A 230168-nucleotide genomic window follows, 5' to 3' on the forward strand; every position below is an offset into this window, starting at 1 on the left:
CCGGCACGATCGGCAGCGCCTGCGCGCCGATGATGTTGCCCGAAACCGCGCCCTCGTCACCGGTGGTGGTGGCGTCGCCGCCCGCCTCCGAGAGGACGTCGCTGACGCTGTCGCCCTCGGCGATGCCCGCACCGGCGATGCCGTGCCCGGTCACCGGGACCGCGCCACCGATCGGCGTCTGGACGATGTTGCCGGCCAGTGCGCCTTCTTCACCGTTCGCGGTGGCGTCGCCGCCCGCGTTCGAGTCGGTGAGGTTCGTGCCCTTGCCCGACGCGATCCCGCCGAGCACCGCGGCGAAGTTGTGCGCCTGGACCGGCAGGGAGACCGGGCCGTAGACCAGGTTGCCCGAGCCCGCGCCACCGTCACCGGTCGCGTGGACGTCGTGTCCGGCGTTGGACGTGGTGTCGCCGTCGGCGCCACCGTGGCCCTGGCCGATGAACGCGCCACCGATCCCGAACGCCTGCACCGGCAGCGAAACCGGCACGGTGCCCAGGTTGGAGCTGAGGAAGCCGTTGTCGTCGGCGGTGTTCCCGCCGCCGCCACCGGAGACGACCTTGGTCTCGTCGGCGGTGCCGGTGCCCTGGCCGATGAACGAGCCGCCGACACCGAAGACCTCGGCCGGAACCGCGGCCGGGACCTGGACGATGTTGCCCGAGCCGGACGAGTCGTTGCCCGTGGTGCCGTCGTAGCCGCCGGCGGTCACGGTCTTGGTCTCGGTCGCCTCGGCGACGGCCTGACCGATGTGCGAGCCACCGACGCCGTAGACCTCGGGGGCCAGCGCGGCCTGGGTGTTGACGATGTTGCCCGCGAGGGTCGAGTCGTCACCCGTGGTGTGGCTGCCGTTGCCGGCGTTCGCGTCGACGGTGTTCTCGCACGAGGTCGAGGACACGTTGCCGATGTAGGTGCCCGCGATGCAGGTCACCTCGACGGGCGCGGCCACGGCCGGGTCGACGATGTTGCCGCCGCCCGCGGAGCCTTCGCCCTCGCTGCTGACGAACCCACCGGCGTCGACGACGCTCGAGTGGCTGGTGCCGCCGTCCTTGCCGGTGTTGGCGAGGCCGATCCAGCTGGCGGCCACGCCGCCGACGTTCGCGACGTCCGCGGTCTGCGGCACGATCGCGTTACCCGCGACGGCCGAGTCCTCGCCGGAGGTCTGCACGTAGCTGGGGACGTTGCTCCAGCCGGGGGTGGTGTCACCGGCGGTGGCGTCCGCCGAGGAGCTGCTGTTGGAGTTCGCGAGCGAACCCCACGCGGCGGCCGCGTTGTCGTTCACCTTCACCGGGAGGGCGATCGGCACCGCGCCGACGTTGCCGCCGAGGGCGGAGTCGTCACCGTCGGTCTCGACCCAGCCGCCGGAGGTGGCTTCGGTCTCGGCCTCGTAGCCGGAGCTGTTGGCGTTGCCGATGATCCAGGAGGCGGCGTTGCCGGTGACCTGGACCGGGGTGGCGAACTGGCCGGCCAGCACGTTGCCGGACAGGGCGGAGCCCTCGCCGTCGGTGGTGATGTTGCCGGTCTCGGTGGTGCTCTGGCTGGCGGAACCGCCGACCACGCGGCCGGTGCCGCCGGCGAGCCCGCCGCCGTTGCCGGCGATCTGCACGGGCAGCGCCCAGTCGAGGGACACGACGTTCCCGGCGAGGCTGGAGTCCTCACCGGTGGTCTCGATGTCCTGGTTGTGCGCCCAGGTCTGGTCGTGCGTGCCACCCTCGACCTCGGCGTCGCCGATCACGCCGATGGCGTTGTCGACGATCTGGATCGGGACGACGACGTCACCGACGACCTTGTTGCCCTTGAGGATGTCGTCCGTGGTGGTGAACCCACCGCCGGTCGGGCCGCCGGTGATCTGGCGGGCCGAGTCCTTCGCGGCCAGCGGCGCCGGGACCGCGGCGTTCTTGCCGGAAAGGCTGGGGAGCCCTCCACCGATACCGTCGGTGCTGCCGCCGGGCGACGAAGCCGAGTCCAGCGCGTCCGAGACGGGCTTGGTGACGGCCTTCGTGCTGATCTCGCCCTTGTAGCCGGGGAGGTCGGCCTGGCCCAGCGGCGTGCCGACGGCGTTGTTGTCGATCTCGACCGGAACGGTGACGTTCGCGTCGAGCGGGGAGGCCGGGGTGTCGGGGTTGACCTGTTCGTCAGCCGAAGCGATGCCGGTGCCCAGCATCAACAGCCCACCCGTGACCAACGCGGTCTGGAGTCCGCGCTTTGCCCAGGATTGCATGGGGTTGTTCTCCTTCATTTCGGGTTCCCTTTCGGGTCTGAGGAGGTGCCTTCGAAGCGGCACCAGAGGGGGGTGGAGCGAGTGCGGGCGCGACAAAGCGCACCGCCGTTTCGCGGGGATCAGGAGCGGACGCGAAGCCAAGCCCGGAATCGGGAGGCGTGAGGCGCGTCGGCTACCCCGCGGAGGGAGGTGTTCAGTCGGGAGTGACGCCGGGCTGCGAGCCCGGGGTGAGCGGCATGTACCGCGTGCCTGCCAGCGCGTAGCCGGTCAGGGAACGCTCGACGGCGGCGGCGACCCAGGCGGGAACGCCGTGGGTCAGGCCGTCGAGGTGACCACCGGGGGCGGAGCCGCCGGGGACAGTCGGGAAGGAAGGCGCGGCGGGAAGCGGCGCCGGGGTGATCGGACGCGGGAAGTCACCACGGTGACCGTCACGCACCGGAGCGTCCTCGACCTGATCGAAGGCATCGTGCGACTGCGCGAACGCCGGCATCGGGAGGACGGTCTCGGAGGAAGCGGGGAACTGCGTCGTCGCCAGCTGCGCGAAGTCGGTGATCTGCTCGCCGGCGCCGATGGTGTCCAGCGGGGAGCCGGGGTTCACCGGGGATTCGCCGACCGGGAGTTCCGGGACGAGGTCGCCGTGCTTGTTCGGGTCCAGGAGATCCCAGACATCGCGGCCGAAGTCGGGCGACGGGGCGAAGGTCTCGTCCAGCACCTGACGGGTGTCCTGCGGCTTGCGCACGATGTGCTCGACGGCGCCGAGGGTCCGCTTGACCGGGGTGACCACCGAAGTGTCCGCGAAGTCGGTGACCGCGTCGCTGACGCGGGTGGAGACCTCGTGCTGGTCGGCACGGAGGTCGCCGCAGTGGCGCTTCGCGGGAGCGGATCCGTTCTCACCCGGCATCGACCACGTGGTGGCGTCCTGGTGGCCTTCGCCGCACATCGCTCCGGCGACATCGCCTGCGAACTTCGAGGCGCCACCGGAAACGTCGGTCAATCCCGCCGCGGTGGCGTCGGTGACCGGGGTGACGCTGGTGTCCGGAGCGGAGACCACCGGGGCGATGTCCGCGGAAGCGGAAGCGCCGGAAACGGCCCACGCCGCGGCGGAACCGGCGACGGCACCACCGAGCACGAACAGCGCACGCGAAGCGAGACGGCCGAAGCGCACAGCGCCACGCCTCTCGTTCTTCGCCGCGTTCGTCACTCGGTCTCCTGTCGCTTCGATTCGTCGTTGCGGGACCGAGGTAAGCAAAGTGCGGAAGGCTTGCGCGAGTTTGAAAGGCCTTGATGGCACGATCGTGTGAAGAACACTCGGTGTAACCCGAAATCACGATCGGTGATCAAGGCTGGCGGAGCCCGGTTACTCCGGAGTCCATCCACCGACGATGTGTCAAGCGTCGCATCGGGCGAATTCGCCGCTCGCGCGTTGCCCGGAATGTTCAAGAAACGTCGCCTCGGACCGATACGGTGTCCGCGTGAGCGAGCCCCAGCGCAAACAGCCGGAATTCGACCCGGCGAACCCGTTCCTTTCGGAATCCACCGAGGACGTCACCAACCTCGTGCCCCGCGGCCTGCGGATCGGCGCGGCGTTGTCGTGGCGGTTCATCGTGGTGATCGCCGCGCTCTACGTGATCGTGTTCCTGATCGGCTATCTGTCGGTGGTCGTGATCCCGTTGTCGATCGCGCTGCTGCTCGCCGCGCTGCTCGCGCCGGCGGTCTCCAAGCTGACGGCGCTGAGATTCCCGCGCGGGCTGGCGGCCGGGATAGTGCTGATCGCGGGTCTCGCGGTGCTCGGCGGGCTGCTGACGTTCGTCGTCGCGCAGTTCTCCTCCGGCCTGCCGGAGCTGCAGAAGCAGTTGACGGAGAGCCTCAACCAGATCAAGGTCTGGCTCATCGACGGGCCGCTGCACCTGCGCCAGGAGCAGATCCAGGAGTTCATCAACCAGGCGATCAGCTTCCTGCAGAACAACCAGGCCTCGATCACCACCACCGCGCTCACCACCGCGGGCACGGTCGGCGAGATCGTCACCGGGTTCATCCTGACGCTGTTCATCCTCATCTTCTTCCTCTCCGGCGGCGACCAGATCTGGACGTTCCTCGTGCGCGGCGTGCCGGGCCGCGTACGGAACCGGGTCGACGTCGCGGGGCGGCGTGGCTTCGCGTCGCTGGTCAGCTACGTGCGCGCGACGGCGGCGGTGGCCGTGGTCGACGCGGTCGGTATCGGCATCGGCCTGGCGATCGTCGGCGTCCCGCTGGTGATCCCGCTGGCGACGCTGGTGTTCCTCGGCGCCTTCATCCCGATCATCGGCGCGGTGATCGCGGGCGCGGTCGCGGTGCTGATCGCGCTCGTGACGAAGGGCGTCGTCGGCGCGCTGATCGTGCTGGCCATCGTCATCGGGGTCATGCAGCTGGAGAGCCACGTGCTGCAGCCGATCCTGCTCGGCCGCGCGGTGAAGCTGCACCCGCTCGCCGTGGTGCTCGCGATCACCGCCGGTCTCGTCGCCGCCGGGATCGCCGGCGCGCTGCTTTCGGTGCCGCTGCTCGCGGTGCTCAACGCCGGTATCCGGTCGCTGCTGCACGAACACGATCCCGATCCGGCCGAGATCGACGTCCTGCGGGATCAGGCGGCGCAGCCGAACGATCCCGGGGAAGAGTCCGAAGCCAAGTCATGACCGAGCCCCCGCTCTGGCGCGCCGTTTCGGCGCTCGGCACGCGGGACCCGGCCACACCGCTGTGGCGCGGGGTGATCGTGCTTCGCGTGACGACGCTGCTCTTCGCGCTCGGCTCGTTCATCGTCCATTACGACGGCTACGCGAATAAGTGGCTCGCATGGACGTCGTTCGGCGTGATGACGCTGTGGACGGTGCTGAGCAGCGTGTTCTACGCGCGGCCGTCGAGCCGCTGGCCGTGGCTGGTCGGCGTCGATCTCGCGCTGACCGTCGTCCTCATGTTCACCTCGATGTGGATCCTGACCACCGCGCAGTTCGACGCCAACACCCCGCTCATCACCACGGTGTGGGCGGCGGTCCCGCCCGCGGCCGCCGGGACGCGCTTCGGCGCGCTCGGCGGGGTGCTCGCCGGGCTGGTGGTCTCGGTGGTCACCGGCCTGGTGCGCTGGCGGTTCGACGTCGACGTCGCGAGGGACGGCTTCCTGCTGACCGCGAGCGGGTTCGTCATCGGGCTCGCCGCGACCATGGCGCGCCGGTCGGCCGACGCGCTGACCAGGGCGTTGCGCATGGAGGCCGCGACGGCCGAACGGGAGCGGCTCGCCCGCTCGATCCACGACAGCGTCCTCCAGGTGCTCGCGCGCGTGCGCAAACGCGGCGCCGAATTCGGCGGGGAGGCCGCCGAGCTGGCGAAACTGGCCGGTGAGCAGGAGATCGCGCTGCGGGCGCTGGTCACCACCGAGCCGACGCATCCGAGCGAGAACGGGACCACCGACCTCCGGTCCGCGCTGCAGCTGCTCGCGACGCCGTCCGTGCAGGTCTCGACGCCCGCGGGCGAGGTCCAGCTGCCGGAGCACGTCACCGCGGAGCTGGTGGCCGTGGCGCGCGAGGCGCTGTCGAACGTCGAGAAGCACGCGGGCGAAGAGGCTCACGCCTGGGTGCTGCTGGAGGATCTCGGCACCGAGGTCGTGGTCAGCGTCCGCGACGACGGGCCGGGAATCGCGCCCGGTGTCCTGGAACGCGCGGCGGCCGAGGGACATCTAGGTATCGCGGAGTCCATCAAGGGGCGGGTGCGGGATCTGGGCGGGAGCGTCGCCCTGGACACCGCGCCCGGCCAGGGCACGGAATGGGAAGTCAAGGTTCCAGTGGCGGCGAGGGGGAAGCGATGACCGAAACGCCTCAGGTCTCGGTGATGGTGGTCGACGACCATCCGATGTGGCGGGACGGCGTCGCGCGCGACCTGGCCGAGCACGGCTTCGACGTGAAGGCCACCGCGCCGGACGCGCCCGCCGCGGTGCGGATCGCACGCACGGTCCGGCCGGACGTCGTGCTGATGGACCTCAACCTCGGCGAGACGTCGGGGGTCGACGCCACTCGCGAGATCACCGCGGAACTGCCGTCGACGAAGGTGCTCGTGCTGTCCGCGAGCGGCGAGCACAGCGACGTCCTCGAGGCGGTCAAGGCCGGGGCGTCGGGCTACCTGGTGAAATCGGCCTCGGCGAGCGAACTGGTGGACGCGGTCAAGCGGACCGCGGTGGGCGACCCGGTGTTCACCGCCGGGCTCGCCGGCCTCGTCCTCGGCGAGTACCGCCGCATGGCGGACGCGCCGGACGACGGGCCCGCGCCGCCGCGGCTGACCGAACGCGAGACCGACGTCCTGCGTCTGGTCGCGAAGGGGATGACGGCGCGGCAGATCGCCGAGAAACTCGTGCTCTCGCATCGGACGGTGGAGAACCACGTCCAGTCGACGTTGCGCAAACTCCAGCTGCACAACCGCGTCGAACTGGCCAGGTACGCCATCGAGCACGGGTTGGACGAGGAATAGTCACCCCTGGCCGATCGTCACCACCGAACGATTCCGTTCGGTGGGCAACGCGGTCTTGACGACCGTCCACTGTGGCCGGTCGAGCCGCCAGCTCGCGACGACGTCCGTGGCGAGCACCAGGCTGTCGTCCTCGGTCCATTCGACCGCGACCCGCTTGAGTTCGGTGGCGATCGGGTTCGAGGGCGCGTGTGTCCAGGTCAGCGTGTCGAGGGCGAGCACCCAGACGTCGGCGGTCTGCGTGGCCGTCCCGGCCCAGGCCGGGTCACCGAACAGCACGGCGACCTTGTAGCCGTCGCGGCTCGGCACCGCGGCGCCCGGCGTGCCGTTGGCCACCGGCCGCTTGACCGGCGTGCGCTGGTTGTTCCGCAGGTCGAGCACGGAGAACTCGGTCAGCTCGGCCAGCAGCATCCGGTCCTTGGTGATCGCGAGGACGCGGGGGAACTGGCGCACGGCGCGGCCGGTGGCGGGGTCGATCAGTACGTCCTCGGCGGTGGCCGTCCCGGTGTTGACCGTGATCAGCAGGCCCTGCGGCACCTCCTGGCGCACCGCCATCGTGCAGCTCGCCGGACGGCCGCGCCCACGCTCGACACCGAGCAGGGAGACGTATTGGAGGCGGCACAGGTCGTTGCCGTCGTCGCGGATCAGCCAGACGCCGCTCTCGTCGGCGGCGGGGGCGACACTGCGAGCCCTGCCGAGCTTCCACGGCTGGTTCTTAGGGTCGCCGTAGACGAGCACCTCGGACGGCTCCAGGCACGATGGCCCGCAGCGGCCCGCCGACAGCACGACCGGGAACTTGCCGACGCGGATGACGTCGTTGACCCGGTCACCGCCCGGAGCACCGGGCAGCGGCGTGGTGGCGCCGGTGGCGGGATCGAGCATCGACGGCGGTGAGGTCGCCATGACGAGCCGGAAACCGCTGTAGTCCACCGGTACGCCTTCGAGTTTCGACGGTGGCGGCGATGTCGGCTCCGGGACGGCTTCCGGCGGATTTGCTTCGACAGTGCATCCGGCCAGCAGCAGGACGGCCGCCAGCAGGGCGGCACAGGGGAGAAATGCGGGTCTGTTCAGGGTATTTCCCCGATCTCGCGCGTGAGAATCGGTTCTACCATTCCTGGCATGGGCGAGGAAGAGCAGCCGGCGACCGAAACCAAGCCGTTGACCGGACGGGACATCCGGGTCTCCGACGCGGAACGCGAGCACGTCGTCGAGGTCCTGCAGAAGGCGATCGGCCTCGGGATGCTGAACCTCGACGAGTTCACCGAACGGACCGACCGCGCCCTCGCCTCGAAGACCCGCGGTGAGCTGAACGCGGTGCTCACGGATCTGCCCGGCCTGGTGCATCCCGAAGCCGGAATGGTGCCCCGGCGGCAGCAGAACCCGTGGGCGCCGCCGCCTCAGCAGCCCGCCTACGCCTCGACGTCCGGTGTCATGGAGCTCAACGGCAAGTACTCGGCGTTGCAGCGCAACGGGAACTGGCTCGTCCCCGAGTCGATGGTGATCCGGAACAAGTACGGCGCCACGAAACTGGACTTCTCCCAGGCCGAGATCCGGTACCCCGTGGTGCACATCGAACTGCAGGCCAAATGGGGGCCGGTGGAGATCACCATCCCCGAGGACGGCGCCGTCGACACGAACTCGATCACCGACATCAAGTTCGGCAACCTCGACGACCGGACCCGCTCGAACGGCCGCCCCGGCACGCCCCGGTTCGTCATCACCGGGCGCGTGCACGGGGGGTCGCTGATCATCAAGTACCCGCGGCGGGGGTTCTTCGGCTAGATGTGGCGCAGGTGCCGGACCACGAAGAACGCGACCGCGGCCAGCACCAGCGCGGCCAGCGCGGACACCGCGTGCATCCCGCTGGCGAACGCGTCGTGCGCCGGGACGGCGTCGGCGAGCCGTGACCGGGTGACCGCGTTGCCCAGCGTCCCGACGGTCGCGATACCCAGCGCGTAGCCGAATTCGTTGCCGGTCTGCGAAAGCGAGGCCGCCGAACCGGCCTTCTCCGGCGGCACGGAGCCGACGACCAGATCCGTGCCCAGGGTGATCAGCGGTCCACCGCACAGGCAGGTGATGGCGAAGGCGATCGCCGGGACCACCGGGCCTGTTCCGGGCTCGACCTGTGTCAGCAGCAGGAACCCCGCGATCGCGCCGGCCAGCCCGGTGGCGATCAAGGTCGCGGGGCGGATACGACGGGCGAGGATCGGTGCGGCCAGGAAGCTGACGGTCGAGGCGAGCATGCCCGGCAGCAGCGCCAGCGCGGCGCCGACCGGGGAAAGCTCCAACACGATCTGGAAGAACTGTGCGACGAAGAGCATGGTCGTCCCACCCAGCATGGAGAACGCGCACATCCCGCCCAGCGCCGTCGTGAACGCACGGCCGCGGAACAACGTCAGGTCGATCAGCGGGTCCTGGAGGGTCCGCTGGCGCCGCACGAACACCACGCCGAAGCCGAGACCGATCAGGAGCGAGGCCACCGGGACCACGTGCACACCTTCGCGAGCGAGTTCCTTGATGCCGTAGACCGCGGGCAGGATCGTGACCAGGGAAAGCGCGACGCTCACGAGGTCGAGGCGGCCGGCGTTCTCGTTGCGGTACTCGGGCAGGAGCTTCGGGCCGACGACGAGCAGCAGGACCATCGCGGGGACGCCGAGCAGGAACACCGAACCCCACCAGAAGTGCTCCAGCAGCACGCCGCCGACCATCGGCCCGACGATCGCGCCGACGGTGAAGCAGCCTGCCCAGATGCCGATCGCGAGCGAACGCTGACGGCTGTCGGAGAACAGGTTGCTGATCAGGGCGAGCGTCGACGGCGCCAGCGTCGCACCGGCGATCCCGAGGATCGCGCGGGCGGCGATGAGCATCAGCGCGCTGGTCGAGAACGCGGCCAGCACGGAGGCCAGCCCGAACGCCGTGGCGCCGACGAGCAGCAGTTTCCGGCGGCCGATGCGGTCGCCGAGGGTGCCCATGGTGACCATGAACCCGGCGATCATGAAGCCGTAGACGTCCATGATCCACAGCTGCTGGGTGCTGTCGGCGCCGAGGCTCTGGCTGAGCTTCGGCAGCGCGAGGATCAGCACGAACACGTCGAGGGAGACCAGGAAGGTGGGCAGGGCCAGTACGGCCAGCCCGACCCATTCCCGGCGTCCTGCCCGCGTCGGGGTCATGGTGGTCGTCATGGTCCGGTCCTTTCGTCGCTTCGGTGTCTTTCACCTAGGCGTCGAAGTGGTGGACCGGATTTCGACATGCCCCCGGATCCGATTTCGGGAGCGGGGGACCTTTGCTACCGCTTGGCGGCGGCTTGCCTCGCGGCGACCGGGTCCGACGTGGCCAAAGCGGCGTCGGCCAGTGCCTCGCATTCGGCCAGTGTCGTGGCCGCCAGGCTCGCGCCGACCGCGCGCACGGCGGGCGCGTTCATCGAGAGGCTGGTCAGGCCGAGCCCGGCCAGTACCAGGGCGAGCCTCGGATCAGCGGCGGCCTCACCGCAGACGCCGGCGGGCTTGCCGGTGTCCTTCGCGGCCTGGCCGATCACCTTGAGCAGGCGCAGCAGACCGGGCTGCCACGGGTCGTTGAGCTTGGCGACCGCGCCGAGCTGGCGATCCGCGGCGAAGGTGTACTGCGCGAGGTCGTTGGTGCCGACGGAGACGAAGTCGACCGCGTCGAGGATCTCGCGGGCGGTCAGCGCGGCGGCCGGGATCTCGATCATCACTCCCGCGCGGGCGATTCCGGCGGCGCGGACGCGCTCGGCGAACCAGGCGGCCTCGGCGGCGGTGGCGACCATCGGGGCCATCACCGAAACCTCGGCGCCGGAGTCCTGCGCGGCACCCGCGATGGCCTCGAGCTGGCGGTCGAGGATCTCGGGACGGTCGAAAGCGACGCGAAGGCCGCGTACGCCGAGCGCCGGGTTGGGCTCGTCCTCGGGCTCCAGGAACGCGAGTGGTTTGTCCGCGCCCGCGTCGAGGGTGCGGACGATGACCGGCTTGCCGCGGAACGGCGTGAGCACGGCGGTGTAGGCCTTGCGCTGCTCTTCGACGCTCGGCTCGGAAGAGGCGTCGAGGTAGCAGAACTCGGTGCGGAAGAGGCCCACGCCTTCCGCACCCGCCTCGGCGGCGGCCTGGGCGTCGGTGGCGGAACCGACGTTGCCGAGCACCTTCACCCGGTGGCCGTCGGAGGTCGCGCCGGTGCCGTCCCACTCGATCGCGCCGGTCTTGGCGGCCGTGACGACCTCGGCGTCCGGGTCCGCGACCTCGACGACGCCGGTGTCACCGTCCACCGCAAGCGCTTGCGCGTCGAGCGCGAGGAGCCCGCGGACCGCGACGACGGCGGGAATGCCGAGCGCGCGGGCGAGGATCGCGGTGTGGCTGGTGGGGCCGCCCTCTTCGGTGACGAGCGCGAGCACCTTCTCCGGGTCGAGACCGGCGGTGTCGGCGGGCGCGAGATCGCGGGCGACGAGCACGCTCGGCGAGGCGAGGTCGGGAACGCCGGGAGGCGCGATGCCGAGCAGTTCGGCGATGAGCCTGTCGCGCACGTCGAGGACGTCGCGAGCCCGCTCGGCCATGTAGCCGCCGGCGGCCGCGAGCGCGTCGGCGAACTTCCCCGCCGCCTGGTGCACCGCGCGCGGCGCGGGCAGGTTCTGCTCCTTGACGAGTTGCTCGGCCGAGGAGACGAGCGCAGGGTCGGCCGCCATCGCCGCGGTGGTGATGAGGATCGTCGCGGCCTCACCGCTCGCCGTCTCGGCGAGCTTCTCGAGCCTGCCGGCCACGATCTGCGCGGCCGGGGCGATCCGGGCGGCCTCGGCGGCGGGATCGGCCGGTGCCGGCGTGCTCGCGGGTTCACCGAGCGGTTCGGCGACCCGGACGACAGGACCGCTCGCGCGGCCGGGACTGACAGCGACCCCGGACAGTGACTCAGACGGCATGGTCTAGACCATATCTCATAGGCGGCGTGAGCTGGCTCATAGCCATCAGCAGAACACAGAAGAGGACATCATTCCAGTTCGGACGCCGTCGGATACGAGGGCTGCGCACCCTGGCGGGTCACGGTGATCGCCGCCACCTTCACCGCCTCGCGCGCCGCATCGACCAGTTGCTCGCCCTTCGCGAGCGACGTGGCGAGCGCCCCCGCGAAAGCGTCACCGGCGCCCGTCGTGTCGACGGCCTCGACCTTCGGCGACGGCACCTCCGTCACCCCGTCGGCCGTCACCACAGCCGCCCCCTTCGCGCCGAGCGTCACGACCGCTGCCTTCGGACCGAGATCGAGCAGCTTGGGGAAATCCGCCTCACCACCGAGCAGGAACGCGGCCTCGTGCTCGTTGACCAGAAGGACGTCCAGCCCCTGCAGCGTCTTCGCGGAAAGCTCGGCGGCGGGCGACAGATTCAGCAGCGTCTTCACGTGGTGATCGACGGCTTTCGCGACGGCATGCTCGACGGTTTCGAGCGGGATCTCCAGCGACAGCACCACGATCTCGGCGCCGTCGAGGTCGACGTCCTCGGGCCGCAAGGCGGAATTGGCACCGGGCGAGACGAGAATCGAGTTCTCACCGTCCGGCGTGACCGTGATGTACGCGATCCCCGTCGGGCGCTCACTCGTGTGCAGCGAGCCGGTGTCCACCCCGGACTCGGCGAGCGACCGCTTGAGCAACTCGCCGTACGGGTCGTCGCCGACCGCGCCGAGCAACGCGACGTCCGCCCCGAGCCTGGCCGCGGCGACCGCGGTATTGGCGCCCTTGCCACCCGGCGACAAGATCGTGTCGCCACCGAGTACGGTTTCGCCACCACCGGGTCGCCGATCGACCGGGACGACGAGATCGGCATTGGCGGACCCGATGACCAGCACCTGAGAAGTCATGGAAGAGACGATGCCATGACCAGCAGTTGTCCGGGCATGACCCTTCTCCAGACGAAGATGTGAAGAACTTTGTAACTTTCTCGGCGCGTAGTGCGACAATCAGGCGAGCAGCGGAACGCCGTCACTCTTTCGGGGGATAACCTTCCCCCGGGCGTCACTTCGGCGATCACGCCCGCTCTTGAGATGCGTTGCCGCTTCCAAGCGGTGACGTTGCCCCGATCCCGGCTTCCGTCGGGAAGAGGGCATCGGGTCGCCGGCGTCGATCACGTAGCCCCCCGAGTGATCGGCGCCGGCGGCGCCCCGGTTGACGGGCGCCTCAGCCCGCTACGGCTGTTTCCCGGAACTCCACGCGGTCCGATGCCCGCATACTGCTTTCGAACTCACGCCGCGCGTTCACACTGAACGGGCGCCCCAGCCGATACCAACCACCGGCGAGACTTTCGGACTCGTCGTTGTACGGATCACTCCTGGTCAATTCAGCCAGCTTCGGATGGCGGATCGCGAACATGTCCGATCCCGGCAGGAAGTCCAAGTAGGTGGAGCCATGGTCGACTCCCCACCGCACCGCGTCGATCTCGTGCCACCACACTCCGACGAAGGTGCCGTAGGTCCGGAAGTAGAAGCCGCGAGGTCCGAGTTCCAGGACGACTTTTCTCTTCTTCTCGTGTGTCGCTCCTTCGAAGGCTTCGACCCCCATCGTCACCACAAAGAGCGCGAAGAGCACCACAAGCGCGCCGACGCGCACTGAGCCTTCAGCGGCGGCAGCGACCACCGCGGCAGTGACCTCGATCATCAGAGCCGCGAACCGGAAGACCCCCAGCTTGCGCTTGTCCCATCCGTTGACGTGGATCTTCACCGCGTCGTCCACGACGTCAAGAGCTTCCTCGCGGGCCGTGACCACCACCGGTTCCTCGGGCACAGTCCGCACGGCGGTGTTGTCGTCCTCGATCGAGACATCGACATGTTTCACGAGGAAGGGCATCAGCAGCTTCAGCTCACGATGCCTGAGGTCGACATCGGCCACTTGGAGGTCTCCATCGGGTTCACGGGCCAATCCAGCGGACAGCGCGTCGAAACCCGATCCCGGGCGAATGACCAGAGTGAAGTCGTCAGATCCGGAACGGCGTGGGGAGTACTCGCGAAACTTGAGACTCAGGATGACTTTCGCGATGTCCTCCCACCTGGCGCTCCAGGCCACCACGCCACCCTTGATGCGCCTGATTCCGTCGCGATCGAAAATCAGTTCGTCAGCGGGAGGGGGTGTCCGGTAGTTACGGAACTCGATGGTTCCGCAGTAGATGAACACGGCGCAGAGGACCCCGGCCACGATGCGCACCGCCAGCTGGAAGTCGCCGACCACGGCGATCGCCATGACCACGGCCAGGGTTCCGAACAGTATGACCAGCACCAGATGACCGATGACGCCAGGCGTTCGTGAGATCACCAACCGTTCGTCGGACACGTCATGGCTCCTGTCGCACCGACGAAGGTTCTGAACCTTCGTCACCGAGAAGACTCGGGTCGTCGATTCCTGGAGACTCGCAGGCGACTTCCGCATTTCTCTTGAGGACCGGCCAGATCTCTTCGACGTCCTCCGACGTCAGTTCCGTCTCAGCGAGGAGGATGTCGCCGTTCTCCTCACGCTTCAGTCCCAGCAGTCGCGCCAAGCGCTCGCGCGGGTAGTACGCGTCGACACTTTTCGACGGGCTGAGAACCATATGAAACGCATCAGTGCCCGCGACTCGGCGCAGGATGATCTTTTCGATGTCGCTCCAGCGCACAGACCAACTCCACGTACGGGACGTCAAGGTCGCCACCGTGATCCACCGCGGTTTGAGAACCACTTCCCTGATGACTTGGCTCTGGTCGCGTCGCAGCGAAACGACCGCCATCCAGAACATCGACAAGCCCAGCAAGGCGGCGACGACACGGACGGCCACCCCGGTGTCCGAGATGACCCCGAAGCCGAGAACCACCATTGCGGCAAGCGCGATGAAACCGGCGCGCCGCTGTTTGTCGGCGTCACCGACCTTCGAGATCGACAGGCCATCTTGTGGCACCGGGTGCGTCGATGTCCCGCCCTTCCAGCGGAAGATGCTCTTCCGAGCGGGACGGCGCACCAAGCCCGGTCGCCGAGATTCGACCAAGGCCGCGAATCGCTCTGCCTCGACGGCCGTCATGGTCGGTGCCAGTCGATGACCGAACCTCGATCGCTTCCGGAACATTTCATGCAGGAGGACGACTGCTTCCGCCTCGGCCAAAGCGACATGGACAGCGAAGCACTTACCGACGACATGTTCGTCGAGGACTACCTCGTTGACTTCATCCCATGACAGGACAACGGTTTCATCCTTCTCGGCCGGTTGCTCCAACCCCTCGTCCGTCACGGACACTCGAAGCGACTTCGTGGTCTCGCGATGGCGAAACGCGAGGGAACCGAGGAAGAAGAGCCCGATCGCGAAGATCGCTGCCCCTAGAACCATCGACGAGCCACCGCCGTTCTCCGCCTGATCCGCGACAACGAACAGGCCGCCACCGAAGGTGATCAAGCCGATGCCGTTCAGTCCGGATACCAGAACCCCGGTGACGAACTTGGCGTTGTCGGGAATTCCGAACTCGACCACGTCCGCCGGCAGGGGCCGAATTCCGCGGATCTCACGCCGCCGGAACAAGAACCGGTTCGTGACCGCCCGCCCGCCGGTCACTACTCCCGCCAGGATTCCGGCCAAAGCCACCACGATGCCGGCGACGACCAGGAACGGCATGCCGCCGCCCAGCGCATCGGCGTGCAGGATCACCGTCGACAAGGTCGAGACGAGTACCGCGGACACCGACCACGCGGCGATACCTTTGGCGACCGCCGCGAACCGGGACTCCCGGGCGATGACAGCAGTCGCCTGCCGCGGAGCGGACACCGCGCCGTCCGAGCGACCGGGCTCTCCCCAGCGCACGACGCCGGCATCGTCTTCGTGCTTCTCGGGCCCGAATCCGCCGCGCCGAACACTCTGATCCCGCCACTCCACCGAACCGGGCTTGAATCGCTCGATGGTCGCTTCGGCGCGTTCGGCCTCGGCGGGATCCATGGCGGTGGTCATCAGGAATCCGTGCTCGGACTCGTTGTCGAATATCGGCAACAGCTGCTGCCGTCCTCGCTCGTCCGAGACCGCGATGTGAACGTCCACGCGACGACCACCTCGGTGGCGATCGAAGACGAAGCCGTCGATGCTCGGCCACGCGACGGTTTTCTGCCCTTCTCCGACAGGCTGGCTCATGCCGACGGGCGTGAAGGTGATCTCGATCGGCCAGGTGCGACCGCTGTCACGTGCCCGGCTGATCGCCATCGGGATCAGCGGATAGATCGCCAGCCCAGCGACGAGGAACGTACCCGCCGACAACGCGGTGAAGCCACCACCATCGAGTATCGCCCACCCTGAGGCGCCTCCGGCCAGCAGCAAGCCAAGCCCGATCAGGAAAAGCTCAACGGCGACGATGTTCGCCGCCGTGCGGCCGTCTTCCTCGGTCTCGGGGATGTCGAAGGTGATCGCGGCCTTCTCGGCGACGGGCTTTTCAGGCTTGATCACACCGAAAGTGAGAGCCTGGACGACGCTCACGAAGCCGATCTTCGTGACGACGAGCAACGCGATGATGAACGCTACGAACAGCACCACCCTGACGAACCCGTCGACCTGCGTGTAGCCCGGATCCTCCGGGTCTCGTTGGATCTGGACCAGGGTGTCGGCACCGACCAGTACCACCGTCAGCGCGAACCAGCCGATCAGACCCCTCAGTGCCGTTTTCAACGCACTCGCCGATAGCCAGGGACACGGCGAGCGAGGTGGACAGCCCCTAGGCGAACGATCTCAAATCGCCTCACGAACGGTTCTCCAGCGGCTCTGCCGTCGCCGCTCGCGGCTGGACAAGGTCAACGAGGCGTTTCGCGGCGGCTGCGCCCACCCGCTCCACGAGCACGTACTCGTCGCCCTCACTCGGCACGACGTGAACGCTGTAGTACCAGCGGCCGTTGCCCGGTGGAGCCGGCTTCACCACGATGTTGTCGATGTCCGCGTAGAGAACTTTGACTTCAGGGCTGTCCCTTTCCTTCCAGCTCAAGGAATCTGTTCGGAACACGAAGATCCCACGGCGTCCTCGGTACAAGGATGCGGCGAGGTAGACGAGCACGACCGCGGTGATGACGAACCGGTCCATCGCCACCTGACCGGACGCGGCGGTCGCCAATGACCAAGTAAGCAGAATCGCCCCCAGCAACATCACCGTCATCCGGACGAGCGAGGGCCGGCTCGCCGAGACCCGCTTCTCCGTCGAGACTCCTGACGAGGCGGTCTTCAGCCTGACGACCGTGCTCTTGGCCGGTCGGATCAAACCGAGCCCGCCCCTGGCCACTTCCCTCGTGGGCCACCGCGTCAAACCAGGCTTGAAGTTCTCGACCACTGCCGAGAAGCGCTCGGCTTCTTGAAGCCGAAGAAAGGGCGTGAGGAGATATCCGTGATCGGAACGAGTGCAGAAGGCTGCGGCCAGGTCTTCATCCCTCTTTTCACCCACGATCGCGAGGTGGACCTCGACCAGGTCGCCTGGGCGTTCCACGAAAACGAAACGCTTGATCCTCGACCAGTGGATTCGGCGTGGCGAACCATCGCGCGCGGTCTGTACGAACCCTCTCGACGTCAACTGCGCGGGAACCAGCGATGCTCCCGACGTGACCCGAAGCCTGCGCCTTGCCGAGGGAATCGCCGCGAGCAAGCCGACACCTGGTAGCAGGAAAGGAAGCGCGACCAGATATGTCGCCACATCGTCGGGTCTCAGCCGGACTGTCGCCACGATCATGGTTCCCGCCACCACCAGAAACCCGGCCCCTGTCGCGGCGAAAAAGATGAACGCCGCGACGGACCCGGCCCGATCTCCTCCATCGGGCACCGGCAGTTTCAGCTCGACCGGCAGGTCCAGCGATTCCGGTTCGGCCGGTGCTCGTGTCCTTCCGGTATCGCGCCGCAGGGTCGGCACCAGCCACCTTAGGACGGTCTCGGGACCGACGGCGTAACCGATGAACCCCAGGCCTCCAACGGCGACCAGACCGATCACCGCGAGGAATTCGTAGGGGTGCGGGACATTTCGCTGCCAGTCCTTGGCGGCGTAGTCCACGAACACCTGCTGTCCGCGGTCGGCCGGTGTCAGCTCGTCGGGGCCGAACTCGATCTCGACCGGTGCTCGATCCGGACCTGTCCGCACCTCGGCGACACATTTCCAGTAATAGCCCGCTCCTCGAGCCGAAAGCGGGCCGAATTCGGCGCACTCGCCGACGGTCGCGGTCCCGTCGGCCCCGTTGAGGTCAGAGCCGGAAACGGTGACCGGCACACCGGCGATCCGGAGAAACGTGAGCACACCGATGACGAACAAGGCCAGCAGGATCCACGCCGCGACACAGGTGACAACGGTTTTCGCGGCCGCTTTCATGACTTCCTCCGAACGACCGAGCTCTGGACTCGAGGACTAGATCGATCCTGATATCCGTTGTCCGCCAGGCTGGTCGAAAACCGGCTGCACTGTCGAACCGGCAGACTGGGCACCAACTGCACCATCCTTGCCGTCCTTCTTGTCGTCACCACCTGAAACCAGTTTGTCGCCGATTTCGCCGGCCTTCTTACCCGCCTCTTTCAACACTTCCTTCGTGACGGCATCAGGAACCTTCTTGACCTCTTCCTTCACCGCGTCGCCGACGTCCTTGGCGATGTCCTTCGCGCCGACCTTGCCGTACGCGGCGAGATTGGCGATGTCGTCGCCCAAGGTCTTGGCCAGACCGGAGACATCGTTCCCGAAGTTCTTGGCGACGTCCTTGACGTTCACCCCCTGGAGAAGCCTCTTCGCCTCTCCGAACATCGCACCCAGCTTCTTGATGAGCCCTGATGCGTTTCCGAAGGCCTTGGTCAATTGCTTGACCTTGTCCATGATCTTGGTCGCCCACCTGATCGCCATGGGAACTCCCTCGGCGGCCAGCCCGGCCGGCATCGCGGGGCCTGGGTAGCGACAGACGATCCAGATCAGCTTCCACACACACTCGGAGATCAGGTCACGGACCAAGCTGCGAACCACAGCGAGAATCGACTTGCACATCGCGATCATGACCGAGATTCCCTGCGCCCCGGTGGCGACCGATTCGTAGAGGTCCGCGCGATCGTTCGCGAACGCCCGGTAGGCGTCCGCGGCGGTCCCGGTCCAGGTGGCCGAGTCCCTGGCGACGTCCTGTCGCAGTTCATCGGCGACTTTCGACAACTCGTCGCCGATGTTCCCCCAGGTACCGCCCAGGTTCTCCAGCGCGACTTGGTCACCTGTCAGCCAGTCCAGTGGCTCCCGCAGAAAGCTGACATGCTCGATGACCCATCCGATACCCGCTTTGGCCAGAGCACCGAGCGGATCGGACATGTCGGAGGCGAAGGAGACGCCACCGATCACCAGATTGGCCAGTCCCTCACCCCAGTCCCCAGAAGAGAACTTGAGCAGGGCGTCGCCGAAGTCTTGTATCAGGCCGGCGCCCTCAAGCGGGCTTTCCTTCTTCGCACCGTCCGTGGCGACCAGTGGATTCGGCGCCTTCGGGGCGGGGTTCGTGGCAACAGGATTCTCAGTCATGGCCGGCCTTATACCTTGAAGAGTTTCTTGTACTCGTCCTCGGTGATTTCCTTCCGCTGCTGCCACACCCTGACCCGATCGGCGTGGTCGTCAGCGCTCGTCGCGGCCGTTCTGACGGCGTCTTCCGCGACGGATTGCGCCATGGAGAACGAGATGGCGAGCGACATACCGATGATCCCGAACGCTTCGGGGTGCATCGTCTGCTCGGCGGCGTTCAAGGCCGTGTTGATCCGCCCGGTGAGCGCATCGAGCTTCCCTCGATGTGTTTCGAGCGCGGATGGATCTACATCGAATCCTGGTCCACTGGAGCCGGTCATCGTTCTTTCCCTCCCTCAAGAACCCGCTCAGCGCAGGAAGTCGCCGCCGGTGAAGTAGTCGTCCTCGTGGTCCGTCTGCTGTCGGCGCGCGGCACGCGGCGGCGCGGGCGGGGCCGGGGGTGCGGGCGGCTTCGGGGCGGGAGGGGGCGGAGGCGCGTCGAGTTCGTCTTCGGCGACGAAGCGGTCGTCCTCGTCCGCCTCCTGGTGACCGCCCTCGACGTAGCCCGTCGGTTCGGGTTCCGGGTACTCGTTGTGCAGCTGGTTGACCAGCTCGTTCATCGTTTCGGTGCCCGCGATGGACGGCACGCCGGTCTGCATCGCGCCCGCGAGTTTGCTCTGCGCGCTCTGGACGACGCGGAGGATCTCCTGCGCGAGCGCCGGGTTGTCCCGCACGGACGGGCCGATCTCCAGGCCCACCAGGTTCCCCGCGTGGTTGACCTTGACCGAGATCTGGCCGTCCTTGCTGCGTTCGGACACCGAGACACCCTCGATCTCGGTCCGCATCTGATTCGCCTTCCGCTGGGCGTCGGCCAGCTTGGCCTCGAAATCAGCGAAGAGCTGCTCAGGGTTCGACACGCGAACCTCCCCTGTTCACGTCGTAGCCGTTCGGCGACCGAGTGTGGCATACCCGTCTGACATCGGGGAACGTTTGGCGGACATCCGCACCCCGGTCGTGTGGATCACCACAGCGACCTCCGGTTTTCCCTACCGGATCCGACGGCTTACCTCATGTTCCCGCAGGTCAGCGACCCCTAGCGTGGCCGGTATGACGATTTCGGACTGGAAACGCGCGGTCTACGCGCTTCTCGTACTGCCGGGGTATCTCGGTGGCGCGAAGGTCCAGCGTGGACTGACGCGGCGCTGGCTCGGGCACGAGAGCGGGTCCCGGCCGCGGTTCGTGGCGGCGTTCGGTCCGAGCGCGGTCGCGTTCCTGCTCGCTTTGCTGCTGTTCTACCTCGTCGGGCGCATCGCGACCTACGGGCTCTTCTGGACCGGCAGCGATCCCGAGGGCACGTGGGGCGGGCCGACGCTGGCAGGGGCGTGGATCGTGCACTTCCTCATCGCGGCCGGGATGGCCATCCCGATCTTCCTTGCGCTCCGGCCGCTCACGCGCCTCCAGTCCCGGCTTCTGGGTTCTTCCCCGGTAAGGGCGCACTGACCACCTAGAATGCCCGGATGACGAACACCGGCCGCAGGGGTCGCGAGCGGGCCGCGACCGATCAGGACATCCGCCGGACGGCGCGGGCGCTCCTGGTCGAGCAGGGGCCGGAGGCCGTGACCCTGCGGGCGATCGCGCGCGAGCTCGGCATCACGGCGCCGGCGTTGTACCGCTACTACGGTTCCCGCGACGATCTGGTCGAGCACCTGCGCGCGGATGTCGTCGCGGATCTGGCGGCCGGGCTCGCCGAGGACATCGCGCAGTTGCCGGACGAGGGCGCGCTACAGCTTTTCGCCATCTGCAAGGGATTCCGGCGGTGGGCGCTCACGCACACGAAGGAGTTCACGCTGGTTTTCGCGTCGCCGGCCGGCGACGACACGTTGAGCAGGCTGGACGAGCCGTTCGGGCGGATCTTCCTCGCGGCGGCGGGGCGCGTGCTCGCGATGCACGATCTGGTGACGCCGTCGAACGACGTGGTCCCGGCCGAGTTGCGCGACGATCTCACGTCGTTCCAAGAGGAACTGCTCGCCGTGCTGAAGGAGTCCGGGGCGACGTTCCCGCTCGAAAAGCTCGACCTCGGCGTGACGTACCTGATGATCCAGTTCTGGGCCCGGCTCTACGGGCACGTCACGCTCGAGGTCTTCGGCAACTACCCGATCCCGTTCTCGAAACCGGACGTCCTCTTCGACGCGATGCTGGCCGATCTCGCGCGCGAGATCGGCCTGTCCACCGAGTAGCTAGGCCGCGTGCCCGCCGTCGACCGAGACGGTCGCGGCGGTCACGTACTTGCTTTCCGGCCGTGCCAGGAACGACACGGTGGCGGCGACCTCCGACGGCGAACCGTAGCGGTCGAACACCGTCAGGCTCCGCTGGTCGGCGGCGTACGGGCCGTCGGCCGGGTTCATGTCGGTGTCGGTCGGGCCGGGGTGGACGATGTTCACGGTGATGCCGCGCGGCCCCAGTTCCCTGGCCAGGCCCTTGGTCAGGCCCAGCAGCGCGGTCTTGCTCACCGCGTACAGCGACATGCCGGGGCCGGGCACGCGGTCCGAGACGCAGCTGCCGATGGTGATCACGCGGCCGCCGTCGCCGAGGTGCCGGGCCGCGGCCTGGGTGGCCACGTAGACACCGCGGACGTTGACCGCGAGCACGCGGTCGATGTCCTCCAGGCTCGTCTGGTCGAGCGGGCCGACGAAGCCGACGCCGCCGTTGTTGACCAGCACGTCGAGCCTGCCGAATTCGGCGACCGCCGTGTCGACCGCGGAGACCACGGCCGCGGCGTCGGCGCTGTCGGCCTGGATGGCCAGCGCACGGCGGCCGAGCGCCTTGATCCGGTCCACGACACCGGCCGCGAGCTCGGCGTTGTTCTGGTAGGTGAGTGCGACGTCAGCGCCGTCCTCGGCGAGCCGGATCGCCGTGGCGGCACCGATCCCGCGGCTGCCGCCGGTCACCAAAGCCACCTTGCCGTCGAGGGTCATGCGATGTTCTCCGTTCGATTTCGTTGTCCTTGAACAACTCCATCGAATCGCCGCACGACCCTCGACGCTGGCGTCTTTCCGCCACGGTGCTACAGGACGATGTTGACCAAGCGCCCCGGCACGACGATCACCTTGCGCGGGGTGCCGTCGCCGACCAGCGCGGCGACCTTCTCGTCGGCCAGCGCGGCCGCCTGCACGGCGTCCTTGCCCGCGTCGGCGGGCACGGTGACGCGGGAACGCACCTTGCCGTTGACCTGGATCGGGTACTCCACCGAATCCTCGACCAGGTACTTCTCGTCGACGACCGGGAACGGCCCGTGCACCAGGGAATCCGCGTGGCCCAGGCGCTTCCACAGCTCCTCGGCCAGGTGCGGGGCCAGCGGCGCCAGCATCAGCACCAGCGGCTCCACCAGCTCGCGCGGAGTCGCCTCGGCACCGCCGTAGACCTTGGTGACGTGGTTGTTCAGCTCGATCAGCTTCGCGCCGGCCGTGTTGAACCGCAGTTCCGCGTAGTCCTCGCGGACCCCGGCGATCGCCTTGTGCAGCTGCTTGCGGTCGGCGTCCGTGGCGTCCACTGTGGACACACGCAGCTCGCCGGTCTCTTCATTGACGACCAGGCGCCACAGGCGCTGCAGGAACCGCTGCGCGCCGACGACGTCCTTGGTCGCCCACGGCCGCGAGACGTCCAGCGGGCCCATCGACATCTCGTAGAAGCGGAAGGTGTCGGCGCCGTAGTCGGCGGCCATCTGGTCAGGCGTCACGACATTCTTCAGGCTCTTGCCCATTTTGCCGTATTCCTGCTTGACCTCTTCTTCGCCGAAGAAGAACTTGCCGTCCCGCTCCACGACCTGATCGGCCTGGACGTGCACGCCGCGGGCATCCGTGTACGCGTACGCCTGCACGTAACCCTGGTTGAACAGCTTCCGGTACGGCTCCTTGGACGACACGTGGCCCAGGTCGAACAGCACCTTGTGCCAGAACCGCGAGTACAGCAGGTGCAGCACGGCGTGCTCGACACCGCCGACGTACAGGTCCGTGCCGCCGGGGTCGTCGACGCCGTGTTCGGCAGGCCGCGGGCCGACCCAGTACGCCTCGTTCTCCGGCGCGACGAACACGTCCGGGTTCGTCGGGTCCAGGTACCGCAGCTGGTACCAGCAGGAACCCGCCCAGTTCGGCATGGTGTTGATGTCGCGGCGGTAGGTCTTCTTGCCCTCGCCCAGGTCCAGTTCGACCTCGACCCAGTCGGTGGCGCGCGCCAGCGGCGAGGACGGCGTACTGTCCTTGTCCTCCGGGTCGAACGTCACCGGCGAGTAGTCGGCGACCTCGGGCAGCTCCACCGGCAGCATGCTTTCCGGCAGCGCGTGGACGTGGCCGTCCTCGTCGTAGACCACCGGGAACGGCTCGCCCCAGTAGCGCTGACGCGAGAACAGCCAGTCGCGCAGCTTGTACTGGACGGTGCCGCGGCCGTGCTCGTTCTCCTCCAGCCAGCCGATCATCGTCTTCTTGGCCTCGTCGACGCCCATGCCGTCCAGGAAGCCCGAGTTGATCGCCGGTCCGTCGCCGGTGAACGCCTTGCCGTCGAAGCCTTCCGTCGGCTGGACCGTACGGATGATCTCCAGGCCGAACTTCTCGGCGAACTCCCAGTCGCGGGTGTCCTGGCCGGGGACGGCCATGATCGCGCCGGTGCCGTAGCCCATCAGGACGTAGTCGGCGACGAAGACCGGGATCTCCTTGCCGTCGGCCGGATTCACCGCGTAGGAGCCGGTGAAGACGCCGGTCTTCTCCTTGTTCTCCTGACGGTCCAATTCGGACTTCCGCGAAGCCGCGGCGCGGTACTCGGCGATGGCTTCGGCCGGGGTGGCGGCGTCGCCGGTCCAGCTCGCGTCGACGCCTTCCGGCCACGTGGCGGCGGTCAGTTCGTCGACCAGCGGGTGCTCGGGCGCGACCACCAGGTACGTGGCGCCGAACAGGGTGTCCGGGCGGGTGGTGAAGACCTCGATCTTCTTGTCGCCGGACTCGAACGAGACCCGCGCGCCGTGCGAGCGGCCGATCCAGTTGCGCTGCATGGACTTGACCTTCTCCGGCCAGTCCAGCAGGTCCAGGTCGTCGACCAGGCGATCGGCGTACGCGGTGATCCGCATCATCCACTGACGCAGATTGCGCCGGAACACCGGGAAGTTGCCGCGTTCACTGCGGCCGTCCGCGGTGACCTCTTCGTTCGACAGCACCGTGCCCAGACCGGGGCACCAGTTCACCGGCGCCTCGGAGAAGTAGACCAGCCGGTGCGTGTCGATGATCTCCAGCTGCTCGGCGCGGGTCAGCTCGCACCAGTTGCGGCCGTCGGGCGTGCGGCGCTTGTCCTGCGCGTACTCGGTCTCCAGCTCGACGATCGGCCGGGCCTTGCCCGCCTTCTCGTCGTACCAGGAGTTGAAGATCTGCAGGAAGATCCACTGGGTCCACTTGTAGTACTCCGGATCGATCGTCGAAATCCGGCGACGCTCGTCGTGACCCAGGCCCAGGCGCCGAATCTGGCGCAGGTAGGTCTCCATGTTCTCTTCGGTCGTCTTGCGCGGGTGCTGCCCGGTCTGCACCGCGTACTGCTCGGCGGGCAGGCCGAAGGCGTCGAAGCCCATCGTGTGCAGCACGTTGCGGCCGATCATGCGGTGATACCGCGCGAAGACGTCGGTCGCGATGAAGCCCAGCGGGTGCCCGACGTGCAGGCCTGCGCCCGACGGGTACGGGAACATGTCCTGGACGAACAGCTTGTCCGACGGGACCTCCCCGCTCTCGTCCGCGAGCGGGCCCACCGGGTTCGGTGCGTGGTAAGTGCCGTGGTCGGACCAGTAGTCCTGCCAACGCTGCTCGATCTGGCCCGCCAGCTCCGCGGTGTAGCGGTGCTGAGGGGCCGCGTCGGCGCCTTCGCTCGCCTGGTTCATCGCCGAAATCCTCCGTGCTCATCCACGTCAAGCCACTCCAGAAACAACTCGACCCCTCAGCCCGGAGGGCATGAGGGGTCGCCGCGCTGGTCCCGGCCGTTCGACCGAGTTCAGCGCGGCAGGCTAAGGAGCAGCCGAGCCGTGTTCATGAGTCCAGTTTAACGCCCAGGTCAAAGGCGTTCCGAGGGGACCGCCAGAGCGATGAACTGGGTCACCTGGGTCGCGGAGAAGTTGTTGTCACTGACCAGGACCAGGCTGCGCTCCCCGTTCGGGAGGCGCGGGCCCCAGGTCATGCCCTCGACGTTGTCCACCGTGGACAGTTCGAAGTCCGCGAGGTCGGCCAACAGGCGCTTCTTGACCGGCTTGACCTTCGTCGCATCGGCGAGGGAGGGCGTTTTGAGGACGTTCGTGGCGCCCTTGGTGTCGATTTCGTAGATGCGGATCTTGTTGCCGACGCCGGTGACGAACGACCGCTCCATCACCAGGTAGCGCGTCGGATCGGCCTGGTCGACGGCCAGCAGCGACGAGATGCCGGTGGTCGCGAACGCGCCGGGCGGGTTCGGCGACGCGAAGACCTTCTCCTGCGGGTACGCGTACTGCGCGAGGACCGGCCCGAACCGCGACTGGACGGTGATCCGCGAAAGGGCGCCCGACGTGGTGTTCGGCTCCGGGCCGTCCTGGAGCAGCGGGCCCTCGACCGAGCTGGCGACCAGCGACCCGAAGCCCGCGAAGGTGAGGCCTTCGAGGGCGAGGTTCTGCCGCGGCCCCGCCGTCTCGGTCATCTTCTCGTTGGCGGGAATCGGCAGGTCACGGGCGTAGGAGCCGTCGCGCTCCGCCTCGCGGATCGACGGATCGATCCGCGCCGCGGCCGACCGCTCGCCCTCCTGCGACCAGACGTACCGGCCGGTCCAGGGGTCGACGCGCAGCTCTTCGGGGTCGATGGTCTGCATGTTCGGCGGCTGCGCGGGGTCGTTCTTCGCGAGCGGCGGGTACGGCGTGCCGTCGGGACGCAGGAGCGGCTTGGTGCCGGTGAAGGTCACCGGGCCGAGGCCCTTGGCGTCGAGGGAGAACTTCGCCGTGTAGAACCGCGCCGGGTTGATGGCGGAGCGGTCGTCGCAGATCAGCGCGTACTCGCCGGTGCGGGGGTCGTAGTCGATGCTGGACAGGCCGCCGACGACGGTGCCTTCGTAGGGCAGGGCGTTCGGGACGATCTGTTCCCCGATCAGGCGAAGCGGACGGTGACCCGCTTCGGCGGCCGGTGCGGCCATCAGGGTGAGGGGGACGGCCCCGATCAGGGCGAGAGTGAGAGCACGGCGTGACATGGCCTGTAGCACAGTCGATCAGGGTATCCGGCAGGTTGCCGGGACGTCACGCTTATCCTCGTGGAGTGTTCGTCATAGCGCTGGTCCCGATCGTGCTGGGTGTCCTCGTCGGCTGGGGTGGGTTCCTCGGCCTGCGCGAGAAGCTGCCGCGTGACCGCGGCGCCGGCGTGCGCACCGCCGCCACGATGCGCAGCGAAGAGGCCTTCCGGCTCGGCAACAAGGTCGCCGGGGTCCCGACGCTGGCAGGCGGCGTGATCGCCGTGCTCGCGGGGATCGCCGCGCTGGTCATGCCGACGACGTTCGGGCTGCTGCTCGCCTCGTTCGTGGGTGTGGCCGGGATGGTCGCGCTGGTCGCGGCCGGGGGAGTGCTCGGCAACCGCGCCGCCGCGACGGTGCCGGAGCCCGAACCGGAGCGGCCCGCCGGCTGCAGCGGCTGCGCGTGCGGCACCTGCGGCGTCTTCAAGAAGGCCGACACCGCCACCGCTTAATTGCGCTGGAGGTCGCCCGGATGGGTGGCCAGCAGCGCCAGCGGGATGCCCTGACGCCGCAGCACCTGGCCCCACAGGTCGTGGTGCGGCGAGGCGAGGACGTCACTGGGCAGCGCCGGGACGATCACCCAGTCGTCGCGTTCGATCTCGTTCGCCAGCTGGCCGGAATCCCAGCCCGCGTACCCGGCGAACACCCGCACGCCGCGGACCTTCGGCACCAGGATCTCGGGATCGGTGTCGAGGTCGACCAGCGCGACCGGACCCCGGACGGCGATCACGCCGGGCACGCTCGACGCCGTCTCGCCGGTCCGCAACGCGGCCAGGCACAACGCGGTCTTCTTCTCGACCGGACCGCCGACGAACACCGACTGCGGCTCGGCGACGTGCCCGCCCCAGTTGGGGAGCACGTCGTACACCGGCACGTCACTCGGCCGGTTGAGCACGACGCCGAGCGTTCCCTCGTCCCGGTGATCGATGACGAACACGACGGTTCGCCGGAAGTTGGGATCGAACATCGTGGGGGCGGCGACCAGGAGCGTTCCCGGTTCGACCTCGGCGTCCGCTGGCACGTCCGCCATGATCCCACTTCGAGCGGAGACAAATCGTCCGGCTCTGGGAACAACAGCATCACGAGCACCGTTGGACACAACGGTCGGTGCGCTTTCCGTGTCCCCCGGGCTCACTGAAGAACCGCCTTTGTGGAATACCGTCCGGCTGGAGCCACACTGCGCATAGCCGCCGAGAGGCGACCTCAAAGCGCATCGGCCACCTTTATAGGCTGCTCCCGTGACGACCACCGCCACGGCGCCCACCAGGGCGTTCGTCCGCGACCGTGACTTCCTCCGACTGCTGTTCACGCGGTTTTCCGCGCACTGGGGCAACGGCATGTACCAGGCCGGGCTGGCCGGTGCCGTCCTCTTCAACCCCGAACGCGCCGCCGACGCGCTCGCCATGGCGGGCGGATTCGCGGCGCTGCTGCTGCCGTACTCGATCGTCGGCCCGTTCGCGGGCGCTCTGCTCGACCGCTGGGACCGCCGGAAGGTCCTGATCTTCGCGAGCCTGCTGCGGTCGGCCACCATCCTCGCGACGGCCGTCGCCGTGGGCACGGGTGTGGCCGGGATCGGGCTCTTCTCCCTCGCGCTGGCGTCCGAAGGCATTTCGCGGTTCATCGGCTCGGGTCTGTCCGCGTCGCTTCCCCATGTCGTCGAAGAGAAGTCCGTGGTCGCCGCGAACGCCTTCGCGGCCACCTGGGGTTCGGTGCTCGCCGTCGTCGGGGGCGGCTGCGCGATCGGCCTCCGGGCGCTGACCGGCGCGGACGACGCCGGTTCCGCCTGGGTCACCGCCGTCGCCGCGCTGGGCGGGATCGGCGCCGCCGTCCTAGCCGCCGGCTTCGCGCGCGGACTGCTCGGGCCGTCGACGGTCGACGAGCCGTCGAACCCGGCCCTCGCCGTCGCCCGCGGCCTGGCCGACGGCGCGAAGGCGGCCTGGCGCACGCCCAGCGTCACGGCCGGGTTCGTCGCGCTGTTCGCCCATCGCGCGTCGTACGGGATCTCGCTGCTGGTGACGGTCCTGCTGATGCGCAACCACTTCGCCGCCGGGATGACGGGGCTGGGCGAGATGGCGGCGTTCGCCGGCGCCGGGATCCTCGTCGCCGGGCTGCTGACCGCCTGGCTGATCAAGCGGTTCGGCAGGGTCCGCGTCGTGGTGGGGGCATTGGTGCTGGCGGCGGTCGCGCAGTCCGCGCTCGGCCTGCCGATGACGATCCCCACCGCGTTGCTCGCGGCGTTCCTGGTGACCGGCGCCGGACAGGTGCTGAAACTCTGCGTCGATTCCTCGGTGCAACTCGACGTCGCCGACGAAGCGAGAGGGCGGGTCTTCGCGCTCTACGATACGCTCTTCAACATCACCCAGGTCGTCGCGGTCTCGCTGGCCGCGACGGTGATCCCGGCCGACGGACGCTCGCCGGGGCTGCTCGTCACGGCGACCGTCCTCTACCTGGCGGGAGCCGCCGGTCATCTGCTCGCCGGGCGAAAACACCAGATCCGGTGATATGGCGCGGGCGTTGGCATTAGGGTGACGCTTACCGACACCGGGTGGCGTATGCCCGGGATCCAGCACTAGCGGGGGCTCAAGTGACGACGGCCGGCGACGACAGCGCACGCCTCGAAGCGCGCAATGCCGCCATGAAGGACCAGGTCGACACGCTGCTCGAACAGTTCGAGCGCCAGACGGCCCAGCTCCGGGACGCGCAAGAAGCCGCTTCGCAGACGTCCGCGACGGTGGTCTCGCAGGACGGCCTCGTCCGCGCCACCATCGACGCGACCGGCACCCTCGCCAAACTCGAGATCCAGCCGAACGCCTTCGAGCGCACCAACCCCGCGCAGCTGGCCAACACCGTGCTGACCCTGGTCCGCCAGGGATCGCTGCAGGTCAAGCAGCAGGTCGCCGAGCTGATGGCCCCGATCACCGAAGGGCTGCCGGACCTTTCGGACCTCATCGAAGGCGCGCCTTCGCTGCAAGGGCTGATGCCTGCCATTCCGGACTTCCTCGCGGCCGGAGAGGAAGCAGAGCCGGCGAAGTCCGACGAAGACTTCGACGCGCCACTGATGATCAAGGACGACACGCCGCCTCCTCCTCCGCCACCGGCCGCCCCGCCCGCGCCGCCGACGCCGAAACCGGTTCCGAAACGGGTGCGTCAGCAGGACGACGATGAGGAAGAGCCGCCTTCGAGCTGGCTGACCAGGGGAGTCTGATGCCGAACGGTGGGGGCGGAGCCGGATTCACCGCGGATCCGGATGCGGTGAAGTCGGCCGCGGCCAAATTGGGGATCGCCGCGGACCAGCTGGACGAGGCGGGCAAGGAACTGCTGGCCGCGATGAACTCGCTCGGCCAGTGCTGGGGCAACGACGACGCGGGCAAGGAGTTCGCTAAGGACTACGAGCCCGGCGCGCAGGGCTCGTCCGAGGGGTTCGCGAACATCGTCGAGGCGCTGCGGGGTATGCAGCACAACGTCGAACGCTCGATGACCGCGTTCACGAACGCCGAGGAAGAGATCAAGTCGACGCTGGACAAGAAGGTCTAGCGCCGTGGGTATGGAGATGCCCGACGCGGTCAAGTGGCTCTTGCCGATCGTCGTCGGGGAAAGCTGGCCCGAAGGCGACGAGGACAAGCTCCGCGAACTGCGCGACGCCTGGCACAACGCCTCGAAGGCGATCCAGCCGATCGCCGACACCGCGACCAAGGGCGCCACCGAGGTCCTCGGCGGCTGGAGCGGTCAGGGCGCGGAGAAGTTCGCCGAGGCCTGGAAGAAGTTCGTCGAGGGCGACGAGGCGTACTTCAAGTCGCTCGCCGATTCTTCGAAGGCGCTCGGGGACTCGTGCAACGCGACCGCGCTGGACGTCGAGTACACGAAGTACATGATCATCATCTCGCTGGTGATCCTCGCCGCCCAGATCGTCGCGATGATCGCGGCCGCGGCGGTGACGTTCGGCGGTTCGACGGCCGGGATCGCACCGGCGCAGATCGCCACCCGCATGACCGTCCAGATGATCTTCCGCCAGCTGATGCAGAAGCTCGCGCAGGAAGGCTTCAAGAAGGTCGCGAAGGAACTCCTGGAGAAACTTCTCAAGGAGGGCCTGAAGAAGATCGGCAAGGAGGTCCTGCAGAACACGGCGATGAACCTCGCCATGGACGCGGGCATCCAGGGCCTGCAGATGGCCAAGGGCGACCGCGACAGCTGGGATTTCAGCAAGACCAAGGATTCCGCGATCAGCGGCGCCGTCGACGGTGTCGTGGGCGCGGGCAGCAGCAGTATCGGCAAGGGCGCCACCAAGGGACTTTCCGACAGCGTCGGCGGCCAGATCGTCGACAGCGCGGCGCGGGGTGCCGTGCGCGGAGCGGCCGAAGGCGTCGCCAGCACGGTCGGGCAGGCCGCCGTCACCGGTGACCTGGACAAGCTTTCGGCCAAGGACGTGCTGATGGGCGCGTCCGGCGGGGCGGTCGGCGGTGGTGTCGACGGGGCGAAGAGCCAGATCGGCGACATCAAGGCCGCGAACACGCCCGGCCCGGCGGCGGGTGACGGGCCTACGACGCCCGATGTGGATTCGGGGGATTCCGGGACGCCTTCGCGTACGCCGGGTTCCTCGGATTCCGGTTCTTCTTCGCGATCGGACTCTTCGTCTTCGGACTCGGGCTCTTCGCGGTCGGACTCGGGGTCGTCGTCGGACTCCGGTTCTTCTTCGGATTCCTCGTCGCGGTCGGACTCTTCGCCGGACCCGGCGCCACGGTCCACTTCGGACAGTGATCCTTCGCCGCGGAGTTCGTCCGCCGATCCGCAGCCCCAGCGGGCGGCCGACGGCGATCGGGTCAGCCAGTCCTCGACGCAGGCTCCGGAACGTCCGGCGGACACCGGCGACGGTCAGCGTGCGGCGCAGACCCACCAGAACGCACCGGTCGCGGACAACGGATCCGGTCAGCAGCAACAACAACAGCAGCAGGCCGCGGCGGGGAATCAGCAGCAGGCGCCCCCCGCCCAGTCGCAGGCTCCGGCGGCGAGCCCTGCCCAGACGCCGGCTTCAAGCCCGGCACCGAGCTCGTCGTCGCAAGGACCTGCGTCCAGCCCGGCACAAGGACCTGCGTCCAGTCCGGCCCCGAGTCCGTCGCACGGCCCTTCGCCGAGCCCGTCGCAGTCCAGCGCGATGCCACCCGCCGCTTCCTCGGGCGCGCCGTCGAGTTCCGGCGGCTACGGGATGGCGTCCGGCTCGTCCGCTCCGTCGGGTGGCTACGGCATGGCGCCCGGCGGCAACCCGCCGGGCAACGGGCCCACGCCAGGAGGTTTCCCGCCCGGCGGACACGATCCGTCCCGGCCTCCCCGGCCGAACGACGGCGTCCAAGCCGCGGGTCTCGCCGGCAACGGCGGACCGCAGCAGCCGCGGTTCGACCAGCCGCCCGCGCCGATGCCCTTCCAGGGCCAGCAGCCGATGCAGCCGCCGCCTCCGGGTGGGTTCGCGCCGCCTCCGGGTGGCGGCGGCGGACCGATGCCGCACCGAGGACAGCAGGGCCCGATGGGTCCGCGGCCGACCGGGCCGCAGCCGCCACCCCCTGGCCAGGGTGGACATCCGCAGGATCGTGGGCCGCGTCAGCGTCCTCAGCAACCGCCACAGCCGCCACCACCGCCCGGCCCGCCGCGGCCGCCCCAGGGTTACCAGGGCAGGCCCGGTCCCGGTCCGAACGGCGGGGTTCCGCCGCGCCCGCAGACCCCTCCGCCCGGTCCGCCTCCGGGCAACCGCGGTCCCGGGGGCTACCCGCCGCCTCCGCCGCGACCCCAGCACCCGGGCAACGGTCCGTTCCCCGGCAACCGCGGCCCGATGCCGCCGCCTCCGCCAGGGCACCACCCCGGTCAGCCGGGACGTCCCGGACAGCAGCCCGGACGGCCGATGCCGCCCGGCGCCGAGCCGCCGCGTTTCGGTGGTCCGCAACGTCCGCCGCAGGTCCCGGCCCCGCGCCCCGGCCACGACGGGAACGCGGGTCCCCAGCAGCCGCAGCGTCCGCAGCAGCAGCAGCCGCCGGTGCGGCCGGTGGAGCACGCGCCGCAGCAGGTGCCGCAGGACCACGGCGCGAACGCGCCCAAGGACACCGAGCTCCCGAAGGACACCCAGGCGCCGAAGGACGTCGAGGCCCCCAAGGACACGGAAGTCCCCAAGGACACCGAGACGCCGAAGGACGTCGAGAGCCCCAAGGACTCCGACGCACCTAAGGACACCGACGCGCCCAACGACGTCGAGGCACCGAAGGACACCGAAGCGCCCACGCCCGACGACAGGGCCACTGTCGACGAGCCGTACCTGACCGACCCGGATTTCCGCACGGACGATCCCGCCGCCTACCGCGCGCTCGCCGAGACGCAGATCGACAAGCGCGGTTTCGACAAGGACACCGGGGAAGCGCGGAGCGAGCAGGTCCGCCGCGAAGGTCTCGCCAAACGCGACGCCCACGAAGATCCGCGCGTCAAGCAGATGTCGGATCAGGGCGCGTACGCGGTGCACAGCTACACGCGCACCGACATGGCCGAGCGGATCACGCACGCCCAGCGTCACGGCGGCCCGGAGCTGGACGCGCTCCGGCCGCATATCGAGGCGATCACCTCCGGCCTCAACGAGATGCCCGCCTACGACGGTCTCGTCTCGCGGCGGGTGAACTTCAACGGCAACGAGAGCGCGATCCGGGCCTTCCTCGAAGCGCACGCCAAGGGCCAGGTCATGGTCGACCCGCAGATGCTGAGCACGTCACGGGTCACGCCGGACCACCCGCGCAGCACCTTCCCCGGCGAAGTCGAGATGCGCATCCAGTCGAAGACCGGCCGCCACATCGAAGACCTCGCGTCCAAAAAGGACGAACGCGAAGTGCTGATGAAGTCGGCGACGCAGCTGCGCGTCACCGACGTCAAGATGGGCCCGGGGCATCCCGAACACCCCGACTACAAGAAGCGGCTGGACGACGGTTCGCCGAACGACCTGCCGAAGTGGATCGTCGAATGCGAAGAGGTCGTCCCCGGTGACGACGGCCATCTGAGCCCGGACGAGGTCCACCAGAAGGTCGCCGAGCGGCGCGACTACAACAACGCCGTGCAGGAGCGGCTGGCGCAGGAAGCCGCCGACCAGGAAGCCCAGCTGCGCCGCGATCACCCGGAGCTGTTCCAGACCCAGGGGCTCGGCGGGCTCGAAACCAAGCTGGCCGACGGCAAGGGTGGCTGGACCGACGTCACCGACGCCCCGGTCCGGGAGCTCCCCAAGCCGCCGAGGGAGCACGCTCCCGACGGTGGCTGGTCCGAGCTGGCGAAGCCGCTCGAAGAGGGCGGGACGCCGGTCATCCACGCCGGTTCGACCGAGACGCCGCACCAGCAGGTCCGGCTGGTCATGGACGAGCTTCCGGCGATCGGCGAGGCCAACACCCGCAACTACTACGCGCCCGAATCGTGGAAGGACGGCTACCAGACGAACTCGGCCGAAGCGCTGGTCGCGTTCGAGAACCGGATGGACGGTGGCGACGCCGTCGCCGGGCCGTCGACGGGTGGTTCGCCGCTGCAGCACGTCAGCGACCGGCTCGGCGGGCAGTGGTCGGATCGGAACGGTTTCGCCGACGTCGCCCGTGAGCTGGGCGAACGTCCGGTCGGCGCGCGGACCGCGGTGGCGTTCGAGCATCACGCCCCCGCCGATCCGAACGCGCCGGAGGGCTCGCCGCGGTCCAAGGACCGGATCGAGACGCGCATCGTCGCCGCGGTGAACACGCCGCACGGCGTGGTCTTCGCCGACCCGATGACCGGGCGGCTCGCGACGCTGCCCGACGATCCGACGTCGATCAAGGCGATGCCGATGGGCGGCGGCGACGCTCCGCACGTCCACTCGCCGGAAGCACCGGAAACCACCCACACCGACAAGACCGACGAGACCGGCGAAGCCGAAACCCCGGTCCAGGAGCAGGCGCCCAAGACCGAGGTCGACATCGCCGAGCGGCTCAAGGGTCCGGAAGAGACGCCGGCGCGGCTCGACGAGAGTTACCTCGGCGACGAGAACTTCCGTGGCACGCCTGAGGATCACAAGAGCCTCCGTGACCGCTACGACTCCGCCGACCTCGCCGAGCAGGCCCGCGAAAAGGCGCTGAGGCGTCTCGAAGCGAGCCCGCTGAAGGATCGCGTCTCGCCCGAAGCGGCCGAAGCGATCTACTCGTACTCGCGCGAACACGCCTACGCGATCAACGAGGCGAACCGTAAGGGAGAGTCGCACCCCGACTTCGAGAACGCCCAGCGCAGCACCCGGGCGATCGTCGGCGCGCTCAACGAGCTGCCGGACTTCCACGGCGAGGCCATCCGCGGCATCGACACCAAGGGCGACATGCAGGCCGCCGCGATCATGGCGGCGCACTACGAGCCGGGGCAGACCGTTCCCGAGCCGACGATGACCAGCTCCACCATCAAGACGTCGCCGGACACGAAGTCGAAGTTCGGCCAGGACGTCGAGATCCACATCGTCTCGAAGACGGGCAAGGACGTCTCGTCGCTCGCCGAGAACCCCGGCGAGAACGAGGCCATCAACAAGCCGGCCACGCAGCTTTACGTGCACAGCAAGGAGTTCAAGACTCCGCCGCTGGTCGACCGGCCGAAGTGGGTGATCCACGCCGAAGAGGTCACTCCCGGCGACCCGCGCTACCTCGACCCCGACACCGCCAAGCAGAAGATGGACGAGCGGCGGGCCCGGCACGCCGCCGAGGCACCGGAACTCGCCCGTCTCGCCCAGGCGCAGTCGATGGCGCGCCTCGGTGGTTTCGACGAGCCGCAGACCCCGCATCTCACCGCGGAAAACCCGGCGGAGCACGGGGTCGCGGACGCCGACAAGGGTCCCGAATACGGCGAGCAGCCCGCTCAGGACCACTCCGCCACCGACGACACGGCCGAACTGCCGGTCCCGGAGCGCGACTACTCGTCGATGGCGGTCGCGACCAACCCGCCGAGCGAACCGGCGATCCACGCCGGTTCGGCGAGCCCCGAGCAGCAGGCCGCCTACATCGCCGACCGGCACCCGCGGCTCGGCGAGGTCAACCCGCACTTCAACGACCCCGACGCGCTGGCGAACGGCTACCGCTCCAACTGCACCCGCACGCCGGGCGCGTACATGGACCGGCTGAACGGCATCGATTCGACCGCCGATCCGCTGCTCGTGCACGAGATGGACAGCCGCGGCACGCTGGAGCACGTCGAAGAGCGGTTCGGCGGGCAGTTCTCCGACCGCGCCGACTACGACGCCGTGATCCGCGAGATGCGCGGCATGCCGACCGATCACCACGCGGTCGTCGCGGTGAAGTACCTCGACGAGAACGGCGTCGAACGCGGGCACGTCGCGATGGTGGCGAACACGCGTGACGGCGTCGCGTTCCTCGACCCGCAGTCGGGCGCGCTGATGAACCTGCCGCATCCGCCGCTGGGCATGAAACTGATGCACGTCGGTGTCCCGGAGGGCCCGGCCGCGCAGCACACCGACGGGCACACCACGCGGACGGAGACCTCGTCGACGCGGCCGGTCGACCCGCGGATCGCGTTCGCGCGGCCGGATCAGCCGGCGGTGGACCCGCGGATCGCGTTCGCCAGGGAAGACACGCCCGACGTGCAGCCGTCGCGGATCGGGCCGGACGGCCGTCCCATCGTCACGCCGCCGCGCGACGCGGGCTACGGCATGGCGTCCGACGAGCCGTCGCACGGAGGCCGGGCCGACGTCGAGCGGTTCCTGAACGATCCCGAGGTCGCGGCCGCGGTCGACGGACTCGACCCGGACAAGAAGCGGGCCGTCCACGAGGACGAAAACGGCGTCAAGCACGACGTCGGCCCGATGCGGGACTTCATCCGCGAGCACCTGCCCGCGCATCCGGAACTCGTCCGGCTGATGGAGCACCCCGACAACGCGTACCTGCGGGCTTCGCTGCTGAACAACCCGATGACCATCGGCAGCCTGCTGCTGCACCCGGAAGCCATCCCGATCCTCGAAGACGCCCTGCGTGACGTCGAGGAACGCGGCCACCAGATGATCGACGACGTCCACCAGGACGGTCCTGGCGACACCCCGCTCACGCAGGAGCAGCGGGACCTCGCGAACGCGGCGGCGGACATCGCCGCCGACGTGGAACCGGGCGATCAGTACCACGCCGGCTTCGATCGCGCGGACAAGGGCGACACCGCGAAGATCCAGGAGTTCCTGGACGCCGAGCGGGAGGCTTGGCCGCAGAACCAGGGCGATCTCAACCGGATCGCCGAGCGGATCGCGGCCGACAACAACGGCGAGTCCTCAGGGCGTCCCGGTCCGAAGGACGACGACCGCGCGAAGGCGAAGATCGAGGGCTACGACGGCGACGCGTCGAAACTCACCGACCTGGTGGGCGTGAAGATCCAGTTCGACACGCTGGCCGACGTCTACAACGCGCTGAACGCGGTGATGGCCGATCCGGATCTCCGGATCGTCAGCTTCGACGACCGGTTCGCGAATCCGCAGGACAGCGGGTACCGCGATCTGCAGATGAACGTCCGGCTGCCGAACGGGCACGTCGCCGAACTGCGGCTGCACCTGCGGCATATCGACACCGTCTCGGCCTACGAACACGCCTTGTACGAGGTCCGCCGCGACTTCCCGACGTACAACCGGACACTGGACGCGGACAACAAGAAGCGGTTGTCCCCGGAGCAGGCCCTGCTGGAAGCGGCCCTGATGGACCGGGTCCGGGAGAAGTTCATGGCCGGGCTCCGCAAGGGCCTGCCGCCGGAGGAGAGCACGTGATCCAGACACCGTCCTTCTACACGTACTTCGGGAAGACGTACCGCGTCGAGTCGACTCCCGACGGGGGCCTGACGGGTTACCTCCTCAACCTGAGCTCCGGCGAGTTCGACGAAAAACCGGAGCATGTGCGCGAGGTCCTGCGGGCGATGGCGAGTTCGGACATCAGCAAGGTGCCCGAGGAGAAGTTCGTCCAGGAGACCGAACGAGCCCGCGCGTACGAGCTCAAGGGCGACGGTCCGATCTTCGCGCTGTACGAGACCATCGACGGCCTCTACCAGCAGGCCAAGAGCGAGAACCGGCGCGTGGACCCGCAGGAATCGGCGTTGATCAAGTCGCTGCGCAAGCGCACCTTCAAGATGTGGGAGGACGAGCTGGCCCGCCGCGCCGCCGGTGAGCCGCCGTCGTTCCGCGCGGAGCCCCGTTTCCCGAACCGGGCGCGATGATTCACGTGGAACAACTCACTCCGGAACACCAGCGCGGACTGCTGGTCCAGATCGGCAGGCTCATCCTGGCGGGGATCACCGACCCCGCCCACGCCGCGGTCGCCGATTTCCGGCAGATCGGGGAGCACACCGAACTCGAGGGCCACAACCTCGCGCCCGCGCCCGAGCTGAACGAGCTCTTCGGCAGGCTCCGCACCGGGATGTACGCGACCGGCCGGGGGACCTGGCTGCAGTCGCGGTTCACGCTGAAGCCCGACGGCACCTTCGACTTCGACTTCACCCTCGACGACGAGCCGTCGTGGACCGAGGCTCCGCCGACTTCGGCGTACCCGGACGAGCTGGCCGCGTTCCCGCGCGAGGACGAGCACGTCCCGGACTGGTGGCGGCTGCGCGCGCAGCTTCCGTTGCGCGTCGAGTTCCGGCACGCCCGGATCGTCGACGCGTACACCGAGGGCGAGCCGCCGGTGGTGGACCGGCCGGAGCTCGACGAGTCCGAAGCGCCGCTGGTCGCGCAGTACCTCGAACGGGAACCGGCGATCCTGTCCGGCAGCGGCCTCGGCAAGGACATCTTCGATCCGGAGGCCGACGGCGACGTCCCGGAGAGCTACCACACCGACGGCACCTGGATTTGGCACGCATCCGTACCGCACTACCTGCGGAAATACGGGATCCCGCCGGAGCCGGAGCTGATCGCGCACATCCGCGGCCAGCGGTTCCAGCCGCCATACGTCGAACATCTGGTGCGGCGGACCGCGGAAGCGGATCTGCTCGGGAAGCCGAGGCCGAGACCTGGCCGCTCCGACGTCAAGAAGACCGAAGGCGACATCGCCGCGGAGCTGGAGACGTCGCCGAATCCGGAGCTGACCGACGAAGAACTCCTGGTCGTGCTGGTCAGCAGGCTCGGCGAGCACGCCGTCTGGCCCGAGGCCTACCGCATCGGCGACCGCGCGGACGGCGCCTGGTGCCTCAACTTCACCGAGAAGGGTTGGGAGGTCGCGGCCTACTCGGACGGCGCCGCGGTCTCGCCGAAGTATTTCGACAAGCTCGAAGACGCGTCGCATCAGCTTCTCGGCGCGGTTCTGCTGCATCCGGCGCGGATGACCGCCGGACACGAGACGCCGCTGGAGACGGCGAAGGAACTCGCCGACTGGCCGGTGCACGCGGCGCCGGGTGAGCCTCCCCTCACCTTGCTCCGCAACAAGCGCGTCAGCCGGATGGTCGCCGGTACGGTCGTACTGCGGTTCGGCGAGGAAACCGGCAATCTGGTTCACCACGGAGGGGTACGGTTCGCCACGACGTCCCTGCCGCTGGAACGGGAGCGCGTCGGTGGGACCTACCGGCTGCGACGCCCGCTCCACGTGATCATCGGTGTCACCGTCCCTTGGGCGAACATGCCTGGTGGGGCGGTGGCCTACGTGCTCCCGAGGACCATCGCCGAGCACGTGTCCGACGGCAGCCTGGAGAGGATCGAGTAGGTGGAATCGGCGGAAGCGGTAGCCAAGGTCGAAGAGTGGCTGCGCGCGGTCCACGGTCCGGACGTGTCCGAACCGGGCGGCGCCGGCCTGCGCGTGAACCACGAGAAGGTCCTGCGCATCCCTGAGGGCTGGTCGGTCCCCTACAACACGATCGCCTTCCTCGACGAGGGTCACGCCGAGAAGGAGATCTTCCCGCCGCCGTCGGTGATCGTGCGCGAACCCGACGGCGAGCTGCGCCAGGCGCATCCGCAGCCCGGCGGGCTCAGCGTCCCGGTCGCGTTCCCCGGCCAGGAGGCCTGGCGCGAGGTCGTCGACCCCGAGTACGCGAAGTCCGGTCTCGGCGACCTCGGCGTCCCCCCGGCGGTGGTCGCGGGCTGGGTCAAGGTCAACGCGGAAGGCGTGCAGACCGGGGAGGAACGAGAGAACCCCGAGTACAAGGCCGGTCCGGTCCGCCGTGGTTACCCGAAGCCGGAGAACAAGCTCGAAACGCTGCTGTCGTTCGCCAGCGTCGGCTGGCTGACCAGGGAACAGCTGCTCATCGGGCTGCTGCGCTGCGAGGTCTACGTCCCGCTCGACCTGGCGTCGGGCAAGACGGAGCGGTTCTACTTCAACGAGGAACGCGCCGAGCTGCGGGTCTTCAGTTCCACCAGGAATCTCCCGTCCCGCGAACACGGGTACTGGAAGGTCGACATCGCCACTCTGGCCGGGTACGAGAGCCCGCCGAACCTCGTGATCAACGGCGGTCCCGCGACGTTCGAGGACGTCAGCGGCGCCGAGCTCGCCGAGACCGCGCAGCGGTTCCCCCGCCGGGGCCCGGGTGTCGACGTCAACGAACGCTGCCCGGAAGCGGAACCGGAGCTGGAGACCCTCGCCGCCGAAACCGCCGCGAAGATGGGCCTGGCCGAGCCGGTGAAGCCGCCACTGGCCGCGGCCGAGCGAGCACGCCGTCGCGGCTTCGAGCTGAGCGCCGAGGAATGCCAGAAGACCGTCCTCGGCCAGTCTTGGCTGGCCCGGCTCAAGCAGCCGGAGCCGCCTCGCGCCCGTCCGAACGACCTTCGGGCGAACGGCCTGGCGCCGGGCTACGACAACGAAGGCCAGATCCAGCCACGTCTGGACACCTTCGGCAAGTACTTCGACCGAGACCGCTCCAGCTCGCGTTACGGCTGGCAGCGCGTCACGGGCGCATACGTGGGCTTCGCGCTCGGCGAGGCACTCGGGGCGGCTGTCGATCGGATGCGGCTCGACGAAATCCACAACACGTACGGCCCCGAGGGCGTCTCGGATCTGACGGTCGCCTTCGACCTGCCCGGTCGCGTCGGGCCGCTCACCCAGCGGCTGCTGTTCTACACCGAGGCCGTGATCCGCAGCCCGCATCGCGAGCAGCCGGAGAACCGCGACGCCGAAAAGGCGCTCGGCACGGTCGCCCGCAACTCGCTGATGCGCTGGCTGCACACCCAGGGCGCGCCGCTGGACAACGCCGACGGCTGGCTCGTGAAGGTGCCGGAACTCCGCGTCCGCCGCACCCCCGACGACGCCGAGCTGAACGCGTACCACGCGCTGGCGACCGTCTCGCCGACGGCGATGCCGATGAGCGGACCGGACGCGCTGGTCGCGGCGCTGCCGGCGGCGATGACCGCGGCCGGGCCGGGGAGCGCGATGAGCGGCGGCGTCCGGCAGGCGGTCCGCGACATCGTGGCGGTCACGCATCCCGGCGAGGTCGACGTCGAAGCGGCGACCTACCTGACCTGGCTGTTCGAACCGGCGCTGACCTCGGAGGCGTTCAGCTACCCGATCTGGAACACCTCCCGCGAGATCTTCAGCGACCAGAACCCGCACCAGCGGGGACCGGTCTGGGCGGATCTCAAGGCGATGGTCGCGGAATCGGTGCCGTTCTTCGGCAAACACGGCCTGCCCGACCTGCGGGTCCCGGAGCTGATCGGCGACGGCAAGGGCACGCTTTCCGTGCTGGGCCGCGCGTTCGCGGCGCTGTCCGGCTTCGAGAACTATCCGGAGCAGGCGCTGCTGCGGGCGGTCAACCACTCGGGCCGCAGTGCGATCACCGGTGCCATCGCCGGCGCGCTGCTCGGCGCCCGCACCGGTATCCCGGGGCTGCCGCAGAAGTGGGTCGAGCAGCTGGAACTGCGTTACCTGCTGGAGAACATCGCCACGGACGCGTTCTGGCACTTCGACCGCCATTCGGCGCTGCACGAGGTCGACGGCTGGTCCCAGCGGTATCCCCGCTGGTGAAACTGGAATGGGGACGATGAACGAAGAGGAAGCCGTCAGCCGCGTCGAGGAATGGCTGACGGACCGAGGCGGGGAGGGGACCGGCGCGCTGCGGGTCCGCCGCGAGTACGTCGTGCGCGCGACCGACGGCTGGAACGTCACCTACAACACCGTCGGCTGGCTCGACGGCACCGACCCCGGCGCGGGCCTGTTCCCCAGCCCGGTCGCGTTCGTCCCGGACGACGGCGGCGAGATCCGCCTCGACCTGGAGCTGATGGCCGTTTCGGCGGCGGGCGACGACCCGGACGCGTTCACCCGGTGGGCGGAAGTCGTCGATCCCGAGTTCGATCCGGACGCGGTCCCCGGCCTGCCCGTGCCGAAGGCGGCGATCCTGCGCTGGGAGCAGCACACGCTTCTCGGCGAGCCGACCGGCGCGGTCCGCGCGAACCCGGAGCATCGCCCCGGGCCTCGATTCTCCGGCCGCCCGGCGCCCGAAAGCCCGGTCGAGACGCTTCTCGGCTACCTCCGCGTCGAGTGGATCACGCCGGAGGAGTTCGTCCATTGGATGCTCGACCTCGAGGTGCTCGCCCCGGCGAAGGACGGCCACCTGCAGGTCCGCGACTTCGGTGACGCGGGCGTGCGCTTCGTCGTCTACACCTCCGAAGCCCAGGTCCCGTCCGAGTACACGGTGTGGCAGCGGATCCAGCCCCGCGTGCTCCTGCGCCGGGGCAAGGACACCCCGGGCCTCGGCCTGCTGGTCAATCCCGGACGTCCGGAGACGTTCAACGTCTACCCGGAGACGCTGCGGCAGGTCGCCGACCTCGAACTCCCGGCCGGGACCGAACGCCCCGAATCCGTCGGGCGTCCCGCCTACTTCAGCGGGGAGTACGACACTCCGGCCGTCGCGAATCTGCGGAGCCTCGTCGACCAGGCGCGGGACAACGGCTACCCGCTGAGCGGCGAAGAGCTCACCCTCTTCACGCAGGCCTCGACGCTGTCGTTCGAGCGCTCGCGGGCGAAGTACGACGGCCGCCCGCTGCCCGAACTGCCCGAAGACCTGTTCGCGAACGGGCTGGTCACGCACTACTACGACAACGGCGAGCCGCGTCCGAGCGCCTGGACGTTCGGGAAATTCTACGACCCGACGCTCCCCATCGGCAGCTTCGCGTACCCGCGGCTTCTCGGCGCGTACGTCGGCTTCGCGCTCGGAGACGCACTCGGCTCGGGCGCCGACCCCGCCGACGGCCTGCCGCTCGGCGGCCTGACCCGGCAGCTGCTGTTCCACACCGAATCGGTGATCCGCGGCCTGGACCCGACGCCGGACAAGCCCGAGATCCCGGCCTCGCTGCCCGCCGGCGGACGGCCGGACGGCTGGGTCGCCAAGGCCACCGCGTCCGCCGGACCGGCACCCGCCGAGTTTTCGGCCATGCTGGCGACCGCGCTCGCCGCAACGGTGACCGGTGGCGTGCAGGGTCCCGCCGACAGCACCTTCTACGCGATGAAGGTGGTCCGCGAACTGGTCGGTTCCGCGGCCGGTCACGAGGTCGTCCACGGCGCCGAACTGCTGGTGAACGTGTTCCGCGCCCAGCTCGCGGCCCAGAACGGCGAACCGGCGGTCGCGAACTTCCTCGAAGGCTTCGACGAGTACAGCGGCGAGGTCGGCGAGCTGGTCAAAACCGTGCTCGAGCTCCGGAACGACATCGACGGAGACGACATCGAGCAGTTCGACAGCATCGGCGACGGCCGGACGCCGCTTTCGGTGCTCGGCCGGGCCCTGTTCGCCGCCGCCAAGCGCGGGTACGACCCCGAAGCGGCGCTGGCGCTGGCCGCTCGCGGTGGCTCGGTGACGGCCGCGCTGACCGGGGCGATGGTGGGCGCCAGGCTCACCGTGCCCGGCCTGCCGGAGGCCTGGCTCGCCGCGTACGACGGCCTCGGCGTCATCGACAATCTGGCGGGCGACGCCTATTACTACTTCAACCGCTTCGGCCTGCCCCGCGAGCCCGAAGAGCGGCGGCGCTGGGACGCGAACCGGTATCCACGAGGAGATCAGTAGGCAATGCGCGAGTGGCTTCAAGATCCGGCGACCAGGTCGCGGCTGCGCGGCAGCCTGTTCGCCGGGGCGATCGGCGACGCGCTCGGCGCGAAGACCGAGTTCGACTCGATCGACCGCATCCGTGAGATCGCCGGCCCCGCCGGGATCACCGACCTCATCCCCGCGTACGGCGGCGTCGGGCGGATCACCGACGACACCCAGATGACGCTCTTCACCCTCGAAGGCCTGATCAGGGCCCATGCCGCCGCCCGCCGGGAGCAAGGGACCTTTACTACCAGCCGGAGGCAGCAGGGGACCTTTGCTACCGCTGCTACCACCCCGCCAGTAGAGCAGTCGCTCCAACAGGCCTACCAGCGCTGGCTGCACACCCAGGGCATCCCGTGGGAGCGGGCCCGCGGCCCGAAGGACGCGAGCGCGGAACCGGACGGCTGGCTGATCACGAACCGCGAGCTGTTCAGCCGTCGCGCGCCCGGGCTCACCTGTTTCGGCGAGCTGGAGGCGTACGGCAGGACAGGCGTGCGCGTCGGCATGGACAGGCCGGTGAACAACTCGAAGGGCTGCGGCGGGATCATGCGCGCGGCACCGGTCGCGTTGTGGTCGGACGACCTCGCCGAGGTGTTCCGGCTCGGCGCCGAGAGCGCGGCGCTGACGCACGGTCACCCGAGCGGGTATCTCTCGTCGGGTGCCTTCGCGGTGATCGTGCGCGAACTGCTGGTGGGGAAACCGCTGCTCGACGCCGTCGCGACCGCGCGTACCGAGCTGGAGAAGTACCGGGGGCACGAGGAGCAGAGCGTCGCACTCGACCAGGCGCTCGCCCTGTCACGGGAAGGGGCCCCGACACCGGAGAAGCTCGAAACCCTCGGCCAGGGGAACATCGGCGAAACCGCGCTTTCGATGTCGGTCTACGTCGCGCTGACCACCACGGACGCTAACGCCGCGCTGCTCGCGTCGGTGAACCACAGCGGTGACAGCGACTCGACGGGGTCGATCTGCGGAAATCTCGTCGGCGCGATGTACGGCGAGGAAGCGCTCAACACGGACTGGCTCGCGAAGCTGGAGCTGGCCGAGGTGATCGGACGGCTGGCGGACGACGCGCTCGCGGAGTTCGGCGGGAGCGCACCGGGTGACGACCGGTGGTACGCCCGCTATCCGGCCCACTAGATTTACCTCCGGTTTGGGGTACTTGGGGAGGGGACACATAGTGCGTTACCGGGTTCAAGCGGCGGAGCGGCCTGATGGCCTGTACGCCGTCTGGGGGGACACCGTCTTCGCGGCCCAGCGGTCGACCGAAGACGGCACGCTGCTGCTCATCGCGCCGCCAGGGGAAGCGGCGCCCGAGGGCTTCGACCGCGACTGGAACGGCCGTCCGGCCAGGGTCGTGCTGAACGGCGAGGCGGGCGCGACCTTCAGCCTGCAGTCGTACGGCCGGTTCGACGACGAGCACTTCCAGATCGCGCCGAGCACCGGCGGCGACCTGACGTTGCGCTGGGCGGGCGAGGACGCGACCCGCGCGGCCGAACTGGGCCTGACGGACTTCTCGACCACGGCCGCACCGACGCGGCTGACGGCCTTGTGGCAGACCAGGCACGACTTCGTCGAGACGCCGGAATCCCGGCTGCAGCCGGGAACGGGCGATCAGGCCGCGCTGCTGCGCGCCATCGGCCGGACGCTGCTGCGGGTGCTGCCCGCCGGCTGGCAGCGGGTCGGCGCCCAGTTCCGGCAGGTCGGCGACTACTCCGAACTCGAGGTCCGCTCGGTCGGCGACGAGGGCAACGGCCCGGTGTCGGTGTCGATCGCGGCGCCGCCGGAGCTCGGTTCCCTGTTCGCGCGGCTGCGCGCGGCGATGCACCAGCCCGAGACCGGCACGTGGTTCCAGGGCACGTTCACGCTCGACTCGGAGTCGCACTTCGACTTCGATTTCGACGCCGACCAGGAACCGACGTGGCGGCTCGCGCCGAACGAGGGTGGGAAGCCGTCTCCGCGCGCGTACGCGACCGAGCTCGCGATCTTCCCGCGCGACCAGAAGCACGTCCCGGCCTGGCTTTCGGCCAAGGCCGGTCTGCCGCTCGACGTCGTGTTCCGGCACGCGCAGGTCGTCGACGCGCACAACGAGGGCGAACGCCCGGTCGTCAACCGGCCGCCGGTGCCGCCGGAGATGATGCGCGGCGTCCTGGACTATCTCTTCCGCTCGCCGGTGGCGCTGACCCGGCCGGGCCCGCAGCCCGACATCTTCACCCCGAACGGCCCGCCGGACGTGCCGAACGCCTTCCACACCGACGGCGTCTGGATCTGGCCCGCGGCCGTCCCGCACTACCTGCGGAAGTACGGGGTGCCGCCGGAGCCCGAGCTGGTCGAGCACATCCGGGCCGCCGGTTTCCGGCCGCCGCTGGTCGGCGAGCTGGTGCGGGCGACCGCCGAGGCGGAGATCGTCGGCAAACCGCGGCCGCCGCAGACCGCCGCGGATCTGCCGGACGAAAGTGCCCGCACCCGCGTCGAACGCGACGGCGAACCGGCCCGCGACATCCGGGCCGTCGAGGTACTGGACGTCCTGTACCAGCGGCTTGCCGAGCACGGCGTGGCGCCGACGGCCTACCGGATCGGCGCGAACGCGGTACCGGAGCCGGGGCTCTGGACCTTGCGCCGCACCGAAAGCGGCTGGGAGGTGTCGCGTCCGCCGACCGACGAGCCGGTGGCGTTCGCCAAGATCGAAGAGGCGGCGCGGTTCTTCCTCGGCACCCTGCTGCTGTATCCGGCACGGGCCGCGGTGGGCGCGAACGAGGAGGCCGACAACCCGGCCGACTGGCCGATCCTGCCGCTGCGCGGTGAGCCGCCGCTGAACTTCTTCCGGCGCAAGCGGATCGTCGTCCTCCCGGCGGGCACCACGGTGCAGCGGTTCGGGAACGAGACCGGGAACCTCGTGCACGCTGAATCGGCGCGGTTCATCGAGACGTCCCTCGCCGCGGACCGCGAACGGGAGCGCCGTCTCTACCGCGTCCTGCGGCCGCTGCGCGTGGTCACCGGCATCACCGCGCCGTGGAACGGGACGCCGGGCGGGGCCGTGGCCTACGTGCTGCCCCGGCCGATCGCCCAGCATCTCGAATCCGGCGCGCTTTCCCGCGTCTGACCACCCGCATTTCGTCCTCTGAATGCGATCAATCGCATTCAGAGGACGAAATGCAGGGCGCTAGAAGGCCTTCGCGACCAGCTCGTAGGACCGGGCCCGAGCGGCCGCGTCGTACACCGGTGCCGTCAGCATCAACTCGTCGGCACCGGTGGCCGCGGCGAGATCCTTCAGCGACCGCACCACCTTCTCCGGTCCGCCGTGCGCCTGTGCGGCGGTGAACTGCGCGATCAGCTCCTTAGACTCCGGCGTGAATTCGTGCGCGGCGGCCTGCTCCCTGGTCGGGAAGGCGAGGTCGCCGCCCTCGCCGTTGAGCAGGTACGACTTGATCACCGCGCACGGCCCGGCGACGTAGGCCGCTTCGGCGTCCGTGTCCGCACAGATGGTCTCGACGCAGAGGATCACGTACGGCTCTTCGCGCCATTGGGACGGCTTGAAGTTCTCCCGATACGCCTGCAAAACCTCGGCCGTGTTCTGCGGCCGGATGTGGTGTGCGACCGCGATCGGCAGGCCGAGCTCGGCGGCGAGACGGGCGCCGGCCGCACTTGAGCACAACAGCCACGGCTCCGGCGTCGGGACCTCGCCGGGCAGCACCCGGATTCCGCTCTCCCCGGCCAGATGTCTCAGCAATTCGGCGACGTCGGCGCGGTAGTCGTCGTCCGTCGCCGGATCCGCGCCCCGCCGCAACGCGCGGACGATCTTCTCGTCGAAGGTGCCGGGACCGCGCCCGACACCGAGATCGATGCGGCCGGGATGCAGCGCCGAGAGCGTCGCGAACTGCTCGGCGACCGCCAGCGGGGCGTGGTTCGGCGCCATCACCCCGCCGGAGCCGATCCGGATCGACGACGTCACCGCCGCCAGATGCGCGGCCAGCACCGGCGGCGAAGCCGTGGCGATGGCGGGCGAGCCGTGGTGCTCCGCGATCCAGACGCGGTGGTACCCCAGTTCCTCCAGTTTCGTGGTGACGGTGGCTGTCGAAGCGAGTACTTCGGTGGCCGCGCGGCCGTCCTCGACGATGGCGAGTTCGAGCGCGGAAAGCAGGATCCCCATACCCCCAACGTAGCCAAACTCAGGACGCGGTGATCAGCACCGCGGGCGACCACCAGTAGTCCGCGAGCGGCTCGATCCGGATGCCGGTGAAGCCCGCTTCCTTCAGCTGCGAAGCCCAATCTGTGGCGGGCTGCTCCCAGTTCGTCCGGCCCGTCCCGGGTTCGACGAGGCCGAGCAGGACCGGCAGCAGGAACCCCTGCGCCACCAGCGACGCCTCCTTGCCGTACTCCGCGATCCCGCGTTCGTAGCGCGTGACCAGGGAAAGCAGGTACTCGGCGGAGTCTTCGTCGTACTCGGGCACGTCGAATTCGGCCAGCACCAGACACGAGGTGCGGGGCCGCAGCGCCCGCAGGACCTCGGTGCGTTCGTCGGTCGGGATCGACTGGAGCGCGAAGGTCGACTGCGTCAGCTGCCACTGCTGGTCGTCGTCGCGGTCGAGGAACTCCTGCGCGGTGGCCTCCCAGGTGTGCAGGCCGCAAGTGCCGTCCAGATGCTTGCGCGTTTCCGCGAGCAGCGCGCTCGACGGCTCGACCAGATCGATCCTGCCCGGCTGCCGGTCCGCCTGTTCGAGGGCCGGGACGACGGCGAGCCCGTCTCCGCAACCGAGGTCGAGCAGGGAACCGACGGTGCCGTAGCGCCGGGCGAGCATCGCGCTGAGCTGCCGGTAGAGCTTGACGTTCCCGCCACCGCGGATGAACGCCGTGAACGCGGCCGGCCGGTCGTAGACGGCACCACCGCCGCCCTCGGTCAGGTATCGGTGCAGTTCGATGCCGAGCGTGGATCCGGCCCGCTCGGCGAGGTCCGCTGCCTTGGCCCGGTCACCGTCGCGGTACGCGGTGAGCGCTTCGGCCAGGACGTCCGTTTTCTTCATGTTCTCCTGTTTACCGTCAGAAAGGCACCCAAAGGGTGACTCTGGTGCCATTGCCCGGAGCCGACTCCACCCGCGCGGTCCCGCCGACCTCGTTCAGGCGGGCGGTGATGGACTCGCTGATGCCGAAACCGGCGGGCCGGGTGTCGAGGCTGAACCCGGCGCCGTGATCGCGCGTGATCACCGCGACGCCGCCTTCCTGCTCCTCGACCCGCACGACGACCTTGTCCGTCCCGGCGTGTTTGAGCGTGTTGCGCAGCGACTCGCGGACGGCGTCGCGGATGGCGATCTGCCGCACCTCGGAAAGCGTGTCGTCGTCGAGTTCGGCGATCACGAGCTGGGCACGCAGCCCGTCCCGCGCCATCTCCGCCGCCAGCGACGCGAGTTTCTCGCCCAGCGGCCGCGAACCGGCCTCCGACCGTTCCGAAGCCTCGTTCTCGATCGTCCGCCGCAGCTCCATCGACTGCGCCCGCGCCAGCCGCTGCACCTCGGCGAGCCGCGTGGACGGGTCGCCCTTGTTGGCCAGCGCGATCGCTTCGAGGGTCTGCAGCACGGAGTCGTGCAGCATCCGGTGCTGGCGGGCGCGTTCGGCGATCCGGCCGTTGCGGATGCCGTACGCGAGGGCGAGCCGGGTGCCGAGGCCGATCAGGACGAGGGCGCCGCTCGCCGTGAAGAGGACACCGAGGATCGACGGGAAGGTGGCCATGGCGTCGCCGGGCGCGGCGTGACCGGTGCCGAACACCGACGCGAGCATCCGCACCGGGAAACTCACGACGGCGAGCGCCGCGGCGGCGGGCATGCCCAGCGCCAGCGCCAGCAGCGCGACTTCACCGAGCAGGTGCTTGCCGGGCACCGCCATCGCCTCGGTGAAGACCGAAGCCGGCACCAGCGCGCCGACGGCCAGCGGCGCGAGCAGGGTGAACACGAGGTCGATCGCGAGCAGGCGGGCGGCGTGCTGCGGGCGGAACGGCGCCGAGCGCAGCATCCACCGGATCCCGTACAGCGAAAGCCCGACCGAGCCGAGCGCCGCCAGCCCGACCGGGCCGATCCCGATCATGCCGTGGGTGGAGACGTAGACGCCGAACGCGCCGGGCACCGCGAAAAGCCGGTAGACCAGCGGGACGAGGGCGACGTAGCGGGCGGCTCTGAGCAGCAGGTTGTCGCGATGAGCCGTGTCGATGGGACCGGACATCTGCTGGATCCGCCGCAGCGCGCGCATCGGTGTCGGGTCGCCGACCTCGTCCGACAGCTCGCTCGTCGCCGTCGCCAGCGCGGGCGCGCCACGACGCAGCAACGTCACCAGAAAACTGGGCGGCCGCTTCGCCATGGATTTTCCCCCTGCCCGGAGCACCGGCAGGAGTATCTCCGGTTCCGCCGTGTGGATCCAGAGACCAACGGGGTTTATCTCAGCCTATGCCGTTCTCGGCGGCCCACTTCTTCAATTCGGCCACCGCCTCGTCGTGCTCCAGCGGACCGCGGTCGAGCCGCAGTTCCTTCAGGTGCTTCCACGCCTTGCCGACGTCCGGCCCCGGCTTGAGGCCGAGGATCCGCATGATCTCCTCGCCGTTGAGGTCCGGCCGGACCCGGTCGAGGTCCTCCTGCGCCTGGATCGCTTCGATCCGCCGCTCGAGGTCGTCGTAGGTCGCCTGCAGTGCTGCCGCCTTCTTGCGGTTGCGCGTGGTGCAGTCGGCGCGCACGAGCTTGTGCAGCCGGGGCAGCAGGTCGCCGGCGTCGGTGACGTAGCGCCGCACCGCCGAATCCGTCCATTCGCCCTTGCCATAGCCGTGGAACCGCAGGTGCAGGAACACGAGCTGGCTGACGTCCTGGACGATCTCCTTCGAGAACTTCAGCGCCCGCAAACGTTTGCGCGCCATCTTGGCGCCGACGACCTCGTGGTGGTGGAAGCTCACGCCGCCGCCGGGCTGGAACTCGCGCGTCGCGGGCTTGCCGACGTCGTGCAGGAGCGCCGCGAGCCGCAGGATCAGATCCGGCTCGGAGGTCGGTTCGTGCGACTTCTCCAGGTCGATCGCCTGCGCCAGCACGGTCAGCGAGTGCTGGTAGACGTCCTTGTGCTGGTGGTGCTCGTCGATCGCCAGCCGCATCCCGGGCACTTCGGGGAGCACGCGATCGGCGAGGCGGGTGTCCACCAGCAGCTCGATACCGGGCCGGGGGTCGTCCGCGAGCAGCAGTTTCGACAGCTCGGTCTGGACGCGCTCGGCGGTGATCCGGTCGATCTCCTCCGCCATCGACGCCATCGCGTCGACCACGCGCGGCGCCGCGGTGAACCCGAGCTGCGCGGAGAACCGCGCGGCCCGCAGCATGCGCAGCGGGTCGTCGGCGAAGGACTCCTGCGGGGTCGCGGGCGTGTCGAGCACCTTGTCCTGCAGTGCCTGAAGGCCGCCGTGCGGATCGACGAAGGTCTTGTTCGCGAGGTCGATCGCCATCGCGTTGACCGTGAAGTCGCGGCGGAGCAGGTCGCCCTCGATGCTGTCGCCGAAGGTGACCTCGGGGTTGCGGCCGACGCGGTCGTAGCTGTCGGCGCGGAACGTGGTGATCTCCAGGGTCATGCCCTGTTTCGTCACGCCGACGGTGCCGAACGCGATGCCGACGTCCCAGACCGCGTCGCCCCAGGCGCTGACGATCTTGAGCACCTGGTCCGGCCGGGCGTCGGTGGTGAAGTCGAGGTCGCTCGACAGCCTGCGGAGCATCATGTCGCGGACGCTGCCGCCGACCAGGTACAGGCTGTGTCCCGCCTTCGCGAAGAGCTTCGCGAGCTCGTCCGCCAGCGGGGAGATGCGCATCAGCTCCGTCACAGCGTTCTGCATCGCAGTGCTCTTCCCCGCAATCGCCTGTCCGGCGACCACCTTGTTCACGACAATCCCACCACGATTTGGATGTACTACTACGGCCCGGCCCAACACGGGCACGGTGAGCCAGCGTACCCGTACCGCCGTTTGCTCTAGCATCGCAGCATGTCTGGATCAGCCGGCCGCTCCGGCGCTTCGAAGCCGGGCCGCCGGCGGAGGCGCAGGCGGGGGCGGCGGCTGACCACGGTCGACGAAACCTCGGCCGGCGGACTCGTCGTCGACGCCGAACGGGCGAACGCCGCGCTGATCGGGCGGCTCGACCGGCACGGCAGACTGCTGTGGTCGCTGCCGAAGGGCCACATCGAGGACGGTGAGACGCATGAGCAGACGGCGGTGCGCGAGGTGAAGGAGGAGACCGGCATCTCGGCGCGCGTCCTGCAGCCCCTCGGCACCATCGACTACTGGTTCGTGGCCGAGCGACGGCGTGTGCACAAGACGGTGCACCATTTCATCCTGGAATCCACCGGCGGCGAACTTTCGGACGAGGATGTCGAGGTGACCGAGGTCGCCTGGGTACCGCTCGCCGACCTGGAGACCAAACTCGCCTACTCCGACGAGCGCAAGCTGGTCCGGAAGGCCAAAGAACTCTTCGCGCAGCAACAGCACACCGCCGAGGGAGCACCTGAGTGAAGCGGCTTGCCGCCACTGTCCTGTCGATCCTGTTCCTGGCCATGGCCGCCTCGCCCGTCGCGGTCGCGCAGGCACAGGAACAGCCCCGGCTGCGCGTGGACCTCGACCAGCTGAACCCCCGCGTGATCGGCACGAACTCGGCTTCGCTCACGGTCACCGGCCGCGTCACCAACATCGGCGACCGGCGGATCAGCAAACTCGGCGTCCGGCTGCAGCTGGGCACCAGGCTGCAGAGCGAGCAGCAGATCGGCGACGTCCTCGCCGGTGACAAGTTCAAAGATCTCGGTGCGACCGAGTTCGTCGACCTCGAACCGGACGAACTGGAGCCGGGGCAGAGCGCCGCGCTGAACCTGTCCGTCCCGCTCGGACAGTCGTCGAAACTGCAGTTCCCGAGGCCCGGCGTGTATCCGCTGCTGGTCAACGTCAACGGCACCCCGGATTTCGGCGGCCCCGAACGGCTGGCGGCGGTCACCCTGCTGATGCCGGTGCTCGGCGTCCCCGGCAGGGCCCCCGCGTCACGTCCCACGTCGGCGCCGTCCACGAGCCTGCTGTGGCCGATCGCGAACAGCACCGTGCACGTCGTCTCGTCCCCGCTCGGCGGCCCGCTGACCCTGGCGGACGAACGGCTCGCCGGTGAACTGGCCGCGGGTGGCCGTCTCGACTCGCTGGTCGAAGCGGCGCGGGCGGCCGAGGCCGACACGAAGGTCTCGTCGTCGTTGTGCCTGGCCATCGACCCCGACCTGGTCGCGACCGTCGACGGGATGACCCGCGGCTACCAGGTCTCGGGCGGCGCTCCCGGCAAGGGCGTCGAGACCGCGAAGAACTGGCTCGGCAGGCTGAAGGCGCTGGTCGCGGGCCGGTGCGTGGTCACCCTCCCGTTCGCCGACGCCGACCTCACCGCGCTGACGAAGGTCCGCGCGGGCGACGCCACCGACACCGCGCTGATGGCGAGCGCGCTGGGCGGCGCCGGGACGATCAAGAACCTGCTCGGCATCCAGCCGCAGGACGGCGTGCTCTGGCCGGGCGGCGCCCTCGATTCGCAGACCGTCGAAGCGATCGGCAAAGCCGGCGTCAAGACGGTGCTGACCGATTCGGGCAAGCTCCAGTCCGGCTCGCCGCTTTCGGGCGGGGTGTCGATCGAGGGAACGGACCTGCGCGCGCAGCCGATCGACGCGCTGATCTCGTCCGCGCTGAACGGCTCGGGCTCCACGCAGAACGGGCTCGGCGCCATCGCCTTCCGGGCGGGGCTCGGCGGGCAGTCCGAGGGACCGGCACGCTCGCGGCTGCTGATCGCGCCGCCGCGGCACTGGGCCGCGAGCGGCACGGAACTCACCACGTTCCTGGAGCGGATGGGTGACTTCTACACCGCCGGTCTGATCAAGGCCACGCCGTTGCCCGAACTGCTCGGCGACGGCCCGTCCGGGACGGCGTCGGTCAACTACGACCCGCAGGATCTGACGGCCGCGACCAGCGGTGACGTCACCGCGAAGATGTCCCAGATCGACAACGAGACGCTGGGCCTGTCGTCCGCGATGACGATGGATGCCACCAAACGAGTGAATCCGGCCGACGTGATCGCCCCGGTCCGATTCGCCCTCATCCGGGCCGCGTCGACCTCGTGGCGCGGCGCGGACGCCGCGATCGTCACCGCCAACGCCCGCGGCGACCTCGAAGCGATCCGCAGCCAGGTCACCGTGGAGCGGCCGAAGCAGACGATCGCGCTGGCCTCCGGCGCGTCGCCCCTGCCCGCGTACATCACCAACGGCCTTCCGGTCGGCGTCAACGTCCGCACCGTGCTCAAGAACAACGTGGGCCTGCGTCCCACCGAAGCCGTCCCGGAGCGGACCGTCCCGGCCAACGGCGCCATCAACCAGCTGCTGCCGGTCGAGGCGCTGCGAGCCGGCCGGTTCAGCGTCGACGTGGCGCTGACCACGCCCGACGGGACCCCGCTCGGTTCCGACGCGCGGTTCGAGCTGACCTCCACGGAGTACGGCGCGATCACCATCATCATCACCATCACCGCGGCGGGTGCGCTGCTGCTCCTGTCGTCCCGGCGGATCTACCGGAGGATCAAGGACTCGCGGGCCGATCGGACGAACGAAACCGCCCCACGTGTGACCGAGGACGCACAGGTTTAAGTGTTTCCGGCCGTTCCCGATTACCCTGGGTCGAACGATGCCGCCGGGCATCACGTAGTCGAGCACCGAGGATTGGGCGCACGTTGGAAAGAGAGCCGGGTGTACCGCCCGAGCGTGCAGGCCGTCCCCGGCGCGAAGGTACTCCGCCACCGCCCCGCCGTACCGACGGACCGGCACGCCGTCCGGAGCGTCGTCAGCCGCCCCCGCAGCAGCCCCCGCCCGAACGCGGTGAGCGCCCGCGGCGGGCCGTGCCGCCGCCTCCCCAGCAGCCACCGCCGGACGGCCGCCGCCAACGGGTGGCGGGCCGCCCCGACGACGAGACGCGACGGCTGAGGCCACCACCCCAGGGCGCGCCGCCGCGGAAAGCGCCCCCCGGTCAGGGGACGCCGCCTCCGCCGACCCGTCGGCAGCCGGTGCCGCCTCCGCAGGGGCCGCCGCTGCCGCAGCCGTCGCAGAACCAGGCACCGCGCCGACCGGCACCTTCCCAGGCGCCGCAGGCCCTCCATCAGACACCGCCCCCGCCGCATCGCGGGCGCCGCCAGCCGCCACCGGTCCGCCCGTGGCAGGTCGACCGGCGCGACGAAGCCGACGCGACGCGGTTCATCCCGCGCACCCCCGGTGTCCCGATGGGTTCGCGCTGGCCGGTCGCCGACCCCGACGTCCTCCGCCCGTACGACCAGCTCGCCACGCAGGTCATGCCGGCGATCAAGGACGCGCCGCTGGTCAAACCGCGGCCGGGGGACACCGGCGAACAGGATGTCGCCGCCCCGGCGAAGGCGCCGTCGCTCGCGAAGTCCAGCGGCCGGATGGCGATCGCGTCGCTCATCAGCCGCATCACCGGCTTCGCGTGGAAGCTGCTGCTGGTCGCGGCCATCGGCGCCCAGGTGGAGAACGACTCGTTCAACGTCGCCAACACCATGCCGAACATCATCTTCGAACTGCTGATGGGCGGCGTGCTGTCGAGCCTCGTGGTCCCGCTGCTCGTGCGGTCGCAGGACGACAAGGACGGCGGCGAGGCCTACACCCAGCGGCTGGTCACGGTGGCGGGCACGTTGCTCGTCGTCGGGACGACGATCGCCGTGGTCGCGGCGCCGCTGATCACCAAGCTCTACGTCGACGACAAGGGCCAGGCGAATCCCGAGCTGGTCACCGCGTTCGCGTATCTGCTGCTGCCGCAGATCTTCTTCTACGGCGTGTTCGCGCTGCTCTCGGCGGTGCTGAACGCGAAGAACATCTTCGGCCCGACGGCGTGGGCGCCGGTGATCAACAACCTCGTCGTCATCTTCACGATCCTCGTCGTGTGGATCATGCCGGGGAACATCTCCACCGATCCGGTGTCGATCACCGACCCGAAGCTGCTGACCCTGGGCATCGGCGTGACCTCGGGCATCGTGGCACAGTCGGTGCTGCTGATCCCGCCGCTGCTGCGGTCCGGGTTCAAGTTCAAATGGCGCTGGGGCATCGACAAGCGCATGAAGGAGTTCGGCGGGCTCGCGCTGTGGACCGTCGGCTACGTCGCGGTCAGCCAGGTCGGCTACACGATCACCACCCGCGTGCTGACCAGCGGTTCGCAGGGCGGTGTGACCGCGTACAGCAACGCGTGGCTGCTCTTCCAGCTGCCGTACGGCGTCATCGGTGTCTCGCTGCTGACCGCGATCATGCCGCGGATGAGCCGCGCGGCCGCCGACGGCGACCACAAGAAGCTGATCGGCGACCTCTCCTACGCGTCGCGGATCTCGACGGTGATGCTCGTGCCGATCTCCGCCGTGATGACCGTGGTGGGCGGTTCCGTCGGTATCGCCCTGTTCACCCTGGGCAAGGGCACGGTCGAGGACGCGTCGCGGATGGGCGAGGCGCTGGCCATCTCGGCGTTCGCGCTGCTGCCGTACGCGCTGGTCATGCTGCAGATGCGGGTGTTCTACGCGATGAAGGACGCGCGGACGCCGGTACTGATCATGATCGTGATGACCGTGGTCAAGGTGCCGCTGCTGTACCTGTGCCCGGCGCTGCTGTCGCCGGACAACATCGTGCTCGGCGTGATGATGGTCAACGGCCTCACGTTCGTCGTCGGCGCGATCCTCGGTCAGGTCTGGCTGTGGGTGACCCTCGGAAACCTCCGGAGCAAGCGAGTGCTCGGGGTGATCCTCTTCACGGTCGTCGCGAGTGTGCTCGGGGTCGGCGCGGCCTGGCTCGCCGGGCAGATCGTGCCTGACTCGTTCGGGCCTACTTTTCATGCCTGGGTGAAACTTCTCCTGCAGACGGTGGTCGGGATCGCGGTGTCGTTCGGCGTGCTCATCGCCCTGAAGGTGGAGGAATTGAAGCCCGCCACGGCGAGGATCACCCGGTTGATCAAGCGCGGATAACGATTCACGTACGGATGGCGCGCGTTCACGGGTCGTATTCTGGGTACCCTCGGGGCGGGAGCTACGCGGGAGAGTGCGGTGGATACGAGACGGAGCGAACAGGCAGGGGAGGCGAGCCAGGTGGGCATCCGGGCCCAAGGCGGGTCGCTGGCCCCTGGCCGGGTCGTCGGTGACGGCCGGTATCGCCTGCTCGCACAGTTCGGGGTGGACGAACGGGCGGCGGCGCATCTTTGGCGTGCCCGCGACGGGCAGCTGAAGCGGGATGTCGCGCTGACGCTGCTGGTCGGCGACCCCGCGGACGCGGAAGCCGCCCGGCTCGCGCGCCGGACGCTGGAGCGTGCCGCGCACGCCTCGAAGTTCGGCCACGGCGGGGTCGCGCGTGTCCTCGACGTGCTCAGCCTCGGCAGCGGCGTCACCTCGAGCGAAGGTCTGCTCGGTGTCGTCGTGGCGGAATGGACCAAGGGCAGCGACCTGGTCGACCTCGTGGCGCAGCGTCCGGTGGCGCCCGCCGCTGCGGCCCGGATGGTGCAGGCGCTGGCGGAAGCCGTCGACCACGCCCATCAGAACGGTCTCGTCCTCGGCCTCGATCACCCGCAGCGTCTGCGGCTCACCCCGGACGGCGCGCTGAAGCTCGCCTTCCCGGGCCCGCTGCCCGAGGCGACCCTTCGCGACGACGTCAAGGCGCTCGGCGCCGTGCTGTACCTGCTGCTGACCGGTCGTTGGGCCCTTCCCGGCGGTCCGGCCGCGATCCCGGCGGCGCCGCACGCGCCGACCGGACGCGTCATCCCGCCGCGTTCGCTGGTCCCGACCGTGCCGGTCGAGCTGTCCTCGCTCGCCGTCCGCACCATCGAGGACGGCGGCCACGGCGGCATCCGCACCAGCGCGGCCATCCTGCGCGTGCTGGACCAGGTCGCCGAAGCCGAAGAGCGCACCCAGCTGATCAAGGCGGTCGGCGAGGAAGAGGCCGTCGCCGAATCGGACGGCACCGTCTGGACGACGAAGAAGCCGGTCAAGGACGTCGCGCGGCGCAAGAAGCTGGCGTTCGGCGTGACCGTGCTGGTCGTCGCGACCGTGGTCATCCTCGCCTGGGGCGGGATGATGCTGATCAACCTGTTCCAGGGTGAGTCGAAGTCGAGCGGCCCGAAGATGAACGTCGCCGCGTCCTCTTCCCAGGTCGCGCCGCCCTCGGGCGAGCAACAACCGCCGCCCGCGCAGAAGCCGCCGGCACCCGCGGTGGGTGCGGCGGTGAAGCCGTCGGCCGTGGCCGTCTACAACCCGGGCAGCAAGGGCGACAGCCCCGGCAAGGCCAGGAACGCCACCGACGGCGACGCGGTCACCTCGTGGAAGACCGACCAGTACGACGAGCAGTTCCCGGTGCTCAAGGACGGCGTCGGGCTGGTCGTGACCTTCAAGGACCCGATCAACCTCAGCCAGGTCAAGATCGACGCGGCGAGTGCCGGTTCGAAGGTCGAGATCCGCTCCGCCGACAAGAAGAACCCGAAGCTCGACGAGACGAAGGTCGTCGGGAGCGGGGACCTCGCGGCCGGCGAATCGACCATCGCGTTGCAGCAGCCTCAGCAGGGTCAGTACTTCATCATCTGGATCACTCAGCTGGGTGAAGATGACAAGGGAAAGTTCATCACCGAACTCAAAGAGCTGACCTTCCTGCCTGCGGGGTGACGTCAGACACCGGGTCAGTAGGCTCTCCCGGGTGACAGCTGCAGCTCCCACGGACGCGGATCTCATAGCGGCGCATGCCGCTGGAGACCCGCACGCGTTCAGTGAACTGGTCCAGCGACATCGAGACCGCATGTGGGCGGTAGCCCTGCGCACCTTGCGGGATCCGGAAGAAGCCGCGGACGCCCTGCAGGACGCCTTCATCTCCGCGTTCCGAGCAGCGGGCAACTTCAGAGCGGAATCGCAGGTCACGACGTGGTTGCACCGCATCGTCGTGAACGCGTGCCTCGACCGCATCCGGCGGGGCAAGGCCAGACCGACCGTCCCGCTGCCCGAGACCGGGCAGTTCAACGAGCCCGCCTCGCCGCGCGACTCGATGTCCGAACGCGAGACGAGCCTGGTCGTGAAGGAAGCCCTCGACCAGCTCCCCGAAGAACAACGTGCCCCGATCGTGTTGGTCGACGTCGAGGGATACTCCGTCGCCGAGACGGCGAAGATGCTCGGCATCGCCGAAGGCACGGTCAAGAGCCGGTGTGCCCGAGGTCGCGGAAAGCTCGCGAAGGTTCTCGGACATCTACGGAACCCCGATGCTATTGCGAACGTCCCAACTCACGAAAGCAAACGAGAGCGCGCTACCCCGCAACGGGGTGCCAGGCGTCCTCAGGGCACGCCGGGTGACGGGGAGGGACGATGACAGACGAGAGCAGGGGGATCGGTGGGACCGTCGGTCCACCGTGGTCTGTCGATGTGCTCGCCGACCTGCACGCAGGTGTGCTGGACGAGCGTGAGGCGGCCGAACTGTGGCCGTTGGTGAACGCCGACCCCGAAGCACTGGCGATCATCGAAGCACTGGAAGCGACCACGGCCGACCTCGCGGAACTCGCGAACGAGCCGGTCGCGCCGATGCCGGCGGAATACGCGGCACGGATCGACGCCGCGCTGGCCGCCGAAATGCGGGCGACGCCTGCGTTTCAAGGCGCATCTGAAAGGCAGCAGGAACAGGTCGCCCCGGTGGTGGACCTCGCGGCCGCACGGCGGCGGCGGAACAAGCGGATCGGCTGGGGCGCCGGGATAGCGACCGTGGCCGCGGCGGCCATCGCGGCCGTGGCGATCGTCGTCCCGACCACCCGTGAGCCGGATTCGGGCGGTATCGCCCAGCCCGCGCCTTCGGCTCCTTCCGGACCTTCGCTCGGCGGAGACGGCGGCGGGGCCGAGGCCCTCGTCGGCAAGGCGATCGGCGTCCGCGACTTCGGCTCGCTGAAGACCGAAGAGCGTCTCGACGCCTGTATCGCCGCGGCCGGAATGGACGCCGACGTGCGCCCCGAGGGCATCCGGCCGGTGAACGTCGCGGGCAAGGACGGCGTGATGGTGATCTACACCACAGGAAAACTCGCCCAGTTCCGCATCGTCGCCTTCGGTGCCGACTGCGGTCCGGGCAACCCTTCGGTCCTCTTCGACAAAATCATCGGACCGAAGTAACCGGCCGAAACCTCACTGGTCCCTCGCTCCCCACCAGCCCCAATCCGGGGGGAGCGGGGGACCTTTGCTACCACGCTAGGTTTTCTAGCGGCGCTAGAGGTCGGATCTCCGCTGTGGCGCAAGGCAGGAGAAAGTAGCGCCGGTCACCCCGGGAACACCGGCCCTTACGATCGTGTTGAGCCTGGTGAACAGGTCACTACGAGCGGAGGTCACGGGTGGCTGCCGAGGAGATCAGGAACCTGATCATTGTGGGATCGGGTCCTGCGGGATACACCGCCGCTGTCTACGCGGCACGAGCGCAGCTCGAACCGCTGGTGTTCGAGGGCACTCAGTTCGGCGGTGCGCTGATGACGACGACCGAGGTCGAGAACTTCCCCGGCTTCCGCGAAGGCATCCAGGGTCCCGACCTCATGGAAGAGATGCGCGAGCAGGCGAAGCGTTTCGGCGCCGACCTGCGCCAGGAGGACGTCGAGTCCGTCGAGCTGACCGGTGACGTCAAGTACGTCGTCGCGAACGGCAAGCGCTACGCGGCCCGCGCGGTCGTGCTCTCGATGGGTGCCGCCGCCCGCTATCTGAACGTGCCCGGCGAGCAGGAGCTGCTCGGCCGCGGTGTTTCGGCCTGCGCCACTTGCGACGGCTTCTTCTTCCGCGACCACGACATCGTGGTCGCCGGCGGCGGCGACTCCGCGATGGAGGAGGCGACCTTCCTGACGAAGTTCGCCAAGTCCGTCACGATCGTCCACCGTCGCGAGGAGTTCCGCGCCTCCAAGATCATGCTGGAGCGTGCCCGCGAGAACGAGAAGATCAAGTGGGCGCTCAACAAGCAGATCACCGGGGTCGAGGGTGAGGGCAAGGTCGAGGGCCTGACACTCAAGGACACGGTGACTGGCGAGGAGTCCAAGCTCGACGTGACCGGGTTCTTCGTGGCGATCGGGCACGACCCGCGCAGCGAACTGGTGCGCGGTCAGGTGGACCTCGACGAGGACGGCTACGTGCTCACCCAGGGCCGGACCTCGTACACGAACCTTCCCGGTGTCTTCGCGGCGGGCGACCTGGTCGACCGCACGTACCGGCAGGCGATCACCGCCGCCGGCTCGGGCTGCGCGGCCGCCATCGATGCAGAACGATGGCTGGCGGAGCACGCCGGTGTCGAGACCGCCCAGGAGACGCCTGAGCTGGTCGGCGGCGGCTACGGCGCCTCCACCAACTGACTTTCCCCCAGCCCGTTCACCACCCAGAAGGAGACACCATGGCCAACACCGTGACGGTGACCGACAAGACGTTCGTCGACGACGTGCTGACGAGCGAGAAGCCCGTCCTGGTCGACTTCTGGGCGACCTGGTGCGGCCCGTGCAAGATGGTCGCCCCGGTGCTCGAGGAGATCGCGGCGGAGAACGGCGAGAAGCTGACCATCGCGAAGCTCGACATCGATGCCAACCCGAACACTGCGCGTGACTACCAGGTGATGTCGATCCCGACGCTGATCCTGTTCCAGGGTGGCAAGCCGGTGAAGCAGATCGTCGGCGCCAAGCCGAAGGCCGCGCTGCTCTCGGACCTCGCCGACGTCCTCTGATCTCGCGTTTCACCTGCCGAAACCCGGGGCCCGCCCAGGCTCCGGGTTTCGTCGTTCTCCGGAATGGGTAAAACTCCCTGTTACGGGAACGCCTGGACGAGTTCCACGAACGGCGACTTGACGCACCGGCCGGGCCTCCGCGCTCACCGAGAGTTCACAGGGCACAATAGAGCACCGGGGTTCGCCCCGCAGGGTTTTCATAGTCGTGCATCGAGCTCGATCGGTGCCCCAAAGGGAAGAGCGAGGAGTGCATGCGGGTACTCCGCCGCGGTGACGCCGGACCGGACGTCGCCGAGATCAGGTCCACGCTGGCGGCGATGGAGCTGCTCCCGCCGGTGACCGAATCCGGGGAGTACGAGGTCTTCGACACGGCGATGGAACACGCCGTTCGAGCGTTCCAGCAGCGCCGTGGGCTCATCACCGACGGTCTGGTGGGTCCGGCGACCTATCAGGCGCTTCGCGGCGCGGGCTTCCATCTGGGCAGCCGCCCGCTGACCTACATGTTCTCCGCCCCCATGCAGGGTGACGACGTCTTCGCGCTCCAGGAGCGGCTGACCGAGCTCGGTTTCGACGCCGGCCGCCCGGACGGGCATTTCGGCCCGCAGACCGAACGCGCGCTCAAGACCTTCCAGCGGGACATGCGCCTGGTCGCCGACGGTATGTGCGGCCCGGCCACCATCCGTGAGCTGCACCGGCTCTCGTCGCCGCGTGCCCGCGGCGGCCGCCCCGTTTTCCTGCGTGAGCAGGAGCAGGTGCGGCAGGCGGGCCCCCGGCTGCGCGGCAAGCGCATCGTGATCGACCCGGGTCACGGCGGTGAGGACCTCGGTGTCGTCGCGGGCGGCCTGCGTGAGGCGGATATCGCCTGGGACCTGGCGCGGCGGCTCGAAGGCCGGATGCAGGCCACCGGTATGGAGGCACTGATCTCGCGCGGCCCGAACCAGAGCCCGACCGAGGGCGACCGGGCGAAGTTCGCGAACGAGGCGGGCGCGGACCTGTTCCTTTCGCTGCACAACGACAAGAACCCCTCGCCCAAGGCGCAGGGGGTCGCGAGCTTCCACTTCGGCACCGGCAACGGCACCACGTCGACCGTCGGCGAGCTGCTGGCGGGTTTCATCCAGCGTGAGCTTGCCGCCCGCACCGGCATGCTCGACTGCCGCACGCACTACAAGACCTGGGAGATCTTCACCCGTACCCGCTGCCCGGCGGTGCGGATCGAGATCGGCTACCTGACCAACCCGGAAGACAGCCGCAAACTGGCGGACCCGGCTTTCCGCGACGTCGTCGCCGAAGGCATCCTGGTCGCCGTGAAGCGGCTGTATCTGCTCGGCGAAGGGGACCAGCCGACCGGCACGTTCACCTTCGCGGACGTCCTGGCCCACGAACTCGCCAAAGCGGAGTAGCCAGTCCTCCACACCCGCACGCGGGCGCACATCCCTCTGCCGACGCCCTCGGCACAACCGGTTGTGTGCCCCCTGGGCCGACCACGCCACCCCTAGATCCACCCGGCGCGCAGCCCCCGCCCTTCCCGGGGGGCGTCCCCAGGTCCAGCCTACCCATCCACAGATTTTCCACCGCTCCTAGCAGCGATCTGTGGATAACTCGGCGGGTTACCCACAGCTGTCCCCAGGCCGGGGGATGGCTGCTGCGCGCGCTCGAAAACTCTGCTAAACGACGCCGGCGGAGAAGATCAGGCGCGGCCCAGGCTCGGCTCGGCCGTCGTGATGGAGACCTGGCCCAGCAGCCGTTCGAGGGCCGCTTCCACGTCTTCCTTCCACGAAATCGCCGACCGCAGTTCCAGTCGCAGCCGCGGCCACCGCGGATGCGGCCGCACGGTCTTGAACCCGACGCTCTGCAGGAACGCCGCGGGCAGCACACAGCTGTGCCCGCCGTCCGGATCGGTCTCGTCGGGCTTGGCGTCGCCGAACGCTTCGATCGCGCGGACACCGCGTTTGGTCAGATCCTTCGCGACCGCCTGCACCAGCATCCGGCCTAGTCCGCCGCCTTGGAATTCGGGAAGCACCTGGAAGGCGGTCAGCAGGACCGCGTCCGGGCCGGGAGGCGAAGTCGGGAAGGCCAGCGAGCGCGGCACGGCGTTCGGCGGCGCGTAAAGCACGAAACCGACGGGCAGGGTGTCGCTGTAGACGATCCGGCCGCAGGAACCCCACTCCAGCAGCACGCTGGAGACCCAGGCTTCCTTTTCGACCTCGGTCGCGCCGTATTCCTCGGCCTGCGCCTTCATATGCGGCGCCAGCTCCCAGTACACGCAGCGGCGGCAGCTCTTGGGCAGGTGCTCGAGGTTGTCCAGGGTTACGCCCACGACGCGACGCGACACAGACAAACCTCCCTGAATGACGACACCCGACGCAGCCTTGTCCCGAGCAGGGCTCACCGAAGGGGTCCAGACCGAGGATAGGCCGATGTGATGAACACCGGAAGGCCAGGGCCCCTAGAGGGAGGGTGGTTACACTCGATGGAACTACCAGTCGGTAGCGACTATGTCCACTTCGAAGCACGGGTGAAGCGCCTGATGACCGAGAATCGCCCTGTCCGGCCGGAGCCCGGCCGCCACAACCTCGACCCTCATCTCGACCGCTACGCCGCGCGTACGGCCGGAATGACTGCTTCCGAGATCAGGGCCTTGTTCGCGGTGGCCAGTCGCCCCGAAGTGGTATCGCTCGCCGGCGGGATGCCGAACCTCGCCGCGCTCCCGCTGGACACGCTGTCCGCGCAGGTCGGCGAGCTCATCGCCGAAGACGGCCTGGTCGCGCTCCAGTACGGCTCCGCGCACGGCGTCCCCGCCCTGCGCGAGCAGATCTGCGAAATCATGGCCCTCGAAGGCATCAAGGCCCACCCGGACGACGTCGTCGTGACGGTCGGCTCCCAGATGGGGCTCGACATGGTCACCCGGCTGTTCTGCGATCCGGGCGACGTCATCATCGCCGAAGGCCCGTCGTACGTCGGCGCGCTCGGCTCGTTCGCCGCGTACCAGGCGGACGTCGTCCACGTCGCGATGGACGACCACGGCCTGGTCCCCGAGGGGCTGCGCGCCGCGCTCGCGGAAACGCGGAAGGCCGGCCGCCGGGTCAAATTCCTCTACACGATCCCGAACTTCCACAACCCCGGCGGCGTCACGCTGGCCGTCGAGCGGCGGGCGGAGATCGTGGAGATCTGCCGCGAGAACGACATCCTCATCGTCGAGGACAACCCGTACGGTCTGCTCGGCTTCAGCGGTCAGACGTACCCGGCGCTCCGCTCGATCGACCCCGACAACGTCGTGTACCTGGGCTCTTTCTCGAAGACCTTCGCCTCGGGCCTGCGGGTCGGCTGGGTGCTCGCACCGCACGCCGTCCGGGAGAAGCTCGTGCTCGCGGCCGAGTCCGCGACGCTTTGTCCGCCTACGCTTAACCAGTTGATCGTGTCGCGATACCTCTCGACTCACGACTGGATGGGTCAGATCAAGACCTTCCGCGAAAACTACCGGGAGCGCCGGGACGCGATCCTGTCCGCGCTCGAACAGCACATGCCCGCCGGCTGCAGCTGGACCAAACCCGACGGCGGTTTCTACGTCTGGATGACCGTCCCCGAAGGCGTGGACACGAAGGCGATGCTGCCGAGAGCCGTCACGGCCCGGGTCGCATACGCCTCCGGAACCGGTTTCTACGCCGACGGTTTCGGCAGCAGACAGCTTCGTCTTTCCTACTGCTACCCGACGCCCGAACGGATCCGCGAAGGCGTCCGGCGGCTTGCCGCGGTGCTCGAGTCCGAAATGGACCTGGCGCGTACCTTCGGTAACGCGAGCCCACGCTCGATCTCGGGGCCGCAGAACCCCTCTCCGGACACGGTCTGATCGACCGGACGTCCCCAAGCACAAAAGGAGTCCCGGTGGTCGACCGCACCGTTGCCGTACTCGCAGGCGGCCTTTCCCACGAACGCGACGTCTCTCTACGCTCCGGGCGCCGGCTCTCGGTCGCGTTGCGGGCGGAGGGCCTCGTCGTCGAAGAGTGGGACACCGACGCGGGTCTGCTCGAACGTCTTCGCACCCAGCGGCCCGACGCGGCCATCGTCGCCCTTCACGGTGGTGAAGGGGAGAACGGCGCGGTGCAGACGATCCTGGAGATGCTCGACGTGCCTTACGTCGGCACCAGTTCGCAGGGCTGCCGCCGCGCGTGGGACAAGCCGACGGCCAAGGCGCTCGTCGCCGACGCGGGCTTCACCACGCCGGACTGGGTGGTGCTGCCGCACAGCACGTTCCGCGAGCTCGGCGCGCAAGCCGTCCTGGACTCGATGGTCGACACGCTGGGGCTGCCCATGATCCTGAAGCCCGACCAGGGCGGATCGGCGCTGGGCGCCCAGGTCGTCAAGGACGCCGCCGAAATGCCCGGTGCGATGGTCGGCTGCTTCGCTTACGGCGACACCGTCCTCGCCGAGAAGTTCGTTTCGGGCGTCGAAGTGGCCGTCACGGTCATCGAAGGCGAAGAGGGACCCGAAGCCCTGCCCGCGGTCGAGATCGTGCCTGAGAGCGGCGTGTACGACTACACGGCCCGCTACACCGCCGGGCTGACCGATTTCTTCACCCCGGCGCGGATTCCTGATGACGCCGCCAAGGCGGTCGGTGAGCTGGCCGTCGCCGTGCACCGGCAACTCGGCCTTCGCGACATCTCCCGCACCGACGCGGTGATCACCGAAGACGGCACGGTCCACTTCCTCGCGGTGAATCCCTCGCCGGGTCTCACTGAGACGTCGATCGTGCCGGTGGCGATCGAAGCGGCCGGTTCCACCCTCGGCTCGGTCTTCGCCGGTCTCGTCGGACGGGCGATTTCCCGCAAGAGCTGAATCGGGTTCGACGAAGGGGACTTGCCCACGGCGGGCGAGTCCCCTTTTTCTATGTCCGGGCCACGACGACGATCTGGTGCTCGTCCTCGTAGATGACCTGTCCCGGGTTCGCCGACCAGACGGTTTCACAGGGAACGTCGTGCGTCTCCAGGATCGACAGGTAGCCATCGACTCGGTCGATGAAGACACGAGCGGTCGCCTTGAACCACGCCGCGGCCCCGGGATTGACTTCCGCGTCGTAGACGCTCGGGTCGGCGTGCGCGGGGTTGGTGAAGTTCGCGTCGTACCAGTCGTTGTTCGTCCGGCGGAACGCTTCCTGCTCGACGGTGAGGCGTCCGGCGCGGGCGAGCCCGTTGACGAGACCGAAGACCCCGGTGAAGTTTCCTCGTGCATCGCGGGTCGGGCTCTGGAAGCGGACGAAGGGGAGCTCGGTCATCGCTGAGGCCATCCACGCACCCAGGACAACAGCTCTTCGTCGCGTAGGGAGCCGATCACGACATCGGCGGGGAAGTCCTGGTGCTTCAACGTAGGCACCCCGATGACGGGCACGCCAGCCGCTCGCGCCGATCGAAGTCCGGTCATGGAGTCCTCGAACGCCAGCGCGTCGGCTGGCTCGACGTTCAAGAGGGCACAAGCGGTCAAGTACATCTCTGGATCCGGCTTCGGCGCGGTCACTTCGTCGGCGGCCAGTTTCACGGGAAACATTGCCGCCAGGCCGCCGCGAACGAGTGCGGCGTCCAACAGGGCTCGGGGCGAGTTGCTCGCGACGGCGACCGGTACGGCGGCGGCGGTCAGTTCGACCAACTCACGCGCGCCGGGCATCGCCTCCGCCTTCGCGGTGACGACCTCGGTCACCAACCTCAGCAACTCGTCCGCGATCTCGGCGCCGGCGTCCGGTTCACCGAACGCCTCCGCCATCGCGTCGGCGGCGGCCGGTAGCGACTTGCCGATCACCAACGCCTTCTCGTCCGCACCGAAGGGGAGCCCGCGCCGCGCGAACAGTTCGGTCTCGGCGACGGACCAACACGGCTCGGTGTCCATGAGCAATCCGTCGCAGTCGAAGACGACCGCGCGCGGATTTCGGCCGCCGAAGAGCCCCTTCACACTTGCCCCCAGTTCAAGCACTCAGCGTCACTCGATCATCAGCACTCAGCTATCGTCACCGTGACAAAACGACCCGGGGTGATCCCTAATCGGTTTCCGGTGTCTGATTTGCCTGATTTTGATCCATGAGCGCCACGATGCGTTCAAGATCGTCAACCGAGCCGAATTCGAGGGTGATCCGCCCCTTGCGGCGACCCAAGTCGACCTTCACGCGGGTGTCGAACCGGTCCGAAAGCCGGTTCGCCAGTTCCTGGAGACCGGGCGCCTGGATCGGCTTGCGGGGAGTGGGCTTCGGCTTGGCCGGCTTTTCACTCTTCTTGAGCGTGACAGCTTCCTCGGTCGCGCGGACCGACATGCCCTCCGCGACGATCCGCGCGGCCAGCTCTTCCTGACTGTCGGCGTCCTCGAGAGAGAGCAGCGCCCGCGCGTGGCCCGCCGAAAGCACCCCGGCCGCGACCCGTCGCTGGACCGCGAGGGGGAGTTTGAGCAAGCGGATCGTGTTCGTGATGACCGGGCGGCTGCGCCCGATCCGGCTCGCCAGCTCCTCGTGCGTGACCGCGAATTCGTCGAGCAGCTGCTGATACGCGGCCGCCTCTTCGAGCGGGTTGAGCTGAACACGGTGGATGTTCTCCAGCAGCGCGTCGCGCAGCATCGCCTCGTCGGCGGTCTGCCGGACGATCGCCGGGATCGCCTCCAGCTCCGCCAGCTGGGAGGCACGCAGCCGCCGCTCGCCCATGACGAGTTCGTACTCGTCGTTGCCGAGCTCCCGGACCACGATGGGCTGCATGAGCCCGAACTCGCGGATCGAGTGCTCCAGCTCGTTGAGCGCGTCCTCGTCGAAGACCTGCCGCGGCTGCTTCGGGTTCGGCTTGATCTGGCTGACCGGCACCTCGCGGTAGACCGCGCCGGCGACCGTTCCGCCGTGCGAACCGGCCGCGCCGTTGGCCGCGAACCAGCCCTTGTCGTCCGGCCCCGCGGGCTTGCTCGCGGGAGCGGAGGGGACAGGGGAGCCGTTCTCGGCGGGAGCCGCCGAACCCGGCGGAGGGCCGGTGGGGATCAGGGCGGCGAGCCCGCGCCCGAGCCCTCCTCTGCGCTCGCTCATGCCGTACCGCTCCTTTCCTTCATCTCCACACCGCGCTGGGCGATCTCCTTCGCCGCGTCGACGTAGCTCATCGCGCCCCGCGAACCCGGGTCGTACGCGAGGACGGTCTGCCCGTATCCGGGCGCCTCCGAGACCTTCACACTGCGCGGGATCACCGTCTTGAGAACAGTGTCCCCGAAGTGGTTCCGGACCTCGTTCGTCACCTGATCGGCCAGCTTCGTCCGGCCGTCGTACATGGTGAGCAGGATCGTGGAGACGCTGAGTTCGCGGTTCAGGTGCGCCTGGACGAGCTCGATGTTGCTCAGCAGCTGCCCCAGACCTTCGAGCGCGTAGTACTCGCACTGGATCGGGATCAGCACCTCCTGCGCGGCGACCATCGCGTTGACGGTCAGCAGACCGAGCGACGGCGGGCAGTCGATGAAGACGTAGTCGACGCCGATCTCGTCGAGGATCTCGGACGAGAGCGCCTCCTTGAGTCGCATCTCGCGGGACGCCATGGAGACGAGTTCGATCTCGGCACCGGCGAGGTCGATGGTCGCGGGCACGCAGTAGAGGTTGGGCGACTGCTCGCTCTGCGCCGCCGCCTCGGCCAGCGACACCTCACCGATCAGCACTTCGTAGATCGACGGCGTGCCGGAGCGGTGGTCGATGTCGAGCGCGGTGCTCGCGTTGCCCTGGGGGTCGAGGTCGATCACGAGCGTCTTGAGCCCGTGGACGGCGAGGGCGGCGGCGAGGTTCACCGTGCTCGTCGTCTTGCCGACGCCGCCCTTCTGGTTGGCGACCGTCAGCACTCGCCGGCGGTTCGGCCGGGGGAGCGCACCCTCCTTGGGGTGCAGCACGCTGGCGGCGCGGACGGCTTCTTCGGCGATGGGCGTCCAGCCGAGTTCCTGGCCGGCGCTCGCAGGGTCGGACGGCGGGGGAGTCACCGGTCTCGAGCCTCCTCTGTATTAGACGTGGGAGTCGTTCTGCGTTGTTTCACGTGGAACCGGTCTAGCTGCGCCTGCCGCGCGGTCGAGACGGTTTCGGAGGCAGACGGTGGATCACGACGACCGTGCTCGGAACCTCGAGCACTTTGGTACCGCACTCGAAGACTTCCGGTTCGCCGCCGCCTGCCTTCCGGACGGCGGCGCGATCGCGTTCGATTTCCTCTCCGGCGCTCGCTCCTTTGAGGGCGACCAGAGCACCTTGGGAACGCACGAGCGGGAGGCACCAGTTCGCGAGCCGGGCCAAGGGAGCGACCGCCCGGGCGGTGACGACATCCGCGTCACCGAGCTCCTCACGTACCTGCCGCTCTTCCGCGCGCCCGCGGACAACGGTGATGGGGAGTTCCAGCTTCTCGGCAACCTCGGCCAGCCAGTCGACCCGGCGAGCCATCGGTTCGAGCAGAACGATATCGAGGTCCGGTCGGCTGATCGCGAGCGGTACACCCGGAAGTCCCGCACCCGAGCCGACGTCGACCACGCGGGCGCCGTCGGGGATCCGCTCGCCGATCACGGCGGAGTTGAGGACGTGACGCTCCCACAGCCGGTCGACCTCGCGAGGCCCGATGAGCCCGCGCTCGACGCCGTGCCGCTCCAGGAGTTCGACGTAGCCGGCGGCTTGCTCGACGCGGTCTCCGAATACTTCCGACGCCGCACTTCGTACCGATGCGGCGACCCCGTCCAAGCCCACTCTCGCTCCTCAACCCTCGACGCCGTTTCACGTGAAACGCGCTCCACTGATTGTCCATGACGCCGAGCGCAAAGCGGGGAGACAGTCCGAAGTTGTGGACAACTCCACTCGCCTTCGCGCGTTTCACGTGAAACGCCACGCGTGTAATTCACCCCGGAAACGAAGAAGCGGCCCGCCGGATGACCGGCGGGCCGCTTCGTTCGAGTAACCGTCAGGCGGGGAAGATGACGACCCGGCGCTTCGGGTCCTCTCCTTCGCTCTCGCTCTTGACGCCGTCCACGGCGGCGACCGCGTCGTGCACGACCTTCCGCTCGAACGGGCTCATCGGCTGAAGCCGCACGCGCTCGCCAGAGGAGACGACCGTCTCGGCGGTCGAGCGACCGAGCTCGCGGAGCTCCTCGCGACGGTCCGCGCGCCAGCCCGCGATGTCCAGCATCAGCCGGCTCCGCGAACCGGTCTCCTGCTGCACCGCCAGCCGCGTCAGTTCCTGCAGCGCCTCCAGCACGGTGCCGCGGGGACCGACGAGCTTCTCCAGGTCCTCGCCGCCGTCGATGCTGACGATCGCGCGGCCCGCTTCGACATCGAGGTCGATGTCGCCGTCGTAGTCCAAAAGGTCGAGCAGCCGCTCGAGGTAGTCACCGGCGATGTCGCCCTCCTTCACGAGGACGTCGTCGTCGACACCTCCCTTACGAGCGGTCTCTTCAGCGGCGCCCTCAACCTCGGCCGCGCTGTTCTCCTCGGCGTCGATCGTGTCGATCGTCTCCGCCATTACTGGTCTCCTCTCCGGCCCGGATCGGCGTCAGCGACGCTTCCGGTCCGATTTCTTAGTCGAGTCCGAGATGAGACCGGGCACGTCCGCACCGTTCTCCTTCGAGCCGTTCGTCGACGACTCGGCTGTTGCGTCGTTGGCGTCCTTCTTCTTCGCGGAGGAGCCGGTCTGGGCGAAGCCGTGCGGCGAGCCCGCCTTCTTGACCTGACCACCGGAGGACGGCTTGTTCTTCTTCTGCTGGACCGGCTTCTGGCCGGGGCGGGGCGCGGTCGGCTTCTGGCCCGGCTTCGGGCCGAGGTTCGCGCGCTTCTCCTTCTCGGCTTCCTTGCGGGCCTCTTCTTCCTTGTCGATCCGCGTGTAGACGAGACGCTGCTGCATCAGGGTCCAGCCGTTGTTGGCGAGCCAGTAGAAGAGGAGGCCGACCGGGAACAGCGCACCGAAGATGAGGACACCGAGCGGGAAGATGTACATCGTCAGCTTGTTCATCATCGCGGTCTGCGGCGTGGCCGACTCGGGGTTCTGACGCTGGACCGAGTGACGCGCGGTGAGGTGCGTGGCGATGCTGGCGACGATCATCAGCGGGATCGCGACCGGGGCGACACCCCAGTGGAAGCCCGCGGCCGCGTTGCCACCGCTGACCATGTCGACACCGGTGTAGATCGCGTCGCCGAGGTTGGTGCCGAACAGCTTCGCGTGAACGTAGGAGTCAACGCCGGCTTTGTCGAAGAAGTAGTTCTCGGTCTTCGCTTCGAAGGGTCCGTACGGGTTGATGGTGAACATCCGCAGGACGTGGTTCAGACCGATGAAGACCGGGATCTGAAGCAGCATCGGCAGGCAGCTGCCCAGCGGGTTGACGCCGTGCTCCTTCTGGAGCTTCTGCATCTCCATCGCCTGGCGCTGCCGGTCGTTCGCGTACTTCTTCTGGATCTTCTTCATTTCCGGCGCGAAGTCCTGCATCTTCTTCATCGACCGGACCTGGTTCACGAACGGCTTGAACATGATGCCGCGGACCGTGAACGTCAAGAAGATGATCGCGAGGATCCAGGAGACCGCGTTCGCCTCACCGAACACGAGCCCGAAGACCTTGTGCCAACACCACAAGATGAAGGACACGGGGTAGTAGATGAAGTCGAGCACTGAGCTACTCCTCGATCGGTGTTTCAGGTCGGCGGTGGCGCCACGAGAACGTCTCGGGTACCGGATCGCGGCCGGGCATGGTCCACGGGCCACAGCGCAGCAGACGCCGGACCGCGAGGTAAGTGCCGCGGCCGGCGCCGTGCCGGGTCAGTGCCTCGACGGCGTACGCGCTACAGCTCGGGTAGAACCTGCACGCCGGAGGAAGGAAGGGGGAGATCGCCTTGCGGTACAGCTTGATGGGCAGGAGCAGCACCCATGCCACCGGGCCCGGGCGGGCGTCTTCGGTGGTCTCGTTCTCGGTGGCTCGCATGCCGTTACACCGCTGATCCGTGGTCGGGGGGTCGCGTCTGGCGGGACAGCCCGAGACGCCGCAACGACGCGTCGAGATCCGAGCCGAGTTCCGCGCTGGACGCGTCCGCGGCCGGAGGTAGTGCCCGTATCACCAACGAGCTGCCGGGCGGCAGTGTTCCGATCCTGGCGGAAACGAGATGCCTCAACCGGCGGGTGACCCGGTGGCGGACCACCGAATTGCCCACGGCCTTGCTCACCACAAAACCCGCCCGCGCCGCTTCGGCGGCATCGGGCGGGTCCGTGGTCAACGCATGGACGACGAGGCGGCGCCTGCCTGCCTTGGCCCCACGCCGCATCACGGCACGGAAATCCTCACTGCGCCGCAACCTCGCGGCGGCCGGCAGCACGACGTCCCTCGACGACGGCCGGATCAGGCGGACAGCGCGCCGCGGCCCTTGCGACGGCGAGCCGCCAGGATGGCCCGGCCGGCGCGGGTCCGCATGCGCAGCCGGAATCCGTGGACCCGGGCGCGGCGGCGGTTGTTCGGCTGGAAGGTGCGCTTACCCTTGCTCACGACTAACTTCTCCTGTTTCTCGGCCGCCGGGAACGGTTCGACCCGTTCCTGGCGTGTCGTGCTGACGCACGGCAGTCTCTGGTGTCTCCTACCAACGTGTGGCCTCGTCACGTCGAGCGACGACAACGTGGGCACGCGAAACGCCCCCGCTGTATACGGGAGACCTTACGAGGGTACGCACCCACCGCCCGGGCCCGGCAGGCACCCCCTCGACCACGGACCGCGACCGTACGTGGAGAGTGATCACCGACGACGCGAGGGCATCGAATGGCAACACGCCGTACACCGTGAAATGCTTGCGCGCGAGGACGCCTTGTGGCAACGAGCGGGGCTTGTTAGCGTGCCCCTCCCGGGTTTTCGCCGAGGTGGAACGGTGCAGGCGCCCGGGTGTCCTTGGGGATGTGGAGGCATCCCGTCGGCATACGACGATCCCGCAGGTGGCGTCACCGCGGGCCGCCGTACATTAGTGCACAGCTGTGGACAACTATGTGGATATTTGCTGTGCGCGCGAGCCGACCGGGCCATGATGACGCTCGATCCGGCGTTCGGGCCGCTGAGTGATCTCGCCGCAGCGCACCGACGAGGGGAGGGGAGTCAGGCAGGTGTCCGATCACCAGCACAATCTTGGCGTCATCTGGGAACAGGTCGTGCGCGAGCTGTCGGATGGCACCCTCTCCCCGCAGCAGCGCGCCTGGATGCGGGTGACCCGGCCGATCGGCCTCCTCGACGGCACCGCGCTCCTCGCCGCCCCCAGTGACTTCGCCAAGGAAGCGATCGAACGCGCCTTGCGCGGAGCGATCACCGAAGCCCTTTCGCGCCGGCTCGGCCGCGCGGTCTCGCTCGCGGTGAAGGTCGACAGCACCGAACCCCACACTTCGATGCCCCCGCCCTCGCCCGGCCCTCGCTACGAACCGACGTCACCCAGCCGGGTGGAAAACGGGTCCGGCCCGGTGTCGGGTACTCCTCCGCTGCCCGAGGGTGACGGCATGCTGTCCCCGACCAGGCCCCGGCCCGAGCCTCCGAAGCCGAGGCCGCCGAGGCAGCAGCCGGTGGACAACAGCCTCAACGATGGCGATGACAGCGATGAAGAAGTCGACGAAGAGGGCGAGGCCCTCGCCGCCGTGACCGAGATCTGGCCGACGTTCTCCGGTCAGCCGATCGCGGGCCAGCCCTACACCGCGCCGGCGCAGCCGCAGACGTCGAAGACGAAGCTCAACGAGAAGTACACGTTCGACACCTTCGTCATCGGTGCGTCGAACCGTTTCGCGCACGCGGCCGCGGTCGCCGTCGCCGAAGCACCGGCGCGCGCGTACAACCCGTTGTTCATCTGGGGAGAGTCCGGACTCGGGAAGACCCACCTGCTGCACGCCGTCGGGCACTACGCCCAGCGGCTGTTCCCCGGCATGCGCGTGCGGTACGTGTCGACCGAAGAGTTCACCAACGACTTCATCAACTCGCTGCGAGACGACCGCAAGGTCGCGTTCCAGCGCCGCTACCGCGACATCGACATCCTGCTCGTCGACGACATCCAGTTCCTGGAAGGGAAAGAAGGTACGCAGGAAGAGTTCTTCCACACCTTCAACACCCTCCACAACGCGAACAAGCAGATCGTCGTCTCCTCCGACCGCCCGCCGAAGCGCCTCGAAACGCTGGAAGACCGGCTGCGTACGCGGTTCGAGTGGGGTCTCATCACCGACATCCAGCCGCCGGAACTCGAAACGCGTATCGCGATCCTTCGCAAGAAGGCGGCGCAGGACCGGCTCGCGGTTCCCGGTGAGGTCCTGGAGTTCATCGCTTCGCGCGTCGAAGCGAACATCCGGGAACTCGAAGGCGCGCTCATCCGCGTCACCGCCTTCGCGTCGCTGAACCAGCAGCCGGTCGACGTGGCCCTCGCCGAAATCGTGCTCCGGGACCTCATCCCGGATTCGCACGCGCCGGAGATCACCGCGCCGACCATCATGGGTGTCACGTCCGAGTTCTTCGACGTGACGCTCGACGACCTCTGCGGCCCCGGCAAGACGAAGGCGCTCGCCACCGCACGCCAGATCGCGATGTACCTCTGCCGCGAGCTGACCGACATGTCGCTCCCGAAGATCGGGCAGACCTTCGGCGGCCGCGACCACACCACCGTCATGCACGCGGACAAGAAGATCCGCAAGGAGATGGCCGAACGACGGCGCATCTACGACCAGGTCCAGGAGCTGACCTCCAGGATCAAGCAGCGCGCTCGGCAGTAATCCTCCAGTACACAACGCTTTCAGGGGCTCTCACCGTCCAGGTGGGAGCCCCTTCTTCGTGTCCACATAGGCCAGAAACGCGTGTAGCGCTGCGAAGCACGGGTACACGAGCAGAAGCGGCGAAGGGCGCGAAAGAGGCGAAGCGCGCTTGAGTCGCCTTCGCGTTTTTCCTTGTGTACAAAGGAATCCACATGCTGTGGGCAGCTTGTGCACAACTCCGGCGGTCGACGGACCAGCGGCGACGGGATTTCCGTCCACATCGCACTCACAGGCGATCCACAGCATTTCCACACCCAGATCCACACGCTGTCCCCAGGTTGCCCACATCTTGTGCACAAGGGTGATGCAGGCTGCATGGATCACTCTCCCGAGCGATTCCGGTCACGAACGGCGCCCACAACCCTGGGTACAAACCGCCCCACAACTGGGGATAACCGTGGGGACAACTGTGGATGACTGTGGACAGATCGAGCGCCGCCCGAATCCATCCACGGACGCACCGAGCTGTCCACCGTCCGTACACACCCTGAGTCCACAGGCTCAGAGGCGGCCGGACCTGCGCGAACGAGCCTTGTCCACACAATCCACAACGCCTATTACTACTGCTGTCTTTTCTTCTTCTCTAGAAGAGAACAAAACAAAAACAGGCGAAGGACGAATCTGGGGACAGCCGGTGAGCCGTGTCGTCTTGTCGACAAAAGCAAGGGGAGGCCGAGGTGACGTGGACCCCGGGGACGGCCTAACGTGGGTCCCTGCACCTGGTCTGCGTGTCGACGTGCGTTCGCGTCCTCGCACGGACCGAACACACCTGCGAGGCACCTGGCCATCGCGCTCTCCGGCCGAGGTGACCCGTTGAGCTTTCGAGCCGTCAGGGGCTCGGCTGTCGAAAGGAAGCGCGCATGAAGATCCGCGTCGAGCGTGACGGGCTGGCCGACGCCGTCGCGTGGGTGGCGAGAAGCCTCCCGTCGCGGCCTCCGGTCCCGGTTCTGGGCGGTGTCCTGCTCGATGCTGGATCCGACGGGACGAGTGACGCCCTCACCGTCTCCGGATTCGACTACGAGGTCTCCGCCACGGTCGGCGTCCCGGCCACCATCGCCGACGGCGGCCGTCTGCTGGTCTCCGGCCGTCTGCTGGCCGACATCACCAAGTCGCTGCCCGCGCAGCCGGTCGAGATCTCCGTCGACGGCGCCCGCGCGACCATCACCTGCGGCTCCGCGCGCTTCTCCCTGCCGACCATGCCGGTCGAGGACTACCCGCAGCTCCCGTCCCAGCCCGCCTTCGCCGGCGAACTCACCGGTGACGCGTTCGGCCAGGCCGTCACCCAGGTCGTCGTCGCCGCGGGCAAGGACGACACCCTCCCGATGCTGACCGGGATGCGCCTGGAGATCTCCGGCTCCTCGCTGACCCTGGTCGCCACCGACCGCTTCCGGCTCGCGATGCGCGAGTTCACCTGGGAGCCGGCCGAGGGTCTGTCCGACGCCGCCGTGCTCGTCCCGGCGCGCACGCTCGCCGAGGCCGCGAAGACGCTCGGCGCCAGCGGCGCCAAGATCCGGCTCGCGCTCGCCAGCGGCGAAGGCCTGCTCGGTCTCTCCGGTTCCGGTCGCTACACCACGACCCGCCTCCTCGACGCGGAGTTCCCGCCGTACCGGCAGCTGCTGCCCGCGCAGCACACGTCGCGCGCGGTCATCGAGGTCTCCGCGCTCGCCGAGTCCATCAAGCGTGTTTCGCTCGTCGCCGAGCGTGGCACCCAGGTGCGGCTGGAGTTCAACGACGGCTCGCTGCGGCTCTCCGCCGGTGGCGACGACGAGGGTTCGGCCGAAGAAGAGCTTCAGGTCGACTACGAGGGTGAGCCGGTGACCATCGCGTTCAACCCGGGTTACCTCGTCGACGGGCTCGGCGCGCTGAACGCGAACCGGGCGGAACTGACGTTCACCACCCCGAACCGGCCGGCGCTGATCAAGCCCGCCGACGAGGAGGGCAACGTCGTCCCCGGCTACCTGTACCTCCTGATGCCGGTTCGCCTCCCGGGCTGACCGGCCTCCACTTCTGTTCGCACCAAAGGGGATCTTCATGGCTCAGCTGGGACTCATCGGCCTCGGCAAAATGGGGTTCAACATGCGTGAGCGGCTGCGCGCGGCCGGTCACGAGGTGGTCGGCTACGACCGCAACCCCGACGTCACCGACTCCACCTCACTCGAGGACATGGTGTCCAAACTGGACGGTCCCAGGATCGTCTGGATCATGGTGCCCGCCGGCGAACCGACGCGGCAGACCGTCGCGGAGCTCGGCAACCTGCTGTCCGAGGGCGACCTCGTGATCGACGGCGGCAACTCGAAGTACACCGACGACCGGATCAACGCGGACCTGCTCGCCGCGAAGAAGATCGGTTACCTCGACTGCGGGGTTTCCGGTGGCGTGTGGGGCAAGGACAACGGCTACGGCCTGATGGTCGGCGGCGCGGCTTCGGACGTCGAGAAGGCCATGCCGATCTTCGACGCGCTTCGTCCCGAAGGTCCGCGTGACGAGGGCTTCTCGCACGCCGGCGCCGTCGGCTCGGGTCACTACGCGAAGATGATCCACAACGGCATCGAGTACGGCATGATGCAGGCCTTCGCCGAAGGCTTCGAGCTGCTCGAAGCCGCGAAGGTCGTCGAGAACGTGCCCGCGGTGATCAAGGGCTGGCAGCGGGGGACCGTCGTCCGCTCGTGGCTGCTCGACCTGCTGGTCCGCGCGCTCGACGAGGACCCGGAGCTGGACGACCTCGAGGGCTACGTCGAGGATTCCGGCGAAGGCCGGTGGACGCTGGAAGAAGCGATCAACAACGCGGTCCCGGCGCCGGTCATCTCGGCCGCGCTGTTCGCCCGGTTCGCCTCGCGCCAGGAGGACTCCGCCGCGATGCGGGCCGTCGCCGCGCTGCGCAACCAGTTCGGCGGGCACTCGGTCAAGAAGGCCGGCGACTAGGCAAGCGGGTTGTACTTAAGACATCTGCAGGTCACCGACTTCCGGTCCTGGCCACAAGCCGATCTCGCGCTCGAACCCGGCCCGACCGTCCTCGTCGGACAGAACGGCCGCGGCAAGACGAACCTCCTCGAGGCGATCGGCTACATCGCGACCCTGGGCTCGCACCGCGTCGCGACCGACGCGCCGTTGGTGCGGCACGGGTGCGAACGCGCGCTGATCAGGGTCGCGGTGGTCAACGAGGACCGCGAGCTGACGGTCGAGCTGGAGATCACGCCCGGCAAGGCGAACCGCGCGCGGGTCAACCGCGGTGCGGTCGGCAAGCCCCGCGACGTACTCGGGATCCTGCGCACGGTGCTGTTCTCCCCGGAGGATCTGGCACTCGTGCGCGGGGATCCCGGGGAGCGCCGTCGTTTCATGGACGAACTCCTCGTGCTGCGCGCTCCCCGGTACGCCGGGGTCCGCGCCGATTACGAGAAGGTGCTGAAGCAGCGGAACGCCTTGCTGAAGACGGCAGGCAAGCGGCGTACGGGGCGCGAAGACCCGTACGCGTTGTCGACGCTCGACGTCTGGGACGACCACTTGTCGGTGGCGGGGGCCGCGTTGCTGGCGGCCCGGCTCAACCTGATCGCCGATCTCGCGCCGTACGCGGCCTCCGCGTACATGGGGGTCGCGCCCGATTCGAGACCGGCGAAGATCGCGTACAAGTCGAGCCTGGGCGAAGCGATGCCAGAGGGCTACGGCACTCCGGACGGCCCTCGCGCCGACCAAGCGGTCCTCAAAGAAGTGCTGGTCGAAGCGCTGAAACGGTCGCGGAACCTGGAGCTCGAACGCGGGGTGAGCATGGTCGGCCCGCACCGGGACGAGCTCGATCTCATCCTCGGCGAAGCACCGGCGAAGGGCTACGCGAGCCATGGGGAGTCCTGGTCGTTCGCCCTCGCGTTGCGTCTGGGAAGCTACGAGCTCCTGCGTGGCGAGGCCGGGGAACCGGTGCTTCTGCTGGATGATGTGTTCGCCGAGCTGGACCGGCGTCGCCGGGCCCGGCTGGCGGAGGTGGCGGCAGGCGCCGAGCAGGTGCTGGTGACCGCCGCCGTGGACGAGGACGTGCCCGCCGAACTGGCCGGACATCGCTTCCTCGTGGCGGATGGTGAGATCAACCGAGGGTGATCCCGCGAAGTGGACACCCCGGGTGATCGGCGCCACAGCAGTTGCCCACCGATCTGGGGACAAACCTGTGGACAGTGTGGATAACACCGTGAACGCGTTATCGCCCCGCGTGACCAAGGGGCCTGATAAGCGGCTTGACACCCCTCACGCGGGTGGTAACCCGAGTGAGGGAGCCTTGTTCGATACGCGGAGTGATCGCCCCTCGGTATCGAACGGCTCAACCGATACCGAAAGCAAAGAACCGACTACGGGTCGTGATCTTGCTCGGGCGGCTCTCGACGCCGCGAAGGCCAAAGCGAAGGCCCGCGGGGTTGAACCGGGCGTGCGCCGCGGCCGTATCACCGGAGGGGGAGCCGGTTCGGTCGGCCAAAGCCCGCGACGTCGTCGCTGGTCAGGGCCGGGCGCCGACGCACGCGACCCGCAACCGCTCGGCAGGCTCGCCTCCCGGATCGCCGTCGACCGCGGCTGGAACACGCGGCTGGCGAACGGTCAGGTCTTCGGCCACTGGGCCCGCCTGGTGGGTGAAGAGGTCGCTGAACACGCTCAGCCAGTGGCCTTGAAGGACGGCGAGCTGACCGTCCGCGCGAGTTCGACGGCGTGGGCGACGCAGCTTCGCCTGCTTCAGGGGCAGCTGCTGGCGAAGATCGCCAAAGGCGTCGGGAACGGCGTGGTGAAGAAGATGCGGATCCAAGGGCCGACGGCGCCCAGCTGGCGGAAAGGGCCGCGGCACGTCCCGGGACGTGGCCCGCGTGACACGTACGGCTGACCCGAGTTGCGCTTCGCCGCGACAGTGCCCATTAAAGCGCCGAGAACGCCTTCAGAGTGCTTCGCGAACGTCAAGACTCTTCTTCGAACGAATTAGCGCGCCTGTGAGCAAATCAGGGGTGTCCTTGCCGCATGTCTGCGGACGCGGCCAAGTACACTGGGGATGAGCGAGCGTCCGCTCGGGCGAGACGAGGAGAATCAACGCCTGTGACCGAGAACAAGAGCGAGTACAACGCGTCGTCGATCACGGTGCTCGAAGGCCTCGAAGCCGTCCGCAAGCGTCCCGGTATGTACATCGGTTCCACCGGTGAACGCGGCCTCCACCACCTCGTCCAGGAGGTGGTCGACAACTCCGTCGACGAGGCGATGGCCGGCTACGCGACCAAGGTCGAGGTTACCTTGCTGGCCGACGGTGGCGTGCGCGTCGTCGACGACGGCCGCGGCATCCCGGTCGACATGCACCCCAAGGAGATGAAGCCGACCCTCGAGGTCGTGCTCACCGTGCTCCACGCGGGCGGCAAGTTCGACAGCGATTCCTACGCCGTCTCCGGTGGTCTGCACGGCGTCGGCGTCTCGGTGGTGAACGCGCTCTCGACCAAGCTCGTCGCCGAGGTCAAGTACGGCGGCCGCAGCTGGCGTCAGGAGTACACCGACCAGATCCCCGGCGAGCTGCAGGACCTGGGCCCGGCGACCGAGACCGGCACCACCATCACGTTCTGGGCCGACGGCGACATCTTCGAGACCACGACGTACAACTTCGAGACGATCTCCCGGCGCCTCCAGGAGATGGCCTTCCTCAACAAGGGCCTGACCCTTTCGCTGCGCGACGAGCGCGTCGCCGACGAAGAGACCGAAACGGACGCTTCCGGCCAGGCGGCGCGGGTCAAGGAGAAGACCTACTGCTACCCGGGCGGTCTCGAAGACTTCGTCAAGCACATCAACGGCAGCAAGGACCCGATCCACGCGTCCGTGATCTCCTTCGAGGCCAAGGGAACCGGCCTCGAGGTCGAGGTCGCCATGCAGTGGAACAACGGCTTCACGCCGTCGGTGTACACCTTCGCCAACACGATCAACACGCACGAGGGCGGCACGCACGAAGAGGGTTTCCGCGCCGCGCTCACCCGCGTCGTCAACGCGTACGCGCGCGAGAAGAAGCTGCTCAAGGAGAAGGACGCCAACCTCTCCGGTGACGACGTGCGCGAGGGGCTCGCCGCGATCGTCTCGATCAAGCTCTCCGAGCCGCAGTTCGAAGGCCAGACCAAGACCAAGCTGGGCAACAGCGAGGCCAAGACGTTCGTGCAGCAGACCTCGAACGAATGGCTGACCGACTGGTTCGAGCGCAACCCCACCGAGGCGAAGACGATCATCAACAAGTCGATCTCCTCGGCGCAGGCGCGGATGGCCGCTCGCAAGGCGCGGGACCTGGTCCGCCGCAAGGGCGCGCTGGAGATCGGCGGGCTGCCCGGCAAGCTCAAGGACTGCCGCTCGACCAACCCGTCGGAATGCGAGCTCTACATCGTCGAGGGTGACTCGGCGGGCGGTTCGGCCAAGGAAGGCCGCGACTCGATGTACCAGGCGATCCTGCCGATCCGGGGCAAGATCATCAACGTCGAGAAGGCCCGTATCGACCGCGTCCTCAAGAACACCGAGGTCCAGTCGCTGATCACCGCGCTCGGCACCGGTATCCACGAAGAGTTCGACATCGAGAAGCTGCGCTACCACAAGATCGTGCTGATGGCCGACGCCGACGTGGACGGCCAGCACATCACCACGCTGCTGCTCACCTTCCTGTTCCGGTTCATGCCCCCGCTGATCGAGCACGGGCACGTGTTCCTCTCGCGCCCGCCGCTGTACAAGATCAAGTGGCCGCGGCAGGAGCCGGAGTACGCCTACTCCGACAGGGAACGCGACGCCGTCATCCAGGCGGGTGTCGAGGCCGGCCGGAAGCTGCCGAAGGACGACGCGATCCAGCGCTACAAGGGTCTCGGCGAGATGAACGCCGAAGAGCTGTGGGAGACCACGATGGACCCGGCGAACCGGCTGCTCGGCCAGGTCACCCTGGACGACGCCGCGCAGGCCGACGACCTGTTCTCCGTCCTGATGGGCGAGGACGTCGAAGCGCGCCGTTCCTTCATCACGCGTAACGCCAAGGACGTGCGCTTCCTGGACGTGTAGGCGTCCCCGTTCCTCTTTGTCCCCTTAGGACTGCTCCCACGAGAAGGACCTCATGACGGAAACCTTGCCGCCTGCTCCGGACCACGACCGGATCGAACCGGTCGACATCCAGCAGGAGATGCAGCGCTCCTACATCGACTACGCGATGAGCGTCATCGTGTCGCGGGCGCTGCCGGACGTGCGGGACGGCCTCAAGCCGGTGCACCGCCGCGTGCTGTACTCGATGTTCGACTCCGGCTTCCGCCCCGACCGCGGGTACAACAAGTGCTCCCGCGTCGTCGGCGACGTGATGGGCAACTACCACCCGCACGGTGACTCCGCGATCTACGACGCGCTGGTGCGGCTCGCCCAGCCGTGGTCGCTGCGGTACCCGCTGATCGACGGCCAGGGCAACTTCGGCTCGTCGGGCAACGACCCCGCCGCCGCCATGCGGTACACCGAGTCCCGGCTGGCGCATCTCGCGATGCACATGCTGCAGGACATCGAAGAAGAGACCGTCGACTTCTCCGACAACTACGACGGCCGCACCCAGGAGCCCGACGTCCTGCCGTCGCGGTTCCCGAACCTGCTGGTCAACGGTGGTTCCGGGATCGCGGTCGGGATGGCGACGAACATCCCGCCGCACAACCTGCGCGAGGTCGCCGACGGCGTCAAATGGGCGCTGGAGAACTTCGAAGCCAGCGACGACGAGCTGCTCGCCGCGCTGCTGGTCCGGATCAAGGGCCCGGATTTCCCGACCAAGGCGATGATCCTCGGCAATTCCGGGATCGAGGACGCCTACCGCACCGGCCGCGGTTCCGTGCGCATGCGCGCGGTCGTCGAGGTCGAGGAAGACGCCAAGGGCCGCACGATCCTCGTCGTGTCCGAGCTGCCGTACCAGGTCAACCCGGACAACCTGGTGGAGAACATCGCGAACCTGGTCCGCGACGGCAAGCTCACCGGTATCTCCGACATCGCCGACGAGTCCAACAGCCGCAGCGGGATGCGGATCGTCGTCACCATCAAACGTGACGCGGTCGCCAAGGTCGTGCTGAACAACCTGTACAAGCACACCCAGCTGCAGCAGAACTTCGGTGTCAACATGCTGGCACTGGTCGACGGCGTGCCCCGCACGCTGCGCCTGGACCAGATGATCCGGCACTACGTGAAGCACCAGATCGACGTCATCGTCCGCCGGACCCGGTTCCGGTTGCGCAAGGCCGAGGAACGCGCCCACATCCTGCGCGGTCTGGTCAAGGCGCTGGACATGCTCGACGAGGTCATCGCCCTCATCCGGCGCTCGCCCTCGGCCGAAGAGGCCCGGCCCGCCCTGATGAGCCTGCTCGACGTCGACGAGATCCAGGCGACCGCGATCCTCGACATGCAGCTCCGCCGCCTCGCGGCACTGGAGCGGCAGCGGATCATCGACACCCTGGCCGAGATCGAACTCGAGATCGCCGACCTCAAGGACATCCTCGAGAAGCCCGAGCGGCAGCGGACGATCATCGCCGAGGAACTCCAGGAGATCGTCGACAAGTACGGCGACGACCGGCGCACCAAGATCATCCCGTTCGACGGCGAGGTTTCGGTCGAAGACCTCATCGCCGTCGAGGACGTGGTCGTCACGATCACCCGCACGGGTTACGCCAAGCGAACGAAAACAGATCTGTACCGTTCGCAGAAACGCGGCGGCAAGGGCGTCCAGGGCGCGACCCTCAAACAGGACGACATCGTCCAGCACTTCTTCGTCTGCTCGACGCACGACTGGATCCTGTTCTTCACGAACAAGGGCCGCGTGTACCGGGCGAAGGCGTACGACCTGCCCGAGGCCAACCGCAACGCGCGCGGCCAGCACGTCGCCAACCTGCTCGCGTTCCAGCCCGACGAGCAGATCGCCCAGGTCATCGAGATCCCGAACTACGAGGTCGCCCCGTACCTCGTGCTCGCGACCCGCCGCGGCCTGGTGAAGAAGACCAAGCTCACCGACTTCGACTCCAACCGCGCCGGCGGCCTCATCGCCGTCAACCTGCGCGAAGGCGACGAACTGGTCGGCGCGGTCCTCGCGGCCGCCGAGGACGACCTGCTCCTCGTGTCCGCGGAAGGCCAGTCGATCCGCTTCCACGCCACCGACGAAGCCCTGCGCCCGATGGGCCGCGCGACGTCCGGTGTGCTCGGCATGCGGTTCAACGACGGCGACGAGCTGCTCGGCATCAACGTCGTCCAGCCCGACAAGTTCCTCCTCGTCGCCACCGGCGGCGGCTACGCCAAGCGCACGCCGACCGAGGACTACCCGGTGCAGGGCCGCGGCGGCAAGGGTGTGCTCACCATTCAGTACGACCAGAAACGTGGCAGGCTGGTGGGAGCGGTCATCGTCGACGCCGAAGACGAGCTCTACGCGATCACCTCCAGCGGCGGGGTGATCCGGACTTCGGCCGGACAGGTGCGCAAGGCCGGCAGGCAGACGAAGGGAGTGCGGCTGATGAATCTCGACGAAGGAACCACTCTTCTCGCGGTCGCACGCAACGCGGACGAGCCCTCAGACGTCGCCACTGCAGGTAGTGCTGAAGGAGAAGAAACCCCGGCGTCGGAGCAGGAATAGACGACGCCCCACGTACTGGGTAAGGACTGACACCTCGTGACACCATCCGAGAAGCCCGAAGCAGGCGGCGCGCAGGCGGGTTCTTCGAGCCCACCCTGGCAGCGTGACAGCGGCGCCGGGGAACCCGAAGGCTCCAGCGAGCAGACGGTCTCGGTGTCTTCGGTCGCCACCGAAGACGTGGCCCACTCGGAACCGAAGCGGGACGCGACAACCGTGACCGACTATCACGGGGTAAGCGGCACAGCCGCGAAGAGGCTCTTCGGCGACAGCGGAGAGGGCGAGCCCGCCCCCTCCGCCATCCCGTCGGCCTCCCGCACCCGTGCCGCCCCCACCGCGCTCCGCCGCCCCGGCCGCGGACCGCGTCGCGCCAGCCTGCAGATCAAACGCTTCGACCCCTGGTCGGTGCTGAAACTGTCCCTCGTCCTCGGCGTCGCGCTGTTCTTCGTGTGGCTCGTCGCCGTCGGCGTCCTCTACACCGTCCTCGACGGCATGGGCGTCTGGGACAAACTCAACGGGACCTACTCGTCGCTCGTCGGCGGAGAAGGGGCCGACGCGCCGGCCGACCCGTTGATCAGCGCCGGCCGCGTCTTCGGGATCGCGGCCATCCTCGGCGCCATCAACATCGTGCTGATCTCGGCGCTGGCCACCGTCAGCGCCTTCATCTACAACGTCTCCGCCGACCTCGCCGGAGGCCTGGAAGTGACCCTTTCCGAACGAGAGTGACCCGGTTGCAGGGCGTCGAAAGACGTCCTGTAATCTTCTCCTCGTTCGGGCCCATAGCTCAGGCGGTTAGAGCGCTTCGCTGATAACGAAGAGGTCCCAGGTTCAAGTCCTGGTGGGCCCACCCGGTTGGCCCGGTCGTGTTTGTGGAAATCACAAACCGCGACCGGGCGTTTGTCATTTCTGGGGGTCGAACCCCCAGACCCCCGCCAGGGAGGGCTTCGCCCCCCCTGGACCCCCCAGCGTTGGGGCGCGTGGTCGTTGTGGCCGCGGTGGCCCATTGCCGTGGGGGACGGTTCCACGTGGAACGTGGTGCAGTAGCATCGGTGGGTAAGCGGAGCAACTCGGCGGAAAGAGGGGGCTTCTGATGAAGAAGCTGTTGGCACTCGCGGTCATCGCGGGCGGCGTGCTGTTCGTGATCAAGCGCAACAAGGCCGCCAAGGCCGAGGCCGACCTCTGGCGTGAGGCCACCGCTCCCACCGAGCGTCCGCTGGGATCCGCCTCCACCAACGGAAGCGCTCCGGCCAAGGCCGCGGACGCGTCCCGCAACAACTGATTTCGGCGCAGGCGGTTATCATGATCGCCTGCGATCCGGGGCTGTAGCTCAATTGGTAGAGCACTGCCTTTGCAAGGCAGGGGTCAGGGGTTCGATTCCCCTCAGCTCCACTCCGAAAACCGAGAAGGCCACCCGTGCAGCGGGTGGCCTTCTCGTTTCCACCAGAATGCGCGCATGGGTGTTCTCTTCGACTACTTCGCCGCGCCGGACAACGAAGCCGCGGCCGCCACGATCGACCTCGTCGGAGGGCCGTCCGAGGCGTCCTTGCCGACCGTCCAGCTCAAGGGTGTGGACCCGTTCGTGCAGCTGGGCACGCTGGAGTCCTTGCTGACCGGGGTCGACTACGACACCGTCATCGGGCGCTCCATCGAACCTGTCGCCATGGCCGATGACGGTGCGCTGCTGGTCGTCGCGCTGACCGAAGAGCTGGCTACCGCGCTGTCCGACGCCGACGAGGCTCGCCTGCGCGAGGTGGCCGAACCCTGGTCCCGCACCGAGGAGTTCGGCGGCGAGGCCGACCCCGCCGATTTGGCCGACTTGCTGACCGGCCTCGCGGAACTCGCCCGCGACGCCAAGACCCGGGGTGATCACCTCTACTGCTGGGTCTGCGTCTGAGTGGTGACGTTCGTCACCGTACGCGGATGACAAAGTCGCGCGCCCAGCCAAGTCAACGCTGCTTACATGGGGGTGGAATCCGGACAGCGAGGTGAACATGGTCAGTTTCGAAACCGACCTCGACGATCTCAGGTTGTCGAGCAAGGAACTGCAGAATGCCGCGGACATCGTCAGCACCGCACACACCGGTGTGCGGGGCCAGGACGTGCCGGCTCCCGACCCGGTCACGGGTGGCTTCATGCCCGGCCTTTTCGCGCCGGACACCGCGTTCGGGAAGACGCTGGGCATGCGCGGGGTTTCGGCGGCGTACGAGGAACACCGCCAGGCCGTCGAGAAGATGCTCGGGAAGCTGCTCCGCAGCACGCAGGACGCCTCACAGGCGCTGGCGAGGGTCGCCGAACTTTACGAAGCCGTGGACGAGGACAACAAGCAGCGAGTGAACCGCGCGGCGTACGGGAACCAGGGGTAGCGGCGTGGACGGGTATTTCAACGCTTTGGACGCGGAGACCAACTCCGGCTTCGGCGACAACAGCAAACTCCTCGAAGGAATCACCCACGACCTCCAAGCGGGCGCCGAGAAGGCCTTCACGGCCGTCGACCTCCTTTTCCAGCCGTGGATGTTCGGCAGCGACGCGGATTTCAGCGGTGGGCGCAAGGAACAGATCCGCGACTTCTTCCTCGAATTCTCCGACGCGCAGCTCGTCGGCGAGAACAGTCTGCAGCCCATGATCGAGGCCTACGAAGGTCTCTGGAACGCTTTCCAGGACACGAAAGCGCCGCTCGACCGGTCCTTGGTCCTGCTTCTCAAGTGGCGCGGTGAAGGCGCCGAGACCGCCAAGAGCTACATCCAGGGTCTCGTGAACACCTATTCCCGCGTGGGTACCAAACTCACCGTGCTGGAAGCCGACATCGTGGCCGCGCGGGACGCCATCGCGACCGCACGGGCCGACCTGAGCACTCTCGCCGCCTCCTTTCTGACCGCGGCGGAGAAATACCGGGACGACAAGGAACGGCAGGACGAATCCGCCTTGGTGAAGGCGTTGGCCGCGACCTTCGCCGCCGCTGTCACCGCTCTGCTCGTGGCGGCCGCGCCACCGGCAGGACTCACCGCGGCGACGTTCTTCACCACGGCGAACGGTGTGCAGGTCGCCGGTGCGGCGGCCGGTGCCGGGCTCTCGACCCTGGTCTCCGAGAACGCCGCGATCGTCGGGGACAGCCCCGAAATGATCTACAACAGCTTCCACGACGGTGTGGTCAACATCCGTGAAGCCATGTTCCGCGCGTCGGAATCCCTGATCTCGAAGATCAACACCGAGATCAACAACCTGCCGATCATCCCCGAACCGCCGGACGTCAGCCCCGGCGAGACCTTCGATCCCGGCAACTTCGAAACCGAAAACACCGACAAGGGAACGGAAAAGCGGGTCCGGGACAAGAACGTCGACATCTCGAACGACGGCAAGTTCCAGGAACCGCCGATGGAACTTTCCCCGCTGCCGACCGACTGATGGAGGATCGTGGCTGACGAACCGGCGGCCAAGAAGCCGCCAGCCGACCGGCAAGCGATGCTCGAGGCACTGGCCGCCCTCTCGGTCGACGCGTCCTCGCCGGACGGCGCCGTTTCCGTTTCGGTCAACACCGACGGCGTGATGACGCGGCTCAGGGTGGGCGAAGCCGCGTCGCGGATGTCGCCCGCCGAGATCGCGGACACCGTGATGCGGACCTATCAGGAAGCGCAGCAAGGATCCGCGAAACGCAGCGCGGAGCTGATGGCGCCGATCGGCAACGCCGGGTACATCACGGACAGGCTCCGCTGGCGGCTCGGGTTCACCCCTTCGTTCCAACAGGAAGGGGAAACCGTCGCGCCGTCGGTCCCGGTTTCGCGCCGTCCGCCCGCGAGCACTGAGAACGTGGTGCTCAAGGACCGGTCGGAGGAACCGGCCGGGCTCGCACCGGACGAGCAGCCCGAATCCGACGACCAGTACTACGAGCAAGGCCTGCGGTACCGGCCTTCCTGGTAGCGCGGGCTTGCCCTCAAGCGTGCTTCAGCGTGCACGCTGCCGGTATGAAACGTGAAGGCGCCGTGCTGGCGTTGGCCTGCGCAGGATCCTTCGTGGTCATCCTCGACGCGACGATCGTTTCCGTCGCCCTGCCCTCGATCCGGTTCGGCCTCGGCTTCTCGGCAGGCACGCTGACGTGGGTGGTGAACGCGTACACGCTCGCTTTCGCCGGGTTCCTGTTGCTGGGCGGACGGTTGTGCGACGAATTCGGGGTCCGGCGGATCTTCGTGCTCGGGATGAGCCTGTTCACCGTCGCGCGGCTCGCCGCCGGGCTCGCCGGTTCCCCGGGAACACTGCTCGTCGCCCGCACGGTGCAAGGGTTCGGCGGCGCGCTGCTGATGCCGGTCACGTTGTCCCTGCTGACGACGACGTTCACCGAACCCGCCCGTCGTGCGCGGGCCTTGGGCACCTGGAGCGCGGTGGGCGCGGCCGGAGCCGCGGCGGGGCCGGTGATCGGCGGCTTGCTGACGCAGTGGGCGGGCTGGCGCTGGGTGTTCTTCGTCAGTGTCCCGATCGGAGTGGTGGCCGTTCTCGTCGCAGGAACGGTGTTGCCGCTTCGGGATCGAAGCCGTCCTCGCGGCAGGCTGGACGTGCTCGGCGCGGTGTTGTCGGCGACGGGACTCGTCGGTGTGGTCTACGCGGTGATGCGTTCGTCGTCCGACGGCTGGGGAAGCGGGTCCGTGCTGCTCCCGCTGTCCGGCGGGCTCGTCCTGCTCGCCGTTTTCCTGGTGCACCAGCACCGGTGGGCGGACGAACCGCTGGTCGCGCTCGGAATCTTCCGGCTGCGTTCGGTCAGCAGCGGGAACGTGGTGATCTTCTTGCTGGGACTGGGTTTCCTCGCCAGCCCGATCCTGCTTTCGTTGTACCTGCAGGATGTCCACGGATACTCGCCGATGCGGGCGGGATTGGCCTACCTGCCGATGGGGGTGGCGATGTTCGCCGGCGCGCGGACGGCGGGCGGGTTGTCGGTGCGGATCGGGCCACGGCGTGCGGCGGCGTTGTACTGCGCGCTCGGCGCGGTGGGTTTCGCCGCGATCGCGGCATTGGCCGGCGCGCACGCTTCCTACGTCGTTTCCGTGCTGGTGCCCGGAATGGTCTTCGGCTTCGGGACGGCGGCGGCCTTCACCCCGATCACCATGGCCGCCACGAGCGGCGTCCCGGAACGTCAGAACGGCCTGGCCGCCGGTCTGCTGAACACGGTCCGGCAGACCAGCGGCGCGCTCGGGCTCGCCGCGTTGACCGCGCTCGCGGCGGCCGTGACCGCGAGTTCGCCGTCCGGCCTGCCGAAGGGCGAGGCGCTGGTGCACGGCTACACCGCCGCGTTCCTCGCCTCCGCCGCCTGTCTCGCGGCCGCCGCGGTGGTCGCGGCGGTGACGATGCCCGGGCTCAGCTCGCCGCCGCGTGCGCGGGCAGATCGACCCGGTCTCGGAACCAGGGGCAGTCCTCAAGGTTCCCGTCACGGCGGCAGGTGAGCAGTTCGACCAGGTAGTCGTGCGCGGTGTCGAGCCGCGCGCGCTCCCGTTCGATCTCGGCGAGCCGTCCCGTCACCACGTCCCGCCAGCGGTGCTGTTCGGCGAGCAGTTCGGTGATCCTGGCCAGACCCAGCCCGCCGATCCGCCGCCAGTGCTTGATCAGCGCGATGCGGTACAGCTGATCGTCGTCGTAATACCGCTGTCCCGAGCGGCGGAAGGCGGTGATGAGCCCGCGGCGCTCCCAGTAGTGCAGGGTCGAGATCGCCAGCCCGAAATGATCGGCGGCTTCGCGAACCGGCGTCAAGGAATCCATGCGATCAGTCTAGGTTAGGTCACCCTAACTTTCGAGTCTGTCCGTCAGACGCGCAGCAGCCGCTCGTCGAGTTTCGCCAGATGGTCGCGACCGAACTCGCCGTTCTCCAGGTCACGCCACAGCACCGGCGGCAGATCCTGTGCCACCTCGGGCGAGCGTGAAGCGGCGGCCAGCGCGATCGTCGCGACGGTGTCGACGTCGCCGGTGAGCGCGACGGCGGAGTGCAGCATCCGGGCGAGTCCTCCGCCGCCGGTCAACACGGTCAGCGCCGCGCGCACGCTCATCCAGCCTTGCGGCCCGACCTTGCCCGACCACGGCAGCGCCCAGCCGCCGTGCCCCACATCCTCGGGGAGGATCCCTTCGATCCACCTCGCGATCTCGGAAAGCGGCCCCACCCGATGGTGGCAATAGTGCACGGCCAGCGCGGCCGCCTGCGCCGCGGCGATCCCGGCCGGGGTGTCGTGCGTGATCCTGGCCTGCAGTTTCGCGTGATAGAGCACGTCGTCGACGGTCGGCAGGACCCCGATCGGCCCGGCGCGCATGGCGGCGCCGCTCTTGTCGCTCTGCGGCCGGAGCCGTCGCAGCAACTCTTCGCCGTCGCGGACCTCGCTGAGCAGCTGATGGAAACTCGGCGCGTAGCCGTCGTGCGGATCGCGGTGATACGCCCGTACGAACTGCTCGGCGAGCAGCAGCGGCGTCCATCGCAGCCCGGAGACGAGCACCTCGGCGATCGCGATCGTCATCTGCGTGTCGTCGGTGTAGCGACCGGCCGGGGCGCCGGGCAGCCCGTGATGCGGCACGTAACCGGTCAGGTTGTTGTGCTCCGCGACGAAGCCCGGGTACGCGTGCTCGAAGGAGCCCCCGTACGCGTCGCCGATTGCCAGCTCGACCAGCATCCGTCCATCGTGCCAGGCTGCGAGGTGTCACCAAGTGCCCATACCGTGGAACCCATGGCGACCGACAAGCTGCGCGCGTGGTGGCACATCGGCAGGGTCTCGACGGATCGCTGCTCGGGTCATCGGCGGCCGAGGTACTGGAACGGACCGGCTGGATGCGCTCGGTCGGCGGTTCGGCGCCCTATCTCGGGCTGTTCGCCAGAGCCCGTCTGGATCGCGAGACGGTGGACGCGGACGTCGCCCGGCTGGCCATCCACGAGCTGCCTTCGGCGCGCGGCTGCACTTACGTCCTGCCGTCGGCGGATTTCGAACTCGGCCTGACCGTCGGGGCCGCGGCACCGGCGGGTGAACTCGTGGCCGCGGAGAAGTACCTCGGCGTCACGCAGGCCGAGATCGAGCAGCTGTGCGTCACCGTCGCCGATCTGCTCGACGCTTCGGACGAACCGCTCGGTCCGGCCGCGATCAAGGACGCCGCCGGGTCCGCGGTGCGCGATCTGGGGGAGGCGGGCCGCAAACGCGGCACCACCACGACGTTGCCGCTCGCGCTCGGCCTGCTCCAGGCGCGCGGCGACATCCGCCGGGTCCCGGTCAACGGCCGGCTGGATCAGCAGCGCTACGGCTATGTCCGGTGGACGCCGTCCCCGCGCGGCGGACTGTCCGATATGGACACCGCGCGGACCGAACTCGCCCGGCGGTACTTCTCGTGGGCGGCTCCGGCGTCGCTCAAGCATTTCCGCTGGTTCTCCGGTTTCACCGCGGCGAGCGCGAAGAAGATCGCGGAACAGCTGGAACTCGTGCCGCTCGACGGCACCGATCTGGTGATGCCCAAGGAACTCGCGGACGAGTTCGCCGCGTTCACCGTGCCGTCGGAGCCGTCGTACGCGCTGCTCGCGGGGATCGACGGCATCCATCTTCTGCACCGCGAGATGTCACGGCTGCTCGCGGACGCCGACGTCGAACGCCCGGTGCCCGGCGGACGGCCGGGGGAGACGCTGGGCGGACAGGCGGATCCGCCGAGTCACGTGATCGTCGACAGGGGCCGCATCGCCGGCTTGTGGGAGTTCGACACCGAAGCCGGAAAGATCGTCCACAAGTTCTTCGGCGAAGAGGACGCCGCGTTGCGCGAGACGATCGCGAAGACCGAAGAATTCGTCCGTGACCAACTCGGCGACGCCCGGAGCTTCAGCTTGGACTCGCCGAAGAGCCGGGCGTCGCGAGTGGCCGATCTCAGGCCTTCGCCTCGTTGATGAGGATGTCGACGGCCTTGTCGTTGCGCGCGGTCTGCTCCGGGATCACCGAAGCGGGCGGGTAGAAGCCGTCGATCCCGCCGTCCTTCGGGTACATCTCGAAGGTGTAGCTGAGGATCTTGTGCTTGCCCCACGCCCAGTCGTTGATGTCGCCATCGGTGACGTACAGATCGCTGGACTGCTCGGGCGTGTAACCGTTGGTGCCAGCCATCTGCTTGCCGACGTCGGCGAAGCGCTTCGCTTCCTCCTCGTTCAGACCGGTGTCGGTCTCGGCCTTCGTGTAGCCGTAAGGCCAGAGCACCAGCTCCGAGAAGGTGTGGAAGTCGATGTGCGTCTTGATCTGCTGCGCGCCACCGACCACGCGGGAGTCGATGAACGCCGCGACCGCCTTGGTCTCGGACTCGGAGAACGCCGACGGACCGTGGTAGTCCTCGGCGGACGGGCTGTTGCTCGACCCGCCGCAGCAGTTCCACTTGTAGTCCCAGTTGCGGTTCGGGTCGGTGCCGACCGCGCTGCTGCCCGGAACGGGCTTCCGCGTCTTGCGCCAGCCCTGGTACTCGCCGCCGGTGATGTCGTACTCGGAGCCGTCCGGGTTGACGTTCGGGATCACGTAGATCTCGTGCTCGTCGACCATCTTCTTGATGGCAGGGTCGCTCGCGTACCCGCTGGTGAACCGCTGCACGATCCGCAGGCACATCTCGGTGGTGAGGTGCTCGCGCGCGTGCTGGTTGCAGGTGAACAGGACCTCGGGCTCGTTCTCGTCCGTGCCCGCGTTGTCGCTGATCTTCAGCAGGTTCAGCTCACGGCCTTCGTAGGACTTGCCGACACTCGACAGGGTCGCGATGTCGCCGTGGTCCTTCGCGGCCTTCTGCAGCTCCGCGGTCGTTTCGGCGTAGGTGTGGTACGCCTCGTCGCCCGGCGGGAAGTCACCCGCGACGGCCGCGGTGCCCGCCCGGCCACTGCGCTGTTTCAGCATGCCGTCGAAGTCGCCGAGCGACTTCAGTCCGAAGCCGTTCGCGCGCAGGGCGGCGGCCTGTCCCGGCGTGGCGACGACGGTCAGCGCGCCACCGCGCGAGCCCGCGACGTCGACGCCGGTGCGGGCGACCTCGGTGCGTTTGTCGGGGGTGGACGCGCCTTCCACCGAATACAGCCCTCTCGCCGGGTCGCCGGTCTGGGCGCTCGCGACGGGCGTCGTGACGGCCAGCAGGGCGAGCCCTGTGGCGGCCAAGGCGCCCCCGATGCGACGGCGTGTGGACATTTCGCCTCCGAACGATCTGGGGACAAGGTGGGGTTCACCGTCGCCGAAGTGAATCGTCCACGACAACCCGACGATCGTCGTTCCCAGTTACCGTTTACGGCCAGAGGCGTTCCTTGTGCCAGGTCCCGTCCGCGCGCCGGTAGCGGAGCCGCCGGTGCCGCCGGTCGTGGCTCGCCTGCCAGAACTCCACTTCGGACGGCGTCACCAGATAGCGGGTCCAGGTTTCCGGTGCCACGCCGGGATTCTCCTCGACCCACCGCTCCGCTTCCGCGGCCGCGCGGTCGAGATCGGCCGGATCGTCGAGCACCTGGGACTGCCTGCCGATGAACGCCTCCACCCGGGAAGCCGGCGGCCGGGCGGTGAAGTCGGCCGCGGACACCTCGGGATCGGCGACGGCGACAGGGCCGCGCAGGCGGACCTGGCGGCCGCGTCCCGGCCAGAAGAAAGTCAGTGCGGCGAACGGATTCTTCGCCAGCTGAACACCTTTCGGGCTTTCTGAGCTCGTCGCGACCGCCCAGGTGTCGCCGTCGACGTCCTTGAGGATCACGACGCGCGCGTCCGGCATCCCGTCGGCGTCCACTGTGGACAGAGTGACGGCGTGGGGCGCCAGGACGTGTTCCCCCGCCTCGTTGAGCCATTCCAGGAAAAGCTCGCGCGGGGTCGCGGGTGTGGCGTCGGTGTCGAACTCCGAGAGTTCTTCGGGGAACGAAGGCCAGCCGCGCAACGTGCGATCCATCAGTACCCCGGCGGGCGCTGCGGCGGGTAACCGGGCGCGGGCGGTGGATAGTGCGGCGGATGCTGACCCGGCGGTGGACCCTGCGCCGGCGGCGGCCCGACCGGGTACTGCGGCGGTGGCGGCTGCTGCGGCTGCCAGCCGGGTGGCGGCTGCTGTCCTGGTGGAGGCATGGGCGGCCCTGGTGGCATCGGCGGCTGCTGGCCCTGCGACTGCGCCCACTGCACTTGCTGATAGACCTCGGCGGGCTGCGGGAAACAGAACGTCAGCTTCGCGTTGACCGACCCCTGCACCGCGGCGCCCCACAGCTTCCCGCCGACGAACGCGTACATCTGCGCCGCCGAAACGTCGACGGCCACCATGCGGGTCTCGCCGCCGAACTGGTTGCCGGATTTCGCCGACGCGGCCTGCGCGGCGTCCGGGTACACCCGGTCGCCGATCAGCCCGGCGATGACCACCGAAGCGGCCGTCCAGCCGACCGTGCCCATCACGTTCGCGCGCGCGTGCTGCGTCGCCAGTCCGGTGAAGTCGTACAACGCGGGCGCGGTCACCTCCGGGATCGCCGCGGCGACCACGCAGTAGTTCATCGTCGACATCATCACGGACTCGGTGAACAGGCCGACGACGGCGGCGCTCGGGCCGATCTGGACCGTGTTCAGCCTGCCCCCGCTGCGCTGGATGCGCTCTGCCACCGCACCCAGGTACTGCTCCTTGCTGAGCACTGACGCCTCCCGAAGACTCCTCGCGCACGGCCATCGTCGCACGAACGGCGATCTGCTTCACTGGACGCCACTATGCGACGTCTTCTGATCTTGCCGCTCGTCGTGCCGCTGCTGGCGGCCTGCGGGCCGACGGAACAGCCGCCGCCCGCGGCGAGTTCGCCCGCGCCGTCGAACACCCCGGCGCCCAGCATCCCGCCTGCCCCGGAACCCACCGGCAAGGGCCCGTGCCCGTACCTCGGCAACGAGTTCGTCTCGGACGCCAACGGGCAGAAGGTCTCCAAGGTCAAGACCTCGGCCGACCAGCCGCATCCGACGTGTTTCTTCTACGCGCTCAGCGGGAAGCTGCAGCTCACCGTGCGCGTGTACGTCGGGGAACCCGCCGTGGCGAAGGCGCTGGTGGATCAGGCGGCGCCCATCGACACCTCCAACCCCGCCGACGAACCGGCGGGCTGGAAGGGCGGCTACCAACCCTCCGGCGAAGGCGCCGTTTACGCCGTCGCGAAGGGCGGGAACGCGGTAGTCGTGACCACCAACCAGAAGCAGAGCATCAAGGCACGTACGGTGGCGAAGGAGGCTATCGGTGAGCTGAAGCTCTAGGTAGTGGTATCCACACGTCAGAGTGAAGTTGATCTTGTACTACCCTGTGCCGCACGCGCGAGGTTTCGCGGGACCAGCGCGGGCGCCAGATCCGGCGGAGGCCGCCTTGCGGTGTGGCTCGGCGGCACAAAAGATCATTTCTCCCCATAAGACAAAAGGACAGGTTTCGTGGCTGACACCCTCAAGGAAATCTTGCTCGACTCCAGCCGTCGCCCGGCGGTCGTGAGCGACTTCGAAGGCCTCGTCGACGCCGAGGTCTCGGACAAGGGCGGCGTTTCGGGTGCCGTCGTGAAGACCGGCTTCGCCGCCGTCAAGAAGATCAAGCCGGGCATCATCCCCGCCGCCGTCGACACCCTGCTCGACGACTTCACCGGTGCGCTCGAGCCGTTCTACGGTGACTACAAGGCCAAGGGCGGCAACGACTTCGGTGCCTACCTGGTCGGTCGTAGCGACGAGGCCTCGGACGCGCTCCTGTCGGTCACCGACTCGCGCGCCGAGAAGAGCAGCCGCGACAGCATCAAGAAGGTGTACTCGAAGCTGCGCCCGAACGGCAAGAAGAACGTCGAGGAGGCCCTGCCCCGCCTCGGCCAGCTGATCGACAAGCACGCTGCGTCTGTCTGATCGCGCTGACGTAAAGCGCGCCGAAGGGGCGCCCGGTCCGCTTTCAACATCCTGTTGGGAGTGGAGGGCGCCCCTTCATCGCGTTTACGATGTCGCGCCGAACACCCGCAGCAGACTCGTTTGCAAGGCGTCCGCCGCCTCGTCGGCGGACATCCGGCCGGAGTCGACCTCCTCACCGGAGGCGTGGCCGAGTTTCACGGTGACCGCCACCAGCCAGCCCGTGGGCAGCCGATCGTCGAACTCGCCCGTCTCCTTGCCCCGCCGGATGACGCGTTCGAGCCGCTCGGCGACCGGTGAGTGGCGCCGCTGATCGTCGTCCGGGCTCGCGGGCAGGGAAGTGATCTTCCGGAGCAGGGCCGGGTACCGTCCGGACGTGCGGCGGCCGGCTTCGATCAGCCGCACCAGCGCCTCGGCGGCAGGGCCGTCGTCGAGGTCCGCGGCGTCCATCGCGGCGACGGCCTCCTCGGTGATGCGGTCGAGTACCGCGGCCAGCAGTTCCCCTCGTGAAGGGAAATGGGCGTAGACCGTCTGACGGGTCACGCCCGCGGTGGTGGCGATGGCTTCGACGCCGGCGTCAGGATCGGTGCCGAGGGTCCGGAGCGCCGCCTCCAGGATCGAAGCCCTGCTGCGCTGTGCGTCGGAGCGCTGGTTCCGCGCCGAGGGTCGAGGCATCTCTTACACCTTGTCAGAATTGATGGGTCGTTGATATCTTACAGCCTGTAAGAGATGTTTCGCGAGGCTGGGAGCGACCATGGCGCCTTTCCACGGCTCAGACCCGAAGAAGTTCATCGCGGATTTCCACCTGTCGTTCCACGACGAGCTGGTGAACAGCGACGAGGACGCGGGAGCGATCGTCGACCGCTATCACACGCCGGACATCGTGCAGATCGCCGACGGCCACCGGATGGACCGGGACAACCTCATCGCGCACGCCCGCCCGGTCCGCAAGAACCGGCCCACCGCGCGATGGGAGGTGCACGAAGCGGTGGCGGGCGGGGACCGGATCGCCGCCCGGAGCACCTTGTACGTGACGAACCGCAAGAGGGACCTCACGATCGAGGTGTACTTCTTCGGCGAGTTCACCCCCGACGGCCGGATGCGCCGGGGACACACGCTCACCCGCACCCTCCCCGTCACCAAGACGTGAAAGGGCCGCCCGGGACCGGAGAAGCGGTCCTGGGCGGCCCTTCGCGACAAGCAGAAAAGGGTGAGGCGTCAGTTCTTCTTGTCGGCGGAGCCCGCGTTCGAAGCCTGGTGCCCGTTCTTCGGAGCCGCGGGCTTGGCCGGAGCCGGACCGGAAGCGGCGGGCTTCGCCGGAGCGGCGGGCTTCGCCGGCTGTGCCGGTTTCGGAGCGGCCGCGGCCGGAGCGGCGGGCTTGGCGGGAGGAGCGGGCGGAGCCTTCGGCGGCGCGGGCGCGACCGGCGGCTCCTGCTTGGAACGCAGGGCGTAGGCGGCACCGGCGCCGACGACGGCGATACCGATCACCCACGGCCAGCGACGACGCTTGCGCGTCCCCTTGGCAGCGGTCTTCGCCTCGACGAGCGCGGCCTTGAAGTCCTTCTTCGCCGCCTTGAAGTCCTTCTTGCCCCGGCGCTTGGACTCACCGGCGGACTTCGCGGCCTGGATGGCGGCCTTGCGTGCCTTGCGGCCCGGCTTCCGCATCTCGGAAAGCCTGGCCAGCGCCTCCTTGCGAGCCGCCTTCGAGCTCCGCTTGAGCTCCTTGCGGGTCAGTTCCGTCTTCTTCGCGAGCTTCTTGCGCGCGCGACGGCTGGTCTTAGCGATCTCACCGGCGCTCTCGGAGAGCTTCTGCTCGGCTACCTCTACGGCGTGGGCGGTGGCTTCCTTACCCGCCTCGACAGCACGTTTGCGCAGGCCGAGCGCGCCGGCCTTCGCCGACTCGCTCACCGAATCTGCGGCCCGGGTCATGGCCTTCACCTCATCAATCGTTTTGATTCTGCTTCGTTGCTTGTAACCTATCGTGCCCCTTTTCCCCAGATCTTGCCGCAGATGGCACGATGAAGCTCGTGACTGAAAGCAAGGGATCCCTCATTGGTGGCGCGCTGAAGGCCACTCTGCACACCAACCAGGGTGACATCAACCTGAACCTGTTCCCCGACCACGCGCCGAAGACGGTCGCGAACTTCGTCGGGCTCGCCGAGGGCAGCAAGGAGTACACCCAGCCCAACGCGCAGGGAACGAACTCGGGCCCGTTCTACGACGGGTCGATCTTCCACCGCGTCATCGACGGCTTCATGCTGCAGGGCGGCGACCCGACCGGCACCGGCCGCGGCGGCCCCGGCTACAAGTTCGGCGACGAGTTCCACCCGGAGCTCCAGTTCTCCAAGCCGTACCTGCTGGCCATGGCCAACGCCGGACCCGGCACCAACGGCTCGCAGTTCTTCATCACCGTCGCGCCGACGACGCACCTGAACTTCAAGCACACCATCTTCGGCGAGGTCGCGGACCAGGCTTCCCGCGACGTCGTCGACGCGATCGGCCGCACGGCGACCGGTCCGGCCGACCGTCCGCTGCAGGACATCGTCATCGAGAAGGTCAGCATCAGCCGCTGATCGCAGAGCCTGTTACCGGGGATTTCGGTAGGTTGGTGGCATCGTGAGCCAACCACCGAATCCCCAGTACCAGCAGGCCGCCATGCCCGGCTGCTGGTGGCACCCGAACCGGCCGACCGGGCTGAGCTGTTCACGCTGCGAGCGTCCGGCCTGCCCGGATTGCCTGCGCGAAGCCGCCGTGGGCTTCCAGTGCACGGACTGCGTCCAGGCCGGTCGTCAGCAGGATCGCGCCCAGCAGAAGCAGTACCGCGACGCCGGGTACGGCTCGCGCACCCTCGCGGGCGCCCAGCCCGCCCGGACGGCCGTCGTGACGCCGGTCCTCCTGGCGCTGAACGTCATCGTCTTCCTCATCACGGTCGTCCAGTCCGGCAGCATCGCGAACAACAACTTCTCCGAGCTGTTCCAGTACGGCCAGCTGTGGAATCCCGCGACGCTGGCCGGCGACGAATGGTGGCGGATCCTCACCTCGGGATTCCTCCAGTACGGCCTGCTGCACATCGCGAGCAACGCGTTCTCACTGTGGTTCGTGGGGCGCCCGCTGGAGACCGCGCTCGGCCGCGTCCCGTTCACGGTGCTCTACTTCGTCTCCCTGCTCGGCGGCTCGGCCGCGAACCTGGTCTTCAGCGACCTGGACGCCGTCCCCGTGGTCGGCGCGTCCGGCGCCATCTTCGGGCTCATCGGCGCGTACACGGTCATCGTCATCAAACTGCGGCTCAACCCGACGTGGCTGCTGGTGATCCTGGGCCTGAACGTCTTCATCACCTTCCAGGTGCCCGGCATCTCGATCCTCGGGCACGCCGGCGGGTTCGTGGCGGGCCTCCTGGCCACCTTCGCGCTGCTGTACGCGCCGGACAAGAACCGGCTGAAATGGCAGCTCGGCGGGATCGCGATCGTCGTGGTGGCGATGATCGGGCTCGTCGTCTGGAAGGACTCGCAGACGATTTCCGCGACGTGTGAGCTCGCGACCAGCCGGGGTGTGCCCTCCTACGCCTGCTACCCGGAGTAGTCGCTCTTCCCCCGAGTGGGTCATCCGAAAACCCGATCGAGAAGCGGTCGGGCTGGGTACCTTCGAGTTGATCATGTGCATCGTCAACTTGGGGGTTGAGATGAAGATCCGAAAAGCAGCAGCTCTCACCGCCGTCGCCGTGCTGGCGTCGGTATCGGCACCCGCGGTCGCGCAGGCCGGGCAAGCCGCCGAGACCTGCCAGACCTACACCAAACGCTATTTCCTCGGCTCGGGCAGCACCATCACGCTCCGTGTCGCCTACGTCGATTCGGCGTTGAAAATCTGCTTCGGCGATCCCGGCGTGACGTCCTCGGCGGCCACGCAGACCGTCGGCACGACGGGGCCGGGCGCGGCCACCGGCTGGGAGATCACGGCGGGTCCGGCGGTGGTGGAGGACCAGCGGCCCCGGCACGTCAAAGCGAAGTTCAGCGGGTCGCTGCGGAACTGCGTCGTCAAGATCAACCCGATCTGCTCGCCGGCCTCGCCGTACGAGATCTTCGGGGAGTACGCGCCGCCCGCGGTCGGCCCGGCCGTCCCGGGCTGGTCACACGGCCAGAACGGCGACGTCCACTACTACGACAACGCCTGACCCTTGAGAGCGGTGAGGACGTCCAGTACGTCGCGGGGGTCCTCACCGAGGTCGATCCGGCCGAACACCAGCAGGTGGTCGCCGGATTCGACCTCCAGGGTCAGGCTGTCCCGGCCGAGCCGTCGCGTGGTGCGAAGCCGGAGCCGGGCTTCGGTCCAGGAGTAGCGGTGCGCACCGCCCACGGTCCTGGCCAGGAGTCCGCCGGGGCCTGCCGCCAGCCGGGGACGGAGCAGCGTGCCGTGCAACGCGAGCGCGCCCACGGACAGCATCGCGACCCCGGTCAGGACGGTGCCACCGACGTCGCCGCCGATGGCCAGCCACAGCACGCCTGCCAGCAGCAACAGGGTGAGCACCCAGGCCACTACCACAACGTTCCGCTGCGGCGCCCACGAGGTGGGGTAGTTATCCACAGGGGTTATCCACACTGGGGATGAGTCACACCGGTGTAATTCGGCGTCAAGCCGCCATCCGGGGTAATGCTCACCGCCACCGCATCGTCATGAGCAACCCGGCGATCATCAGCACGAAACCGATGGCGAAGTTCGTGTTGCCCAGATCCGCCATGAAGGGGATCTTGTCGCCCGCGATGTAGTTGACGACCAGCCACAACAGGCCGACCAGCATGAGGCCGAACATCACGATCTTGTAGAACAGGTTCGACGGGCCCGCGGCCTTGACCTTCACCGGCGTGCGGCGATCGGTCGGCGGGGTGTACGCCGTCTTCTTGCGGACCTTGGACTTCGGCATCGTGTTCCTCGCGTACTGTTCGGCTTCCCTGGTGGCGATGACCCGCTTTCGGGTGCGCAACCAGCGCCACGTGCACACGTTAACGTAAACGAGCGCCGCTGGGCACCGTCCGGGACCGGTCGATTTCCCGCACTGTGACAATGGTGTCACAGACGGTTCGGCAGTGGCTTGGTTCGAGACTGAGGAGCTTTGCGTGGCTGAGCGGGAAGAGCCGGGCGGGGACCGTCGGCGGTACTCCGAACGACCACCCGGCGGAGGCCGTCCGGCCCCCCGGCGTAGGCCGGAGGACTCAATCCCGCCGCGTCGCGGCCAGGGAGAAGCGCCGACACCGCGTCGGAGGCCTCAGGACGGCAGGGCATACGAAGGCCCTCCGCCGCGCCGCCGGAGCGACGCGCCCCCGCCGCGCCGTCGCCCCATGCCGCCGCCGGGGTCGACCGAAGAGACCGTCATCTTCGAACCGGTCGGCGGTGGCACCGCGACCGAGGAACGCCCGCCGCCGCGCGAGCTGGGCAAGGGCGGCGTCGCCATCCGGACCGTCGGCGAGCTCCTCATCACCGCCGGCCTGGTGGTGCTGCTGTTCATGGTCTACGAGGTCTACGTGACCGACCTGTTCTCCGCGGGCAAACAGTCCGAGGCCAGTTCCGAGCTGGACGGCGAGTGGGGCAAGGACCGGCAGCTGCATCCGGAACTGGTCGACGGGAAGGCGTTCGCCAGGATCCACATCCCGGTGTTCGGCGCCGACTTCAACTTCACGATCCAGGAAGGCACCACCGAGGCCGCGCTCGAAGTCGGCCCCGGCCACTACAAGGGCACCGCGCTGCCGGGCGAACCGGGCAACTTCGCCGTCGCCGGCCACCGCGTCGGCAAGGGCGCGCCGTTCAACGACCTGGACAACCTCAGCTCCTGCGACCAGATCGTCATCGAGACGCAGACCGACTTCTACATCTACAAGGTGCTGCCGTACAAGGACGAGGTCGAAGGCTGGGCGGAGGGCAAGGGCGCGCAGCCGAAGTGCAAGAACGTCGGGACGCTGCGCAACCCGAACGCCGCCGACGGCGGGCCCTACGGCGAGACCAACGGCCGCCGTATCGTGTTCCCGACCAAGGGCGACACGGTGAACCCGGTGCCGTACAAGGATCCGGAGATCCTCCCGAAGGCCGAGCAGGTCTCGCTGCTCACGCTGACGACGTGTCACCCGCAGTTCTCGGCGAAGGAACGGCTCATCATCCACGCGGTGCTGGCCCAGCAGGTGCCGAAGAACCAGGTCGGCTCCTACGCCGAACTCCTGCCCAAGATCTCGGAGGCGCGCTGATGTACGGCTGGATCTGGCGCAAGCTGCCGGGCCCCTTCGCGGTGAAACTGGCGACGGCGGTCGTGCTGGCGCTCGGGATCGTGGCGCTGCTGATGTTCGTCGTCTTCCCGTGGCTGGAACCGCGCCTCTGGTTCAACGAAGTGAGCGTCCAGTAGCCGCGCGGTTCGGCGTCTTCCTCGTCTCCGGCCGGTTTCCCGGCCAGGAGGACGCCGAAGTGCTGCGCCGGTCGGTCGACGCCGCCATCGCGGCGGAGCGGGCCGGATTCGACGACGTGTGGTTCGCCGAGCACCACTTCATGCCGTACGGCGTCTGCCCGTCCGCGATCACCCTCGCCGCGCACGTGCTCGGCCGCACCGAGCGGATCGCCGTCGGCACCGCGGTGAGCGTGCTGTCCGTCGCGCATCCGGTGGCGCTCGCCGAACAGTGGTCGCTGCTCGACGCCGTTTCCGGCGGACGGCTGCGGATCGGCGTCGGTCGCGGCGGGCCGTGGCAGGACCTCGAGGTGTTCGGCACCGGCGCTTCGCGCTACGAAACGGGGTTCGAGGAGAGCCTCGACCTGATGCTCGCGGCGATGACGGCGAAGACGGTCTCGGCCGACAGCGATCACTTCAAGTTCCGCGAGGTGCCGATGGTGCCGCGGCCGGAACGCGACCCGCGGCTGGTCGTGGCCTGCGGGGACGCCGGCTCGCGGGCGGTGCGGCTCGCCGCCGATCGTGGGCTGCCGATGCTGCTCGGGCTGCACACCGACGACGACGGCAAAATCGAAACCCTTGCCGCGTACGGGGATTCCGCCGCCGAGCACGTGTCGACGGTGATGTGCCAGGTCGGGGACGACGCACTGGACGTCGTGCGGTCCGCGTTGCCGGGTTCCCTGAAAGAGGGCTTCGCCGGGCACGTGTACCTCGACGGCAAACGGGGCCTGGACAAGGATCCGGTGGCCTATACCGACCGGCTGTGCGAGATGCACCCGATCGGCGGAGTGGAGTACTGCGTCGACAGGCTGGGAACGAGCATCCGGCGTACCGGGGTCTCCCACGTGATCATGATGGTGGAAGCGTCCGGTACGCCGGAGGGAACACTCGAGAACATCGCGCGGATCGGGGAAGAAGTGCTACCCGCGCTGCGTCGCGGCTAGCAGTCGCGCAGTTCCGGGCTCTGGTTCAGCAGCTGGCCGCGGACGGAGACGAACGCGCGGTAGCGGTCACTGTCCACTTGGGACTTCTTGAACACGGCGACGCGGTGGCAGTTCTGGAAAGCCAGCTTCACGCCGAAGTGTCGTTCCAGGCCGCCGCGGATGGCGTCCGAGGCCAGCGCCCGCAGCAGCTGACCGCGTTCGGCCTCGCTCGGCGGCGGCGTCTCGTTGTCGGCGAACCCGTCGGCCGCGCCCTCGGCCTCCGCGATGACACCGGTGATCACGGTCCAGGCGTAGGGCAGGGACTCCCGGACACAGGCGACGAATTCGGCGTCGGAGACCTCCCCGCGCTCGGCCTTCTCCAGCAGCGCGGGCGATACATCCAGAGACATCGAACCTCCGAGAGAGACACGGTGAACGTGGGCCATCTACCTGACTACTCACCCGCGGCCCGAGCCACAAGAGAAAACGATCATCATCACCACTTTGGCGGAAGCCGTCGTCACTCCCAGCGAAAGAGCTTCGCCGCCAAGACACAACTGCCCACCGCGAAAGCCGCCAGTACGACGAGTTGCAGCGGTTGCGCACCGGCGCCGGTCCACGCGTCTTCGAGGGCTTTGACGCCCGGCGGGATGTACGCGCCGATGTCGCGGATGGCCTCCGGGAGCAGGGGACGCGGCAGGTAGACGCCGCCGAGGAACATGATCGGGAGGTAGGCGATCAACGCGATCCCGCTCGCGGCGCGGCTGGTCTTGGCGACCGAGGCGGCGATCAGGCCGAGCCCGAAGATCGCGGTCGTGCCGAGGACGAACGTCAGCAGGAAGCCGAGCGGGTGACGCGGAGTGGGGACGTCGAAGACGACGCCCGCCGTCAGGAGGAGGATGCCGACTCCGCCGATGGTCACGGTGACGTTGATGATCAGCTGCGCCACGAGCAGCTGCGCCGGGTGCACCGGTGTGGTGGCGAAGCGGCGGAGGATGCCCTGTTCGCGGTAAGTCGCGATGATCCCGGGGATCGCCTGCAGGCCCATCATGGCGATGGTGAGTACCACCATCGACGGCACCCAGGCGTCGAGGAAGCGCATGCCCGTCGGTGTCTCGCTGTCCGCGCGAATGGCGGGAATGGCGCCGAGGATGGCCGTGATGGCCGTCGGCAGGACGAGCCCGCCGATGACGAAGCCGGGCGTGCGGAGGGCGAGTTTCGTTTCGGTGAGGGTGATCTTGGCGAGGGTGTTCATTCGTCGTCTCCTTGCTCAGTCGCGGCCGGTCAAGGTCGCGAAGGCTTCGTCCAAAGTGGATTTACCGGCGCGGTCACGGAGTTCGTCCGGGGTGCCGGTGGCGACCACGCGCCCGGCGTCGAAGATCGCGAGGCGATCGCAAAGGCGTTCGGCCTCATCCATGAAATGCGTGACGAGCAGGACGGTGACGCCGGTGTCGCGCACGGCCTCGACGAGCTTCCAGGTGTCGCGGCGGGCGTGCGGGTCCAGTCCGGTGGTCAGTTCGTCGAGGACGGCGACCTCGGGGCGGCCGACCAGCGCGAGCGCGATCGAGACGCGCTGCTTCTGACCACCGGAAAGCTTGCCGAAGTACTTGTCCCGCTGCCCGGTGAGACCGAGCTTCGCGAGCAGGTCGCCGGTGTCGGCGGGGTTCGCGTAGAAGGAGGCGTAGAGGTCGAGCGCCTCGTGGACCTTGATCTTGTCGGGTAGGCGGCTCTCCTGGAGCTGCGAGCCGAGGCGCTGCCGCAGAGCGGCGTGGTCCTTGCCCGGGTCGAGGCCGAGGACCGACATGGTGCCGGAGTCCGGCGTGCGCAGTCCCTGGAGGCATTCGACCGTGGTGGTCTTGCCGGCGCCGTTGGTCCCGAGGATCCCGAAGATCTCGCCTTGTTCCACGTGGAACGAAACGTCGTCGACCGCGACGTGCTCCCCGTACGTCTTGCGGAGGTTGGTGACTTCGATGATTGGCATGCGAAAAACGTTATGGCGCAACGGACTTGGTCAGAATGGCGCTGAACCCACAGTTGGGGTGGGGCTGGACCCACCCTGATCGGGGGCCTGCGGTCACTGTGCCGGGACGGGGCGGTGGGGAAGACTTCGTCGCATGATCCGCACCTATCTCACCTCCGTGCGCCGGGGCTTCGTGCTCGCGGGCTTGGCGCTGGTGAGCTGGCTGGACCTGCTGCTCGAACTGGTGGGTTTCTGCCTGCTCTGCGTCGGCCTGGTCTTCGCCTACACACTCGCGCTCGAAGGGACGCGTCCGCGTGCCGCGCTCACCCGGCGCCTGGCCGGACGCTGGTGCGGGGTCGAGGTCGGGTCGCCCTATCGGCCGGCGCCGCCCGAACCGGAACGTGAGCGCGACGGCTGGTACCGCGACGGGAACAGCCTGTTCAAGCGGTCGTGGTTCATCAAATGGACCAAACGGTTCGAGTGGATCTCCGACGATCCGGCGACCGGACGCGATCTCGGCTGGCAGCTGTGGAATCCGTTGGCCGGTCTGGTGCTCGTGCCCGCGGTCCTGCTGGCCGGGCCGCGCGCGCTTCGCCTGTACGGGAAGTGGACGCGCTGGTGGCTCGGGCCTCGTCCGGCTCGCACCGGCGACGGCTGGATCAAGACGAGGCTGAAAGCGCTCGGTTTCCAGTTGGGGCTGTTCGCGCTTTCCGTCGCGCAGCTGGGTATGGCGATTCCGACGCTGCTCGTCCTGATCTGGCCGGCGCCGCTGTTCCCGGCGATGGTCGTCGCCGGTCGTTCGGTGACCGACACCCTGCGCCGCGAGGCCAAGAACTGGACCGGTGTGCGGATCGACCGGCCGTATCTGCCGGAGCCGCCGTTCCCCGTGCCGCGGGCGGACGGGATGTATCGGTACGGACGGCAGCTGTACGACACGCCATGGTGGCCGGCCCGGCGCGCGCGTTTGCGCTGGGCGATATCCGACCGCGCGACCTGGCGCGACCTGGCGGCCGCAGTGGTCAACTCCGTGGTGCTGCTGCTGATGGTGGTGCCGACGGCGGCGCTGGTGTTCGGCGGTCTCTGGGGCGTGGTGGCGCTCTGGGTCTGGCGTCCGTTCGGGCAAGCGCTCGCGCTGACCCCGGTGGCCCTGGCAGCCTCCGCCGCCGGGCTGGTCCTGACACCCTGGCTCGCCCGTCTGGGAGCACGTTTCGCGAAGCTGCTTCTCGGTCCGACAGAGGCTTCGCGGCTGGGGCAGCGTGTCGAGCGGTTGAAGCAGACGCGGACCGACGCGTCGGTCGCGCAGGCCGCCGAGCTGCGGCGTATCGAACGGGACCTGCACGACGGCGTCCAGTCGCGATTGGTCGCGATGGGCATGAAGCTGGGCGCGGTCGAAGCGCTGATCGACAGCGACCCGGCCGCGGCGAAACGGCTGGCCGCCGAATTGCGGCAGACGTCGTCCGAGACGCTGACCGAGTTGCGGTTGCTGGTGCGCGGGATTCACCCGCCGGTGTTGTCGGAGCGCGGTCTCGGTGACGCGGTGCGGGCGATGGCGCTCGACAGTCCGCTGCGGGCTTCGGTGAACGGCACCCTGCCCCGGCTGGAGCAGCCCGCGGAGGCGTGCGCGTACTTCGCGGTCAGTGAGTTGCTGGGCAACGCCGCGAAGCACGGTGAGGCGCGGCGAGTGTCGATCGAACTGGGTTACGACGACGGTCTGTTGCGGATCGAGGTGACCGACGACGGCAAGGGCGGCGCGAACGCGGCCAGGGGAAGCGGGATTCGCGGGATCGAACGCAGACTGGGCGCCTTCGACGGTACTTTTGCTCTGACCAGCCCGCTCGGCGGGCCGACGAAGGCGATCATGGAGATCCCGTGCCAGCTCGACCCCGATGCGTCGTCGCCGAGGACCAATACCTCCTCCGAGACGGCTTGACGCATTTGCTGACCGCGCACGGTTTCGACGTCGTCGAGGCGGTGGGCACCGGTCCGGAACTGGAGCGGGCGCTGCGCACGCACCGGCCCGACGTTTCGGTCGTCGACGTCCGGATGCCGCCGACGCTCACCGACGAAGGACTTCAGGTCTCGCTTGCCGTGCGGCGCGACATCCCCGGGCTGCCGATTCTCGTTCTGTCGCAACATGTCGAGCAGCTCTACGCACGGGAACTCCTGGCCGATGGAGCCGGCGCGATCGGATATCTGTTGAAGGACAGGGTCTTCAACGCGGACCAGTTCATCGACGCGGTGCGCCGGGTGGCCGGCGGCGGCACCGCGATGGATCCCGAAGTGATCGCGAAACTGGTGGCGGGCAACGCATCCGACCCCCTCGCCGCGCTGACCCCGCGCGAACGCGAGGTGCTCGGCTTGATGGCCGAAGGCTGTTCCAACGCCGCCATCGCTTCGCGGCTGCACTTCAGCGAAGGGGCGGTGGGGAAGCACACCGCGAACATCTTCGCGAAACTCGGCATCGTCGCCTCGGACGACACGAACCGCCGCGTCCTCGCGGTCCTCGCTTACCTGGGAACGCCGTGAAGGCCTCCTTCCCTACCTTGAATCCGGGCTGCGCGCGCAGCGCGTCCGTTGAGGGCGGCGGCGGGGGCATGGATGGAGTAGGGAAGGAGGCCTTCACGGAACGGGTTCAGCCTCGCGAGATGCGGGTCATTTCGTCGCGTTCCACGACCTTGACGCGCTCCCGGCCGTGCGGGACACCCAGCGACTTCTCGTGGGCGTCGAGCTTGCCCCAGCCTTCCCAGGTGGTGAAGGGAACGCCGCGTTCGGTCAGGAAGCCGAGGATCGCGTCGGGGTCCTCGACGGCCGGTGCCGTGAGGCTGTCGGCGTCGGCCAGCAGGCTCGCGATGGTTTCGGCCGCGTCGCCCTTGGTGTGGCCGATGAGGCCCACCGGCCCGCGCTTGATCCAGCCGGTCACGTAGACGCCCGGCACCTGCTCCTCGTCGATGTCCAGCACCCGGCCCGCCGTGTTCGGCACGGTCCCGGTGGTGTGGTCGAACGGGATCTCCGGCAGATGCGACGACAGGTAGCCCACCGCGCGGTAGACGGCCTGGACGTCCCAGTCGTGGAACTCGCCGGTGCCGCGCACGTTGCCGTCGCCGGTCAGTTCGGTGCGCTCGGTCCGCAGACCGGTCACCTTGCCGTCTTCGCCGACGATCTCGCACGGCGAGTGCAGGAAGTGCAGGTGCAGCCGCTTCGGCCGGTCGCCCTGGTCGCGGATCGCCCACTCCTGCAGCGTCTTCACGACCATGTCGATCTGCTTCGACGCCCGCAGCGCGGCGATGCTGCCGTCGTCGAACTCGATGTCCTCGGGGTTGACGATGACCTCGACGTTCGGCGAGTGGTCCAGCTCGCGCAGCTCCAGCGGCGTGAACTTCGCCTGAGCCGGGCCGCGGCGGCCGAACACGTGCACGTCGGTGACCGGGCTGGCCTTCAGCCCCTGGTAGACGTTGTCCGGGATGTCGGTGCTGAGCAGCTCGTCGGCGGTCTTCGCGAGGATCCGTGCCACGTCGAGCGCCACGTTGCCGACGCCGAGGACCGCGACCGAGGTCGCGTTCAGCGGCCAGGTGCGCGGCACGTCCGGGTGCCCGTCGTACCAGGAGACGAAGTCGGCGGCGCCGTAGCTGCCGTCGAGGTCGATCCCGGGGATGTCGAGCGCGCGGTCGGCCATGGCGCCGGTCGAGAAGATCACGGCGTCGTAGAACTGGCGCAGGTCGTCGAGCTTCAGGTCGGTCCCGTAGTCGACGTTGCCCAGCAGCCGGATGTTCGGCTTGTCGAGCACCTTGTGCAGGGCGGTGACGATGCCCTTGATCCGGGGGTGGTCGGGCGCGACGCCGTACCGGATCAGCCCGAACGGCGCCGGCATGCGCTCGAACAGGTCGATCGTCACGTCAGCGTCGGACTTGTCGAGGATGTCGGCGGCGTAGATACCGGCCGGACCGGCACCCACGATGGCTACACGAAGAGAACGGCTCACTCCTACCACGGTAAGTTAGGCAGCCCTAACAATCATTGTGATCTGGCGTACGGTCCACCTGGTGGGAGCCGCTAAGCTGGCCTCATGCGCGTGCTCGTCGTCGACAACTACGACAGTTTTGTCTACAACCTGGTCCAGTATCTGGCCCAGCTCGGCGCCGACTGCACCGTCTGGCGTAACGACGTGGTGGAGCTCGACAAGCTCGGCGAGTTCGACGCGGTCCTCGTGTCTCCCGGCCCCGGAACCCCGGAACGCGCTGGTCAGAGCATGGACGTCATCCGCAAATGCGCCGAGGAGCGCATCCCGATGCTCGGCGTCTGCCTCGGCCACCAGGCCCTCGGCGTGGTCTTCGGCGCCACTGTCGACCGCGCCCCGGAACTGCTGCACGGCAAGACCAGTCAAGTCCACCATTCGGGCGAAGGAGTGCTCGCCGGGCTCCCTGCCGAATTCACCGCCACGCGGTACCACTCGCTGACCGTTTTGCCGGAAACCATCGACGAGGCCGTGTTCGAGATCACAGGTCGCACCGAGTCCGGTGTCGTGATGGGCATGCGGCACCGCGAGCTGCCGCTCGAAGGCGTCCAGTTCCACCCCGAGTCCGTGCTCACCCAGGGCGGTCACCGGATGCTGGCGAACTGGATGGCCTCCGCAGGCCACCCGGTCCCCGACGCCACGGTCAACGAACTCGAACAGGCGACTCGCGCGCTGCAGAAGGCCGCTGCTGCGTGACCTCGCTGATCCGGCTCGAAGGAGTCGGGAAGCGCTACGGCCGCGGTGAACCCGTGCTCGCCGACGTCGACCTCGACGTTCCGGCGGGCCGCGTGCTCGGCGTCCTCGGCTCGAACGGTTCGGGGAAGTCGACGCTGCTCAGGATCCTCGCGGCACTTGCCCGGGAGACGTCGGGAACCGTCGTGGGCGATCCGCGCGTCGGCTACCTGCCGGACCGCTTCCCGGCGGGACAGCGGATGAGCGCCAGGGCGTACCTGCGGCATATGGCCCGCATCGACGGCCATGTCGACTTGTCGGCGATCGACCCCCTGCTGGACAGGCTGGCGCTGGTCGGCGGCCCGGACGCGCCCTTGCGGACGCTGTCGAAGGGCAACGCCCAGAAGGTCGGACTCGCCCAGGCGGTCCTCGCCGAGCCGGAGCTGCTGATCCTCGACGAGCCCTGGTCCGGTCTCGACGTCGAAGCCCACACCGTGCTCGGCGAACTCGTCGCCGAGACCAAGGAACGGGGCGCGAGCGTGGTCTTCACCGACCACCGCGCCTCGGTCGTGCACGCCCACGCGGACGACGTCTACCGGATCGACGACGGCCTTCTGACTCGCGTGGAGGCGGTGGCGAAAACCGAGAGCGCGACAAGGATCGTCCTGCACGGCCCCAGCGTCGACTGGTCTTCGGAACCCGGCGTGAGCCACGTCGTGGCCGAGGACGGGAAGGTCGTCCTGACGGTCGAAGCCGGGCACGCCGACGCGGTCCTGCTGCACGCGCTCAACCGGGGCTTTTCGGTCCGGGAGGTGGCGCCGTGCTCGCCATGACCCGCTACTACCTCGCGTTGCTCGGCCACTCCCAGCGCTATCTGCCCGCGATCCTCGCCTACATCGCGGTCAACACCGTGCTCTACACGGATCCGAAGTCGCCGCTGCTGCCGCAGTACGGGATCAGCGCTGGTTCGCTCCTCGTGGTCTCGTGCTGGCTGACCATCGCGATGCTCGACGTCGAAGACCCGGTCCAGCGGCTGGTGACGTTCAGCCACGCACGACGTTGGCGATCGGTCCTCGGCGGCGCCACACTGGCCGTCTTCGGCTGCGCGGTCGTGCTGATCCTCGTGACGGTGCTGTGGTCGGGGCTCCGGACCGGCGGTTTCACGATCGGCACCTTCGCGCTGGGCGCCTCGGCGCACGCGTTGTGCGCGCTGTTCGGGATCGCGATCGGCCTGCCCTGTTCACGGCTGCTGGTCCCGCGTGTCGGCTGGTCCGTCCTGGCCGCGATCTTCGCCCTCGCCGCCGTGCTCCTGGTGAAGTGGCTGCCGCTGGCCAATCCGCTGCTGCGCGCCTTGACCTCGCAACAACCTCTGACCGGCCCGTTCATCGTGGCCGTCGTGGCGGCGGTCTCCGTCTTGCTGCTGAGCGCCACGGCCGTCGGGTATCTGCTCCGGCGCAACGCCTGATGCCGCGGCTCATCGTGCTCAACGGCCCGCCCGCCTGCGGGAAGTCGACCCTCGCCCGGCTGTACGCCGACGACCATCCGCTGACGTTGAACCTCGACATCGACCGGCTTCGCGGCCTGCTCGGCGCCTGGCGCGAGAACGCCGCGAAGGCCGGAACGCTCGCCCGCGACCTCGCCGTGAGCGCCGCTCGCACCCATCTGCTCGCGGGCCACGACGTGATCGTCCCGCAGTTCCTCGGCCGCGCCGATCTCCTCGAACGCCTCGAAACCCTCGCCGGCGAAACGGCCGCGGAGTTCCGCGAGATCGTCCTCCTCGACACCAAGGACAACGTGCTCCGGCGATTCGCCGAACGCACGCGCGCGGCGGCGGAGCCCGAACACGTCGAGGCGCACGAGATGCTGGGCGGGCCCGAACGGCTGGCGGAGATGTACGACCGGCTCGTGGCACTCATCGCCACGCGACCGAAGGCGGTCGTGGTGCGCACCAGCGCTGGGCGGATTCAGCAGGCATACCAAGGACTGCTCGAAAAGCTGACATGAAAAGGGCCCCGCACGAAACCGTGCGGGGCCCTGCTCACGTCATCGCTGGATCACGGAGGCGGGAAAAGCCGCGAGCTCGACGTCGTCGACGTCTCGTCGCCTTCCACGATGAACAGCGTGATCGGCGCGTTCTTCGCGACCTTCGCACCGGCCTGCGGGTTGGTCTTGCTGACCTTGCCCGCCTGATCCCGGTCACCGTTCTTGTCGGCCTGCGTGTCCAGGTTTCCGGTCCAACCCAGCTGCTGCAGCTGCCGCGTCGCCTGCTCCTCGGTCATGCCCTTCAGGTTCGGCATGTCGAAGGTCTCCTGGTTGCCGTTCGACACCGACAGCTTGACCACACCGCCGACGGCCAGCTTGCCGCCGTTCGGGGTCTGGTCGATCACCGTGCCCTTGGGCTGGTCGGAGTCCACGTTGGTGACCTGCGGGGTGAACCCGGCCGCCTTCAACCCGGCTTCGGCCTCGGCCTGGGTCTTGCCCTTGTAGTTCGGGACCGTCTTCAGTTCCTTGGACTTGCCGACCGTGATGTCGACCTTCGAACCCTGATCGACTTCGGCCTGCGCGCTCGGGTTCTGCGACATGACCTTGCCGGCTTGGTTCGTGTCCTCGGTCTCTTCCTCGGTGGTCGCGCCGAGCTTCAGACCGGCTTCGGTCAGCGCCGTGGTGGCCTCGGAGACGGTCTTGCCCTTGAGGTCCGGCGTCTTGACCTTGCCCGGCTTCGAGCCGACGGTCAGCGTGATCTTGTCCGAGGTCGGTACCACCTGCCCCTCGGCGGGGTTGATGCTGATGACCTTGTCGATCTGGTTCTCGTCACACGAGGGCTGGCCGTTCACGGACTCGCCGGTGCAAGTGATCTTCTTGGTGTCGAGTGAAGTGAAGCCGGCGCCACGCAGCGTGTCCTTCGCCGAGACCTCGGACTGCCCGACCACCTTCGGGACCGCTTTGCTCTCCGCACCGGCGCCCTGGAACGCGCCCATCAGCCACATGATCAGCAGCACGATGGCGGCCAGCGAGACCACGAGACCGGCGATGAGCCAGGCCCGGCGCTTCTTCTTCGCGGCCGGGTCCTCGTCGTCTTCCTCGTACTGGTCGTAGCGCGGCGGCACCCGGCGGTCGGAGTCCATGACCTGGGTGCGCTCGTCCTCCGACATCACCATCGGCGCGGCCGGCCGCTGACCCGACAGCGTGCGGACCAGGTCCGAACGCATTTCCGCGGACGACTGGTACCGGTTCGCCGGGCCCTTCGCGAGCGCCTTGAGCACGACGGCGTCGAGCTCGGGCGCCACGGCCGGGTTCACCGACGACGGCGGGTTCGGGTCTTCCCGGACGTGCTGGTACGCCACCGCCACGGGCGAGTCGCCGGTGAAGGGCGGCTCGCCGGTGATGAGTTCGTACAGCACGCAGCCGGCGGCGTAGACGTCGGAACGCGCGTCGACGGACTCACCGCGGGCCTGCTCCGGCGAGAGGTACTGCGCCGTGCCGATCACCGCGGCGGTCTGCGTCATCGCGGACTGCCCGTCGTGCATGGCGCGCGCGATACCGAAGTCCATCACCTTGACGGCGCCGTTCTTCGTGATCATCACGTTCGCCGGTTTGACGTCGCGGTGCACGATGCCGTGCCGGTGCGAGAAGTCCAGTGCCGCGCAGACGTCGGCCATGACCTCCATGGCCCGCTTCTGCGACATCGGGCCTTCGGTCTTCACGATGTCGCGCAGAGTCCGCCCTTCGACGTACTCCATCACGATGTAGGGCAGCGGGCCGAACTCGGTGTTCGTCTCGCCGGTGTCGTAGACGGCGACGATCGCCGGGTGGTTCAGTGCCGCCGCGTTCTGTGCCTCGCGACGGAAACGTTCTTGGAACTGGGGATCCCGCGCCAGGTCGGCACGCAGGATCTTGATCGCCACCTCCCGGCCCAGGCGCACGTCGTGGCCGTGGTGGACCTCGGACATGCCTCCGTAGCCGAGCGTCTCGCCCAGCTCGTAGCGGTTGCTGAGCAGTCTTGGTGTGCTCATCTCTGCGTGCCGTTCCATTCCGTCCAAGGTTTGCTGCTCATCATTCCTGGATTCGCCTGTCCGGCCGGCTCCTCGGTGCCGCCCTCCGTCGGAACCGCGGGGTACGCGGATGTCGGCGGAGGACCTTCGGCCTTCTTACCCGGAGCCGGCGCGTGTTCACTCGTTTCCACGCCGCCCGACTGCGGTCCGTTGCCCGAACCGACCAGTCTCACGATGAGGAAGGCTCCTGCCACCAGTACTGCGATCAGGATCACCGCGAGCAGCAGCCACCAGCCCCATTGTGGCCGTCTGCCGGGCAGACGGCGGACCGCCATCGGCGGCGGGCCGGTGACCGGGTGCATCGCCGGATGCGACGCCGGTCCCACCGCCGCCATCGGGTTCGGCGGGGAGTGCGGGCCGGGCGGCACCTGCTGCGGCAGCACGGGCTGGCCGGCCGAGTAGGCCACGTTCACCAGTCCGGACGGCGTCGGCAGGGGAAGCCCGGCGCGGACCGCGGCGACGGCGGCGGCGAACTCGCCGCCGCTGTTGTACCGCTGTCTCGGATCCTTGATCAGGGTCGCTTCGATCACCGCGCGGGCGCCCGGCGGCACGTCCGGCGGCAGCGGTGGCGGGAGGTCGCGGATGTGCATCATCGCGACCGTCACCGCGTTCTCCGAAAGGAACGGCCGGTGCCCGGTGAGGCATTCGTAGCCGCACACGGCCAGCGAGTAGACGTCGCTCGCCGGTTCGGCGTTGTGCCCGAGCGCCTGCTCGGGAGCGATGTAGTGGGCGGTGCCCATGACCATGCCGGACCTGGTCACCGGGGCGGCGTCGGCGGCCTTCGCGACACCGAAGTCGGTGATCTTCACCTGCCCGGCCGGGGTCACCATGATGTTGCCCGGTTTGACGTCGCGGTGCACGAGACCGGTTTCGTGCGCGGCCTGCAGCGCGTTACCGGCCTGCTCCAGGATGTCGAGGGTGCGCTCGGCGTTCAGCCGTCCTTCGCGGGTGATGATCGCGGCCAGCGGATCGCCTTCGACCAGCTCCATCACCAGATACGCGATCGACAGCTCGTCCGCGACCGTCTCGCCGTAGTCGTGCACCGCGGCGATGCCGGGATGGTTCAGCGACGCGGTCATCCGCGCCTCGGTCCGGAACCGGTGCAGGAACTCGGCGTCGCCGGACAGCTCCGCCTTGAGGATCTTGACCGCGACCGTCCGGTCCAGCCGCGTGTCACTGGCCTGCCAGACCTCGCCCATCCCGCCGACGGCGATCCGGTTCGTCAGCTTGTACCGGTCGGCCAGCAGCTGACCCGAGGACAGCATCCGCTATCCACCCCCGAGCATGGCGTTGACGGCGGCGCGGCCGATCTCCGCGGCCACGGTGCCACCGGTCGCTTCGAGCCCGCGGTTACCCCCGGACTCGACGATCACCGAGACGGCGATCTTCGGGTCCATCGCCGGCGCGAACCCGGTGTACCAGGCGTGCGGCGGGGTGTTCTTCGGGTCGTTGCCGTGCTCGGCGGTGCCGGTCTTGGAGGCGATCTGGATGTCGCCTCGTTTGCCGGCGCCCTTCGTGTTCTCCTCCGACGCCAGCATCATGTCGCGCAGGATCGCGGCGTTCGCGCTGGACATCGCGGCGTCGCCGGTCAGCTCGGTCGGCTTGTAGTCCTCGATGGTCGACAGGTTCGGCGCCAGCAGCGACTGCACCAGCTGCGGTTTCATCGCCATCCCGTTGTTGGCGATGGTCGCCGAAAGCAGGGCGTCCTGGATCGGGGTCAGCCGCACGTCGCGCTGCCCGATGGCGCTCTGGAACAGCGCCGCCTTCGACTCGAGGGGCCCGAGGGAGGAGGCGGCGACCCGCATCGGCACGGCCAGGTCCTCGCCGACACCGAAGTTCTTCGCCGTCGCGTTCAGCTTGTCCTTGCCGAGTTCTCCGGCGAGTTCGGCGAACGGCACGTTGCACGAGTACCGCAGCGCTTCCTTCAGCGTGCTGCCCTTGCAGGCCGCGCCGCCGTAGTTCTCCAGCGTCGTCTGCGTGCCGGGGAGCTTCACGTTGGGCGCGGTGTTGACCGGCATGTCCGCCGTCTTGCCGTTCTCGAGCGCGGCCGCGGTCACCAGCAGCTTGGCCGTCGAACCCGGCGGGTAGGTCTCCGAGATCGCGCGGTTCAGCATCGGCTTCTTCGGGTCGTCGCGCCACTGGCCCCAGGCCGCGATCTGCTCCTTGCCGACATGCGAGGCGAGCTTGTTCGGGTCGTACGAGGGTGTCGAGACCATGGCCAGGATGCGCCCGGTCTTCGGCTCGATGGCGACCACCGAGCCGGTGTAACCCTTCTGCGTCATCAGGTCGTACGCGGCCTTCTGCACGGCCGGGTTGATCGTCAGCCGCACGTTCCCGCCGCGCGGGTCGCGGCCGGTGACCATGTCCGACAGGCGCCGCACGAACAGCCGCGGGTCGGAACCGTTGAGCACGTCGTCCTCGGACCGCTCCAGGCCGCCCGAGCCGTAGTTGATCGAGTAGTAGCCGGTGACCGGCGCGTACATCGGGCCGTCGACGTAGGTCCGGATGAACTTGTACTTGTCGTTCGACGGGTCGACCTTCGCGAGCGCGGCGCCGTCGGGCGTCACGATCAGCCCGCGCTGCCGCGAGTACTCCTCGTAGAGCACCCGGAGGTTGCGCGAGTCGGTGCGGTAGTCGTCGGCCTTGACCACCTGGATGTAGGTGGCGTTGGCCAGCAGGAGCACCACCATGACGAGCATGGCGACGCCCACCTTGCGGAGCGGGGTGTTCACGAAGCGCTCCCCTCACCGTTCACGGACGGCCGCTGGACCATCACCGTGTGCGCTTCGGCGAGCGGCGCCTGCGGCTGCTGCGGCTTCGGCCGCACCGCGGGTTTGCGGGCGGCGTCGGAGATTCGGAGCAGGAGGGCCACCAGGATGTAGTTCGCGAGCAGTGAAGAACCACCGCGGGAGAGGAACGGGGCGGTGATCCCGGTGTTCGGGATCAGGTTCGTGACGCCGCCGACGACCACGAAGATCTGCATGACCAGGGCGAACGAGAGGCCGCCGCCGAGGAGTTTGCCGAAGGTGTCGCGGACCGCGAGGGCGCTGCGCATCCCGCGCATCGCCAGGATCAGGTACAGCATCAGCATCGCGGCGAGGCCGACGAAGCCCAGTTCCTCGCCGATCGCGGTGGTGATGAAGTCCGTCTTGGCCTCGGGCACCATGTCCGGCCGTCCGGCGCCGAGGCCGGTGCCGCCGACCCCGCCGGTGCCGAGCCCGAACAGCCCCTGCGCGACCTGGTAGCCGCCGCCCGCGTCGTCGTAGGTGGCGAGCGGGTCGATCCAGTTGCGGACGCGCTGCTGGACGTGCGTGAACAGGTTGTAGGCGATGATCGCGCCGGCGGCGAAGAAACCGACGCCCAGCACGACCCAGATGACCCGTTCGGTCGCGACGTACAGCATCACCAGCGTGACGCCGAAGAACAGCAGCGACGTCCCGAGGTCCTTCTCGAACACCAGCACGCCGAGGCAGGCGGCCGCCGCGATCAGGATCGGGCCGAGGTCACGGGCACGCGGCAGCTCGACGCCGACGATCTTCTTGCCCGCGACCATGAACAGGTCCCGTTTCGTCACCAGGAACGATGCGAAGAAGATCATCAGCAGGATCTTCGCGAACTCGCCGGGCTGGATCGAGAAGAACGGCAGCTTGATCCAGACCTTCGCGCCGTTGACCTCGGAAAGGCTCGACGGCAGCACCGCGGGCAACGCGAGCGCCACGATGCCGACCAGACCACAGGTGTAGCCGTAGCGGGTCAGCGTGCGGTGATCGCTGATCACGACCAGCACCACCACGAACAGCACCAGCGAGATCGCCGTGAACAGCACCTGCTTGGTGACGTCCGGCGTGTACTCCTTGCCCTGCTGCACCGCGCGTTCCGCGAGCGCCAGGTCGATCCGGTGGATCATCACCAGGCCGAGCCCGTTGAGGAGCGCGACGCACGGCAGGATCACCGGGTCCGCGTACGGCGCCCAGCGGCGGACCGCCAGATGCGCCGCCGTCAGCACCCCGAGGTACGACAGCCCCAGCCAGATGATCGAGCTGGTGAGCTCCTGCTCCTGGTTCGCCTCCACCAGCACGAGCGCGACGGTGACGATGAACGTCGCGAACGCCAGGAGGACGAGTTCGGTCCCGCGCCGTTTGGGCAGCTCGCGCGGAGGGTTCGTGGCGAACTGGGCCGAAGCCGGATCGGCGATCGGCGTGCTCATCAGTTACCGCCCCCTGGTGCTGCCGTGGCCGGCGTCGAGCAGTCCCTCCCCGCTGGCTGGTTCGCCGAACTCGGCGAGGCGGGGGTAGAAGGGGCTGCCGCCGACGACGACACCGGAGGCGGTGACGAAGCGGAAGGCGGCGTGGAAGTCGAGCTGGTGTTCGGCTTGCAGTCGGCCAGCTGCTTGTGCGGCCGCAGGAAGTCGTCGATGTACTTGCGGGCGTCGTCGAGGTTGTCCTTCTTGACGCCGTTCTTCACCGCGATCCGCGCGTCTTCCTGCAACGCGGGCACCAGCAGCTTGTCGGTGCACAGCCCGCCCGGCGGGCACGAGCCCTGCTCGTAGGCGTGCAGGTCGATGCCGAGGATGCTGCCGGGGACGCCGCGGTAGATCACGACCTCCTCGCCGGGACCCTCGCCGACGTAGTACTGGCTCAGCACGAAATACCGCGTGGCGATCGCCGCCGCGGCCAGCACGATCAGGACGACCACCGCTCCCGCCAGCCAGCGAAATCGCCTCCGGCGCTTGACCTTGGGGTCCTCCTGTTGGGGCTGGACCTCCGGCCGCGGCTGCGGCGCGGGCTGGGTCAGCGCACGGGCGCGGGCGGCGGGGGAGTCCCCCTGGTGGAACTCGTCGCTGCCGTCCCCGGCGGCGCCGCCCACGATGGGCGCGTCCTCACCGAAGTCGACGTCGACGACGTCGGCGATGATCACCGTGACGTTGTCGGTGCCGCCGCCCTTGAGCGCCAGCTCGATCATCCGGTCCGCGCAGGCCTGCGGATCCGGGATCTGGATCGCCTCGGACAGCGTCTCGTCGCTGACCATGCCGGACAGGCCGTCCGAGCAGATCAGGTACCGGTCGCCGGCGCGGGCCTCGCGCACGGTGAGGCTCGGCTCGACCTCGTGGCCGGTGAGCGCCTTCAGCAGCAGCGACCGCTGCGGGTGCACCGCGGCCTCTTCCGGCGTGATCCGGCCCTGTTCGAGAAGTTCGTTGACGAAGCTGTCGTCCCGCGTGATCTGCGAGAACTGACCGCCGCGCATCAGATACGCCCGAGAGTCGCCGACGTGCACGACACCCATCCGCGAACCGGCGAACAGCACGGCGGTCAGGGTCGTGCCCATCCCGTCGAGGTCCGGGTCCTGCTGGACGAGCTCGGCGATGGCGGCGTTGCCGTTCTGGACGGCCTCTCTCAGCTGAGCGAGGAGATCGTCGCTGGGATCGTCGTCGTCGAGGGGCGCGAGGGAGGCGATGACGACCTTGCTGGCCACCTCACCCGCTGCGTGCCCACCCATGCCGTCGGCGAGGGCGAGCAGGCGGGGACCTGCGTACACGGAGTCCTGGTTGCTGGAACGCACCAGGCCCCGGTCGCTGCGAGCCGCGTAGCGGAGGACGAGAGTCATGGGCGAAGCTCGATCACCGTTTTGCCGATCCGGATGGGGACTCCGAGCGGGACCCGGAGGGGTGCCGTGACCTTAGCCCGGTCGAGGTACGTCCCGTTCGTCGAACCCAGATCTTCCACGTACCAATCCTCCCCGCGCAGGGCGATCCGGGCGTGCCGGGTCGACGCGTAGTCGTCGTCCAGCACCAGAGTCGAGTCGTCGGCGCGGCCGATCAGGATCGGCCTGCCGTCCAAGGCGATCCTGGTTCCCGCCAGCGCACCATGGGTCACGAGCAGCTGCTGCGGCGACTTCCCGCCGCGCGGCTTCTTGTTTTCCTTCTTCTTGCGGCCGAACGTCGGGACGGCCACTCGCAGCCCGGAGGCCGCGTACAGATCCGAACGGACGACACGCAACGCGGCGAACACGAAGAGCCAGAGCAGCACGAGAAAGCCCACCCTGGTGAGTTGAACGACCAGCTCTGGCACTTGTTGTGTCCGCTCCCGTTTCTCCTGTACGCCGCGGAGAGCCCGTGCCGTCCGGGATGGTCGGCTCCGAACGGCCTTGCTCTCCGCGTACGACCCGCGGTGCCGATCCACCACAGGTCCCGCACCGCAATTCTGCGATACCCCCTCCGGACGCCGCCGGTCAGCCCTGCGTACGGAACACGAGAGACGAGTGGCCCACGCGGATCACGTCGCCGTCGGCCAGCTGCCACGTCTGCACCGGGGTGCCGTTGACGGTCGTGCCGTTCGTCGAACCGATGTCCGCGAGCGTCGCGCTCTGGCCGTCCCAGGTGATCTCCAGGTGACGGCGCGAGACCCCGGTGTCCGGGAGCCGGAAGTCGGCGTCCTGGCCGCGGCCCACGACGTTCCCACCCTGCTTGAGCGAGTACGAACGGTTCGAGCCGTCGTCGAGCTGAAGGCTCGCGGTGAGCTGACGCCCGGCCGCCGGCTGGCCGCCGTAGCCGCCACCCTGCGCGTACGGGTCCGCGGCGGGCTGGCCGTACTGCTGCTGGCCACCGCCGTACTGGTCGTAGCCGCCGCCCTGCTGCTGGCCGCCGTACTGGTCGTACCCCGGCTGCTGTGCGGCGCCGCCGCCGTAGCCCTGGTCGTAGCCGCCTTGCTGCTGGCCGCCGTACTGGTCATAGCCGGGCTGCTGGGCGCCGCCGTAACCCTGGTCGTAGCCGCCCTGCTGCTGGCCGCCGTACTGGTCATAGCCGGGCTGCTGTGCGGCGCCGCCGCCGTAGCCCTGGTCGTAGCCGCCTTGCTGCTGGCCGCCGTACTGGTCGTAGCCGGGCTGCTGGGCGCCGCCGTAACCCTGGTCGTAGCCGCCCTGCTGCTGGCCGCCATAACCCTGGTCGTACCCGGGCTGCTGCTGGCCAGCCTGCTGTCCGTAGCCGTACTGGCCCTGCTGCTGGCCGTACGGGTCACCCTGGTCGTATTGGCCGTAGCCGGGGGGCTGGCTCATTGCTGGGTCTCCTGCGTTGCTGGGTCGTGCCGACCGTGACGAACCTTCGGCGCCGTGGGGCTTGACGTCGGGATCGACGGACGAACGGGTCTTGAACTGTCCAGTATGCAGCGCCTCGTTGCGCTCGAGCGAAACTACGACGTCACCATAGGTGTCCCATCCGTGCTCGGCGAGGTGTTCCTTGACCGCCTCCGCCAACACCGAGGTGACCCGACGCTCGTCTCCGGCCATGCGCTCGTGATCAGCCTGCCCCAACGACACGATGTAGTGATTGGGAGCGAGCTGTCGACCACCGGCCAGCTCACGAACGTTCTCCTCGCTCTCGCGCTCAAGCGCCACCGCCACTTCCTGCGTGACGACGTTGCCACCGAACATGCGCGCGAAGGTATTGCCCACAAGGTTCTCGAGCCGTCTGTCAAACCGTTCGACGCGGCCCACCGGGCAACCCTCCTCACACGTGTGCTTCCCCGTCGATCCTATCCGGGTACGGCCAGTCGGACACGGCCCCCGGTGAAACCCGTGAAATCCGCCTGCTACGCTTTGCGAGCTGTCAGAGAACGAAGCACTCGGGCGAGTGGCGGAATGGCAGACGCGCACGGTTCAGGTCCGTGTGTCCGAAAGGACGTGAGGGTTCAACTCCCTCCTCGCCCACTCTTGTTCGAGGCCCCCTTCGCTACGCGACGGGGGCCTCTTTCGTTGGGTCGTCGCTCGTCAGTACCCGGGGGGCCGAGCCCCCCGGACCCCCGCGGTGCGGTCGGCGGCGGTTGGCGGGGTGGTTGGGGTGGGGGCGAAGGGGACTTTCACCTCATTAGATGCAGCGAAAGGGCCCTTCACCTCATCGCACGAGGTGAAGGGCCCTTTCGGCTCGTCGGGTGTGGGTCAGTTCACGCCGATGAGGTCGACGACGAAGATCAAGGTCTCGTTCGGCTTGATGACGCCGCCGGCGCCGCGTTCGCCGTAGGCCAGATGCGGCGGGATGACCAGCTTGCGGCGGCCGCCGACTTTCATCCCCGCCACGCCCTGGTCCCAGCCGGGGATGACCTGACCGGCGCCGAGGCCGAAGCGCAGCGGTTCGCCGCGGTCCCACGAGGCGTCGAACTGGTCGCCGGTCGAGTGCGAGACGCCGACGTAGTGCACCGAGACGGTGTCGCCGGCCTTCGCCTCCTGGCCCTCGCCGACGGTGATGTCGGACTTCTCCAGGTCGGACGGCGCGGGGCCCTCCGGGCGGTCGATCTGGGGCTTCTGCAAAGACATGTCCATAAGCTACCTCCGCAGGTCCCGGGCCCGCAGGGCGAGTGTTCCGCCGAACGGTGGCAAGAACGCGAATAGTCTTCACAAATTTGGATACTCGTGGGTAGTGTGCGCCTCGTCACTCTCCGACGACGGAGGTCTTTCATGCGACGAGGCATACGGGTCTTGACGACGCTGGCGGGGTTGACGCTGGTGGCGGGCACCGTTCCGGCACTGCAGGCGAACGCCGCGGAGGCGCCACGGAGCTCGGTGGTGGCGGCCGCGCTCGACGACTACTGCGGCGGCCAGTGCGGTGACATCCTCCCGCCCGGCACCAAGGGGAACGCCACCCTCGCCGAGATCCTGGCGCACAAGGCGTTCGGCACCCGGCCCGCGCATTCGGCCGATCAGCTCGGCAAGTACGCCTCGCTCGCCGACGGCTACAAGACACTGACGACGGACAAGATCAACCAGTTCTTCAACGACGCGTCGTTCGGTGTTCCGTCCGGCCAGGTCGAGAGCACGATCAAACCGCGTTCGGACGTGACGATCACCCGCGACAAGGGGATCGGCGTGCCCCGGATCGTCGGCACGACGCGGCCGGGCACGATGTACGGCGCCGGATACGCCGCCGCGCAGGACCGCCTGTGGCTGATGGACATCATGCGCCGCGTCGGCCGCGGCCAGCTGACCTCGTACGCCGGTGGCGCGCAGGGCAACCGCGAACTCGAGCAGAGCTTCTTCGCCTCGGCGCCGTACACCGAGCAGGAACTGCAGAAGCAGATCGACAACGCCGCGGCCAGTGGCCCGCGCGGCGCGCAGGGCAAGGCCGACGCCGAGGCGTACGTGCAGGGCGTCAACAAGTACATCTCCGACGCGCACAGCGGCCGCTACTTCCCCGGCGAGTACGTGCTCACCGGGCACGTCGACGCGATCACGAACGCCGGGACCATCGAGCCGTTCAAGCTCACCGACCTCGTCGTCCTCGCCGCCGTCGTCGGGGCGCAGTTCGGCGCCGGCGGTGGCGGCGAGGTGCAGAACGCCATCGCGAAGATGGCGATGCAGGAGAAGTACGGACTCGAACAAGGCGACAAGGTCTGGAAGAGCCTGCGGTCCGAGGACGACCCCGAGACCGTCAAGACTCTCCACAATGGACAGACGTTCGACTACGGCAAGGCGCCGTCGAACCCGCAGGGCGCGGCGATGCCGGACAAGGGTTCGGTCACCGGGCAGCAGCTGGTCTTCGACCCGACCGGTTCCGCCGGGACGGCGACGCCCGCCAAGGTGGACGTCCCGGCGCCCGAGGACCAGAAGGCCGTCCGCGGCATCTTCGACGACGGCGTCCTGCCGGGAAACCTGCTGTCGGAAAAGCACGGCATGTCCAACGCGCTGGTGGTGTCCGGCGCCAAGACCGCGAGCGGTCACCCGGTCGCCGTCTTCGGCCCGCAGGCCGGCTACTTCGCGCCGCAATTGTTGATGCTGCAGGAACTCCAGGGCCCTGGCATCAGCGCGCGCGGTGCCTCGTTCGCGGGCATCAGCATGTACGTGCTGCTCGGCCGCGGCAAGGACTACTCGTGGAGCGCGACCTCGGCGTCGCAGGACATCACCGACACCTACGCCGTCGAACTGTGCGAGCAGAACGGCTCCGCGCCGACGAAGAACTCCAACTTCTACCGGTTCCGCGGCCAGTGCCTGCCGTTCGAGATCGTCGAGCGCAAGAACGCGTGGAAGCCCACGATCGCCGACGGGACGGCCGAAGGTTCGTACACGCTGCGCAGCTTCCGCACCAAGTACGGGCCGGTGACGAGCCGGGCGCTGGTCGGCGGCAAACCGGTGGCGTACGCGTCGCTGCGGTCGACCTTCCAGCACGAGATCGACACGATCATCGGCTTCCAGAAGTTCAACGACCCGGACGCGATCAAATCCGCGCAGGACTTCCAGGCCGCGGCGGCCGACGTCAACCAGACCTACAACTGGTTCTACGCCGACTCGCGTGACGTCGCGTACTTCAACTCCGGCTCGAACCCCGTCCGCAATCCGAACGTCGACCCGGCCATGCCGGTGAAGGCGGACGCCGGATTCGACTGGCAGGGCTGGAATCCCGACGGCAACCTCGCGAACTACACGCCGTCTTCGCAGCACCCGCAGTCGATCAACCAGGACTACTACATCAGCTGGAACAACGCGCAGACCAACGGTTACGCGGCCAGCGGCGCGGACAAGAGTTCCGTGCACCGTGGCGATCTGATCGACGCGCGGGTGAAGAAGATGGTCTCCAGCGGCACCAAGGTGACGCGGGTGAACCTCACGCAGGCCATGGAGGAGGCGGCGCTGGCCGATCTCCGCGCGGAGAAGGTGCTGCCGGAACTGTTCAAGGTGATCGACAAGGCGCCGGTGACCGGCCCGGCCGCGGACGCGGTGGCGAAGCTCAAGACCTGGCTCGCCGCGGGCGGTCTGCGCTCGGAGACGTCGCCGGGCAGCAAGACCTACGCCAACGCCGACGCGATCCGCATCATGGACGCCTGGTGGCCGCTGCTGGTGAACGCCCAGTTCAAACCCGGAATGGGTGACGCCGCCTACGGCGCCATGGTCGGCGTGCTGAAGATCAACGAATCGCCTTCCGGCTGGCAGAACGAGGTTCCCGGCAAGCACGTCGGCCAGGGGCACGCCGGTTCGTCGTACCAGTCCGGCTGGTGGGGCTACGTGCACAAGGACATCCGCTCGGTACTCGGGCAGAACGTGGCCGGCCCGCTCGCCGTGAAGTACTGCGGTGGCGGCGACGTCAACGCGTGCCGTCAGGTGCTGCTCGACTCGCTGACGCAGGCGGCCGCGCAGCCCGCGAACACCGTCTATCCCGGTGACGGCGACTGCGCCGCGGGCGACCAGTGGTGCGCCGACACGATCATCCACCGCGCGCTCGGCGGTATCACGCAGGACAAGATGAGCACGCAGAACCGGCCGACCTTCCAGCAGGTCGTGGAGTTCCCGGCGAAACGCGGCGACAACATCGCCAACCTCGCCACCGGCCGGTCGGTGAGCGCGAGCAGCCACGAGACCGGCTGGTACAACTCGCCGCCGTCCAACGCGATAGACGTCGACCTGTCGACGCGTTGGGCCAGCGATTGGAGCGACAACCAGTCGATCACCGTGGATCTCGGTTCGGTGCAGCGCGTGTCCCGCGTGGTCCTGCAGTGGGAAGCCGCGTACGGGAAGGCGTACAAGGTGCAGGTCTCGTCCGACGGGACGAACTGGCGGGACGCGGCGTCCATAGTGGACGGAAACGGCGGAACGGACAACGTCGCCTTCGAGGCGGTGGACGGGCGCTACGTCCGGATGGCCGGTGTCCAGCGCGGGACGAAGTACGGCTACTCCCTCTACGAGTTCGAGGTGTACGCCCACTAGCTCGTGGTGTCTGATGGGCCCCTGCTCGGACGTGAGGAAGGGGCCCATCATGCACGAGATCGAGCGACTCGTTCGTCGACTCGACGCGGATGGCGGCGGCGAGGCCGAAGACGCGCAGGCGGAGCTGACCCGTCTCGGACGTGAGACCGACGTGATCGCGCCGCTTTTGCGAGCCCTGCCGACGCTGAACGGTTTCGGGCAGCTTTGCGCCATCGAGATCCTTCAAGAACTCGGCGACGCCCGCGCCGGGCAACCGCTGATCGAGCTGCTGACCAGCGAGCACGACACGGTCCGGGAGTGGTCCGCCCACGCCTTGGCCCGGCTACGCGTCATCGACGCGGTACCCGCGCTCCGGCGCGCCTTTCAAGCGTGCAAGGACCGTGGCGACCCTCCCGACTGGTCGGCTCCGGGCAGCATTCGATTCGCTTTGACCGAGCTCGGCGCTCGGCACCCCGTCGTCCCGTCGCTGACCGCGAGCCTCCGGTTCACCACGGCCTATGGGCACGAGGCATGGCCCTCGGAACGACTGAGCCACGTCATCGACGACCTCGCCGCCCATGATCAGGCGACGCTCGACTTCCAGCTCTGGCGAGTCGAACGCGACGGCGGGATGTACAGGACAGAGGTCCGGTGGGAGGACGCAGACCTCGACTATTCCCAGCCTTGGGCCGCTCTCGTCCAGCAAGCCCGCCGCCGGGCCGCGACCGCCGCCACGCGAGCCGCCCTCGGCGCGAACGTCCTCGCCACGATCGACTGGATCGACCGAAGCGACCTCTGAAACCACGAGTGACCGGGCCGAGCGAGGGCACGGTTTACGGTGGCGGGGTGGACACGAACGACTGGTCACCCCGCACCCTCGCCGTCGCCGCCGGACGCCCGGAAGGGCCCGGCGAGCCGCTGAACGTGCCGATCGTCGCGGCGAGCACCTTCGACGCCGGCGCCGACCGCGCGTATTCGCGCCAGGACGGCACCCCGACCTGGGAGGCCCTCGAAGCCGCGATCGGCGCGCTCGAAGGCGGGCACGCCACGGCCTTCGCGTCGGGCATCGCGACGCTCAGCGCGGTCGTCGACACCCTGCCGGTCGGGGCGAAGGTCTGTGTCCCGACGTTCTCCTACGCGGGGTCGCGCGGGCTGCTCGCGCACGCGCACGGCACCGGCCGTCTGGTGGTGACCGAGATCGAGCCGGAGGACACGGCCGCCTGGGTCGCCGCCGCGGACGCGGACCTGCTCTGGCTCGAATCGCCGACCAACCCGACGCTCGACGTCATCGACATCGAGACGATCGCCGCCGCCGCGAACGGCCTGGTCGCGGTGGACAACACGTTCGCCACCCCGCTCGGTCAGCGGCCACTGGAGCTCGGCGCCGACATCGTCGTGCACAGCGCGACGAAACTCATCGGCGGCCACAGCGACCTTCTGCTCGGCCTCACCATCGCGGCCGACGAAGGCGTCGCGAAAGGTCTGCGCGACGCGCGCACGAGGCTGGGGGCGACGCCGGGAGCGCTCGAAGCGTGGCTGGCCCTGCGCGGGCTGCGCACCCTGCCGGTGCGGCTGGCCGAGCAGACCCGCACGGCGAAGCTGCTGGCGGCGCGGCTGCTCGACCACCCCGCGATCACCCGGGTGCGTTATCCCGGCTCCGGCACGATGATCGCGTTCGAACTCCCGGACGCCGAGACCGCGGACAAGGTCATCGGGTCGCTGCGGCTGATCCGCGCCGCCACCAGCCTCGGCGGGGTGGAGAGCCTGGTCGAGCGGCGGGCCTGGATGGCGGGCGACGCCCACGTGCCCGCCGGGCTCGTCCGGTTCAGCGTCGGGCTCGAAGATCCGGAGGATCTCTGGACGGATCTGGCTTCCGCGCTCGGCTAGCTTGGGCACGTGATTCCTGGTGTTCTGATCGTGACCTTCAAGTTGCCCGGCACCGGGATTCGCTCATGAACGGTCGGTATTTCACCGTGCACGACGGGCGGGAAAGAAGTACTTCCGCATAGCGACTTTCGGGCCGTCCGGGTGTTAACATTCCCTCGTCGCCGCGAGTTTTTCCCTTGGCTGAGCGACTTTCGGGCCCTTGTATCGGCCGAGACCACTCCCGCGTTACCCGTTTTCACGGTGGCTTTTGTCACCGTCTATTCGCTACGTCCGGCCGCGGTTTTCGGGCAGGATCGCGCTGTCACCCATACGTGGGAATCTTCCCCGGGTGGTCGCATGGTGGGGGTCACCGTGCGTTGCGATGCTTTTCCACTGGGAGATCACTTTGAAGAAGACGTTGGGCCGCCTCGCGGGCGCGGTGCTGGCCGGCGCCGTCATCACGCTGGCCGTGACGCCGGTCGCGATGGCGCAGACCGAAACGACGACCACGCCTCCCGCGCCGACGAGCGAGACGCCCACCACGGCGCCCTCGCCCTCGTGGTCCGGCGGCCAGGTCAGCAACCCGCCCTCGTGGTCGGGCGGCAAGGTCACGACGGCCCCGCCGTCCTCCTCCGAGACCGGCACGCCGACCTCGACCAGCGGCACGCCCACCTCCGGCAAGCCGTCGACCTCCACGTCGGAGAAGCCGACCACCACCACGCCGCCGAAGCCGGAGCTGAACGTCGGCGCCGGCTACGTCGAGGGCAACGAGGGTGCGCTGGCGATCCTGTGCGGTTCGGAGCCCGCGGACGTCACCGCGCCGGACTTCACCATCGTCGACTCGTTCCAGGACGGTGGCGACGCCTACCTGTGGATCTACATCGTCGAGGCCAAGCCCGGTTTCAAGGGCACGTCGAGCACCTTCACCTGGACCTGCGACGGCAAGCCGGGCAAGGGTGACATCGAGATCGAGACGGTCGGCGGCGGCTCGACCGCGCCGGGCACCAAGCCGGAGCAGCCGAAGAAGCAGGTCAAGCTGAAGCCGAAGGGCGGCATCGAGACCGGTTTCGGCGCCACCGCGGCCTGATCCGATGAAGCTCCTGACGCAGGGCGGCCGCGTGGTCGCGGCCGCCCTTGTGCTTTCCCTCGCGCTGACGGGATGCGGTACCGACGAACCCGCCGCGCCCGCCGCGGCGCCGTCGGAATCGGCTCCGCCGGTGGTGAAGCCGTACAACGGGACCCGTCCGACGAACGTGAAGATCCCCAAGATCGGCGCGGAATCGAGTCTGGTCACCGTCGCGGTCGGCAAGGACGGCAAGATGTCCGTCCCGTCGGCGAAGAACCCGATGCAGGCCGCGTGGTACCGGCTTTCGCCGGTGCCCGGCGACGTCGGCCCGTCGATCCTGCTCGGCCACGTCGACGGCAACAAGCAGCCGGGCATCTTCTACAAGCTCAAGGACGTCAACCCGGGTGACGAGGTGCTCGTCGAGCGCAGCGACGGCAAGAACCTGAAGTTCGTGGTCGAGAAGAAGGACCAGGTGCCCAAGGACCAGTTCCCCGAGGAAGCGGTCTACGGCAACACGGACAAGCCGCAGTTGCGGCTGATCACCTGTGGCGGTGTCTTCGACAAGGAAGAGCACAGCTACAAGGACAACATCATCGTTTACGCGAACCTGGTCGCCTGACGAGCGCCATGAAAGGTCCTTTCCTTGCGAAATTTGCGAGGAAAGGACCTTTCCTTGCATTCGGGGACGCGCTCAGCCCACCCCGGCGGCAGGGAACGGGAACCCGCCCGGAGCCGTCGCCTCGGTGTCGACCCACTTCCGCATCCCCGCGTCACAGGCCGCGTAGCCCCAGTTGATCAACCGCTCCTGCAGCACTTCCGGCAGTTTCGTCAGGCGCGTCGGGGTTTCCGCCAGCACGTGGGTGCGCTCGGCGGGCGCCGCGAGCGAATCTTCGAGCTGGAAGTTCGCGAGATCGACGTAAGACCCCCAGTAGGCGCCGGTGAAATCCTTCTCCACATAGGACTTCAGCAACGCGCCGCGCCGCAGTTCGCGCACCTGGTTGTCGATCACGTCGAGGACGCGCAGCAGTTGCCGTCCCCAGTCGCGTTTGACGTTGCGCGTGACCTTCATCCGCTTGCCCGCGTCGCTCACCAGCACCGTCGCGTGGCCCTCGACCGGGTCCAGGCCGAGGTTGTCGTAGACACCGGCGTCGCTCAGCACGATCTTGCGTTTCCGCTCGGCGGAATGCGGATCCTGGATCACCACGGGTGAGAGCATCGGCGGGAACGCCGAAGACGCGGCCACCGCGGTCGCGAGCGGGATGTTCCCGTGCGGGCCGTTCTGCCGGAAGAACCACCACAGCGCGCCGTCCTGGAGGTTCGTCGCGGTGAAGACGAACTGCGGCCCCGTCGGGTCGATGTCCTTCAGGCAGCAGTCGCCGAACAGGTGTTTCGCGTACACCCGCGCGAGCTCCTCGCCGGCACTCCGCCAGGGCACGGCCATGGCGAGCAGGGTGACCGGGATGTCGAGCCGTTTGCGGGCCAGGTTCCGGATCGGCGCGACGACCTTGTCGGAGAAGTTGTCCGCGACACCGTTCTCGAACTTCAGATCCGCCCAAGCGTGCGCGAGCACGCCTGCCGCGATCGAGCCGCCCGAAACGCTGGAGAACGTCGAGATCTTCGACAGCCAGCCGAGTTCGTTGAGCCGCCACAGGGCCCCGGTGTGGAACAACATCGCGCGGTAGCCGCCGCCGGACAACGCGAGACCGACGCCTTGCCGGGTGGTCGAAGCTTTGTTGGTATCCCCCACCTGAGTGAGTGTAGGGGTGGGTCAAGCGAGCAGTGGCTGCAAGAGACGTCGTTGCTCTTCGGGGACGTACTCGGCGTAGTTGTCGTAGAGCGCTTGCTTCGCCAGCCGCGAAGCGCGTTCGCCGTCGGAATCCCGGATCGCGCCGAGCACTTCTTCGTGATGCGTCAGCCAGCTGCGCATCAGCGCCGTCCGGTCGTCGGCGTGCTCCAGTTTGTCCTCGATGAGTTCCAGTACGACGCCGCGGACGACCTCGCCGCTGATCACCAGCAGCGGATTCCCCGTCGCGCGGGCGATGGCCTCGTGGAACGCGACGTCCGCATGGGAGAACTCCGCGAATCCCTCCGAGACGCCCGCGCGCATCGCCTCCAGCGCGGCGTCCAGTTCGGCGAGATGCTCCTCCGTCCTGAGCTGCGCGGCGAGCAGATGTGCGGAACCGTCGAGCACCATGCGGAACTGCAGGAGTTCGGACAACCCGAGATGGTCGGCCCGCGCGAGCCGGTGCATCGACCGGTGCAACGCGGCGGGCGAGGCGGCCAGAACCTCGGGCCCGCGCGGATCGCCTGGCCGCGAGCGGATCATTTCCGCTGCTTGCAGTACACGCAGCGCCTCGCGCACGGTCGAGCGGCCGACGTCGAACTGGACCATCAGCTCGCGTTCGCTCGGCAACCGGTCGCCCGGTTTGATCCGGCCGCTGAACACGGCTTCCTCGATCTGTTCGACGACACGCTGGTACGCGCGGACAGGGGCGACCGGCTCGAATTCCATCTTGACCCTGCCGTCTCGTCTGGTTTACTGGTCAGACCAGTCTACCGGTCAGGGGGCAGGATGAAAGCCCGGATTCACGCGGCAGTGGTGGCGTTGCTGCTGGTGGCGTCCGGCTGCTCCGCCGGCTCGAGTGCCACCGTGGCCAAGGATCCAGGCACGCTCGCCATCGGTTACACCGCCGAACCCGCGAACTTCGACTTCACCCGTACGGACGGCGCCGCCATCCCGCAGGCCTTGCTCTACAACGTCTACGAGGGCCTGGTGAAGCTCGACGCGAACGCGAAGATCGTGCCGCTGCTGGCCGAATCGTGGACGATTTCGGAAGACCGCAAGACCTACGACTTCAAGCTTCGGAAGAACGCGAAGTTCAGCAACGGGGCGCCGTTCACCGCCGAGGACGTCAAGTTCTCGCTGATGCGCGTGAAGACCGACTGGACCGTGTCGATCAAGTCCACAATGGACGTCGTCGACCGGGTCGACGTGGTGGCGCCGGATCACGCGCGGGTCGTGCTCACGAAACCCAGCAACGGCTGGCTGTTCAGCCTCACCAGTCGCCTCGGTGCGATGTTCAGCCCGGCCGGGGTCGCGGATCTGGCGAACAAACCGGTCGGCACCGGGCCGTACACGGTGTCCTCGCGACGGCGTGGTGATTCCATCGTCCTCAAGCAGAATCCCGCGTACTGGGGCACGAAACCGGCCTACTCCACCGTGGTCCTCAAGTACATCAAGGATCCGACGGCGCTCAACAACGCCTTGCTCAGCAACGGGATCGACGTCATCTCCGCGATCACCGTGCCGGATTCGATCCCGCAGTTCCAGAGCGACGACCGGTTCACCGTCGTCGAAGGCACGACCAACAGCGAGGTCACGCTCGCGTTCAACAACGCGCGCCCGCCGCTGAACGACGTCCGGGTGCGAAAAGCGCTGTCGTACGCGATCGACCGGAAAGCGTTGCTGGACACGGCGTGGGCCGGTCGCGGCACGCTCATCGGCAGTATGGTTCCGCCGACCGACCCTTGGTACGAAGACCTGTCGAACGCGTATCCGTTCGATCCCGCGAAGGCGAAAGCGCTGCTCGCGGAAGCGGGACAACCGAATCCTTCATTACGGCTGCGGATCCCGAATCTGCCGTACGCGGTGTCGGCCGCCCAGGTGGTGTCCTCGCAACTGGCGGACGTCGGGGTCACGGTGACGATCGAGCCGCTGGACTTCCCGGCGGTGTGGCTCAAGCAGGTCTTCACCGACCACGACTACGACCTGTCGATCATCCAGCACGTCGAGGCGCGCGACATCGTCACCTTCGGCAGGCCGAAGTACTACTGGGGTTACGACGGCAAGCCCGTCCAGCAGAACCTGGCGAAGGCCGACGCCGGAACGCCTCAGGAGCAGATCGACGCGATGAGGCAGGTCGCGCGGAGGCTGTCCGAAGACGCCGCCGCGGACTGGCTCTTCCTGTTCCCCAACGTGATCGTGGCGAAGAACAAGGTGACCGGGTTCGTCCGCAACCAGGTCAGCGAGTCCTTCGATCTCACGGGATTGGCGCCGCGATGACGGTCAAAATCGTGCGCCGGGTGGCGATCCTGGTGGCCAGTGTGCTGGTCGCGTCCATCGTGGTGTTCCTGTTCATGGCCGTGCTGCCGGGCGATCCGGCGCAGGTCGCGCTCGGCGTCAACGCGACCCCGGAACTGGTCGCGAAGACCCGCGCCGAATTCGGCATCGACAGGCCGCTCGTGACGCAGTACTTCGACTGGATCGGCGGTGTCCTGCAAGGCGACTTCGGTCGCTCGTACGTCACGCGCGAGGAGATCGGGCCCGCGCTGACCGACCGGCTCGGCGTCACGTTGTGGCTGGTCGGGGCCGGGATGCTGGTGGCGTTGCTGATCGCCGTCCCGGCCGGGACGTTCGCCGCGGTGCGGCACCGGAAGGCGGACGGCACGGCGGTTTCCGGGCTGTCGCAGATCGGCGTCGCGATCCCCGCGTTCCTCGCCGGCATCATCCTGGTGCAGATCTTCGCGGTGCAGTTGCGCTGGCTGCCCTCCGGCGGCTGGACACCACCGGTGCAGGACCCCGGCGAATTCCTCCGCGGTCTCGTCCTGCCCGCGTTGTCCTTGGGGCTGGTGCAAGGCGCGGTGCTCACCCGCTACGTCCGGTCGGCCGTGCTCGACACGCTCGGCCAGGACTACCTGCGCACGGCGCGCTCCAAGGGGCTGCGGCCGTTCCAAGCCTTGTTCCGCCACGGTCTGCGCAACGCCGCCGTGCCGGTGGTGACGGTGCTCGGACTGCAGCTTTCGACGCTGCTGATCGGCGCCGTCGTCGTCGAGCGCGTGTTCGTCCTGCCGGGGCTGGGCAGCATGCTGCTCGACTCGGTGGCGTCGCGGGATCTGTTGTCCGTGCAGGGGATCGTGCTGGTCCTGGTGGTCGGCGTACTGCTGGTGAACTTCGTGGTCGACGTCCTGTACACGGTGCTCGACCCGAGATTGCGGGGTTCCTGATGCGTAACCGCAGTCTCGTCGTCGGCGGCGTCCTGGTCGCGCTGATCGTGCTCGCCGCGCTGCTTTCGTTCGTGTGGACGCCGTTCGATCCGGTGAAGGTCGACGCGGCCAACCGGCTGCACGATTTCAGCGGCTCGAACCCGCTCGGCACCGACAGTTTCGGCCGCGACGTGCTCAGCCAGATCATGGTCGGCGCGCGGACGACGCTGTACGTCGGCGTGGTCGCGGTCGGGATCGCCGCGGTGATCGGGACGCCGCTCGGGATCCTCGCCGGGATGTCGTCGCGGTGGCTCGGCGAATTCGTCATGCGGGTCAACGATCTCGTGCTCGCGTTCCCCGCGTTGCTGCTGGCGATCATGTTCGGCGCGGTGTTCGGGGCGGACACGCTGACCGCGATGGTGGCGATCGGTATCGCGACCATCCCGTCGTTCGCGCGGATCGCGCGTTCGGGGACGCTGCAGGTGATGAGCAGCGAGTTCGTGCTGGCCGCGCGGTCGGCGGGCCGGTCGCGGCTGAACATCGCGGCGTGGCACGTGCTGCCGAACATCTCCGGGCTGCTGATCGTGCAGGCGTCGGTGTCGTTCGCGATCGCCGTGCTCGCGGAAGCGGCGTTGTCGTTCCTCGGCTTCGGCACGCGGCCGCCGACCCCGTCGTGGGGCCGCATGCTGCAGGAATCCCAGGTGTTCCTGACCCTGCATCCGCGGCTCGCGCTCGTGCCCGGTGTCGCGATCGCCATCGCCGTCCTCGGGTTCAACCTGCTCGGTGACGGCCTGCGCGATCGTCTCGATCCCCGATTGGCGGCGCGGCTATGACCCTCGAAGTCCATGGTCTCGGCATTTCCGGGCTGGTCCGCGACGTCTCGTTCGGCATCGCTCGCGGTGAGCGGGTCGGGCTGATCGGCGAGTCCGGTTCCGGGAAGTCGTTGACGGCGTTGTCGATCATGGGGCTGCTGCCCGAAGAGCTCGCCGCCTCCGGATCGGTGAAACTCGACGGCCGCGAGCTGCTCGGCGCGCCGGAGAAGGAGCTGTCGCGGTTGCGCGGCAACGAGATGTCGATGGTGTTCCAGGAGCCGATGACCGCCTTGAACCCGGCGATGCGGGTCGGCGCGCAGGTGACCGAGCCGATGCGGATCCATCGCAAGGGCGGGAAGGATCCCGAGGCTTTGCTGGCGTCCGTCGGACTGCCCGGGGTCGCTCGTGCCTACCCGCATCAACTGTCCGGCGGGCAGCGGCAACGCGTCGTCCTCGCGATCGCGCTGGCCAACGACCCGAAGCTGCTCATCTGCGACGAGCCGACGACCGCGCTGGACGTCACCGTGCAGGCGCAGATCCTGGAACTGATCCTCGACGGGGTGCGGGAGCGGGAGAGCGCGCTGCTGTTCATCACGCACGACCTCGCCGTCGTGGCGTCGGTGTGCGAGCGGGTGCTGGTGATGCTGAACGGCGAGATCGTCGAAGCCGGTACCACCCGCGAGGTCCTCACCGCGCCACAGCACGAGTACACGAAGAAGCTGTTGGCCGCTTCGGATCTGGAGGCGAGCCGATGATGATCTCAGTGCGGGATCTCGAACGTCGGTACACCAGGCGTGATGTCCACGCTTTGCGCGGAGTGTCGTTCGACGTCGAGGCCGGTCAACGCTTCGGGATCGTCGGCGAATCCGGCTCGGGAAAGTCCACTTTGGTCAGATTGCTGGCCGCGCTCGACAAGCCGACGGCGGGCAGCGTCTCGTTCCAGGGCAAGCGCGTGGACACCCTGCCGGAACGCAAACTCGGCTTCCTGCGGTCAGAACTGCAGATCGTCTTCCAAGATCCGATGGGTTCGCTCGATCCGCGGATGCGGGTCCGCGACATCATCTCCGAACCGCTGGGCCGGCGGGATCCCGCGCGGGTCTCGGAGCTGCTGAAGGCCGTCGGCCTGCCTTCGGATGCGGCGGGACGGTATCCGCACCAGTTCTCCGGCGGGCAACGGCAGCGCATCTCGATCGCGCGGGCCCTCGCGCCGAATCCGAGCGTCCTCATCGCGGACGAGCCGGTGAGCGCGCTCGACGTCTCGGTGCGCAAGCAGATCCTCGACCTGCTCGCGTCGCTGGTCGAGCTGTATTCGCTGACGCTGATCTTCGTCTCGCACGATCTCGGCGTGGTGCGGCACGTCTGCGACCGGGTCGCGGTGATGCGGCGCGGGGAGATCGTCGAGATCGGCGACGTCGACCAGGTCTACGACGCGCCGGAACACGAGTACACCAGGGAACTGCTGGCGGCCGCGCCGAATCTGCGGGCCGAACTGGCTCGGTTGAGGGGAGGGGACGATGGCTAGACCCGAAGTACTTTTTTCCGCTGAGGGTCCATGGGCGCAAGCCCCGGAGGGACTGCCGATCGGTGACGGTTGGGTGTCCACTGTGGACAATTTTCCGGTGAACTTCCCGTTCGACGGGAGTGAGATCGGGCGGGCACCGGTCGGGACGCCGGAGCTGGCCACGCGGGCGATCGACGAGGCGGTCGCGGTGTTCAAGAAGGTCGCGGCCCTGCCGTCGCGGACCCGGCGTTCGCTTCTCAACGACGTCGCCGCCGCTTTGGCGGCCCGGCGCTCCGACTTCGAGCAGCTTCTGGTGCTGGAGACCGGAAAACCGCTGGTCGATTGCCGCGTCGAGGTCGCCCGCACGATCGTCACCTGGCAGGCCGCCGCCGAGGAGGTCTCGCGGCTGCATGGCGAGACCGTTCCGCTCGACCTGCTGCCGTCCGGCGACGGGCTGGTCGGGTTCTGGAAACGCAAGCCGATCGGCGTGGTGGTCGGCATCGCCGGGTTCAACTATCCGCTGCTCCTGGCGTCGCACAAGATCGCGCCCGCCATCGCCGCGGGCTGCCCGGTGGTGGTGAAACCCGCGCCGCAGACGCCGCTGGCGACGTTGTGGCTCGTGCATCTGGTGCGCTCGCTGACCGACCTGCCCGCGATGGTCCAGCTGGTCACCGGCGACGCGGCCGTCGGCTCGGCGCTGGTCACGGATCGGCGGGTCGGCGCGGTGTCGTTCACCGGATCCGCGCTGGTCGGGCACCGGATCGCGCGCGACGCCGCGCCCGCGAAGACGTTGCTGGAGCTGGGTTCCAACGCGGCACTGGTGGTCGCGGAGGACGCGGATCTCGACGCGGCCGCGGACGCTGTGCTGCGTGGCGGGTTCTACGCGTCCGGGCAGGCCTGCATCTCGGTGCAGCGAGTGCTGGTCGTGGACGCCGTCGCCGAGGAATTCACCGAACGGGTGCTGGCGCGGCTCGGCGAGGTCGTCACCGGTGATCCCCGCGACGAGAAGACGAGGGTTTCGGCGCTGATCGACCCCGGCTCGACGCGGCGCGTTCAGGAGTGGGTCGACAAAGCGACTTCGGCCGGTGCGCGGCTGGTCGGAGGCGGTGTCGACGGCACGGTGATCCGGCCGACCGTGCTGCTCGACGTGCCCGACGGCCTCGAATGCTGGGACGAGGAGATCTTCGGTCCCGTGGTCTGTATCCGCACTGTGGCCTCTGTGGACGAAGCGTTCGATGCGGTCAACGCGTCGCGCTACGGGCTGCACGCCTCGGTGTTCAGCACGTCGTTGAAGACGGCGTTCCGCGCGCTCGACGAACTCGAAGTCGGCGGCGTGGTGGTCAACGAGGTGCCCGGGTTCCGGTCCGACACCATGCCGTACGGCGGCGTGAAGGACTCCGGGATCGGGCGGGAAGGGCCGCGGTTCGCGGTCGAAGAACTGACCGTGACGAGAATGGCGGTGCTGCGCCCGTGACGTACGAAAACCTGTTCCGGCTCGACGGGAAGCGGGCCGTCGTACTCGGCGGCGGCAGCGGGATCGGCCGCGAATCCGCGAAAGCACTGGCCGCACACGGCGCCGAGGTGATCGTCGCGGACCGCGATGTCGCCGCGGCCAAGGAAACCGGCGTGGGCGAGGCGTACGAGGTCGACCTGCTCTCGGAGGGCGCGGCGGCGCGGGCGGCGGAGGAGCTCGGCGAGATCGACGTCGTCGTGCTGACCGCCGCGACCAATGTGCGCAAACGGCTGCTGGAGTACACGCGCGAGGAATTCGACCGGGTGATCGCGCTGAACCTCGGCGCGACCTTCGAGGTCGTCCGCGCGTTCGGCGCCGGGATGGTCGAGCGCGGGCGGGGGAGCATCGTCGGGTTCTCGTCGATCCGCGGCACCACCGTCGAGCCCGGCCAAGGCCCTTATGCGGCGACGAAAGCCGGGCTGGTGCAGCTGTTCCGCACGGCCGCGGCGGAGTTCGGCCCGGCGGGGGTGCGAGTGAACGCGATCGCGCCCGGCGTCGTCGAAACCCCGCTGACCGCGCAGATCAAGGCGAATCCGGCCTGGTACGACGCGTACGCGACCAAGGGCGCGCTCGGCCGATGGGCGCGCCCGGACGAACTCGCGGGCGCCGTCGTGTACCTGGCGTCGGACGCGTCGTCGTTCGTCACCGGCTCCGTGCTGGCGGTGGACGGCGGCTGGACCGCGGTCGACGGCCGCTTCGAACCGCCCGCGACGTAAGGAGCCCTGCCGTGCCGGAGTTGCCCGATCTGACCGCCGTCGAACTGGTCGCCCAGTACCGCGCTGGGACGCTGTCGCCGGTCGAGGTCACCGAAGCGGTCCTCGTCCGCGTCGAGGCGCGCGAGCCTGAACTGCACGCGCTCTACGCGTACGACCCGAGCGGAGCACGCGAAGACGCGAAGGCGTCGGAAAGCCGTTGGCACGCGGGCGAGCCACTCGGCCCGATCGACGGCGTTCCGTTGACGCTCAAGGAGAACATCGCGACGCGCGGCACCCCGGTCCCGCTCGGCACGGCCGCCACGTCGCTGACGCCCGCGCCCGAAGACGCCCCGGCGGGCGCTCGCGTGCGCGAGTCCGGTGGCGTTCTGCTGGGCAAGACGACCATGCCGGACTACGGGATGCTGACGTCCGGTCTGTCGAGTTTCCACACCGCGTCGCGGAATCCGTGGGACACCACGCGTACGCCCGGCGGCTCCAGCGCTGGTGCCGGCTCGGCGGCCGCCGCCGGTTACGGCCCGCTGCACGTCGGCACCGACATCGGCGGCTCGATCCGGCTGCCCGCCGGCTGGTGCGGTCTGGTCGGCCTGAAGCCGAGCTTCGGCCGGGTGCCGGTGGATCCGCCGTTCCTCGGCCGTGTCGCCGGGCCGATGACGCGGACCGTGGCGGACACCGCGCTGCTGATGAGCGTTCTGTCCGGTGTGGACGGTCGCGATCACCTCTCGCTGCCGCCGTCGTCGCTCGACTGGGCTTCGCTTTCGGCCGAGGTCAAAGGCCTGCGGATCGGACTGCACCTCGACCCCGGCGTCGGGCTTCCCGTGCTGCCGGAGACGATCGCCACCGTCACCGAAGCCGCACGTGTCTTCGAGGCGGCCGGTGCCGTCGTCGAGTCGGTTTCGCCGTTCCTGCGCCGGGAAATGCTCGACGGGCTCGACACCTTCTGGCGCGTCCGGGCCTGGTCGGACATGTCGGCCCTGCCCGAAGACCGCCGCGCGAAGGTGCTGCCGTACATCGCAGACTGGGCCGCCGGCGGCGCCGACGTCAGCGGTGTCGACGCCTACCGCGGCTTCGCGCAGATCGACGCCATCGCCGTCGCGACCCTGCGCGCGACCGAGCGGTTCGACGTCGTCCTGTCCCCGACCTGCCCGGTCTCGGCCCCGCCCGCCGACTGGCCCTCGCCCACCAACGACCCGCGCCGCCCGTTCGAGCACATCGCGTTCACCGTGCCGTACAACATGTCCGGCCAGCCCGCGGTCTCGATCAACTGCGGCTACACGAGCGACGACCAGCCCATCGGCCTGCAAATCAGCGGCCGCCGCTTCGCGGACCTCGACGTCCTTCGCGCCGCTGCCGCCTACGAAACCCTTCGCCCCACTCCGCGCCCCTGGCCCTAGCTAGTTCAGCCGGGTATCGAGATGAGTTAGCCAGGAGTCCAAGTGGGGACACTGTGAGCGGAGTCCGTCTATGCCCAGGTCCGCTATGGCCAGCGGCCCGTCGTTCGTCTTCGAGTAGCCCTTGCAGTAGCGAGCGAGGCGTTTCGAGGGGGAGGTGTCGATGCCGTCGTTCACCAACTCAGGACCGCCCGCGCCGTGTACGTCTTTCTGGAGCCGTTCCGCAAGGCCGGTGCCCGAGAACAGCCAGCCAAGCTGCTCGGCGGCGGCGAAAACCCACGTCTCCAGTTCGTGCAGGACCAGGTGGGGAACGAACCGCGTATCGGAAATCGCCGTAGCCAACGACTTCTCGACGTGTTCGACCCGCTCGTACGCGGAGGCTGAAGGCCTGTTCCTCATGCCGGGGCCGTCAGCAGGAAAGCCGTAGTAGTCGAACAAGATGGTGAGTGTGTGGATGTCGCTGTTCCGCAGCAGAAGCCTGATCTCACGTTCCAGCTTGGCCCAGTTGCTCACGCCGCCCTGACTGGCAGGTCCTGTGGCGGGCCTCTTGGTCGTCACGATCGACTTCGTGATCGTCCAACCTCGGTCCTGCAGATACGGTTCCAGGACGTTGTTGACCACAGTTTCCTCGGTCTGTCCTTCCAGTAGCAGGTGCAGATGTCGATAATCGGGCGTCATCCGCGATTGCTTTCCTCTCGGACGGGACGTCCGCCGAGCAGGTTCTTCTCCCAGAGGTCGCCAAGTGAGTAGTCGGCGAGCCAGCCTTCCAAAGTGGAGAGATCCGGACGGGTGAAGTCGGAGGCACCCGCCTTGCGCTCGACCACTATCAGATCACCGACCTCGAACTGATTCATGAGCGTCACGGACTGGGTGGCGATGAGCACCTGGCTTCGCCGTGACGCTTGGCGCAGTAGATCGGCGAGCTGAATGATCGCGTAGGGATGGAGTCCGAGTTCGGGTTCGTCCAGCACAACAAGGCCCGGCAGTTCTGGCTGTAGCAGAAGTGTCGCCAGACAGACGAAGCGCAGCGTCCCGTCCGACATCTGGTTGGCGGAGAAGACGGCATCCGAGTCTTTCTGTCGCCAACGTAAGAGGATCAGATCGTTCGTGTCCGGCTTCAGGAAGAAATCGCGGAAGAACGGTGCCACGAGTTGAACCGCGCCGACTATCCGGCGATAGGCGGAAAGCTCGGCGGGGTCTTTGCTTCTCTGTAGGCGGTAGAGGTAGGCGGCAAGATTGCCGGCGTCTTTCCTGAGGTTCACGTCATCCGCGGTGGGGACGAGGCGTTTGACCGGTGCGTCGGCACTGGTGTCGTGGAAGTGATAGACCTTGCAGCCCTGGAGAAGGTCGAGAAAGCGGGACGCGATCCCTTCCGGGTTCCGGCTGACGTCGTCAGGTAGCCGTGTTTCGCGATGTCCCTTCCCGATCGACTCGGCGGAAGGTTGGCTACTCGCCGTTGGACCAGCGCGCATGATCTCTGTCTCGAAGACCAGTTCATCACGGGTAGCCGGGACCAGAGTGGCCTCGTAGGAGCTGGATTCGGCTTGCAGCTCGAGGTGTATCCGGGATGGCGAGCCGCCGACGTTGAGCAGCGCTGAAGCCCCGCCGTTGAGCCCGACGAACAACCCCAGCTCACTCTCGACGATGCGGCCGAGCAGCTCGAGTGCGTGGACGAAGTTGCTCTTGCCCGCGCCGTTCGCGCCGATGAGCACGTTCATCGCGCCCAGTTCGACGCGCGCCGAACGGATCGAGGTAAAACCTTCGATCTGGATCGACGTCAGCCGCTGTTGGGTCATGGGTACAGCTTAGGCAATCGTCTGGAAAAGATGACGATTCGCCGGTTCGTGCAAGTCGCGGCAGGGCCTGCTTCGCCTACCAGCCGCGGAAAGATCAAAGCCCCGGTGACATGACCAGCAGGTCAGGGGCCATCCGGGGCTATCGTCGACCAGCTTAGCGCGAGCTGAAGGACGCTTTCCCCACATACGACGCGGCTAAAGGGCCCTTCGCCGCGTCTCATCTGGGTATGGCGCCCTTCAGCCGCCGATCGCCTCGGCCAGCGCCAAGATCCGCCGCGCGTTCTCCACGTGCAGGTTCTCGATCATCCGCCCGTCCACGGTCACGACGCCCTGCCCGGCCGCCTGCGCCTCCTCGAACGCCGCGATGATCTTGCGCGACCGCGTGATCTCCTCCTCGGACGGCGCGAAGATCCGGTTGCACGGCTCAAGCTGAGCCGGGTGGATCAGCGTCTTGCCGTCGAAGCCGAACTGACGTCCCTGCACGCATTCCGCCTCGAAGCCTTCGAGGTCCTTCACGTCGTTGTAGACGCCGTCGAGGATGGCCTTGCCGGTCGCACGCGCGGCCAGCAGCGCGAGGGAGAGTCCGCCCAGCAGCGGCGCGCGGCCGGGGACGAACTCGGCGTGCAGTTCCTTCGCCAGGTCGTTCGTGCCCATGACGAGCACGGTCAGCCGCTCGGACGCCGCGGCGATCTCCTCCGCGTGCAGCATCGCGACCGGGGTTTCGACCATCGCCCAGATCTTCGTGTGGTCCGGCGCGCCGCCGAGTTCCAGCGCGCGCTCGATGTTGTGCACTTCGGCGGCGGAGTTCACCTTCGGCACCACGATCGCGGCCGGGCCCGCCTGCGCGGCGGCACGGAGGTCGGCGTCGTGCCATTCGGTGTCGAGGCCGTTGACGCGGATGGTCACCTCGCGTGAGCCGTATTCCTTCGACGAAGCCGCGGCGCAAACGCGTTCACGTGCGGCTTCCTTCGCGTCGGGCGCGACGGCGTCTTCGAGGTCGAGGATGAGCCCGTCCGCGTCCAGTGTCTTGGCCTTTTCCAGCGCTCTTTCGTTCGCGCCGGGCATGTAGAGGACGGAACGCCGGGGGTTCATCAGGAAGCCTCCTTCGTGGCCGCGTCGTACGCGGCGGCGAGTTCAGGATCGTCGGCGGCGAGGGCGTCCGCGAGTTCGGCGACCACCCGGCACTGCTTCACCGAGGCGTCGTCCTGCATCTTGCCGTCGATCATCACCGCGCCGGTGCCATCACCCATCTCGGCGATCACACGCCGCGCCCAGGCGACGTCCTCGGGCGAAGGCGAGAACACCTTCTTGGCGATGTCGATCTGCACCGGGTGCAGGCTCCAGGCGCCCACACAGCCGAGCAGGAACGCGTTGCGGAACTGGTCCTCACAGGCCACGACGTCGCGGATGTCGCCGAACGGCCCGTAGTACGGCAGGATCCCGTTCGCCGCGCAGGCGTCGACCATCCGCGCGACGGTGTAGTGCCACAGATCCTGCTGATACGTCGTGCGTCCCTCGTTCAGGTCCTCGCCGGTCGGGTCCGTGCGCACGAGGTAACCGGGGTGCCCGCCACCCACCCGGGTGGTCTTCATCCGGCGGCTCGCGGCGAGGTCGGCCGGGCCGAGGGAGATGCCCTGCATCCGGGGGCTCGCGCCGGCGATCTCCTCGACGTTCGCGACGCCGCTGGCGGTCTCCAGGATCGCGTGCACCAGCAGCGGTTTCGTCAGCCCGGCCCGCGCTTCGAGCTGCGCCAGCAGCCGGTCGACGTAGTGGATGTCCTGCGCGCCTTCGACCTTCGGCACCATGATCACGTCGAGTTTGTCGCCGATCTCGGTGACCAGCGTGATCAGATCGTCGAGCACCCACGGCGAGTCGAGGCTGTTGACGCGCGTCCACAGCTGCGTCTTGCCGAAGTCGGTCGACTTCGCGATGGCGACGAGCCCGTTCCGCGCGGCCTCCTTGCGGTCGGCGCGCACGGCGTCTTCGAGGTTGCCGAGCAGGACGTCGACCTTCTTGGCGATGTCCGGGACCTTGGCGGCCATCTTCTCGTTGCTGGGATCGAAGAAGTGGATCATCCGCGAAGGAGGCACAGGGATCTGGCGGAGCGGTTCCGGCGCCCCCACCGCGAGCGGGGCGAAGAAATCCTTCGGCGAACGCATCGTTCCTCCATCGCTACGGGCTAAGTGACCGACGGGTAACCCTAAACCCGGAAGGCGGGGAACCGCTGCGGCGCAGCTCACCTCCAAGGGGACACGATCGGGAATCGCGGAGGAATCTGTGGACGACTGGGCCTTACCGGGTTTCACCGAGCTGGGGTCGCTGGGCGAAGGTGGATTCGGGCGGGTCGTACTGGCCCGGCACGACGAATCCGCGCAGGTCGTGGCCATCAAATACCTGTACGCGAGGTTCGCCGCCGACCCTCAGCGGCTGGCCGAGTTCCGCCATGAGGCGCAGATCCTGAGCCGCGTTTCGGGGCCGCACATCGCCCGTCTGCACCAGTTCGTGGAGACCCCGCAAGGGGCCGCGATCATCATGGAAGCCGTTCACGGAATCTCCCTGAAAGAGATCCTCGGCCGCCAGGAGAAGCTCGAACCCGAAGCCGCGCTGGCCATCCTCAAGGGCTCGCTGCTCGGTCTCGCCGGCGCGCACGCCGCGGGCACCGTCCACCGCGACTACAAACCGGCCAACGTCCTGGTCACCCGCGAGGGGCAGAGCAAACTCGTCGACTTCGGCATCGCCGTGCTCGCCGGGCAGACCGGGGTCGCCGCGGGCACGCCCGCGTACATGGCGCCCGAGCAGTGGGCGGGCGGCGTCGCCACCCCCGCGACCGACGTCTACGCCGCGACCTGCGTGTTCTTCCAGTGCGTCGTCGGCCACCGGCCGTACGAGGCCGAGCAGACCGAAGTGCTCCGCACGCTGCACGAATACGCCCCGATCCCGTTCGGCGAAGTACCCGAACCGGTCCGCGACCTCATCGCGCGCGGCATGGCGAAGGACGTCGCCAACCGGCCGTCTGGCGCGGCCGAGTTCGTCGCGGAGCTGGAGGCGTCCGCCAGGAAGGCGTACGGCGAGGACTGGGAGCGCAACGGCTGGCACTGGCTCGCCAAGGGCGCCGGTGTCCTGGTCGCCCTGTCCCCGTTGGCCCTGCTCGGCGCGGGAACCGCGGCCGCACCGGTCCTCGCGGGCGGCGGGGTCGCGGCCACCGCCGGCGGCGGGATCGCGCTCGGCCTCAAGATCACCGCCGCGGTCGCCGCCGCCACCGCGGTCGCCGTCGGGACGGTCGTGGTGGTCAACACGAACAGCGACGACGAAGGGCCGCCACGGACGACGACCGTCGCCGCGATGAAGGTCGACCTCCTCACCCGCACCGAGAAGCTCGACGGCTTCGACTTCAACGGGAAGTACGTCCGCATCAGCGGGTTGAAGGACAAGGCGGTCGAGGAGCGGGTCAACAAGGCGCTGATGGCGCCGATCGACGGCTGGCTCAAGAGCGTTTGGCCGCCGGGCAGCCCGCCGGAGAAGGAACCCGACGGTGACATCCCGCATATGTCCACCACCGCCGAGGTCCTGCGCCAGGACGACAAGCTGATCTCGGTCGTCTACGAACGGTCGGTCGAGACGGTCCAGCTCGGGAACCACGGCGCCTACGCCGTCCGGACCCTTGTGATCGACCTGGCCGACGGCGACGTGATCCCGACCGCGGGCCTGTTCGCCGACGTCGACGGCAACGCCGAACGGATGCGGATGGTCGAGGACCGGATGTACGCCTCGGCCAAGCCTGGCGAGTGTCTCGCCACGCCGCCGTCGGCGCCTGAGCACCTTCCCGCGGGCGCGATGTCGGACCGGTACACCCAGGACGGGGCGATCGTGCAGGCGGCGCCCGCGGCGAACGGGATGGAGTTCCGCGTCGCCGCCTTCGCGCTCGGGTACCCGATGGTCTGCAATCCGACGACCGTCACCGTGCCCTACGACCGGCTGCGTGACCTGCTGAGTCCCGCGGTCGCGCACCTGCTCGGCGGCACGCAGGGCGAAAAGACCAAAGAGGACAACGTCGGCGCCTTCACCATCACCACGCCGGAAAACTGGCGACTGCTCTCCGGCGAACCCATCGAGCGCTACCTGGTGACCGCCGACCAGTGCACACAGCCGTTCCATTGCGCGGGCGTGGTCTTCAGCGACAACTCGCGGGTCGATCCGGCCACGCCGGCGTATGAACCAGGCAAGCCCTACAACCGATCCACCGGCCCGCGTCCATGTCACTCGCTCGGGGCACCAGGGGAGACGCAGGGGTCACCTGTCCTCCAGACGAAGGAGCTTCGTTCGATCGGGACGAAGAAGGCGGCATACGAAGAGTGGCGACTCACGTGTTCCGGCGGCGGTAGCGTCACTCAGCGGGTCTGGTTCCTGCCGAAAACGCAGCTCGTGATCGTGGACGAGTGGAACACTCCAGGCCTCGACAAGATCCTGGAAGAGGCGCGATGGAACTGAGCGACGAATGGAGACTGCCCGGCTTCACGGAGCTGGAGCAGCTGGGCACCGGCACCTTCGGCCGCGTGGTGCTCGCGCGCCAGGACAACACGGGCCACGTCGTCGCGATCAAATACCTCTTCTCCCGCTTCGCCGCCGAGCCCGCCTATCTCGACGCGTTCCGCCAAGAAGCCCTGGCGCTGCACCGGGTGACGAGCCCGCACGTCGTGAAGCTGTACGAGTTCTTCGAGACGCCGCAGGGCGCGGCGATCGTCATGGAGGCGATCAACGGCGTCTCCCTGCGTTCCGTCCTCCAGGCCGAAGGCGCTCTCGAACCCGAAGCCGCTCTCGCGGTCCTGAAGGGATCGCTGCTCGGGCTGGCCGCGGCGCACTCCGCGAACGTCGTCCACCGGGACTACAAACCGGCCAACGTCCTCGTCGCCGACACCGGCGAGAGCAAACTGGTCGACTTCGGCACGGCCGTTCTGGCGGGTGAACGCGGCCCCTCCGTCGGCACTCCCGCGTACATGGCGCCCGAGCAGTGGTCCGGCGGACAGGCCACTCCCGCGACCGACGTCTACGCCGCGACCTGCGTGTTCTTCCAGTGCGTCGCCGGGCACCGGCCGTACGAGGCCGAGCAGACCGAAGTGCTGCGCACCCTGCACGAACACGCACCCATCCCGTTCGGCGAAGTCCCCCAGCCGGTGCACGAGATCGTCGCGCTGGGGATGGCGAAGGACCCGTCGAAACGACCGGTCGACGCGCTCATGTTCGTCAGTGAACTGGAACGCGTCGCCCGCGCGGGATACGGCGACGAATGGGAACGCAAGGGCTGGTCGCGGCTGGCGAAGGCGGCAGGCGTGCTCGTCGCGGCGACGCCGTTGGTCCTGCTCAGCGCCGGTACCGCGGCCGCGCCCGGTGTCGCCGCCGCCGGAACGGGTGCGGCGGCAGCGTCGACCGGCGGGATCGCGGTCGGGTTGAAGATCACCGCCGGGGTCGTCGCGGCGACGGCCGCCGTGGTCGGTTCGGTGGTCGTCTTCTCCGACGCGAGCACCCCGTCACCGCCACCGCCGACCACGCAGGCCGTCGCGCTCAAGGTCGCCATGAAGACCGAGTCCGGGACGGTGCCCGGCACGACCCTCGCCTACACCGGCGACCACCCGGTGGTGACCGGTTCGCCCGATCAAGCCTGGCTCAAGCGGGTCAACGACGCGCTGATGGCGCCGATCGACGCCTGGAACCGCAAAACCGGCCCCGGCGCCGCCAAGCTGGAGCCGGAACGCGGTCCGTACACGCTGACCACCAAGGCCGACATCCGCTCGCAGAACGAGCGGTACCTCTCCGTCCGCTACACCAGCGACCTCGTGAACAAACCGCATCCGACCTGGGGTCACGGCCGCGCGACGGTGACGATCGACCTCAAGGAGGGCAAGGCGCTCACGCCGGCCGAACTGTTCGCCCCCGGGAAGTTCACCGACGAGGGCCTCCGGGAACTGACCGAGGTCCTCTGGCCCGACAAAGAGCAGTGCGGCCCTCCGAGCACCATTTTCCCGTACCGGCCGCTCCGGGCTGCCGACCTCACCGGAGACCCGAAGGTCTGGCTCGCGTTCGCGCCGACCGCCCTCGAGGTCACGGCCAACATGACCGACCTGGGCTTCACCACCGCCTGCAGCGTCCAAGACCTCACACTGCCCTACGACAAAGTCGCCGGACTGCTGAACCCCGCCCTTGTCGACGGCGTGACCAGCGGAAAGGTGGTCAAGGGCACATCGTCCGCCCCGCCCGCGCAGGGCGTCACGGACGTCTCGGCCGGAGCGCTCACCCTGCATCTGCCGCAAGGCTGGTCCGAGGTCTCGCAGGGGCTGGAGAAGGTGCTCGTCGCGCCGGGCTGCCCGGATCCCAAGAAGTACTTCAACTGCAAGTACGTCCTCGTCACGGACAACACCCAGCGCTCCGCCGAGCAGCCGCCGTACCGGCCGGGGGAGTTCTACCGGCGCAGCGCGGGCGGCCGGGCCTGCAACGCCGCCGGGCGCAAGGACCTCCGCCAAGAGGGTGACGCCGCGCGGACGGCTTCCGCCACCGCACCGGTCGGCGGGGCGACGGCGACCTACGAGGAGTGGACGATCCAGTGTGTTCCTCGTGGACAGACGGGCGGAAGCGGCGAGACGCAAGTGACGCAGCGGATCTGGTTCCTTGCGGACAGGCAAATCGTGGTGATGGACGAGTGGCGGACGCCGGGCGTCGAAGAACTCCTTCGTACCGCGACGATCTCCTGACCTGACCTGCGAAAGTCCAAAGTGGAATGAGTATTCGTTGGGCCGAATGGCCTAACGTCTCATTTCGTTCCCCGTGACCGTTCGGAGACACCGGGTAACACCACTTACCTCCCTCTCACTCGGTTGGCGGCACGGTCGGACTGAAGTCGAATGACCGCCTACCGACCGGTCACCGATGACAAAGTGCCGCCGATCGCAGCCACTCCCGTTGTCCGGCGCCGCCGACTCCCCGCCCTGTTAGACAGGTCATGTGCCGCTTCCACCGAGGTGGCACGGGGATGACGAGCCCTAGGGAAACCAGGTTCGAAGGAGGCGGAACGTGGCGGCTACACCGAACATGGAGAGCTCGACGGTCGCCGGTGGCGCGAAGCGCAGCCGGTCACTGCCGAGCCGGGTGGTGCCGCCGATCGAACTGCCCGCGAGCGTCGGGGAGCTTTCGCGCAAGGCGGCGGCCCTGCTCGGCTGGAACGGCATCGTCTTGCCGGAGACCACCGTGCTCGGCCGCAAGATCTGCGTGGTCGCCCGGCTCCGTACCGACGTGCACGCGGAGCGCATCGCGATGGGCATGGGTCCCGTCGTCGATCGCGCCACCGTCGACACCTGGACATGGCCAGAGCTGGCCGCGACCGCACCCGCGCCGGCCGCCGAGATCATCGGCGTCCTCGCGGTCGCCCGGCACTGGCGCACCGCGATGGCCTCCGCGGTTCCGTTCGCACGTTACGGCGAGGCCGCGATGGTTCTCCCATCGCCTGCCGTACTGACGGAAGACTACGTCGGCAACTGCCTCCCGCGTGCCCGCGCCTACGGGCTCGGCATCGTCACCGCCGACCCCAACGCGGTGGCCGACCTCGACCTCGAGGGCCACGGCGAGCGCATGATCCTCGACGAGGACCCGGTCTCGCGCCTGGTCAACGAGATCGTCTACGAGCAGCTGCTCCGCGAAACCGAGCTCCCTGCCGAAGTGGACTGAACGCGCTAACGTCGGGTCCATGCGAGTCGTCATTGCGGGTGGACACGGACAGATCGCGCTGAAGCTGGAGAAGCTGCTCTCCGCACGCGGTGATCAGGCGGTGGGGATCGTGCGCAATCCCGATCACGTCGCCGATCTCGAAGCCGCCGGTGCCGAAGCGGTCGTCCTCGACCTGGAAAAGTCCGATGTGGACGCCGTCGCCAAGGTGCTCGACGGCGCCGACGCCGCCATCTTCGCGGCGGGCGCCGGGCCGGGCAGCGGGACCGCCCGTAAGGACACTGTGGACAGAGCGGCCGCCGAACTCTTCGCGGCCGCCTCCGAGCGGGCGGGCGTCCGGCGGCATATCCAGGTCGGCTCCATGGGGGCGGACAAATGGGAGACCGCGGACGTCCCGGACGATTTCCGGATCTATCTCAAGGCCAAGAAAGCGGCCGAAGACGACCTGCGCGCCCGCGATCTCGATTGGACGATCCTGCGGCCGGGGCAGCTCACCAACGACGAAGGCACCGGCGAGATCCTGATCGCCGAGTCCACCGGCCGCGGGCCCATTCCCCGGCAGGACGTCGCCGCGATCCTCGTCGCTCTGCTCGACAGCCCGTCGACGGCGGGACGCGTCCTCGAAGCGATCTCGGGTGATACTGCTATCTCTCAGGCCTTTTCCGCACTGTGAAACTTTAGTGTGTGGACGTAATCCGTCTTTTGACTGAACGGAGAAGGTCCTTGCGCGAGGACATCGCGGTCTTCAGTGGCAGCGCCCATCCCGAGCTCGCCGAAGAGATCTGCGCCCATCTCGGTGTTCCCCTGCATCCGGTGAAGGTGCAGCGGTTCGCCAACGACTGTCTCGAAGTCCAGCTCGAGGCGAACTGCCGTGAGCGCGACGTCTTCCTGATCCAGCCTTTGGTGCGGCCGGTGCAGGAACATCTCGTCGAACTGCTGCTGATGCTGGACGCGGCGCGGGGCGCTTCGGCGAAGCGGATCACCGTCGTCATGCCGCACTATTCGTACGCCCGGTCGGACAAGAAGGACGCGCCGCGGATCTCGATCGGCGGCCGTCTCGTCGCCGACCTGATGGCGACCGCCGGCGCCGATCGCGTTCTCGCGATGACGCTGCATTCGCCGCAAGTGCACGGGTTCTTCAGCGTTCCGGTCGATCACCTGCACGCGTTGCAGGAACTGGCGAAGCATTTCCGCCAGTACGACCTGTCCGCGACCACCGTGGTCTCGCCGGATCTCGGCAACGCCAAGGAGGCCGCGCATTTCGCCCGGCTGCTCGGCGTTCAGGTCGCGGCGGGCGCGAAGCAGCGCTTCGCCGACGACAGGGTCGAGATCAGCTCGGTGATCGGTGAGATCACCGGCCGCGACGTGATCGTCCTCGACGACGAGATCGCCAAGGGCAGCACGGTGATCGAACTGCTCAACAAGCTCCGGGAACTGAAGCCGCGCTCGATCCGCGTCGCCTGCACGCACGGCCTCTTCTCCAGCGGCGCGCTCGAGCGGATCGGCAGCCAGCCCGACGTGCTGGAGGTCGTCTGCACGAACACGGTGCCCATCCCGCCGGAGGAGCAGAGCCCGAAACTGCGGGTCCTGTCGATCGCGCCCGCGCTGGCGGAGGCGATGCGCCGGATCCACAACGGAGAGTCGGTCAGCGCGCTGTTTGAAACGGCCTAAACGGTGCCGAGGACCCGGTCGAGGTACGTGTTCGTGAAGATCCCGGCCGGGTCCACCTCCTTGCGAACCCGCAGGAAGTCGTCGAAGCGCGGGTAGCGCGAGCGCAGTGTCGCGGCGTCGAGGTCGTGCATCTTGCCCCAATGCGGGCGGCCGCCGACCTCGCCGACGATCGACGCGAACCCGGCGAAGTACTCGCGGTAGGGCATGCCGACGAACTGGTGGATCGCGATGTAGGCCGAGTCGCGGCCGTTCGCGGTCGAAAGCCAGATGTCGTCCGCCGCGGCGACGCGCACCTCGACCGGGAACGCGACCGGGTTCTCCAGCTTCGGGACGAACGCGCGGAGTTCGGAGAAGACGTCGTGCAGTGCTTCGCGGGGGATCGCGAACTCCGACTCGACGAACCGCACGCCGCGATGGGTCACGAAGACGCGATGGGACGTGTCGCTGTACTCGCGGGCGGAGAGGATGTTCGAGGCGAACCGGCCGAGCGGCTGCACGAGTTTCGGCACCGCGCGGCCGAGACGGCACAGGCCGCCGAACGCGACGTTCTCCGTGACCTCGTAGTCGACGAACTCCTTCAGCCTGCTCAGCGGCCGGTGTTCGCTGCCCGCCGGAAGCCGGTTGTTGCGCTTGACCAGGGCGTTCTTGCCGTAGGGGAACCAGTAGAACTCGAAGTGGTCGTTCTCGTCGGCGAACTGGTCGAAGCCTTCGAGGACCTGTTCGAGCGGTTCCGGCCGCTCCTGGGCGGAGAGCAGGAACGACGGTTCACACTGCAGGGTGACCGTGCTGATGACGCCGAGCGCGCCCAGCCCGACCCGCGCCGCGGCGAAGAGGTCGGGGCGTTCGTCCGCCGAACAGGTGACCACGGTGCCGTCGGCGAGCACGAGTTCGAGCGCGGCGATCTGGGTGGCGATGCCGCCGAGCCGGGCGCCGGTGCCGTGGGTGCCGGTGGAGATCGCGCCGGCGACGGTCTGCGCGTCGATGTCGCCGAGGTTGGTCATCGCCAGGCCCAGCGCGTCGAGTTCGGCGTTGAGCTGCTTGAGCGTGGTCCCTGAACGGACCGTGACCAGGCCTTTCGCGACGTCGGCGGAGGCGATCCCGGTCCAGCCGGTCAGGTCCATGGCGTCCGAGTTCGCGGCGGCGATCGCGGTGAACGAGTGACCGCTGCCGAGCGGGCGCAGGCGTCGTCCGTCCGCGGCGGACCGGCCGATCGCTTCGGCGATCGCGTCCGTGTCACGCGGCCGATGCACGCGCAGGGGCGACGCCGTCGCGGTGCCGGCCCAGTTGCTCCACCGTGTCATGCGCCCACCTATTCCGAGAGGCTGTGAGTGCCGAAACAGTAAGTGAATAGTATTCGCGTTTCAAGCCCTTCTGTCGTACCTTAGTTCGGGTGACCAGTGCGACGGTGTACGACTTGGCGACGAAGGACCTGGATCCTCCGTTCGCGATTGTCGACTTGGATGCGTTCGACGCGAACGGCGCCGACCTGCTGCGGCGGGCGGCCGGGAAGCCGATCCGCGTGGTCAGCAAATCCGTGCGCTGCCGGTACCTGCTCGAACGAGTCCTCGCGCGGCCCGGCTTCGAAGGTCTCATGTGCTACTCGCTCGCCGAAGCCGTCTGGCATGTCGAGCAGGGGACGTCCGACGACATCGTGGTGGCGTACCCGACCGCCGACCATGGCGCGCTGCGGCGGCTGGCGGCGAACGACCGGGCGCGGGCGGCGATCTCGATCATGGTCGACTCGCCCGAACATCTCGACCTGGTCGATGCCGCGCTGGGGCAGGGGCATCCCGAAATCCGGGTCTGCCTGGAACTCGACGCTTCGTGGCGGCCGCTGCCCGGAGTGCACATCGGCACCCGGCGCTCGCCGGTGTTCAGCCCGCGGCAAGCTGCGGATCTGGCACGGACCATCTTGTCCCGCAAGGGTTTCCGGCTCGTCGGGATGATGGCGTACGAAGGTCAGATCGCCGGGCTCGGCGACGCGGCCGGCAGCGGGGCCAAGAACTCCGTCATCGGCTGGATGCAGCGAAAGTCCATTGTGGAAATCGCGAAGCGCCGCGCGGCCGCGGTTCGCGCCGTCCGGGCGCTGGCGGATCTGGAGTTCGTCAACGGCGGCGGCAGCGGCAGCGTCGAATCGACCGGCGCCGAAGCGGCCGTCACCGAAATCGCGGCGGGCTCCGGCTTGATCGGGCCGACGCTTTTCGACGGCTACGCGCACTTCTCGCCGCGCCCGGCCGCGATGTTCGCGCTGCCCGTCGTCCGGCGCCCCGCACCGAAAGTCGCGACGCTCTTCTCCGGCGGCTACATCGCTTCGGGCCCCGCGGAGTCTTCGCGGCTCCCGAAGCCCTACCTGCCCGAAGGTCTCTCGCTACTCGGCTTCGAAGGCGCCGGCGAAGTCCAAACGCCCGTCTCCGGCGAAGCGGCCCGCCACCTCCGCCTCGGCGACCGCGTCTGGCTGCGCCACGCGAAGGCAGGCGAACTCGCCGAACGCTTCACGCACTACCACGTCGTCGTCGGCGACCGCGTCGACCGGACCGTCCCCACCTACCGAGGCGAATCCCAAAACTTCGGCTGATCCGCGCAACCCCACCCCCCACCCATCCCTGGGGGGCGCGCCCCGCACCAGCGTATCGGGAGGGGGCGTCGGGGAATGGGGTTCGGTGGGGTGAGGGGCGAGGTTGTCCACAACTGTGGGTGGGTGTGGACAACTTATGTGGACAACCGGGTAATACCAGGTCAGCGGGTGTGAGGGCGTGGTTGCTGGGAGTCGTGTGACTGGTGGGGCGACGGGTTCGGGCGTCGGTGGACACGAATGGAGCAAGGGCCTTCTTTAAGACACCCATCGTCTCAAAGGGGGCCTTCGGGGCGTCCGGGCAGTCTCACCGGGAGTCCACAGTGGACGGACGTGGGCTGAAAGCGTCCTTCACCGCATCGCATGCGGCGAAAGCGTCCTTCAGTCCCCCCCGGCCGCCCGAAGAGAGCCTCAGGCTTCCCCGAACTTGCTCGCCAAGTAGCCCTTCACTACCGACTTGGCCTCAGCCACGATCCGTTCGTCCCCTCGCGGGTCCCGGCGGAAAGCCAGCTTCAGTAGCGCGTCGGCGGTCTCGTTCGCGATCGTCAGCGCGAACCGGATGTCGTCCGGCGGCGACTGGATCCGCGCGGAGAGCACGTCGGTGAGCGCGTCGACGATGACCGCGTTGTTGTCGCGCGTCTCGTCGAGGAGCTGCCGGTCCACGACGTCACCGAAGTGCACCTTCGAGAAGCCGGGGACCTCGCGGTGCATCGCCAAGTAGATGTCGAGGATCGAGTCCACGACGTCCCACCAGTGCTCGGGCGCGAGCTCGTTCAGGGTTTCCGACACCGAGGCGACGAACCGCTCGAGGTTCCGCTGCGTCAGCGCCTGCACCACGGCCCGCTTGTCGGGGAAGAACTGGTACAGCGAACCGACGGCCACCCCGGCGCGCTTCGCGATCAGCGTGGTCGTCAACGCGTCGTAGCCCAGTTCGTCGATCAGCTGGGCGCTGGCGTCGAGCATCTGCTCCACCCGCTTGGCGCTGCGCTGCTGAACGGGCTGCCGCCGGAGCGGAGTCGTCTCCGCTTGCGGTTTCGCGGCCTGGATGTCGGACACTCGGGCTCCTCCTTCGCTGATCTGCGACTTTATCGTGCCGACAGGGTTCCCCCCGGTCGAGTGAAGGCATAGTATCTGAGAACTTTTCATGTTCGGCCGAGTCTGAAGAGGAAAGGTGTGCCGCCGGTGGAGAATCCGACCTTCCCGTCCGAATTCCTGTGGGGTGTATCGACCTCCGCCTTCCAGATCGAGGGGGCGACCGGTGAAGGCGGCCGGGGACAGTCCATTTGGGACACGTTCACCGAAACGGAGGGAAAGATCGCGCGGGCTGAGCACGCCAAGGTAGCGGCCGATCACTTCCACCGCTACTCCGAGGACATCGCGCTGATGGCCGAACTCGGCGTCGGCGCCTACCGCATGTCCTTCGCCTGGCCCCGGATCCAGCCCGACGGCGACGGCAAGCCCAACGCCGAAGGCCTTGCGTTCTATGACGAATTGCTGGACGAGGTCTGCGCCGCCGGTATCGCGCCGACCGGGACGCTCTTCCATTGGGACCTCCCGCAGGCGCTCGAAGACAAGGGTGGCTGGCTCTCCCGTGATACCGCCGAACGGTTCGGGGAGTACGCCGCCATCGTGGGCGAGCGGTTCTCCGATCGGGTGAAAATGTGGATCCCGCTCAACGAGCCCATGGTCATGTCGATCTTCGGCTACGCGATCGGTGAGTACGCGCCCGGCAAGACCCTCCTGCTCGACGCCCTGCCCACCGCGCACTACCAGAATCTCGCGCACGGTCTCGCGGTCCAAGCGCTGCGCGCGGCCGGTGCCCGGAGCGTCGGTACGGCCAACAATCATTCGCCGATCTGGCCCGCCACCGATTCGCCGGAGGACAAGGCCGCGGGCGAATGGATCGACGCCCTCATCAATCGCACTTACGCGGATCCGGTGCTGCTCGGCCGATATCCCGAACAAGTCGTCGCGCATCTCCCGGCGGGATTCGCCGACGATCTGCCGACCATCGCGCAGCCCCTCGACTTCTACGGGGTGAATTACTACGAGCCGCAGGGCGTCGCCGCGCCCGGCGAAGGCAATCCGCTGCCCTTCGAGCTTCGCGCGATCGAGGGGTATCCCATGACCACCAACGATTCGCCGATCGTCCCGCACGGGCTGCGCGATCTGCTCGTCGGCTTCCACGAGCGCTACCGCGAGCACCTTCCGCCCGTCTACATCACCGAAAACGGCTGCAGCTTCGACGACGTCGTCGCCGAAGACGGCCACGTCCACGACCAGGAACGCATCGACTTCCTCGACAGCCACCTGGTCGCCGTGCGCGAAGCGATGGACGCCGGCGTCGACGTCCGCGGGTACTTCGTCTGGTCGTTGATGGACAACTTCGAATGGTCGAAGGGCTACCAGCCGCGCTTCGGTCTGGTGCACATCGATTACGAGACACAGAAGCGCACGCCGAAGGACTCCTTCGGCTGGTACCGGAAACTGATCCGCCATGAGTGAGGTCCGGGACCTGCCCGAGGCGCTCGCCGAGCCGGTCGTCAGGGTCCGCGCGGGGTGGATGAGCCTGCTGTTCTTCGCGAACATCGCGCTCTGGCTGGGGGTTTACGCGCCCATCCAGGTTCTCCTGCCCAAACAGGCGGAACTGCTGGACGCCGCCAACAAGGAAGCAGTGTTCAGCCTGGTCACCGGCATCGGCGCGGTCGTCGCGCTGATCGCCAACCCGGCCGTCGGCCTGCTGTCCGACCGGACCTGTTCCGCTCGCGGCCGTCGTCATCCGTGGACGGCGGCCGGCGCCGCGGTCGCCGCCGCCGGACTGCTCGTCCTCGCGTTCGCGCCGAACGTCGCGGTCATGGTGCTCGGCTGGTGTCTGGTGCAGGCGGGACTGAACGGGATGCTCGCGATGCTGGTGTCGGCCATCGCCGATCGCGTTCCCGTACCCCAGCGCGCTCAGGTCGGCGGCCTGGTCGGCATCGCCCAGATGCTCGGGACCGTGCTCGGCGCGGTGGTGGTCGTGGTGATGCTCGACCTCGCCGGGCTCCCGCTGGGCTACGCGGTCTGCGCGGCTGTCGTGCTGGCGGGCGCGGCGGCGTTCGTCCTGCGCACGCCGGACGCGCGGCTGCCGGTCGCGTTCCGGCCGTCCGCCAGGACCCGGGACGTGCTCGCGAATCTGTGGATCTCCCCGCGCAGGCATCCGGACTTCGCCTGGGCGTGGGGCTGTCACTTCATGATCAACCTCGGCAACGCCTTCGGGACGCTGTACCTGTTGTTCTTCCTCAAGGACGCGGTGCACTACGAAGATCCGGACACCGGACTGCTGATCATGATGGGCCTCTACGGCGCGGCGCTCGTCGTCGGCGCGCTCATCGCCGGGCACTTCTCGGACAAGACGGGACGCCGGAAGCCGTACGTCCTCGCCGCTTCGGCGGTGATGGCCGTCGCCGCCCTGCTGCTGGTGGTCTGGCAGAACTGGACGGCCGCGCTCGCGGCGTCACCGTTGCTGGGAGTCGGTTTCGGTGCGTACATGGCCGTCGCGCTGGCGATGCTCACGCAGGTGCTGCCCACCGCGCAGGACCGGGCGAAGGACCTCGGCGTCATCAACATCGCGAACTCGCTGCCGCAGGTGGTGGCGCCGATGCTGACCGCGCCGATTTTGGCCTACCTGGGCGGATATCCGAGCCTCTTCGCGGCTTCGGCGCTGTCCACCGTCATCGCCGCGGTGCTGGTCACGCGGGTGAAGGGCGTCAGCTAGGACTCTTGGAGACCGCGGACCGGTGCCGGTCGGGGGAGGGGAGTGCAACGGCACCGGCCCGCGGGGTTCGGGGGATGACAGCGCGCTCCGGGGCAGGTATCGCGCTGCGTTTGTGATCATCAACCTAGCGACCGATTACTGCCTTCGCTAGGTGTTCTGCCGATAATTTTCGATTAATCGCGGTGGGGACCGGAGTGATTACCGAGAGCGGTTCGTCGCGTTCGGGGGTACGCGCGAACCGCCGCCGGCGAAGGCGAGATCGTGGCGTGGTTGCCGAGGGGGCTGCTCGGACCGCCGGTCACTCGCCTGGCTTTTCAAGCGTGCACGCCGCCGATGGCGGCACGACGCGGGTTGACCAGCGCGTGCCTGCCGGTGGTTTCGGCCGGGCTCACCCCGCGGCTCTGCCCCGGGACGCGGCGGCGGCTTTCGCGCCGGTGGTCCTGGGTGGCCGCGATCTGCTGGGGGGCGAGGCCGCCGGCGACCAGGTGCTCGTGCGCGACCTGCCATACCGAGCAGGGGGCCTTGCACTTGTGCCAGCGGGTCGAGCAGGTGGGGCAGTCCCCGCGCTCGTCGGGCTCGTGCGCCTGAAGCATCGCGCGCCAGCCTTCGGCGAGCCGGGGGAGCTCCGAGCGGGCGACCGAGACGAGCGACTGCGCGTCGGCCCGGTTCGCGAGATCGGAGAGCATGTCGAGGCGTTCCCAAACCGCGTTGCGGAGGACTTGCCCTAGGACCTGATCCACGGAGAACTCACCGTTACCTTTCCGCCATTTTGGCGGCTTCGTTGAGCGCTGCCCTGAGCTGTCCGAGCTGGCCGGACGTCAGGCGCGCGGTCTCTCCTGGCGGCGAGACGAGAACCACCTGGTTGTCTTCGACGAACACGGTGACGGCGCGTTCGCGGCTGATGAGATCGCCGCACTGCACCCGCCAGACCAGCTGTCCGCCTTCGTAACGGCGCACACTCGCGGTACGGGGGTCGACCGGGGCGGAAGGGGAGACCGGACGGTTCGCGCCGGGGGCGACGGCGACCGTCTGCTGACCGGCGGGGCCGGCCGCACGCAGGTGGCGCGTGGCCATACCGGGCCGTCCCGCGGTGATGGAGCCTGTTGCGATCGAGTCCACGAACTCCACTGGCTCTTCTCCGCTCTCTCGTTCCACGTCGTCTTCGTATCCGCGTGTCCGCACCTGTAGGGGGTTCGGAGACTTGGTAGCTCTCTGTGATCGCGGCCGGTGGCCGGTCGGTCACGGAGATCTGACAACTACAGTGATGTGAAACCGAGTGCGATAGAAGGTCGAACCGCCGTCATAGCGGTGACCGGACGGGGTTTCACGGTAAGCGGTCAAACGACTTCTGCCGGGCCGATCACGACGGGCGATCCGGTGTTTCGCACGGTTGAATAGGTGTGCCTACGCTGTTTCTCGACCCCAACGGAACTGTGAGGGGGCGCAATGGACGCCAGTATCGGTGGCGGCGCTGTCGCCGGCTCGGACGCTGCAAGCGGTTCGGGTCGCCAGAGTCACCCCGTGCCACCGGATGCCTGGGAGCAGCCGGAGATGCGAGCCGCACTGGCCACACGGGAGATCTCGTCCGTGTACCGGCTGTTGCGCAAGCACGGTGTTTCGCAGCGTCAGATCGCCGCGATGACCGGCCAGTCGCAGTCCGAGGTGTCCGAGATCCTCAAAGGTCGCCAGGTGATGGCGTACGACGTGCTCACCCGCATCGCTGACGGCCTTGGTGTCCCCAGGGGATACATGGGTCTCGCCTATGACGAGGCGACAGCGATAAAGGTCGTCGGTGCTGCCGACGGCCAGCAGGCGGAGGAGGACGAGTCCGTGAAGCGACGGAGGTTCCTCGCACACGCCGCCCAGGTCACGATGGGTGCGGCGGTGTTCGGCCCGGAATCGGGTACGTGGTCGGCGGGCCCGGCGAAGACGCCCGCCCCCGGGCGGATCGGCATGACCGACGTGCGCCAGGTGGAAGCCGCGACCAGAGCCCTCCGTTCCCTCGACTACCAGTACGGCGGCGGTTTCTGCCGCGACGCCGTGGTCGCCCAGCTGTCCTGGGGACAGCAGATGCTCGAGTCCAGCGGCACCGAGCCGGTCAAGAACCGCCTGTACGTCGCCCTCGCCGACCTGCACAGCCTGGCCGGCTGGACCTCCTTCGACACCGGCCTCATGGATTCCGCGCGCGGACATTTCGCGAACGCGCTGGACCTGGCCAAACAGGGCGACAACCACCCGCTGGTCGCGAACGTCCTCTACCGGATGGGCCGCGTCTACCTGCACCAGGACGCCCCGAACGACGCGCTGAAACTGTTCCAGCTCGGCCAGATCGCCGCCCAGGAATCGGGCTCCGAGCTGGCGGTCGCCGTGCTCTGTGCCAACGAGGCCTGGGCCTACGCGATGATGGGCAACGAGGAGCAGGCCGTGAAGCTGCTCGGCCGGAGCAAGGACGAGTTCGCCCGCGCCAACCTGGCCGAGGCCGAATCCTGGGTCAAGTTCTTCACCGAGACCGACGTCTACGCCATGATCGGCACCGTGCACACCGTGCTCGCGGCGAAGAACGCCGAGCACACCAAGTACGCGATCCCGGCGCTGACCAAGGCCGTCGAGTCCTACACCGACGACATGGCCCGCAGCAAGACGTTCATGCTCAGCGCCCTGGCCACGAACCACCTGCTCGAAGGCGATCTCGACCACGGCGCCAAGGTGGGCTCGAAGGCCGTCGACTGTGCCGAGGGCATCAAGTCGGAGCGGGTGAAGGACCGGATGCGGCCACTGCAGGTCGAGGCGGAGCGCCGCCGGAACAACGCGGACGCCCGTGACCTCGCCGACCGCCTCAACTCCTTCTACGCCGCCTGAGCCGACCGGTCCGGGCGGCCGGTTCACGCCCGGCATCCTGCGCGACGCCCTCGGGCGGACGTGCGATCTGCTGGGCGTGGACCCCGAAGGCGCCCGCCTGCTGAGGTTCACCAACAACGCCGTCTACGAGCTGGCGAGCGCGCCGTTCGTCGTCAGGATCGTCGGCTCCACCCGCCTGCGGCATCGCGTCGGCACCGTCGTGCGGGTCGCGCGGCACTTCGAACGGCACGCGGTGCCTGCCATCCGCCTCGTTCCCGGCCTCGACCAGCCGTTGCCGGTCGGCGAACATCTCGTGACGGTCTGGTGGAAGGTGCCCGAGACCGGCCGGAAGGCGAAGTCGGCCGACCTCGCCGCGCTGCTGCGCCAGGTCCACGCGCTCCCGCCGCCCGAGGGGCTCGCCGAATGGGCGCCGTTCGCCGCGGTCCGCGCCCGGGTTTCGGACGCGGAGGAGCTGGACGAGGGCGACCGGCGGTTCCTGCTCGAACGTTGCGCCGAGGTCGAAGCCGCGCTGGCGGACTTGGACTTCCCCCTGCCCAGGGGCCTCGTCCACGGGGACGCACACACCGGGAACGTGATCCCCGGGCCGGACGGGCCGGTGCTGTGCGATTTCGATTCGTCCTGTGTCGGGCCGCCGGAATGGGATCTGACGCCGCTCGCCGTCGGCCATGAGCGGTTCGGTGATCCACCGGCCCGCTATCGCGTGTTCGCGCAGCGGTACGGATTCGACGTGACGACGTGGTCCGGCTTCTCCGTACTGCGCGCGATCCGTGAACTGAAGCTCACGACGAGTGTTCTCCCCATTCTTCGCAGTCATCCCAGCGTGCGGGATGAGCTGCGAAAACGATTGAACGATCTTCGGAACGGACGCACCGGCGCGCGCTGGAACCGGTATCGGTGACTCACCCGGGAAAGGCATCTGCACGTGCATTCGCCGACGGCGAATGACCGTTCGTCGCTTGTCCGAATTCGTCGATCAAACGGTGACGAATTCGCCCGGGCTAATCACTTCTCCCGGCCCAATGCTCCCCCAAATGTGCAACTTGCAGTTACGCTGAGTCATTCGGGTCGGCGCGTTCACTCGGTCGCTGAGTACCGATCGGTGCCGTGGGGTCACAGCTGTTCGAGCCGCGTGCGCAGAGCGTCAGCCTCCGGGCGGCCGAGGCCGACCAGGATGGGCAACGCCCGGTCGTAGTGCCGCCTCGCCTCGTCGGTGTTCCCTTCCGCCTCGGCGACCTCGCCGAACGCGGACAGGGCCCTGGCCACCTCGAACCTCGACCCGCTGGCCTCCATCGTGGCCAGCGACGCTTCGAGTTCGGTCCGGGCGGACGCGAGATCCCCCGTCGCGGTGAGGGCGCGGCCGAGATCGGTCCGGGCGCGGGCCACGTTGTAGGGGTCGGCGGCCAGCACTTCGCGAGCGCGGGCGAGGTGCTCGATCGCCGGTTCCGGCCGTCCGGCCTTGAGCTGGGTCGAACCGAGGTTGATCAGCGCGAGGCCGACGTCGTGCGTGCGGTCCTGGCTCTCGCTCAGGCGATGGTCTTCGGTGAACCACCGCACCGCGTCGTCGAGCCTGCCCTGTGCCAGCGCGACCAGGCCGAGGCCTTCCACCGACCGGATCTCGACGACCTCGTTCCCGGCCTTCCGGGCGGCTTCGCGTCCGGCCTCGTAGTGCGAGACGGCTTCGTCGTACCGGCCGGTGCCGCGGCAGGCGGCGCCCGCGCGGTTGTGCATCAACGCCTCCGCCGACGCGTCGCCCCACGCCCGTGCGCAGCGCACACCGGCCTGGCTCACCTCCAGGAAGTCCGGATAGTGCTTGCGCAGCAAGAAGAGCGGCCACATCGCGGCGGCGAGCTGCCAGCCCAGTTCGGGCAGCTGCCAGGTTTCGGCGGTCTTGACGGCGGCGATGAGGTTCTCGCGTTCGAGTTCGAGCCAGGCGAGTTCCTCGTCGGACGACGCGAACGACACCGGCGACGGTGGCCGGTACTCGTAGCGGTACGGGATCGGGTCCTGGTCGGGGACCGTCATGGCGGTGGTCTTCGACGCGGTGAAGAGGTACCACTCGAGCATGCGGCGCACCGCGATGTCGCGGTCGTACTCGTTGCCCGCCGTCTTCTCCTTGGCGTGCAGCCGCGCGAGATCGTGGAAGGTGTACCGGTCGTCGCCGCGGTCGATCAGCAATCCGACGTCGACGAGCTGGTCCAGCAGGTCTTCGGCGACCTCCTCGCGGACGGCGATCGACGCGGCGGCCACACCGACGCCGAAATCGGGGCCTGGGTGCAGCCCGAGCGCCGCGTACAGCGCGGCCGCGTCCGAGGGGAGCTCGTCGTAGGAGAGGTTGAAGCTGGCTTCCACCGATTGCGCCTCTTTCGTCGACAGCGTGGCCAGTCGACGATATTCCTTCCCCAGTTCGGTGGCGATCTTCTCCAGCGACATCTTCGGCCGTCCGGCCAGCTTGGCGCTGACCGTGGTGAGGGCGATCGGCAGGCCGCCGCACAGCTCGGCGATGTCCCGCGCCCGCGCGGCTTCGGCGCCGACCCGCTCCGCGCCGACCGCGCGGCCCAGCAGTTCGGCGCTGTGCGCGGAACCGAAGGGCGCCAGCTCGACCAGCCGCGCGCGATGTTCGGTCTGGAGCCTGCCCAGACGGCGTCGCGAAGTCACGATCACGAGGCTTCCCACGCCGGCAGGCAGCAGCGGAAGCACCTGTTCGGTCGACCCGGCGTTGTCGAGCAGCACGAGCAACGGCCGTTCGGCGGTCGTCGTGCGGTACAGCGCGGTGAGCTCCTCGACGTCCGACGGCAGCCCCTCCGGCGGAACACCCAGCGCGCGAAGGAACCGGCCGAGCGCTTCGCTCACCGAAAGCGGACCGTTGGTGCTGAACCCGCCGAGATCCGCCCAAAGGTGCCCGTCGGGGAAGCGGTCTCCGAGCTGCCTGCCCCACGCGGTGGCCAGCGCGGTCTTCCCGATCCCGCCCTGGCCGCTGATCAGCTGCACGGCCGGCCCGTCGGTGTCGTGCTGGGCGAGGAGGTTCTCCAGCAGCTTGAGTTCGGCGGCGCGGTTGGTGAAATGCGCGGGTGCGGGCGGGAGCTGACGCGGGCCCGAACTCACCTGCCGGGTGAGCCTGACCGCCGATCGCTGCCGCGGTACCTGTGGCGTGCTGACTTCACTTTCACCCGGCAACGGGCCGCCCATCGACCATCCCCTCTTCGGGTTAACCCCAGCGAACGCGTAGAGCATTCCGGTGGAGCTCCGCGGAGGACAGCGAAACGGGTCAAATGCGGCCGGATGGAGCAAGGTGTGTAACAGCTTCCGAAAAGTCGCGCTCGCGATGTCGAGAACGGACCGGCGGCCGCGTCCCCGGGGCGATCGCGGCCGGAGTGGCCGCGCCTGCCGGGAGGACAAGTCATGCGCAAGCTCATCGTTCAGCAGTGGGTCACGGTCGACGGCATCGTCGCGGAGGAGGACGGCGGCCTGAGCTTCGTCTCGGGAGAGCCCTTCTCCGAGAAGACCGAGCCGGCGTTCAAGGCGAGCGTGATGGGACTCGTCGATTCGGTCGACACGATGATCCTGGGCGCGAACACCTACGCCATGGCCAAGGACTACTGGCCGTACGCCGAAGAGCAGGGTGAATACGGCGAGAAGGTCAACGGTCTCACCAAGTTCGTCGCCTCGTCCGAACTGGAGGACGCCCCTTGGGGCGGCTTCCCCGCCGCGACCGTGACGCGCGACGGGGCCGCCACCGTCCGCGAACTCAAGTCACAGAGCGGCAAGGACCTGTGGCTGTGGGGGAGCCTGACGCTCATGCGGTCGCTGCTGGACGCCGGTCTCGTCGACGAGTTCCGCCTGATGGTCAGCCCGGTGTCGCGCGGCAAGGGGACGCGCCTGTTCGAGGACCGGCGGGACCTGAAGCCGATCGAGGCCACCGCGTTCGAGAACGGCGTGGTGATCCTGCGGTACGCGGTGAAGGCTTAAGTCGTCGGGACGACCGGGGCTCGCGTGAGAACGACGGCGAAGCCGAACGCGAGCCCCATCACCGTCAGTTCCAGCGTCGCCCACGCGGCCAGCGCGGTGCGGTTGTGCCGCACGATCTGCGGCATCAGCTTCCAGCGCGTGTACGCGCCGAGGCTCGCGATCACGCCGGTGCACAACAGCTTCAACAGCACCAGCTGCCCGTACGGCGTGGTGAAGACGCCTTCCCAGAAACCGAGCGACGGGTTGAGCGAGATCTCGATCAGCCCGTTGAACAGGCCGGTCGCCGCGCCGAGGATCAGGCACAGCGTCGCCAGTTTGGAGAACCGCGGCAGCGCGTGCGCCAGCAGCGTCCGGTTCCCGACGAGCAGCACCGCCATCGCGCCGAGCCCGCCGGTCCAGGCGACGGCGCTCATCACGTGCAGTTCCATCGAGATCATCGTGTAGTCGTGGTAGTTCCAGTTCGACGCGTGCCCGGTGACCGGCAGCGGCAGCAGCGCGAACAGTCCCAGCCCGACGCGGACCTCGGCGGGCACCTTCTCGCCGTGTTTCAGCGCGAGGATCCCGAGCCCGGCGTGCAGCAGGGCAAGGACCGCGACGATCAGCAGCGCCTTCCCGGCGCCGACGTCGGCGATGTAGCTCCCGACGTCCGACATCGACAGCGAGCTGGAGCCCGGCCGGTATTCGGCGGTCTGCAGGATCAGCGCGACGAGCGCGGTGGTCGCCCAGACCAGCGCGGCCGCGACGCTCGCGGGCCGCGCGATCCGCATGATCGGCTCGGAGAGCTTCGGCCGGTCGTAGCCGACCAGTACCGAAAGCAGCGCCAGCCCGATCGTCGCGACCGCCGAGATGTCCAGCAGGACCCGCACGATCGGGATCGAGACCGAGACCACCTCGCTGACCTGCGCGACCCCGGGCACCGGGGCGGTCGCCGTCAGCGCGACACCGATCAGGGCGCCGACGATCCCCGCCGTCACCACACAGAACAGGACGGCGACGCGGGCTCGCGAGGTGGTCTCGGCCTGGGTCATGAGCCGCTCTTCTCCTTGTCACCGGCGCCGGTGCGCAGTGCGACGGTCAATCCGACGGCGAGCAGCACGACGGCGCCCGCGATCCACACCCAGATCGGCACGCCGGACGAGCCTTCGCCGCCGGTCGCCGGGGCGGTCTCGGCCTGGCCCGCGTTGCTGCGCGCGGCGTCGGCGCTCGCCGGGGTCCCGGTGCCCGCGGCGGTGAGGGTGAACGGCACCTCACCGGTCACGGCGTGCCCGTCGGCGGACAGGATCCGGTAGCCGATCTTGTACTCGCCAGCCGGGCCGAGCGGCCGCAGCGGCACGGTCACGACGCTGTCGCGGACCTCGACCTGGCCCTCGGCCCACTGGCCGCCGCCCGGTCCGACGACCGCGATCTGGTTGACGTTCGCGTTCTGGACGTACTGGTCGAACGTGAGCGTGATCTTCGCGGGCCCGGCGGCGAGCGACGCGCCCTTCGCCGGGTCGGAGGAGATCAGGACGTTGTGCGCCAGCGCCGGGGTGGCGGTGGCGAGCCACGCCACCCCGGTGATCGCCAGCGCGACGATCGCTTTACGCATTCACTTTCCTTCGGTGTCGCTCTTGCCGGAGACGGCGGTGGCGCGGCGGGCACGCAGGGTGGCACCGGCGCCGACGCCGAGGCCGAGCGCGCCGACGACCAGGCCGGCGCCGCCGAGCCAGCGGGCGGTGTTGTCGGACGACGAAGAAGCCGCGTGCGACTCCTCGGACGCCTTCGCGTCGGTGCCGTGGCCGCCACCGTGCCCGTCAGCGGTCTTCTCGGCGAGCTTCACCGTCGGCGCCGGGTGCTCCGGCTCCTCGCCGGAGGCCGGGGTCGGCTGGTTCCACTCGACGACCTTGCCGTTCTCGTAGGTCTGGGTGGCCGGGAACTCGATCGCGTCGACGTTGGTCGGGAACTGGCCCGCGCTGATCTGGAACTCCTGGAACTCGGTCGATCCGGCGGCGATCTTGGTGCCGGGTTCGGCGGTCCAGGAGACCTTGGAGACGGCTTCGGTGATCTGCGTGCCGGACGCGGTGGTCACCGGGGCGGGCAGCTTGGACTTGACGACCTCGGCCTTCCAGCCGGGAACCGGCTTGGCCCGCACCGAGCTGAGCGCGTACTCGGGTTTGACGGTGATCTCGACCTTGACCGTGCCGGCGTCCTTCTCCTCGTTGGGAACGCGGAAGAAGATCGCGCCGTAACCGCCCTTCGACGGCTGGGGGCCGTAGACGTTGGCGGTGACGTGGGCCGAGGCGACCCCGGCGGACAGCAGGCCGGCGATACCGACGGTGGCGGCCAGGAAACCGGCGCGCTTGAAGACGTGCTTGGACACGAAAACTCCTGAACGTGACTGGGACGGCGGGCTCGGGGCCTCGCCGGATTGACGGGGGATGTCGTGGGTTCAGGAGAACAGCGGCGGGCCACGCCTGCCGTGGACGCGGCGGAGGTCCACCCGCACGAGGTGACCGGGGCCCGCCGGACGGGCGAGCACCGGCGACGCCATCGCGGCGGGGACCGGGAGCGCGTTGAGGATGAAGGGAACCAGCGCGCGCAGGCAGGCGAGGACGCCGAGCAGCAGCCCGTCGGCCTTGGCCAGCAGCACCGCGGTGATCAGCGTGGCGACGACGTGCGCGACGGTCATCGCGAGCCCGCCCGAAACCGGGGCCGGTTCGTCGTGCACCAGTTCGTGCGTGCTCAGCGAACTGAGCACGAGGTGCATCACGACCTGACCGGCGCCGAGATCGACGATGGTGGCCAGCGGCCCGCGCGCCTTCGCGGCGAGCGCGGCGGCGTTCCAGCCGATCAGCACGGTGAGCAACACCGTCATCGCCGTATCGGGGAGGTCGCCGTCCCCGATCATGTGAGCGGTCACGGCCAGCGCCGCGGAACTCACTCCGAGCAAGGCACCACGCACCACGCGTAACGCGCTTCGGTGATGGCCGCCTTTACTCACGGGTGAAGAGTATTCGACGTACGTCCGGGTGGTCGATCTCCTCCCGGCTGCTGAGCAGTGGGAAAGACACCGCCTGCGTTTGCCCGATCGGACAGGATCGGGCAGGTTGGCGGGATAAAAGGCGGTAAACAGGGGTTTGACCGCGCGGCTTTTGGGTAGTCAGGCTCCCGATACAGCTACTCCGAATGGGTGAGGAGGCTCACCCAGAGGCGGCGGGAGAACCAGCACGCGATGAACCTCTTCGAGTACATCTCGGATCGGTGGGACAGACTCGCCCTCCAAGGGCTCCTCCATGTCAGCGCGGTCGTGCAGTGCACGATCCTGGCCGCCGTCCTCGGCGTGGTGATCGGCGTCGCCGTCTACCGCAGCCCGATCGGCTCGGCCGTGGCGACGGCGCTGGCGAGCACGATCCTCACCGTTCCCTCTTTCGCCCTCCTGGGGCTGCTCATCCCGGTGTTCGGCCTCGGCGCGAACACCACGGTCATCGCGCTCGTGCTCTACGCGCTGCTGCCGATCGTGCGGAACACCATCGTCGGGCTGAGCGGCGTCGATCCGGCGGTCAGCGACGCGGCGCGCGGTATCGGCATGAGCCGGTTCGGCGTGCTGACCAGGGTGGAGCTGCGGCTCGCCTGGCCCGCGATCCTCGCCGGCATGCGGGTCGCGACGCAGATGCTCATGGGCATCGCGGTCATCGCGGCCTACGCGAAGGGCCCCGGCCTCGGCTCGGAGGTCTTCTCCGGCCTCACCAACGCGGGGAGCACGAACTCCCTCAACCAGGCACTGACCGGGACGCTCGGCGTGGTCGTCCTCGCACTGGTCCTCGACGCCGTTTACGTCCTGATCAACCGTTTGACCGTCTCTAGGGGTGTCCGTGGCTGAGTCCGAAACCGTATCCGGCGTCGAGATCGAGCTGGAGAACGTCACGAAGCGCTACCCCGGCACCCGGGAGCCCGCGGTCGACGACTTCTCGATGGTGGTGCCCGCGGGCAAGATCGTGGTCTTCGTCGGCCCGTCCGGCTGCGGCAAGACCACGACCATGCGCATGATCAACCGGCTGATCGAGCCGACGTCGGGCCGGATCACCATCGGCGGCGACGACGCGCTGAAGCTCGACGTCGACACCCTGCGCCGCCGCATCGGCTACGCGATCCAGCAGGCCGGGCTCTTCCCGCATTTCACCGTCGCGCAGAACATCGCCGTGGTGCCCGGGCTGCTCGGCTGGGACAAGAAGAAGGTCGACGACCGGGTCGAGGAGATGATGGACCTGGTCGGGCTGGACCCGGCCGATTTCCGCGACCGGTTCCCGCGGCAGCTGTCCGGTGGGCAGCAGCAGCGGGTCGGCGTCGCGCGGGCGCTCGCGGCGGATCCGCCGGTGCTGCTGATGGACGAGCCGTTCGGCGCGGTCGACCCGATCACCCGCGGCAACCTGCAGGACGAACTGCTGCGGCTGCAGACCGAGCTGAAGAAGACGATCGTCTTCGTCACCCACGACTTCGACGAGGCCGTGAAGCTCGGCGACAAGATCGCGGTGCTCGGCAACCAGTCCCGGATCCTGCAGTACGACACCCCGGACGCGATCCTCGCGAACCCGGCCGACGACACGGTCGCCGGTTTCGTCGGCGCCGGTGCCTCGCTGAAGCAGCTGACGCTGCTGCGGGTCCGCGACGTCGAGCTGAAGCAGGACGCGCTCACGGCGACGGTGAGCGAATCACCGTCCGAGGTGCGCGAGAAGCTGACACAGCAGCGCAAGCATTTCGTGCTGGTGCTCGACCAGCGGCGTCGTCCGATGCGGTGGGTGCACGTCCGCGAGCTGACCGCGGCGTCGTCGCTGTCCACCGCGGGCAAACCGCTGCGTGACTCGGTCAGCCTCCAGTCGACGTTGCAGGACGCGCTCGAAGCCATGCTCGCCGAGGGCGGCAGCGTCCCGGTGACCGGCGCCCGTGGCGAATACGCCGGGACGATCGAGCTCGACACCGTCATCGCGACGATCCAGCAGCTGCGCGAGGAGCACTCCGACGACAACCCGGCGGAAGGTGTGACCGCATGACGGCCGTCGATACCGGGTTCTCCACCGAGTCCTCGTCGAGAAGCGCCGAACGGGTCCGGCTGTTCGCCCAGCCCGCGGCGGTGCTGCTGATCGTCGCCGGGGTGCTGATCTGGGTGTTCAGCAGTGAGCTGACCGCGACGGAGAAGGAGACCCTCAACGCCGCCGGGCTGTTCGCCGCGCTGCGCGACCACCTGGCGATGACCGTCGTGGTCACCGCGATCGTGGTCGCCGTCGCGGTACCGCTCGGCGTGCTCGTGACGCGGCCGTGGGCGAAATGGGCGGCGCCGGTCTTCCTGGCGGTCGCGAACATCGGCCAGGCCGCGCCCGCGCTGGGTGTGCTGGTGCTGTGGTTCATCGTCACCGGCGCCACCGGCGGGCTGTGGGTCGCCGCGCTGCCGCTGGCGTTCTACTCGCTGCTTCCGGTGCTGCGGAACACGATGGTCGGCCTGCAGCAGGTCGATCCGTCGCTGATCGACGCCGGCCGCGGGATCGGCATGTCGGCCTCCGGGGTGCTGTGGCGGGTCGAATTCCCGCTGGCCATCCCGCTGATCCTGGCCGGCCTGCGGACCTCGCTGGTGCTGGCCGTCGGCACGGCGACCTTCGGCATGTTCGTCAACGCCGGCGGGTTCGGCCTGCTGATCGACACCGGCTACAAGCTCAACCTGACGAAGGTGCTGATCACCGGCTCGGTGCTCGCCGTCGCGCTGGCGCTGCTGGTGGACTGGCTCGGCGCGGTGGCGGAACAGTTCTTCGGACCGAAGGGACTGCGCTGACAATGCGACTCAAAGCGATCCTCGGCGCGGTCCTGTTGTGCGGAACGCTTTCCGCGTGCGGGCTCGAGGTCAACACCGCGCTGCCGTACAAGATCGAACCCGGTTCCATCCAGCCCGTCGAGTCGCTCAAGGGCGTCAAGGTGACTGTGGGCTCGAAGGACTTCACCGAGAACATCATCCTGGGCTACATGGCCGAGATGGCGCTTTCCGCGGCGGGCGCGGACGTCGTCGACCTGACCGACATCAAGGGCTCGAACTCGTCGCGGCAGGCGCTGCTCGCCGGCCAGACCGACGTCACCTGGGAGTACACCGGCACCGGCTGGATCAACTACCAGGGCAACGAACTCCCCGTCCCCGGCGGGGAAAAGGCCCAGTACGAAGCCACGAAGGCGGCCGACGAAGCGAAGTTCGGCGTCACCTGGCTGAATTACTCGCCGCTCAACGACCAGTACGCCTTCGCGGTCACCGAGGCCTACGGCGCGGCGAACAACCTGAAGACGACGTCGGATCTGGCGGAGTTCCTGAAGCGGAAACCGGACCAGAACGTGTTCTGCCTGGAGACCGAATTCACCAGCCGCCAGGACGGTTTCCCCGCCGCCGTGCGGGCGTACGGGTTCCAGAATCCGGTGATCAAGAACTTCGGCATCGGGACGATCTACTCGGCCGTGGCGAGCGGGACCTGCCCGATCGGCGAGATCTTCACGACCGACGGCCGGATCGCCGGGCTGAACCTTCGCGTCCTCGAAGACGACAAGAAGGCGTTCCCGCAGTACAACGCCGTGCCGACGTTGCGGACGGAATTCCTGAACCAGCACCCGGAGATCCGCGGGCCGCTGGAAGCCGTCGCCGCCGCCCTCGACAACGAGCAGATGATCGAGCTGTGCAAGCAGGTCGACGTCGACGGTCGTGACCAGGGCGAGGTCGCCTACGAATGGATGAAGAAAAAGGGTTTCATCAAGTAACCGACGCTATGAAAGGTCCTTTCCTTGCGAAATTTGCAAGGAAAGGACCTTTCATGGCGTTCGAGAGCGGCTTCAGATCCCCAGCCGGTGCAGCAGCTTCCCCTCGAGCTGGTCCAGCTCCCCGGCCACGGCCCGGTGCGCCGCCTTCCGCCGCGCGGCGGGCATCCGCTCCGAAGCGCGAACGGTCGCCGAAAGCTGCTCCAGCGTTCCCTGGGTGTCCTTCGCGAAGGCCGCGTCGGCGTCTGTCGCCTTCGCTGACCTCTTCAGCTCCGCGAGCCCCTGCGTCAGCCCCGCGATCCGCGCGTGCAGCGCGGCACCGCGTCCGCTGAACTCGCCGAGCTGGTCGACGGCGACGCCGAGCTTCTTCGCTTGATAACGGTCGTATAGCTCTCGTGCGGCGCCCGCCGCTCGAACGGCGTACGGCGCGATCACCGGCAGTACGGCCGGTCCGACCACTTTGGCCACCGCGACGGCGTTCTTCGCCTTCTTCGGGGTAAACCTGCCTTCGCCCTCGATGGCTTTGGCCTTGCGCGCCATGGCACCTCCCACGCTGTGTCACTGACGAACTTACTGGTCCCCGATGTGGCGGGCATGTCGGCTTGCCGGTGGCCTTCTAGAGTGTTGTCCGTGAGTAACGAGGTGCTACTGGACGCGGGAGCGGTGAGCCGCTGCCGGCGTCGCGTGCACCTGGAACACGATCCGGCGATGCGCGAGGTCCCGCTCGCCCCGCCCGACCCCGCCGCACAGCAGCGGATCGCCGACGCGTCAGCGCATCGCGACGCGATCGTGCGGCGGCTCATGGACGCCACCGGACCCGATGCGACCTGGGTCAAGATCCCTCGCGACCTCCCGGCCGCCGAGCGCGTGCAGCTCACCGAAGAGGCCTTCGCCGCCGAAGCGCGCTACATCTGGGGCGCGCTGCTCCCGGTGGATCGCGCCGGTCATCGGCGTGGCGGCTCCGAACTCCTGGTCCACACCGGCGACGGCTACGTGCCGGTGCTGGTCGTGCGGCACCGCATCACCGATCGCGGCGCGGGCGCGCCGACCACCGCGATGACCGACCTCGATCCGGCGAACCGGGTGCCCGACGCGGCGCGAAAGGTCCGCTCGCAGCCACGGGACCAGATGCGGCTCGCGCACCTCTATCGGATGCTCGAAGCGCTCGGAAAGCACGAAGGACACCGCGCGGTCGGGGGCGTCATCGGGCTCGACGCGGACGTCGTCGTCTGGCACGACCTGTCCGCGGCCACCTGGCCTGGCGGCCGAAGCGCGCTGACGGAGTACCAGAGCCGCTTCGCGGACAGGCTCGCCATCGCGACCGCCGCCGCCGAAGGGGACGAGCCGCTCGCCGAGCCTTCCCGCGTCCTCGAATGCCGGCGCTGTCCCTGGTGGCCGACGTGCGAGGTCGTGCTCACCGAAACCCGCGACGTCAGCCTGGTCGTCCGCGGCGAGGACGCGATGGAACTGCGCCGCGCCGGGGTGTCCACAGTGGACAAGCTGGCCGCGCTCGATCCGGCCGACGAGCCCCCGCCGATGAACTGGACCGGCGGCACCTTCGCCGACTCGATCATCCTGGCGCGCGCCTGGCTCGCCGATCTCACGATGGTGCGCAAGGTCGACCGCGTCGAGGTCTCGCGCGGCGACGTCGAGGTCGACGTCGACATGGAGAGCTTCGGTGATTCCGGCGCGTACCTGTGGGGTTCGCTGCTGACCGGTGCCGACATCGGGATGGAGCAGGGCTATCGGGCGTTCGCGACCTGGGAGCCGCTGCCGACCGCCGACGAGGCCCGGTCGTTCGCGGAGTTCTGGGCCTGGTTCACCGAAGTCCGCGAGCGCACGCTCGCCGCGGGCCTGACCTTCCGCGCCTACTGCTACAACGCGCTCGCCGAGAACCGCTGGCTCTTCGGCTCCGCGAGCCGGTTCGGCGACTACCCCGGCGTCCCCAAGAAGGCCGAGATCGCGTCCTTTGTGGACTCCGAAGAATGGATCGACCTCTTCCGCAGCGTCACCGACCAGTTCCTGTGTTCGCACGGCAAGGGACTCAAGGTCATCGCCCCGGTCGCCGGGTTCGCGTGGCGCGATCCGGAAGCGGGCGGCGAGGCGTCGATGCGGTGGTACCGCGACGCCGTCGGCATGGACGGCGGCGTCCCCGACGACGTCCAGCGGGAGCGCCTGCTGCGCTACAACGAGGACGACGTCCTGGCCACGCACGCGCTGCGGAACTGGATGACCGAGCACGCGCAGACGTCCGTGCCGTACATGAACGACCTCTGATCCCGGCTCCCGCCGAGCTTGCGATCACTCGCGGCCCTGTGGATACTCGTTGACGAGTACTCGTCTACGAGGAGGCGCGGTGAAGCGGCGCAAGGTCGGGAATCTGCTGGCGCTGGCGATCCTGTCCACGCTGAACGAGCGCCCGATGCATCCGTACGAAATGGCCTCGGTACTGAAGAGCCGCGGCAAGGACCGCGACATGGGGATCAAATGGGGTTCCTTCTACACGGTCGTCGGCAACCTGCGGAAACACGGTCTCATCGAGGCCGCGGAGAGCGGTCGCGACGGCGCCCGCCCCGAACGAACGGTGTACCGGATCACCGACGCCGGCCGTGACGAAATGCTCGACTGGCTGCGTGAACTCCTGGGCGAGCTCGCGCCGGAGGAGCCGAAGTTCGTCGCCGGGCTGTCGGTGATGGGGTGGCTCGGTCCGGACGAGGTGGTCGCCCTGTTCCGCACCCGGCTGGCGGCGCTGGAGGAGGACATCGCCTCGACGCGAGCGGAGCTGGCACGGCTCCTCGAAGAGATCCCGCGGCTGGTGCTGCTCGAAACCGAGTACCACCTGGCGATCCGGGTCGCCGAGGCCGAATGGGTCCGCTCGATCCTCGGGGAACTGACTTCCGGCTCGATGCCGGGGCTCGCGCAGTGGCGGGCCATGCTGGCGGAAAGGGGGAGTACCCGCAGCTGAAAGAGCCCCGGCGAGGTGTTGCAGCACCCCGCCGGGGCGACGATCCCGCAACCGGAACCCGGCCACGAGACGGCACTTCGAGGATAACCGGGCTCCGGGTGGACAACCTGGAGAGACATGTCGAACATCAAGGACAGGAAACGGTTCAAGATCTTGCCGGAGATGGGCGGCGCGCTGGCGCGGAACTACGCCCGGCAGCGCGGCACCGGACCGCAGATCGAACAATGGCGGCAGCAGGCGCGCGAACTCACCGCGGACCTGCCGGAAGGCGCGAAGATCCTCGAGGTCGCCTTCGGCCCCGGCTACTTCGCCGTCGAACTCGCGCGGCTCGGGTTCTCCGTCACCGGCCTCGACGTCGCGCCGACGTTCGTCGAGATCGCGAGCGAATACGCGCGAACTGAAGGAGTCGAGGTCTCGTTCCGCGAGGGCGATGTCGCGGCGATGCCGTTCGACGACGAGTCGTTCGACTTGGTCGTCTGTCAGGCGGCGTTCAAGAACTTCGTGTGGCCGGTGAAGGCGCTCGACGAGATGCACCGCGTGCTGCGCCCTGGCGGGACGGCCGTGGTGCAGGACATGAACCGCGACTCGACCGATGGCGACATCGTGCGCGAGGTGGAGAGCATGAAGCTCGGGAAGCTGGCGGCACTCGGTGTGCGGCAGGCGCTCACCGGGCTGCGGCGGCGGGCGTACACGCCGGTCGATTTCGGCGGGCTGGTCGCCGAAACCGCGTTCCGGACGGGTGAGATCACGACGTCGGGCATCACGCTGGACGTCCGCCTCCGCCGCCCCTGAGATGCAATGAAAGGTCCTTTCCTTGCAAATTTCGCAAGGAAAGGACCTTTCCTCTCACGCGGGGGCAGGCTCAGCGAGGAGCCATGCGCAGCGAGCCGTCCATCCGGATGACCTCGCCGTTCAGGTAGTCGTGGTCGATCAGCGACAGCGCGAGCTGCGCGTACTCGTCCGGCCGCGCGAGCCGCTTCGGGAACGGCACGCCCTCGGCCAGCGAAGCGCGGAACTCCTCGCTCACCGTCGCCAGCATCGGGGTGTCGACGATGCCCGGCGCGATGGTCAGCACGCGGATCCCGTGCGACGCGAGGTCGCGCGCGGCAGGCAGGGTCATCCCGACGATGCCGCCCTTGGACGACGAGTACGCGACCTGCCCGATCTGGCCGTCGAAGGCGGCGACCGACGCGGTGTTGATGATGACGCCGCGCGCGTTGTCGGCCAGCGGCTCGGTCTTGGCGATGGCCTCGGAGGCCAGCGTCAGCACGTTGAAGGAGCCGATCAGGTTGATCTGGACGACCTTCGCGTACAGCGCGAGGTCATGCGGGCCCTTCTTCGAAAGGATCCGCGCGGACGGCCCGATCCCGGCGCAGTTCACCACGGTCCGCAGCGGCACCCCGGACTCGGCCGCGGTCGCGACGGCGGCGCGTACCTGCTCCGGGTCGGTCACGTCCGCCTCGACGTAGGTGATGCCCTCGATCTGCTCGGCGTTCGCGATGGCGCCGGCGAGGTCCAGCGCGAAGACCCGCGCGCCCTTCGCGGCGAGCGCCTTCGCGGTCGCGCCGCCGAGCCCGGACGCGCCACCCGTGACGAGCGCCGCGGTATCGGTGATCTGCATGTTCTCCCTTTCGTCGGCAACCGTTCATAGGTTAACGCTCGTTCGCATCGGGCCCAGGTGGGATGGCTCACTCCGGTGCGAAGCATGTCGTGAGGAGTATTCGGGCCTGAAGCATTCCGTTCGCTCGGAGGTCAACTCCGGCTGTCACCTTCAGCAGCATGAGCGCTGCTCGGATCGTGGTGGTGGGGACCGGTTACGTCGGATTGACCACGGGGGCCTGCCTGGCCGGCCTGGGGCATCGAGTCACTTGCGTCGATGTCGACCAGGCGAAGGTCGCAAGGCTTTCCGCCGGACGGGTGGACATCCTGGAGCCGGGATTGTCCGAGCTGGTGTCGAGGGGGCTGACCAGCGGGAGACTCGAGTTCGTGGTCGGCGCGCGTGCGGCCGTTCGCGACGCCGAGGCCGTTTTCCTTTGTGTGCCAACGCCGATGGGTGCGGGCGGCTCGGCGGACCTGCGGGCGGTCGAAGCCGTGACCGCCGAGATCGGCGACGTCATCCCGCCGGGGTGCGCGCTGATCACCAAATCGACCGTTCCGGTGGGCACGTCGAAGCGCATCCAGGCGATGCTCGGCCGCACGGACGTGCCGGTGGTGTCGAACCCCGAGTTCCTGCGTGAGGGCACCGCGGTCGAGGATTTCCTCGGCCCCGACCGGATCGTCGTCGGCTCGGACGACGTCGCGGCCGCGCGCTGGGTCGGCGATCTCTACGCCGACCTCGCCGCCCCGGTCGTCGTCGCCGACGCGGCCAGCGCGGAACTGGTGAAGTACGCGGCGAACTGCTTCCTCGCGATGAAACTGTCCTATGTGAACTCGATCGCCGAACTGTGCGAACGCCTCGGCGCCGACATCGACCTGGTCACCGAGGGCATGGGCTACGACCGGCGCATCGGCCGCTCGTTCCTCAAACCCGGGCCGGGCTGGGGCGGCTCGTGCCTGCCGAAGGACACCAGCGCGCTGGTGAAGGTCGCCGAGTCGGTGCAGTACGACTTCACGCTGCTCACCTCGGCGATCGAGGAGAACATCGCGCAGCGGGACCGGATCGTCGCGAAGATCGCGGGCGCCGTCGGCGGCACGCTGGCCGGTTCGCGGATCGGCGTCCTCGGGCTGGCGTTCAAAGCCGGGACGAACGACCTGCGCGACTCGCCCGCCCTCGCGGTCGCGTCCGTGCTGGGCGCGCTCGGCGCGGAACTGACCGCCTACGACCCCGCCGTCGGCGGGCATATCGACGGCATGACCGTGGTCGACGACCCGTACCAGGTCGCGAAGGCCGCCGACGCCGTCGTCGTGCTGACGGAATGGGACGAGTTCAAACGGCTCGACTGGACCTACATGGCCGAGCAGATGGACGGCGATTCGGTAGTCGACACCCGCAATCTCCTCGACCCGCACCAGATCCTGGACGCGGGCCTGTCGTGGCAGGGGGTCGGGCGGCCGCGGGCGGCGCTGCGGCGGAAGGTCGCCGTCTCATGACACCAGCGAAACGAGCTTGAGCAGCCCGTCCACAACCTCCTCGGCCGTCGGGCCGTTCTCCGGATCGAGCATGTGCTGCAGCATCACGCCCGAATTCAGGGCCGTGGCGACCGCGCCGATCCGGCGTTCGTCCGCCTCGGTGAGGGTGTCCTCGTCGATCCCGAGGATGCCCGCCGCCATTCCCCGGCGGCCCTCGCGCTGCGCGGCGGCGAGCTGCTTCCGCAGCTCAGGGTGATGTTCGGACTGCACGAACGCTTCGATCGAGGCGATCCACAGCTGGCGGTTGCGCCCGTACGAGTCGATCATCGCGCGCCACGAAGCCGCGTACTGCTCGGACGGTGACGCGTCGGGGTCGACGGCACCCCGCATCTCGACCTGGATCTCCTTGCCCCAGTCGTCCATCGCCTGCGAGAACGCCGTGAGCAGCAGGGCTTCGCGCGATCCGAAGTGGTAGCCGATCGCCGCGTGGCTGACTCCCGCCGCCGTCGCGATGTCCCGCACCGTCGTGCGTGACCAGCCCTTTTCTTTCAAACACTCGATGGCGCCCGCCATCAGGTCCTCGCGATTACCCATGCCCGCGATCCTAGACCACGCGGTTTATCCATTTGGTTTGACCAAGCGGCTTGACCAAGCGTGCAAATCTGCCGTACGGTCGCTCCCATCACCACGAACCCAGGGAGCAAGCCATGACGACCACCGTTCTGATCTCCGGCGCCGGTATCGCGGGTCCGGCCCTCGCCTTCTGGCTGCGGGAGCGCGGTTTCGCGCCGACCGTCGTCGAACGGGCGCCCGCTCTGCGTGAAGGCGGCAGCGCGGTCGACTTCCGCGGCGAGCAGATGACGCTGCTCAAGCGCATGGGGATCCTCGAAGACATCCGCGCGAAGGAAACCGCGATGGGCGCGCAGGTCATCGTCGACACGCGAGGCAAGAAGGTCGCCCAGATGCCGTCGGTCTTCTTCAGCGGCGAAGTCGAGATCGAGCGCGGAGACCTGACGCGCATCCTCTACGACCACACGAAGGACGACGTCGAGTACGTCTTCGGCGACTGGATCACCCGGCTGGACGAGGTCTCGGACGGTGTCGACGTCGGCTTCGCCCACGGCGAGTCACGCAGATTCGACCTGGTCGTCGGTGCGGACGGGCTGCACTCGGGCGTGCGGCGGCTGACGTTCGGCGACGAAGAGCTGTTCCGTACCGACCTCGGCTTCCGCACCGCGGGCTTCAGCGCGCCCAATCACCTCGACCTCGACCACCTCGGCCAGATCTGCAGCGTCCCCGGCCGGACGGTCATGGTCGCCAGCGGTCGCGATCGCTCGGCGCTCAATGTCAGTTTCGTCTTCGCGTCGGAGTCGCTGGAGGTGGAGCGACGCGACGTCGAGGCGCAGAAGAAGGCCCTCGCTGAGCGCTACGCCGACTTCGGCTGGGAAATCCCGACGCTGCTGGAAAGCCTCGGTGATGCGGACACGCTGTACTTCGATTCGCTCAGTCAGATCCACCTCGACAAGTGGTCGCGGGGCAGGGTCGTGCTGCTCGGCGACGCGGCCTGGTGCGCGGGTCCCGGCGGTTCGGGCACTGGGCTCGCGATGATGGGCGCGTACATCCTGGCGGGGGAACTCGCCGCGGCACACGGAGACCACGAGGTCGCTTTCGCGCGGTACGAAGAGAAATTGCGCGGTCCGGTGAAGATCTCGCAGAAGCAGGCGGCCGGTATCGGCACGTTCCTCGCGCCGAAGACGCGGTTCATGGTCGGCTACCGGAACTTCCTGTACCGGATCCTGGGTTCGCGGCCGATGACGAAGGTGTTCACGTGGATCACGTCGCGGGCGGCGAACGCGGCGACACTGGAAAACTATGACGCTCCGGTGGTCGCGCGGGGATAGTTTCGGTGGGGTGATGGACCAGAAGGAATTCCGCCGGGCCTGCTATGAGGCTGCCCGGAGGACGGCCGGTGCCGTGAAGGAGTTCCAGCACTCCTATTACGCGCCGAATTTCGACCAGTGCCACATCGCTTATCCCCACCGCACCGTCGCCGTACTGTGGACGCGGGACTGGGGCAGGAACGCGACCTGGCACGGGCTCGGCGTCGCCGCGACGCCGGTGGAATACGGTTCGCTCACCTTCGTCGACGAGCCGGGCTTGCTGGCCGTGCTGAAGGAGCTTCTCCCCGCTTGCCGGGTCTTCACCCGTGCCGAGCTGGAGGGGCCGCTTGACCAGGCCGAGTGGCCTTGGGTCGATGAAGACGACGTCAGGTACTGGCGACCTGACAACCTCGGCGAAGCCCTCTTCAACCACTGGGACTGAAAAAGTAGTTAGCAAAGCGTAGTATCACCGTCGTGTTCACGACCAGGCCGGAACTGGCCGGCACCCACGGCATGGTGGCATCGACACACTGGCTGGCCTCGGCCACCGGGATGGCGGTGCTGGAAGACGGCGGCAACGCCTTCGACGCGGCGGTGGCCGCCGGATTCGTCCTGCAGATCGCCGAGCCGCATCTGTGCGGCCCGGCGGGGCAGGTCCCCGGCATCTTCGTCACCGCGACGGATCGGACGCCGAGAGTCCTCGCGGGTCAGGGCGTCTCGCCTGCGGCCGCGACGCCCGAATACTTCGCGGATCTGGGGCTCGATCTGATCCCCGGCAGCGGCTTGCTACCCGCGACCGTCCCGGGCGCGTGGGACGGCTGGCTGCTGCTCCTGCGGGATCACGGCACGAAGTCGTTGCGCGATGTCCTCGGTTACGCGATTTCCTATGCGCGTAACGGAATTCCGCTGGTCAGCCGGGTCGGCGACACGATCCGCGCGGTCCAGGACCTCTTCACCGAGCATTGGCCGACGTCCGCGGCGCTCTGGTTGCCGGACGGCAAGCCCGCGGAGGGGTTGCACCGCAATCCGGCGCTCGCGGACACGTGGGAGCGGCTGCTCGCCGAGGCCGAGTCGGTCGGCGGCCGCGAGGCGCAGATCGACGCCGGGCGCCGCGCGTGGTCGCAGGGTTTCGTCGCCGAATCGATCGAGGCGTTCAGCCGCAAGGCTTTCCGTGACGACTCCGGCCGCGATCACGCCGGTCTCCTCACCGGCGAGGACATCGCGGGCTGGGAAGCGACGTACGAGGACGCGCTGCAGGTCGACTTCGGGGACTGGGGCCTGGTGAAGATGGGCGCCTGGACGCAAGGCCCGGCGTTGCTGCAGCAGGCTCGGCTGCTGGACGGTCTGCGCGACGAACTGTCCTATGTGGACGGAATACCGACCGAACGCACGGTGCACTTGGCCGTCGAGGCGGCGAAGTTGGCTTTCGCGGACCGTGAGGCCTGGTACGGCGACTCGTCCGACGTGCCGATCGATCTGCTGATCTCCCGCGAGTACGCGGACGCCCGCCGGGCCTTGATCACCGACGAGGCGTCCGCCGAACTGCGGCCCGGCGGACCCTCGCCGCGGCTGCCCGCGATCCTCGAAAGGCTGCGCGGACTGGAATCCGGTTCCGGTGCGACGGGGGAGCCGACGGTCGGGCCGCTGGGTGAGACCCGCGGCGACACCGTGCACATCGACGTCGTCGACGCGGCCGGGAACATGATCTCGGTGACGCCGTCGGGTGGCTGGCTGCAGTCGAGCCCCACGATCCCGGAACTCGGTTTCTGTCTCGACTCGCGTGGACAGATGTTCTGGCTGGAACAGGGTTTGCCGAACTCGTTGGCACCACGCAAGCGGCCGCGGATCACGCTTTCGCCGTCGATGGGCCTGCGTGACGGCGAGCCGGTGCTCGCGTTCGGCACGCCGGGTGGCGACCAGCAGGACCAATGGCAGCTGTGTTTCTGGCTGGCGCACACGCTCGGCGGGCTGAACCTGCAGGAGTCGATCGACTCGCCGGCGTGGCACACCACCGCGTTCCCGAGTTCGTTCTATCCGCGTTCGTGGACGCCGCGGGAACTGGTGGTCGAGTCACGGCTCGGTCAGTCCACAATGGACGCACTGGCCGAGCGCGGGCACGCCGTCGTCGACGCCGGACCTTGGGCGCTCGGGCGGCTTTCGGCCGTGTCCCGGTCCGGCGGCGTGCTCCGCGCCGCCGCCAACGCGCGCGGCATGCAGGGCTACGCGGCAGGCCGCTGACTCTTGCCGTGAAGGCCTCCTTCCCTACTTTCAGGGTAGGGAAGGAGGCCTTCACGGCAAGCGGTTGTCCACAATGGCTCCCGCCTGTGGACAACCCGACTCACGTCCGCCTCCCGGACCCCATCGGCGATAGACTGGCTTCGGGGTCGCCCCCCTGGGAGTGGTGGGGGGTGGGGTGGTGACTTAAGAGCGCGGCTGTTCCCAGAGCCAGAATTCGATGCCCTGGTTGTCCACGCACTCGGCGCTCAGGCCGTACGGCTGCTGTTCGGTTTCGCCGACCTGGCCGCCCTGGGCGCGGACACGGTCGAGGGCGGCGGCGAGGTCATCGACGGCGTACATGACCTTCCAGCCCACCTGCCGCCCCGGGCCACCCCAGAGCCCGCCCTGCAAACCGGAACCTTCGACACCCCAGCCGCCTTCGACCCGTCCGGGTGAGAACTGCCAGCCCAGAACGGCGCCGTAGAACGCCTTCGCGCGTTCGTCGTCCGGGACCTGGAAGGTGAAGTAGCCCGCTTCGCCGTGCCGGATCGGCGTAGCGCCGGAAGCCGGCCGAGGGGCCGCTTGCGCGACGAGCCACCGCTGGCCGTACGGGTCCTTGATCTCCCCGCTCAGCCCGTGGCCCTCGTCCGCGACGGGACGCCGCAGCTCTCCGCCCAGCTCCACAGCGCGCGCGGCCGAAGCATGCGCGTCCGCGACCTCGACCCGGATCAGCGGGCCACCGGCGGGCGCCACGACGATGCCCAGTTCGGGGAACTCCTCCGCGAACATCAGCACGCTGTCCCCGATGGCCAGTTCGGCGTGCCCGACGCGACCGCCCTCCATCACGATCGGGTCGGACCGCCGTCGCGCCCCGAACACCTCGACGTAGAAGTCGAGCGCGGCGCGGGCGTCCGTCACCACGAGGTACGGCGTCAAAGAGCGGACTTCGGCATCGGTGGTGGTGAGTGTTTCGGTCATCTCGGCTCCGTTCAGGACGGCGCGACGAAGGTTGTCGCGCAGTTCGGCGGCGAAGAGCGGGTCAGGCTCGACAGGCTGCGAGGGCGCGCGAAGCGCGTCGAATGGATCAGGCATCGCGACCCTCCTTCTCCTGGTAAGCACGCCGGAACGCGGCACGGGCCCGCACGAGCAACGCCTCCGTGGCGTGCACCGTGCGTTCGAGATGCTCGGCGACCTCCGGGACCGGGAGGCCGTCGACGTAGCGAAGCGTCAACGCGGCTTGGTGATGCGCCCCGAGCGACGCGAGCACCTCGCGTGCCAGCAGCGCGTCCAGCCGTTCGTCCCACGGATCGGTGTACTCCTCCTCGTGGACGAGCCGCAGCCCGCGTTCCTCGCGTTCCTTGCGCCGCCAGTGATCGGCGAGTTTGTGCCGGGCGACGCCGATCAGCCACCCGGTGCTCACAGGCGGTGCGAGCTCCTTGCGACAGGCCCTCACCGCGCCGAGGAACGTCTCCGACGTCAGTTCCTCGGCGAGGGTGCGATCACCGCACCGGGACAGCAGGTACCCGTAGACCTCCGGCAACGCCGTCTCGTACAGCGAAAGCAGCGCGAAGGCCGGGTCCCGATGCACCCGTGGTTCCGTCACATCCCCATCGTCGCTCGGGGAGCCACAACTCCGACGGGTGAAACCGAACTTTCTCAGCCACGCGGGTCCGGCAGCCGCCGCGCCACCGTGATCACGCCGACCGTCAGCACCGCCTGGATGCCGATGACCAGCGCGAACGCGCCCTTCATCCCGAGTGGCCCGGCACCGGCGGACGCGAACAACGTCCCCAGCGTCGCGACGCCCAGCGCCATCGCGGCCTGCTGCGACGTCGTGAGCATCCCGCTGCCGACGCCGGCGATCTCCGGCGGCACCTTCGACAACACGATCCGGAACACCGTCGTCATCGCCAGTCCCTGGCCGAGGCCGCACAGCAGCATCCCCGGCGCGAAGTCGAGCACGCCCAGGTTCGGCCATTCCAGCAGCACGGTCCCGATCAGCACCAGCAGCCCGAGCAGTTGCACCGAGAGACCGGCGGCCACGACCCGCTGCCCGAACCGGGTCACCAGGCGGCTGCTGACCAGGCACATCGCGAAGAACGCGAGCGAAAGCGGCGCCGTCACCAGGCCGGAACCAAACGGCCCCAGGTGCAGGCCGTCCTGCAGCGTCACCGCGAACACGAACATGAACGCGCTGAATCCGATGAAGAACGGCACCCCGACCAGCAGACCTTGTCGCACACTCGGCATCCGCATCACCGACGGCGGCAGCAGCGGGACACCGCCCCGGCGTTCCATCCGGCGCTCGACGTGGATGAACCCGGCCGCGGCGAAGGGGAACACGACGAGCAACGCGATCGTCCACAGTGGCCAGTCCAGCACCGGTCCTTCCGCCAGCGGGAGCAGCAGCGACACCAGCGCGATCGCGAGGAAGACCGTGCCAGGGCGGTCGATGCCGATCGGGTTCCGCGAACGGCTCTCCGGGATCAGCCGCCGCGCGACCACCAGACCGACGATGCCGACGGGCACGTTGACCAGGAAGATCGGCCGCCAGCCGGTACCCCAGAGATCGGCGGCGACCAGCGCTCCGCCGAGGAACTGGCCCAGCACCATCGAAAGCCCCGCTGTCGCGCCGTAGAGGCCGAGAGCCTTGGAGCGGCGTTCGCCGGTGGTCGCCGCCTGGATGATCGACAGCACCTGCGGCAGCATCAGCGCGGCGGCCGCCCCCTGCGCGGCCCGTGCCAGCACCAGCGTCAACGCCGTCGGCGCGATTCCGCAGAGCAGAGAGGTGAACGTGAACGCGGTCAGCCCGATCAGGAACAGCTTGCGGCGGCCGAAGGCGTCGCCGAGCCGTCCGCCGACGACGAGCAGGACGGCGTAGGCGATCCCGTAGGCCGCGACCACCAGTTCCAAGGTGGCCGACGACGTGCGGAGGTCCGAACCGATCGCGGGCAGGGCGATGTTGACGATGAAGAAGTCGATGAGCGGAAGTGCCGCCCCCAGCAGCACGGTGACCAGGCCCGCCGAAGTCAGGGCCGGGCCGGCGGTGACGCGCGCGGGCGTCGCCGGAACTTGCGTCGAAGTCATGAGTACCACGATCAGCCGATCGCGACCCTGGTACCAGGAGTGTGTTTATCCTGGTACCACCACTACCTGGTAACCGGCTTCGAGCTTTGCGAACCTGATGAGGTGACCATGACCGTCGATTCGCGAGTGGCCGAAGTGCGGCGGCACGAGCTGGCCGCGTTCCTGCGCAGCCGCCGCGAGCGCATCACGCCTGATCAAGTCGGCCTGCCGATCAGCGGCAGGCGCCGCACGCCGGGACTGCGGCGCGAGGAGGTCGCGCAGCTGGCCGGGGTCGGGGTCACCTGGTACACGTGGCTCGAACAGGGCCGCGACATCAACGCGTCCGAGCAGGTGCTGGACGCGCTCTCCCGCACCCTGCGGCTCGACCCGCACGAGCACACGCATCTGTTCACCCTCGCCGGCGCGCCGGAACCGCCGCTGGAGAAGGACTGCAAGCTCCTCAGCCAGAACATCCACCGGATGATGAACAAGCTGGAGCCGTTCCCGGTCTGCGTGCGCAACGCGCGGTGCGACATCCTCGCCTACAACCGCGCCTACGACTGGCTGATGGGCGGCCTCGACGACATCCCGTTCGAGGAACGCAACACGCTCATCCAGTGCCTGACCAATCCCGAGTGGCGCCGCAGGCTCCCGGACTGGGAGCTCAACCTGCCCCGGGTGGTCGCCGGTTTCCGCGCCGCGATGGCCGAGCACCTCGCCGAACCGGCGTGGAAGAACCTGGTCAAACGCCTGCGGCAGGAGTCCGAGCTGTTCGAGCGGATGTGGAAGGAACACGACGTCTCCACCGAACGGATCGTGCTCAAGCGATACCTGCATCCGGACGTCGGCCTGCTGCGGTTCGAGTTCTCGTACCTGTACCTCGGGCGGCGTTCCGAGATCTCCCTGGCGACGCTGACCCCGGCGGACGAAGAGACCGCGGCGAAACTGCCCGGCTCCTTCTGAAGGGGGAGGCGGACCAGGCTCGCGAGGGAGCCTTTCCGCGGCGTGAACGCCGACGCTGGGTGCATGACCGTAGCGATGGCTCCACCCAAGATCTCCAGCGCTCGCCTGATCGTCTGCTACGCGGCGATCCTGGGCACGCTCCCGTACCTGACGTTGAAGGCGTCCTGGGTCACCGGAGGCAGCCTCGGCCTCCGAGATCCGTCCTTTGTGGACTCCGACCTGATGTTGCTGGCGAACCTGGCGACCGGCGGGATGGACGTCGTCGCGGTGGTACTGGCGCTGGCGTTCACCTACTCCTGGGGACGGCGGATCCCCGCGCCGCTCGTCCTGTTCCCGATCTGGATCGGCACCGGGCTGCTCGCGCCGATCGTGCTGGACCTCCCGGTGATCGTCGCCGACCTGTCGACCGCGCAACTGGCCGAAATGCCGCTGGAGAACTGGGTCTGGGCCGTCGTCTACGGCGGTTTCGCCTGGCAGGGGATCCTGCTGCTGACCGCGTTCGTGCTCTACGCCAGGGACCGCTGGTGGTTCGTCGTCACCGGCACCGTGAAGCCGGGGACCATCGGCGCGGCGGGTGTGCTCGGCGTCGCCGCCGCACTCGTCTGCGCGGCCTCCCACACGATCTGGGCGTTCGGCCCCGGCGGTATCGCCGCTCGTGGCCAGGACATCGTGATCGCCGTGCTCACGCTCCTCGCCGTTCTCGCGCTGGCGAACGTTTCGCGAGGGCGGTTCTGGCCGCGGCTGGTGCTGGTGTGGACCGGTGCCGGCGCGATGGCGGGCACCGGGGCGTGGGGCCTGTTCGCCGCGCTCACCATGGGAGCCGCGGATCACGCGGCGGTGCTGGCCGTGCAGGTGGCCGGCGGGGTGCTGATGATGGTCTCGGTCCTGCGGCGGCTACCGCACGCGGCGTAGCCGGGAAGCCGCTTTTCAACGGACGCGACACGCCCCCGCCCCGGGTAGCTTTCGTCCTGTGCTGCTGAAGGAACGGTATCCGTGGAGTCCCTGGGTGGGCCGCGTGCTGCGCGTGGTGCTGCCGCTGGGGTTCGTCCTCGGCGCCACGAGCGGCGCCTCGCGCTGGCAGCCGGGCGCACCGCAGCTGACCTTGACCGGGGTGCTGTGGCTGGTCGCCATCGCGGTGCCGTTGCTGATCGTGCACCGCTTCCCGATGACGATCTTCCTGCTCACGTCCGCGCTGACGCTCGGCTACTACGCGTCCGGCAACCCGGGCGGTCCGGCGATCGTGCTGCCGACCATCGCGCTCTTCCTGCTCACCAAGATCCGCGGGCCGGTCGTCGCCGGGTCCACCGGCGGAGCACTGCTGGCGGTGGCGGGGGTCGCGTTGTTCGTCCGGCACGGGTTCGCCGGCTTCGACCTGCGGACCGGGCTGGGCCTGGTCTGGGTGATCGCGGTCGTCGGGGTCGGGACGGCGGTGCGCAACGGGATGGCCGCCGCGCGGGCCCGCCGCGAACAGGCCGACGAGCATCGGCACCGGATGGCCGAGCAGGAGCGGCTCGCCATCGCCCGCGAGGTGCACGACGTCGTCGCGCACAGCCTCGCGATGATCAACGTCCAGGCCGGGGTCGCCGCGCACGTCGCCGACAGACGTCCTGAGCAGGCGAAAGAGGCGTTGCTGAACATCAAGGAAGCGAGCGCTTCGGCGCTGAAGGATCTTCGCGCGACGTTGGCCGTGCTGCGGTCCGGGGAGGACAAGGCGCCCGCGCCGAGCCTCGCCCAGGCCGACGAGTTGTTCGAGCACGCCCGTGCCGCCGGGCTGGAGGTCCGCGTCGACGGCGAGCCGGGGGAGCTGCCCGCCCCGGTCGATGGCGCCGCGTACCGGATCCTGCAGGAATCGCTGACGAACGTGGTCCGCCACGCGAACCAGGCGCGGGGCGTCGACGTCAGGTTCGAGCGGAAAACCGGTGCGCTGACGCTGCTCGTCCGCGACGATGGCCGTGGCGCCGTCGAACCCGCGCCCGGGCACGGGCTGCGCGGGATGTCCGAACGGGCGGCCGCGCTGGGCGGCGCGCTCACGACGTCGGTGGTGAACGGCGGCTTCCAGGTCCGCGTGGACCTGCCCATCAAGGGGGAAGAATGACGATCCGGGTGGTTCTCGCCGACGACCAGGTGCTGGTCCGCGCAGGTTTCCGGGTGCTGCTGGAGACCGAAGACGGCTTCGAGGTCTGTGCCGAGGCGGGGGACGGCGAGCAGGCGGTCGCGGCCGCCGTCGAGCACCGGCCGGACATCGTCGTGATGGACGTCCGCATGCCGGGCATCGACGGGCTCGAAGCGACGCGGCAGATCACCGCGAATCCCGAACTGGCCGGGGTGAAGGTCCTGGTCCTGACCACTTTCGACGTCGACGAGTACGTCTACGAGGCGTTGCGCGCCGGTGCGAGCGGGTTCCTGCTGAAGGACACCGATCCGGTGGAGCTGCTGCGGGCGCTGAAGGTGGTGGCCGCGGGCGAGGCGCTGCTGGCGCCGACCGTGACCCGGCGGCTGATCGCGGAGTTCGTCGACCGCCCGGAGAACCGCCGCATCGACGTGAGCGCCGTCCGCGAGATCACCGACCGCGAACGCGAGGTCCTCGGCCTGGTCGCCGGCGGCATGTCGAACGACGAGATCGCGGCGCATCTGGTGATCTCGACGGCCACCGCGCGTACGCACGTCAGCCGCATCATGACCAAGATCGGGGCGCGCGACCGGGCGCAGCTGGTGGTGCTCGCCTACGAATCGGGGCTGGTCAGCCCTCGCCGGGGTTGAGATTCCCCCAAAATGCTGAGATCGCCGAAAAACCTCCGCCGTGACGGGGAGTCGTCAAGCGCGGCCTGACGTCGACAGTCCGTTAATTCGCTACCAGACTGACTTGAGGCACGCTCTGACTTAGGCCGTGCATCTGCACGTGCATAGACGCCACTCATGCCTCTTCTTCGTCTCCACCAGGAGTCCGGCCGGATTCCGATCGCCGGTTCGAAATCAGATGGATGTACGGCTAACCCTGATTTCCTGACGAATCCAGCGGTATCGCGCGGGATTCCGCTCTCGTGAGCGTGCACGGTGCGTGATTTTTCCGCCGTCCGACCGTCGGGATAACGGTTACTTTCCGTCGCGAAATCGCTCCCTGGACGGGTTCTGCTCGCTCCGTGTTGCTTTGTCGCAATGGCGCTGAGCATTAGTCTCCGGCTGAACGGCAGGGGGGCTTTCACCTACCCGACGTGATTCTCACCCGGCCGGGCAAGAAATCGATTCACCTTTTTCTCTCACTGGGAGTCACCATTGACGGCAAAGACACCCCGCCCGCTTCCGGCGGTCGGCTGATGGGCGGGGACTTCCTGGCCGCGGTCACCGAACGGCAGCGCCGTCGGCTGCTCGACCTCGGCAAACATGTCGATCACGCGGCGGGCACGATCCTGCTCCACCAGGGCGACCCGGCGCCCCCGGTGCTGATCCCGCGCTCCGGCTACGTGAAGGCGCTGCGTGCGGCCCAGGGCGGTTCGCCGCCGATGATCGTGGACCTGCTCGGTGCCGGTGACGTGCTCGGCGTCGAGGACTGCCTGGCCGGACGGCCGAGCCACCTTTCGTACATCGCCACGAAACCGGTTCGCGTGCTGGAGATCCCGAGGATCGCGTTCCACGCCCTGCTCGACGACGATCCCGGGATGACGGCCCTGATCACCGCGGACCTGGCCGTCCGGCTGCGCCTGCGGAACGTCGCACTGGGGTTCGCGACGGCCAAGGTCCGGAGCAGGCTGACCGCGTTCCTGACCAGGATGCAGGCGCTCTACGGCATTCCCGGTGAGGAGGGCGTCGTGATCGACGTGGGGCTGAACCACACGGACATCGCCTCGGCGATCGGCGCTTCACCCGCGTCGGTCAACGCCGAAATGGCGAAGCTGAAGAACGAAGGATTCTTGAGCACCGGCTACAAGACGATCCACTTGAAGAAACGTTCGCGGATCGCGGTGGGGTGAACGGGGCTTCCCACGAGGAAAGCCCCGTCCATCTCCCTCATGCGCCGCGGGGTGCGCAAGATCGGGTCAACTGCGCCTCAGTTGAAGCGCGAGCCGTATGACGAACACGACGGCCAGCGCGGCGACCAGGGCGATTTCCCAGGCCATGGCTGCTCCTTATCGGCCGGCATCCGAACTCGTCAGATGCTCTGCCCATAAGGCGCATCAGCGGGGGAGGACGTTCACCGACACGGCCCAACTCACACTTTCGGACCAACGCCACGCCCACTACCCGTGCAATGAAAGGTCCTTTCCTCGCAAATTTTGCAAGGAAAGGACCTTTCATTGCACGGGGGGCAGCTACAGAGCGCCCACGGCCGCCCACACCCGATGCGGGTCGAGGTCCATCGGCCGCGAGTCCGGATCCGGGCGCAGCCGCCGCAGCAGGATCTGCTGCACCAGCGTCGTCGGCCGGGCCGACGCGGCCACCCGCCGCCAGAACAGGTGATCCTCGAGGCCTTCGAACAGCACCTCGGTGTTCCACCCGCCGAACTCGTCGACCAGCGACCGCCGCACCAGATAGCCGCTGCCGAGATACGGCAGCGTCCGCAGGCGCCGTTCCTCCGGCGGCAGGGCGCCGACCAGGCCGTCCACCGGATCCGCGACCGGGCAGTGCACGACGTCGGCGCCCTCCGAAACGGCCAGCAGCCGCTCCAGCAAGAACTCCGAAGCCCGCATCCCGCCGTCGAGCACCAGCAGCCACGACGCCGTCGAACGCTCCAGCAGCGAGTTCCGGGTGAGCCCGCGGCCGAGCGGGGCCTCGTGCAGCAGGACGTCGTACGGGCGCGGCCGCGGCCACGGGTGCACGCCGTCCTCGCCGACCAGCACCTTCCGCGGGGTCACGCTACCCGTGATCAGGTCGTTCGCGAGATCGTCCGGGTCGGCTTCGCCGGTCCGCCGCACGATCAGCACGTCGACGTCGGCGGTGCCTGCCATCGACGTCGCCGCAGGCTCCCAGGTTCGCGAGGCGACCCGCCGGGCCCCCGCCGCGCGCTGCGCGATCCGGGCCGACAGCGCCGTCCCGCTTGCCGAGGCAGGTCCGGCGGCGGACCGGTCGCCCGCGAACCGCGCGTCGAACGACGGTGTGTCGATCGCCAGCGCGTTTTCCGGATTCCGCAGGCTCGTCGCCCGCGCCCGCGCCGGGGCGATGTCCGCGGCGGGCGCCGAACCCAGCGAGGACGCCAGCTCGATCAGCCGCCGCGCGGACGCCGTCATGTCCAGCGACTTCACGAAGCCGTAGGCGGCCGAACGCAGGTGCCGTTCCCGTTCCGGCTCGCCGGCGAGCGCGGCGACGACCGAGCCCAGCGACTCCGGCCGCGCCAGGACCAGGTGCTCGCCGGGGACCATCGGTTCGACGTCGACGGACGTCTCGCTGATCACCACGCAGCCGTTGGTCATCGCTTCGAGCGTGCGCACCCACTCCAGGGTCTGCTTCCGCTCGCGGTGCAGGTTCAACAGGAACCGCGACCGCGCGAGGTGTTCGAATTTCGCCTTGCCGGGCAGGAAGTCGACGCGGGCGGCGGTCATCGGCTCGTGCGGCGGGGTCAGCAGCCGCGTCCGCAGGCCGGCGAGGTCCCGCGCGTACGAGCCGAGCAGCATCGACCGACGCCGTTCGGCCGTGCCGAGGTAGGTGACGTCGAGGTCGCGCGGAGCGTCGAGGTCTCCGCCCCACAGATCCCACAGCGGGGTGTAGCCGAGCTGGAAATGCTCGACGGTGATCCCGCGCCGCCGGAGTTCGGCGGTCGAATCGGTGTTGATGTCGACGGCGCCGCCCAGGATGGACAGCAGTTCCGCGTTGCGCTCGAAGGTCGCCGTCCCGGGGTGCTCCACGCAGAACCCGATGGTGCGACGGCACTGTGCGGCGGTCGGGAAGTCGGCGTCCGGGATGGTCACGAAGTACTCGTGGGGGACGACGACGTACACCGTGTCGCCGTCGGACTCGGGGTACGCGCCGATCGCGGTCCTCGCCTTGCCGCCCGCCGTGCGCACGGCGTCGGCGACCACCTCCAAGAGCTCCTCCATGAAGGCGGAACCGCCCTCGGCGGACACGAAGCAGAGTTCGGTCACGGCCGGTCCATCTTCTTTCGCACGACACGCAGCGGAGCGGTCACCCGCCAGCTGACGGTGCGGCGTGTGGCGTCGAGTTCTCTTGCCATCTCGGCGGCGAGCCGTTCGGCGTTGAGCAGGCGCTGCCGGTCGACCGACGGTTCGCCGCCGGGCAGGACGTCCGCGTCGGCGACGCCCGCCGACACCACGAGTTCGGCGTCGAGCAGCGCGAGCCGGAGCTTGTCCCGCTCCTCGCGGCAGGTCTTCAGCTCCGCGCGCAGCGAGTCACGCTGCTGGTGGGCGAGCAGGACCTCGGCCTCCAGCGCCTGAAGCCGCGCTTTGGCGACGTCGAGCTCTTCCTGCTGCGAAGCCACTTTTTGCTTCAACACGGCTTGGATGGCGGCGGACTCGCCTTCGTCCGGCGCGGAGGCGGTGGCCTCGCGCAGTTCGTGCTCGGTTTCGGCCAGCTTCGCCTTCAGCCGGTCTTGCTCGGCGGTGAAGACCTGCCGTTCGGCACGGAGCCGGGTCAGCTCCGCCTGGACACGGCCGGGAATGTCGGTGTCAGACATGAACGCCCCCACTCAGTTCGGTCAGGATTTCGGAGTACTCGCGCGCGTAGCCCGCCGGGTCGAGCCACGGCAGCAGCTTCTCGTGCGCGGCCTTGGCCATCTCGCGGCGGCGCGTGGCCGACGTGCCCAGCGCGCGCAGCAACGCCGCGGTCAGCGCGTCGACGTCGTTGGTCTCGAACAGCCAGCCCGTCTCGCCGTCGACGATCATCTCCCGCGCGCCGAACACGTCGGTCGCCGCGACCGGGACGCCACAGGACACGGCTTCGAGGATCGAGCGCGGCAGCGACTCGATGTCGGAGTTGTTCACGAAGATGTCGGCGGCCTGCAGCCAGCGCAGCGGATCCGGCTGGATCGGCACCAGGCTGACGGATCTCTCCAGGCCCGCGCGTTCGACCGATTCCTCCATCGCCAGCCCGTACGGCGACGGGTGCAGACCGACGATGGACAGCTTCGCCTCGGGGTGGATCCTGTGGATCCGCTCCATCGCCGAGATCAGCGGCGCCTGCCCCTTGCGGGATTCCGCGATGCCGATATTGACCAGCACGATGTCGTCCGGCGAGTAGCCGAGCATGTCGCGCGCCTGCTGCCGCGTCTCCGACCGCGTCCTGCCGCCGAACTTGTGCATCGGCGTGCCGTACCGGACGGTCCGGCAGCGTTCCGGCTTGCTGTACGGCAGGAACATCTCGCGTGTGGCGTCCGCGACGAACAGCAGCTTGTCGACCTCGGCGAGGGTGCTTTCCCAGCGCTGCCAGACCGCGGCGGGCGGTTTCGCCGGGCCCCAGTTCTGGTAGGCGAACGCGGGCAGCGAGAAGCTCTCGTGGATGACCCACGCCGTCGGCATCCCGGCGCGCTTCGCCGCGTCGGCGCCGACGAAGCCGCCGAGAGTGTTGACGAGCGCGACGCCCGCTCCGGAGCACTTCGCGAAGCGCGCCAGCTCGGCGACATGCCCTTCGTACGCGGGCACCGTCTGGCTCCGGTAGTGCGTCGTGACGTGCACGGGGATGCCGAGTTCGCGGCAGTCCGCGCGCAGCGGGCCGTCGGTCTCGCTGACCAGGCTGACCTGCCAACCGTGGTCGGTCACCATCCGGCTCAGCAGTTCCTGCAGCCACAGCTGCCCGCCGCCGACGCTGAGGCTGTGCGTGAACACCAGCACGTGCTTCGGGTCGGTCGGGATGTTCACCCGCGCCATCGCGCGGGCGGTGTCCTCGGCCAGCTCGTCGGCGCGTTCGGCGTCGTCCAGATCCGCGGCAGGGTTGCGAAGCGTGAAGGTGCGCTTCGCCGATATGACCTCGCCGACGCCATCGGTGCGGTATCGGACGCGAAGCGACAGCGTCCGCTCTTCGCCGTACGGGAGGTCGACGGGCACCCGCGCCTCGAATCCGCTCACCGCGGCGTCGTCGAAACCGGGGAATTCCTCGGGAACGTCCTTGCACGGCAGACGGGTGCGCGCCCTGACCGTGCCGCCGCCTTCGACCATGATCTCGATCAAGCTGGGCGCCCGCCCTTGCAACAAGGCCCAACCCGTCACATGGACGACTTGCCCTTCGGCGACCTTGTCCTGCTTCGGCGTCTTGAGTTCGCCCAGCCACAGCGGTTCTTCACCCGGCAGTGTTCCGACGTGGACGGTCGCCCGGTTCAGCACGCGCTCGTCCGGGCCGGCGACGACGATTTCCTGAGTGCCCGCGGGGACCGCGGAGGCCGGGACCGCACGCCAGCCGAACGTGCCTTCGGGCGCGCCTGGGCACGACTCGGGGGACAGGACCGCCTTGACGTCCGCGATGGTCACGGACATCTCGTCGATCCGGCTGATCCCGGTCGTCCAGCCCCGGAGCTCGAACAGATGCCCGACAGGCCGGTCCGGGGTCAGAATGCCGGCGGTATGCAGGCTCGTCATCGCTTCGCTACCTCGTCTTCGTTCGCCGCCACAGCGGCGCCGGCCTTCGTAGGACGGTACTCGTGGACGGTCCGCGCCAGGCGCGTTCGCCAAATCCCGGCGATGGCCGCGCGTACCTCGTCGGTGCCGTGCGCGGCGCCGCACGAGCCGATCGTGGAGAAGGCCACTTCACGCTCCAGCGCGCCGTCCACAAAGGAGGGATGGAGGCCGATCAGCACGCCGAGCCAGCCCGCCAGATCGCGCATCGAGCCGTCGTCCGCCGCCGCGGACCAGCCCGCGTCGGTGAGCTTGTCGGCCAGCACCAAGACCCCGCGCTCGATCACTTCGGGCACTCCGGCGCCCGCGTGCCGCCATTCGAGGTCGATCGGGCGAAGCACCGCACCGTCGACGAGGACGTTGTGCGGCACCAGATCCCACAGCGCCTCGACCCCGCGAGCCGCCTCCGCGCGGACGAGATCCCGCCAGCCGGTGAGCAGCTCCGCGACCCGCTCCGGCTCGTCGAGCAGGACTTCGACCATCGTCGGGGCGTCGTAGACCTTGTCCGTGCACGGTCCGACCGAGATCCCGGCCACCGGCGGAGACGGCACCAGCGGCACGCGGCGAACTTCGGCACCTTCACCGGTGCGCACGACGTCGGCGCGCGTACACGCGAACGCGGCGCGCTCGGCGGTGTTGAAGTAGGTCGCGAGCCGGAAGGCCGGCCAGAGCGCGGCGGCGCCGGGACCGCAGAGCAGGGCGAGGCCGTTCGCGGGACCACCGGTGATCGCCGCGGACAGCCGGGGCAGTTCGGTGTCGATCCGCTCGCTCCGTACCGCGCGGGCGACCTCGTGACCGGGAGAGCAGAGCAACTCCCGCTGGACTTCGAGGCCCGCCGTCGCCAGCGTCCCGGCGACAGCGCGCGAAGACGTCAGCACCACGACGGCGCCCATCGGCGACAACCGCTCGCGAACCGACTCCAACAGACCCCGTGTCGCGTACGGCTGCTGGACGACGACGAGGTCGTAGCCGTCGGACGGCGGCCGGTCGTGCACCGAGACCGTGCCGAGTTCGTGGGTGCGGAACCGCACCGCGGCGGCACGGACCGGGTCGGCCTCGACGGCGTGCACCGTCGCCGAGACCTCGCCCAGATACCTGGTGAGAGCACCGAAACCGGCGCCGACCTCCAGGACCTTCGCCGCCTTCGGCAGCACGAGTGCCCGGAGGACGTTCGCGGCGCCATGGTCGAGCTGGACCCTCTCGGCGGCGCCCTGACCGGCGAAGTGCAGCTCGTCGGACAGCGAACCGGTGTCCTCGGTCAGGGAGAGCAAGGTGGTGAGCAACCGTGCCGTCGCCGCGGACATGGATCAGCCGGTGACGGCGTAGTTTTCCAGCGTCTTCTTCATCGCGCGCTGGTACGTGCCACTCAACGCCTTCTCGCCCTCTTCGCCACCGAGCGGGTTCTGCAGGATGTCGACGCGGACGATGTTGTTGCCGCTGATCCAGGTGCCCCGATAGGTGCCCTTGTCGCCGTCGATCTTCTTCTGGAAGTTCAGCTTCGGAGGCATCCCCGGCAGCGGCTCGGTGATCTGCACGAACCCGTTGGTCGCCTGGTACTGGCGAAGCTGCTTGACCAGATCGGCCGCGGCGCCGGGGCTGGTCAGCGGGATGACCGTGACCGAGATCTTCGCCGGCTGCGGGCCGGTCTCGTCCGGCTCCTTCTGCGAGCCGCGGTACGCGACCTGCTTCACGCCGGCCGCGATGACCAGATCCGCCTCGCCCTTCTCCAGCCCGGCGATCTCGGCGAGCTGGGCCGCGGGGATCGCGCCGCTCTTCGAGTCCTCCTTGCCGGACTGCTCCGGGATCTTCTCGAACAGCAACTCTTCCGGCGTCTTCGGCTTGGTCGGCGACGGGGACGGCGACGGCGGGGCGGGCTTCGTCGCGGCCGTCGGGTCCGGCGGGGTGTCACCGCCACCGGAGAAGGCGAAGTAGCCGCCGACGCCCAGCCCGCCGAGGACCAGGACGGCGACGATCACGATGATCGCGATCTTGCCGCCCTTGCCCTTGGGCTTGTCCTCGAACACCTCGGGGCCCTGCTTGACCCATTCCGTGCTGCCGACCGGCGAGATCGGAGGGAAGTCCGAGCCACCCCACGGCGGGCTGACGTCGTTGTCGTCGGTCCAGCCCTGCTGCTGCGGTTGTTGCTGCGGATAGCCCTGGTGCTGCTGCGGAAAGCCGCCCGCGGGCGAGGCCTGGCCCTGCTGGGGGAAACCACCCGGCGGCGACGCCACCGGCGGCACGACCTGGGTGCGGTTCGGGTCCGCCTGCTGTTGCTGCCAGTTCGGGACGACCTGGGTGCGTTCGCCCTCACCGCCCTGCGGCTGGTTCACCGGCGCGATGATCTGCGTCGAGTCGGCGCTGGGCTGGCCGGGCTGCTGCTGCGGCGCCTGCTGCTGTTGCGGAGCGGGCGGCTGTTGCTGCTGCTGGAACGGCTGCTGCGGCTGCTGACCGGGCTGCTGGACCTGCTGCTGGGCGGGGTCGCCGTACGCGACCGCCGAAGACAGCACCTGGTCACGGCGGAGCCGGTAATCGTCGGCGGAGAGCCGCCCAGATGCGAGCTCTTCGTCCAGATTGCGCAGCTCTTCCTGCCAGGACACCACCGGCCCCCTTTTCCGAATTTCCGGCGGGAATGCTCCCGGCCGTCGCGATACCACCACTGCGGTGACCTCGCACATTCTGCACTGCCCGGAGTCGATACGCCCTCGCGGGTCGAATCGTGATCTCCCCGCGACCTGTGCTTCTCAGTTCGACGGCAGAACGGTGTCCAACGAGGTCAGCGTCTGCTCCAGCCGGGTGTCGAGCGCTTGCGGGTCGCCGCCGAGCGGCTGCGAGACCCAAGTCGTCACGGCCATCGTCCCGGAGACGTAACCGAAGCCGCTGAGCTGGCCGTTCTTGTTCGCGCCGACGAGGGCGAGCCGATCGCCGACGCGCTGCTCGCGCAGCCCGGCGTTGATCGAGTTCCCCCGGAAGTACTTGACGATCGCGGCCGCGTCCTTCGCGTCGTTCGCCGGGATCACCAGGACGAGGTAACTGTTCGTACCCTCGTTCGAACCCTTGTAGGTGATGGACGCGACGTTCTTGGACGCGAGGAAGTCGCCCGCGGCCTTCGAGTAGAAGTTGAGCTCGACGCCCTTCGCGACCGACATCGTCGAGTTGTCCTTCGACGGTGTCCCCGGCAGCGCGGGCAGTCGGTCTTCCAACGGCGTCTGGGCACTGTCGGGCCGGCCCGACGGTGTGAGGTCGCCCGGCGGCTGGGCCATGCTCGGCTGCTCGGCGACGTTCGAGGACTGCGACGAGCCCAGCCACAGCGTCCCGCCGATGATCAACGCCAGCACGACCAGCACCCCGGCACCGATGAACAGCCAAGTCGGCTTGCGCTTCCCGACGACCGCGTAGTCCTCCGCGGGCGCGTAGTGACTCGGGCCGGGCTCGGGCGCCAGGGGCGGAAGCGGCCGGTTCAGTGCGGCGGTGGGCGATGGGTTCTTCGCGGGCGGCGCGGCACGCAGGTAGACCGTCGGATTGATGTCGGCGGGTGAAGGCGCGGTCGTCTTGTGGTCCGCGATCCGCGGGATGGCGGCCTTCTTCTCGGGCTCCCCGACGGTCGGCGGCGGCGTGTGGACCGGCTGCGTCCGTTGGTACGGCTGGGGCTGCTGGACCGTGACCGTGGACGGCTCGACCGGGCGCGCGGCGGGATTGGTGCTGTGCCACGTCCCGCCGGGGCGCCGCAGCGGCGAGGGCACCGGCGACGGCATCGTCCCGCCGGAAGCTTCCGCCAAGAGCTCGTCGCGCTTCCTGCGGTGTTCGGCGTGCCCGATACGACCCGCGGCCAGCTCGACGTCCAGCTGTCGAAGCTCGTCTTGCCAGCTCATTTAGCCCCCTGCCGCCGGGTGTGGGCAGCCAGTGTTGCATGCACCCTTATGGGTGGTTGATGTGGTCTTTCCTCATTCTTGCGTCCACTCACGACCTGGTCCAGCACTGATCTCGCGGCTGGTCAGGCGCGGCTGACCGCTCCCGGCGGTACGGTGGCGGACGTGGGTAGGACCGGGTGACGGAGATCGACGCGTGTCGCGGCGCGTTGCGCGAGCTGGCCATCGGCAGGCTCGCCGGACGTGACGTCCGCACCTCCCACTTGGTCGAGGCCGGTCTGGACGCGATCGTCGCCGGACTCGACACCCCGTCCCTCCCCTTGCTCGCCGGGCTCGAATCCACCGCCGAAGCCGCCGTCGACAAGGCGTTCGACCAGGTCGTCGACGAACTGGGCCTCGAACTGCCCGCCGATCCGACGGCCGCGCGCTGGCTGCTGATCCACGGCTGGCTCACCGCGATGGTCCAAGGACGCCTCTCGCCCGCGGCCGGCGGCGCCCTGGTCAGCGAAGTCGGCGAGCTGCTCGGGTCGCCTCAGGCGTTGCGGGGGATCACGCGCTGGTCGGCGATGCTCGAGCACTGGATCCCGACCGACCTGACCCCGAGGGACGTCTGCGAGGTACCGATCCTCGAGGAGTCGGCCGAGTTGCTCGAAGGACCTTGGCCTCCTTCACCGCGTCACCCGTAAAGCCCCGTTTTCTGTCGTACATGTGTTCTAAAATGGTCGTTGTACAGCAGGAACAGCGGCGAAAGGCAGACACGGATGGCCTACATCACCCTGCCCACGTTCGTGGGGTACAGCACGAGCTCGGGTCCCTCGCGTTCCTCGTTCGTCCGGCGTTGGCGCCGTCAGTACGAGGACCCGGCCCGGGGCGGGTTCAACTTCTACCTCCGCGCCGCGAACGCGATCCGTGCCGGGCGGATCTCCGGGCGGGATCGCGAGGCACTGCGGGCACTGGTCGAGAACGCGGACGAGCGCACGCGGCCGCACTACACCGAGATCGCCAACGGCTGGCTGCGCTACGTCGGGCGGCGTGACCTGCGGCTGGCCGAGGTCGGCCGGTCACGATGGCGGCTCGGCTCGCTCGAAGTGGGTATCAATCCGCATCTCGGCCTGCGCAAGGGCGACGGCCCCGTCTACGTGACCTGGCTCTATTTCAAGGAGGAGCCGTTGAGCCGGGACGCGGCACAGATGGTGCTGTGGCTGCTCGAACAGACCATGGACGAGCTGCGGCCGGGCGGGCGTCCGCTGGTCGTCGACGTCCGGCGATCGAAGGAGTTCGCCTTGTCGCCACGTGATCGCGACAAGGTGCGGCCGTGGGTGCGGAGTGAGGCCTCGGCCTTCATGAGTCTCTGGGAGGCGGCCGCATGATCGATCGACGGCGAGCCCGCGTTCCGTGGGCTCGCCGTTCACACACCGTCATTCTCATGGTTCCGGCGGCGGCGCAAGACACCTGATCAGGTGACAGTTTCACGGAGAATGCCCACGAGCTGGACAACTTGGTCCCCGAACACGAAGCTTTCCCAGTCTTAATCGGCCGAACCACCGAGGGTCGCTCGTGAACAACGCTTGGGAAGCCATCTCCAGGGTCGCAGATGAGCCCGCCTGGTACTGGGTCTACGACAAGCTCGCGTTCTGGCCGAGCACCTACGCGCACGCCTGGCCGGGTTTCCGCGAACCCGCCCCGTCCGTCGCGTGGGATCTCGCGCCCGGCGGCCTCGACCGCGCCTCGGCCGAATTCCGGGTCGGCCCGTACGCCGTCGAGCAGAACGACGTCGCCCGCGTCGCCCTCTCGGCGCTGAAGGACTGCGTCGCCGAGGACGAGTGGGTCTGGGTGCTGCACTGGCAGCACCAGTCGTACCGCTTCTACCCCCATCGGCACGCCGCGCTCGACCCGTGGCCGGTCCCGGTGTTCCCGCGCACGGACTATCACATGTTCCTGGCGAACGACTTCCGCTTCGGCACGCTCGGGCACCCCTGGGAACGGACCCTGTGCGTCTACGGCGAGAAGCTCGTGCCCGCCTTCGAAAAGCACGGCGAACGGGTTTTCAAGAACGCGCTGCGGCGTAACGGGGCACCGGCCGCGATGGCGGGCTGACCACCGGCCGGCGGGCGGACCTGCCTAAACTCAGGCGGGTGTTCGAATACCACGGGTGGGTGACCATCCAAGCGAGCCCTTCCGGTGACGACGACGCCGCGCTGCTCGAGCGCATCGTCGAGCGGGTGCACCGTGCCGTCCGCGACTTCGACGACGGCGACCTGCTCGACCTCCGCTGGGCGGCCGGGGTGCCGGTGCTGCACCTGGGCGGCATGGACAAACACGGAACGGCGATCGCACCCGAGCTGGTGGACCTGTTCACCCGCGTCGGCGACCTCGCGCCCGGCTCCTACGGCCTCCTGCATGTCTGGGACGACCAGGATCCCGAGCACGACAACGAATTCAAGGTGTACCGGATGGCCCGCGGCCTGGTCACCGAGCGCGGCGACGAGCACCTGTCCCCGGTCGCGCCGACCGTGATGGACGGCTACGAGATCTGAGCGGTCTTCTTCGGCGGAAGGCCCGATCGACGAGAGATGGCCGGCTTCTCGTTCTCCAGCCCACATATGCACAAATCCGAATTACTACGGTCGTGTGACCCCACTCACCGAACCTGTAGCACTTAGTAATCGAAACGATCGACGCGCCCAAGAACCGACTCGCCAACGCGAGATACAAGGAACGTGGGGGTCCGGGGGCTCGGGCCCCCGGGAATTGTGGCGAGTACGCTGCGGCGCAGGCTTTACCTGCGCACGCGGTGCCCGCGTGCGAGCGGATGACGGGATTCGAACCCGCGACCCTCACCTTGGCAAGGTGATGCGCTACCAGCTGCGCTACATCCGCATGTCTTGCTCTGCTCCGGCACTCGTTTGAAGCAGTGGAACAACCATACACCGACCGTCTGTAGCGGTTTCGACCCACCCCTACAGGTGCTTCGGTGTCACACGTGGCGTACAAGGGGTGACGACGGCTGCATACCTCCGTATGGTGTCCCCATTCGACCGAATGGTGAGTCCTTCGGGGAGGAGGTGCCTGGCCGGATGACCGAGCAGGGCACGGTGCCGCTTCAGGCGGCCTCGGAATCCGACGAGCAGGCATTGCTCCAGCGTCTCCGTGATGGGGAGGACGCTGCCTTCGGGGAGCTTTTCGAACTTCACGCCGCCGCCGTGCGGCGGTTGGCCCGCAGTCTGGCCGCCGATCGGTCGGAGGCGGAGGACATCACCGCCGAGACCTTCTTCCGGGTGCTTCAGGCGTTGCGCCGGGGTGCCGGGCCGCGTGACTACGTCCGGGCCTATCTGCTGACGGTGGCTCGCCGCGTCTCGTGGGAGTGGCACGGCGCGCGTCGTGATGTGCCGGTGAGCGACGACGAGCTGACCTTCCGGGCCGGGGCGGGTGCGGACACGCATGCCCGGACGGCCGAGCATTCGCTGATCACGACCGCTTTCACGAGTTTGCCGGAGCGTTGGCGTTCGGTCTTGTGGCAGACCGAGGTCGAAGGCGAGCAGCCGTCGATGGTCGCGCCGCATTTCGGGTTGAGCGCGAACGCGACGGCGGCGTTGGCCCGCCGGGCGCGGCAGGGGCTGCGCGCGGCGTATCTGCAGGCGCATCTGTCGGTGAACCGCGGGCCCGATTCGTGCCGTGCGGTGGTGGAGAAGCTGGGCGGGTTCACCGCGGGCAGCGTGACCGGGGCCGAGGCTCGCCGGATCAAGACCCATCTGATCGCCTGCCAGTCCTGCCGGGCCACCCACGACGAGCTGCGTGACGTCTGTTCCTCGCTGCGGGCGCACGCCGGTGTGGTGGCGCTGCTGGTGCCGGCCGCCGCCGGGGCCCACGCGAGCGGGGCGTTGTCCGGGCTCGCCGCGTCGGTCAAGGGACTTCTGCTCGGCTCGAAGGTGAAGGTCGGCCTGGCGGTGGCGTCGACGGCCGCCGCCGGCGCGGTCGGGATCGTGGCCGGTCCGGCCGTGTTCGGCACCGACGTCACCCACACGGTGGGCCTGTCCGGGGGTGGTCTGCCGGAGCTGGCGCTGCTGCCGGCGCAGGTCGCGCCGCCCGCCCATGACCAGCCGGTGGAGATCCCGCCGCAGCGGATCGCGCAGGACCAGCTGCAGGGCAAGGGCGCCCAGCCCGCCGTGACCGGACGAGGACCCGGAGCCGAGCTCGGGGTGTCCGACCTGCCGAGCCTGCCGGGAGCAGGCACGCCGCGGAAGGAGCTGGGCGGCGGAGACGTCGTGCAGCCCCCGGGCGAACAGAATCCGACGCAGGAGGAGACCTCGCCGCGCAACGAGGTCCCGGATCCGGGCACGGGCTCCAACCAGACCACCTCGAAGCGGGACGACATCCCGCCGGAGGAATCGTTCAGGCCCACCGAAGAGTCGCTGAGCCCGACCACGACGACATCGCGGGACTCGACCGAGCAGTCGACCACGCCCGAGTCGACGACTTACCCGGAAGGGTCCTCTTCGACGGAGACCGGGACCCCCGAAAGCACGACCGGGACCCCGTCCGGCGACACGTCCGAGGACGAGCCGAGCCCGGTCAAACCGACTTCCCACTATCCGGAACCGGGTGTCGACTACCCGACGTGCCCATAACGCCCGAGCGGGCATATCGCCTTCGAACTCTCGCGAATCCGGCTCCCGTCACGGTACGGTGGAGCTCGCTCACGACGAGCGAGCGGCCGCGCGGGAGGCGACTGAATGAACCGGCTGGTGCACGGCGAGGACGGCCGTGACTGGGTGGTCCGAGCCCAGATGGAATGGCGTGCTCCCGCGACAGCGGACGATTTCGAGCACGATGTGGCGGGCAGCTACGGCCCGGGTATCGCGATGATCGCCGTGACGGCGCTGCTCGCGATCGTGCTCATCATGTGGACTCCCGCCGACGTCATGATCCCGTCGTGGGTACCGCTGGCGCTCTTGCTGATCGCGCTGTTCTTCCCGCTGCGGTGGATTCTGCGCCGTCCGTGGACCGTGGTCGCCGAGACCGAAGGCGATCTGGCCGGCGACCGGCCGTCGGAGCGCTGGGTGGGCACCATCCGCGGCATGTTCACCGTGCGCGGCGAGGTCTCGAAGATCACCAAGACCATCCAGAAGCACTCGCTGCCGGATTTCGACGGCCCGTTGCACCCGGTGGAGTAGTCGCGGCGGCCTGAACGCGCGAGACTGGGGCCATGCCCGAGTTACCCGAGGTCGAAGCGCTCGCTCACCACCTGCGTGAACACGCGGTGGGCAAGACGGTCTTCCGCGTCGACGTGTCGTCCCTCAGCGTGCTGAAGACGGCGACACCGCCGTGGACCGAGCTGCACGGCCGTGAGGTCACCGGGGCCGGCCGGTTCGGCAAACATCTGGATCTCGTCGCCGGGGATCTGCATCTGGTCGTCCACCTGGCGAGGGCGGGCTGGCTGCGCTGGTCCGACGCGTTGTCGCCGGCGCCGCTCAAACCCGGCAAGGGGCCGATCTCGCTGCGCGTCCATCTCGACGCGGCCGCCGGGCCGGGTTTCGATCTCACGGAGGCCGGCACGAAGAAGGGCCTGGCGGTCTGGATCGTGCGCGATCCGGAGAAGGAGGTCGCGAGCATCGCGCGGCTCGGGCCGGACGCGCTTTCGCTGGACCGCACGCAGCTCGAGAAGTTGTTCACTGGGCGCACCGAACGGTTGAAGACGGCGCTGACCGATCAGTCGCTGATCGCCGGGATCGGCAACGCCTACTCCGACGAGATCATGCACATGGCGAAGCTTTCCCCTTACGCCACAACCGGAAAGCTGTCCGAGGCGGCGCTCGACGGGCTTTCGGAGGCGATCCGCGAGGTGCTGACCAGCGCCGTGACGCGTTCGGTCGGCCAGTCCGCGGCCCGGCTCAAGGGCGAGAAGCGGTCCGGGCTGCGGGTGCACGCGCGCACCGGGTTGCCGTGCCCGGTCTGCGGCGACACGATCCGCGAGATCTCGTTCGCGGACAAGTCGTTCCAGTACTGCCCGACCTGCCAGACCGGCGGGAAACCCCTCGCGGACCGGCGGATGTCGCGCCTGCTGAAGTGACCCGCCACCCTCGCGTTTCGTCCTCTGAATGCGGTCAGCAGAGAGCGGCCATCACCGCGGGCATCGGCGGCTTCGGCACCCGCTGCCCGCCGTGCACGTCCGCGGCGAGGTCGTACACGTTCAGTGCCAGCACGAGCTGCTTCGAGCCGTCCTCCGTGCTCATCGAGACGCTGTAGAACCCCGGGCCCGCGCCGGTGTTGCCCCAGACCGTCTTCGCGCCACCAGCGCAGGGCAGGTTGAGCGTCTCGACGCCGGCGCCGTACGCACCCAGCTCGCTGTACGGCACCAGCCGCTTGAGTTCGGCCTGTTGCGCGGGCGCCAAAAGCCGTCCCGCCAGCAACGCGCGATGGAATGTCGCGAGGTCGTCGACGGTCGACACCATCGCGCCCGCGGTCCAGTCGTACGACGGGCTGAACACGGTCATGTCCTTCCCGCCCATGTCGTACCCGTGCAGATGCGGACCTCGCAGGAACGGTGACCACAGCGGGAAGTACGTCCGGCCGAGTTCGAGCGGATCGAGGATCCGCCGCTGGATCTCCTCGCGGACGTCGTCGCGGGTGATCTTCTCGATCACCTTGCCCAGCAACAGATATCCGGTGTTCGAGTACTCCACGCCGCGGCCCGGCGGGAACGACGGCCGGTCGGCGAGCGACCGCCGGATCACCTCCGACGGCGTGATGATGTGCGCCCGGTTCCCCTGGACGAGGTACGGGTCGAAGAAGTGCGGATCCAGCGGGTCGTGCACGCCGGACGTATGGTTCAGCAGCATGCGCACCGTGATCTTTTCCGGTTCGTAGCCCGGTCCGCGTACGACACCGGGCAGGCGCTGCTCGATCGGATCGTCGAGCGACAGCTTCCCCTCACCCGCCAGCTGCAGGACCACGGTGGCGACGAACGCCTTGGTGTTGCTGGCGATCCGGAACCGGTGGTGCGGCCCCGCGGCTTCGCGCGTGGCCTGGTTCGCGTATCCGGCGCCGAAGCGCGAGACCGCCTCACCGTTCCGGACCTGGGCGACCGCTCCCGGGAAACCCCCTTCGCCGACGAGATCGCCGACAGCCGCGCGCACCGGGTCCCCGGCCGCGGCCGCCGTCCCGCTCCCCAGCAGGACCCCCGCCAGCACCCCCGCCGCAAGCTTCCCCGATCCGCGCATTGTGTTCCTCCCCCGGAAGCGATTGCCTGCGCACAGTCTTTCCCGTGCGACGGGGAGTGACCATGGGGACAACGCCCGGGTCTTGGGTAGGGTCGGCCCCACCCTCAGTTGTCACAACTCAACGGAAAGTGGGGAGCAGGCCTTGCACCCGGTTGGTCGAGCGCAGAGCATGGACGCCGTGTCCGGGCTCGAAATCGCGCAGATCATCCCTTGGGGTGTGGCGCTGTTGCTCGCCATCCTCGTCGTCGTCCTGCTGATCAAGCTGAGGCGTCCCGCGAGCATCGTCGAGAACGCGGTGCTGCAGGCCGTCCACCGGATGTCGAAGGCGACACCGGATCTCCGCGAGGGGCTCGACGAGCAGGTCGCCGACAAGATCACCAGCCAGCTGCTGGAGATGCTCGACTGCGTCGCCGTCGGCATCACCGACAGCGAAGGCACGCTGCTGTCCTGGGACGGCGAGGCCAACGACCACTACGTCGACCTCGTCGACGCCATCGGCAACGCGATCCGCAAGCACCGCCGCGAGGTCGTCGCGCACGACAAGATGCCGTGCAACCACCGCGGCACCTGCCGGATGCGGACGGCGGTGATCGTGCCGCTGATCGTCGAGGGCGAGACCGAGGCCGCGCTGCTGGTCGTCGGGCGCACCCGAGGGCGGCTGGTGCAGATGGCCGACGCGGTCGCGCAGTTCGTCTGCACCCAGTTCGAGCTGGCGCGCCTGGACGAATCGAAGAACCAGCTGCAGCAGGCGGAGATCAAGGCGTTGCGCGCGCAGATCTCGCCGCACTTCGTCTACAACGCGCTCAACACCATCTCGTCGCTGATCCGGACGGACCCGGAGGAAGCGCGAGAGCTGCTTCAGGACTTCGCGGACTTCACGCGCTACTCGTTCCGGACGTCGGGCATGTTCACCTCGCTCGCCGAGGAACTGCGCAACATCGACCGGTACCTGACGATCGAGAACGCCCGTTTCGGCGGACGGCTCGAAGTGCGGATGAAGATCGCGCCCGAGGTGCTCTCGGTGGTCGTGCCGTTCCTGATCATCCAGCCACTGGTGGAGAACGCCGTCAAACACGGTCTCGCGTCGAAGCCGTCCGGCGGCTGCGTCACGGTGATCGCCGAGGACTACGGCGCCGAAGCGCTGATCAGCGTCGAAGACGACGGCATCGGCATGGAGCCCGCCAAACTCGCGGACCTGCGCAGCCAGCACCGCACGGGCGCGCACGTCGGCCTCGGCAACATCAACCAGCGGATGCAGCAGGTGTTCGGCCGCGACTACGCGCTCATGGTCGAAACGGCGCCCGGCGCCGGCATGAAGGTGACCCTGCGGGTGCCGAAGTTCATGCCCGGCGTGCGCCCGAACCTGCCGGACTTCTCCGCCGACAGCGCCACCGTCCCGCCTCAGGGCGGCCCGAACGAGGCCAGCGGGGTGAGCGGTTCGCGCAGCGGCGTGCTGCCGTCGTGAACGTCGGTAACCTGGCGGTATGAGCGTTGCGGACAAGCTGACCTCCCGTCTCCCGATGATCGGCGAACGGGGTGAGCGCAAGGACGTCGTCGCCGTGGTCAAGCTGCACGGGGTGATCACGCCGACCCCGTCACCCCTGGCCAGGGGGTCGATCAACCTCGCCGCCGTCGAATCGGCGCTGACCCGCGCGTTCGCCCACGAGCGGCTGAAGGCCGTCGCGCTGCAGATCAACTCCCCGGGCGGCGCGCCGACGCAGTCCGGCCTGGTCGCCGAGCGGATCCGCCAGCTCGCCGACGAGAAGAAGGTGCCCGTCCTGGCCTTCGCCGAGGACGTCGCCGCGTCCGGTGGTTACTGGCTGGCCTGCGCGGCCGACGAGATCTACGCGCACCGGACGTCGATGGTCGGCTCCATCGGCGTGATCAGCGGCGGGTTCGGGTTCACCGGCCTGCTGGAGCGGTTCGGCATCGAGCGGCGGCTGCACACCGCGGGGGCGAACAAGTCCCGGCTCGACCCGTTCAGCCCGGAGAAGCCGGAAGACGTCGAGTGGCTGAAGAAGATGCACGGCCAGCTCCACGAACTGTTCGTCGACTGGGTCACCGAGCGCCGGGGCGACCGGCTTTCCGGCTCCGACGACCTCTTCAACGGCGACGTCTGGCTGGGTGCCCGCGCGGTCGAACTCGGCCTGATCGACGGCGTCGGCAGCCTCCGCCAGGTGATCACCGAGCGGTACCCGGACGCCGAGATCTCGGTCGCCGAACCGAAGAAGCCGCTGCTGGCGCGGCTCGGCATCGGCGCTCCCGCCGCGGCGAGCGCGTTGCTGGACGCCGTGCAGTCCAAGGCCGCCTGGAGCCGCTTCGGCCTCTGACCCGCGTGCAATGAAAGGTCCTTTCCTTGCGAAATTTGCGAGGAAAGGACCTTTCCTTGCGTCCGGGGGCGGCGGGGATTCACCCGAACGGTGGTAGGCGTAAGTGGTTCAGACCAGGTCTCATATCGGACATACCGCTTTGTTGTGAACGGCAACAAACCTCGACAGCGTTGACGAGGAGGTCCGATGTCCGTTAATCGTTCCCGAACGAGCCGCTGGAAGGTCGCACTGGCAGGCGCGGCCTTGCTCTTGGTGCCGCTGGCCTTGCCCGCGACCGCCGCCGTCCCGCCGCCCCCGGCAGGCTGGACCACCGTGTTCACCGACGACTTCACCGGCGCCGCGGGTTCGCTCCCGTCGAGCGCGAACTGGATCGTCGACACCGGCCACGCGTACCCCGGCGGCCCGGCGAACTGGGGCACCGGCGAGATCCAGAACTACACGGCGAACCCCGCCAACCTGGCCCAGGACGGTTCCGGGAACCTGCGGATCACGCCATTGCGCGACGGCGCGGGCAACTGGACCTCGGCGCGGATCGAAACGCAGCGCACGAACTTCAAACCGCCCGCGGGCGGCGCGCTGCGGATCGAAGGCCGCATCCAGATGCCGAACGTCACCGGCGCCGCGGCACTCGGCTACTGGCCCGCGTTCTGGGCGCTGGGCTCGCCGTATCGCGGCAACTACTGGAACTGGCCCGCCGTCGGCGAGTTCGACATCATGGAGAACGTCAACGGGATCAACACGGTCTGGGGCGTGCTGCACTGCGGCGTCAACCCCGGCGGCCCGTGCAACGAGACCACCGGCCTGGTCGGCAGCCGCACGTGTCCCGGCGCGAGCTGTCAGAGCGCGTTCCACACCTACACCTTCGAATGGGACACGAGCGTCAGCCCCAACGTGTTCCGCTGGCTGGTGGACGGGCAGCAGTTCCACTCGGTCGACCAGAACCAGGTCGACGCCACGACCTGGGCCAACATGACGAACCACGCGGGCTACTTCGTGCTGCTGAACGTCGCGATCGGCGGCGCGTTCCCGAACAACAACTCCGGCACCACGACACCGGGGCCGGGGATCGTGCCGGGGCATCCGATGCTCGTCGACTACGTCACCGTCCTGACCCGCGGCGGCGGCACGGAAAACCCGGGCGGCGGCAGCGCGTACGGCACGATCCAGGCGGAGTCGTACGGCCAGGCGGCGGGCATCGCCAAACAGGCCACATCGGATTCCGGTGGTGGTCAGAGCATCGGCCCGGCGGGCAATGGTGACTGGGCGTCGTATCCGAACGTCGACTTCGGGACGCAGACCGGCAGACAGTTCCAGGCGCGCGTCGCGTCCGGAGCGGCGAGCGGCGTGAGCGGACTCGTCGAAGTCCGGCTCGACAGCCGGTCCAACCCGCCCGTCGGCAGCTTCGCCGTCGCGAACACCGGCGGCTGGCAGAGCTGGCGGACCATCCCGGCGAACATCAGTGGTGTCACCGGGAAACACGACGTCCACCTGACCTTCACCAGCGGCCAGCCTGCCGATTTCGTGAGCGTCAACTGGTTCACCTTCACTCCGTGAAGGGATAGATGTGGCACGGCGAGGCGGTTCGTGTCACCGGAAAAGATGACGGCACCGGCCACCCCGGGCGCGGGGGTGCCGGTGCCGTCCTTTCGTTCGACTTTCGTGAAGCGGGCTGGACAAGGAACCCTGCAATGGGCAGGATGCGTCTCACTGTGAGTGCTCACGATGACACCCGGAAGCTCATTGTCCTGGCGGTGGACGATGAGCCCAAAGGGCTAGACGAACTCGTCCACTGTCTCCGGAACAGCCCGCACGTCGCCCTGGTCTACCCGGCGATCGACGCTTCGGAGGCGCTGCGCCTGCTGTCCGCGGACGATCCGAGGCTGGCCGATCGCAAGGCCCGCGGTCTGCCGATCGTGGACGCGGTGTTCGCCGACATCGACATGCCCGGTCTGTCCGGGATGGAGATGTCCCGGGTGTTCGCCGCGCTGCGCCCGTCGCCCGCGCTGGTCTTCGTGACAGGACACGCGGAAGAGGCGGTCAACGCCTTCGACCTCGGCGCGCTCGACTACGTGCTCAAGCCGTACCAACAGGATCGTCTCGACCGCGCGATCACCCGCGTGATCGACAAACTCGCCGCCAACGCCGCGCCGCAGTTCGGCGCGGAAGGCGGTCTCGGGCAGGTCAAGAACGACGACGAGGTCATCCCCGTCGAACTGGCCGGCACCACCAAGCTCATCCCGCGGTCTTCGGTCCGCTGGGTCGAGGCGCAGGGCGACTACGCCCGGCTGTTCACCAACGACGGCAGCCATCTGGTCCGCATCCCGCTCGCCCAGCTCGAAGAACGCTGGGAGAAGGCGGGTTTCGTCCGCATCCACCGGTCGTTCCTGGTCTCGCTGCCGCTGATCACCGAACTGCGTATGGGCCAGGGTGGCTACCAGGTCGTGATCGGTAACGAGGAGAAGGTGCTGCCGGTGAGCCGCCGCCACACGCGCGCCCTCAAGGACAGGCTGGTCGGCGCCAACCGGTCGTCGTGACCGACGACTACTACCGCCGGGTCAACGGCGTCCGAGAGCCGGACCCGACGCTGGGCAAGCGCAGGAAACCGGCGCAACCCGAGGGCGCCGCCGTCGAGCCCGTGCCGGGCGCGCCGTCCGGTCCGAAGCACGAACAGGCCAAACCCGAACATCACGCGAAACCCAAGCGGCAGCGGGTGATCCTCGCCGATCCGCGGCAGGCCACCAGCACCCTGCGGGCCAGGGTCGAGCTCGAAGAACAGACCAGCTGGGGCAAGCTCCTGGTCAAGGATCTGGTGAAAATCCAGCTGCGGACGGCCTCCTGGCTGGCGCTGCTGGTGATGGTCACGCTGTGTTCGCTTCCGGTGCTCTTCTACCTGATCCCGTCCTTCGGACGAGTGGTCGTCGTGGGCATTCCGTTGCCCTGGTTGATCCTCGGCGTGGCCCCTTTCCCGTTCCTGTTCGGGATCGGCCTCTGGTACAACCGGCTCGCCGAACGTCATGAACGCGACTTCGTCGACATGATCGAGAACTGATTGCGGAGCTGCACATAGAGGAGGACCCATGATCGCGCGCCCTCTTGTGGCCGAAGGCCACGGAAACGCGGTGGCAGGGCGCCTTGATGCCTCCGTGACCGACCTGCTCTCGCCGCGCCCTGGCAGCGCGTTTCCGTCAGCGCGCGATTAAATGACACCGTGCAGCTGAACTCTTGGGCCATCGCCGGCATCGTGCTGGTGGCGGTCCTGACCTTCTATCTGGGACACCGCTCCTCGCGGTCTGCCGTCAGCACGCACGATTTCCTCGTCGCCCGCCGCACCGTGCGCTCCCGCCGCAACGCCGCCGCGATCTCCGGTGAGTACCTGTCCGCCGCGTCGTTCATGGGCGTCGCCGGCATCGTGCTCAAGGACGGCGCCGACGCGCTGTGGTTCCCGATCGGTTTCACCGCGGGCTATCTCGCGCTGATGCTGTTCGTCGCCGCGCCACTGCGGCGGTCCGGCGCGTACACGCTGCCGGACTTCGTCGAGATGCGGCTGGGTTCGACGATGCTGCGCCGCGTCTCGACGGCGTTCGTCGTGTTCATCGGGATCCTCTACATGGTCCCGCAGTTGCAGGGCGCGGGCCTGACGCTGGCGACCATCCTGCCCGTGCCCGCGTGGGCCGGCGCGATCCTGGTGACCTGTGTGGTCGGGTTCAACGTGATCGCGGGCGGGATGCGCGCGATCACCGTCGTCCAGGCCTTCCAGTACTGGCTGAAACTGTTCGCCATCGCGGTCCCCACGTTCATCCTGTGCATCGTGTTCCTCGGCGCCGGACCGCCGGGCAGCGCGCGCCCGCTCGGGCAGCCCGCCCCGCCGACCTTCCCCGAGAACACCACGGTTTCGGTGCAGGCCGACGTCACGCTGAAGGTCACCTCGGTGACCGTGCTCGAGGCCTACGGCCAGGTGGAAGGCGCGCGCGCCAACGGTTTCGCGGTGTGGGCGCCGGAGGCCGCGCACAAGGTCGCCAAGGGCACGACGCTGAAGTTCACCGCGGGCACCCCGGTGCCGGTGGTCAGCGACGCGCCGACGTCCAATGGCGACTGGCTCCGGCCCGGTTCCGGCAGTCTCACCGATCTGCTGCAGGTCTATTCGCTGATCCTCGCGACGTTCCTCGGCACCATGGGCCTGCCGCACGTCCTGGTCCGCTTCTACACCAACCCCGACGGCAAGGCCGCGCGCCGCACGACGGTGCACGTCCTGCTGCTGCTCGGCCTGTTCTATCTGTTCCCGACGCTGCTGGGCGCACTGTCGCGGATGTACGTCCCGGAACTGCTGGTGACCGGGAAGACCGACGCCGCCGTCCTGCTGCTGCCGTCCGCGGTCCTGCCGGGACTCTGGGGGCAGATCCTGGGCGCGGTGACCGCGGCCGGCGCGTTCGCGGCGTTCCTGTCGAGCTCGTCCGGGCTGCTGGTGAGTGTCGCCGGGGTCGTGTCCACCGACGTCCTTCCCGGCCGCGTCCGCGATTTCCGGGTGGCGACGGCGATCGTGGCGCTGATCCCGTTCGCGCTGGCGGTGCTGCTGCCGTCGGAGGATCTGTCGCTTTCGGTCGGGATGTCGTTCGCGCTGGCCGCGTCGACCTTCAGCCCGCTGCTGCTGCTCGGGGTCTGGTGGCGCAAGCTCAGCTGGCCCGGTGCGCTGGCCGGGATGCTCGTCGGCGGCGGACTCGTGCTGTCCGCGCTGGTGGTCAACATCGTCAGCAAGTACACCGGCGGCTGGGCGCCGTGGTTCTCGAACCAGCCCGCGCTGATCACCGTCCCGGCCGCCTTCCTGACCACCTACGTGGTGAGCCGCGCGACCGGATACGGGCGGCCGGACGACGTCCACGGCGTGATGCTGCGGCTGCACGCGCCCGATCCGCTCGGCTTCATGCGGGACCGTGCGGTCGCCCGGTTCGGGCAGGCCGAAGAGAAGACCCGGACCACCGGAAAAGGCCGTCACCGGAAGTAAATCACTCTTTCGAGTCGCGACCCTCTACGCAGAGTCGTACCGTTCACTCAAATGGATTGCTCCTCTCGCGCCCTATGAGGGGCATGATCTTTCGTGACAACGAAGTCATGGAATGGTCGCGGCAGGTGGGAGGTCCGACATGAGCGAGACCGATCAAGACCTGGGTTCCGAACCGGAATCCGACTGGGAAAAGGTCCAGGCGAGTCCGGAATTCACCGAGCTGCGACGACGGCTGCGGGTATTCGTTTTCCCGGTGTCGGCCCTGTTCCTCCTCTGGTATCTGCTGTACGTGCTCCTCGCCGACTACGCGACCGAGTTCATGAGCACCAAACTCTTCGGCAACATCACCGTCGGTCTGGTCTTCGGCCTGCTGCAGTTCGTGTCCACCTTCGTGATCACCGGCCTTTATGTCCGGTACGCGAACCGGAAGCTCGATCCGCTCGCGGACAAGATCCGGCACGAGGTCGAAGGGACCGAACGGTGAATACGCTGGCAGCGGGCGTACAGGGCAGCAGCCCGGCGCTCAACATCACCATTTTCGCGATCTTCGTGGCGATCACGCTGGTGATCGTTTTCCGGGCGAGCCGGAATACGAAGACAGCGTCCGACTACTACGCCGCCGGCCGCGCGTTCACCGGTCCGCAGAACGGGATCGCGATCTCGGGCGACTATCTTTCCGCGGCATCGTTCCTGGGTATCGCCGGTGCGATCGCGATCAACGGTTACGACGGTTTCCTCTACTCGATCGGATTCCTCGTCGCGTGGCTGGTGGCATTGCTGCTGGTCGCGGAACTGCTGCGCAACACCGGCAAGTTCACCATGGGCGACGTGCTCGCGTTCCGGATGAAGCAGCGCCCGGTCCGCGCGGCGGCCGCGATCTCCACGCTCGCCGTCTCGTTCTTCTACCTGCTCGCGCAGATGGCGGGTGCGGGCGGTCTGGTGAACCTGCTGCTCGGTATCGAGGGGAACCTCGGCCAGGACCTGGTGATCGCCGTCGTCGGCGTGATCATGATCCTGTACGTGCTGATCGGCGGGATGAAGGGCACCACCTGGGTCCAGATCATCAAGGCCGTCCTGCTCATCGCGGGCGCGTTCGCGATGACGTTGTGGGTGCTCGGGAAGTACGGCTTCAACCTCTCCAGCCTGTTCCAGGCCGCCGTCGACAAGGGCGGCCGGACCGGGGAGGCGCTGCTCGGCCCGGGCAAGCAGTACGGCAAGACCGGCACGACGAAACTCGACTTCCTGTCCTTGGGCATCGCGCTGGTGCTCGGCACCGCGGGGCTGCCGCACGTGCTCATGCGCTTCTACACGGTGCCGACCGCGAAGGACGCTCGCCGTTCGGTGGTGTGGGCGATCGCCCTGATCGGCATCTTCTACCTGTTCACGCTGGTGCTCGGCTACGGCGCGGGCGCGCTCGTCGGCCCGGACGTGATCGCGAAGGCGCCGGGCACGACCAACTCGGCGGCACCGCTGCTGGCACTCGAACTCGGCGGCCCCGTCCTGCTCGGGTTCATCGCGGCGGTGGCGTTCGCGACGATCCTCGCCGTGGTCGCGGGACTGACGATCACCGCGTCGGCGTCGTTCGCGCACGACGTCTACGCCAACGTGATCAAGAAGGGGAAGACCGATCCCGACAGCGAGGTCCGCGTCGCGCGGATCACCGCGCTGGTGATCGGGGCGGTCGCGATCGTCGGCGGGATCCTCGCGAAGAACCAGAACGTGGCGTTCCTCGTGGCGCTCGCGTTCGCGGTGGCGGCGTCGGCGAACCTGCCGACGATCCTCTACTCGCTGTTCTGGAAGCGGTTCAACACCCAAGGCGCGTTGTGGAGCATCTACGGCGGCCTCGCGGTCTGTGTGCTGCTGATCGTGTTCTCGCCGGCGGTGTCGGGCAAACCCGTCGACCCGAAGACGGGCAAGAGTGCCTCGATGATCCAAGGCGTCGACTTCCATTGGTTCCCGCTGGACAACCCGGGCATCGTCTCGATCCCGGTCGCGTTCTTCCTCGGCTGGCTCGGCACCGTGCTGTCCAAGGACCACAACCAGAAGAAGTACGCCGAAATGGAGGTTCGCTCGCTCACCGGCGCCGGGGCGGAAAAAGCCGTCAAGCATTGAGTTGTTCTTCACGCGCGCGCAACGGGACGGGATGCGAGGATGGCAGGGTGGTGAGCCCTGCTGACATCCCGACCGTCGCCGTCCGTGATCTGCCGAAGGACGGCGTCGCGCTGCTCGACGTCCGCGAGGACGACGAGTGGGCCGCCGGGCACGCTCCCGGCGCCAAGCACATCCCGATGGGTGAACTGCCCGCGCGGGTCGGCGAACTCGACGACCTGCCCGACGACCAGCCGGTCTACGTGATCTGCCGCAGCGGCGGCCGGTCCGCGCGCGCCGCCGCGTGGCTCAACGCGAGCGGCTGGGACGCGGTGAACGTCGCCGGCGGGATGGGCTCCTGGAAGCAGGAGGGGCGCCCGATGGTCGGCGACCATCCCGGCGTCGAGCCCGAAGTGCTGTAACCGTGCAGCCAGGCCACTACCCACCGAGGGCGCCACTGTCGCCGATGCCGCCCGTGCGCCCCGCGCCGATGCGGCAGCCGGTGCGCCATCGCGTCCGCTGGGTCGCTTCGCCGCCGCCCGGCGCGCTGCCGCAGCGTCGCAAGCCCGTGGCCGAGCGCTACTCCGGCCCGCCGTCCTACCCGGTCCCGCCGAGGTGGGGCTTCCCGAATCTGGTCTGGCGCCGTCCGACCGCCGTTCCCGGGACGGCGTCCGGCGAGGTCACGGCGGGGGAGCGGCTGCGGGTGATCACGCGCAGCCTGCTGCCGGTGCTGTGGACCTTCGCCGCCCTTGCCGTCATCGCCTCGGCCGCGGAGATCTGGCGCTACGTCCTGCTGGTACAGAGCCGCGACTCCGCGCTGTCGACGTCCGTCGTCTCGGTCTCCGACACCTTCGTGATCACGGCCGGCCTGCTCACGACGATCCTTTCGCTGCTGCCGGCCGGGCTCACCGTGTGGTGGCTGCTCGTGGCCAGGCACGCCGCCGCGGACGTCTCCGGCGAGGCGCCGCCCAGGCGGCAACGGCATGTGCTGGCGTTCGTGCTGGTGCCGGTGGTGAACCTGATCATGGTGCTGCCGGTCGTCGCGGAACTCGAACACGCCGTCCTGCGGCGGACGCGGGAAACCCGGCCGAAGCCGTCGCGGCTCGTGCTGGTCTGGTGGGGCGTCTGGGCCCTCAATTGGGTGCTGCTCGCGATGGTCATCGTCTGGCGGTTCCGTGACGGCGTGCAGGCGCTGGCCGACGGCGTCGTGCTGGTCGCGCTGACCGACCTGACCGCGGCCGGTCTGGCGGTGGTGACCGCGCTGCTCGTGAAGCGCATGTCCGGGCTGCTCGCTCCTGTCGAGGAGAAGCGCCTTCGGCTGCTTCGCGTGCTGAAGGTGGATGGGGTTCCGGAGCCGGAGCGGCGCGAACGTCCCGCTTCCTCCGTGCGCTGACGCAACTTTTTCACTAAACGTTGAATGCGGATTCGCGCACTCCGCTGACGAGGGATCAGTCTGTAACATGGCGGTATGAGCGAGCAGCGGAAGTGCGACCTGCCTGCCGGGGAGACCGGCCGGGTGCGGTCTGCTGCGAGCGGTCTTTACAAGTCGTCCGCCGCCAGGGCGAAGAAGGTGAAACAGCCTGTGACAGGGCGAGTTTCGCCTGGCGTGAAAACGGGGCTCACCGGGCATGGGATCCGTCGGCCTGAGCCGGCCCCGGACGAGCCGTCGAAGCCGTATTCCTTACCGTCCTTCTTGGGCATGTTCGATCTGCCAGCCGACGCGTCCGAGACGGTGAAGGCCGTGGTACGCGGCCGGGACGTCGCCTGAGTTCGCGACGGGAACAAGCGAAGATCGATGGCGCGTCCGATCGTGGTGGACGCTGGTCCGCTCATCGCCATGGCCAGCCGGAAAGATGATCACCATCAGGCGGTGGTCGAGTGGCTCGCGACCGCGGCCACCCGTGATTTGCTGGTGCCGTCGCTCGTACTGACCGAGGTGTGTCACTACATCGAGAAGTATCTGGGTGGCGAAGCCGAGGCGGCGTTCATCGAAGGACTCATACGCTCGCCTCAGTTCGCGATCTATCACCCCATGGACGACGATTTCCGGCGGATGGCCGTGCTGATGCGCCAGTACTCGGATTGGCCGCTCGGCCTGGCGGACGCGGCCGTCGTGGCCACGGCCGAACGGATGAAGACGGTCGAGGTGGCCACTGTGGATCGCCGGCACTTCGAGCACATCAAGCCGGTGCATGTTTCGCACTTCACGCTCTATCCCTGACCTGGGAAAAGAGAGCAAGGGACCTTTGCTACCACTCGCCGGGGCCGGGTGAGCTCCCCGCGCTGGTGGTCTCGGCGTGGGTGAAGGGGACTTTCACCGCATGCGACGCGGGTAAAGCGTCCTTCACCTCACGGCCCGCCCCAGGCGCGACGCGAACGTCCGGCGCAGGTCCCTAACCCGTGGTCACTCGGAGCGAGCGCAGGCCCCGGATCACGAACTCCGGCCGCCGCTCCGGGGTCTCGGCGAGCTCCAGGCCCGGCAGCTTCGAGGCAAGGGAGGACAGCGCGGCCGCGATCTCCACCCGCGCGAGCGGGGCGCCGACGCAGTAGTGGATGCCCATGCCGAAGCCGAGGTGCGCGTTCGGCGTGCGGCCGATGTCGAGTGTGTCCGGCCGGTCGAAGACCTTCGGGTCCCGCGCGGCGGCGCCGAGGAGCGCGCCGATCTTCTCGCCCTCGGCGACCCGGAACCCGGCGATCTCGATGTCGGTGGTCGCCGTCCGCTCGAAAAGCTGCAGCGGCGCGTCGAAGCGGATCAGCTCCTCGACGCACGGGTCCAGGAGCTCCGGCGAGGCCAGCAGCCGCTCCCACTGGTCGCGGTGGGTCAGCAGCGCGTTGACGCCGTTCCCGATGACGTTCACGGTCGCCTCGTGCCCGGCCATCAGGAGCAGGACCGCGGTCGCGACCAGTTCGTCTTCGGTGAGCTCACTGCGCAGAAGGTCGCTGACGATGTCTTCGCCGGGGGAGTTCGCGCGCTGCTTCGCGACGTCACGCAGGTAGTCGACGAACTCCGCGGCCGCGGCTTCGGCGGCGTCGCGCTTGTCCTCGGCGAGCCCGTACTCGTACATCTTCACGATGTGGTTCGACCAGGTGACCATGCTCGGTCCCTTGTCGACCGGGACGCCGAGCAGTTCCGCGATGACCGCGACCGGCAGCGGCTGCGCGAGGTGCGCCAGCAAGTCGGCCGAGCCGGTTTCGGCGATCTCGGCGGCGAGGCCGTCGACCATGCCGTCCGCGAGTTCGGCGACCATCGGCCGCAGCCGCTGGACGTGCCCGCGCCCGAACGCGCCCGCGATCACCCGCCGTAGCCGCGTGTGGGCAGGCGGCTCGTTCTCCAGCAGCGAGTTGCGGTGCAGGAGGTTGAACGACGCGAACCGCTCCACCGGCAGCGCGTCCTGCCAGATCCGGCCCAGCCCGCGATGCCGCAGGACGGCGGCCGACGCCGCGTGCGACACCGCCACGGCGATGCCGAGACCGTCGTGCCGGTGGACTTCGCCGCGTTCGCGGAGGTCGGCGAAGGACGGGTACGGATTCGCGAGGAAGGCCGGGTCGGCGAGGTCGAACACCCGCCGACTGTAACCCGGCCGGGCGCCGCGCCGGGGTGGCCGCCCCGGCGCGGCAGGGAGCTACAGATGCAGCCAAAGTCCCAGGTGCAGGTGCAGCCCGTGATGGTGATGCCCGTGGTGATGGCCGACGCACAGCAGCAGGCAATGTCGCGCCTGGTCGGCTCTGTCGGACTGCGGCGCGGCCGAAGCCGTGCCCACCGCGGGCCCGGCCAGCATCAGACCGAGTGCCACGGGAAACGCGGCCAACGCGGCCCGGCGCTTCGAGGTGCTCATCTGTGATCCCTTTCTCCGCACTACGGCACCGGATGGCGCCGTGATCGAGTATTCGGTGCGGTACGGGCAAAACGGCAGGCTGATCACCCGCGATTAGATCGTCCGGATGATGACAACCGTTTTCAGTCACGTTTGCGTGGTACCCGGATGGCCGCTGAAACCCGCCGATCCGGTCGATCCGGTGGCCCGCCGGGTGTCGTCCGCGCCGTCTTCGTCACCAACCCCGGGGGCCTTACGAGGCGTGCGCCTTCCCGCGATAGCGTTTCGAACCGAGCTTTGAGGAGGCTGACGTGGGCAAGGGTTCGCGCAAGAAGGGTCCCAAGACGACCTCGGACCGCAAGCCGAAGGTGCGCGACGTCTTCGTCGGCCAGCCCTTCGAGGGGCTCGCGGCGGAGACCGAGCTGATCGCGCTGCGCGAGTTCGTCCCGTCGGCGACGGCGGCGCTCACGCTGGGCTCCGGCGAGAAGGTCACCCTCGGCACGGTGCTGCCGATGGCGGCGGCCGCGTTCGTCCGGTCCGACGGCGAGCGCTACATCGGGATGCAGGTGCAGACCCGCTCCTCGGACATCAGCCGCGACCTCGGCCGCGCGCTCCAGTGGGTGCTGGAGGCCAAGGAGGGTGACGTGCTGTCCGTGCCGGACACCACGACGCCGCCCACCGCCGACGAGAAGGCCCGCCTGCAGGACCTGCTCGACACCGACGTCGAACTCGACGTCACGCTCTACAACGACTTCGCCTGGTGGCTGCCCGAGGACGCCGACGCGAGTGGAGACGTCGCGCTGTCCCTCGAGCGCGCGAACGCGGCGATCATGCCGACCGAACGCCTCGGCGCTGGCGCGTACTGGGTGCTCGCCGGGGAGAAGGCGCACCTGCGCTGGGTCCGCCCCGAGCCGGAGAACCTGCTGCTGCAAGCGCTTGCGCGACTGTCCGCCGCCGGTGAACTGGGCCTCGGCGAGGGCTCCCGCTACGCCGGTTCGTTCCGCGCGCACGGGCTGCTCGTCCCGGTGTGGGACCTCGACCCCGAGGCCCACGCCCGCGAGTGGGCCGACGCGAAGGACCAGCTCGGCACCCGGCTCGAGGCGGCGCTGAAGTCCCTTGACACCGAGCCGCTCAACGCGGCCGAGCGCCGCTCGCGTGACGGCCTCATCGGCCGCCAGCTCACCATCCGCTGATCCCCTTCCCGCGCATTTAGTCCTCTGGATGCGGAGCCCGCATCCAGAGGACTAAATGCGCGAGGATGGGCGCGTGATCCTCCATATCTGCGCCAAGGACGAGTGGGCGGCGGTGCCCGAAGGCGGCGTCTACACCGCCGCGTCGCTCGAATCCGACGGCTTCATCCACTGCTCGGACCCCGGAACGGCGCATATCCCGGCCAACGCCGTGTTCCCCGGCCGCACCGATCTGGTGCTGCTGGAGATCGACCCGGCGCTCGTCGGCGCGCCCGTCGTCTGGGAGGACGGGGACCCGCCGCATCCGGCCGGTATCCAGTTCCCCCACGTGTACGGACCGATACCCCGTAACGCCGTGGTGGCCGTTCACGAATTCCCTGTTCAGGGGGACGGTTCGTTCAGAATTCCCGAGTCCGTGTCGAAACGTTGAGGCGGGCAACTCCTCGGCGGGACGAGCGTCTCTCGAACTGGTTCGCGGCTGAAGACAACCTGTGGGGGCGGTCATGCGTTTCGGGAGAGGTGAGCCAGGCAGACCTGGCCAGGTGACCCCGGGAGGAGGCGATACGGTGACCGCTGCCGCGACGGTCATACCGGGGACGGACGTCTGGGGGGCCGGCGAGAGCCGGAACAGTGCCGTGTCGGGTGAGCTCACCGACTTCGGCGACTTCGTGCGGGCCAGCCTTCCGGGGCTGCTGAGGTACGGGCACGCCCTCACCGGGAACCCGCACGACGCCGCCGACCTGGTCCAGACCGTGCTGGAGAAGATCGGCTCCCGCTGGTCGTACGTCCAGCACAAGACCGGCGACCCGATGGCCTACATCCGCCGTTCGATGGCCAACGCGCATATCAGCCGCTGGCGCCGGACCAAACGCGAGAGCCTCGTCGCCGACCTGCCGGACGTCCAGCCGTACAGTCCGGCCGATCCGTTCGAGCACGAGCCGCTGTGGCAGGCGTTACGCGCGTTGCCGCCGAGGCAACGCGCGGTGATGGTCCTGCGTTACTACGAAGGGCTGTCCGAGGCGGAGATCGCGGATTCGCTCGGGGTCAGCCAGGGCACCGTCAAAAGCCAGGCGAGCAAGGCGATCGCGTCGCTGCGGACGAAGCTCGCGTTGTTAGAGCCCAAGGACGAAGGGAGGGAAGCGGGATGAACATGTCCGACGAGGACGTGAGGCAGCAGCTGCGCGAACTGTTTTCGGACGAGCGGCTGGGCGCGGGGTCCACGCTGAATCCCGAGGCGATCGTCGCGGGCGCCCGCCGTCGCCGTCGCCGCCGTCAGCTGATGCAGACGACGAGCGGGATGGCCGCCGCGGTGGTCCTGCTGGGCGGTGGGCTCACCGTCTTCACGATCCACGACAAGGACAACGGCGCGGCCTTCCCCGGTGGCGACCAGCTCACCATGGGCGCGGCGTCGTCGAGCCTGGCGCAGCCGGGGCCGGGGAGTTCGGCGCCGGCGGCTTCCGCGCCGGTGGAACAGCCGAACCCGACGACCGCGCCACCGCACTCGACCGCCTCGGACGGGCCGGTCAAACCGCCGAAGAGCACCGCCGCCACGAAGCCGCCTACGCAGCGCAAGGTGACCTCTGGTTCGTTGCTGACCTCCGCCGGCTTCGGCAAGCTCCGGCTCGGGATGAGCGAGTCCGAGGCGGAAGCCACCGCCGGTCCGCTGCGGGCGAAAGAGGTCCGGGGCACCTGCACCTACGGCCACGCGGACGAGGGGGCCGCCGTTCCGGTGTCGACGTCGGTGTCGCTGACCGAGGGCGACGGGATCACCGTCATCAACCCGACGGGCACGGTGCACACGCCGGAGGGGATCGGCGTCGGCTCGACCGAGGCGGATATCCTCGCCGCCTATCCCGGCAGTACCAAGGACGGCAGTTCCTACGTCGCGCCGGTGAGCGCGGTGAGCGCGTACCGGATCTCCGTGTCCGATGACGGGTCGGCCGTCAGCATCCTGCTGACCAGCATCAACCAGAACTGTCAGTTCAGCTGACGCACGAAGAAAACCCGGGCTTCTCCAAGGGGGAGAGCCCGGGTTTTCCTCGTGGTGGGAGCGTTGGTCAGAGCGCGCCGCCGGCGACCGGGGGCATCCCCGCGTCGGCGCCGCCGTCACCGACGGACTCGCGGTGCAGGTGGTTCTCCACCTCGAACAGATTGCCGTCGGCACGTTTGACGATGTTGAGCAGCGTGGACATCTGGGAGATCTCCTCGACCTGCTCCTTGAGGAACCACTGCGTGAACTGCTCGCCGATGTAGTCCTCTTCGGCGCGCGCGGCCTTGGCCAGCTGCTGGATGTCGGTCGCGACGTCCTTCTCCTGCTGCAGCGCGAGCTCGATGAGCTCACGGACGTCGGAGAAGTCGTTGCGCACGTCGCCGGTGCCGGGGATCTCCACGTGGTGGTCGGTGTCCAGCATGTACTGGACCAGCGCCATCGCGTGGTTCCGCTCCTCGACGGACTGCTTGTAGAAGTGCTTCGCGAGCTGCGGCAGGTCCTCGGCGTCGAACCAGACCGCCAGCGCGATGTACTGCTGGGAGGCGTTGAACTCGTTGTGGATCTGCGCCTGCAGCAGTTCGTAGAACTTCGAGCGCGGTTGCTTCTTGGTGAGGGCCATGTGTTCGACGATACGTCATGTCCCTATTCGATTTCCACTTTTCTCTGGTGATGTCCCCCCTATTAGGTTACCATTACCGACAATAGGCCCGCCTCAATTAAGTAAGCCTTCCCTAATCAATCGAAATCAATTAGGGAAGGCTTACTTTATTTCTGTTTCAGATGCTTTCGCGCCGGATCGGGCACGACATGCAGCGCGGGCCGCCGCGGCCGGAGCCCAGTTCGGAGCCCGTGATGGCCAGGACCTCGATCCCGGCTTCCTCCAGGCGCGCGTTGGTTTCCACATTACGTTCGTACCCGATGACCACGCCGGGCGCGAGGGCGAGGGTGTTGTTCCCGTCGTCCCATTGCTCGCGTTCGGCGGTGACCGGATCGAGGCCGGTGTCGATGACGCGAAGCCGTTCGATTCCCATTGCTTCGGCGGCCGCGGTGAGGAATGGGGCCGGGCCTTCCACCTTCACGGAACCGTCGTCGGTCGGCCGCATCGTGAATGCGGTCAGTGAATCACGGGAAAGCGGATACATGACGACGGCGTCGGCCGCGACCATCGTGCAGACGGTGTCCAGATGCATGGTCGCGCGGGTCTGCTGGATCGGGACGGCGAGCACGGTGTGCGCGATCCCGTCGGCGAACACCGACCGGGCCAGCGACTCGGCACCCGCCGCGGTCGTCCGCTCGCCGACGCCGATGGCGAGGACGCCCGGCGAAAGCAGCATGACGTCGCCGCCTTCGATCGGCGCCGAATGCGCGCCGTACGCGCGGGCGGCGTGGCGGAACCACGGGTGGTAGGCGTAGATGAGGTCCAGCACCGCGGTTTCGCGGACGCGCGCGGGCATGGTGAGCGAGGAGACCGCGACGCGGTCGCCGATCCACGCCGACGAGTCACGGGTGAACAGCAGGTTCGGCAGCGGATCGACGGCGAAGTCGTTCGGGTGGTTCATCAGCCGGACCAGGGAGGCGCCCTCGGCGGCGGGCAGTTCCTCGAAGGTCATCCCGGCCATCAGGACCTCGGCCAGCGTCGCCGGCGCCGCGCTCGAAAGGTGGGAGCGGAGCGAATCGGCCAGGTCGGGCCCGAGGCGCCGCTCGTCGACGGCCGCGTGCACACCCGCCGCGTGGGCGCGGGTGTCCGAGAGCGCCGTGCGCAGCGCGTCGGCCAGCAGCAGCACCTCGACGCCGCGGCCGCGCAGCACCTCGGCGAACGCGTCGTGCTCCTCCTGCGCGCGGTCCACCCAGGGGATGGAATCGAACAGGAGCTGGTCGTTGTTGCGAGGCGTGAGCCTTTTGAGCTCGTTGCCGGGCCTGTGCAGCAGTACCGCACGCAGGGGGCCGACTTCGCTGTCAACTCGGGGTGGAGTCGTCTCGTCAATCACGGTTTCACAGTAGCTAGGGAAGCCAGGAAACTCGCCCTTTGAGCAGTGCGTATCCGACGAAGGAGACGAAATCCAGCGCGGTGTGCGCGGCGATCAGCGGCCACAGCCGGTTCGTCTTCTGCCACAGCCTGCCGAACACCAGGCCCATCACGACGTTGCCGACGAAACCGCCGAAACCCTGATACAGGTGATACGAACCGCGAAGCACCGAAGACGCGACCAATGAGGTGTTCTCGCGCCAGCCGAGCTGCCGCAGCCGGGTCAGCAGATACGCGACGACGAGCACCTCTTCGGCGAACGCATTCCCGAAAGCCGACAACGTCAGCGTGATCGGACGCCACCACGTCTCGCCCAAAGTGGACGGTTGCACCGACAGGCTGAACCCGAGGCCGTAGGAGAGGAAGTACAGACCCAGTCCCGGAATCCCGATCACCGCGGCGAGCAGGAGCCCCTGGACGACGTCACGGCCGGGACGCCGCTTGTCGAGCCCGATCTCCGCCAGCTTCATCCCGCCGCGCCACAACAGGTACAGCCCGAGCGCGCCCCAGCCGACGAGCTGGCCGGCGCTCAGGAGCTGTTTGAGCAGGTCGACCAGGCTCAGGGTCGCCTGGGGGACGTTCAGCTGCGCCTGTTGCTGCGCGAGCGGCACCGGCTGCAGCAGCGAGTCCACAAGGGACAGCAGGCTGCGCAGCCCGGACAGGCCGAGGGTGATGCCGAAGACGACGACCAGTTCGATGACGATCGCGCGGCGGCGCGCCGGATCTTCCACGAATTCCGGCAGCGCCGGGCGTTCGGGACGCAGCCAGCTCATCGGCCGCACGTTACCGTCGGGTCATGGCAAGGAGTATCGCGACCAACGAAACCGTCGACCGGGCCGCGCTCGTCGACTTCCTGTCCACCCGCCACCGCGCCATCCTGATGACCACCAAGGCCGACGGCGGACCCCAGCTTTCCCCGGTGACCTGCGGAGTCGACACGGAGGGGCGGCTGGTCATCTCGACGTATCCGAAGCGCGCGAAGGTCGTCAACATCCGTCGCGAGCCGAAGGTGTCCGCCTGTGTCCTTTCCGACGAGTGGAACGACCAGTGGGTCCAGCTGAACGGCACCGCCGAGGTGCTCGACCTCCCCGACTCGGTCGAGCCGCTGGTCGACTACTTCCGCGCGATCTCCGGTGAGCATCCCGACTGGGACGAATACCGCGAAGCGATGGTGAAGCAGGGCAAGAGCATCATTCGCGTCACCATCGACTCGTGGGGCCCGATCGCCAAGGGCGGCTTCCCGGCGGAACTCGCCTAACCCTGGGGAAAGTAAGGACAGCCGACCAGGCGGCGGATCTCGCCGCTCAACTGCTGCGGCCCTTCGACCGGCCGCGAGAACGCCAGCCGGACGTCGTGGTCGCCGGAGTCGGCCTCGACGCGCAGGCGAAGCCCATAGCGGTCCAGCCCGAGCGGCCGGATCCAGCCGCCGCGCAGCTCGGCGGGCACGTGCTTGGCGAGCTGCTCGACGACGTCGGCGTGGTCGGTCTCCAGATGCCGCAACCACGCGGCCTCGTAGTCGTGGAAGGGATCCGGCGGCGCGGCGCTGAACATATGCGGCCGGAGCGAATGCGTGCCCTCGGCGTCCGCGAGCACCAGCGACGCCGGGGTCAGCCGCAGCAGCGTCAGGCCGTGCCCGACGTCCAGCAGCCGCTCGTCCGGCCGGGTTTCGGCGATGGAGACCGCGCGGGCCCGCGCCGACACCTCGGAAAGCGGCCGGAGCCAGCCCGTGATCCACAGCAGCCCGCGAATGGGTTCGCGCAGGTCGACCGGCGCCTGATCGGTCAGTTCGACCATCACCGCGAGCTCGCCGCGCTGTGCCTCGTGCGCGCGTTTCACCAGGTGGTGCTCGTCCGGCAGCAGGATGCTGACGCTGCCGCTCGGGTGCACGTGGTGCAGCTCGGGGATGACGCGGCCGCACTGTCCCGGCAGGTCGCGCTGCTCGGCGGTCGGCATCAGCGTCGCCGGCCCGTTGCGGGTGGCGATCGTCTTCGCGCGTTCCGCGGGGTTCGGCGCCGGCGGGCGGCGGATGGACGTCGGTGTGGTCACGGCTCACCTCCTAGTTAGGTGAGCCTAACCTGATCTGGCCGTCGAGTGGAAGTAGCCTGGATCACGTCTCACCGCACACGTATACGTTGACCTGGTGGAAGACCACAGAATCCGGGTGCTCGAACCACCCGAAGGGATTCCGGCGAAGAACATGCCGGTCCTGACACCCCTTCTCGACCGTCTCACCTTGACCGCCGGAACGTCGTCCTTCGCGTCCGGGTTGCTCGTGGTGCTCGGCGTTTTCCTGGCGGTGTCGGGCCGGTTCGGCATCGCCGCGCCCGCCTTCCTGCTCTGCTTCATGACACCGGTTTCGCTCTACTTCGGCTACCTCGTCCTTGCCGGATCGTCGCCGATGCGGAAGCTCACCGGCAAGCCGTTCCGCCTGGTGAGCGGGCTGGACGGGGTCGTCGTCGCCGGTTCCCGGGTGAGTGTCCCGCTCGACGGCCGGTGGCTCGTCTTCCGGCTGCCCGCCCCGCTGCGAGCGCAACTGGCGGCACAACGACGGCTGTGGGTGCTCGGCCCGTTCTTCGTGCTGCCCGGTGTCATCGGCCCCCGGCGCGGCGCGTTCCGGGACGCCCCCGTGCGGGGTTCGGTGCCGTTGGCGGCCGAGCCGGTCACGCCGGGACGGCTGGTCGCCCTGCAGGGACGGCTGCTGGGTTCGTACTACCTGCTGGGCGCCGGGATCACGCTGGTGGCGGCCGCCTTCTCGCTCTGGGTCGCCATCGACTATCCCGACCGCGACAGCCTCGTCGTGCCGAACACGCGGGTGCTGGCCGCGCTCTGCGTCCTCGCGACGATCGGGCTCGGTATCGCGGCCATCGTGGTCGCCCGGCCGTCACCCGAGCCGCGGTGGACCGAACTCGCCGTCGTGTCCGGGCCTGCGTCGGTCAACCTCTTCGGCATGGTCACTCTGAAAGGCCGGACGGTGCTGCCCGACGGTCGCGAGGTCACCGTCCAGGCGGGCGGTTCGGATCCGTCGCTGGCCGCGAACATCGCCGCCACCGGACGGCTGTGGGTGCTCGGCGTGCCGTCGGCGGGGAAGACGGCGAAGGCCGGAGTGCCGGGGTGCGCGGTTTTCGGGCCGGTCAGATTCGGGCGGTGACGTCAGCCGAGCGAGCGCCGCGTCGCCTCCTCGGTCTCCACGACACCCCGCCGGATCCCTTCCAGCTGCTCGCTCAACTCGCCGATCGTCGTGGTGTCGAGCAGCGCATCGCCGGTGGCGGCCGAGAGTTCGGCCGCCCTGGCGACCAGGCCGTCGAGGCCGAGCGCGCCGGATCGCAGCTGTGCCAGCAGCTTCCGCTGCGCGCTCGACAGTCGCGTGTGGACGTCCTCCTGTGCCTGCACCGATTCGAGCGACTGGTTCAGGTCGCCGCGGATGTCGTCGTCGGCGGTCTTCAATTCCTTGCGCAGCCGGGCTTTCTCGGCCGACACCGCGCCAAGGTCCACGCGCGCCAACGCCTTCCCGGTGGCGGACGTGCGAGCGGCCAGCCGCCGGAGGGTGTCGACGGTTTCCCGCACCACCGGCTCCATGGTGGCCACCCGATCCGCGAGCGGGCCGGTGTCCAGCGAAGCGGAGATCGAGCGGAAGCCCTCGGCCGCCGCTTCCGCGCGCCGCACCCAGCCCGCCTCGGGGGAGCCGGGTTCGACATCGGGTAGCGGCCGTTCTTCGGGCTCCGGCAACGGTTTCGGACGCGTGGCGGCGGCGACCCCGGCGCGGGCGGCGAGCACGGTCACGCCGACACCGAGCGCGGCGAGCGTCGGCAGCTGCACCGCCCAGGCGGCCCCCGCCGACGTCGCCGCGAGGAGCAGTCCCCACGGTTCGGCTAGCTCACGGACGAAGCGCATATCCGAGGATCTCAGAAATTCGAGATCACGGCGGTGAAGACCTGGTCGATCGAGTCCGGTTTGGACGAGTCGTACCCGACGCCCTGGGTGGTCTCGGCGATCTCCTTGAGCACGTTCAGATCCGCGTCCGAGCCGTAGGCGATGGTGAACAGCCGCACCGCCTCGCCACCGCCTTCGGTCCGCAGCTGACCGACCAGGTTCGGCAGATCGATCCCGCCCGGATCCTCGTTCCGGCCGTCGGTGAGCACGACGACCGCGTTGATCGCGTTCGGATCCAGCCGCTGTTTCATGAACTCGTAGGCCGCCAGCGACGAGTCGTAGAGCCCCGTCCCGTTCTGCGGGGTCAGCCCGTTCAGCCGCGCCGCCAGCTCCTGCCTGCCCGGCTCACCGCCGACCGGCGACACCGGCCGGAGCTCGACGTAGTCCTTGTCGCCGTCCAGTTTCGTCGAGAACATCCACAGCCCGACCTTGTCGGCGTCGCTGAACTGCGGCAGCGACGCCACAGCGGCCTGCTTCGCGAGATCCATCTTGTTCTTCCCGGTCCCGCTGACGCCGTCGCCCATCGAACCGGAGACGTCGACGACCAGCAGCACGTTCGCCTTCTTCCGCAGGTCCTTCCACGACTTCAGCACCTCGGTCAGCACCGGCGGGCTCGGCGGGCGGATCAGGTTGAGCTTCGAGTCCGGTTCGGCGCCGTTCTCCTTCGTGGTCTGCGAGCCGGGTTTGCCGTCGAACGTGCGGAAGCCGATGTCGCTGAACTTCTGCTGCGCCTCGGCGCCGCGCAGATGCGCGAGGAAATCCGCCGCGACCTGCTTGTGGATGTCGTCGGCCCAGTTCAGCACGGTGAACGGGTGGTCGGAGTTGAGCGTGCCGTCGCTCGGGTAGATCCCGACGAGGGGCACCTTCGGCGGCGCGTGCTGGCCGCGTTTCGCCGGATCGTTCGTGGGATTGCCCTGGTTGTAGCCGACGAGCGAGTTCTCCTCGACCGTCACCGCCGAGATGTACGACATCGCGGCGCCGCGGTCGTCGGCCTTCTGCAGATTCGTCAGGAACGTCAGCGTGTTGTCGCCGTAGTGGACGATGGCCTGCTCGACGTTCTGCACGAACGTCCGCGCCTCGGGTTTCGCGAGCGCGTTCGCGGTGAGGTCCGAAGACGTGCCCGTCGCCGCGTAATAGGCGCCGATGGTGGCGTTCAGGCCGGACGTCGAGATGTTCGGATTCGTCTTGCCCAGCCGGAACTTCCCCCATTCCGGATGACCGTATTTGGCCCAGCCCTGCGGATCCGTGGCGAGCGCGGCGAGATCCTTCCAGCCGATGCCCTTGCCGGGCCAGCCGAGCGCTTCGGCCATCGGCTTCGGCATCGCGACGACCAGCGGCGCGTTCGCGACCGATTCCGGGTCGCCTTCGGGGACCAGCGCGGGGTGATCGGAGCCGGTGAGGTTCTGGCGCAGCAGGTTCACCCAGCCGGACGCGGCGGGCGTCCAGACGTCCGGCCGCGGGCCGTCCACCGCCTCGTTCCAGCCACGGGCCAGCGCCTGCATCGCGGTGCCGGACGACTTCGACTGCACGAGCACGTCGACACAGCGTCCGGCCACCGTGCGGCCGCTGTAGCCCTGGGCGATCTCGGCGACCACGCCGGCCTTTTCCGGCGACGACGACACCTGCAGCTTGACCGCGTCGCCCGTCGTGCACTTCGCTTCCACGGCCTCCTCGCCGGAGTCGCTCGTGAGCGCGCGCAGGCCGATGATGAGGCCGATGGCGACCACCGCCGCGGCCACGAACGCCAGGACCTTGCGGCCGCCGCGGGACTGCTGAGGATTCACGACCATGGAGAACCTCCGCCGGTGGGGACACCGATTATCCGGAGGTTTCGCCTTGCCAGGCTTGGCGTTGCCGAACCGTTGCGGCCATGGCGGTACTTATCCCGCCACCCGCCGCATTTAGTCCTCTAAATGCGTGGGCACCTACTCGCGCCTGTTGTTGATCTACGCATTTAGAGGACTAAATGCGGGCCGTCAAGCGCCGGGGCCGCGGCCGGACCAGGTCCACGCGTAGCCGTGATCCTCCGATGCGTCGGCCGCCTCGCCGAGATCCAGCGGGGCGAAGGTGTCCACCATGACCGCGGTCTCGTCGAAGAACTGCGCCCCGATCGACGCCTCGGCCGCGCCGGGCTGCGGCCCGTGCGTGAAGCCGGACGGGTGCAGCGAAAGCGAGCCGACCTCGATCCCGGAGCCCTTGCGCGCCTCGTAGTTCCCACGGACGTAGAACATCAGCTCGTCCGAGTCGACGTTCGCGTGGTTGTACGGCACCGGGATCGACTCGGGGTGGTAGTCGACCTTGCGCGGGCAGAACGAGCAGACCACGAAGTTCGGGCCCTCGAACGTCTGGTGCACGGGCGGCGGCTGGTGCACGCGGCCGGTGATGGGCTCGAAGTCGTCGATGTTGAACACCCACGGGTACAGGCAGCCGTCCCAGCCGACGACGTCGAACGGGTGGGTCGCGTAGGTGTAGCGCGTCAGCCCGGCGCGGTGGCGCACGAGGACCTCGACGTCGGTGCCGTCGACGACCAGCGGCTCGGACGGCCCGCGGATGTCGCGCTCGCAGTACGGCGAGTGCTCCAGGAACTGACCCTTCGCCGACAGATACCGCTTCGGCGGGCCGATGTGGCCGCGTGCCTCGATGGTCAGCAGCTTGACCCCGTCGTCGCCGTGCGGCAGCACACGATAGGTGCACGACGTCGGGATGACGAGGTAGTCGCCGTCGCCGACTTCCAGCGAGCCGTAGATCGTCTCGACGGTCGCGCCACCGCCCTGGACGTAGAACAGCTCGTCGCCCGCCGCGTTGCGGTACAGCGGCGAAGGCTTGGTCGCGTGGACGAAGCCGATGGTGACGTCGGCGTTGCCGAACAGCCGTCGCCGGTCGGTGACCGCGTCGGCCTCGCCGAACTTGAGGTCGTGGGTCTTGAAGGCGCGGGGCTTGAGCGGGTGGTTCGGGGTGATCGGGCCGCGCTCGTCCTCGATCGCGACGGCGTCGACGATCGCCGTCGGCAGGCCGCGGTGATAGAGCAGCGCCGAGTCCGCC

The 230168-nt window shown here is 68.6% G+C and carries 212 protein-coding genes and 4 tRNA genes (2 of these 216 cut by a window edge); 126 read left to right on the forward strand and 90 right to left on the reverse strand.

Annotated features, from left to right (window positions below; all coding sequences use genetic code 11):
* Together AMK34_RS16475 and AMK34_RS16480 are read right to left on the reverse strand one after the other, a co-directional pair.
* Positions 1-2212, reverse strand: the 5' portion of a protein-coding gene (locus AMK34_RS16475; RefSeq protein WP_083649917.1) for a beta strand repeat-containing protein. The gene continues 1037 nt to the left of window position 1, outside the view; the window shows 2212 of its 3249 coding nt (coding positions 1-2212); the start codon lies at positions 2210-2212; the stop codon falls past the left edge of the window.
* Positions 2213-2405: 193 nt separating this feature from the next.
* Positions 2406-3413 (reverse strand): hypothetical protein, encoded by a 1008-nt coding sequence (locus AMK34_RS16480; protein ID WP_073845910.1) that lies wholly within the window; start codon positions 3411-3413, stop codon positions 2406-2408.
* Positions 3414-3684: 271 nt separating this feature from the next.
* Here AMK34_RS16480 and AMK34_RS16485 point away from each other — a divergent pair, with 271 nt between their 5' ends.
* From AMK34_RS16485 to AMK34_RS16495, 3 genes are read left to right on the forward strand one after another with little or no spacing between them, the layout of a single operon-like run.
* Entirely contained in the window at positions 3685-4881 is a 1197-nt protein-coding gene (locus tag AMK34_RS16485) for an AI-2E family transporter (RefSeq protein WP_038521967.1), read from the forward strand.
* Positions 4878-6044, forward strand: a complete 1167-nt coding sequence (gene macS, locus AMK34_RS16490) for a MacS family sensor histidine kinase (RefSeq protein ID WP_073845911.1) — start codon at positions 4878-4880, stop codon at positions 6042-6044. Before AMK34_RS16485 ends, macS begins: the two co-directional genes overlap by 4 nt.
* The gene (locus tag AMK34_RS16495) at positions 6041-6700 is read left to right on the forward strand and encodes a response regulator (RefSeq protein ID WP_073845912.1); all 660 of its coding nucleotides are present in this window, start codon (positions 6041-6043) and stop codon (positions 6698-6700) included. Before macS ends, AMK34_RS16495 begins: the two co-directional genes overlap by 4 nt.
* On the opposite strand, the gene AMK34_RS16500 is transcribed toward AMK34_RS16495, so the two are convergent.
* On the reverse strand, positions 6701-7627 hold the full coding sequence (locus AMK34_RS16500) for a hypothetical protein (RefSeq protein ID WP_241832779.1): 927 nt from the start codon (positions 7625-7627) through the stop codon (positions 6701-6703).
* 189 nt (positions 7628-7816) lie between these two features.
* Here AMK34_RS16500 and AMK34_RS16505 point away from each other — a divergent pair, with 189 nt between their 5' ends.
* Entirely contained in the window at positions 7817-8479 is a 663-nt protein-coding gene (locus tag AMK34_RS16505; protein WP_038524885.1) for a DUF1707 SHOCT-like domain-containing protein, read from the forward strand.
* Here AMK34_RS16505 and AMK34_RS16510 read toward each other — a convergent pair.
* From AMK34_RS16510 to AMK34_RS16550, 9 genes are all read right to left on the reverse strand, one after another.
* The gene (locus AMK34_RS16510; RefSeq protein WP_073845913.1) at positions 8476-9879 is read right to left on the reverse strand and encodes an MFS transporter; all 1404 of its coding nucleotides are present in this window, start codon (positions 9877-9879) and stop codon (positions 8476-8478) included. The genes AMK34_RS16505 and AMK34_RS16510 overlap by 4 nt on opposite strands.
* Positions 9880-9983: 104 nt before the next feature.
* Positions 9984-11618 carry a phosphoenolpyruvate--protein phosphotransferase gene (ptsP, locus tag AMK34_RS16515; protein WP_073845914.1) on the reverse strand — a complete coding sequence of 545 codons (1635 nt, stop codon included), beginning with the start codon at positions 11616-11618 and terminating at the stop codon, positions 9984-9986.
* A 68-nt stretch (positions 11619-11686) separates the two neighbouring features.
* A complete protein-coding gene (locus AMK34_RS16520; protein ID WP_073845915.1) occupies positions 11687-12547 on the reverse strand; it encodes a ribokinase in 861 nt (286 codons plus the stop codon).
* 316 nt (positions 12548-12863) lie between these two features.
* Positions 12864-14009, reverse strand: a complete 1146-nt coding sequence (locus tag AMK34_RS16525) for a hypothetical protein (RefSeq protein ID WP_073845916.1) — start codon at positions 14007-14009, stop codon at positions 12864-12866.
* 1 nt (position 14010) lies between these two features.
* Positions 14011-16347, reverse strand: a complete 2337-nt coding sequence (locus tag AMK34_RS16530; protein ID WP_073845917.1) for a hypothetical protein — start codon at positions 16345-16347, stop codon at positions 14011-14013.
* A 70-nt stretch (positions 16348-16417) separates the two neighbouring features.
* The gene (locus AMK34_RS16535) at positions 16418-18016 is read right to left on the reverse strand and encodes a DUF6346 domain-containing protein (protein ID WP_073845918.1); all 1599 of its coding nucleotides are present in this window, start codon (positions 18014-18016) and stop codon (positions 16418-16420) included.
* A 36-nt stretch (positions 18017-18052) separates the two neighbouring features.
* Positions 18053-19186: a WXG100 family type VII secretion target gene (locus AMK34_RS16540; RefSeq protein WP_073845919.1), complete on the reverse strand. Its 1134-nt coding sequence runs from the start codon at positions 19184-19186 to the stop codon at positions 18053-18055.
* 8 nt (positions 19187-19194) lie between these two features.
* Positions 19195-19503, reverse strand: coding sequence for a type VII secretion target (locus AMK34_RS16545; RefSeq protein ID WP_073845920.1), 309 nt, complete (start codon positions 19501-19503; stop codon positions 19195-19197).
* A gap of 27 nt (positions 19504-19530) precedes the next feature.
* On the reverse strand, positions 19531-20079 hold the full coding sequence (locus AMK34_RS16550) for a YbaB/EbfC family nucleoid-associated protein (protein WP_073845921.1): 549 nt from the start codon (positions 20077-20079) through the stop codon (positions 19531-19533).
* A 190-nt stretch (positions 20080-20269) separates the two neighbouring features.
* On the opposite strand from AMK34_RS16550, the gene AMK34_RS16555 reads away from it, so the two are divergent.
* Both AMK34_RS16555 and AMK34_RS16560 read left to right on the forward strand, forming a co-directional pair.
* Complete coding sequence (locus tag AMK34_RS16555; RefSeq protein WP_073845922.1) at positions 20270-20662, forward strand: hypothetical protein; 393 nt, start codon at positions 20270-20272, stop codon at positions 20660-20662.
* Between the two features lie 17 nt (positions 20663-20679).
* Complete coding sequence (locus tag AMK34_RS16560; protein WP_037334062.1) at positions 20680-21399, forward strand: TetR/AcrR family transcriptional regulator; 720 nt, start codon at positions 20680-20682, stop codon at positions 21397-21399.
* On the opposite strand, the gene AMK34_RS16565 is transcribed toward AMK34_RS16560, so the two are convergent.
* The 3 genes from AMK34_RS16565 to AMK34_RS16575 all read right to left on the reverse strand — a co-directional run bounded on the left by AMK34_RS16565 (position 21400) and on the right by AMK34_RS16575 (position 26395).
* The gene (locus AMK34_RS16565) at positions 21400-22137 is read right to left on the reverse strand and encodes an SDR family oxidoreductase (RefSeq protein ID WP_037334058.1); all 738 of its coding nucleotides are present in this window, start codon (positions 22135-22137) and stop codon (positions 21400-21402) included.
* Between the two features lie 89 nt (positions 22138-22226).
* A complete protein-coding gene (gene leuS, locus AMK34_RS16570) occupies positions 22227-25073 on the reverse strand; it encodes a leucine--tRNA ligase (protein WP_073845923.1) in 2847 nt (948 codons plus the stop codon).
* Positions 25074-25243: 170 nt separating this feature from the next.
* Positions 25244-26395, reverse strand: a complete 1152-nt coding sequence (locus AMK34_RS16575; protein ID WP_073845924.1) for an esterase-like activity of phytase family protein — start codon at positions 26393-26395, stop codon at positions 25244-25246.
* Between the two features lie 65 nt (positions 26396-26460).
* Between AMK34_RS16575 and AMK34_RS16580 the strand changes: the two genes are divergently transcribed.
* Positions 26461-26883 carry an SdpI family protein gene (locus AMK34_RS16580; protein WP_073845925.1) on the forward strand — a complete coding sequence of 141 codons (423 nt, stop codon included), beginning with the start codon at positions 26461-26463 and terminating at the stop codon, positions 26881-26883.
* On the opposite strand, the gene AMK34_RS16585 is transcribed toward AMK34_RS16580, so the two are convergent.
* Positions 26880-27461 carry a YqgE/AlgH family protein gene (locus tag AMK34_RS16585; RefSeq protein WP_007032276.1) on the reverse strand — a complete coding sequence of 194 codons (582 nt, stop codon included), beginning with the start codon at positions 27459-27461 and terminating at the stop codon, positions 26880-26882. The two genes, AMK34_RS16580 and AMK34_RS16585, sit on opposite strands and share 4 nt — an antisense overlap.
* 208 nt (positions 27462-27669) lie before the next feature.
* Here AMK34_RS16585 and AMK34_RS16590 point away from each other — a divergent pair, with 208 nt between their 5' ends.
* The 10 genes from AMK34_RS16590 to AMK34_RS16635 all read left to right on the forward strand — a co-directional run bounded on the left by AMK34_RS16590 (position 27670) and on the right by AMK34_RS16635 (position 46520).
* Entirely contained in the window at positions 27670-28932 is a 1263-nt protein-coding gene (locus tag AMK34_RS16590; RefSeq protein WP_073845926.1) for an MFS transporter, read from the forward strand.
* An 83-nt stretch (positions 28933-29015) separates the two neighbouring features.
* On the forward strand, positions 29016-29636 hold the full coding sequence (locus tag AMK34_RS16595) for a YbaB/EbfC family nucleoid-associated protein (protein WP_073845927.1): 621 nt from the start codon (positions 29016-29018) through the stop codon (positions 29634-29636).
* Entirely contained in the window at positions 29636-29965 is a 330-nt protein-coding gene (locus tag AMK34_RS16600) for a WXG100 family type VII secretion target (RefSeq protein ID WP_037334042.1), read from the forward strand. The genes AMK34_RS16595 and AMK34_RS16600 overlap by 1 nt, the downstream gene beginning before the upstream one ends.
* A 10-nt stretch (positions 29966-29975) precedes the next feature.
* Complete coding sequence (locus AMK34_RS16605) at positions 29976-37199, forward strand: WXG100-like domain-containing protein (protein ID WP_073845928.1); 7224 nt, start codon at positions 29976-29978, stop codon at positions 37197-37199.
* Entirely contained in the window at positions 37196-37642 is a 447-nt protein-coding gene (locus AMK34_RS16610) for a hypothetical protein (RefSeq protein ID WP_073845929.1), read from the forward strand. Before AMK34_RS16605 ends, AMK34_RS16610 begins: the two co-directional genes overlap by 4 nt.
* A gap of 5 nt (positions 37643-37647) precedes the next feature.
* Positions 37648-39117 (forward strand): TNT domain-containing protein, encoded by a 1470-nt coding sequence (locus tag AMK34_RS16615; RefSeq protein ID WP_143202462.1) that lies wholly within the window; start codon positions 37648-37650, stop codon positions 39115-39117.
* Entirely contained in the window at positions 39118-41364 is a 2247-nt protein-coding gene (locus tag AMK34_RS16620) for an ADP-ribosylglycohydrolase family protein (RefSeq protein WP_038522015.1), read from the forward strand.
* 16 nt (positions 41365-41380) lie between these two features.
* The gene (locus AMK34_RS16625) at positions 41381-43396 is read left to right on the forward strand and encodes a YrhB domain-containing protein (protein ID WP_073846323.1); all 2016 of its coding nucleotides are present in this window, start codon (positions 41381-41383) and stop codon (positions 43394-43396) included.
* A gap of 3 nt (positions 43397-43399) precedes the next feature.
* Positions 43400-44557, forward strand: a complete 1158-nt coding sequence (locus AMK34_RS16630) for an ADP-ribosylglycohydrolase family protein (RefSeq protein ID WP_073845931.1) — start codon at positions 43400-43402, stop codon at positions 44555-44557.
* 40 nt (positions 44558-44597) lie between these two features.
* Positions 44598-46520 carry a TNT domain-containing protein gene (locus AMK34_RS16635; RefSeq protein ID WP_073845932.1) on the forward strand — a complete coding sequence of 641 codons (1923 nt, stop codon included), beginning with the start codon at positions 44598-44600 and terminating at the stop codon, positions 46518-46520.
* A gap of 60 nt (positions 46521-46580) precedes the next feature.
* Here the strand turns inward: AMK34_RS16635 and AMK34_RS16640 are convergent, their stop codons facing one another.
* From AMK34_RS16640 to AMK34_RS16655, 4 genes are all read right to left on the reverse strand, one after another.
* Complete coding sequence (locus AMK34_RS16640) at positions 46581-47567, reverse strand: LLM class flavin-dependent oxidoreductase (protein ID WP_073845933.1); 987 nt, start codon at positions 47565-47567, stop codon at positions 46581-46583.
* Positions 47568-47586: 19 nt separating this feature from the next.
* Positions 47587-48438 (reverse strand): class I SAM-dependent methyltransferase, encoded by an 852-nt coding sequence (locus tag AMK34_RS16645; RefSeq protein ID WP_073845934.1) that lies wholly within the window; start codon positions 48436-48438, stop codon positions 47587-47589.
* Positions 48439-48454: 16 nt separating this feature from the next.
* Complete coding sequence (locus tag AMK34_RS16650; protein ID WP_073845935.1) at positions 48455-49762, reverse strand: sensor histidine kinase; 1308 nt, start codon at positions 49760-49762, stop codon at positions 48455-48457.
* Positions 49763-49841: 79 nt separating this feature from the next.
* Positions 49842-51260, reverse strand: a complete 1419-nt coding sequence (locus AMK34_RS16655; protein WP_038522033.1) for a CCA tRNA nucleotidyltransferase — start codon at positions 51258-51260, stop codon at positions 49842-49844.
* A gap of 147 nt (positions 51261-51407) precedes the next feature.
* Here AMK34_RS16655 and AMK34_RS16660 point away from each other — a divergent pair, with 147 nt between their 5' ends.
* The 9 genes from AMK34_RS16660 (at position 51408) to AMK34_RS16705 (ending at position 62562) form a co-directional block, all read left to right on the forward strand.
* The gene (locus tag AMK34_RS16660) at positions 51408-51932 is read left to right on the forward strand and encodes an NUDIX hydrolase (protein ID WP_038522036.1); all 525 of its coding nucleotides are present in this window, start codon (positions 51408-51410) and stop codon (positions 51930-51932) included.
* Positions 51929-54070: a DUF6049 family protein gene (locus AMK34_RS16665; protein WP_073845936.1), complete on the forward strand. Its 2142-nt coding sequence runs from the start codon at positions 51929-51931 to the stop codon at positions 54068-54070. Before AMK34_RS16660 ends, AMK34_RS16665 begins: the two co-directional genes overlap by 4 nt.
* Positions 54071-54483: 413 nt before the next feature.
* Entirely contained in the window at positions 54484-56433 is a 1950-nt protein-coding gene (gene murJ, locus AMK34_RS16675) for a murein biosynthesis integral membrane protein MurJ (protein ID WP_038522042.1), read from the forward strand.
* 120 nt (positions 56434-56553) lie between these two features.
* Positions 56554-58113 carry a protein kinase family protein gene (locus AMK34_RS16680; RefSeq protein ID WP_083649879.1) on the forward strand — a complete coding sequence of 520 codons (1560 nt, stop codon included), beginning with the start codon at positions 56554-56556 and terminating at the stop codon, positions 58111-58113.
* A 31-nt stretch (positions 58114-58144) separates the two neighbouring features.
* A complete protein-coding gene (gene sigM / locus AMK34_RS16685) occupies positions 58145-58804 on the forward strand; it encodes an RNA polymerase sigma factor SigM (protein ID WP_037333997.1) in 660 nt (219 codons plus the stop codon).
* Positions 58801-59589: a hypothetical protein gene (locus AMK34_RS16690; protein ID WP_038522048.1), complete on the forward strand. Its 789-nt coding sequence runs from the start codon at positions 58801-58803 to the stop codon at positions 59587-59589. Before sigM ends, AMK34_RS16690 begins: the two co-directional genes overlap by 4 nt.
* A gap of 215 nt (positions 59590-59804) precedes the next feature.
* Entirely contained in the window at positions 59805-60800 is a 996-nt protein-coding gene (gene trxB / locus AMK34_RS16695; protein ID WP_038522050.1) for a thioredoxin-disulfide reductase, read from the forward strand.
* Between the two features lie 38 nt (positions 60801-60838).
* Positions 60839-61162, forward strand: coding sequence for a thioredoxin (gene trxA, locus AMK34_RS16700; RefSeq protein ID WP_007032253.1), 324 nt, complete (start codon positions 60839-60841; stop codon positions 61160-61162).
* A gap of 251 nt (positions 61163-61413) precedes the next feature.
* Complete coding sequence (locus AMK34_RS16705; RefSeq protein ID WP_037333990.1) at positions 61414-62562, forward strand: N-acetylmuramoyl-L-alanine amidase; 1149 nt, start codon at positions 61414-61416, stop codon at positions 62560-62562.
* Positions 62563-62849: 287 nt separating this feature from the next.
* Here AMK34_RS16705 and AMK34_RS16710 read toward each other — a convergent pair whose 3' ends face one another.
* Positions 62850-63494, reverse strand: coding sequence for a GNAT family N-acetyltransferase (locus tag AMK34_RS16710; RefSeq protein WP_007032251.1), 645 nt, complete (start codon positions 63492-63494; stop codon positions 62850-62852).
* A gap of 195 nt (positions 63495-63689) precedes the next feature.
* Here AMK34_RS16710 and AMK34_RS16715 point away from each other — a divergent pair, with 195 nt between their 5' ends.
* Together AMK34_RS16715 and AMK34_RS16720 are read left to right on the forward strand one after the other, a co-directional pair.
* Positions 63690-65009, forward strand: coding sequence for an aminotransferase-like domain-containing protein (locus AMK34_RS16715; protein WP_043849273.1), 1320 nt, complete (start codon positions 63690-63692; stop codon positions 65007-65009).
* Positions 65010-65044: 35 nt separating this feature from the next.
* Positions 65045-65995: a D-alanine--D-alanine ligase family protein gene (locus AMK34_RS16720; protein ID WP_038522056.1), complete on the forward strand. Its 951-nt coding sequence runs from the start codon at positions 65045-65047 to the stop codon at positions 65993-65995.
* Positions 65996-66044: 49 nt separating this feature from the next.
* Here AMK34_RS16720 and AMK34_RS16725 read toward each other — a convergent pair whose 3' ends face one another.
* The 10 genes from AMK34_RS16725 to rpmH form a co-directional block, all read right to left on the reverse strand.
* Positions 66045-66431, reverse strand: a complete 387-nt coding sequence (locus AMK34_RS16725) for a hypothetical protein (RefSeq protein WP_073845939.1) — start codon at positions 66429-66431, stop codon at positions 66045-66047.
* Positions 66428-67099, reverse strand: a complete 672-nt coding sequence (locus AMK34_RS16730) for an HAD family hydrolase (protein WP_073845940.1) — start codon at positions 67097-67099, stop codon at positions 66428-66430. Before AMK34_RS16730 ends, AMK34_RS16725 begins: the two co-directional genes overlap by 4 nt.
* Positions 67100-67184: 85 nt before the next feature.
* Positions 67185-68201, reverse strand: coding sequence for a ParB/RepB/Spo0J family partition protein (locus AMK34_RS16735; RefSeq protein ID WP_073845941.1), 1017 nt, complete (start codon positions 68199-68201; stop codon positions 67185-67187).
* Complete coding sequence (locus tag AMK34_RS16740) at positions 68198-69127, reverse strand: ParA family protein (protein ID WP_016338354.1); 930 nt, start codon at positions 69125-69127, stop codon at positions 68198-68200. Before AMK34_RS16740 ends, AMK34_RS16735 begins: the two co-directional genes overlap by 4 nt.
* A 64-nt stretch (positions 69128-69191) precedes the next feature.
* Positions 69192-69872 carry a 16S rRNA (guanine(527)-N(7))-methyltransferase RsmG gene (gene rsmG, locus AMK34_RS16745; protein WP_073845942.1) on the reverse strand — a complete coding sequence of 227 codons (681 nt, stop codon included), beginning with the start codon at positions 69870-69872 and terminating at the stop codon, positions 69192-69194.
* A gap of 211 nt (positions 69873-70083) precedes the next feature.
* The gene (locus AMK34_RS16750) at positions 70084-70641 is read right to left on the reverse strand and encodes a Jag family protein (RefSeq protein ID WP_007032243.1); all 558 of its coding nucleotides are present in this window, start codon (positions 70639-70641) and stop codon (positions 70084-70086) included.
* Positions 70642-70671: 30 nt separating this feature from the next.
* Positions 70672-71778 carry a membrane protein insertase YidC gene (gene yidC / locus AMK34_RS16755; RefSeq protein WP_073845943.1) on the reverse strand — a complete coding sequence of 369 codons (1107 nt, stop codon included), beginning with the start codon at positions 71776-71778 and terminating at the stop codon, positions 70672-70674.
* A 4-nt stretch (positions 71779-71782) separates the two neighbouring features.
* Positions 71783-72088, reverse strand: a complete 306-nt coding sequence (gene yidD / locus AMK34_RS16760) for a membrane protein insertion efficiency factor YidD (protein WP_016338357.1) — start codon at positions 72086-72088, stop codon at positions 71783-71785.
* A gap of 4 nt (positions 72089-72092) precedes the next feature.
* On the reverse strand, positions 72093-72476 hold the full coding sequence (gene rnpA, locus AMK34_RS16765; RefSeq protein ID WP_037333978.1) for a ribonuclease P protein component: 384 nt from the start codon (positions 72474-72476) through the stop codon (positions 72093-72095).
* Between the two features lie 23 nt (positions 72477-72499).
* A complete protein-coding gene (rpmH, locus tag AMK34_RS16770; RefSeq protein WP_005154511.1) occupies positions 72500-72643 on the reverse strand; it encodes a 50S ribosomal protein L34 in 144 nt (47 codons plus the stop codon).
* Between the two features lie 602 nt (positions 72644-73245).
* Here rpmH and dnaA point away from each other — a divergent pair.
* The 16 genes from dnaA to AMK34_RS16850 all read left to right on the forward strand — a co-directional run bounded on the left by dnaA (position 73246) and on the right by AMK34_RS16850 (position 89946).
* Complete coding sequence (dnaA, locus tag AMK34_RS16775; RefSeq protein WP_038507005.1) at positions 73246-74880, forward strand: chromosomal replication initiator protein DnaA; 1635 nt, start codon at positions 73246-73248, stop codon at positions 74878-74880.
* Between the two features lie 899 nt (positions 74881-75779).
* On the forward strand, positions 75780-76913 hold the full coding sequence (gene dnaN, locus AMK34_RS16780) for a DNA polymerase III subunit beta (RefSeq protein WP_020632653.1): 1134 nt from the start codon (positions 75780-75782) through the stop codon (positions 76911-76913).
* A 37-nt stretch (positions 76914-76950) separates the two neighbouring features.
* Complete coding sequence (gnd, locus tag AMK34_RS16785) at positions 76951-77841, forward strand: phosphogluconate dehydrogenase (NAD(+)-dependent, decarboxylating) (RefSeq protein ID WP_016330461.1); 891 nt, start codon at positions 76951-76953, stop codon at positions 77839-77841.
* A gap of 9 nt (positions 77842-77850) precedes the next feature.
* Positions 77851-79005 (forward strand): DNA replication/repair protein RecF, encoded by a 1155-nt coding sequence (gene recF / locus AMK34_RS16790; RefSeq protein ID WP_016330462.1) that lies wholly within the window; start codon positions 77851-77853, stop codon positions 79003-79005.
* A gap of 175 nt (positions 79006-79180) precedes the next feature.
* Entirely contained in the window at positions 79181-79771 is a 591-nt protein-coding gene (locus AMK34_RS16795; protein WP_051972288.1) for a DciA family protein, read from the forward strand.
* Positions 79772-79977: 206 nt separating this feature from the next.
* Positions 79978-81945 carry a DNA topoisomerase (ATP-hydrolyzing) subunit B gene (gyrB, locus tag AMK34_RS16800; RefSeq protein ID WP_073845944.1) on the forward strand — a complete coding sequence of 656 codons (1968 nt, stop codon included), beginning with the start codon at positions 79978-79980 and terminating at the stop codon, positions 81943-81945.
* Positions 81946-81997: 52 nt separating this feature from the next.
* Positions 81998-84523, forward strand: a complete 2526-nt coding sequence (gene gyrA / locus AMK34_RS16805) for a DNA gyrase subunit A (protein WP_038507019.1) — start codon at positions 81998-82000, stop codon at positions 84521-84523.
* Positions 84524-84559: 36 nt separating this feature from the next.
* The gene (locus tag AMK34_RS16810; RefSeq protein WP_038507022.1) at positions 84560-85246 is read left to right on the forward strand and encodes a DUF3566 domain-containing protein; all 687 of its coding nucleotides are present in this window, start codon (positions 84560-84562) and stop codon (positions 85244-85246) included.
* 47 nt (positions 85247-85293) lie between these two features.
* Positions 85294-85367, forward strand: a tRNA-Ile gene (locus AMK34_RS16815).
* A 243-nt stretch (positions 85368-85610) separates the two neighbouring features.
* A complete protein-coding gene (locus AMK34_RS16820; RefSeq protein ID WP_034321928.1) occupies positions 85611-85799 on the forward strand; it encodes a DLW-39 family protein in 189 nt (62 codons plus the stop codon).
* Positions 85800-85836: 37 nt separating this feature from the next.
* Positions 85837-85909, forward strand: a tRNA-Ala gene (locus tag AMK34_RS16825).
* 64 nt (positions 85910-85973) lie between these two features.
* Positions 85974-86414 (forward strand): hypothetical protein, encoded by a 441-nt coding sequence (locus AMK34_RS16830; RefSeq protein ID WP_073845945.1) that lies wholly within the window; start codon positions 85974-85976, stop codon positions 86412-86414.
* Between the two features lie 97 nt (positions 86415-86511).
* Positions 86512-86883 (forward strand): hypothetical protein, encoded by a 372-nt coding sequence (locus AMK34_RS16835; protein WP_038522075.1) that lies wholly within the window; start codon positions 86512-86514, stop codon positions 86881-86883.
* Positions 86884-86887: 4 nt separating this feature from the next.
* Positions 86888-87922 carry a hypothetical protein gene (locus AMK34_RS16840; protein ID WP_038507031.1) on the forward strand — a complete coding sequence of 345 codons (1035 nt, stop codon included), beginning with the start codon at positions 86888-86890 and terminating at the stop codon, positions 87920-87922.
* 9 nt (positions 87923-87931) lie between these two features.
* Entirely contained in the window at positions 87932-88435 is a 504-nt protein-coding gene (locus AMK34_RS16845) for a YbaB/EbfC family nucleoid-associated protein (RefSeq protein WP_038507034.1), read from the forward strand.
* Between the two features lie 44 nt (positions 88436-88479).
* Positions 88480-89946: a DHA2 family efflux MFS transporter permease subunit gene (locus tag AMK34_RS16850; RefSeq protein ID WP_073845946.1), complete on the forward strand. Its 1467-nt coding sequence runs from the start codon at positions 88480-88482 to the stop codon at positions 89944-89946.
* Here AMK34_RS16850 and AMK34_RS16855 read toward each other — a convergent pair.
* Both AMK34_RS16855 and AMK34_RS16860 read right to left on the reverse strand, forming a co-directional pair.
* Positions 89861-90259 (reverse strand): helix-turn-helix domain-containing protein, encoded by a 399-nt coding sequence (locus AMK34_RS16855; protein ID WP_038507041.1) that lies wholly within the window; start codon positions 90257-90259, stop codon positions 89861-89863. The two genes, AMK34_RS16850 and AMK34_RS16855, sit on opposite strands and share 86 nt — an antisense overlap.
* Positions 90260-90303: 44 nt before the next feature.
* The gene (locus AMK34_RS16860) at positions 90304-91155 is read right to left on the reverse strand and encodes an ADP-ribosylglycohydrolase family protein (RefSeq protein WP_073845947.1); all 852 of its coding nucleotides are present in this window, start codon (positions 91153-91155) and stop codon (positions 90304-90306) included.
* 77 nt (positions 91156-91232) lie between these two features.
* Between AMK34_RS16860 and AMK34_RS16865 the strand changes: the two genes are divergently transcribed.
* On the forward strand, positions 91233-92402 hold the full coding sequence (locus tag AMK34_RS16865) for a DNA glycosylase AlkZ-like family protein (protein ID WP_241832780.1): 1170 nt from the start codon (positions 91233-91235) through the stop codon (positions 92400-92402).
* Here AMK34_RS16865 and AMK34_RS16870 read toward each other — a convergent pair.
* From AMK34_RS16870 to AMK34_RS16880, 3 genes are all read right to left on the reverse strand, one after another.
* Positions 92383-93660, reverse strand: a complete 1278-nt coding sequence (locus AMK34_RS16870; RefSeq protein ID WP_083649881.1) for a M14 family metallopeptidase — start codon at positions 93658-93660, stop codon at positions 92383-92385. The genes AMK34_RS16865 and AMK34_RS16870 overlap by 20 nt on opposite strands.
* Positions 93661-93754: 94 nt before the next feature.
* A complete protein-coding gene (locus AMK34_RS16875) occupies positions 93755-94396 on the reverse strand; it encodes a pyridoxine/pyridoxamine 5'-phosphate oxidase (protein ID WP_073845949.1) in 642 nt (213 codons plus the stop codon).
* Positions 94396-95115 (reverse strand): hypothetical protein, encoded by a 720-nt coding sequence (locus AMK34_RS16880; protein ID WP_034321947.1) that lies wholly within the window; start codon positions 95113-95115, stop codon positions 94396-94398. Before AMK34_RS16880 ends, AMK34_RS16875 begins: the two co-directional genes overlap by 1 nt.
* A gap of 72 nt (positions 95116-95187) precedes the next feature.
* Here AMK34_RS16880 and AMK34_RS16885 point away from each other — a divergent pair, with 72 nt between their 5' ends.
* Positions 95188-95712, forward strand: a complete 525-nt coding sequence (locus AMK34_RS16885; RefSeq protein ID WP_037333956.1) for a DUF2020 domain-containing protein — start codon at positions 95188-95190, stop codon at positions 95710-95712.
* A 168-nt stretch (positions 95713-95880) separates the two neighbouring features.
* Positions 95881-96333 (forward strand): DUF6918 family protein, encoded by a 453-nt coding sequence (locus AMK34_RS16890; RefSeq protein ID WP_038507053.1) that lies wholly within the window; start codon positions 95881-95883, stop codon positions 96331-96333.
* An 84-nt stretch (positions 96334-96417) separates the two neighbouring features.
* Here AMK34_RS16890 and AMK34_RS16895 read toward each other — a convergent pair whose 3' ends face one another.
* On the reverse strand, positions 96418-97005 hold the full coding sequence (locus AMK34_RS16895; protein WP_073845950.1) for a TetR/AcrR family transcriptional regulator: 588 nt from the start codon (positions 97003-97005) through the stop codon (positions 96418-96420).
* Positions 97006-97084: 79 nt separating this feature from the next.
* On the opposite strand from AMK34_RS16895, the gene AMK34_RS16900 reads away from it, so the two are divergent.
* The gene (locus AMK34_RS16900; protein WP_073845951.1) at positions 97085-97480 is read left to right on the forward strand and encodes a nuclear transport factor 2 family protein; all 396 of its coding nucleotides are present in this window, start codon (positions 97085-97087) and stop codon (positions 97478-97480) included.
* Between the two features lie 68 nt (positions 97481-97548).
* On the opposite strand, the gene AMK34_RS16905 is transcribed toward AMK34_RS16900, so the two are convergent.
* Positions 97549-98259: a hypothetical protein gene (locus AMK34_RS16905; RefSeq protein WP_038522080.1), complete on the reverse strand. Its 711-nt coding sequence runs from the start codon at positions 98257-98259 to the stop codon at positions 97549-97551.
* Between the two features lie 89 nt (positions 98260-98348).
* Here AMK34_RS16905 and AMK34_RS16910 point away from each other — a divergent pair, with 89 nt between their 5' ends.
* From AMK34_RS16910 to AMK34_RS16920, 3 genes are all read left to right on the forward strand, one after another.
* Positions 98349-98903 carry a peptidylprolyl isomerase gene (locus AMK34_RS16910; protein ID WP_037333946.1) on the forward strand — a complete coding sequence of 185 codons (555 nt, stop codon included), beginning with the start codon at positions 98349-98351 and terminating at the stop codon, positions 98901-98903.
* A gap of 43 nt (positions 98904-98946) precedes the next feature.
* Positions 98947-99909: a rhomboid family intramembrane serine protease gene (locus AMK34_RS16915; RefSeq protein ID WP_073845952.1), complete on the forward strand. Its 963-nt coding sequence runs from the start codon at positions 98947-98949 to the stop codon at positions 99907-99909.
* A 100-nt stretch (positions 99910-100009) separates the two neighbouring features.
* Positions 100010-100498: a hypothetical protein gene (locus AMK34_RS16920; protein ID WP_073846324.1), complete on the forward strand. Its 489-nt coding sequence runs from the start codon at positions 100010-100012 to the stop codon at positions 100496-100498.
* Here the strand turns inward: AMK34_RS16920 and AMK34_RS16925 are convergent.
* Together AMK34_RS16925 and crgA are read right to left on the reverse strand one after the other, a co-directional pair.
* Positions 100483-100860 (reverse strand): PH domain-containing protein, encoded by a 378-nt coding sequence (locus AMK34_RS16925; RefSeq protein WP_051972290.1) that lies wholly within the window; start codon positions 100858-100860, stop codon positions 100483-100485. The two genes, AMK34_RS16920 and AMK34_RS16925, sit on opposite strands and share 16 nt — an antisense overlap.
* 118 nt (positions 100861-100978) lie before the next feature.
* A complete protein-coding gene (gene crgA, locus AMK34_RS16930) occupies positions 100979-101245 on the reverse strand; it encodes a cell division protein CrgA (RefSeq protein WP_037308756.1) in 267 nt (88 codons plus the stop codon).
* Between the two features lie 415 nt (positions 101246-101660).
* On the opposite strand from crgA, the gene AMK34_RS16935 reads away from it, so the two are divergent.
* Genes AMK34_RS16935 through AMK34_RS16940 form a run of 3 tightly spaced genes read left to right on the forward strand, consistent with a single transcriptional unit; the run spans position 101661 to position 103692 of the window.
* Positions 101661-102557, forward strand: coding sequence for a class E sortase (locus tag AMK34_RS16935; protein WP_143202463.1), 897 nt, complete (start codon positions 101661-101663; stop codon positions 102555-102557).
* Positions 102557-102712, forward strand: a complete 156-nt coding sequence (locus AMK34_RS42685; RefSeq protein ID WP_005161850.1) for a hypothetical protein — start codon at positions 102557-102559, stop codon at positions 102710-102712. The genes AMK34_RS16935 and AMK34_RS42685 overlap by 1 nt, the downstream gene beginning before the upstream one ends.
* A gap of 59 nt (positions 102713-102771) precedes the next feature.
* On the forward strand, positions 102772-103692 hold the full coding sequence (locus AMK34_RS16940) for an LLM class flavin-dependent oxidoreductase (protein WP_241832781.1): 921 nt from the start codon (positions 102772-102774) through the stop codon (positions 103690-103692).
* On the opposite strand, the gene AMK34_RS16945 is transcribed toward AMK34_RS16940, so the two are convergent.
* The 3 genes from AMK34_RS16945 to AMK34_RS16955 all read right to left on the reverse strand — a co-directional run bounded on the left by AMK34_RS16945 (position 103689) and on the right by AMK34_RS16955 (position 105652).
* On the reverse strand, positions 103689-104081 hold the full coding sequence (locus tag AMK34_RS16945) for an SCO5389 family protein (protein WP_005161845.1): 393 nt from the start codon (positions 104079-104081) through the stop codon (positions 103689-103691). The genes AMK34_RS16940 and AMK34_RS16945 overlap by 4 nt on opposite strands.
* A gap of 110 nt (positions 104082-104191) precedes the next feature.
* A complete protein-coding gene (locus AMK34_RS16950; RefSeq protein WP_073845953.1) occupies positions 104192-104926 on the reverse strand; it encodes an ABC transporter permease in 735 nt (244 codons plus the stop codon).
* 15 nt (positions 104927-104941) lie between these two features.
* Positions 104942-105652, reverse strand: coding sequence for an ABC transporter ATP-binding protein (locus tag AMK34_RS16955; RefSeq protein WP_073845954.1), 711 nt, complete (start codon positions 105650-105652; stop codon positions 104942-104944).
* A 133-nt stretch (positions 105653-105785) separates the two neighbouring features.
* Between AMK34_RS16955 and AMK34_RS16960 the strand changes: the two genes are divergently transcribed.
* Both AMK34_RS16960 and AMK34_RS16965 read left to right on the forward strand, forming a co-directional pair.
* Positions 105786-107561 carry a sensor histidine kinase gene (locus AMK34_RS16960; protein ID WP_073845955.1) on the forward strand — a complete coding sequence of 592 codons (1776 nt, stop codon included), beginning with the start codon at positions 105786-105788 and terminating at the stop codon, positions 107559-107561.
* A complete protein-coding gene (locus tag AMK34_RS16965) occupies positions 107501-108157 on the forward strand; it encodes a response regulator (RefSeq protein WP_073845956.1) in 657 nt (218 codons plus the stop codon). The genes AMK34_RS16960 and AMK34_RS16965 overlap by 61 nt, the downstream gene beginning before the upstream one ends.
* Before the next feature lie 106 nt (positions 108158-108263).
* On the opposite strand, the gene AMK34_RS16970 is transcribed toward AMK34_RS16965, so the two are convergent.
* A complete protein-coding gene (locus tag AMK34_RS16970) occupies positions 108264-109583 on the reverse strand; it encodes an FAD-dependent oxidoreductase (RefSeq protein WP_073845957.1) in 1320 nt (439 codons plus the stop codon).
* Positions 109584-109694: 111 nt separating this feature from the next.
* Between AMK34_RS16970 and AMK34_RS16975 the strand changes: the two genes are divergently transcribed.
* The 4 genes from AMK34_RS16975 to AMK34_RS16990 are packed head-to-tail and all read left to right on the forward strand — an operon-like array spanning position 109695 to position 112319.
* Positions 109695-110339 carry an aminodeoxychorismate/anthranilate synthase component II gene (locus tag AMK34_RS16975; RefSeq protein ID WP_073845958.1) on the forward strand — a complete coding sequence of 215 codons (645 nt, stop codon included), beginning with the start codon at positions 109695-109697 and terminating at the stop codon, positions 110337-110339.
* Entirely contained in the window at positions 110336-111148 is an 813-nt protein-coding gene (locus AMK34_RS16980) for an ABC transporter ATP-binding protein (RefSeq protein ID WP_083649882.1), read from the forward strand. The genes AMK34_RS16975 and AMK34_RS16980 overlap by 4 nt, the downstream gene beginning before the upstream one ends.
* Positions 111136-111780, forward strand: coding sequence for a hypothetical protein (locus AMK34_RS16985; protein WP_073845959.1), 645 nt, complete (start codon positions 111136-111138; stop codon positions 111778-111780). The genes AMK34_RS16980 and AMK34_RS16985 overlap by 13 nt, the downstream gene beginning before the upstream one ends.
* A complete protein-coding gene (locus AMK34_RS16990; RefSeq protein WP_073845960.1) occupies positions 111780-112319 on the forward strand; it encodes an AAA family ATPase in 540 nt (179 codons plus the stop codon). The genes AMK34_RS16985 and AMK34_RS16990 overlap by 1 nt, the downstream gene beginning before the upstream one ends.
* A gap of 50 nt (positions 112320-112369) precedes the next feature.
* Here the strand turns inward: AMK34_RS16990 and pknB are convergent, their stop codons facing one another.
* The 7 genes from pknB to AMK34_RS17025 form a co-directional block, all read right to left on the reverse strand.
* Positions 112370-114328, reverse strand: coding sequence for a Stk1 family PASTA domain-containing Ser/Thr kinase (gene pknB, locus AMK34_RS16995; protein WP_073845961.1), 1959 nt, complete (start codon positions 114326-114328; stop codon positions 112370-112372).
* Positions 114325-115632, reverse strand: coding sequence for a protein kinase domain-containing protein (locus AMK34_RS17000; RefSeq protein ID WP_073845962.1), 1308 nt, complete (start codon positions 115630-115632; stop codon positions 114325-114327). Before AMK34_RS17000 ends, pknB begins: the two co-directional genes overlap by 4 nt.
* 3 nt (positions 115633-115635) lie before the next feature.
* On the reverse strand, positions 115636-117099 hold the full coding sequence (locus AMK34_RS17005; RefSeq protein WP_073845963.1) for a peptidoglycan D,D-transpeptidase FtsI family protein: 1464 nt from the start codon (positions 117097-117099) through the stop codon (positions 115636-115638).
* A complete protein-coding gene (locus tag AMK34_RS17010; RefSeq protein WP_038507100.1) occupies positions 117096-118574 on the reverse strand; it encodes an FtsW/RodA/SpoVE family cell cycle protein in 1479 nt (492 codons plus the stop codon). The genes AMK34_RS17005 and AMK34_RS17010 overlap by 4 nt, the downstream gene beginning before the upstream one ends.
* The gene (locus AMK34_RS17015) at positions 118574-119971 is read right to left on the reverse strand and encodes a PP2C family protein-serine/threonine phosphatase (protein ID WP_016330504.1); all 1398 of its coding nucleotides are present in this window, start codon (positions 119969-119971) and stop codon (positions 118574-118576) included. The genes AMK34_RS17010 and AMK34_RS17015 overlap by 1 nt, the downstream gene beginning before the upstream one ends.
* Positions 119968-120435 carry an FHA domain-containing protein FhaB/FipA gene (locus tag AMK34_RS17020; protein ID WP_007030429.1) on the reverse strand — a complete coding sequence of 156 codons (468 nt, stop codon included), beginning with the start codon at positions 120433-120435 and terminating at the stop codon, positions 119968-119970. The genes AMK34_RS17015 and AMK34_RS17020 overlap by 4 nt, the downstream gene beginning before the upstream one ends.
* Positions 120436-120595: 160 nt before the next feature.
* Entirely contained in the window at positions 120596-121855 is a 1260-nt protein-coding gene (locus AMK34_RS17025; protein WP_073845964.1) for a DUF3662 and FHA domain-containing protein, read from the reverse strand.
* Between the two features lie 130 nt (positions 121856-121985).
* Between AMK34_RS17025 and AMK34_RS17030 the strand changes: the two genes are divergently transcribed.
* Positions 121986-122068 (forward strand) — tRNA-Leu (locus AMK34_RS17030).
* A gap of 228 nt (positions 122069-122296) precedes the next feature.
* Here the strand turns inward: AMK34_RS17030 and AMK34_RS17035 are convergent.
* Complete coding sequence (locus tag AMK34_RS17035; RefSeq protein ID WP_038522092.1) at positions 122297-122671, reverse strand: FKBP-type peptidyl-prolyl cis-trans isomerase; 375 nt, start codon at positions 122669-122671, stop codon at positions 122297-122299.
* Positions 122672-122812: 141 nt separating this feature from the next.
* On the opposite strand from AMK34_RS17035, the gene AMK34_RS17040 reads away from it, so the two are divergent.
* The 5 genes from AMK34_RS17040 (at position 122813) to AMK34_RS17060 (ending at position 129579) form a co-directional block, all read left to right on the forward strand.
* A complete protein-coding gene (locus AMK34_RS17040; RefSeq protein WP_241832782.1) occupies positions 122813-126049 on the forward strand; it encodes a penicillin acylase family protein in 3237 nt (1078 codons plus the stop codon).
* A gap of 49 nt (positions 126050-126098) precedes the next feature.
* Positions 126099-126827, forward strand: coding sequence for a HEAT repeat domain-containing protein (locus tag AMK34_RS17045; RefSeq protein WP_083649884.1), 729 nt, complete (start codon positions 126099-126101; stop codon positions 126825-126827).
* A gap of 47 nt (positions 126828-126874) precedes the next feature.
* On the forward strand, positions 126875-127915 hold the full coding sequence (locus AMK34_RS17050; protein WP_073846330.1) for a trans-sulfuration enzyme family protein: 1041 nt from the start codon (positions 126875-126877) through the stop codon (positions 127913-127915).
* Positions 127916-128276: 361 nt separating this feature from the next.
* A complete protein-coding gene (locus AMK34_RS17055) occupies positions 128277-128981 on the forward strand; it encodes a hypothetical protein (protein ID WP_241832783.1) in 705 nt (234 codons plus the stop codon).
* Positions 128982-128985: 4 nt separating this feature from the next.
* The gene (locus tag AMK34_RS17060; RefSeq protein ID WP_073845965.1) at positions 128986-129579 is read left to right on the forward strand and encodes a class F sortase; all 594 of its coding nucleotides are present in this window, start codon (positions 128986-128988) and stop codon (positions 129577-129579) included.
* A gap of 72 nt (positions 129580-129651) precedes the next feature.
* On the opposite strand, the gene AMK34_RS17065 is transcribed toward AMK34_RS17060, so the two are convergent.
* Together AMK34_RS17065 and AMK34_RS17070 are read right to left on the reverse strand one after the other, a co-directional pair.
* Positions 129652-130707 carry a patatin-like phospholipase family protein gene (locus AMK34_RS17065; protein ID WP_038507109.1) on the reverse strand — a complete coding sequence of 352 codons (1056 nt, stop codon included), beginning with the start codon at positions 130705-130707 and terminating at the stop codon, positions 129652-129654.
* Between the two features lie 21 nt (positions 130708-130728).
* Positions 130729-131472: a FadR/GntR family transcriptional regulator gene (locus AMK34_RS17070; RefSeq protein WP_073845966.1), complete on the reverse strand. Its 744-nt coding sequence runs from the start codon at positions 131470-131472 to the stop codon at positions 130729-130731.
* A gap of 60 nt (positions 131473-131532) precedes the next feature.
* Here AMK34_RS17070 and AMK34_RS17075 point away from each other — a divergent pair, with 60 nt between their 5' ends.
* Genes AMK34_RS17075 through AMK34_RS17110 form a run of 8 tightly spaced genes read left to right on the forward strand, consistent with a single transcriptional unit; the run spans position 131533 to position 139876 of the window.
* Positions 131533-133023, forward strand: a complete 1491-nt coding sequence (locus AMK34_RS17075; RefSeq protein ID WP_073845967.1) for an ABC transporter substrate-binding protein — start codon at positions 131533-131535, stop codon at positions 133021-133023.
* Positions 133020-133964, forward strand: a complete 945-nt coding sequence (locus tag AMK34_RS17080) for an ABC transporter permease (RefSeq protein ID WP_038507117.1) — start codon at positions 133020-133022, stop codon at positions 133962-133964. Before AMK34_RS17075 ends, AMK34_RS17080 begins: the two co-directional genes overlap by 4 nt.
* Entirely contained in the window at positions 133964-134776 is an 813-nt protein-coding gene (locus AMK34_RS17085) for an ABC transporter permease (RefSeq protein WP_073845968.1), read from the forward strand. Before AMK34_RS17080 ends, AMK34_RS17085 begins: the two co-directional genes overlap by 1 nt.
* A complete protein-coding gene (locus tag AMK34_RS17090) occupies positions 134773-135510 on the forward strand; it encodes an ABC transporter ATP-binding protein (RefSeq protein WP_073845969.1) in 738 nt (245 codons plus the stop codon). The genes AMK34_RS17085 and AMK34_RS17090 overlap by 4 nt, the downstream gene beginning before the upstream one ends.
* On the forward strand, positions 135507-136277 hold the full coding sequence (locus tag AMK34_RS17095) for an ABC transporter ATP-binding protein (RefSeq protein ID WP_083649885.1): 771 nt from the start codon (positions 135507-135509) through the stop codon (positions 136275-136277). The genes AMK34_RS17090 and AMK34_RS17095 overlap by 4 nt, the downstream gene beginning before the upstream one ends.
* Complete coding sequence (locus AMK34_RS17100; RefSeq protein ID WP_073845970.1) at positions 136270-137730, forward strand: aldehyde dehydrogenase family protein; 1461 nt, start codon at positions 136270-136272, stop codon at positions 137728-137730. The genes AMK34_RS17095 and AMK34_RS17100 overlap by 8 nt, the downstream gene beginning before the upstream one ends.
* Positions 137727-138485, forward strand: a complete 759-nt coding sequence (locus tag AMK34_RS17105; protein ID WP_038507128.1) for an SDR family NAD(P)-dependent oxidoreductase — start codon at positions 137727-137729, stop codon at positions 138483-138485. The genes AMK34_RS17100 and AMK34_RS17105 overlap by 4 nt, the downstream gene beginning before the upstream one ends.
* Positions 138486-138496: 11 nt before the next feature.
* Positions 138497-139876 (forward strand): amidase, encoded by a 1380-nt coding sequence (locus tag AMK34_RS17110; RefSeq protein ID WP_073845971.1) that lies wholly within the window; start codon positions 138497-138499, stop codon positions 139874-139876.
* Here the strand turns inward: AMK34_RS17110 and AMK34_RS17115 are convergent, their stop codons facing one another.
* From AMK34_RS17115 to AMK34_RS17130, 4 genes are all read right to left on the reverse strand, one after another.
* Positions 139877-140551 carry a DUF4276 family protein gene (locus AMK34_RS17115; protein ID WP_073845972.1) on the reverse strand — a complete coding sequence of 225 codons (675 nt, stop codon included), beginning with the start codon at positions 140549-140551 and terminating at the stop codon, positions 139877-139879.
* Complete coding sequence (locus AMK34_RS17120) at positions 140548-141669, reverse strand: AAA family ATPase (protein ID WP_073845973.1); 1122 nt, start codon at positions 141667-141669, stop codon at positions 140548-140550. The genes AMK34_RS17115 and AMK34_RS17120 overlap by 4 nt, the downstream gene beginning before the upstream one ends.
* A gap of 237 nt (positions 141670-141906) precedes the next feature.
* The gene (locus AMK34_RS17125) at positions 141907-142761 is read right to left on the reverse strand and encodes an HpcH/HpaI aldolase/citrate lyase family protein (protein WP_038507137.1); all 855 of its coding nucleotides are present in this window, start codon (positions 142759-142761) and stop codon (positions 141907-141909) included.
* Positions 142761-143828: an HpcH/HpaI aldolase/citrate lyase family protein gene (locus tag AMK34_RS17130; protein WP_038507139.1), complete on the reverse strand. Its 1068-nt coding sequence runs from the start codon at positions 143826-143828 to the stop codon at positions 142761-142763. The genes AMK34_RS17125 and AMK34_RS17130 overlap by 1 nt, the downstream gene beginning before the upstream one ends.
* Positions 143829-143946: 118 nt before the next feature.
* On the opposite strand from AMK34_RS17130, the gene AMK34_RS17135 reads away from it, so the two are divergent.
* The 5 genes from AMK34_RS17135 (at position 143947) to AMK34_RS17155 (ending at position 151050) form a co-directional block, all read left to right on the forward strand.
* The gene (locus AMK34_RS17135; RefSeq protein WP_073845974.1) at positions 143947-146157 is read left to right on the forward strand and encodes a protein kinase domain-containing protein; all 2211 of its coding nucleotides are present in this window, start codon (positions 143947-143949) and stop codon (positions 146155-146157) included.
* Positions 146148-148412 (forward strand): serine/threonine-protein kinase, encoded by a 2265-nt coding sequence (locus AMK34_RS17140; protein WP_073845975.1) that lies wholly within the window; start codon positions 146148-146150, stop codon positions 148410-148412. Before AMK34_RS17135 ends, AMK34_RS17140 begins: the two co-directional genes overlap by 10 nt.
* A 319-nt stretch (positions 148413-148731) precedes the next feature.
* Positions 148732-149382: a hypothetical protein gene (locus AMK34_RS17145; RefSeq protein WP_037333848.1), complete on the forward strand. Its 651-nt coding sequence runs from the start codon at positions 148732-148734 to the stop codon at positions 149380-149382.
* Positions 149383-149401: 19 nt separating this feature from the next.
* Entirely contained in the window at positions 149402-150052 is a 651-nt protein-coding gene (locus AMK34_RS17150) for an NAD(P)H-binding protein (RefSeq protein WP_073845976.1), read from the forward strand.
* Between the two features lie 50 nt (positions 150053-150102).
* Entirely contained in the window at positions 150103-151050 is a 948-nt protein-coding gene (locus AMK34_RS17155; RefSeq protein WP_037333840.1) for a ribose-phosphate diphosphokinase, read from the forward strand.
* Here AMK34_RS17155 and AMK34_RS17160 read toward each other — a convergent pair.
* Positions 151047-152351: a D-arabinono-1,4-lactone oxidase gene (locus tag AMK34_RS17160; protein ID WP_073845977.1), complete on the reverse strand. Its 1305-nt coding sequence runs from the start codon at positions 152349-152351 to the stop codon at positions 151047-151049. The two genes, AMK34_RS17155 and AMK34_RS17160, sit on opposite strands and share 4 nt — an antisense overlap.
* Positions 152352-152440: 89 nt before the next feature.
* On the opposite strand from AMK34_RS17160, the gene AMK34_RS17165 reads away from it, so the two are divergent.
* Positions 152441-153625 (forward strand): amino acid deaminase/aldolase, encoded by a 1185-nt coding sequence (locus AMK34_RS17165; protein ID WP_073845978.1) that lies wholly within the window; start codon positions 152441-152443, stop codon positions 153623-153625.
* 408 nt (positions 153626-154033) lie between these two features.
* Here the strand turns inward: AMK34_RS17165 and AMK34_RS17170 are convergent, their stop codons facing one another.
* Entirely contained in the window at positions 154034-154678 is a 645-nt protein-coding gene (locus tag AMK34_RS17170) for a TetR/AcrR family transcriptional regulator (RefSeq protein ID WP_016330531.1), read from the reverse strand.
* A 126-nt stretch (positions 154679-154804) separates the two neighbouring features.
* On the opposite strand from AMK34_RS17170, the gene AMK34_RS17175 reads away from it, so the two are divergent.
* On the forward strand, positions 154805-156127 hold the full coding sequence (locus AMK34_RS17175) for a GH1 family beta-glucosidase (RefSeq protein ID WP_038522109.1): 1323 nt from the start codon (positions 154805-154807) through the stop codon (positions 156125-156127).
* Positions 156120-157376, forward strand: a complete 1257-nt coding sequence (locus AMK34_RS17180) for an MFS transporter (protein WP_073845979.1) — start codon at positions 156120-156122, stop codon at positions 157374-157376. Before AMK34_RS17175 ends, AMK34_RS17180 begins: the two co-directional genes overlap by 8 nt.
* Before the next feature lie 314 nt (positions 157377-157690).
* Here AMK34_RS17180 and AMK34_RS17185 read toward each other — a convergent pair whose 3' ends face one another.
* Both AMK34_RS17185 and AMK34_RS17190 read right to left on the reverse strand, forming a co-directional pair.
* Entirely contained in the window at positions 157691-158116 is a 426-nt protein-coding gene (locus AMK34_RS17185; protein ID WP_037333828.1) for a hypothetical protein, read from the reverse strand.
* 13 nt (positions 158117-158129) lie between these two features.
* Positions 158130-158504 (reverse strand): hypothetical protein, encoded by a 375-nt coding sequence (locus AMK34_RS17190; protein WP_016330535.1) that lies wholly within the window; start codon positions 158502-158504, stop codon positions 158130-158132.
* A 423-nt stretch (positions 158505-158927) separates the two neighbouring features.
* Between AMK34_RS17190 and AMK34_RS17195 the strand changes: the two genes are divergently transcribed.
* Together AMK34_RS17195 and AMK34_RS17200 are read left to right on the forward strand one after the other, a co-directional pair.
* The gene (locus AMK34_RS17195; RefSeq protein WP_162483765.1) at positions 158928-160235 is read left to right on the forward strand and encodes a helix-turn-helix transcriptional regulator; all 1308 of its coding nucleotides are present in this window, start codon (positions 158928-158930) and stop codon (positions 160233-160235) included.
* Positions 160195-161133, forward strand: coding sequence for a phosphotransferase family protein (locus AMK34_RS17200; protein ID WP_267284126.1), 939 nt, complete (start codon positions 160195-160197; stop codon positions 161131-161133). Before AMK34_RS17195 ends, AMK34_RS17200 begins: the two co-directional genes overlap by 41 nt.
* 212 nt (positions 161134-161345) lie before the next feature.
* On the opposite strand, the gene AMK34_RS17205 is transcribed toward AMK34_RS17200, so the two are convergent.
* Positions 161346-163337, reverse strand: a complete 1992-nt coding sequence (locus AMK34_RS17205) for a tetratricopeptide repeat protein (RefSeq protein WP_241832784.1) — start codon at positions 163335-163337, stop codon at positions 161346-161348.
* Between the two features lie 297 nt (positions 163338-163634).
* Between AMK34_RS17205 and AMK34_RS17210 the strand changes: the two genes are divergently transcribed.
* The gene (locus tag AMK34_RS17210) at positions 163635-164201 is read left to right on the forward strand and encodes a dihydrofolate reductase family protein (protein WP_073845981.1); all 567 of its coding nucleotides are present in this window, start codon (positions 163635-163637) and stop codon (positions 164199-164201) included.
* Here AMK34_RS17210 and AMK34_RS17215 read toward each other — a convergent pair.
* The 4 genes from AMK34_RS17215 to AMK34_RS17230 form a co-directional block, all read right to left on the reverse strand.
* Positions 164198-165229 (reverse strand): copper resistance D family protein, encoded by a 1032-nt coding sequence (locus AMK34_RS17215; RefSeq protein WP_073845982.1) that lies wholly within the window; start codon positions 165227-165229, stop codon positions 164198-164200. The genes AMK34_RS17210 and AMK34_RS17215 overlap by 4 nt on opposite strands.
* Positions 165226-165789 (reverse strand): copper resistance CopC family protein, encoded by a 564-nt coding sequence (locus AMK34_RS17220; protein ID WP_038507177.1) that lies wholly within the window; start codon positions 165787-165789, stop codon positions 165226-165228. Before AMK34_RS17220 ends, AMK34_RS17215 begins: the two co-directional genes overlap by 4 nt.
* Positions 165790-166560, reverse strand: a complete 771-nt coding sequence (locus AMK34_RS17225) for a YcnI family copper-binding membrane protein (protein WP_038507180.1) — start codon at positions 166558-166560, stop codon at positions 165790-165792.
* Between the two features lie 69 nt (positions 166561-166629).
* Positions 166630-167121: a hypothetical protein gene (locus tag AMK34_RS17230; RefSeq protein WP_143202513.1), complete on the reverse strand. Its 492-nt coding sequence runs from the start codon at positions 167119-167121 to the stop codon at positions 166630-166632.
* Between the two features lie 291 nt (positions 167122-167412).
* Between AMK34_RS17230 and AMK34_RS17235 the strand changes: the two genes are divergently transcribed.
* The 4 genes from AMK34_RS17235 to AMK34_RS17250 are packed head-to-tail and all read left to right on the forward strand — an operon-like array spanning position 167413 to position 170963.
* Positions 167413-168060 carry an ABC transporter permease gene (locus tag AMK34_RS17235; protein WP_007030477.1) on the forward strand — a complete coding sequence of 216 codons (648 nt, stop codon included), beginning with the start codon at positions 167413-167415 and terminating at the stop codon, positions 168058-168060.
* Positions 168047-169228 (forward strand): ABC transporter ATP-binding protein, encoded by a 1182-nt coding sequence (locus tag AMK34_RS17240; RefSeq protein ID WP_378411237.1) that lies wholly within the window; start codon positions 168047-168049, stop codon positions 169226-169228. Before AMK34_RS17235 ends, AMK34_RS17240 begins: the two co-directional genes overlap by 14 nt.
* Complete coding sequence (locus tag AMK34_RS17245) at positions 169225-170001, forward strand: ABC transporter permease (RefSeq protein WP_038507183.1); 777 nt, start codon at positions 169225-169227, stop codon at positions 169999-170001. Before AMK34_RS17240 ends, AMK34_RS17245 begins: the two co-directional genes overlap by 4 nt.
* Before the next feature lie 2 nt (positions 170002-170003).
* Complete coding sequence (locus tag AMK34_RS17250) at positions 170004-170963, forward strand: glycine betaine ABC transporter substrate-binding protein (protein WP_038507186.1); 960 nt, start codon at positions 170004-170006, stop codon at positions 170961-170963.
* A 72-nt stretch (positions 170964-171035) separates the two neighbouring features.
* Here the strand turns inward: AMK34_RS17250 and AMK34_RS17255 are convergent, their stop codons facing one another.
* Positions 171036-171500 (reverse strand): DUF6474 family protein, encoded by a 465-nt coding sequence (locus AMK34_RS17255; protein ID WP_038507189.1) that lies wholly within the window; start codon positions 171498-171500, stop codon positions 171036-171038.
* 54 nt (positions 171501-171554) lie between these two features.
* On the opposite strand from AMK34_RS17255, the gene AMK34_RS17260 reads away from it, so the two are divergent.
* The 3 genes from AMK34_RS17260 (at position 171555) to AMK34_RS17270 (ending at position 174717) form a co-directional block, all read left to right on the forward strand.
* Positions 171555-173237, forward strand: coding sequence for a TM0106 family RecB-like putative nuclease (locus tag AMK34_RS17260; protein WP_378411291.1), 1683 nt, complete (start codon positions 171555-171557; stop codon positions 173235-173237).
* Between the two features lie 79 nt (positions 173238-173316).
* Positions 173317-173925 carry a PadR family transcriptional regulator gene (locus AMK34_RS17265; protein ID WP_073845984.1) on the forward strand — a complete coding sequence of 203 codons (609 nt, stop codon included), beginning with the start codon at positions 173317-173319 and terminating at the stop codon, positions 173923-173925.
* 117 nt (positions 173926-174042) lie between these two features.
* On the forward strand, positions 174043-174717 hold the full coding sequence (locus AMK34_RS17270; protein WP_038507199.1) for a class I SAM-dependent methyltransferase: 675 nt from the start codon (positions 174043-174045) through the stop codon (positions 174715-174717).
* A gap of 70 nt (positions 174718-174787) precedes the next feature.
* On the opposite strand, the gene AMK34_RS17275 is transcribed toward AMK34_RS17270, so the two are convergent.
* Positions 174788-175546, reverse strand: a complete 759-nt coding sequence (locus AMK34_RS17275) for an SDR family NAD(P)-dependent oxidoreductase (protein ID WP_037333780.1) — start codon at positions 175544-175546, stop codon at positions 174788-174790.
* Between the two features lie 158 nt (positions 175547-175704).
* Here AMK34_RS17275 and AMK34_RS17280 point away from each other — a divergent pair, with 158 nt between their 5' ends.
* A complete protein-coding gene (locus tag AMK34_RS17280; protein WP_073845985.1) occupies positions 175705-177015 on the forward strand; it encodes a UDP-glucose dehydrogenase family protein in 1311 nt (436 codons plus the stop codon).
* Here AMK34_RS17280 and AMK34_RS17285 read toward each other — a convergent pair.
* Positions 177010-177588 carry a TetR/AcrR family transcriptional regulator gene (locus tag AMK34_RS17285; protein WP_038507202.1) on the reverse strand — a complete coding sequence of 193 codons (579 nt, stop codon included), beginning with the start codon at positions 177586-177588 and terminating at the stop codon, positions 177010-177012. The genes AMK34_RS17280 and AMK34_RS17285 overlap by 6 nt on opposite strands.
* A gap of 113 nt (positions 177589-177701) precedes the next feature.
* Between AMK34_RS17285 and AMK34_RS17290 the strand changes: the two genes are divergently transcribed.
* Genes AMK34_RS17290 through AMK34_RS17300 form a run of 3 tightly spaced genes read left to right on the forward strand, consistent with a single transcriptional unit; the run spans position 177702 to position 181112 of the window.
* Positions 177702-178895: an FAD-dependent monooxygenase gene (locus AMK34_RS17290; protein ID WP_073845986.1), complete on the forward strand. Its 1194-nt coding sequence runs from the start codon at positions 177702-177704 to the stop codon at positions 178893-178895.
* 13 nt (positions 178896-178908) lie between these two features.
* Entirely contained in the window at positions 178909-179316 is a 408-nt protein-coding gene (locus AMK34_RS17295; RefSeq protein ID WP_241832808.1) for a hypothetical protein, read from the forward strand.
* A 32-nt stretch (positions 179317-179348) separates the two neighbouring features.
* Positions 179349-181112, forward strand: a complete 1764-nt coding sequence (locus AMK34_RS17300; RefSeq protein ID WP_073845987.1) for a gamma-glutamyltransferase family protein — start codon at positions 179349-179351, stop codon at positions 181110-181112.
* 183 nt (positions 181113-181295) lie between these two features.
* Here AMK34_RS17300 and AMK34_RS17305 read toward each other — a convergent pair whose 3' ends face one another.
* From AMK34_RS17305 to AMK34_RS17315, 3 genes are read right to left on the reverse strand one after another with little or no spacing between them, the layout of a single operon-like run.
* Positions 181296-182183 carry a VOC family protein gene (locus tag AMK34_RS17305; protein ID WP_073845988.1) on the reverse strand — a complete coding sequence of 296 codons (888 nt, stop codon included), beginning with the start codon at positions 182181-182183 and terminating at the stop codon, positions 181296-181298.
* Positions 182176-182694: an RNA polymerase sigma factor gene (locus tag AMK34_RS17310; RefSeq protein ID WP_038507214.1), complete on the reverse strand. Its 519-nt coding sequence runs from the start codon at positions 182692-182694 to the stop codon at positions 182176-182178. The genes AMK34_RS17305 and AMK34_RS17310 overlap by 8 nt, the downstream gene beginning before the upstream one ends.
* 53 nt (positions 182695-182747) lie before the next feature.
* A complete protein-coding gene (locus AMK34_RS17315; RefSeq protein ID WP_073845989.1) occupies positions 182748-184178 on the reverse strand; it encodes an MFS transporter in 1431 nt (476 codons plus the stop codon).
* Between the two features lie 108 nt (positions 184179-184286).
* On the opposite strand from AMK34_RS17315, the gene AMK34_RS17320 reads away from it, so the two are divergent.
* From AMK34_RS17320 to AMK34_RS17340, 5 genes are all read left to right on the forward strand, one after another.
* On the forward strand, positions 184287-185120 hold the full coding sequence (locus AMK34_RS17320; protein WP_143202466.1) for a helix-turn-helix transcriptional regulator: 834 nt from the start codon (positions 184287-184289) through the stop codon (positions 185118-185120).
* 63 nt (positions 185121-185183) lie between these two features.
* A complete protein-coding gene (locus AMK34_RS17325; RefSeq protein ID WP_241832785.1) occupies positions 185184-186032 on the forward strand; it encodes a hypothetical protein in 849 nt (282 codons plus the stop codon).
* A gap of 58 nt (positions 186033-186090) precedes the next feature.
* On the forward strand, positions 186091-187215 hold the full coding sequence (locus tag AMK34_RS17330) for a sensor histidine kinase (RefSeq protein WP_143202467.1): 1125 nt from the start codon (positions 186091-186093) through the stop codon (positions 187213-187215).
* Positions 187212-187880, forward strand: coding sequence for a response regulator (locus AMK34_RS17335; protein WP_073845992.1), 669 nt, complete (start codon positions 187212-187214; stop codon positions 187878-187880). Before AMK34_RS17330 ends, AMK34_RS17335 begins: the two co-directional genes overlap by 4 nt.
* Before the next feature lie 554 nt (positions 187881-188434).
* The gene (locus AMK34_RS17340) at positions 188435-189088 is read left to right on the forward strand and encodes a Crp/Fnr family transcriptional regulator (RefSeq protein WP_073846334.1); all 654 of its coding nucleotides are present in this window, start codon (positions 188435-188437) and stop codon (positions 189086-189088) included.
* Positions 189089-189427: 339 nt separating this feature from the next.
* Here the strand turns inward: AMK34_RS17340 and AMK34_RS17345 are convergent, their stop codons facing one another.
* The 6 genes from AMK34_RS17345 to AMK34_RS17370 all read right to left on the reverse strand — a co-directional run bounded on the left by AMK34_RS17345 (position 189428) and on the right by AMK34_RS17370 (position 197541).
* Positions 189428-191194 carry a glycosyltransferase family protein gene (locus AMK34_RS17345; RefSeq protein WP_073845993.1) on the reverse strand — a complete coding sequence of 589 codons (1767 nt, stop codon included), beginning with the start codon at positions 191192-191194 and terminating at the stop codon, positions 189428-189430.
* Positions 191191-191742: a hypothetical protein gene (locus AMK34_RS17350; RefSeq protein WP_241832786.1), complete on the reverse strand. Its 552-nt coding sequence runs from the start codon at positions 191740-191742 to the stop codon at positions 191191-191193. Before AMK34_RS17350 ends, AMK34_RS17345 begins: the two co-directional genes overlap by 4 nt.
* Entirely contained in the window at positions 191735-193636 is a 1902-nt protein-coding gene (locus tag AMK34_RS17355; protein WP_073845995.1) for a glycosyltransferase family 4 protein, read from the reverse strand. The genes AMK34_RS17350 and AMK34_RS17355 overlap by 8 nt, the downstream gene beginning before the upstream one ends.
* The gene (locus tag AMK34_RS17360; RefSeq protein WP_073845996.1) at positions 193633-194976 is read right to left on the reverse strand and encodes a methyltransferase; all 1344 of its coding nucleotides are present in this window, start codon (positions 194974-194976) and stop codon (positions 193633-193635) included. The genes AMK34_RS17355 and AMK34_RS17360 overlap by 4 nt, the downstream gene beginning before the upstream one ends.
* Positions 194977-194979: 3 nt before the next feature.
* Positions 194980-196272 (reverse strand): flagellar basal body-associated protein FliL, encoded by a 1293-nt coding sequence (locus AMK34_RS17365; protein ID WP_073845997.1) that lies wholly within the window; start codon positions 196270-196272, stop codon positions 194980-194982.
* Positions 196273-196413: 141 nt separating this feature from the next.
* Positions 196414-197541: a hypothetical protein gene (locus tag AMK34_RS17370; RefSeq protein ID WP_073845998.1), complete on the reverse strand. Its 1128-nt coding sequence runs from the start codon at positions 197539-197541 to the stop codon at positions 196414-196416.
* Positions 197542-197717: 176 nt separating this feature from the next.
* Between AMK34_RS17370 and AMK34_RS17375 the strand changes: the two genes are divergently transcribed.
* The 4 genes from AMK34_RS17375 (at position 197718) to AMK34_RS17390 (ending at position 200075) form a co-directional block, all read left to right on the forward strand.
* The gene (locus tag AMK34_RS17375) at positions 197718-198224 is read left to right on the forward strand and encodes a hypothetical protein (RefSeq protein WP_038507258.1); all 507 of its coding nucleotides are present in this window, start codon (positions 197718-197720) and stop codon (positions 198222-198224) included.
* A gap of 75 nt (positions 198225-198299) precedes the next feature.
* Positions 198300-198908: a hypothetical protein gene (locus AMK34_RS17380; protein ID WP_073845999.1), complete on the forward strand. Its 609-nt coding sequence runs from the start codon at positions 198300-198302 to the stop codon at positions 198906-198908.
* 187 nt (positions 198909-199095) lie between these two features.
* Positions 199096-199635 (forward strand): DUF2716 domain-containing protein, encoded by a 540-nt coding sequence (locus AMK34_RS17385; RefSeq protein ID WP_073846000.1) that lies wholly within the window; start codon positions 199096-199098, stop codon positions 199633-199635.
* 38 nt (positions 199636-199673) lie between these two features.
* Positions 199674-200075 (forward strand): immunity 7 family protein, encoded by a 402-nt coding sequence (locus AMK34_RS17390; RefSeq protein WP_038507266.1) that lies wholly within the window; start codon positions 199674-199676, stop codon positions 200073-200075.
* 270 nt (positions 200076-200345) lie between these two features.
* Here the strand turns inward: AMK34_RS17390 and AMK34_RS17395 are convergent.
* A tRNA-Gly gene (locus AMK34_RS17395) sits at positions 200346-200418 on the reverse strand.
* A 197-nt stretch (positions 200419-200615) separates the two neighbouring features.
* On the opposite strand from AMK34_RS17395, the gene AMK34_RS17400 reads away from it, so the two are divergent.
* The 3 genes from AMK34_RS17400 (at position 200616) to AMK34_RS17410 (ending at position 203608) form a co-directional block, all read left to right on the forward strand.
* Complete coding sequence (locus AMK34_RS17400) at positions 200616-202166, forward strand: sigma-70 family RNA polymerase sigma factor (RefSeq protein ID WP_073846001.1); 1551 nt, start codon at positions 200616-200618, stop codon at positions 202164-202166.
* 105 nt (positions 202167-202271) lie between these two features.
* Positions 202272-202712 carry a hypothetical protein gene (locus AMK34_RS17405; RefSeq protein ID WP_005161585.1) on the forward strand — a complete coding sequence of 147 codons (441 nt, stop codon included), beginning with the start codon at positions 202272-202274 and terminating at the stop codon, positions 202710-202712.
* Between the two features lie 32 nt (positions 202713-202744).
* Complete coding sequence (locus AMK34_RS17410; protein ID WP_038507276.1) at positions 202745-203608, forward strand: Fpg/Nei family DNA glycosylase; 864 nt, start codon at positions 202745-202747, stop codon at positions 203606-203608.
* Between the two features lie 34 nt (positions 203609-203642).
* Here AMK34_RS17410 and AMK34_RS17415 read toward each other — a convergent pair whose 3' ends face one another.
* Positions 203643-204758, reverse strand: a complete 1116-nt coding sequence (locus AMK34_RS17415; protein WP_073846002.1) for a serine hydrolase domain-containing protein — start codon at positions 204756-204758, stop codon at positions 203643-203645.
* A 169-nt stretch (positions 204759-204927) separates the two neighbouring features.
* On the opposite strand from AMK34_RS17415, the gene AMK34_RS17420 reads away from it, so the two are divergent.
* The 12 genes from AMK34_RS17420 to AMK34_RS17475 all read left to right on the forward strand — a co-directional run bounded on the left by AMK34_RS17420 (position 204928) and on the right by AMK34_RS17475 (position 216396).
* Positions 204928-206223, forward strand: coding sequence for a histidine kinase (locus tag AMK34_RS17420; RefSeq protein ID WP_038507282.1), 1296 nt, complete (start codon positions 204928-204930; stop codon positions 206221-206223).
* A gap of 19 nt (positions 206224-206242) precedes the next feature.
* Positions 206243-207088, forward strand: a complete 846-nt coding sequence (locus AMK34_RS17425; protein WP_038507285.1) for a S49 family peptidase — start codon at positions 206243-206245, stop codon at positions 207086-207088.
* A gap of 186 nt (positions 207089-207274) precedes the next feature.
* Positions 207275-208642: a glycoside hydrolase family 16 protein gene (locus AMK34_RS17430; protein WP_038507288.1), complete on the forward strand. Its 1368-nt coding sequence runs from the start codon at positions 207275-207277 to the stop codon at positions 208640-208642.
* A 143-nt stretch (positions 208643-208785) separates the two neighbouring features.
* Positions 208786-209622 (forward strand): LytR/AlgR family response regulator transcription factor, encoded by an 837-nt coding sequence (locus tag AMK34_RS17435; RefSeq protein ID WP_038522137.1) that lies wholly within the window; start codon positions 208786-208788, stop codon positions 209620-209622.
* On the forward strand, positions 209619-210137 hold the full coding sequence (locus AMK34_RS17440) for a hypothetical protein (RefSeq protein ID WP_037333690.1): 519 nt from the start codon (positions 209619-209621) through the stop codon (positions 210135-210137). Before AMK34_RS17435 ends, AMK34_RS17440 begins: the two co-directional genes overlap by 4 nt.
* Positions 210138-210296: 159 nt before the next feature.
* Positions 210297-212087, forward strand: coding sequence for a sodium/solute symporter (locus AMK34_RS17445; RefSeq protein ID WP_038507291.1), 1791 nt, complete (start codon positions 210297-210299; stop codon positions 212085-212087).
* Positions 212088-212226: 139 nt separating this feature from the next.
* Positions 212227-212571, forward strand: coding sequence for a DUF485 domain-containing protein (locus tag AMK34_RS17450; RefSeq protein WP_038507294.1), 345 nt, complete (start codon positions 212227-212229; stop codon positions 212569-212571).
* The gene (locus AMK34_RS17455) at positions 212568-214199 is read left to right on the forward strand and encodes a solute symporter family protein (protein ID WP_037333680.1); all 1632 of its coding nucleotides are present in this window, start codon (positions 212568-212570) and stop codon (positions 214197-214199) included. The genes AMK34_RS17450 and AMK34_RS17455 overlap by 4 nt, the downstream gene beginning before the upstream one ends.
* A 47-nt stretch (positions 214200-214246) precedes the next feature.
* Entirely contained in the window at positions 214247-214597 is a 351-nt protein-coding gene (locus AMK34_RS17460; RefSeq protein ID WP_007030524.1) for a rhodanese-like domain-containing protein, read from the forward strand.
* Positions 214598-214641: 44 nt separating this feature from the next.
* Positions 214642-215568 (forward strand): DUF4328 domain-containing protein, encoded by a 927-nt coding sequence (locus tag AMK34_RS17465; RefSeq protein ID WP_073846003.1) that lies wholly within the window; start codon positions 214642-214644, stop codon positions 215566-215568.
* A 75-nt stretch (positions 215569-215643) separates the two neighbouring features.
* Positions 215644-215943 carry a hypothetical protein gene (locus tag AMK34_RS17470; protein WP_038507297.1) on the forward strand — a complete coding sequence of 100 codons (300 nt, stop codon included), beginning with the start codon at positions 215644-215646 and terminating at the stop codon, positions 215941-215943.
* A gap of 27 nt (positions 215944-215970) precedes the next feature.
* A complete protein-coding gene (locus AMK34_RS17475) occupies positions 215971-216396 on the forward strand; it encodes a type II toxin-antitoxin system VapC family toxin (protein WP_073846004.1) in 426 nt (141 codons plus the stop codon).
* 172 nt (positions 216397-216568) lie between these two features.
* Here the strand turns inward: AMK34_RS17475 and AMK34_RS17480 are convergent, their stop codons facing one another.
* On the reverse strand, positions 216569-217738 hold the full coding sequence (locus tag AMK34_RS17480) for a cytochrome P450 (protein ID WP_073846005.1): 1170 nt from the start codon (positions 217736-217738) through the stop codon (positions 216569-216571).
* Positions 217739-217798: 60 nt separating this feature from the next.
* A complete protein-coding gene (locus AMK34_RS17485; protein WP_037333665.1) occupies positions 217799-218011 on the reverse strand; it encodes a hypothetical protein in 213 nt (70 codons plus the stop codon).
* A 290-nt stretch (positions 218012-218301) separates the two neighbouring features.
* Here AMK34_RS17485 and AMK34_RS17490 point away from each other — a divergent pair, with 290 nt between their 5' ends.
* The 4 genes from AMK34_RS17490 (at position 218302) to AMK34_RS17505 (ending at position 221170) form a co-directional block, all read left to right on the forward strand.
* Entirely contained in the window at positions 218302-219183 is an 882-nt protein-coding gene (locus AMK34_RS17490; protein WP_038507305.1) for a DUF5926 family protein, read from the forward strand.
* A 73-nt stretch (positions 219184-219256) separates the two neighbouring features.
* On the forward strand, positions 219257-219610 hold the full coding sequence (locus AMK34_RS17495; protein WP_038507308.1) for a DUF952 domain-containing protein: 354 nt from the start codon (positions 219257-219259) through the stop codon (positions 219608-219610).
* Positions 219611-219815: 205 nt separating this feature from the next.
* Positions 219816-220328 carry a SigE family RNA polymerase sigma factor gene (locus tag AMK34_RS17500; protein ID WP_143202515.1) on the forward strand — a complete coding sequence of 171 codons (513 nt, stop codon included), beginning with the start codon at positions 219816-219818 and terminating at the stop codon, positions 220326-220328.
* Positions 220325-221170: a hypothetical protein gene (locus AMK34_RS17505; RefSeq protein WP_073846006.1), complete on the forward strand. Its 846-nt coding sequence runs from the start codon at positions 220325-220327 to the stop codon at positions 221168-221170. Before AMK34_RS17500 ends, AMK34_RS17505 begins: the two co-directional genes overlap by 4 nt.
* 67 nt (positions 221171-221237) lie before the next feature.
* Here AMK34_RS17505 and AMK34_RS17510 read toward each other — a convergent pair whose 3' ends face one another.
* The 3 genes from AMK34_RS17510 to AMK34_RS17520 all read right to left on the reverse strand — a co-directional run bounded on the left by AMK34_RS17510 (position 221238) and on the right by AMK34_RS17520 (position 223969).
* Positions 221238-221789 (reverse strand): ferritin, encoded by a 552-nt coding sequence (locus AMK34_RS17510; RefSeq protein WP_038507316.1) that lies wholly within the window; start codon positions 221787-221789, stop codon positions 221238-221240.
* A 157-nt stretch (positions 221790-221946) separates the two neighbouring features.
* Positions 221947-223158 (reverse strand): arginine deiminase, encoded by a 1212-nt coding sequence (locus AMK34_RS17515; protein WP_051972296.1) that lies wholly within the window; start codon positions 223156-223158, stop codon positions 221947-221949.
* 13 nt (positions 223159-223171) lie between these two features.
* Positions 223172-223969, reverse strand: coding sequence for a CPBP family intramembrane glutamic endopeptidase (locus tag AMK34_RS17520; RefSeq protein WP_073846007.1), 798 nt, complete (start codon positions 223967-223969; stop codon positions 223172-223174).
* A 23-nt stretch (positions 223970-223992) separates the two neighbouring features.
* On the opposite strand from AMK34_RS17520, the gene AMK34_RS17525 reads away from it, so the two are divergent.
* Positions 223993-224454, forward strand: a complete 462-nt coding sequence (locus AMK34_RS17525) for a PPOX class F420-dependent oxidoreductase (protein ID WP_038507322.1) — start codon at positions 223993-223995, stop codon at positions 224452-224454.
* Here the strand turns inward: AMK34_RS17525 and AMK34_RS17530 are convergent.
* The gene (locus AMK34_RS17530) at positions 224451-225242 is read right to left on the reverse strand and encodes a DUF2470 domain-containing protein (protein WP_038507325.1); all 792 of its coding nucleotides are present in this window, start codon (positions 225240-225242) and stop codon (positions 224451-224453) included. The two genes, AMK34_RS17525 and AMK34_RS17530, sit on opposite strands and share 4 nt — an antisense overlap.
* Before the next feature lie 94 nt (positions 225243-225336).
* Between AMK34_RS17530 and AMK34_RS17535 the strand changes: the two genes are divergently transcribed.
* Positions 225337-226344, forward strand: a complete 1008-nt coding sequence (locus AMK34_RS17535; protein WP_073846008.1) for a hypothetical protein — start codon at positions 225337-225339, stop codon at positions 226342-226344.
* A 2-nt stretch (positions 226345-226346) separates the two neighbouring features.
* Here AMK34_RS17535 and AMK34_RS17540 read toward each other — a convergent pair whose 3' ends face one another.
* The 3 genes from AMK34_RS17540 to AMK34_RS17550 all read right to left on the reverse strand — a co-directional run.
* Positions 226347-227087, reverse strand: a complete 741-nt coding sequence (locus AMK34_RS17540; protein ID WP_073846009.1) for a hypothetical protein — start codon at positions 227085-227087, stop codon at positions 226347-226349.
* An 11-nt stretch (positions 227088-227098) separates the two neighbouring features.
* The gene (locus AMK34_RS17545) at positions 227099-228916 is read right to left on the reverse strand and encodes a substrate-binding and VWA domain-containing protein (RefSeq protein ID WP_073846010.1); all 1818 of its coding nucleotides are present in this window, start codon (positions 228914-228916) and stop codon (positions 227099-227101) included.
* A 186-nt stretch (positions 228917-229102) separates the two neighbouring features.
* Positions 229103-230168 carry the 3' portion of a homogentisate 1,2-dioxygenase gene (locus tag AMK34_RS17550; protein WP_038507338.1) on the reverse strand. It continues 110 nt past the right edge of the window, so only the last 1066 of its 1176 coding nucleotides appear in the window; its start codon lies beyond the right edge, outside the window; it ends in the stop codon at positions 229103-229105.

The organism is Amycolatopsis sp. CB00013 (genome assembly GCF_001905755.1).
GTDB lineage: Bacteria > Actinomycetota > Actinomycetes > Mycobacteriales > Pseudonocardiaceae > Amycolatopsis > Amycolatopsis japonica.

What these genes read in the sequence shown, in the direction of transcription:
- AMK34_RS17510 (WP_038507316.1), bottom strand. Translation starts at nt 221,789, where the DNA reads ATGGCCCTCACCAAGAAGCAACCGCGCTCGAAGTTCTACGAACTGCTG.
- AMK34_RS17235 (WP_007030477.1), top strand. Translation starts at nt 167,413, where the DNA reads ATGAACCTCTTCGAGTACATCTCGGATCGGTGGGACAGACTCGCCCTC.
- AMK34_RS16535 (WP_073845918.1), bottom strand. Translation starts at nt 18,016, where the DNA reads ATGAAAGCGGCCGCGAAAACCGTTGTCACCTGTGTCGCGGCGTGGATC.
- gyrA (WP_038507019.1), top strand. Translation starts at nt 81,998, where the DNA reads ATGACGGAAACCTTGCCGCCTGCTCCGGACCACGACCGGATCGAACCG.
- AMK34_RS16650 (WP_073845935.1), bottom strand. Translation starts at nt 49,762, where the DNA reads ATGGCGAAGCGGCCGCCCAGTTTTCTGGTGACGTTGCTGCGTCGTGGC.
- AMK34_RS17420 (WP_038507282.1), top strand. Translation starts at nt 204,928, where the DNA reads ATGGACGCCGTGTCCGGGCTCGAAATCGCGCAGATCATCCCTTGGGGT.
- AMK34_RS17220 (WP_038507177.1), bottom strand. Translation starts at nt 165,789, where the DNA reads ATGCGTAAAGCGATCGTCGCGCTGGCGATCACCGGGGTGGCGTGGCTC.
- AMK34_RS17255 (WP_038507189.1), bottom strand. Translation starts at nt 171,500, where the DNA reads ATGGCGCGCAAGGCCAAAGCCATCGAGGGCGAAGGCAGGTTTACCCCG.
- AMK34_RS17060 (WP_073845965.1), top strand. Translation starts at nt 128,986, where the DNA reads ATGAAGCTCCTGACGCAGGGCGGCCGCGTGGTCGCGGCCGCCCTTGTG.
- AMK34_RS16605 (WP_073845928.1), top strand. Translation starts at nt 29,976, where the DNA reads ATGGAGATGCCCGACGCGGTCAAGTGGCTCTTGCCGATCGTCGTCGGG.
- AMK34_RS17400 (WP_073846001.1), top strand. Translation starts at nt 200,616, where the DNA reads ATGACCGAGCAGGGCACGGTGCCGCTTCAGGCGGCCTCGGAATCCGAC.
- AMK34_RS17380 (WP_073845999.1), top strand. Translation starts at nt 198,300, where the DNA reads ATGGCCTACATCACCCTGCCCACGTTCGTGGGGTACAGCACGAGCTCG.
- AMK34_RS17195 (WP_162483765.1), top strand. Translation starts at nt 158,928, where the DNA reads ATGCGAGCCGCACTGGCCACACGGGAGATCTCGTCCGTGTACCGGCTG.
- AMK34_RS16555 (WP_073845922.1), top strand. Translation starts at nt 20,270, where the DNA reads ATGACGATTTCGGACTGGAAACGCGCGGTCTACGCGCTTCTCGTACTG.
- AMK34_RS16855 (WP_038507041.1), bottom strand. Translation starts at nt 90,259, where the DNA reads ATGGATTCCTTGACGCCGGTTCGCGAAGCCGCCGATCATTTCGGGCTG.
- AMK34_RS17210 (WP_073845981.1), top strand. Translation starts at nt 163,635, where the DNA reads ATGCGCAAGCTCATCGTTCAGCAGTGGGTCACGGTCGACGGCATCGTC.
- AMK34_RS16950 (WP_073845953.1), bottom strand. Translation starts at nt 104,926, where the DNA reads ATGAACACCCTCGCCAAGATCACCCTCACCGAAACGAAACTCGCCCTC.
- AMK34_RS16630 (WP_073845931.1), top strand. Translation starts at nt 43,400, where the DNA reads ATGCGCGAGTGGCTTCAAGATCCGGCGACCAGGTCGCGGCTGCGCGGC.
- AMK34_RS17410 (WP_038507276.1), top strand. Translation starts at nt 202,745, where the DNA reads ATGCCCGAGTTACCCGAGGTCGAAGCGCTCGCTCACCACCTGCGTGAA.
- AMK34_RS16835 (WP_038522075.1), top strand. Translation starts at nt 86,512, where the DNA reads ATGGTCAGTTTCGAAACCGACCTCGACGATCTCAGGTTGTCGAGCAAG.
- AMK34_RS17290 (WP_073845986.1), top strand. Translation starts at nt 177,702, where the DNA reads ATGACGACCACCGTTCTGATCTCCGGCGCCGGTATCGCGGGTCCGGCC.
- AMK34_RS17415 (WP_073846002.1), bottom strand. Translation starts at nt 204,758, where the DNA reads ATGCGCGGATCGGGGAAGCTTGCGGCGGGGGTGCTGGCGGGGGTCCTG.
- AMK34_RS17100 (WP_073845970.1), top strand. Translation starts at nt 136,270, where the DNA reads ATGGCTAGACCCGAAGTACTTTTTTCCGCTGAGGGTCCATGGGCGCAA.
- AMK34_RS17120 (WP_073845973.1), bottom strand. Translation starts at nt 141,669, where the DNA reads ATGACCCAACAGCGGCTGACGTCGATCCAGATCGAAGGTTTTACCTCG.
- AMK34_RS17450 (WP_038507294.1), top strand. Translation starts at nt 212,227, where the DNA reads ATGAGCGAGACCGATCAAGACCTGGGTTCCGAACCGGAATCCGACTGG.
- AMK34_RS17305 (WP_073845988.1), bottom strand. Translation starts at nt 182,183, where the DNA reads ATGCCTGATCCATTCGACGCGCTTCGCGCGCCCTCGCAGCCTGTCGAG.
- AMK34_RS16920 (WP_073846324.1), top strand. Translation starts at nt 100,010, where the DNA reads ATGAAGATCCGAAAAGCAGCAGCTCTCACCGCCGTCGCCGTGCTGGCG.
- AMK34_RS17280 (WP_073845985.1), top strand. Translation starts at nt 175,705, where the DNA reads ATGAGCGCTGCTCGGATCGTGGTGGTGGGGACCGGTTACGTCGGATTG.
- AMK34_RS16585 (WP_007032276.1), bottom strand. Translation starts at nt 27,461, where the DNA reads ATGGCGGACGTGCCAGCGGACGCCGAGGTCGAACCGGGAACGCTCCTG.
- AMK34_RS17405 (WP_005161585.1), top strand. Translation starts at nt 202,272, where the DNA reads ATGAACCGGCTGGTGCACGGCGAGGACGGCCGTGACTGGGTGGTCCGA.
- AMK34_RS17355 (WP_073845995.1), bottom strand. Translation starts at nt 193,636, where the DNA reads ATGACGAGCCTGCATACCGCCGGCATTCTGACCCCGGACCGGCCTGTC.
- AMK34_RS17465 (WP_073846003.1), top strand. Translation starts at nt 214,642, where the DNA reads ATGCCGCCCGTGCGCCCCGCGCCGATGCGGCAGCCGGTGCGCCATCGC.
- AMK34_RS17350 (WP_241832786.1), bottom strand. Translation starts at nt 191,742, where the DNA reads ATGTCTGACACCGACATTCCCGGCCGTGTCCAGGCGGAGCTGACCCGG.
- AMK34_RS16575 (WP_073845924.1), bottom strand. Translation starts at nt 26,395, where the DNA reads ATGTCACGCCGTGCTCTCACTCTCGCCCTGATCGGGGCCGTCCCCCTC.
- AMK34_RS17125 (WP_038507137.1), bottom strand. Translation starts at nt 142,761, where the DNA reads ATGAACCCCCGGCGTTCCGTCCTCTACATGCCCGGCGCGAACGAAAGA.
- AMK34_RS16655 (WP_038522033.1), bottom strand. Translation starts at nt 51,260, where the DNA reads ATGCAGAACGCTGTGACGGAGCTGATGCGCATCTCCCCGCTGGCGGAC.
- AMK34_RS17160 (WP_073845977.1), bottom strand. Translation starts at nt 152,351, where the DNA reads ATGACACGGTGGAGCAACTGGGCCGGCACCGCGACGGCGTCGCCCCTG.
- AMK34_RS17275 (WP_037333780.1), bottom strand. Translation starts at nt 175,546, where the DNA reads ATGCAGATCACCGATACCGCGGCGCTCGTCACGGGTGGCGCGTCCGGG.
- AMK34_RS17525 (WP_038507322.1), top strand. Translation starts at nt 223,993, where the DNA reads ATGGCAAGGAGTATCGCGACCAACGAAACCGTCGACCGGGCCGCGCTC.
- AMK34_RS17360 (WP_073845996.1), bottom strand. Translation starts at nt 194,976, where the DNA reads ATGTCCGCGGCGACGGCACGGTTGCTCACCACCTTGCTCTCCCTGACC.
- AMK34_RS16910 (WP_037333946.1), top strand. Translation starts at nt 98,349, where the DNA reads ATGAAGCTCGTGACTGAAAGCAAGGGATCCCTCATTGGTGGCGCGCTG.
- AMK34_RS16505 (WP_038524885.1), top strand. Translation starts at nt 7,817, where the DNA reads ATGGGCGAGGAAGAGCAGCCGGCGACCGAAACCAAGCCGTTGACCGGA.
- ptsP (WP_073845914.1), bottom strand. Translation starts at nt 11,618, where the DNA reads ATGCCGTCTGAGTCACTGTCCGGGGTCGCTGTCAGTCCCGGCCGCGCG.
- AMK34_RS16945 (WP_005161845.1), bottom strand. Translation starts at nt 104,081, where the DNA reads ATGTCTCTGGATGTATCGCCCGCGCTGCTGGAGAAGGCCGAGCGCGGG.
- AMK34_RS16955 (WP_073845954.1), bottom strand. Translation starts at nt 105,652, where the DNA reads ATGCCAATCATCGAAGTCACCAACCTCCGCAAGACGTACGGGGAGCAC.
- AMK34_RS17315 (WP_073845989.1), bottom strand. Translation starts at nt 184,178, where the DNA reads ATGACTTCGACGCAAGTTCCGGCGACGCCCGCGCGCGTCACCGCCGGC.
- AMK34_RS17320 (WP_143202466.1), top strand. Translation starts at nt 184,287, where the DNA reads ATGACCGTCGATTCGCGAGTGGCCGAAGTGCGGCGGCACGAGCTGGCC.
- AMK34_RS16885 (WP_037333956.1), top strand. Translation starts at nt 95,188, where the DNA reads ATGCGACGTCTTCTGATCTTGCCGCTCGTCGTGCCGCTGCTGGCGGCC.
- AMK34_RS16545 (WP_073845920.1), bottom strand. Translation starts at nt 19,503, where the DNA reads ATGACCGGCTCCAGTGGACCAGGATTCGATGTAGATCCATCCGCGCTC.
- AMK34_RS17520 (WP_073846007.1), bottom strand. Translation starts at nt 223,969, where the DNA reads ATGAGCTGGCTGCGTCCCGAACGCCCGGCGCTGCCGGAATTCGTGGAA.
- AMK34_RS17070 (WP_073845966.1), bottom strand. Translation starts at nt 131,472, where the DNA reads ATGGAATTCGAGCCGGTCGCCCCTGTCCGCGCGTACCAGCGTGTCGTC.
- AMK34_RS17295 (WP_241832808.1), top strand. Translation starts at nt 178,909, where the DNA reads ATGGACCAGAAGGAATTCCGCCGGGCCTGCTATGAGGCTGCCCGGAGG.
- AMK34_RS17325 (WP_241832785.1), top strand. Translation starts at nt 185,184, where the DNA reads ATGACCGTAGCGATGGCTCCACCCAAGATCTCCAGCGCTCGCCTGATC.
- AMK34_RS17130 (WP_038507139.1), bottom strand. Translation starts at nt 143,828, where the DNA reads ATGCGTTCGCCGAAGGATTTCTTCGCCCCGCTCGCGGTGGGGGCGCCG.
- AMK34_RS17115 (WP_073845972.1), bottom strand. Translation starts at nt 140,551, where the DNA reads ATGACGCCCGATTATCGACATCTGCACCTGCTACTGGAAGGACAGACC.
- crgA (WP_037308756.1), bottom strand. Translation starts at nt 101,245, where the DNA reads ATGCCGAAGTCCAAGGTCCGCAAGAAGACGGCGTACACCCCGCCGACC.
- yidD (WP_016338357.1), bottom strand. Translation starts at nt 72,088, where the DNA reads ATGCGAGCCACCGAGAACGAGACCACCGAAGACGCCCGCCCGGGCCCG.
- AMK34_RS16705 (WP_037333990.1), top strand. Translation starts at nt 61,414, where the DNA reads ATGCGGGTACTCCGCCGCGGTGACGCCGGACCGGACGTCGCCGAGATC.
- AMK34_RS16600 (WP_037334042.1), top strand. Translation starts at nt 29,636, where the DNA reads ATGCCGAACGGTGGGGGCGGAGCCGGATTCACCGCGGATCCGGATGCG.
- AMK34_RS17340 (WP_073846334.1), top strand. Translation starts at nt 188,435, where the DNA reads ATGGGCGGGGACTTCCTGGCCGCGGTCACCGAACGGCAGCGCCGTCGG.
- AMK34_RS17250 (WP_038507186.1), top strand. Translation starts at nt 170,004, where the DNA reads ATGCGACTCAAAGCGATCCTCGGCGCGGTCCTGTTGTGCGGAACGCTT.
- trxA (WP_007032253.1), top strand. Translation starts at nt 60,839, where the DNA reads ATGGCCAACACCGTGACGGTGACCGACAAGACGTTCGTCGACGACGTG.
- AMK34_RS16850 (WP_073845946.1), top strand. Translation starts at nt 88,480, where the DNA reads ATGAAACGTGAAGGCGCCGTGCTGGCGTTGGCCTGCGCAGGATCCTTC.
- AMK34_RS16520 (WP_073845915.1), bottom strand. Translation starts at nt 12,547, where the DNA reads ATGACTTCTCAGGTGCTGGTCATCGGGTCCGCCAATGCCGATCTCGTC.
- AMK34_RS17215 (WP_073845982.1), bottom strand. Translation starts at nt 165,229, where the DNA reads ATGACCCAGGCCGAGACCACCTCGCGAGCCCGCGTCGCCGTCCTGTTC.
- AMK34_RS17095 (WP_083649885.1), top strand. Translation starts at nt 135,507, where the DNA reads ATGATGATCTCAGTGCGGGATCTCGAACGTCGGTACACCAGGCGTGAT.
- AMK34_RS17505 (WP_073846006.1), top strand. Translation starts at nt 220,325, where the DNA reads ATGAACATGTCCGACGAGGACGTGAGGCAGCAGCTGCGCGAACTGTTT.
- AMK34_RS16725 (WP_073845939.1), bottom strand. Translation starts at nt 66,431, where the DNA reads ATGACCGAGCTCCCCTTCGTCCGCTTCCAGAGCCCGACCCGCGATGCA.
- AMK34_RS17180 (WP_073845979.1), top strand. Translation starts at nt 156,120, where the DNA reads ATGAGTGAGGTCCGGGACCTGCCCGAGGCGCTCGCCGAGCCGGTCGTC.
- macS (WP_073845911.1), top strand. Translation starts at nt 4,878, where the DNA reads ATGACCGAGCCCCCGCTCTGGCGCGCCGTTTCGGCGCTCGGCACGCGG.
- AMK34_RS17425 (WP_038507285.1), top strand. Translation starts at nt 206,243, where the DNA reads ATGAGCGTTGCGGACAAGCTGACCTCCCGTCTCCCGATGATCGGCGAA.
- AMK34_RS17245 (WP_038507183.1), top strand. Translation starts at nt 169,225, where the DNA reads ATGACGGCCGTCGATACCGGGTTCTCCACCGAGTCCTCGTCGAGAAGC.
- AMK34_RS16975 (WP_073845958.1), top strand. Translation starts at nt 109,695, where the DNA reads ATGCGCGTGCTCGTCGTCGACAACTACGACAGTTTTGTCTACAACCTG.
- leuS (WP_073845923.1), bottom strand. Translation starts at nt 25,073, where the DNA reads ATGAACCAGGCGAGCGAAGGCGCCGACGCGGCCCCTCAGCACCGCTAC.
- AMK34_RS17150 (WP_073845976.1), top strand. Translation starts at nt 149,402, where the DNA reads ATGCGAGTCGTCATTGCGGGTGGACACGGACAGATCGCGCTGAAGCTG.
- AMK34_RS16870 (WP_083649881.1), bottom strand. Translation starts at nt 93,660, where the DNA reads ATGTCCACACGCCGTCGCATCGGGGGCGCCTTGGCCGCCACAGGGCTC.
- pknB (WP_073845961.1), bottom strand. Translation starts at nt 114,328, where the DNA reads ATGAGCACACCAAGACTGCTCAGCAACCGCTACGAGCTGGGCGAGACG.
- AMK34_RS17260 (WP_378411291.1), top strand. Translation starts at nt 171,555, where the DNA reads ATGTCGGCTTGCCGGTGGCCTTCTAGAGTGTTGTCCGTGAGTAACGAG.
- AMK34_RS17270 (WP_038507199.1), top strand. Translation starts at nt 174,043, where the DNA reads ATGTCGAACATCAAGGACAGGAAACGGTTCAAGATCTTGCCGGAGATG.
- AMK34_RS16660 (WP_038522036.1), top strand. Translation starts at nt 51,408, where the DNA reads ATGTCTGGATCAGCCGGCCGCTCCGGCGCTTCGAAGCCGGGCCGCCGG.
- AMK34_RS16935 (WP_143202463.1), top strand. Translation starts at nt 101,661, where the DNA reads ATGCCGCCGCCGGGGTCGACCGAAGAGACCGTCATCTTCGAACCGGTC.
- AMK34_RS16640 (WP_073845933.1), bottom strand. Translation starts at nt 47,567, where the DNA reads ATGGGGATCCTGCTTTCCGCGCTCGAACTCGCCATCGTCGAGGACGGC.
- AMK34_RS16750 (WP_007032243.1), bottom strand. Translation starts at nt 70,641, where the DNA reads ATGGCGGAGACGATCGACACGATCGACGCCGAGGAGAACAGCGCGGCC.
- AMK34_RS17015 (WP_016330504.1), bottom strand. Translation starts at nt 119,971, where the DNA reads ATGACTCTCGTCCTCCGCTACGCGGCTCGCAGCGACCGGGGCCTGGTG.
- AMK34_RS17435 (WP_038522137.1), top strand. Translation starts at nt 208,786, where the DNA reads ATGCGTCTCACTGTGAGTGCTCACGATGACACCCGGAAGCTCATTGTC.
- AMK34_RS16715 (WP_043849273.1), top strand. Translation starts at nt 63,690, where the DNA reads ATGACCGAGAATCGCCCTGTCCGGCCGGAGCCCGGCCGCCACAACCTC.
- AMK34_RS17335 (WP_073845992.1), top strand. Translation starts at nt 187,212, where the DNA reads ATGACGATCCGGGTGGTTCTCGCCGACGACCAGGTGCTGGTCCGCGCA.
- AMK34_RS17470 (WP_038507297.1), top strand. Translation starts at nt 215,644, where the DNA reads ATGAGCGAGCAGCGGAAGTGCGACCTGCCTGCCGGGGAGACCGGCCGG.
- AMK34_RS16625 (WP_073846323.1), top strand. Translation starts at nt 41,381, where the DNA reads ATGAACGAAGAGGAAGCCGTCAGCCGCGTCGAGGAATGGCTGACGGAC.
- AMK34_RS17045 (WP_083649884.1), top strand. Translation starts at nt 126,099, where the DNA reads ATGCACGAGATCGAGCGACTCGTTCGTCGACTCGACGCGGATGGCGGC.
- AMK34_RS16690 (WP_038522048.1), top strand. Translation starts at nt 58,801, where the DNA reads ATGACAGACGAGAGCAGGGGGATCGGTGGGACCGTCGGTCCACCGTGG.
- AMK34_RS17085 (WP_073845968.1), top strand. Translation starts at nt 133,964, where the DNA reads ATGCGTAACCGCAGTCTCGTCGTCGGCGGCGTCCTGGTCGCGCTGATC.
- AMK34_RS16510 (WP_073845913.1), bottom strand. Translation starts at nt 9,879, where the DNA reads ATGACGACCACCATGACCCCGACGCGGGCAGGACGCCGGGAATGGGTC.
- AMK34_RS16560 (WP_037334062.1), top strand. Translation starts at nt 20,680, where the DNA reads ATGACGAACACCGGCCGCAGGGGTCGCGAGCGGGCCGCGACCGATCAG.
- AMK34_RS16820 (WP_034321928.1), top strand. Translation starts at nt 85,611, where the DNA reads ATGAAGAAGCTGTTGGCACTCGCGGTCATCGCGGGCGGCGTGCTGTTC.
- AMK34_RS17055 (WP_241832783.1), top strand. Translation starts at nt 128,277, where the DNA reads ATGCTTTTCCACTGGGAGATCACTTTGAAGAAGACGTTGGGCCGCCTC.
- AMK34_RS16895 (WP_073845950.1), bottom strand. Translation starts at nt 97,005, where the DNA reads ATGCCTCGACCCTCGGCGCGGAACCAGCGCTCCGACGCACAGCGCAGC.
- AMK34_RS17010 (WP_038507100.1), bottom strand. Translation starts at nt 118,574, where the DNA reads ATGAGCACGCCGATCGCCGATCCGGCTTCGGCCCAGTTCGCCACGAAC.
- AMK34_RS17485 (WP_037333665.1), bottom strand. Translation starts at nt 218,011, where the DNA reads ATGAGCACCTCGAAGCGCCGGGCCGCGTTGGCCGCGTTTCCCGTGGCA.
- AMK34_RS17075 (WP_073845967.1), top strand. Translation starts at nt 131,533, where the DNA reads ATGAAAGCCCGGATTCACGCGGCAGTGGTGGCGTTGCTGCTGGTGGCG.
- AMK34_RS17080 (WP_038507117.1), top strand. Translation starts at nt 133,020, where the DNA reads ATGACGGTCAAAATCGTGCGCCGGGTGGCGATCCTGGTGGCCAGTGTG.
- AMK34_RS17475 (WP_073846004.1), top strand. Translation starts at nt 215,971, where the DNA reads ATGGCGCGTCCGATCGTGGTGGACGCTGGTCCGCTCATCGCCATGGCC.
- AMK34_RS17370 (WP_073845998.1), bottom strand. Translation starts at nt 197,541, where the DNA reads ATGAGCTGGCAAGACGAGCTTCGACAGCTGGACGTCGAGCTGGCCGCG.
- AMK34_RS16860 (WP_073845947.1), bottom strand. Translation starts at nt 91,155, where the DNA reads ATGCTGGTCGAGCTGGCAATCGGCGACGCGTACGGGGGCTCCTTCGAG.
- AMK34_RS16565 (WP_037334058.1), bottom strand. Translation starts at nt 22,137, where the DNA reads ATGACCCTCGACGGCAAGGTGGCTTTGGTGACCGGCGGCAGCCGCGGG.
- AMK34_RS16830 (WP_073845945.1), top strand. Translation starts at nt 85,974, where the DNA reads ATGGGTGTTCTCTTCGACTACTTCGCCGCGCCGGACAACGAAGCCGCG.
- AMK34_RS17035 (WP_038522092.1), bottom strand. Translation starts at nt 122,671, where the DNA reads ATGTCTTTGCAGAAGCCCCAGATCGACCGCCCGGAGGGCCCCGCGCCG.
- AMK34_RS17540 (WP_073846009.1), bottom strand. Translation starts at nt 227,087, where the DNA reads ATGCGCTTCGTCCGTGAGCTAGCCGAACCGTGGGGACTGCTCCTCGCG.
- AMK34_RS17430 (WP_038507288.1), top strand. Translation starts at nt 207,275, where the DNA reads ATGTCCGTTAATCGTTCCCGAACGAGCCGCTGGAAGGTCGCACTGGCA.
- AMK34_RS16960 (WP_073845955.1), top strand. Translation starts at nt 105,786, where the DNA reads ATGATCCGCACCTATCTCACCTCCGTGCGCCGGGGCTTCGTGCTCGCG.
- AMK34_RS16990 (WP_073845960.1), top strand. Translation starts at nt 111,780, where the DNA reads ATGCCGCGGCTCATCGTGCTCAACGGCCCGCCCGCCTGCGGGAAGTCG.
- AMK34_RS16495 (WP_073845912.1), top strand. Translation starts at nt 6,041, where the DNA reads ATGACCGAAACGCCTCAGGTCTCGGTGATGGTGGTCGACGACCATCCG.
- AMK34_RS16900 (WP_073845951.1), top strand. Translation starts at nt 97,085, where the DNA reads ATGGCGCCTTTCCACGGCTCAGACCCGAAGAAGTTCATCGCGGATTTC.
- AMK34_RS16875 (WP_073845949.1), bottom strand. Translation starts at nt 94,396, where the DNA reads ATGGATCGCACGTTGCGCGGCTGGCCTTCGTTCCCCGAAGAACTCTCG.
- dnaN (WP_020632653.1), top strand. Translation starts at nt 75,780, where the DNA reads ATGAAGATCCGCGTCGAGCGTGACGGGCTGGCCGACGCCGTCGCGTGG.
- AMK34_RS17140 (WP_073845975.1), top strand. Translation starts at nt 146,148, where the DNA reads ATGGAACTGAGCGACGAATGGAGACTGCCCGGCTTCACGGAGCTGGAG.
- AMK34_RS17040 (WP_241832782.1), top strand. Translation starts at nt 122,813, where the DNA reads ATGCGACGAGGCATACGGGTCTTGACGACGCTGGCGGGGTTGACGCTG.
- AMK34_RS16905 (WP_038522080.1), bottom strand. Translation starts at nt 98,259, where the DNA reads ATGACCCGGGCCGCAGATTCGGTGAGCGAGTCGGCGAAGGCCGGCGCG.
- AMK34_RS42685 (WP_005161850.1), top strand. Translation starts at nt 102,557, where the DNA reads ATGTACGGCTGGATCTGGCGCAAGCTGCCGGGCCCCTTCGCGGTGAAA.
- gnd (WP_016330461.1), top strand. Translation starts at nt 76,951, where the DNA reads ATGGCTCAGCTGGGACTCATCGGCCTCGGCAAAATGGGGTTCAACATG.
- AMK34_RS17545 (WP_073846010.1), bottom strand. Translation starts at nt 228,916, where the DNA reads ATGGTCGTGAATCCTCAGCAGTCCCGCGGCGGCCGCAAGGTCCTGGCG.
- AMK34_RS17090 (WP_073845969.1), top strand. Translation starts at nt 134,773, where the DNA reads ATGACCCTCGAAGTCCATGGTCTCGGCATTTCCGGGCTGGTCCGCGAC.
- AMK34_RS16540 (WP_073845919.1), bottom strand. Translation starts at nt 19,186, where the DNA reads ATGACTGAGAATCCTGTTGCCACGAACCCCGCCCCGAAGGCGCCGAAT.
- AMK34_RS17000 (WP_073845962.1), bottom strand. Translation starts at nt 115,632, where the DNA reads ATGCTGTCCTCGGGTCAGCTGCTGGCCGACCGGTACAAGCTGACGAAC.
- AMK34_RS17285 (WP_038507202.1), bottom strand. Translation starts at nt 177,588, where the DNA reads ATGGGTAATCGCGAGGACCTGATGGCGGGCGCCATCGAGTGTTTGAAA.
- AMK34_RS16735 (WP_073845941.1), bottom strand. Translation starts at nt 68,201, where the DNA reads ATGAGCGAGCGCAGAGGAGGGCTCGGGCGCGGGCTCGCCGCCCTGATC.
- AMK34_RS16645 (WP_073845934.1), bottom strand. Translation starts at nt 48,438, where the DNA reads ATGAAGAAAACGGACGTCCTGGCCGAAGCGCTCACCGCGTACCGCGAC.